Below are 221389 nucleotides of genomic sequence, written 5' to 3' on the forward strand. Positions count from 1 at the left end.
TCGGCCTGCTTCGCCGCGACCTTGGCGTCCGTGATACGCCGCTCGGCCTGCTCCAGCGCGGCACTCTGCGAGGCGGCCTCAGCTGCCGCCTGCGCTGCCGAAGTGGTCGCCTGCACTGCCGAGGTAGTGGCTCCCGCTGCGGACTGAGTGGACTTCTCCTGTTCCTTCAGCGCCTCCGAAATGCGCTTCATCGACGGCACCGCCACCGCCGCCACCCCGGCGAAACCGGCACCGGCCGCACCGAGAGGACCGATCAGCGCGCCGACACCCGCCGCCAGACCAGCCGCTACAGGGATGGCCGCCACCGCCGCCAGCGCGGCCGACAGCGCACCGAGTGCGCCGAGCGCGCCGGAGATGTCGACGTCGACCTTCGCCCGCGCCACCTTGCCGTCGACCGTCGCCAGCCCCGCGTCAACGGCGGCGAGCTCGGCGAGCGCGGACGCGATATCGACCCGCACGTCCGCGGACACGCTCTCGCCATCCAGGGCGGACAGCTCGCGCTGAATCGCGGCGACCTCGGCGAGTGCGGCGCCCGCGTCCAGGTCCACGCCGACCGTCTTGTTCGCCAGCTCCTGCATGCGGGTCCGCAGCTCAGCGATCTTGACTTGAGCCGCGGTCGAGTCGGCGTCGATCTCCGCTTTCGGCAGGCTCTGAAAGGCCGTCTGAAGGCGGGCCTTGAAAGCGCGGGCGAACGCGCCGCCGACCTGGTCGCCGTCCCGGGGTGCCTGCTGCTGCTGACGCCGCGTCTGCTCTCTCAGTGGCTCATAGATCCCGCCCAGGCCGTCCTTGATGCCCCGCTGAATGTCCTTGCTGATCGCCTGGCCGAGGTCGTAGGCGCCAGGGAGAAGCTGCTTCTTCAGGTCGGTAATGAAGCCCTTGGCCGACGGGACGACAGGGACGATGACATCGCCAGCAGTGAACTCGGCCACGACTCACCCGCCTTCTGTGAGTCATGGAGAAAGGTGCGGCTAGGCGCCCTGCGAAGCCCCTTGTGGGACGGGTTTTGTGCTGCGTACGGTCGCGGCCTCCGCGCCAGAGCCGACGACCGTGCCCTCGATCCGGCCGCCGTTGATGCGATGCCACATCGCGTCGAGCTGCGCCGGGGTGAGCTCGCGTTTCCTCCGGCCGGTCTTCTTCACCCCAGGCCGCGGGACCGGCGCCGGAGGTCCGCCCTTGCCGCCATTGACCCGGAGGGTGACGTGGATCAGCCACCGGACGGAGTCGATCAGCGACGCCAGCAGCATCTCCGTCTGCGACCACGCCCCCTGAGAGGGGTCTGCGCCCTTACTCGCCCGCTCCATCTCCGCGTCGCTCATCTCGTTTCGCAGCGCGGTTTTCGTCGCGGACTCGGGCGGTAGATGCCGGATCAGGTTGCCCACCAGCCGCCAGGTGAGCCTTGACTCGCCGCCGCCCGGCCGGAACAGGTCGCGCAAGTCGGTGCGGTGGCAGTGAATCCACAGGTCGGCCTCGATCTCGTCGCCGTACCGGTCGACGAGCGCGGCGAGGCCGGCTATTCCCCCCGGGTGAGGCCCTGATAGTGCGTCGCCGAGGCCTCGATCAGGGCGTTCAGGTCATCGCCGGAGACGCCCTTGATCGCGCGGAATCGCTCGTAGTCGTCGCCGAGGAGTTCGGCGACGAAGGCTCGCAGGCTGCCGTCGCTGGTGCCGAGGTCCGCGGTGGTCTGCCAGTCGGCGGACCCGGACGGCTGCATGGTGAAGAACTCGCCGTCCACGTCGAAAACGAACGGCTCGGCGACGGCTTCGCGTTTGCGGTCGCGCAGGCTGAAATGCGAGACCGGGGTACCGTCCTGCTTGATCATCTTGGGCTTGGGGGGCACTAGGAGTTGACCTCATCCAGATCGGGGGCCAGGTAGGCCCGGTAGAGGGTGTTGTTCGCGGCGTCCGGGTAGGCGGTGACCGTGATCTCGAAGCCGCGCATTTCGTCCTGCTTGGCGGTGTCATCGCCCCGGTCGGTGATCTCCCCCTCGGGCACGTAGATTCGCTCCCACAGGTCGCCGTCGTAGATGTCGAAGATCCAGGCGCGCCGGTCAGGCGTGACGGTCGCGGACTCGGCGTATCGCACGATGCCGTCAATGTCCGGTACCAGGGCAGACAGCGGCTGCCGGGACATCACCGACCGGACGATCGGGCGGCGCGTCTCCCACAGGGTGAGCTGGAAAGTCCGAACCGACTTGGTGACGACGGTGCGGAACGGAGCCGACTGCCCCCACGCGATGAACTGCTCGGAGTCCTCGTCGAAGGCGGTGGTCAGGCCGTCTTCGGAGATGGCGCCGAGCGCCAGAAACGGGGCAACGGGCGCGTTGCGCGGGTCGAGTGGCTGAGCGGTGCCAAGCGGGGCCGCCCAGCCACCGCCGTTCGCGCCGACCATGGCCAGATCATCGGAGCGAGCAATGGTAACCATGAGGACCTCCTTGAATGACGAAAGCCCCGGCCGTGAGGCTCGGGGCTGGAAGCGCGGCCAGGTCAGGCCGGGTGAACAGTGATTCGGTAGGTGGCGCCGAAGCGGCGTAGACCGGTGTTGTCGTAGGGCAGAGGCCGCGGCCCGGTGAGAGTTTCCACCCGGGTCACCACGGCGTCACCAGCCTTGTTGCGGGCCAGCAGATTGTGCAGCGCCCATTGCACGTGCAGCGCCGCGGCGGATGCCCCGTCGCGGGTGGCGTCGAACACGTCGACGTCGACAGTCGCCCGGTCCAAGCGGAACCCGTCGTATGGGCCACCGATGCGGCGAACCTTCGCCACGGGGACGAGGGCGTCGAGGTCGGCCGGCGTCTCGGACATGGAGCGGAGGTTGTCGACGTTGGCCTCGATCCACGAGGTCAGGAGTGCTTCGACGTCGATCATTCGCGGGTCACTCGGTCGACAGCGCGCCCCAGGACCCGCTGGCCTTCACCGACGCGGCGGTTACCAAATTCGATGGCGGCGGCACTGCGAGCATCGTTTTTGATCTTCGCCCAGGCGCGGTCACCCGTGCCGAGCTGGATCGGGCTCCCGCTCTGCCCGGACTCGATCGTGAAAGAGTCGGCGTACTCGCCGGACTCGCGTGGAGCGTCGGCTTCGGCGTAGGAGACGACAACCCGCGCCCGTGTGATCATCTCTCGTTCCATCTGCGCCGACCGCAGCATCGCGCCGATCTGCTTGGTGTTGGGCTTGAATCGAGCACGGGCCACGGGCCCTCCCCTCTTTTCAGCCGACAGTCCGCTCCAGGCGGATCTCAACGCCACCCGCAGTGCCGGTCAGAGGTGATTTCCAGGGTTGCGGCTGCCCTTGCACGGTGAACACCCGGCCACGCAGCCGGGCACGGTCAGTTGCCCGGATGTCCGTGCCGTACGGGGCGACGACCGTGAACAACTCCACCACCTGGTCCTGGGCGTCCAGACGCTCGCTGGTGCCGGTGTTCCACGCCGCACACCCGGCCACGGGAATCTCCCGATCGGCGCCAGGCACGTAGTTCCCGGCGCTGTCCCGGGTCGACGAGGCAGCTCGGAGGATCACCAGGGTTTCGCCTTGCGGGAACGGCGCGGGCATCAGTACCACACACCTTCACGCCAGCCCTCGCCCGGCCAGTCCGGATCGATCGTCGGCGGCCACGACGCCGCCGGCGTAGCCGTCTCCGGGGTCGGGTCGATGGTGAACGCTCCCCCACGCCCCGCGAGGCGTTTCAGGGCCGCCGTTTCCGCCTTGGTGAGATACAGGCCCGCCTGCGGACGCTGAACCGTGTACGGGCCGACCGACTCCGATGAGACACCCTGCGGGTTGGCGTACGCCCGGCCGGCCGCGGCGAGCACCACCGCGCTGGCACCCGACGGGAGCGGCTTGACGATCGATTCGGCCAGCAAGGTGGCCTGGGCGATCAGCAGGTCCGCACGCGCTTCGTTGATCTCCGCGAGGTCGAGGTACAGGGCGAGATCCACGGCGGTCAACGCCACAGCGACCTCCTACAGCGCCTCGATCGCTTCGACCCAGGCGGCCAGGTCGGCGGACGGGTCGAGTTCTTTTGACCGCTGCCGGGCGCGGTCGGATGCCTGCTGCCACTCGGCCGGGTCGTCCAGGGCGCGGATGGTGGCCGCCCAGGCGTCGGCGTCGGTGACCTCGCAGAAAACACCCGCGTCCGCGAGGGCTTCCGACAGGCCTGGGGTGGGGTTGGCGATTACCGGAATTCCGCTGGCCATTGCCTCCACCGCGACGCGTCCCCATGACTCCACGTGGGACGGCATCAGCAGTACCCGGGTGCGGGCGTACACCTCATCCCGCATTCGCTCGCCCGGCACCTGGTCGATCCACTCGGCGTTCGGCAGGTTCTCCTTGATCTGCATCCCGTAGGCGCCCTCGACGGCCAGGAACCGGTGGTCCGGCAGCCGCTTGGCGAGGTCCCAGAAGAGCTTGGCGCCCTTGGCCGCGTTCATGTTGACCAGGGTGATCCGATCCCCGGGCACCGTGGAGTAGTCCTCGGCGAACACCGGGGGCCGCACCACAATGGAGTTCGCCGGCCGCACCCACTTGGGGTGCTCGGCGAACTGCGCCTCAGCCTCAGCCCGCAGGTGCAGGCTGTTGTAGACGACCAGCGCGCACGACCCGGCGGCGATGTTCTTGAAGATGATCGGCGCCGGGTTGTGCGCCAGGGCCACGAACGGGATGCCGTAGCCGCGGGCCAGAGCGCCGGCCGCGGGCACGTTTTCGTACTGGCTGATGACGACGTCGGCATGCCGGATCGCCGTCCCGAAATCCAGCCGCGAGGCCAGCGGAACGACTTGGACGCCGTCGACCGAGTACGGGTCGCGGGCCTTGCCGTACCGCGACAGCCACACACTCACCTCGTGGCCGCGAGCCGCCAGCGGACGCAGCATGGAAAACAGCGCCCACTCGCCGCCCGCGTTGTGATGCGGAGGAGCCGAGTGGATGCGCACCACGATGCGTTTCGGCTTGGACGCCCGCCCGGCAAGGGCCTGAACAGCCGGGGAGGGCGGAACCGGTTCGGTCCCACCCTCCGGCGTGGCCACGCTCTTCGGTGCTCGCTTCGGCGGACTGTCCCCAGCCGCCCGTCGACGGGGCGGCATCAGGAGACGTAGCCCGCGCTGGTGTACTTGACGAACGCCTCCGGGTCGCCGAGCACGAACCCGTAGTACGCCTCGGCGAGCAGCAGGACCAGGTTCTCCTGGAACGCCGAGTGGACGCCGCCGTCCTCATCCACATACGTCGCCTCCGCCGACACCCGGACGGTGATGTCCATGCCGACGCCGTACGCGGCCTGCGACCAGTCGCCACCGATGGCTCGCAGGCCGGTGTCGGTGGAGGTCGACTGGCGCCGGTGCTTGCCGCTGACACTGCGCGAGTAGGCGAGCGGCTCACCGATCAGCGTGCCGGCCACCGCCTGGTCCATGCCCGGCGTGGTGGCGTCCACGAAAATCGGGCGGCCGTTGGCGTCGGTCTGCAGCAGCAGCCGCGGCTTGAGCCGGTGGTCGGCGGCGAACCCAGTGAAATCCCAGTCATCGTCGACGACCTCGGCCATGCCGTTGACCAGGTCGGCGTAGAGACCGCCCGCCGAATCGGGGGCAGTGCCGAGCGCCACATACTTCGTGGTCTCGATCAGGTGATCCCCGAAGGGGCCGGTAGCTCCCTTCATGGTCTTCCCGTGGATGGCAGCGCGGTCGAAGGCGCGGGCGAACGCGGTCGGCAGGTCCTTGTTCAGCTGAGTCCACAGGCCGCCGGCGTTGGTCTTGTAGACCTCCTCCGAGACCGGGATCAAAACCGCCAGCTTCTTCGCGGTCATCTGCTTGACGTCCACCCCGCCGCTGGACAGGGGCTTCCTTGAGCCCTGCCCCACCCAGTCAGCCGTCGGGACATCCAGCGGCACGGGGATGCTTGTGGTGGCGTCGATGGCCAGCGGAGCACGCCGCGCCAGCGACATGACCGCCGACTGCTCCACGCTCTTTTCGAAGATCGGCCCCGTCAGAGTGCGGGGCAGCAGGGCATCGTCGACGTTTGAGAGCTTCAGGGGCTCGGTGGCCACCATGGATTCCTACTTTCAGCAGCTCACTTGCGCTGCGACTTAAGAAAAGCCTCGAAGGTCTCTTCGGGGCTGGTAGATCGAGATGCATTCGCACTGGATGCCTGAGTCCGGTCCGGCGCGGGCGGCCGGCGTTTGTCCGGCTCGGCCGGGACGCTCTTTTTGGCCAGGTGCGGCTTGCGTTCCAGCAGGTCGGCCAGATCGGCCTGGATGCGCTCGGCATCGATTTCGCCGTCAGGGTCGGTATAGACAGCAAGATCCAGGAAGGCGATCGCGTCTTCCGGATCGGCGAACGCAACCGCCAATGCGCGGACCTCCGCCCGGACAGCCCGGGTAATCAGCCCCTGAACGCGGTTTTCTGCGCCCTCGGCGCGGGCGACGGCCTTCTCGGTGTCGCTCTTGTCCCGATCCTGGAAATCCCTGAGCTGCCGCTCCAGATCCCGCTGAATCCTGTTGGCTTCACGTAGTGCCCTGTCGGCGTCACGCCGGGCCTTACGCTCCTGCTCCAGTGCCGCCTTGCCTGTACTGCCGAGCGTGCTGTCGTCGCTGCGGGAGGTATCCGTCGCAGAGCCCTCCACGGTCGGCTCTACGCCCGTGGACGCAGAGTCGTCGTGCTCGGTGGTGGTGTCGTCAGCCATCGCGGCCTCTCAGATAACGGCCTGCGCCATCGCGGCTACGGCCATGGGAAATCACCCGCGCGAGGCGGGGAGTCATTGATGCAGTCAGTCCTCGCGGCCTTCGAACGCCCTGCGCCAGGCGCGGAGCTTGTCCTTCATGCCGCGCTCATGACCGGTAGAGACGGTGTAGAGCCGATCCCACTCGTCCACATAGGCGGGCGGCTCCCACCGCTGACCTCGGAAAATGGGATAAACCGTGCAGGAGCAGTGGGAGTGGAATTTGTACTTGCCTTCGCCTTCGAACTGGTCGCTCGCGGCCCCGCCGGCGGTTTCCTCGGACTCGTAAACTGGCCCCCGGCTCGCCATAAGCGCACAGAAGAAGCAGGCGTCAGGGCCGGTGGTTCTCCCCCAGCCCAGCACCTCGGGATCCTCGCCCATCGCCTGGGCGATCGTGTCGCGCCCCACGTCCGCCACGACCTTTTGAGCAACGCCCGCGGCTTTCTCCTTGGCTACAGCGAGGCGCTCTTCGATCGGCGGCGGGTTGTCCGCCTCGGGAATCCACAGGTCCTTGACGGCCCACCGCAGCGACGCCTCGGCTTTACCGGGCGGAATCTCGGCCGGGGCGGGCTGGAAGATTCCGCGAACCCCCGCGGTGTCACGCTCGTCGGCGTAGTGATCCGCAGCAAGCGCCCCAGACATGCCTGCGAAGCGCTGTAGCAGCTCAATGACCGCTTCAACCCAAGCTGGGATAGTGGTGGCGAACGCGCCAAGGCGAATCAGCTCCCACAGTGGAGCCATTTCCTCGACCAGCTGAGCAGATAGAGCACGCTGTGCGTCCTGGTACTCAGCCGCCCGCTCCTGTTGCGCCATCGGTGACCGTCACCTCCGGGCGAGTGCGTTCCCGACGGTTGGCGGCGATCGCGTTGCCGACCTCAGCAAGCGCCTGCCGCCCAGCCGACCGACGCCGGTCGGCGTGGACGCGTTGCCGCTGCCCTTCGGTCAGGCCGACCATCTCCAGCGTCACGTCGGAGTCCGCAGGCAGGATCTGCTGCTGAACCAACTTGACCGCGGCGTCCGTCTGGGCTGCCATCGTCGGTGTGGCCGGGTTGCGCCACACGGTCTCAATCCGGCGGGTCCGGTCTGGCAGCTCACCGGTCTTGATGAGGATCGCCAGGCGGAACACCTGCGACCAGGGTGTGTTGAACAGGCTCTGCTTGCGCTCGGCCCGTTTGACCAGCTGGGCTTCGGTGGAGCGGATCGCATCCGCGCTGGCCGGGTTGTCGGTCGTGTAGCCCAGATAGTGCGGCGGCAGCCCGAGCTGGGTGGCCATGATGCGCGCGTACAGGTCCACGATGCGGGTGCTGACCGACGGGTCGTAGGCGGCGAACTGGCCGACCTGCGGGACCTCGCCGTCCTCGTCGCGCTCCAGCGCGAGCACCCGGCCGAGGTAGGTCTCCCACGCTGACAGCGGGTTGCCTTCGGCGTCCTGGAATGCCGATTCGCTCGCGCCCAGGATGTACCGCTGGGGGGCGCCGTAGAACTCACGGGCGACCTCCATCCCCATGAGCGTCCGGCACGCCGCATCCGTGATCGACATGACCGCGGGGGTGATCTCGCTGCGCCCGACCCGATCCGCCGTGCGCTGCCGGTTGGAGATCCGCACCACCGGCACCACGCCGAGCTGGTGGTCGTCGCGGTCGATGACCTCCCACCCGGTGGTGGTCTGCACCACGTGGATCGAGGTGTCCGGCAGGTACAAAACCGCCGCGTCGTCCTCGCCCAGCCTGTACAACCGCAGCGCCGAGGTGACCGCGCGGGCTCGCGCGTCATAGAACACCGTCATGTCCAGCGGCGACTCCACCGAGATCAGCGGCGGACAGTCGTCCGTGTCGCAGTCGCCCGAGCCGACGGCCACGTACGCCCGGCCGTAGATCAGCGCGTCCAGGTGGGCGAGCTGGGACTCCGCGACGAGCTCGTTCGGCTCCCAGATGTCGGCCAGCTCACCGGAGTCGTCGGGGGCGTCCTTGTATCGCCACGTCTCGATGTCGAGGCGCTGCTCCAGGGCGTCCACGCCGATCTGCGGCCACCCAATGACCGTGTGCAGACCCCGAAGCTGAGGCGGGATCGAGATCCCCAGGTCGCGAACCCGCTGCTCGCCGTTGTAGTAGCAGTCCCGCAGATCCAGCCGGAACCTGTCCGCCATCAGCTCGCCGCGCAGAGCCGCCAGCAGCAGGCGCTCGTCGTCGGACAGGGCCAGCAGCGGCAGTTCGGGAATCGTCGCGGTCACCGCAGCACCACCGCCCGTCCCTGTCCTCTACGGCCCAGACCCCTTGAGACGGCGTCCACGCGGGCCTGCCAGGCGAGCATCGCGGCAATCGCGGCGTCGATCTTCCTGTGGCTGGTCGGGTGTTCCTTGGCGATCTGCAGGCCGGACCGGGAACTCCGGCGGCGGGCGTTCAGCATGTGCCTGGTCAGCGCGAACGACCCGTCGTGACTCAACTCCCCGTTGACGATCGCCGCGTGCAGCTGCTCCAGCGCCCGCACGACGAGGTTCGTGCGGTTCATCCACCACTCGATGGGGTGATGCTGCGAGGAGCGGACCCTCAGGCGCCGGCCATAGGTGTACTCCCAGTTCGCCACGTACGACCGCCAGTCAGCCGCCGGGTCGGCGTAGAACCCCACCACCCGGTACCGCTGGAACGCCGTCCGCACCGCGGCCTCAACCTCGCTGGTCGGCACCCACCAGTCCCGGCCGGCAGGGCCGTCAGGCTGCTCCCACACCGCGATCTCGAATAGGTGTCCATCACTGACGCGGCACCCGATCAGGGCCGTCGCGTCGGTGATGCCTCGCTCGCGGTGACGGCTGCCGTCAAAGCCGAGCGTGACTCGCTCGCCATCCGCCACGACCTTCGTCGCGTCCATGCACGCGGCCCATTCCGGCTGCGACAGCCAGGAGTCGGTAGCGTGAGTGATTTGGTTGAGCCAATCAGATCTTGACGTTTGCGGGTCACTGCCCATGTCCCAGATGTCGGCGCGCATCCGCTCGATCGGCGCCCATCCTGGGGGGCAAGGCGGATCATGCAGAACGCATCCGTCTGGATGGTCCGACGAGTCCCCGTACGCTATCCGCAGGCCGGCGATCAGGGATTCGTAGTCCTCCAGGTCCGTTTCGGGAGGTGCTTCCCGATGGTCGTACAGCAGGCCGTCTTCGCGCGCCTTGCCTTCGAGGATGCGCTTGTAGACCTCGGCTGACTGCTCTGCCACGGACCCTTCGCCTGGCGTGTAGGCGTTGGGCGACTCGATGGTGGAGCCGCCCAGCTTCGCCGCGTTGATCCGCATGACCTCGGCGAGTCGGACGCCGCCGTTGGACGGAACCCATTCCTCCGTCTGGTCCATGATCGAAAACACGGGCTTGTTGCCCTTGACGCTGCGAGCCGACGCCGTGATCGGCTCCATGCGCCCCGTGGGAAGGTTGACGAACGTCTCCAGCGGCTCAAGACCCGGATAGTTGTCCAACACCGGCCCTTGAAGCATCTCCAGCAGCGGCATCCACGAGTTCTTTGTCTGAAACTCGGATACGGCAGCTATCTGCACGTACGGAGTGCGGACCGTAGCCCACCCCTTGCCTATCGGCTGACCGGACGCGTCCCAGCCGTCAAACAGGACCGGGCCAAGCCCCTCCAGGCATGCAAGGGCTGCCAGAAATGGGCTTTTACCCCAGCCGCGTGGGCGACTGATCACCCCACGGCGGTACTTGCGCTTGCCCGTGATCGGATCAAGCTCATACCACCGCAGGATGAAGGCCGCCTGCTCCTTGGTCGGGATGTACGGCTCGTACTCCGACCTGTCAGGCGCCGCAAGATTGCAGGTGATCCACTCCAGGCACTCCCAACCCAGAGTCGGGAAGTCCTCGGGATGGGACGGGCTCCAGGGCACGTCTCACCCCCTGGCGCTTCATTTTCAAGTCTCAGATCAGGCGTTTTCGCCGGCCTCACGCTTGACGCCAGGCAGCACCCTGAGGTCGCCGTATCTCTCCCGGGCGGCCGACGCCGCAGGAGGCCGCTTGGCGTCCTTCTCATCGGCGTCGGCGAACACCAGCCGCAGGCGAGCCCTGTCCTCCGGGGTAGCGCCGAACTTCGCCACCCGCAGCCGCACCTCAGCCGCGAGCGTCCACTGCCCCTTGCTCCACATGGCGTCATGCATGAGCGCCGTATCGAGCAGGAAGTACCAGTCCGACTCAATCATCACGTCGGCCTGCGGCGAGCGCCGCCACATCTCCCACCACGCCCGGGTGCGCGGATGCCAGTCAATGTCCGCGGGCAGGTCGGGGGCTTCGGCCCTCTCGAAGCGAAGAACGGTCTGCGGAACATGATCAGCGTTCGTGCGAGCCCGCCGATGGGCGGCTTTGGGGGCAGGGCCACGACCAGCCACGGAGGATCACCTCCATGGCGTCGTCAGATCAGGTCAGCGATGACCCCGGAAAGATCGGCAAGGACGGAGGGTGCCGCCTCGAAGCGGACGCCCGTGATGGCGATGTAGCGGCGGTCGCCGTAGATCTCGATCGCGGCGCCGTCCTCGCGCCGGATGCGCCGACCGGCTGGCACATGGCCGCGGCCGAAGACGTGCAGGCCCTGCCCTGAGGCCGATATCTCGATGAACGTGGCCGGCAGGCGATCCAGGATCGCTCTCGCCCAGGGCGCGACCACACCGTTGGACAGGCAGTGGTCCAGGTCGATGCAAACGACGCCTGAGTCATCCAGCACGAAGCCGAGGCCGACGCCGTTTCTCGCCCGGGAAGCTTCCCGGTAGGTGGTCCACGTCGACCGGTCGGTCACCGAGGCGACCCGGCGCCACTGCGTCGTCACCGGAACCTTGCGGGCTGTGCGCCGCACCCAGTTCGGTCGTGCTGTCATCTCCGCCGGCACTGTGCGACGGCGGCGGCTCGCCCGCTGACGGCACCTCGCCGAGCAGTACTTCGCAACGCTACGGGCCAGCGGACGCAAAGGGAGGCCACACGTCTGCTCTGCGCACTTAAAGTTACCGGCCATGAGTTCATGATGTCACACATAAGCAGCTATTGAGCTGCGAATACTACAGATCAGCGAAGATCATCTCATGTCACAGAGAGTCATAACCGCATGCCCCAGACCCGTAGCCGAGGACAGCCCGTATACCTGCCGATTCGACTTTTGCCGGGGTGGGGGATATACCCCCAGGTATCACACAAATCGGACATTTGTTGGTTACGTTGCGTGAGTATGAGCGGAGGGTCTTGGTCGGCGTGTGCCTGGGCGATCTCGGGTCCGCACATGCAGTCGGGCTCTGACGTTGGAGTCTCGTGTCCAATCAGATCGTCGACGTGCATGGTGCGGGGTGTGTTGCTCATCGCGTCGTAGTGCACGTCGGCGCCTTACTCAGCTGGATGCCCGCGCGAGCGCCTGCTGTGTCCGCTCAATACGCGTAGGGGTCGTAGAACTCTAATGCTTCACCTGCATCTGAAATCTTGCTTACGGCGTCTGCGAAGCTCTGCTGCTGGGTGCCGTCGACGTAGATCCCCCATGCGTCACCCTGCACTGGTGTGATCTTGAGTCGGTCTCCTAGGCCCGTTCCCTGCCAGGTGCCGGTGAGTTCGACCCTCACCTTCCCGACGTTGGTCTTGACGTCTACCTGGGTGACGCCCTCGTCGGGGCCTGTGGGGTCGTTCTCGTCGAACCCATCGATCACGACGTCGATGGCGTGGTTGAGTCTCGCGAATGACTTGGCGTCGAACCTTGTCTCGACGGGGTGGCCGTCGTCTCCGAGGTGCCGAAACCCGAACTTCTTGTCGTCGGTGAGGAAGACGTCGAGGTCGCCGTTGCCTGTGTCTACACGGCTGGAGGCCTTCATGCGGGTCAGGGCGTTGTCGATGCTGTTGAGGTCTTTGCCGTTGAGCTGCAGGGCGGGGGCGTCCCGCAGTTCAGCTGCTGAGGAGGCGTCGCCTTGGGCCAGCCGTAGCGAGTACTTGCCCTCCCCGTCTTTGCGGACCAGGGCGGCCAGGCTGGAGCGTGGGCGGCCGTCAGCGTCGAGCTCGGTGCGCTTGATCCACGCCTCCTCGCCGGCGTCTCTGCCTTCGAGGCTGAGGTCACCCAGGTAGTACCTCAGGTCGGAGACGCTCTCCTCGGGCAGGCGCACCGAGCCCTTCGGGGTGGCGATGGTGATGCTCCCGTCCAGGTGGGAGTCCAGTGCGATCTCGTCGCCGCCGCGTATGGGGATGTCGGCGCCGGCGATGGCGTCGGGCATGCCTCGCCTGGAGGTTCCTCCTGCGCGGCTTGCGCCGCTGCCGGCGAATTTGCCGTCCGGGTCGCGCGGGTGGTCATGCTCGGTCCAGGCGCTGGCGCTGTGGCGTCCCACGCTCACCTCCGGTGGGGCTGGTGTGCTCGCCGGCCCTGCACGCAGGCGCCGGGCATGGCTGTGGAGCCGACTCCCGTGGAGGGGCGGCGGAGGGTGGTATGAGTTCGCGCGGTCTCGGCGTTGCCGCTGCGGCTTTTCCTGCGGTGATTACGGAGCGCTTATATAAAGCCCGGCATTCTCGGCGTAGGTCACGCTGTGTTCACCGCTGGGGAGGCTGGACGAGCAGCCCTGCTACTCCGGCGAGGACGGTGAAGTCGCAACCAGGGAAGGAGTTCTTGAGTGCGGCGGCGACCTGCGCGCATCCTTCGGGGCCGGGGTCGTCGGTCAGGGCGATGAGGACCTTGTCGCCTGGGCGGAGGACGATCATGGCGGGGACGGGTGGTTCGTTTCTCCGCCTGACGGGCCTTGGCGAACCTGGCGCGAGGTGTGCTGTGTATGCGCGCCACAAGTCGCCCGACCGGTCACGTGACTCGAATTGGCCGGTCATGTGGTGACGGCTCCCTGCCCTACGAGCAGGTCGTACAGATGGCGAGGCAGGCGGTGCGTAGCGTCCATGACGTGCGTATTGGAGTACGGGCGGCGGCCCCTGTGGCCCTCGGTGGCGGGGTCGGGCGGGACGAACTCTTCAACGAGGAGGGATTCGCCGTCGATCGTGACTGAGGCGATGTCGTCAACGTGGGTTTCGATGCCGTTGGATCGGGCCCAGGTGAAAAGTTCTTCCTGGACGTCACCCGGGAGGGCGTGGACGACAGAACCGGTGATCCGGATTGGGCTGCGATCGCATTCGTGCGGGATCCCGGCCTTCCAGTAGTTGGTCATGTAGTCGCGGCTGGAGGTGGACCAATCGCACCCTCGGCATTCAGCGACTCCCTGGAGAGGGCCCTTGCAGTGCAGGAAAACCATTCGGGGTCTCCTTTCTCCCTCTGAAGACGATCATGGCGGGGGCGGTCATCGCTTCCTCGGCCGGAAGAACTCGGGTCGCAGCGCGCGAAGGGCGGCGTAGCGGCGTCGGGCGCAGAACGCGGGGAGCCAGTCCAGCCGGCAGGAGATGCCGTCGGCGCAGACTCGGTGCCAGAGCCTGCCGGACCACTTCTCGGCCACCCACCAGAACTCATGGCGGGCGTGTCGGATGATCTTCATCCTGTGGCGTTCCGGATGCCGGCCTGGATCATCTGGCCGATCAGGAACAAGGCCTGCTGCTCGGTGAAGCCAGCGGTGACGTAGGCCAGGAACAACTCGTGCAGTTGGGCGGCGCCCTCAGCCAGCCGAGTGATCGGGTCCTCGGGGTCAGGCATCGGTGGGCGCTCCCCTGCTGCCGAAAGGTTCGTCGATGAACTCGACCCGGTCGGCCACGAGCGTGATGTTCAGGGACGCCATGCTGCCTTGCGCCATCGTCGCCGTGATCGGATCGTCGGCGAGGAGGGCGTGCGGGAAGGTCTCGCCGTTGATCTCCAGCTTGAAGAAACGGCCACCTACGCGCTCAACCCGGATCAGCTTGGGGATGTCAGGCATGGGTGTCCCCGAACTCGCCCATCGCCTTACGCCGCTGCTTCTCGGTGAGCACAGGCTCAGGGAGCCCGCTGTTGTTGGTGACCTCAGCGACCCCGCTTAGTTTCAAAGCGGAAGCGATTAGGTGGCGAGTCTCTTGGCTTTCTGTGACGGCTTCGTCCCACGCGTAGTCGCAGCGGAAGCATTCACGGTGGAGGCGCTCGTTGGAGGCGAATCCCATTACGAGGTTCCCCGAAGCGTCGTGTACACAGGCACCATGGGCAACGTAGCGCGTACTGGCGCCTTCGTTCCCGCACTTGGGGCAGGTCGGCTCGTCGCCGGAGAACGGCGGCAGGTCGGGGTGAACCATGTGTCTCCTCATGGATGTGCGAGAGCCCCGGCCCCATGAGGAAGCCGGGGCTCTCTACCCCCAGGAGCGACCTGGAGGGTTCTCGGTCAGGGCGGAAAGCGAAATAGCGGCTGCCACTAATCGCGGCAAAGTCGAATCAAGGTGTAGTTCTTGTAACGTCGACCACCCCGATACCGCGCGTTTCCTACCGTGAGCCGCATGGCGAGCAAAAACACCGCAGCAGGTTGTGGAACGCTCCTGGTGGTCGTGCTCGTGGTGGGCGGCTGCTCGAAGCTGGTCGATGCCGTGTTCGGTGACGACAAGGCTCCAACGGCCGTCACGGCGAGCGGCCCGGTGACGCTGCCTGACCTGACGAAGAAGACGCTGGTGCAGGCAGAGAACGAGGCGGAAGCGCTCGGCCTGGAGGTGTCTACCACCGGGCTGATGGGCTCCTACTGCGACGACGAGACCGACTGCTTCGTCTACAAGATGGCCCCGGCAGCCGGAAGCGTCGTGCGGGCAGGCGGCAAGGTGGCGCTGAAATTCATGACCGGCGAGGAACGGAAGTTCTACCGCAAGTACCAAAAGATGCCGAACGTGGTCGGCTGGTCACAGGATCGGGCAGAGGCTCTATTTGAGCCCGTCTACTGGGCCGCCGACTCAACCCTCAAGGAGTCCCGTTCGGTCCCGGAGAACACCTACCGAGTTCTCTCACAGTCCCCGAAGGCCGGTAAACCCTTGAGGGTCGGTCAGAAGGTCAAGCTGGTGGTCGGCTTCAACTACGGCTCGCTATCGGGTGGCGGCGGTACCGACTTCAGCGGCGGGAACAACTCCGGGGAAAGCCGATTTTGCAGCCGTCGATGGTGGTGCTGACCTCAAGGTCAGTCCCGAAGTCCGGGGTGTTTCTCGGCGGGGCGCTGGCGACGGCCCTGCTTGGCGGCTCTCGCCTGCCCGCCCTCGGAACTGCTTTTTGTGCGGTGGTCGTCCGCGCAGATCGCGGCGAGGTTCGCGTACCCGTCCGACCCGCCTGAAGCCGCGTTCTGGATGTGGTCCACGTGGGTGGCGTGGCCGCCGCACTTGTAACAGGTGTGGTTGTCGCGCTCCAGCACATGCCTGCGGATGGCGGGCCAGCCTTTAGGGAGCGACGCGAGCCTGTTGTGCCCCTTCCACTGCCCGTTCGGCATCGGTCGCCTCGCCTTCGCGGATCAGCGCCCACATGGCGCCGGGGTCGCCCTGTGCCTGGTGGTAGCGGTAGATGCGAGCGAAGTTCGCGCTGTACTGCTCCCCCTCCTTAACGGCGGAGGCGTGGTGCAGCGAGTAGACACACCCCTCATGCCGGACAGGTTCGGATCCCAGAAGAGTCAGGTGAGCTGCGGCCCATGCTGCATCTTCACCGCCCCAGCCCAGGAACAGCTCGTCTTGGCCGCCGTGCGCCCGCCACGTTGCCGGGGTGGTGACGTACACGCCGGAGCAGGCTCCCGGGACCTCGAAGTAGTTGCAGTCCTGCAACGGAACGCCTGCCCGATACTGGGCGGTGCCGTCGCGGCGGAGAGACCGGTAGGAGGTGTAGGGCAGGTGGACCAGGCCGTCGACGGAGGCGCTCCGGATCGCGTCCAGGAGTGGCTGCTGTTCGGGCAGGGTGTCGGCGTCACCCAGCACCACCACGTCGGCGCCGACGTCCTCGGCGAGGCGCACGCCCTTGTTTCGGCACCCGGCCAGGCAGAACGGCCCGTGGTCGGTGTCTGCCGCCAGGATCGCCGCGTTGGGCAGCAGTGCGCGGTAGCGGGCCACGGTCAGGTCGTAGGCGTACTGGCGGTCCCTGGTGGGCCGCCACGGAATGGCGACCATGACGGCGGGGTCAGTAACCATGGCCCGCCCTTTCGTGTCCGATGTGCGTGACCGCAGGCGGGTCGCCGCGCCTGCCCCAGTAGGCGCCGCGGGCCGCCCGGTTCTTGAAGAGTTGCCGCCCGAAACGGGACTCAGACCATGCGCCTTCCGGCCACGGCTGGGCGAGGGTGCGGGCTGGGATGAGGCTGGGGTTACCGGTGAAGCACGCCCGATGCTCGATCCACGACCGGCGCCCGTCGGTGCGCTGCTCAAACGCCTGGCCTTGGGCTTCGAGCGCCTCGATCAAGCCACCATGGGCGTGCTCGTTGTGGAACCACGGCTGTCGCAGCAGCGCGATCTGGGTGAGGTGGTCGTAGGCGTCCAGGACGGCGGCGAGCTCGGCGAGGTCGACGGGCCGGTTGAACGTGAAGTCGTCCTCGACGAAGAACATGTGCGAGGTGTCGGCGGCGAGGGACCATACGGTCTGCATCGCCCGCCAATACCCTGCCGCTTCTCCGGCCACGGGGATGACCTCGCAGTCGGGGAACTCCCCGGCCAGCCACGCCCGATATTCGGCGTCGCCGGAGTCGTCGACGATCGTCACCGAGCCGATGCCCACGACGTTTCCGGTCGCGGAGGGCAGGGATTGGACGATGCAGTCAGCGCGGCCGCTGGTCAGGACAATCACCGGGATGGGTCCAGCGCCCGCCATATGCCCTCCTCCAGGGTGACCTTCGGCTGGTAGAACGACAGCATCTTGGCCGGGTCGCCGACCCGGTAAGCGACACCCTTCGGTGCGTCCAGGATGTGTTTCAGGGCCGGGGTGTAGCCCTCGGCCGCGGTGAACAGGCGGGCGAGGTCGTTGAACGACGTCGGCCGGCCGGTGCACAGGTTGACGGGGCCAGGTGCGTCCTGGTCGACGGCGGCGAGGGTGGCGGCGACCACGTCGGAGATGTGGATCCAGTCGCGGACCTGAGTGCCGTCGCCCCAGATTTCGAAGGGGTCGTCTCGGCGCCGGGCGCGGTCGGCGAACGAGGGGAACGGGTAGTCGAGCGCCTGGTCCTCACCGTAACCGGAGAACGGCCGGAACACGTGGACGCGGATCCCCTCACCCTCGGCATAGCCAGCGAGTTGCTCACCGACGAGCTTCGCCAGGCCGTAGCTGAGGTCGGGGCCGCCGATCGGGTAGTCGAACCGGATGTCCGGCTCGGCGAGTTGGTTCGGCGGGTCGCCGTCCTGCAGGGTGACCGGGTAGGCCGCGGATGAGGAGTAGTAGACGATTCGCCCTGGGCGGGTGCGGAGCGCCCATTGGAACAGCGCGGCGTCGATCTCCAGGTCCACCGCGAGCGACAGCGGCTCCCCCTCGATCTTGGCGCGTCCTCCGACGACCGCGGCGAGGTGGACGACGAGGTCGTACTGCTCGGTGTTGGCGGCGAAGAACGCGCGAGCGTCCAGCAGTCGCACGTCAGGGGTGTCGCGGGGGTTGATGTCGAACGCGGTGACGTCGTAGCCGGCCTGGTGCAGGGCGCGGGTGAAGTGGCGGCCGACGAAGCCGGCGGCTCCGGTGACGAGCGCGGTGGGCATGCGGCCTCCTTACACTCGCAGGGCGTCGGCGGGGATGCGGAGGGTGTCGTCGCCGTAGAAGCCCTGGCCGACGAACCGGCCCGGCTGCCGCTCGGCGGGGAATTCGCGTTTGTCGTCGAAGCCATCCGGCTCGAACTGCGGTGATTCGGGGCTGGTGTGGACCATCAGAGACCGCTTCGCGACCGGGTAGACCTGGTGGGCCAGCCATAGCTGATCGGCCTGCCAGCGCTCCACGCCGTTGTGCCGGTCCGGTAGCAGCGCCGCGGCGGCGCGGGCGCCGTCCCGCTTGGCGCCCCACATGCCCGCGAGGATCGGCATGCCGTGCTCAGGGTGGTCGCGCATGACGTGGAACTCCTTGTCGGAGTCCAGCCATTCGTGGACCGCGGCTTGCTCGCGTCGGCAGGGGCGGGAGTCGGCGTCGCGGAACATCACCACGTCAACGTCGTCGCGCAGGGCGTGGAACCGCCAGAACGTGGAGAACCAGTTCTCCGGCACACCAGGCATCGAGATGAGCTCGACGTTCGCGTGGGCGGCGAGGTCGTCACGGGCGGCCTGAGGAATGCTGTCGCCGACGTAGAACCTGCATGTCCATTCCGGGTACAGGTCGGCGCAGAGGCGGGCGTTCGCGAGGGCGCCGGCGGTGTAGAACTCCTGGGGGCCGAACAGGCTGTAGGAGATCAGCCTCACAGCAACGCCTTCAGCTTCTCGACGTCGGCGGGCATGTCGTGTTCCAGCCACGCGGCATAGGCGAGCCGGTCGGTTTCGGCGGCGGCGGAGTCGTTGACCTCGCGGTATCGGTCGTCCTCGGTCGCTTTGCCGTTGAGGTAGTGCATGTGCTCGATGACGACGTCCGGCAGGTAGCGGAGTCGGCCGATGGCCTGGCCGAGGTCTTTCCAGACGTTGTCGACCCATAGGTGGACGAGGTCCGGGGGTGCCATCCAGCCGAGGGTCTGCACGATGTCGGAGGTCATGGCGACCTGGGTGGGGAGCCGGTCGTGCTGCAGGAGGTCGTCGCCGTAGACGATGCCGGTGCTCAGGTCGTGGAGCTCGTCGAGGTAGCGCTGGTCCCAGGCGCGGGAGCGCGGCCGGTGGTCGTCTCCCATGAAGCCGACGGCGAAGTGGTTCGGCGCCCGCTCGGTGGCGGCGGCGTTGAGGGTGGGGCACATCCGGAGCCGCGGCCCCACGGTGAGCTCGATGCCTCGGGAGCGGCACACGTACCGGTAGTCCTCCAGGGTGGGGTCGTCATCGTCGGCGGCGACCAGGAGTGTGGCGGCGCCCGCGGTCGTGGCCTGCCACGCGTCGTGAAGGTCGGCGATGTTGCCTGGCCGGCCGCGCGACGGGACGATGACCAGCAGGTCGGGCGTACGGGTCTCAGGTGACACGGATGGGTTCGCCTTCCAGTACGGGGGTTTCCTGGCTGGTGGTGACGCGCACCCATGGGACCTTGGGGCCGGGTGAGGCTGAGAAGTCGAAAGCCGTGCCAGGGCCGATTCTGATCTTGACGACGGTGCTGCCGTCGATATCGGTGTCCCACTCGGCGGCCTGCCAGTCTGCTTCTACGGGACGGATCCCGTAGGCAAGAACGGCCATTTTTACTGGCAGAGCGGTCAGGTCGGTGTCGCCGCTCACAACGACGTGAACGTATTCCTTGGTTTCCCTCGGATAGTCCTCGATCGCCACTGCGCCGCCTCCCCGTAGGTCATCGGCGTCCGGTGCGGGCCGACCAGCGGCGCCGGGTCGGGCCGAGGCGGATGGCGATGTCGTCGGCCGCGGCGGCGTCGCTGGTGCCGGTGAGGTGTGCGGTCAGTCTCGGTAGCTGGCAGGCGATCACACCGGTTGGGGAAACGGCTCCGGTGAGAGCCGCGGTGAGGGCCGGCAGGCTGGCTGTTGCCGCTCCGGAGACGGTGAGGGTCCCCGCAGCGGCGCCGGTCAGCGCGGGCAGGACTGCGGAGGCTGCGGCGACGACGGCGGTTGTGGCTGCTGCCGCGGCGGCGAGGGAGAGCAGGGCCGCGCTGATTTGCCCGGACGTGGTGGTCGTCGCGGCCAGAGCGGATGTGAGGGGCGGCAGGGCCGCGGCTGCCGTCGCGGACGCGGTGAGGGTGGCAGCTGCGGCTGAGGTGAGGGTGGGCAGGGTCAGGGCGGCCGTGCCGGTGATGGGTGGCGCGGTGGTCAGGGTGGATGCCGACAGGCCGGGGGTGCCGTCCCAGGAGCCGTTGGTGCTGTCGCCGTCGAAATAGGTGCCGAGGGTGCCGGTCTGCTCGATGAGGAGCGCCGTGAAATCCGTCGTGTTGATGTTGTAGTTGATGCCGTCGATGATCACTCTGGCGGCTACGGCGTTGGCGGGCGCGGTGCCGGTGATGGAGACGCGGGTGACGGCGCCGATCGAGGCGGTGAAGTTCGCGGACGGGTAGCCGAAGCCGCTGCCTCCGGCGTTGATCCACTCGATGTAGATGGCTCCCGCGCCGACGTTGAACGTGGCGACTCTCACGTAAATCGCCAGGGTGTAGTCCAGGCCCGGGGTGACCGCGCTGACGTTGGTCGGCGCGGTGGACATGAACGTGCCGGCCGTGTACCGAGCCGCCCAGGGCCGGGCGAATCCGGTGACCGCCGTGCGGGCAGGCGTGCTGCCGCCACCCCACCCGGTGACGTCCACGCCCAGCGCGGGGTTGGTGCAGAGATTATGGCGGTCGGCCACGACGACTCCGTTCGCTCACCGGGCCGGGTGCGGTCAGGTCGCGGGCATGGTCACCGTCATGCTGGTCAAAGACACCGCCACACCGATCGAGACGGTGGCGGTGTTCAGTATCAGCTCCGTGCCGGAGGTGCCGGCCGACCCGTCGAGGATCGCGACGTTGTCGGAGTCGAGCATCCGGAACCAGGTCGCGGTGCCGGCCGCGACGCCGGTCGTGGCGCGAGGGGTGGAGGCGAGCGTCGCCACTCCCGAGGCCGCGGATCCGAAGGCGGGGTCGGCGAGGGTGAACTCGGCGAGAAGCGTTTCCGTGGTGATCGCGGTGCCCGGCCCGGCGGGCTGAGTGCCGGTGTACACGCGGATTTTCGCCGCGCCGCTTCCGGCGTCGGCCAGGTCGACCACCGCATCGCATGCGGCGTTTCGAGCGGCAGTCGAGATGCGGGTAGCCATCGGTCGGCCTCCTACGTTGGGTCGCCGGGGATCGTGCCGGTGTTGCTGGGCAGCGACGTCAGGGCGACGTCCTCATCGTGTGTCTGGTAGCTGCCGTTGCCGTCTGGGATGCGGTCGCCGTTCCCGTCCAGGTCGTACACCGCGACGACTCCGCGCGCCGGGTCGTCCCAGAGGGTGATCGTTTTGTAGGTGGCGTACACCCGCTCGCCCGGCGGCAGGGACGCTGCGGTCTCCCACTCGTAGACGTGGCCTTGCAAGTGAAGCTCCTGGCCGCCCAGCCAGGTGAGGAAGTTCCGGTAGCCCGGGCTGGTCATGTGCTCGGGCATGGTGCGGATAGAGGTGGGTGGGCATGCGAAAGGGCCGCCCGGTTCGGGTCGGCCCCTCACCAATCGTGGGCGCAGTGCGGGCAGAACCGAATCCGCTCCGGGACGGTCTCGGCGACCATCGGGCCGCCGAACAGACTGCCCGGTGGGGCGGGCGGGGTCGCGTTCAGGCGCTCGACCAGGGCGGCGTGGTCGGCGAGGAGTGCTGCCGCGCTGGGGAAAGCGTGCCAGCATTCGGGGCAGATCCGGTAGGCGCCCGCCTCAGACTCGTCCACGCCGTGAGCCATGCAGTGGTCCAGGTCGCCTTTCTTGCAGTGCTCGTCCTGGGGGTGCGGGTCGACCAAGCGGTTCAACGGGTGGCCGCCTGCTCAACGGGGGCGGCATAGCCCTCGGGCACCCACCGCGACGCCACGAGGGCGGCATGAGCGGGGTGGTCCGAGAAGCGGGCGATCCGCAGGGGGAAGACGTGCTGCTCGTACTCCCGGCGCGCCCAGGCTAGGTCCTCGTTGCCGGGGCATTCCATCTGGACGCAGTAGTCGTAGCGCTTCAGCAGCTCGCGATCGGCCTCGATGTTGGCCTTGAGCCTGTCTCCGTAGACGCGGAGGTAGCCCTGCACGAGGGCGCCGTCTGTCATGCGGTCCAGCTCCGTTTCCTCCTCGTCGAGGCGGGCACGGAAGAACTCGACGATCGCAGTCTCACGGTCCATAGTGCTCTCCCGTGGGGGTCGGGGGTGGTGCCGGGCGGACGGCCTGCCAGCGCCAAACCGGCCGCCCGGGACATACTCGGCCTGGACCCCGTGGGCACAGCGACCAGGCCGAAGATCGGAAGCGTTACTCGATGTTGCCGGAAGCCCATGGGTCAGGCTCGTCGGACTGGCCGCCTCGGATCGCCCGCAGGCCGGACCAGACCTGCGTCTCGTCGTCCCGGTCTTCCTCGCAGACGGAGTAATACGGCAGCGTCAGGCGAGCGCCCGTGATCCGCAGCAGGTTGTGGACGATCGTCCGGGTCTCCGCGACCGTGAACCGTGAGGGCGCCCGCTCCAGCTGGAGCCCAAGAGCAATCCACGCCCGGTTGGCCGCGCTCTCGTTGAGGTACTTGACGCCGCACTCTTCGTGCCACCACTCACCGAACAGCTTGGTGATGCTGCTACCGCCGTACGGAATCCGACGGCATCCAGGGCAGACGGTGACCCGGCCATGGATGAGGTTGCCGTCGTCATCGAACCAGTCGGGGCGAGGACCATCGGAGATCGACAGGTTCAGGTTCAACGATTCGCTCATGCCGCACCGCTCAGCGGGTGGCGCTTCAGCCAGTCGAGCAGCTTGACCTTGCCCAGCGGGGTCACGTACAGGGTGGTGCGCATCTGGCCGTTGTGGTGGCGGGGCGCTTCCGGCTGGTCTTTCAGGTGGAACCACTTCTTGTAGTCGGCGCGAGGGTGGTACTCGTGTACCGGCTCCCACGCCTGCTTGGCCCGGTCGAAGCGGCGGCTGACAACTTTGCGGTAGATGATGCCCCGGTTGATCAGGTGGTCTCGGAACTTCCGCTCAGGGGCCTGGATCTGCGCGCAGTAGACACGGAAGCCCGTGACGTCCTGGCGGCCGTCGACGAAGGCGTCCACGTACTCCGCCTTGGCGCGGTGTTGCTCAACCTCGGCAACGAGTGGCACCATTTCGGCCACTTTGGATTCGGCGACGATCCGGAGTTGAGCCTCGCGGTCCGCTCGGTCTGCCTCTTCGATGACCATGGCCGCCAGCTCGCGGTTGGTCAGTTCCCGGCGCGGGGCGGGGAGAGTGGGCGCCTGCGCCGCGGCCTGCTCGGCGATCTCCTGTTTGCGGGTCTGGATGGCGAAGTAAGTTTGGGCGCGCGCGATGGCGGCCTTACGCGGGTCGCCATTCTGGGCGACGAGGTAGGCGGCGTAGCGGGTCAGCCGGAAGTCGGGGACCTCGCGGCGGTGTCCGCGAGCGTTCTTAGTGATCTTGCGGGCGTCCGCAAAGTGATCAAGAACGTCAAAGCCGCTGTTCCGACACGTGGCCCTGGCCCGGTCAATCGCGTCCTCGAACTGTCGCCACTGTCCGTAGTCCATCTCCGGCATGAGGTCGCGAGCCGACCAGAACTCGCCACCCTCGTCGACCTGACGGATCTTCTCGAAGGGGGACTTGGCGGGATCTCCCCGAAGCTGGAGCTCCCGGTGTGGGCCCCGGCCGTCGCCCTCAGCGCCGGGGGAGGTACCGTTGTGCACTGTCGATCTCCTCTAGTAGATCGGCCATGACCCCGGGACGGCCTCAACCACCGTCGCCGGGGTTCTTCGTGTTGAAGAACTCTCGCCCCAATTGTCCCATGCGCCCCTGTTTTTCGCTGAGCAGAAGAGCCCTCCCTGGCGGAAAGATCGCTCATTTGTTCTAGCGAAACCGGGAATATGCTGGGCAATCTGTGCAGTAGATCCGAAGCTCGCTATGCAGACCGTTCAACCGTGAGCGAGGCGCCGTATCGAGTCGGCCTCGTAGACCAAAACCCCGCCCGGCTGCCGCACGATGACCCTCGCCGTGGGCGCCGTCTCGACCTCGACCCGGCCGTCCGGTCCACGCCAACGCCGAATCCAGTCGGCCACCTCGCGGACGTGTCTCGCGGTCAGGGCGGCCGTCACCTGCTCACCGCCGTGAGTCCGTATCCGCCGTTGTCTCCGCGCTGGACGATCTCCAGTCCGTGCTGGTCGAGGTCGTTCAGGATCGCGTCCGCGAGCCTCTCCACACGGTCCGGATCTTGGGTGAGCAGGTCGTCGTCCCAGAGCGATGCGGTGAGAACCTGCCGGGCGGTGGGCCGCCCAGGTGGGCGCCCCCTACCGAGGAGGTAGCGCAGCTCGGTGGCAATCTTGTACGGGTCCACGTTCGCCGACTCCCCCAGTCGGATGAACGGGCCGGTATCCCAGATGAACGGGCCGGTATCAGCGGCCTCTGCGGAGGGGGTTTCCGAGGGGGCGACCTCGTCTTCGGTGGGCTCGGCCTCGGGCACCTCGGTCCACCGGTCTACGACGTCGACCGTCTCGGGGGTGATCAGGATTGAGCGGGCTCCGCATTCCTCCGCGAACCGCTTCCACTCACCGGCGTCTACCGCGCTCGTGTCGCACTGGTCAACGACGAGGCCGAACGGCTCGCGGACCACCTTGCCGACGACGACCGAGGGCAGGAGCAAGATTTGAATGCGCATCACGCCTCCACCTCCGGGGCAGTCCACTCCAGCTTCTCGGGGTCCCACACCATGCCGAGCGTCTTGTTGCTCAGCCAGACGGCGCGCTGTTCGCCGTACACCTTGCGGACGCGCTCGATGTCCCACCCTTCGACGTAGAGGCGGCCGGAGCCCTTGCAGGGATGCCACTGGTGCTCTACGTGGTTGGGGCGGCCGTCGTAGTCGCGGCACGACGCGTATTCCGGCCGCGGGTTCGTGAGGGTGAAGGTACGGCCATCGCGGAATTCACGCTCATGCTCACCGTCTGGCTCGTCGGGATACCAGCTGATCGAGTGCCAAGGCCGGGTTTCCACTGGCTTGTCCCCGACTTCGAACTCGTCGACATTGTCGGCGAGCTCGTAGGCTTCGGCATCCTCGCGGTTGGCGAAGACGCGAAGCACCTCAAAGTCGGAGTGCGAACCATGGGTGGCCAGATAGACCTTCACGAGCGCCCCTCGGCAGGCGTGGCCACCGGAACAGGCTCAGACCTTGGCGGTGGGGCGGGTTCGTCTCCGACCCGCTTGGTTCGCCACCACCACACGTGCGGCGACAGGAGGCCCACCTTGTACTTACGGCGCTCGAACGGATCATCGTCGCCCTCGTCCAAGTCATAGGCCGCAGGCGGGAACACCTCGGCGCCGACCGGCTTGAGCATGACGCACCCCTGGTCGAACACGCTCGTCGAGGAGATGACTGCCGGGAACCCGTCGTAGTAGACGCGCCTGCCGAGGAGCTGCTCGGCGGCGGGCTTCTCGTCGAACCAGTCAATGGCCGCGTGGTCGAGGAGCTTCTCGATCACGCCCGGGATCTTCCGTAGAGTCGCGAGAGGATCGGAGTGGATGGACCCTTCCCAGCACTGCTGCCGGTTCAGGGCGATCGTCCAGGCGCCTTCGGCGCGGATCTCGTCGCGGCCTTTCCAGTCGTTGGCTTCGCGGCGGTTTTCGGTGCGGAAGGCGACGTCGATCTGCACGCGGTGGCCTTGGAAGTGGGCCCAGTGGGTGCCGTCGCCGGCGACGTCGACCCACCACCAGGTGCGGTCCCGGTTGAGTTCGTCGGGGAGGCCGTGCGCGACCCGGGCCTTGAGGGTCTTCTCCTCCCCGGTCTCCAGGTCTTTGCGGGCGCCGATCTCGGCGTACTGGGGGCGGCCTCCGAGGTGGAGCCGCTCGGGCACGTAGTTGTTGTTGCGGTCCCGGTAGTCGGGCATGTGTTCTCCAGGGGGTTGGAGGTTGGTTTTGTGTGGCCCGGCCCCCGGCAACCCCCTGTCGGGAGGCCGGGCCACGTGCGCGGCGAGCTGGTGTCGTCGGGGGACTCCACAGCTCAGCGTCGCGCGGCGCGCCGCCGTGAGTCGGCGCGCGCTTGGTGGGTGGTGGCCCGGCCTCCTCGCGCAGGAGACCGAGCCACCACCGCTCGACGCGGCGCTCGGGGAAGAGCCGCGGAGCGGGCACGCCTCCGCCAGGAGCGTGCGATCAGGAAATCTAAGCCGCGTCGAAGTGGCGTGCCGGACGCGACTCCTCACGCCAGCGGGCCCGCTCCTCAGGGGTTTCCAGCACTCTCAGGCCGAGGTTCTTCATCGCGTCGATCGTCGACAGGTCCCAGTAGTCGTAGTAGACCTTCCGGCCAACCGTGCCGACCTTGCAAGCGTTGTAGCGGGAGGGCCAGTCGCGGACCGTTGACCACGGCCGGCGCATCCTCGCCGCGGCGTCGGCGAGGGCGATTGGATCCACCTGGTCCTGCATGCCGGGAGCACCTCCCGGACAGCAGAAAGCCCCCGGCACCTGAGGTGTCCGAGGGCGTGCAAGATCAAGCTTCGATACGAAGTGTCGCAAACGCTCGCGCGTTGCGCAAGTTACGGCTCGCCGAAACAGTTCAGGGCCGGTCGGCTGACCGCCAGCCACTCCGCGACGGTCAACCCTAAAGCCTCTTTCGGCACGTCAATCGGCAATACGAAGGGGACGACGAGGAAGCCGCCGTTGGCGCGTGGCATCACGTCGGCGACATCGCCGAGCAGAGGAGGGGAGGTGGACACAATGACACCATTCTCCCTCCCTCTGTCGGCGGTTGGAACCGGGTCAGCCCTTGTAGTTGAAGACCTGACGCAGCGTGTGCTGCACAGTGACCAGGTCTTTCTGGTCGCGCATGACCTGGTCCACGTCCTTGTACGCCTCGGGGTGCTCGTCCACCAGGGCGCCTGCACGGTCGGCGTTCCATGTGCGGTCGCCCATCGCCTCGGTGAGTGAGGCGGCGGTGAGTTCGCGGCGGGCCTGTGTGCGGGACATGCGCCGGCCCGCGCCGTGAGAACACGAGTTGTAGGAGGCGGGATTGCCCAGGCCGGTCACGATGTACGAGCGGGTGCCCATCGAGCCTGGGATCACGCCCTCGTCTCCGCTGGCGGCCTTGATGGCCCCCTTGCGGGTGATCCACACGTCGCGGCCGTGGTGGAGTTCCAGCTGGGTGAAGTTGTGGTGGGCGTTGATCGTGCGAACAGCCTCCCCGCGGCCGACAACCTCGAATAGCGATGCGGCCAGGACCTCGGACATCCGTGCCCGTGAGGCCATGGCGTAGCGCTGCGCCCACAGCATGTCCTCGATGTAGGCGGTGAACTCCGGGATGCCCTGCACGAGGTAGGCCAGGTCCGGGTCCTCCAGGCTGATGAAGTAGCGCTTCATCAGTTTCTTGGCCTCACCGATGTGGCGGGTGGCCAGCTGGTTGCCAATGCCGCGCGACCCTGAGTGCAGCACCGTCCAGACCCGGTCGTTCTCGTCGAGGCAGACCTCGACGAAGTGGTTGCCGGACCCGAGAGTGGCGAACTGGGCGAGTGCCGTGTTCTCCTGCTTGCCCGTCAGGCAGGTGTGAGGTGTGCCGACCTGGCCGAGGAAGGCGTCCGCGCGGGGGTCGTCGTGGCCTTTGCCGACGCCGGCGGGGATGCGCTGTTCGATGAGCGGCATCAGTGCGGCCAGCGTGTCGGGGAGATCGTCTGCGGTGAGGGTGGTCTCGGTGGCGACCATGCCGCAGCCGATGTCCACCCCGACCGCGGAGGGGATGATCGCTCCCCTGGTGGGGATGACGGAGCCGACCGTGGCGCCCATACCGACGTGGGCGTCGGGCATGAGGGCGACGTGGCCTTCGACGAATGGGAGGCGGGCTGCGCGGGCGGCTTGCTCGATCGTCTCGGGCTCGATGTCGCTGGCCCAGGAGATGAGGTTGGGTGCTACCTGCTTCGGCATGGGGGTCTCCGATCTGGTGGGTTGGATGCCGTGCGCCGCGGTGGCGGCGTAGGCCGACCCAGGGGCGGGTCGTATTGGTTTTGGCCGTTAGGCTCGGCGGGCCGTGATGTCGTCGCACGGCCCGGGAACGGCGAGGCTGCGTCGGCGCACCCCGGCTCTGCGGATCATGTCCCCGGTTTCGGTGACCAGGTCCCGGTACTCCTGCATGGTGTATTCGGTTCCGCACCGGCGGCACCTGGCGCCGTCGAACTCGCCTTGACCGTTCAGGACCTCGAAGAGCTGCTTGTAGCCGCACGGGCGCCGGCACGGAGTGGGCAGATGACGGGCGGGCAGGTTCGTCTCCCCCACCTGGCGGCGGCACCGGTAGCGGAGCTGGAGGATTTCCAGGCCGGCGCGCGCGCCGTCGAGGTGGAGGAGGACGTCTGCGTACTCCGCGGATCGGTGAACCAGGCCGGTGGTACCGGGCGGTAGATCAGCGGCTTCGTGCAGCGACACGGCGCGCATCATGGGCTGCTCTTCAAGGGCCAGGAGGACGTCGATGTGGACGGCCAGCACGGAGCAGGCGTTCTTGACCACGTCATAGGAGACGAGCCTCTGAGACGCGCTGGTGTCCGGGACGCGGAGGCGGGCGACCACCGCCACACGCTCCCACCAGGAGACGACCACGGCGACCATGTCGCGCAGCAGCTCGTCCGCGGCGAGAGACAAGGGAACGGGCGCGGATTTGGAGAGCGTCACCTTCGGACCGGCGGACTGGCCGCGCTGGCCGAGGGTGGTGTGGACGCGCCCCCAGTAGGCGGGCAGTTCCCGGATGGCCCGCTCGATGATGCCGCGGCAGGCGTCGCAGAAGGCTCGGGGGGTGGGGGCGCCCACCCGAATGGTTTTGCCGTCTGCGGTCTCAAGCCGCGGGTCTGCGCAGCGTTCAGCGCGGGCGCACTCCCTAAGGCCCTCGCTGTTCCAGTGGCCGTCGTCGGCGTTCGGGTCTGAGTGGGTCCAGTAGCGGGTCACGGCAGCCTCCCCGGGGTCGTACTCTTTGGGAAGCGGCGTGGTCAGCGCGGCGTGCGATGTTGGTGGGGCGGCTCTCCGTTGGGGCGGGGAGCCGCTTTCGTTGTCTAGCGCTGCGGGCCGCTGAGATCTTCCCGGCCCTGCTCGGTGAGCCAGGAGCCGACGTCTACGCAGTCGGCGGGCGACAGCCGCACCGCCAGGGCGATCAGGTACGCCTCGCCGGAGCGCGGGCCGCGGTGGAGTTCGACACCGGGCACGCGCGGGTGGGTGAGGATGAGCGAGGTGGAGGACATGATCCGCTTATCCTCCCAGGGCAAAGGCGCGCCCAGTGCTGGGGTTACCCCTGCTTGGGTTCGTCGACGGGCACCTCAAGATGCACGGTCCACGGGGCGTCGTCTTCGTGGACGCACTGCAGGGCGAGCCGTACCTTCGCTTCCTCGTACCGCTGACGCCACCCTGCGGCATCAGCCCACCGGGGACTCGGGGTGCGCTCCAACGCGAACGGGCGGCCGTCGCCGACGAGCAGGGTAAACGGGCTGATCGTCCGGCCGTCCTGCGAGCCGCCGTCCACTCCGTGCACGAATCGGTACGGCCCCCAGATTTGCACGTCGAGCTGTTCCTGGGTGGGGCCGCCGGCGAGGGTGGATTCACGGTCGGGCCAGTCATCTCGGATCGTGGCGGTGATGGTGAGTTTGTGGAGTGCGGGAGGTCCGGTGAAGCGGATTCGGAGCTCGGCACGGGTGTCGCTGGCGTGGTCGCCCATCCGGGCGCGGGCACATGTGACCTCGAATTGGGGGTTCATGTCGGCGTGCCAGCGGCGGGCTTCGATCGCAGTGAGGGCGGCGGTGGCTTTTTTGGTGAGGTGGGCCGTGCGCCATGCACCGAAGGCGGCGCTGGCGGAAAGCAGCGCAGCGAAGGCGGCCCAGGCGTCGGCAGACAGAGAGCATAGCCAGGTCCAGACGGTCTGGGGCCAGGTCAGGATGGAGCTCACGCTTTGGCCTCAATGGCCCAGGTGTGGCTGTACGCCTTGACCAGCCACTGGTCGGCCCGGTCGCGGCCAGGATGTTCGGGCAGGACGGAGGTGGCGATCAGCTTTTCCAGGCGGGTCTCAAGGTCGGAGGCGATGGCGAGCGCTTCCTCCTTGCTGTGCTTGCCTTGGCGGATGTCGACGATCAGGGACCGCCACGGTTCGGGCATCGGCAGGGAGATCGTGCCGGTCTCCAGCAGTTCGACGCCCTGCACGCCGAGACGGATCATGTGGCCGGCGAACTTGGTGTCGAACCCGTGCAGGGCGATCAGTTCGGGCCGGTTGGTGTGTTTGCCGTTGGGGTGGGCGATCATACGGTCGCGCTGGGATCGCAGGTAGCCGAGGAATCGGTGGCCCGCCTGACGGGACAGGATGAAGCCGGGCCCGGCGTCGAGGAGTTCACGGCCGAGGTCGGTGATGGTGACGATCTCGGAGGCGGGGACGAACAGCGACAACAAGACGGTGGGGTTGCCGTCGAGGGCGAGCCGCATCCATTTGCGGAGGCTGTAGACGGTCAGGTCGAGGTCACCGTGGCCGGACCGCACCCCTTCGGGCTGGGTGCGGTACACGTACTGGTCGAATCTGCGCAGCCCGATGACGTAGGGGGCGGGTTCTACGCAGATGCCCATCTCGTCGCGGTCGTCGGTGCCGGCGATCGCGGTGCCGTGCAGCCCGGAGCCGACTTGGCAGCGGAAGATGGTGTGTTTGTCGGCGATTTCCTGGAGTTCGGGTGTGCTGTGTTTCATCCAGCCGTGCGAGGTCATGGAGGTCAGTGTGCCTGCTGGCCGGGTGAGGGGGTCAGTAATTTCCTTCGGCGACCTGGAGCACAGTCAGGCCGAGGGAGCGCCACATGCGGACGACGTTCGCCCTGTCGTCGATGACTCCAGCAATGTCCCGGCCCGCGAAATGCTGTCGGTAGATGTCGCGTTTCACCTGCACGTCGGGCCGGTTGTCTTTGTCGGCGCGCATCCATAGGCCCTCGGCGTCGTCCCAGCGGCCGACGTTGGCGCATAGCCACATTTCGGTTTGGCGGCGGCACTGCTCTTTGCGGCCGGACACGTAGGCGACGGGGTGGCCGGCGAGGATGAGAGCTTGGACGACGGCGACGACCGGAGGGTTCGGCAGGTCTTCGCCGACCCGGTGCCAGTCGTACGGGCCGCGATCGCCTCGGAGGGCGAGGGTGCCGTCGAGGTCGACGAGCCACAGCGGGTTGCTCAACGCTCCTCCTCGGTGAGGGAGGTCACGGCCGGACCTCGTAGACCTCAGCCACGGCGCCATCCTCGCGGCTCTCGAACCGCCCGGCTGGTACGGCTACCGCGCCGCCGAGTCGCGCCACCATCTCGCCGTCATCATCAGGGCCGATGCTCATCTCGGCTCGGTCGAACCATCGGCCGTTCAACCGGTCCGGCAGAAAGCCGTCTGGTAGATCTGCCGATGGACGGATCACGATGTAGTCGGGCTTGCTCAAGCGTCCTCCTCGGTGATGCCGTACGCCTGCGCAAGGTAGCGGACGAACCCACAAGGGCTTGCCTCGTAGTCCAGTTCGTCGTGGCCGTATTCGTTGCCGTCGCTGTCGCTGCCTTCGTCGACCCAGTGGGCGCCGGTGACGCAGACGGGGCAGTTTCCAGAGTTCGGCCTGGGGGTGTGGCGGGCCAGTTCGGTGAGGTCTGCCTGGCAACGGCGGCGGACGACGCTCGGCTGGTTGTCCACGATGTGCGCCTGGTCCTCCTCTTGGTGGACCCAGTCGACGATCACGTTCGTGGGGTGCCCGACGTAGATGTTGCCTTCTGGGATCCACTCGCCTTGGGTGGCTGCTTCGGCTACGGCTCGGCGTTCCTCAATCGCGGCGCGGAGCCGGGTGACCAGATCTTCGCTCACGGCTTCCACTCCTCCCGGTAGTCCTTGTGGTCGGCGTGTACGGCGACCTCGGCCTTCACGAGCCCTTCGAGTACGGGCAGCATCGCCGTGAGGTAGTCCTCCTCGCGGCGCAGCGCCCGGAGACGGACATCCGGGAAGCCGGCCCCAGCCCATACGCCGGTCTGCTCCTGATGTGCGAGGTCGGCGGCGAGGTCGGCTTTGGCGGCGTCGTTGGCGGCCTTGGACCGCAGGACCCGCTCGTACTGCTCCAGCAGCCGCCGCTTTGCCGCGACCTCGGCCAGCACGCGGGCCGGGTCATGGCGGGCGATGTGGGCGACCGTGGCGCGGAGCTGGTTACCGCTGAGCGCGAACCCGTCCGCAACTGTGATCCCATCTACGGCTAGGACCTCGTCACTTTCGGCATTTTCAGACCATGGGCCTGGAGATGCAGCGAGCGCCCACCGTTCGTCCTCGTCGAGGCGGGCACGGAAGAACGCGATCAGGTCGCTCATGGCTTCCACTTCTCCCGGTAGCCAGGGCGGTCGACGCATGGCAGGGCGAGGAGGCGGAGTGTCTCGCAGCCTGAGGTCGGGTCGTCGGTTGCCCAGCCGCACACAGCGCAGTCCACCTCATAGACGTCAGGGAGTTGCTCCCCGGTCAACTGGTTGAATCGGGCCGGGTCCTTTGCGACTTCGAGCTTATGTATCTCAATGATTCGCCGCTTGACCTCGATGTCGGCCTTGAGCCTGTCGCCGTGGACGCGGAGATATCCCTGCACGAAGGCGCCGCTCGTTAGGCGTTCGAGCTCTGCGGTTTCCTCGTCGTAGCAGTCGCGGAGGAACGCGACCAGGTCTTCCATACTGCTCATCTCCCGCGTAGACCGGCCGATAGAAGCCGGTCGAGGTTGCTTTCCAGGTATTGGCGTACGTATGCGCGTTCTTCCTCGGTGCTGAGCTGAGAGGCGAAGCCGTCGATGAGGAGCCGGTTGAAGTCGCCGGTCCAGCCGGGAAGCCGGACAAGGGGGCAGCGGTGCCCGGCGATGCTGCAAGTGCGGCAGGTCTCCTCGCCGTTGAACGTGAGTGAGTCGTGGGCGGCGCACAGGAAGACGGGGGCGGTGTGGGTGTGGGCGCACTCGATGACTGCGAGCCGGGCCGCCTCTTCCTGGCAGCGCTGGCCGGTGGTGGCCTGGAGCGCGCTGCAATTCAGCTGGAGAGTGAGGTTAGGTGGTGCGACGGTCCACACCATGGCATCCGGGGAGCCGTGCCAGGCAATGACGTCGTCGATCGCGGCCAGGGTGTCGTCAGGGGCGGCCATGGCGGGTCTCCTGGGCGGTGACGGCTTGCGCTATGGCGGGCGCGAGGGCGCGGGCGAGCCGGCCGAGCGCCGGACCACGCATCTCGGCGGGCGCCTGTTCGGCCCGGGCGAGGAGGTCGGGCAGTTCGGGGCGGCCGAGCGCGACGGCGGTCGGGGCGAGCAGCGCCACGACCCGGGCGGCGTCCACCTTGTCAGGCGAGGTGTGGTCCAGCTCGTCGAGCTCGCGGGCGACGTCGGAGAGGGTGCGGCCGGTGTCGGCGGCGAGCCGGGCGGCCAGGGCGGGCCCGATTGCGACGGCCTGCTCGCGGCTCAACGCTCCTCCAGCCAGGCGGTGAGGGCGTCCCGCAGTCTCCGGGCCTCCCCCTCGGGCAGGCGGGCGAAGGCGTCCTGCTTGTGGATCTCAGAGCCGATGCGGAGTTGCACGGTGTCGTTGACCGCGTCAGGGTCGTCTTTCACCGTCACCGGGTAGCCGTACAAGTCGATGAGTTCGGCGAGGGACTCGGAGTGGCGGTGGCGGTCGACTTCGGCGCGGGAGGCGTTGTACTGGTATTCGTTGCACTTGGCGCAGTAGGCGCAGTTTTGGCCGTTTTTGTTCTCGATGCGACCGCTGGTGCTACCGCATTTGCAAGGCTTGCGAAGGTCGAAGGCACGGGTTGGTGTGGGGTCGGGCATGGTCACCTCGGGGCTCCGGCGGGTGGGGGACGGCGGCCGAAAACAACTATCGCTTAACGCTTCTCCTCACGCTGTTTTCGGCTGCACTTCGAGCAGATTGCCATCCCGCATCCTGGCCCTCGACTGGGGTCGGGGATGTTCTTTCCGGCCTCATGCCCGCCGTACTCCCACCCGCACAACGGGCACGGCCGCCAGTAAAAGCCGTGCCTAACGGCATAGGCGTGGTGGAAGCGGCGATGGCGGTACGGCACCAGGCGCGCCCACCTGGAGTGGCGGGGGCCACTGCTCGCGGTCGCGGTAGGGGGCGTCTGGTGGATGTACCGGTACCAGACGCGGTCGAGAAGACCGGGCGGCTTCAACTCCAGCGATATTGAAACCCTTCGCCGGGTCATTGATTGTCCTCGGGGGTGAGTGCGTTGCGGACGATGCGGCGGGCGTCCTCGACCTCGGCGAGCGTTGGTCCAGGGCCGCCTGGCCGGAGTTCGGGTTGGGTGAGGCCGGGGCGAACAAGGACGGTGTCGCCGTAGAGGCGGCGGATCTCCTCGACCGGCTGGCCGGTCTCCTCGGCGACCAGTTCGGCTGCGTACGGCACCCATACGCCAGGCATGACCTTTACGTGCAGCGGTGAGGCCCGGTAAGCGGAGACGGCTTCCAGGACGTCCGCCTCACCCTGGCCGTCGCCACGGTCGCACCGTTCGACGGCGTGCCACACCTCGGCGAGGCGGTGGGCGCGGGCGTTCGCGGATTGCAGGTCGGCAATGACGGCGGCGGTTTCGGTTGCCGCTGCGGCAGCGTAAGGCAGTTCGGCGAGGCGGGCCGCCATCTGCTTGAGGTGGTCAGGGATGGGGATGAGGTCTTCCCACATGGCTTCTTCGCCCAAAGTCGGCATCAGCGGTCCTCCTTGGGGGTGGCTGCTGGTCGGGGCCAGGCGGCGAGGATCTCGATGCCGATGACACGTCCGTCGGCGTCCAGGTCCAGGTTGACCGTCGCGTCCACCTCGACGGTGCGAGCCACTCCCCCAGGCGGGATCGGGCCGTGCAGGTAGACGTAGGTGGCTCCTGCCTGCGGGTCGTAGGTGTAGGAGGCGGGTTTTCGCTCCAAGGTCATGGCTGCTCCTCAGTGTTCTGCGTGCATTCCACCGCCCGGTCGTGGCCTGCGGGGAGACGGCAGCAGGTGTAGGGGTCCGGCGGGTTGAGTAGGACTCCGCACACGCTGGGAGGGGAGGCGACGGGCGAGTGGTCGCGGGTGTGCCCTTCGGGTTCGCGGCACCATTGGGACTTGTCGCGCGGGCTTACGGCGCCGCATTCGCCGGGGCGGGCGTCGTGGTGCTTCCGTGCCCGCTCGTAGCGTTTCCGGGCCTCGCTGGCGGCGTACAGGAACTCCTCCCGGTCTCGGGTGAAGTACTCCAGGACAAGGACTTTCTCCTCGGGGCTCATCTCGTCGATGAGTCCCGACAGGTGGTCAGGCACTTCTGTTCCTCTGTCCTGCTCATGGAAGGGGCACGCCGGGGAAAAGGCGGGGCAGTCGCCCTGGCCGACACGGCGGGCGATCTGGGCCGCCCAGTCGGCGTCGTCGAGGAACCCGCCCCGCTCGACCTTCGGGCGAACTTCCCCGTTGTCCGGATAACCGCCGATGACGCGCTCGATCTCGGCGGCAATCTCCTTGGCGACCTTGCGGCGCTCCTCCTCGCGGATCAGCTTCGCTTCGTCGGTATACCAGAGCGCCCACCCTTCCTCGGCGAAGGAGAGACCCTCGGCTCGGCGGTCCTTCCACAGTTCGGCGTGCCGCCGCTGTACGGCTCTTTTCGCGGCACGTCGAGCGGCTTCGGCCTCACCAGGGCGGACGTAGCCATGTGCAGGCATCGCATTCTCCATTCGGGGTTGGGGGTCTGAGTGCTCTCTCCGTGGGCTAAGCGCTGATCGGCCAAGAGGTGCCAGTAGAGAGAGCTGGGCGGGTCAGTCGTTGACTCACCGAATGGGCCACCCGTGGGTGACCGCTCCCGGAGCGTGCCAGTGCACGTCGAGGGTAAGCGAGTGCCGGGTGTCATGCGGGTCGTCGCCGAGGTCGAGGAGACTCAACGAGGCCTCCCCATGCCGAGTTCTCGTTCCAGTTCGGCGATGCGCTGGGTCAGCTCGTAACTGGTGGGCGGGGCGGCTCCAGCGATCCGGCCGAGTAAAAAGCGGCCGAGGAGGTAGAACGGCCAGCCGGCCGCGATGAGAAGCGCGGAGCCCGCCTCCTCGCGGCGCCACTCCTCGATCTGACCGGGACGTTCCGCGAGCGACGGATACCGCTGAATGGAGTCGGCGACCGCGCGCGTAACGAAGAGCGGCGCGACCCTGCCGAGGCCGACGGCGAGGTAAACGACGATGCCGCCGATGACGATCATCGCGGTCATGACGTTTTCTCCGGGGTGCCGAGGGCGGTGCCGGCCGGGCGCAGGGCACGGCGCCCGCTGTACCAGGGCAACGCCAGCCCGTCATTAGCCCGCCGGGGCACGATGTGCAGGTGCAGGTGAAAAACGCTCTGCGTGGCCTCACGGCCCGCTGACGTGATGATGTTGCATGGCGGTACGGCCAGCTCCGAAGCGGCGCGCATGGCGACCGCCGACACGGCGGGATCCTCGGCCATGTCCGTGACGTGCCGCTTGGGGATCACGAGGACGTGGCCGGGGGCGACGGGGTTGAGGGGGACAAACGCGAGCGCGTCATCCCATTCGCGGACGACTGTCGCGGGGGAAGCCCCCGCGACGATCTGACAGAACACGCAGGATTCAGACATCGGGGGTCTCCTTCGGAAACGCGTCAAGGGCGGCGCGGGCGTCTTCGGTCCGGCATAGGCATGCGCTGCACGCCCGGAAGGCGCACCGGCGTCCCTGGATGCGGTGGGCGATCTGCTTGGCGGCCTCACGGCGGGCCTGCGACACGGTCTCGGCCAGCCACGCGGCGAATCCCTGGTCGGTGAACTCGATCCGCTCGGTACCGCCGGACCAGTACACCTCCGCGTGGCCGGCGGCGAGGGCGCGGGTCACAGCGGCCTGGACGGCGGCGTCGGGGATCTCAGGCATGCCCGCCTCGTTTCAGGAGGCTCGACAGCCCCATGCGGATAGCGGCGATCTGCATGCGGGCGAAAGCGTGAACAAGGCCACAGGGCTGATCGACCAGTGGCCGGCCGCATTCCGAACAGCGCATCTCGGGAGCGGTTGCGGTTTTCGGCGGGGTGGTGGGCTCAGCCGCGGGCTGGTCTGCCTCGGTGGTGCGGGCGGGGAGGTGTTCTCCCCGCTCGATGCGCTCGCACAGGATGCGGACGTCCTCGTACAGCGGGTCGTCGACGGCGGCGAAATGGCTGCGCACCATGCGGGCGATCGCGGCGCGCTCCTCGGCGCGGCCCTGCTCGGCGTCGGCTGGTTGCTGCCCGGGGGCGGCGATCGGCCAGGACCGACGGCACTGCGGGCAGAACACTCCCGTCAGGTCCCGCCCGGCGTCCGGCCGGGCCGTCTCGATGTGTTCGTAGTCGTGGCCGTGGGCTCGGCACTCCTGGCGGGCCAGCTCGGCGCGCGCCTCGTCGAGGGTGTAGGTGGTTTCAGGCACGGGCCTTGGGCTCCTTGGGGTAGGCGTTGCGGGCGAGCCATGCCGCCCATTCGAGGTCGGTGAGCGGCTGGCCCTGGTCGTTTACGGGGCGGGGGATGCCGTTGCCGGGGTGCTCGCCGACGACGTGCTCGATCAGGTCGGCGATGTCTTCTCCCGCGTCCTGCCGCCCCTGTCTCCGGTAGCGGGCGATGATGCGGCACTCGTCCATGTCGGCGGGGAGGCCACCGTTCAGGGCGCGTTCAGCGACGTCGCGGCGGGCCTGCGCGGCGATGAGCGGTGCGGCGGCTTTCAGCGCCACGGCCACGATGGCCGGCACATCGCCCTGACAAACGGCGCACCCGGCGTCGTGGACGTGGTCCTGGTGGGCGCTGCGCGGGGTGGTGTCCCAAGGGTGGGAGGCCACCGCGATGGCAGCCGCTTCAACGGCGGCGTCGGGGAGGTCAGGCAAGGTCGTATCCCTTCGGGCATTCACCGCGGCGGTGCAGGGTGCACGACACGGGGTGGGCGTAGACGCAGGTGTTCTCCTCGTGCGCGTACTGCGGCAGCTCGCCGTGGAGCCAGCCGACGCCAGGCGCCCAGTGGATGGGGCGGCGGCAGTTCCGGCACGCATCTTTGTGGGGTGTTTCCAGGTCAGGCTTGGTCTCAGGCATGGGTTCTCCTCAGTCCTCGGAACGGGCGGACCGTGAGGTCTCCGTCGGCGGTGCGGATCAGGACGGTGACGATCTCGCCGCGCAGCCGGTAGCGCTTCGGGGCGTCAGCCACGAGGGTCTCCTCCCTCGCTGAGGGCTTCGGCCACGGTGTGGCCGTTGAAGGTGGTCATGTGCGGTGCGGCTTCCCGGGCGAGGCGCAGCGCGGTTTCCCCGTCGTGGAGATGTTCGAGGCCGCGCGGCTCGACCCACGCGCCGGCAGCGGTGAGCTGCATATAGCCGTCATGCGCGGACCAGCGCCCGTCTCGGTGACGCTCCACGGCGATCTTGTAGTTCTTGTACTCCCGGTGCTCTTCAGGCAGGCACGACACCTCGTAGCGGGTGACGCGCACCCCAGGCTCAGGGATCTCAGACATGGGCGGGCCAATCTCTGTTCGCAACGTTCAGCAGGATCCGCGCGTGACACCAGTCGGTCTCGCGGGGTTCAGGGAGCGGACACCAGCAGGCCAGGTTCTTGCCTGCGAGTTCGCGTCGAATGTCGTCAAGGGACGGGTACCCCGCGCCGTAGCGGTCGTTGAGCAGGTCCCACTCGAAGAACTTCACGGCGAAGTACCGGGCTGTCTCCATGAGGGCGTAGGCGGGGCCACCGTGGCGGTCCATGGGGCTGCCGTGCACGCGATACATGGCGCCGCCCCGATCACCACGCTCGGGCGTGATGCGGATCGGGTTGCCGTACTTGCCGGGGCGTCCGACGTAGATCGCACCGTCCGGCATTTTCCAGCCTTTTACGCGCTTGCGCTGGATCCTCTTCGGCGCTTCCGCCGGCGGGGAGGCGGGGGAGGTCTCGTCGAGCAGGTCGGCGGGAATCATCATTGATGATCCTGCTTTCGTTGGGGTGTCCCGTCCGGAGACAGACCGGACGGGACAGCGGGCGGGATGGGTCAGGCGGACAGGAGGTCGAACAGCGGGAGCTCGACGACCTCGTAGGCCCGCAAGGTCCGCGGTACGGTTCCGGGCTCCGGAGCGGGTGCCGGCCGGGCGCCGGTGTGGTTGCACGGGCACACCCACCGGCACACCCGGTCGGCCAGCCACACCTGGGCGATGACCGTGGGCACGGGCCGCCTGCCCGGGGTGCGGTGCCGGTACGGGGCCGGGAGGCAGACGGGCAGGTGGGCCTGGTCGAGGATCACGGCCTCGCAGTCGAGGACCGGGCCGCCGGGCTGGCAGTGCTCGTGGTCGCCGCGCGTGCACTCGTGGCACCGGCCGCGGTGGCAGGCGCACGTCGTGTAGTGGCCGGGCCAGATCACGTCCTCGACCGCGCGCATCTGGGGCGTCCAGGCGTGCTGGCGCACCCACGCGGCGGCGTCGGGAGCCATCGGGGTCAAAATCGCCACCACCCGTCGTAGCCGTCCGGGATGGCGGGGTAGGCGTCGAGCATGGGCCGCAGCAGGTCGAGATGCTTTTGGATCATGCTCGGCCGCTGCATGCCCCAGTAGCGTTCGCCGTCCCATCGGCCGTCGCAGTCGCCGCCGTACCGGCCGTCGTCGTGGTGGGTGAGGAAGGCGGCGGCGTCGACGGGCCTTTCGCGCTGGGAGCCCCACAGGGTGCCGGTGCAGGCGGCGGTGACGCCGTTGCGGCGGCGGAACCAGACGGCACCGATGCGGCAGTCGTAGTAGGGGCCTGCCTGCCCGTGGCGCTCGGTGATGCGGAGGGTGGCCAGGTCGACGGCGTAGGGGCGGCGGGAGATCAGGAAGCGGGTTTCTCGGATCACAGGTGCTCCTGGGGTCGGGGTGCCCGCCCGGCGAGGTGGCCGGGCGGGCGGGAGCGGGCTACTCGGCGGGGGCGTCGACGAGGAGGTCGTTGTCGGCCCACACCTGGTGGACGCGGACGGTGGGGGTTTCTGTCACTGGGGTCTCTTTCTGGGAACTGGAATTCGGGTATTTGATCTTGATTCGCTTGTGAGTTCTGAAGTACAGGCCCGAGAGAGCCCTGAAATCCCCTCAGAAGCCTTGAAGCGCTGCCCCCTCAGCCGTGGACGCGAGAGCCGTCAGAGCCCGTCTCCGGCGACGCTAGACGGGCGGAAGAGGCCACAGAAGCGGAAGGGGCAGCGGGAACAGGCGTGTATGCGGCGCGCTCCTTGAGCACACGGATCTCGTCGACCGCCTTGAGCGGCGGGCGCTCAACGCAAACGTCGTGGTCGCCGGCCCAGCAGTCTTCGCACAGGTACCGGCTGCCGATCTTCATCCAGGAGGCGTACTCGCCGTCCTTGAACGCCTGCTTGATCTGCTCGCGGCTGGCCCAGTGGCCGGGCTCTTCGCACTCGTCGTCCAGCCAGGGGCCGTTGCAGCGGGAGCAGTGCAGGACCAGGACGGTGATGGGTTCGACGATCATTGCGGATCTCCTTCGTTGGTGATTTTGGTGGGGTTGGAGTCAGCCGATCCGGGCTCCACGCCGAGGACCCCATCCACGTCCGCGGTGAGGACGTCCTCGATCTCCCGGAACACCACCTCCGCCAGAGCGGACGGGGAGGCCGGCGGTTTCGGCGGGGTTGGGCGCAGACGCTCGGCTTCGAGGGCCTCCAGCCGCGCTACCAGTTCGGCGTTCACGGGATGTCCCCGATCCGCTCGGCGGCCTTGAGGGTCGCCGAGCCGTCGGCGCACGCCCGCTTCGCCGCGGCGAGGGCGTCGGCGTGCCGCTCCGGGTTGCCCACCACCCGCGGGCCGGGCCTTTGCGGATCCAGTGGCGGGGGAACGAGTTCTGCCGGGCGGGCGTCCGGGTCGACGACGAGACGCACCAGGCCGACGAGGGCCTGAGGCCAGGTCTGGCCCACCGCGTGCGCGTTGGCCAGGGCGGCCTGTACGTCGGCGGGCGCCCAGTCGGGGCGGACCGCGATGGCCAGGGCGATGAGCTCCGGGGTGGCCGCGACGATCAGCGGTTTGTCTTCGGTCTTGGTCATGCGCTTCTCCACGCGAGGGGATGGCATTGCTGGCAGCGGGCGACCGTGTCGTCGGCCAGCTCGATGAGGCGGGTCATCGGGTTGCAGTAGCCGCACCACTCGGGGGCGGCGCGCAGCGGAGACCGCCCGCCGGCGTCGGAGTCGACGGGTGGCAGGAAGTCCTGGGGGCGCTCGCGGATCGCCTTCGTGAGGTAGGCGAGGCGGTTCTTGACCGTGCGGCCGTCGAGGATCCCGGCCCGCACCCTGGCCGCCCACAGGACGCTGACCTCTCGCCCTGTCAGCTCCGCTAGGAGCTCGACTGTGGCGAGATCAATGGAGTCGTCGTCGTCCCCGGACCCGCGCGGGTTACGGCGTAGGACTGACTGACTACCTGTATCCGTCCCAGTCCCTTCGGGACTGGACGGGACGGGACGGGGGTTCAACGATTCGCGAAGCAAGTCCGAAGCATTTGCTTTACCGTTTGCTTTGGGTTTGCTTCGGGTCTTTCCGCTGGCCAGACCACCTTTACGGCCCGCTTCAGCGCGTTTGACTCGCGTGCTCTCGACGGCTTCACGGGTCGGGTTGCGTGTCGTTCCGTCGCTGTCCTCGTGCCACTGGTGGAACTGGTAGCCGCCCTTGCTCCTTCGCCACAACCCGGCGACGCACAACTCCTTCGCCAGCTCGACCTGACCTCGCGACAGCGACGGGATCATGTGGTCGGGGATGAAGCCATCGGTGAGATGGCCACTAGACCAAGATCCGGCCGCGGTCCACAGTCCGAGCGCCGCCAGCGAAGCAGCCATTGCCTTCGGGTGGGAGTGAAGCGAGTCGTCTACCTTGAACCACGTCATCAGACCCGCGCCCCCTTGCTAGCGTTGCAGGAGGTGCAGAGCACCTGGAGGTTGTCCGGATGGTCGGGGCCGCTCTTGCTCTTCGGGTGGACGTGGTCAAGCTCTAGGCCGCGATACAGCAGGCGCCCGTTCTTGGCGGGCACGGGGTCTCCCGGTTTCCACCCGCAACGGCGGCACTGGTTGCCATCACGCAGCAGCATCTCGGCGCGGACGCCACGAGGGGTGGCCGGTGGGGTAGCGGAAGCAAGGGCCATCAGGTCTGCCATGACCAGCGCGCGAAGCCGCTCGGAGTGGCAAGCGCCCAGGGCGTCCACCGCGGCGATGGCCCGGCGCGGCTGGCGGCCGATGTGCTCGAACTCGAAGAACGCCGGAATGTAGACCTCTTCGGTCTCGTCATCCACGACCAAGCGATCAGCCGCGACCAGGCTCCCAAGAGACTCGCGGACCTGATCGACGTTGAGGTCAGACGCCTGGTTACTCCAGCGGCGGGGACGAAGGATGATCAACCCTGCCGCGTCCAGCTCGGGCTGGGAGAGCAGGGCGAAGAACAACCACTGGTCTCTCGGCGAGAGCGCGACGAAAAACGGATCGCTCCAGATCTCGACCGGGATCCGCACCTCACGCTTTGCCACTTACGTTGCTCCCGTTGCGCTAGTAGTTCGTTTCGGTTCAGGACGGGGTCTGTCTTCGCATCAGCGGCTCGCCTTCCTGTTGAGGTAGGGCTTGTGTTCCTTCAGGAGCCGGTCTTCCATCTGGTAAGCCGACTCCCGGTCGACGCACGGGTAGGCAACCCAGCGCGCAAAGGACTTCTCTCGGGTGTGGCAGTCGATCCGGGTCTTGAACTTCTCGGTGCTGCCGACGTAGCAGGGCACGTTGTGGTCGTCGAAGAGGATGTAGACCACGCACTGGCCGTCGCGCGGGCGCTGATCTTGGGGCATGAGCGGGTTCTCCCCCGACCAGGCTCCGTCTGTGTTGGGTTCGTACCGCTTGAGTAGCCAGGCGGTTTTGGCCATCAGCGCGATCCGCGAGCTGTGGAGAGGGATGGATTCGTTCCACAGCTCGGAGAAACCGGGGCGGTGGACGTAGGCGCGCTTGCCGTTCTCGTCTTCTGCGCAGACCAGGTCCCGATAGCGGCGGTACAGCTCCCACAGGCCGTCCACGTCTAGTCGGCCGGTGCTGTGGTCCCGGCCTGCCCGATGGAGCACCTGCCGCTCGGCTTCAACTTGGGCGGCAACAAGCTTCGTGATCTTTCTCCCGATCAACTCGATGTGGAACAGCGTGTCCTCGTATGCCGCCAGGGGGGAGTTCTCAGTCGTTTCCACGGGGGACCTCTCGGTGTGCGCTCCAGACATCACATGATGACACGACATCATGATGTCACATCATGACTCAATATGCTGATCTGATATCGTGATGCCGTCATGCGACCATGGGAGGTATGGACGTGCGCGCACAGATCACTGCTGAGGCCGAGGCGTACCGGCGCGCGGACGCCGAGCGTGAAGAGCGCCGGCTCAAACTGGCCGATCTGTTCCGTCGTGCGCGAGCTGAGAACATCGGCCCCGCCGAGATCGCCCGGTTGATCGACCACCTGTACACGAAGGAACACATCAGCCGCATTGCGCCGCCGGAGCCCGCTTCTGGTTCTTCTGCTGAGTCCTGACCTCATGGCGTTCCGCCGGCGAGCATCCTGAATGCGTCGTTGGAGGTGACCCTCTGCTCTGCGGCAGGGCGCGCCTTGAGCTTTCTTGGGGTGATCCCGGCGCGTGCTCGACGGTTGACGCCCTCGATGCGCTTGGCCTCGGTGCAGGGCGCGCAGCGGCATTTGTGGTTGTTGTAAGTGGTGACCTTGCCGTGGTCCAGTTCGGTCTTCTTCCTGCTGGCCTGCGGCGTCTTGCCGTGCTGGATACTTTTCACCGCGTTGCGGTAGGACACCTCGGTTTTGGCGTCTCCGGAACGGTGGACTCGGCGGTCGGCGCCCCAGATTCGTGACGGCTGCTCGCCCTCGTGCCACAGCGTCAGGAAGCGGCGCCGGGCGTCGCCGATGTGCTGCTTGAACGTCTTGTACGTGATGCCGAGGCTGCCGGCCGCGGCCTGATAAGTGCCGAAGGCGGCGAGTGCCAGCACCGCTTTGCGCTGGGCGTCGGTCAGCTCTGGCCAGATTTGCCACAGGGCAAGCCGATCAACGACGCCAGGCTCGGGGCTGCCGGCGTGCCGGACTGGGATTTCCCAGTAGGCGGCGAACCCGCGCATCGGGTCGTATTCGGCGTGCTTGCTGAGGCCGTGATGACGGGCTTCAGCTCGGACATGCCAGCCGATGGCGTCCTGCCCGACGCCGATCAGCTGGACGGGGGAAGGCGGCTGGTCATCGGACGCCGCGTAGATCGCCTCGGCGATAGCTGACCATGCCAGCTCATAGCGGGTGTGGCGGTCGACGGTGACGCCCCAGACACGCCAGAGGGCTCGGGTGGCGAGTTGGTGAAGGTCGGCGAGGTTGTAGCCGTGGCGCAGTGTGTGAACGTCTTCAGGAGCCGGGGTCCAGGCAGATTGTTCGACAGCGTCCCCTTGGGTGGGGAAGTAGGTGAGCTGGGTCATGGCAGGAGCGCCTTCATGTTCGTTTTTCCGGCGCCTGGATCATCCGCAAGCATGAGACCTCCGGCCGGATCGAACAGGGCGCCCTGGTCGAGGAGAGCGGTCAGGGCGTGGGTCGCGGGTCTGGTGAGTCGCTCTAAAGTCACCAGCTACCTCCAGCGTGGATGCCCCGTCCTTCAGGGCGGGGAGGAAACGCGGCACGGTCAGACACGGTGGTCTCCTGGTTTTGTCGGCAGGGCTCGGTAGATTGATCGGCGTGTCCCGCTTCCGGCTTCAGCCGTCGCTCGCCCAGGAGCAGGCGCTGGCCGAGCACTGCGGGCACGCCCGATACGTGTGGAATCTCGCCGTCGAGCAGCACGCCCACTGGCGGCCCGGCATCAAGTCCGCGCCCGGTTTCGCCGAGCAGTGCCGGCAGCTCACCGAGGCGCGGGCCGCCTTTGAGTGGCTGCGTGGCGGTTCGGTGACGGTGCAGCAGCAGGCGCTCAAGGACTTCGCCCAGGCCATGGCGAACTTCTTCGGCGGCACCCACCGCCGCCCGGCCTTCCGCAAGCGCGGCCGGGGTGAGGGGTTCCGCGTCGTCGCGGTCAAGCCGGGCGATGTGCGCCGCCTGTCGCGCCATGTCGGTGAGGTGAGGGTTCCCAAGGTCGGCTGGGTGCGGTTCCGCTGGTCGCGCGCCGCCGGCGACGGCGTGAAGTCCTACCGGATCACCCGGGACGCGGCGGGGCGCTGGCATGTGGCGTTCGCCGCGATCCCGCAGTCGATTCCCGCGCCCGGCACGGGCGAGGTGGTCGGTGTGGACCGGGGCGTGACCGTGTCGGCGGCGCTCTCCACGGGCGAGCTGCTGAACGCACCCGCCCTGCGCGACACCGAGAAGACGCGGCTGCTGCGCCTTCAGCGCAAACTCGCCCGCGCCAAGCGCGGGTCGAACCGCCGCGCCAAGGTCAAGGCCGCCCTCGCGAAGCTCAAGGCCCGCGAAGCCGACCGGCGCAAAGACTGGGTGGAGAAGACCAGCACCGGCCTGGCCCGCCGCTTCGACGTCATCGCCGTCGAAGACCTCAAGATCGGCAACATGACGCGGTCGGCGCGCGGCACCGTCGAAGCGCCAGGAAAGAACGTCCGCCAGAAGGCCGGGCTCAACCGGGGCATCCTCGCCAACGGGTGGGGGCGACTCGTGGCACGGCTGGAACACAAGGCCCCCGGCCGGGTCCAGAAGATCAACCCGCGTTACACGTCGCAGACCTGCAACGCCTGCAAGCACATCGCCCGGGAGAGCCGCGAGAGCCAAGCCCTCTTCCTCTGCGTGGCCTGCGGGCACCGGGACAACGCCGACGTCAACGCGGCCAAGAACGTACGCGACACGGCGGCAGGGCATGCCGTCGCCGCGCGGGGAGGCCCGCCGCTGGGCGGGCCGATGAACCGCGAACCTCAACCCGACCTCCTCTTAACGGCGTAGGAACGGTTGGAATCCCCCGCCTTCAGGCGCGGGGAGGAAGTCAAGACGCCACCTCCGCAGGCTGCCGCTGAGCCTCGGACCGCACCTTGCGCAGGTAGCCGGGCTTCACGCCGAGGCGTTCGGCGGCCCGCTCCACCGTGTAGCCTTGACCGTTGACGAGCTCCTCGGAGTCCTCGAACAAGGCCCGATGCCTGGTGTCGGTCGCGTCCGGCGTCTGGTCCGGGGCCTGCCGGTTGTCGCGGCGGCGCTCGCCCTTGCGCTCGCCCTCGGTCATCCCGCCCCAGAAGCCCTCCTCACCGCGGCGGGTGGCGTAGGCCAGGCAGTCGGCCAACACCGGGCACCGCTGGCAGACCTGCCGAGCCCGTTCCTCCCGGACTTCTCGGGCGGGCGGCTGTTCCCTCTCGGAGTCGAAGAACAACGCGAGGGACAGCCCATTACAGGCCGCTCGGTCCTGCCAGCCCACCGCGGACGGGAGGGCTCCGCGATTCACCACGGCCCTGGGGCTCTTCTCGGGCTCCCAGCCGACCGCGTCGGCATACCGCTGCAATTTCTCGCGGCTGGGCTGGTGGCGGCCCACTTCCCAGGCGCTGACGGTGGAGCCGCTTGCCCCCACCGCCTCCCCTACCTGCCAGACGGACAGACCTGCCTGCACGCGCAAAACTCGGAGCTCACCAATCGTCGGAGTAGTCACCTGCCGACCTCCGCTCCAGGGCACCCGGCGAGAGCCGCGGCCACACGGGCAACCCGAGCCATGAACAACAGCCGGGCAGCCACACGAGGATCAGAGGCCGCCCGCGGGTCTCGGGCCGCGGTCTCCAGGCAGTCGGCGTGCCGAGACAGGCGGGCGGCGGACGCGATGATCTCAGTGCTCACAGGTGCGTTCCCCCTTGCTGGGTCTGGTCGGGAAGGTCAAACAGGGCGCCCTCGGCGGCTCGCCGCTCGGGGCAGCGGCCGGAATGCTCGGCGCCCTCTCCCTCGAACTCGGCGAGGGCACAGCAGTACGGGCGGGGCTCGGAGAAAGTCACGCGGCTGCCCCCGTCGCGAGCAGCCATGCGCCGCCCATCAGGGCAGCGGTGGCGACCAACGCCGTCCCCCAGACGAAAGCGGCGAGCTTCCAGCCCATGACCCACACCGTGGCCGCGATGGCCACGATGAGCGGGGTTGAGATAAGGGCGATACCAACGGCGATCATGCGTCTCCTTCCTGGGCGAGATGCTCGGCTTCGTCGGCGAACACGTCGTGGATGTCAGGGGTGTCTGCAAGGCGTCGGATGTGACGGGCGGCCAGGAACCCGCCCACCAGCACCACCACGCCGAAGAGGAGGCCGCTCACTTTCCGCCCTCCTGGGTGAGGAGGTTCCGCAGCCCGGCGTCCATCGCCCGGGACCTCTGCTCGGCGCGTAGCCAGCGGAGGAGCCACACGAGCAGGACGACGCCGAGGGCGAGGCCAGCTCCGGCGATGAAGGAGGCTGCGGCGACAACGACCATGGCGGCGGTGTCGATCACGTCGTGACCTCCCCTGCGATGCGCGCTTCTGCGGCCTTCAACCGATCGAGGTGGCGCCCGGCGGTCTCGGCCGACAGGCGCTCGTTCTGCTTGGCGCGGTCCCGGGCGGCCCGCAGCTCGACGTTCGTCGCCTCCAGCACGGTGACCCTCGCCCGCTCCGTGGCGAGGTCCATGCGGGCCCGGGCCAGGTCGTAGCCCGTTCGGCTGTCGACCACCTCCATGCCGATCGCCAGCCCGATCAGCAGGCCCACCGCGCCCGCGAGAACAAGGGCGAACACCATGCCCGCGTAGACCACGGCCAAGCCGACACTGAGGGCGATGACCGCCCCCATGGCGAGGCCGACCAGGTTCCGGCGGGAGAGGTACCGGGCTGAGGTCATCTCCGGCCTCCCATCGAGCCCACCAGGAGGGTGGTGGCCCACGCGACCGCCGCCACCAGCCCGACCACGCCGAGGACGGTCAGCGGGTACAGGCCCACCGGCCCGCCCGCGAGAGCCGCTGCGGCCGAGGTGATACCGATGGCGGCCGGGCCCCACATCGGATGCCTGGGATCACTCATCGGAGGCACCCCCTCCGGTGTGCTCGGCCAGCCACGCGGCGGCCAGCTCCAGGTGCTCGTCAGTGAGTCCGTGCCGCCGCTCGGTGCGGATCAGGCCGTAGCGGCCCACGTTGGGGTGGGCGGCCAGCCAGAGATCGTCGACGTGGGTGAGCTCGTCGTCGAACCACACGAACGGCCGCCGGTCCACGAACGCCGCGACCGCCGGGGCTTTGAGGCACACGCCGGGCGGCTCGGCTTCCCCCTTCGTGACCTCGATGACCGGCAGCTCGGGCAGTCCGAGAATCGGGGCGATCGCGCGGTTGGCGTCGTGCTCCCAGGTGGTGGCCCACACCAGTTCAGCGCCGGTCTGCTCGGCGAGAGCGAGGAGCTGAGGGCCGTGCCCGGGGTTGAGGAGGACGTTGAAGGTGACGCCGCGGCAGGCGCACTTGTGGGCCTGCCAGGCTTTGCCGGGCCGCACCCACGGGTTCAGCACGCCGTCGACGTCCAGGAGGATCAGAGGGCGGTTACCCATTGGAGGTCGCCCCTCCGGTGCTGCTCTGGGCGGCGTCGTCCGCCAACTTGGCGCGGAGCGCGTCGATCCGGGCGACCTCGTCGCGGGCCTCCTGCTCGGACTCAGCGGCACACGGATCCTGCCGACCGGTCCACAGATCCACGCGGCTCCACTGGTACGTGCGAGCCCCGGCCAGGGCGGCGAGCACCGCCTCCCGGGTGGCCCACCTCTCATCCAGGATCGGCGTGGTCTTCTCATGCAGGCACAAGGAGACGTAGCCCGACACCGTGGTAATCGACAGGAACGCCTTGCGCTCGTACCAGGCAGCCTTGTAGAAGACCGCCATCCGGGGGCGGCCCAGTTCATCCGTGATGTCGGTGTGCATGGAGTGGCCGCCGCCCCGCCGCTTCCATCCGGCAGGAAGGGTTGCCTGCCGGAACAGCCGGTCGGAAGGGTCGACCTCCCCGAGGACGAAGCCGAGCGCGATCAGGTCCGCGTCGGTACCGCCGCGAATTGCGGTGGGGATGACCTCACAATCCTCCGCCGCCATTGCCGCCCCTCCGGCGGCTTCCTGCGCCTCGATCGCGCCCGGGATGCTGACGCCATGCAGCGCCGGGATCGGGATGATCTCGTCTCGGGTGTTGCGGGGGCGGCTCATCGAAACTCCTTGGGGTAGGGGTTGGCTGCGCGGATAGCGCGGATGGGAGCGGTGTCCTCACCGGCCGACGCCCTCACGGTGGGCCGGCGGTGGCGCCCCTTGGGGGGCAGCACCACAGCGGCCAGCGCGTGGAGGAACGCCTCCAGGCGGGTCACCGGGCGGCGGTTCACCGGAGGTTCTCCGGGTTCTCCGCCGCATACTCGTTGTGGGCGGCGTTGAACCGGTCCAGCGGATCGGCCTGCACGCCGGTCGGGTTCGGGTCCATGCCGTTCCACGCCGCCGCGTGCGCCTGAACCTCCAGCGCGGACATGCCCGCGGCGCCCGCCACCAGCCGATCCGGCAAAGGGGGCGGCTGCTCCCCCAGCATGGCGAGGGTCGTCGCGAACGCCTCGGCCGCCGCCTGCTCCTGAGCCGCGTAGTGGTCCTGCTGGCGCTTCTCCTGGACGCGCGCGTCGATCTCCCGGCGCAGCTCCTCCAGGTCCCGTGTCTTCGCGCCGATCTCGGCGTCCAGCCGTTCGGCGTGGCTGCGGTGGCCTCGCGCGGCGTCGGCGTGACGCTGCCACGCGAACTGGTTGGCCTGAACAACCGTGTGGCGGGCCTCATCGGTCGGCCACGCCACCACGGCGGGCTGAGGCTGGGTGTTGCGCTTCATGAGGGGATCTCCGATCAGGTGTTGGATGCAGGGGGAAGCGGCGGCAGCAGGTCTCCGCGAGGGCCCCGGCGAGCCTTCTTCAACGCCTCCTCCTCGGTGAGGTCGGAAGCGAGCAGCTCCACGCCCGTGGCGGGGCTGCCGTCGGCGTGGTAGGCGGTCAGGTCGTTGAGCTTGTCGCCCCAGACCTTCCGCATGACGTGACCGAAGTGGTCCATGGTGTTGTCCATGAACTCCCGGCCCCAGGGGCTGACCAGGATGAAAGCCGGAAGCCGGTCAGCGCTGATCAGCCAGTCCCCGTAGTCCGACCAGCGCTGACCGTTCGCGTCGGGTTTCGCCTCCGGGTCGTCCTGGATGAACCTGAAACCAAGATCAACGAAGTTGCGCAGGAAGTCGTAACCAAGCCTGCCGTCGCCGCGCTCCTCGTCCTTCCGACGCTGCTCCTGAACCGCCCACACATGCTCCTGGTCAGCCCACTTGCATGCCTTCCAGATGGGCACGCCGAGCTGATCGGCGACCTGGGACAGCAGGAGATAGCGGTCGCTATCGGCCTCGAAGTGGATCTGCGCGTCGCCGAAGCCGGCCAGGTCCACCCAGCGGCCTTCCACCTGGCGAAGCGGCGTGGTCTTGGCGAATGCCTCCAGCCGCTCGACCGCGCGGGCGATCTGCTCGTCCGGGCCGTAGTCGAGGAGATGGTCGTCGTTGGCGGTGACGATGGCCGTCGCGAGCCTCTCGAAGACGCCGTTCACGACGCGCCACCCTCGATGGCGAACAGATGGGAGGTGGTGTGCATGTTGCCGCGCAGGCCGTCACGCATCAGCTGGGCCTTGAACAGCAGCTCCGGGTCGCCCGGGCGGACAAGGGTCTTGAATCGGCGTTTGCCACCGTAGATACCTGCTTCGTGCAAGTAGAGGAACTGCTTGCCCTTCGCGGCGGGCTCGTAGTGCTGAGGCCCGTCCTTGTAGCACTGGTTTTTCTCATCCCACGGGCCGGTGCCGCGCTGGTCGATCAGGTAGTGGCGGTCGTACAGGTGCTCGAAGAAGACCTTCGCGGGGACGTCGGAGAAGTACTTCTTGTGGAACTTCGTCGGCGTGATGCCGGGTCCGCCCTCGAACTCCTCGAACTTCCGTTCAGCAATCTCAGCGCGGGTCACCAGCTTCTGGTTGTCGGCTTCAAGAGCTTTCTCCCGGCGGACCTTCACCAGCAGGGCGGCCAGCGCCGCCTCGTAGTCCTCCGGAAGACCAGCGGCCGGGGCTACCGCCGCGTCGCGCTCCTCGGCATCAAGCAGCGCAGTGCGAACAGCCTCGGCCACCTCGGACTCCCGCAGCAGCATCGCCACGTTGAGCACGGCACGACGAGAGAAAAGCGCGATCTGCGTGATAGCCGAGCTCAGCCCTGCTAGGTCAGCCAGTGACCTAGCCTCCCGACCCCGAAGAACGCGGTGGCCGTTCCTCGTCAGCTCGGCACGATTGTTCTTGATCGTGGATTTGATCGTCTCGACAGGCACTTCGTAGTAGTCGGCGACGATCTCCACCGTGACGTGGTCGGTCCCCTTCAGCTGCCGGAGCTTCTTAACCCGGTCGAGTACCTCGATCCGGTCGGCGTACTGCGCGCGCAGCGAGGCGGACTCGGTCAGGGCCAACTCGTTCACGCAGCCTCCTCTCTCGTTGCTTGGGGGTTGGGGTCCCGCTGTCCTCTCGGACAGCGGGACACAGAAGGGGATCAGGGGAAGTCGAGGTCGGACGGGGAGCCGTGGAGCAGGTCGGCGCGCTGGGCCTCGACGCAGGAGGTGCAGATCCCGCAGGGGTGGCCGGCCTCCGTCGGACACGTAGGGCCCGAGGCGGGGCAGGCGTGCGGGGTGGGGACCATGACGTTGCACCAGGAGCACAGCTCCCACGCGACCACCGGCGCCGGCCTCTGGATGAGCGGCTCGACCACCAGGTCCGCGGTGACGATCCGCGCCGTCCCGCAGCGGATACACGCCGCGGTTCCGTCCTCGAAGTGGTGCAGCCTCACCACGTGGCAGGCCTGGCAGAACACCAGGTCCTGGAACGCGGGAGCGTCCGCCGGTGGGTCGTTCGACAGGCCGCCGTCCGGGGTGAGCCACACCTTGGAGGTGCCGAACTCGCCCACCACCTGAACCGGGATGAACCGCGGGTCCAGCTCCGGCCATTCGGAGATGACGTAGCCGAGACTCTGGTCTTCCTCGCCCCGCTGCTCCATCCGGAAGTGACAATCCGTGGTGGCGGAGCCGAGGGTCGTGATGAGGTTCTGCGGCCGGTCAATCCACGGTAGGCGTGAGCCGCCCATCTTCCGTGCCCGCCGGTGTTGCAAGCTGTACGAACGGCCGATGATGGACGTGCCGCAGCACACGCAGGCGTAGCCGTCGCGCTCCAGCACGTCCTCGCGGACCCGGTCCGGGATGGTCACCCTGCCGCACCCGCCTCTAGGGCCGGGCGGATCAGGTCGGTGATGGACAACTCGCCGGACTGCCACGCGTTGGCGACCTGGTCGCGACCGCCCGGCTTGCCCTTCTTCGCGGTCTCGAATGTCAGGGCGAACGCGCCGGTCGGGCCGGACTTGACCGTCTCGGACACCTTCACGACTTCACCGGTCGTCTCGCTGACCAGCTCGCCGGCGTCGTTGACTCCGCTCAGCAGCTTGGCCCGGTAGGCGGGACGGATCTTCTGTCCGATCAGGTCGGGGTGGAGCTTGCGGACGTAGGCAATTACGTCCGGGCGCGACAGCGCCGACGGGGAGACGGTCGCCTCGATCTCCTCCGGTGCGTTGGCCAGTACCCACGCCAGCAGCGCGGCCTCGTCGGTGCGCACCGTTTCCTGACCGGCTTTGATCGAGATCTTCCCGACCGGGGTACCGGAAGGGAGCGTCACCTCGATCTGCGTCGCCCCGCTGGAGCGGAGGGCGGCGAACAGCGGCTCCGCCTCGGCCCGGGCCTCAGCGAGCACCTTGCTGACCCGTTTGGACAGGGCGTCCAGGGCTGCGACCCGGAGCGCGATCTCACGGGGCGTCGACATTGCTCTCCTCCGAGGTCTCGGCCATGGCCTGACGCAGCGCCGCGTCAAGAGCCGCAGGCGGGTCGTCGACCCCCATCAGCGGGTTCAGCGCCTCGATGAGCTGCGACGCCTGCGCGTTGGTCAGCTCCTTGGTGGTCGACACCCGCACGCCGGTCAGCGCGGCGATGGTCATCAGCCCCTCATCGCGGCCGACGACGCCGAGGGTGGCGAACTGGGCGGCGAGCCGGGACAGCAGCGCCTTGGTGACGAGCTGCTCGCCCGGGTCGGTGGGCCAGTTCTGCCGGTCGGGCGGACCAAACTGCTGCCGCTCGGCCTCCCTGGTACGGACATCCAGCGAGGTGGCGATGCCCTTCTTGGTGTCCGCGGCGAACGCGGCCACCAGCGCCCGACCCCACGCGGACGTTTCCGCGTTCTGCAACTCCGAGTTACGGGTGTAGGGCGTGGTGCCGGGGAACGGCTCCCATGCGACACCAACGCCGGGCCGGGGGTCGTCCGGCGTCCGGTAGAACGCGGCGGCGTAGACGATGAACGTCTTCTCGCCGATCGTCTCGACCTTGTACGGGTTGGCCAGGTCGAGCGGCTGCAACATCCCCTCGGGGTGCTTCTTCCTGGCCTCGACGATCCGGCTGGCAACCTCGTTGTAGCCGTTGTCGGAAGGGTTGAAATCGCGCGCCATCAGGCGGTTTCTCCTCGGTGCTCGTCGTCGTCACTGCTCCACGCGGGGCGGTCATCGCCCAGGACGTGGTCGTCCTGCTCGGTCCGGTAGGCGCGGTCGTCTGGGGAGTCGCTCGCCGACCACGGCGTCCATGCCGGGCCCAGGGCGAGGCGTTCGCTGATCTCGTCCTCGGCGTGGTCCATCACGCTTCCCCCGTCGCGTTGAGGAGCTGCTCCACCGTCTGCCGGTGGATCCGGTGGTGCCGAAGCAGGCCGCCGCCCTCCGTGGGGGTGGAGGGCAGCAGTCCGTTGTTGGCCCAGACGCGCACGGTGTCGGCGTGCACCCGGAGCAGGGCGGCGGCCTGCCCGGTGCGCAGCCACTCCGGGTATCCGTCCAGGCGCACCGGCGGCCGGTGCCGGCCGGTCACGTCCGCCCGATGAATCCGGTAAATGCCTCCGGGCAGGCGCACCGCGGGGAGTGCTCCCGTGCGGATCCGGGCGAGGATGGCGTCCACCCCGCGCTGCTCCAAGGCGGCGACCTCGGAGGAGGTGAGGAGGTCGGGAGGCTCACACATGAACGGCCCCGATCTGCTCGGCGACGGCCTCGCGGCGGACGCTGACGGCGGTCCACCGGGGCCTGCCGTGGTGGTCGATGAGCTCGCGCCGGACGTAGACCACGCTGATGGCGTGCAGGGCCTTCGCCGCGGCGTGCCAGGCGTCGCGGTCCAGCCGGTGCCTGCCGTTGCGGACCCCGGCCAGGGAGCCGTGCCAGCACGGCACCGCACCCCAGCCCGTCAGGTCCCTGTCGCCGGGGATGACCGCGTACCACGGCACCTCCGGCAGCATCGGCGTGTACTCCTGAACCTCGGACGGGTGGTGGACGCGAGCCACGGCACCGGCCGGGACGTGGATCACGGCGACCTCCGTGGCGGACGGGTACGCCTCCACTCGGGTGTTGACGTCCTCCCCGGCGTGAACACCGGGGATTCCTCCTGCGCGGTTCATGCCGCGCTCCGGGGGGTTCCTGTTTCGCGGGCGTCTGCCGGGCCGGGGCCTGGTCTTACGTCGCCTCCACAGGCGTTTAACCTCTCGGCTCGTCCAGCCGCGAGGATGTTGATCGCCGCGTTGACGTCCCGGTCATGCGCGGCGCCGCATGGGCACACCCACGACCGGACGTTGAGCGGCATGGAGGGGGCGATGGTCCCGCATGCTGAGCACAGCTTGGAGGAGGGGAACCATCGGTCGATCTTCCCGAGGTACCTGCCGTACCGTGCGGCCTTGTACTCCAGCATGCCGACGAACTGTGACCAGCCCGCATCGTGGACGCTCTTGGCCAGCTTCGTACGTGCCATGCCGGACACGGCCAAGTTCTCCACGTAGACCGCTTGGTTGTCGCGGATCAACGAGGTGGAGAGCTTGTGTGCCCAGTCTCGGCGTGTGTCGGCCACTCGGGCGTGCGCCCGGGCGACCTTGACGACGGCCTTCTTGCGGTTCGCCGAGCCCTTCGCCTTGCGGCTGAGGGCCTGCTGGGCTTTGCGGAGTTTTTTGGCCGCGCGGCGCAGGAAACGCGGGTTGTCGATCTTCCGGCCGTCCGACAGGACCGCGAAGTGCGTCAAGCCCAGATCAACGCCGACTTCCGGCGTGGTGTCCGGCAGCACCTCGGAGGGGTCTGTCTCCACGACGAAGCTCGCGAAGTACCGGCCCGAGGCGTCCTTGATCACCGTCACCGAGCTGGGGTCCGACGGCAGGGCGCGGGACCAGCGGACGTCGATCTCGCCGATCTTGGCCACGTACAGGCGCCCGTTCGACCGGATCGAGAACCCGTTACGGGTGAGGCGGATGGTCTGCCGGTTGTCTTTCTTCGACCGGTACCGGGGCGGCGCGACCTTGGGGCCTTTGCGCCTGCCGGTGGCCGAGGCGAAGAAGTTGCGGTAGGCGGTGTGCAGGTCGCCAAGCGCCTGCACCAAGACCACCGAGGACACCCCGGCCAGCCACGCCCGTTCGGGGGTCTGTTTCGCGGCGGTGATGACCTGCTTTTGAAGGTCGGTGTCCTTGATGTACGGCAGCCCGGCCGCGTGGGCGTCCTGTCGTGCGCGCAGCCCGTCGTTGAACACCGTCCGCGCGCACCCGAACGCCTTGGCCAGCGCTTGACGCTGACCCGGCGTGGGGTAGATGCGGAAGTTGTATCTGAGCTGCACAGTACTGATAGTACCACTAGTACCACTAGCACCAATCGGATGATTGGTATCGTCTGGACTATGGATACGGAACGCATCGGGACCAACGAGCTGCGCAATCAGCTCGGCCGCCGCATCGACAACGCCCACTTCCGAGGGCACCACCTCGTGGTTGAGAAAAGCGGCGAACCTCGCGCCGTGCTCGTGCCTTACGACTGGTGGGTTGAGCGGCAGGGCACCCGGGAGGATGCCGGGCTTACCCCGCCCTGAAGGACGGGGCCTGCACCCTTCAACGAGTTTGGTCACGTCCCCTCCGTGGTGGTGTCGTCGAGGTCGGCGAAGTGCTGGGAGGCGTCGGCCATGGCGTCGGCGTTGGTCTGCAGCCAGGTGGTGGCGTGGGCGTGCAGGTGTGTCTGCGTCCACGCAGGGCGGGCGGTCACCGGGCGACCCCTTGTCTCTGGGCGCAGTCCCGGCAGGAGCGGGACGCGGCGGGCAGGTGGTCGACGCAGCCTTCCCGGGTGGGGTCGACGCGGGATGTTCCGGCGGTTGCGTCCACCAGGGCGAGGGTCGCGTGGACCTGGGCTTCAGCGATCAGCCGGTCCGCCTCTGGGCTGCTGCCGTCGGCCTGCAGGATGACCCGCGCCGCCGACGCCAGCAGCTCCTCGGCCTCGCGGTAGTGGTCAGTCACCGGGCACCGTCCTGCTGCTCGGCGCGGGCTTTCGCAACCCGCGGGGTGACGTACTCGGTGACGACCGTCCGCACGGGCACGACCGGGATGAACGTCGCCCAGGTCTGGTCCTCCCACGGCTCAATGTCCTGGTACTCGGTCAGGTCTCGCCGGTACGTCCCGCGGTAGTGCTGGCCGTCGGAGTCGCGGATGATGAGGTCCCGCAGCTCCACGTGCCGGACGATCTTGACGTGCTCATCGGCGACGATGGTCCACCCCATGTGCGTCTCGCCGAGGTGACCGGGGGCGAACTCCAGGAACTCGCGGGCGAGGTCCGCGAGGAGGGTGATGTTCTCGGCCACGGGTCAGCTCTCCCTGCTGGGGGTGGGGGTGGTGTGGGGCTCGAAGCCGACGCCGGGCGTCACCTCGAAGGTGGTCGGCACCTTCACCTGGACGTCGGGGTGGTGGGCGCGGACGTCGCGGTAGCGGATCGCCACCAGGTCGACGCCTGTGCGGGCGGTCACGATGCGGACCGGGTCGCCGTCGAGCCAGTCGGGGCAGGTCACGACCATGCCGGGGCGCAGAGTGGACGCGGCCACCGGGCCGGGGGCGGACTTGGCGGCGAGGTCGTCGCGGTGCCAGCGCCACGGCTTGTCCGCCTTCTCGGGCGAGGACACGTGCTTGCGCCCGACCGACTGGCACAGGCCGATGTGCTCTTCCTGGCGGACGCACACGTCCCCGTGCTCGCTCACCGCCCCGCAGGCGGGGGCCCTTTCGAGGGCCCGCCTGGCTTCCGCCAGCTCCGACAGGTCAGGGAGGGGGAACCGGTTCGCGCCCCGGAAGAGGGCACCGCCGGTGGCGAGGAGGTCGTGGGCGAGGCAGTCCTCGCCCGCGTCTCCTGCCGGGCACTGGTACATCTCGTCCTCGGTGCGGCCGGGCTCAGCACACCAGCAGGCGCTCACCGGGCACCGTCCTTGGTGGTGGCGGCCGGCTTCTCGTCGCCCCCGAGGATGACGCGGGCGACGGCCAGGGCCTTGTCGAGGGCCTGGAGCCCGTAGCACTCCTCCTCCTGGCAGTCGTGGCACAGGCGGTAGTCGGGCAGGCCCACGTAGCCGGGCGTCTGCTGGTGGCAGGCTGCCTGCCGGGCGGCTTCCTCCAGCCACGCGGCGAGCGGGGCAGCCAGGGTCGGGGAGATGTGTCTCACCCAGGGCCAGGCGACGCCGGACTCGGCGATCCGGCGCAGCTCGGTGACGGCGGCGCGCAGTTCCTCGGCGGGGGTCAGGTCAGTCACGGTCGTTCTCCACGCTGGCGTTGTGGCGGTCGCACCCGTAGTCGTCGGGGGCGGGGTCGAGGGCGGTCTGCAAGTCGCAGGCCGGGCAGTCCTCGTCGTGCTCCGGGGGGCGCTGCTGGCAGGGCTTGAGCCGCTCCTGGTAGGCGGGGCGCTCCCGGCAGGCTGCGGAGTCGTAGTCGTGCGCGACGGCCTGGGCGGCGCGCTCCAGGGCGTGGCGGAGGCGGTCCCGCTCGGCCTCGGCGGCCCGCTTGCGGAGCGCACGCCGCTCGCTGACCGCGTTGGAGGCGATCCTGTTGACCGCCTCGGGGGTGATGCCGTACTCCTCCAGCCACGCCCACACATCTGGCCCGAGGGTCTGGGGGTGCTGCCACGCCTCCCACAGCGTCTTGGCCACGCGGTCGGCGACGCCGACCCCGGCGGCCTCGATCTCGCGGAGCAGGAACGCGACGGCGTAGTACGACACGAACGCGCGAGACGAGTCCATGGCCTTGTCGCGGTCCGGGTCGTCGAGGTTGAGCCGGAAGTGCAGCTGGGCGAACGTGGCGAAGTGCTTGGCCAGCGCCTCAGCGGTGACGTTCTCCGCCCGGTCCGGGTACGGGGCGAGGTTTTCAAGGGCGATCGTCATCGCCCACCTCCGGCGATCTCGTCCCAGAGAGTGGGCTCCGCGTCGCGGGTACGCTCCAGGTCGGCGCCGGTGATGGCCTCCACCAGGGCCGAGACGATGACCTCGGCGACGGGCGGGGTGACGGCGTTGCCGTACTGCCTCACGCGTTCGCGTTTGTTGCCCAGGACGGTGTAGTCGCCGGCGAAGCTCATGGCGCGGCCGATCTCGTGCGGCTCCAGCATGCGGAACAGGACGTCGTCGAGGTCGACCTCGCCGCGGACCAGGGCGTAGCGGTCGCGGGTGGTCAGCGCGCCGATCGGGTCGGCGGTGGTGCGGGCGGCGCCGTTGCCGTAGTACGGCACGAGCAGGTGCTCAGCCGCCGGGTGGACGAGTCCGTGGTGGTTGCCCGAGGCGGTCACGGTGGCCAGTGCCTCCGACACCGGGCGGGCGATGGATCCGCCGCCGCGGAGCTCGGCGATGAACGGCAGCCACGCCAGGCCGGTTTCGTTGCGGGCGGTCTGGGCGCGCAGCGGGACATCGGCGGGGCTGGCTGCCTTGTCGTCGCGGCCCTCGACCGGGACGAGGAGCGGCGGGACGGCGAGGGCCTTCGTCGCCGTGGTCGTCAGCGTCGTCACCGGCGCGTCGACCGGCCAGGTACGCACCCCGGGGCGGCGCTCGAAGGTGTGGCCGGCCGCCTCCAGCGTGATGGGGCGGGCGTACTTGGCCAGCCCGGCCTGGATACGGGCGAGCGTCTTGGGGGCGAGCGGCTTGGCCCGGTCGCCGATCCGCTGGCCGGGCAGCGACCAGTCGATCGCGACAACGGCGGGCAGCGCCTCCGGTTCCACGACGGCGTTGCGGCAGGAGGTGCGGGGGCACCGGTAGACGTACTGCTGCCGGTAGCGGCCCATGTCGGCGCCGGGGGTCTTGAATACCTGGACGGCGCGCACCTGCGCCTCGCAGGTGGGGCACCACGCCTTGGGGCGGAGCCACTTGTCCCAGTCCGGGGTACGGCCGAGCGAGGCGTGCCAGTAGGCGACGTACAGCCGGTCACGGGACTGCGGGGCGCGCAGCGCGGCGACGGGGTCGGCGTGCATCGAGTTCATGGCGATGACGCGCGTCGAGTAGCCGAGGGCGCGGATCTCGCCGAGCCACCGGTCCCACTGGTCCCAGGCCCGGACATCGACGACGTTCTCGACGACGCCGGCCAGGACCAGGCCGCCGCGGTCCTGGACGCCCCGCAGGTACATGGGGACCTCCTCCATGAGGGCGCGGGAGCGGTCTGCCTCCTCGTCCCGCCCGGGGCCGAACAGCTCGCCTTGGAGGGTGCTCGCGAAGTCGCGGCGCTTGCCGCGGGCGTTGCTCCACTGCGGGCACTCCGGGGAGGCCCAGAACAGGTCGCACACCGGCCACTTCTCCACCGGGGCGGTGCGGATGTCGCCCCGGTAGTGGTCGGCGGCGGGGAAGTTCAGCGCGTGCGACTCGATGGCCCGCTCCCAGTGGTTCGCGGCGCGGGTCACGGTCACCCCGGGGACGCCGTCGGCTCCCTGGGAGGAGCCGCCGGCTCCGCAGAACCAGTCCATGAGGGTCAGCACGACGCCACCGCCTGTCCGGCCGTGGCCTGGGCGGCGGCGCGCATCTGCTCGGCCATCGCGTCCCGGCCGAACATGTCGGTCCACCGGTCCAGCGCCGCCGGGTCCTCCCCGGTCGCGGACCGGTGAGCGACCAGCACGTCCAGGGAGCGGCAGGCCAGCCGGTAGGCGCCGGATCTGTCGGCGGGCAGCAGGTCGATAGCGGCCTGGTGGATGGTCCGGGTGACGTCCACGGTGCAGACCCGGGCGTGGCGCAGCGCGGCCAGGGCGTCAGCGGCGGCGTTGAGGACGCCGGTGGTGTCGGGGGTGTGGCCGGTCGCCTCACGGGCGACGCCGGTCGTAGGGTTGGTCATGATTGCCTGCTCTCTCTTGGCTCTTGAGCGGGTGATCGGCGGGTCTGGCCGGGGCACGGCCGGGCCCGCACTAGTTGGTGGTGTAGGTGGAGGCCAGGCCGGTGACGGCCGCCTCGAACTCCCGGCGCTCCACAGCGTCGGCGAGGCGGGACGCACCCCACGTCGCGTACGTCTCCGGGGTCAGCTCGTAAACCCGGCCGGGAACGAGGGCGCTCGACGGGCGGCTCACGAGTCCGCCCCGAACAGCTCGGACTGAGGCGTATACGTCGCGGCGAACCAGCGGTCCCACACCTCTTCGAACAGGGGCAGGTGACGCTGGGTCCAGGCGATGGTGTTGCGGATGCTGCCGTTCGTCGTCTCGCTGGGCCGCTTGCCGGGCTTGAATCCGTGCTCCGCCTCGTGCAGCGCGGCGGCCCGCCTGCCGAACACGGACTGCACGGACCCCATGTTCGCCTTCTTCAGCCCCTTGCCCTTGAGGAAGTCGGGGACGTACAGCGGCACATCGTCCGGGTCGATCTCCGGCTCCTCGCCAGCCATCCGCGCAAGCGCAACCTTCGCCTTTCCGGCCAGCCACGTCCGGTCGAGGAGACCCTCCGCAGCCTTGTAGGCGAGCACCTGGACCCGCGTAAGGGCAGCGAGTTCAATGGCCGCGGTGCGAGCCTCAGGCGGCGCGAGCTCCTCAACGTCCAGGAGATAGGTACGCACCGACCGTGCCACTGCCGACTCGGTGAGCATCTGGCCCACGTTGAGAATCGCGCGGCGGGTGAACAGGGCGACCGCCCGACGTTTTGAGCCCGTCAGGTTGACGGTCTCAAACTCGCGGAGCGCCTCGCCTCGCAGCACCGTGTAGCCGTTCGCCTCAAGCTCGGCCCGGTTGCGCCGAATCACGCTTTCGATGGCGTCGACATCGACTTCGTAGTAGCCGGCAACCAGGTCGGTGTTCATGTGGACGCCGTCGGGAAGAAGGCTGAGCGCCTTCACCTTGTCGAGCACCTCGACGCGGCCCGCGTGCTCGGCGCGCAGCGACGGGGACTCGGTGAGAGCCAGCTCGTTCACGCGGCGCCCCCCGGCTGCTTGAGCGCCTTCCTGATACGGCGGGCAGCGGCAGAAGCCTTCGCCAGGCGGAGCATGTGGGCACGGTGAGCGTTCTCAGCCGCCTTCTCCCTGTCGGCGACGCTCATCTGCCCGGTGGGGTCAACGGTTGCGCGCCAGTAGTCCAGGGAGGCCGGCGACTTGGAGTGCGCGGATTGGGTCCGAGCGGTTCGGTCGATGGTGCGCGACCAGGACTCCAGCGCGCCGATGCGTCCGTTCATGGCGTGGGTGTTCACGGGGCCTGCTCAGGGGGAGCCACGAGGAGCTCGGAGCGCTGGCAGCGGAGGATCCGGCTCAGTGCGCCGAACATCTTGGCGCTGGGCTGACGTGAGCCGCCTTCGATGCGGTAGATGGTGGAGACGTGGACTGTACGGCCAAGCTCCACGGAAAGAAGGGACGCGAGGAGGGGGCCAGACAGCTCCCGCTCGTCGCGGATCTTCCGGAGCTTGCCGCCGTCGATGACTGCGGATCGCATGAGCCCAAGTTATGCCAAGTTCAAGCAAATGTGAACCAAGTTATCCAAGATTGCCTGGGCAACTTCGTATCTCTTGTGTCAACTTGTGGCCTCTAGCTGCGCAAACGCGATCCTTACCGAATGTCATGCCTAGACATGCCAATTTGTGTCAGGCACACTCAGGAACATGCGCGCGGCAGCACAACGAAAGCAGGCGTGGAGAGCCCGCCTCGGTCAGCTCATGGAGACTCGCAGAGTGAACCTTGGCCTCCTCTGGGCCGATGTCGCCACGGCCTCCGGCATCACCACCGAAGCCCTGCGCACCATCCGCACCGGCAGCGGCGGCATGCGCCCCCTCACCAAACGGGGCATTGAGATCGCGCTGCTGTGGGAACAGGGAAGCGTGGACGCCATCCTGAACGGCGGCGACCCCACACCACTCCCCGCCGGCCACTCTCAGGACAGCCGTCCCGCTGAGCCCGCAGTCGTGTCGGCGGGCGTCTCGACCCCGGCACCCTGGATCGCGACCGCACTGGTCACCGAGGGCGTCAGCACTGAAGATTTCCGCCCAATAATCGAAGTACTCCGGGAACTGGGGCGCAGGTCGGGCTACACGCTGGGCGAGACGCTCGTAGAGGCTGGCCTGGCCGCCGCCTCGGAACTGGCCGTCCGCCGGTCGGCCCCCTCCCCCGGGCACACTTCGGTCGAACGACACGAGGCGCAAGTAAAGTGGATCATGGATAATCCGGATTTTTCCGGTGGCGAGAAGGCCGACATGGTCGCGAGCCTGAAAAAGCTACGCGAGGCGCTGAACCTCGCGTAGCCAGCTTTCGAGTAGCCCGCGCAACCGGGCGCAGCGCAGCTATCCCCCCATGGGGTGCACGCTGCGGAAACCGTTCACGGGGTCCTTGGAACGTTCCTCCTCGCTCTCGCGCAACGTCTCCAAGACGAGGCGGGTTGCCGCGATGACCCCCCGGTCATGCCGCATCAACTCCGCCCCGATCCCCCCCAAGGCCGCCACAACGGCAGCACAGAGAACGGCATGGAACATGCGATCTGTCCCATAGCCGGTGATGGCAAGATGAATGCCTGCTCCTCCGAGAATCAGGGCTATAGCCTGGATCAACCGGCGCGCATACAACCCCATCCGCACCTCCCAGGGCCACACCATTGTGACCCTTTACACCTTGCGACCCGTTTCCCCCGGGCGAAATTTCCATCACTGTATGCGCGATATGAGCAGCCGCAAAGGGACTAACGGACGTGGACTTTTGGATCTATCCGCCCCATCCGCACACGCGTACGCAGAGTGACCATTTGGGCACAGAAGGCGAAACCCTCCGCTACCGTTCGGCATGAAATGTCCAAACTGTCCGAGGATCAACCGGAAATTAGGTAAGCCTTTTGTAGCCAACTCGCCATCTGGACTACAGCTCATCCCCCAGGGCGCGCTGCTTCCCCACCTCCCGGGCCCGCTCATCCGCAGTCGACGCGGCGTATCGATCCACCATCTGCCGAGACCGCCAGCCGGCCAGCCGCATAAGCACTTCCTCCGACATGTTCTGCTTCGAGAAATGCGCCCATGAGTGACGCAGCACATGCGGATACAGCTCGGGGATCCCCGCGGCCCTGCCCCGCCGGGTGACCATCTGATAGATACCCGTGCCCGTCAGAGCGCCCTTACCTTTTTCCGAAAGCCAGAGAGCCGGCAGATGCGCCCGGCTCTGCTTGGATCGGATCCGCAGGTACCGGTCCAAGGCGACGGTGGCCTTACGCCCGATGGTGACGACCCGATTGCGACGTCCCTTGCCCAGGACCTGGATCTCCCTCATGTCCAAGTCGAGATCATCGACCTTCATCTTGACGGCCTCCTCGCGGCGGATCCCGGAGTCCATGAACACGTAAAAGAGGGCGAGGTCGCGGCGGCTCATGAAGTCTCGCCCCTGGCAGTCCTTGAGCAGTCGGCCGAGCTGCTCCGGCCGCAGGACCGGCACCATCTGCTCGGGCACCAGCGGCGGTTTCATCCCCGTCATGGGGCTCATCGCGTCCTCTTCCGCAGCCCACCATTTGAAGAACTGCTGGATGGATCGGTACTGGTTGTTGGCGTACCCGGCGCTGCGCTCCTCCAGGAGGGAGACCATCCAGGCTTGGACGTGACGCTTGTGGACCTCCTCCCAGGCGGTGGCGGGGTCGGTGTCCTCATCGCCCGGCCACGTGGTGAGCCAGTTGGCGAAGCGTTCGGCTGCGTCGGTGTAGATCCGCGTCGTGTTGTCCGACTTGTTCTCTGACCGTAACGCGCGGCGGAACGAGGTGATGTCGGGTCCGAAGACGGATGCGGCGGACTCACTCAGGGGGGCCATGGGCAGACACCGTAGGGAGTGCTCGTCGCGAAGGCGAGTGCTGTCTGAGCAATGTAGCCAGGAGGTAAGGTGAGGAAAAACAAATGGCCCCGACCTGTTGTTGCAGGTCAGAGCCATTTTGGTGGGCACTACTGGGTTCGAACCAGTGACATCTCGCTTGTAAGGCGAGCGCTCTACCGCTGAGCTAAGCGCCCCGGGGAGTCCCGTCGGACAGACGGGACAACACCTTACGCCACTCGGAGGGACTTCAGCACATCAAGCGACCAGGTGGCTCCCACCTCCGGAGATCCGGCCGCGTGCCAGCCCAGGAGGGCCGCGCCGAGCATGCTCGCGTTGACCCCCAGGGCGGCCGGATGGAGGGGCGGGGCCTTGCGGAAGGTCAGGCGCCGCTGGAGGCGGTCGGCCAGCGGGTCGGACAGAAGGCGGCCCGCTTCGGCCAGGCCGCCGCCCAAAACGATCGCGGAGGGGTCCAGGAGGAGCGTGTAGGTGGCCAGGGCGAGGGAGAGCGCCTCGGTCGCGTCGTGCCACACCGCGGCGGCCACGAGGTCGCCGGAGGCGGTCAGGGCGGCCACCCGTTCGGCCATGGTGGGCGAGCCGGCCCTGGCGGAGTAGCGGCGGGCCACGGCCGAGGCTGAGGCGTAGGTCTCCAGGCAGCCGATCTGGCCGCAGGCGCAGGGCTCGCCGTCGGGGAAGACCGGGATGTGGCCGATCTCGCCACCCCATCCGGCGCTCCCGCCGTACGGCTCACCGCGCAGGATCACGGCGCCCGCGATACCCGTGCCGATGGACAGGAAGAGAAAGTCGGAGATCTCCCGTCCCGCGCCGAGAACGCTCTCGGCGAGACCGCCGGCGCGCACGTCGTGGCCGAGCATGACGGGCACGTTCAGCGGGACGAGGTCTCCTGCCGGGACGTCGTGCCAGCCGATGTTGGCGGAGTAGAGCGCCGTGTCCGCGGTGACCAGGCCGGGAACGGCGAGGCCGACGCCCGCTGGGGCATCGCCGCCTGCGGCGGCGAGGTTCCCGACGAAGGACCTGATGGCCTCGATGACGGCGGCGGGGCCCTGCTCGCGAGGGGTCCTGCGACGGCCGGTGAGGACGATCTCCCCCGAGCGGGTGACGAGGCCGCCCTTCATGGAGGTGCCACCGACGTCGAGGGCCACAACGAAGGAGCTCATGCAGGCGTCCAGCGGGTCGAAGGGGCGAGGCCGAGTCCGGCCTTAACCCACGACGGTATCGCCGTTTCCCCACAAGTGATGATAAATGCGGTTAAAGCAGATTTATAGGCACTAATGAACTCGGCCCAGTACCCGGTTCAGCGCCGCCTCGACCTCGTCCGCCAGGCCGGGGGCGCAGGATGCGGCCGGTCGCCCGCCACCCCGGGCCGGCCGTACCGAGCCGCAGGACCGGCACTCCACCTCGCCGAGCCGGCAGATGAGGGCCACGGAGCCGCACGAGGTGCACGTGTCGAGGTCGAGGCCGTGGATACGCTCGCAGTCCGGGCAGATCAGCACCTGGGCCTCCCGGCACACGCCGCGTCTCCACGGGCTGACGCCCCGGATCGGGTCGGTCTGCCTGGCCCCGCAGGAGAAGCAGGGCATGATCGCCTCCGAGAGGTCGGGACCGGCGGACACCTCGTGAGCGCCCGCCGGATCGCCACTTAGGAAAGTTCGGCGAGGACCTTGCGGTACTCGGCGATGTCGCGCGCCTGCGAGATGGGGTTCACCACACTCCAGCGGATCACGCCCTCGCCGTCGATGACGAAGGTACCGCGGGTGGCGATGCCCTTCTCCTCGTCGAACACGCCGTACGCACGGGCGACCTGCCCGTGCGGCCAGAAGTCGGAGAGCAACGGGAAGGTGTAACCCTCCCGGTCCGCCCAGGCGCGATGGGTGAACATCGAGTCGACCGAGACGGTGACCACCTGGACGTCGTCGGACGCGGTGGCGATGAACTCGTCGCGGATAGCGCAGAGCTCACCGTGGCAGACGCCGCTGAAGGCGAGAGGGTAGAAGATCAGCACGATCTTTTTACCCCGGTAGTCCGAAAGCTTGACCGGAGTGCCGTGCTGGTCCTTCAGCTCGAACTCCGGAGCCGGGGAACCCACCTCGACCGCCATGTCCACAGGTCCTTTCATCGGATGATGTGCAAGACCGTCATCCTGCCGTACGGCTCATCCGAGCCGTACGGCAGGGCGGAGACCTACCGGCGTGCCCTGGGCGTGGCCAGCCTCGTTCCCGACCAGTCGGGGGCAGCACTGATGCTGCTGGTCTGCGAGAGACCCGCCGTTGTGGCGTCTTCCCCGATGTCGCTGGGCTCCACGTGGCCCTCGCGACCGGCCTTGGGAGTGAGCAGCCAGATCTGGCCGCCGTCACTCAGGTTGGTCACCACGCCGCTCAGGGCGTCGAACAGATCGCCGTCACCGTCGCGCCACCACAGCAGCACGACGTCGACGACGTCCTCGAAGTCTTCATCGACCAGTTCGTTACCGGTCAGCTCCTCGATGGAGTCGCGCAGATCCTCGTCGGCGTCCTCGTCCCAGCCGACCTCCTGCACCACCTGACCCGGTTTGAGGCCGAGTCGTTCGGCCAGGCCGCGTTCGCCCTGCGCCTGACCCGCGGTCGCGCTCACGTTTGTCCCTCCTGCTTGATTGGCCCCGCAGTCACACGGTGCTCAAAGTGCTTCGGCACAGTCCACACGCTGTGACCCTCGGTCGTCAACGGTCGCCACGGCAACGACTGGGCTACGTATGAATTAGTCCGACAAAAATGACAAACGGACCTGGCGTTCCCGATTGTCGATGTTGAGATCCACCACGGCGATGGACTGCCAGGTGCCCAGCGCGAGCCGTCCGGCGAGAACCGGGACGGTGGCGTACGGCGGAACGAGAGCAGGCATGACATGCGACCGTCCATGCCCTCTGGATCCGTGCGCATGCTTCCATCTCCCATCGGCCGGAAGAAGGTCCTCCAGGGCCGCGAGCAGGTCGTCGTCGCTGCCCGAGCCGAGCTCGATCAGCGCGATCCCCGCGGTCGCGTGCGGTACGAAGACGTGCAGCAGCCCGTCTCCCCCGCAGGACCGGACGAAGCTCTCGCACTCGGAGGTGATGTCGTGCACCCGCTCACGGGCCCCCGTTACCACCTCGATCGTCTGAGATCTCACATACCGATCCTACGATCCATGCTGAGCTGCGACGACGATCGAGACCCGTTCGGGACGCGCCGAGGGGGCGCGGGTATCCTTTTCGCCCCGCCGGAGATGGGACCGGGGAGTGCCGGAAAAGAGAACCTCGGGTTCCCGGCGATCCCCCCTCCGATCGACCGAGCCCCCATGTAGTCTTTAATGATAATTCGTCCTACCATCGGTGGTTTAGGCCACTTGTGTGCCCCTGCCAGCAGGGACTTCCTGGTTACCGGTCAGTAGAGATGCACTTTCCGGGGTAAGCGACCAGGATGGAAGGCGACCTACCCCAGACAAAAGTCCATCCTCGGAAGGCGAGACCCAGTGGCTTCCGGACGCCAGCGTTTCTCGGTCATCAGCGACGGCCTACCCAGTCAGCTCCCTGATGTCGATCCCAGCGAGACCCAGGAGTGGCTCGAGTCGCTCGACAACGTCATCAAGACGGAAGGTCGCACTCGGGCCCGTTATTTGATGCTTCGCCTACTGGAACGGGCCCGCGAACACCAGGTCGGGGTGCCCGGTCTGCGTAGTACGGACTACATCAACACCATCCCGCCGGAGCGAGAGCCCTGGTTCCCCGGCGACGAGTACGTCGAGCGCCGGATCCGCGCGTACATCCGGTGGAACGCGGCCGTCATGGTGACCCGCGCCAACGCCCGCACCAACGTCGGCGGGCACATCGCCACCTACGCGTCGGCGGCATCGCTCTACGAGGTGGGCTTCAACCACTTCTTCCGCGGCAAGGATCACGGCGAGTCCGGCGATCAGGTCTTCATCCAGGGCCACGCGGCGCCGGGCATCTACGCCCGCGCGTTCCTGGAGGGCCGCCTCAACGAGGCGCAGCTCGACGCCTTCCGGCAGGAGCTCTCGCACGGTTTCAAGGGCCTGCCCTCCTATCCGCACCCGCGCCTGATGCCGGACTTCTGGGAGTTTCCCACGGTCTCCATGGGACTGGGCCCGATCGGGGCGATCTACCAGGCCAGGTTCAACCGCTACCTGCTGAACAGGAAGATCAAGGACACCAGCCGCAGTCACGTCTGGTGCTACCTCGGCGACGGCGAGATGGACGAGCCGGAGTCGCTCGGCGCGATCGGCCTGGCCGCCCGCGAGGAGCTCGACAACCTCACCTTCGTCATCAACTGCAACCTGCAGCGCCTGGACGGCCCGGTCCGCGGCAACGGCAAGATCATCCAGGAGCTGGAGTCCTACTTCCGGGGCGCCGGCTGGAATGTCATCAAGGTCGTGTGGGGCCGTGACTGGGACCCGCTGCTGGCCGCGGACGTCGACGGCGTGCTGGTCAACAAGATGAACACCGTCCCCGACGGGCAGTTCCAGACCTACTCCGTCGAGAGCGGCGAGTACATCCGCGAGGACTTCTTCGGCGACGACCCCCGGCTGCGCCGGATGGTCGAGCACCTGTCCGACGAGGAGATCCGCAAGCTGTCACGCGGCGGTCACGACTACCGCAAGGTCTACGCGGCCTACAAGGCGGCACGCGAGCACGTCGGCCAGCCGACGGTCATCCTCGCCCAGACCATCAAGGGCTGGACGCTGGGCAAGGACTTCGAGGCGCGCAACGCGACGCACCAGATGAAGAAGATGTCCAAGGCCGACCTGAAGGAGTTCCGCGACCGGCTCTACCTGCCGATCCCGGACTCCGCGCTCGAAGGCGACCTGCCGCCCTACTTCCACCCGGGTGAGAACGACCCGGAGATCGAATACATGAAGGAGCGCCGCGCGGCCCTGGGCGGCTTCCTGCCCAAGCGCGTGACGCGCGCCAAGCCGATCACGTTGCCGGGCGACGCGGCCTACGCGCAGCTCAAGAAGGGCTCCGGCAAGCAGAACGTCGCCACCACCATGGCGTTCGTCCGGCTGCTCAAGGACCTCATCCGGGACAAGGAGATCGGCCACCGGTTCGTGCCGATCATCCCGGACGAGGCACGCACCTTCGGTCTCGACGCGATCTTCCCGACCGCCAAGATCTACTCGCCGCACGGCCAGACCTACGACGCCGTGGACCGCGAACTGCTGCTCTCCTACAAGGAGTCGACCGAGGGTCAGATCCTGCACGAGGGCATCAGCGAGTCCGGTTCGATGGCCTCGACGATCGCGGTGGGCTCGTCGTACGCCACGCACGGCGAGCACATGATCCCGATCTACATCTTCTACTCGATGTTCGGCTGGCAGCGCACCGCCGACCAGATGTGGCAACTCGCCGACCAGATGGGCCGGGGCTTCCTGCTCGGCGCCACCGCCGGCCGTACCACGCTGAACGGCGAGGGCCTGCAGCACGAGGACGGTCACACCCCGCTGACCGCCTCGACGAACCCGGCCGCGGTGTCCTACGACCCGTCGTGGGGCTTCGAGCTGGCCCACATCGTCCAGGACGGCCTGCGGAGGATGTACGGCGAGCAGCCGGAGAACGTCTTCTACTATCTGACCGTCTACAACGAGCCCTATCCGCAGCCGGCCGAGCCCGCCGGCCTGGATGTGGCGGGCCTGCTCAAGGGTCTGTACCGGTTCGCCCCGGCTCCGGCGGTACCCGGCCCCAAGGCCAACATCCTGGCCTCCGGCGTGGCCGGTCCGTGGGCCGTGGAGGCCCAGCGGATGCTGGCCGAGGAGTGGGGCGTGGCGGCCGAGGTCTGGTCGGCCACCTCCTGGACGGAACTGCGCCGCGAGGCGCTGGCCGTCGAGGAGCACAACCTGCTCAACCCCGACTCCGAGCAGCGCGTGCCGTATGTGACCCAGGCGCTGTCCACGGTCGAGGGACCGTTCGTGGGCGTCAGCGACTACATGCGCGCGGTGCAGGACCAGATCGCCCAGTGGGTTCCGGGTGACTGGACCTCGCTCGGCACCGACGGCTTCGGCCTGTCGGACACCCGGTCGGCGCTGCGCCGCCACTTCCACGTGGACGCGGCCTCGATCACCCTGGCCGTGCTCACCCAGCTGGTCAAGCGTGACGAGCTCGACGCGAAGGTGCTGCACGAGGCCATCGCGAAGTACCACCTGAAGAACGGCGTGACCGAGGCCGGTGGCGTCGAGAGCAACGACACCCAGTCCATGGGACTGTGATGTGATCACTGCCGGGCGGGTCCTTCTACGGAGGGCCTCGCCCGGTTAGTGTGGAATCGCTTCCCCCGCCGAACGATTCGAGGGGGGCGCTTCATGCGAAGAATCCTGACGGCCGTCGCCGTGACGACGATCCTTTCCACCGCGCTGGCCGCCTGCGGGAGCAGGAACGGGCCTGGCGGGTACGGTGCCGTGGCGGGCACCTCCGAACCGAGTTCCGCACCGGGCGTGTCCACGTCGCCGGGTGTCTCCACGTCGCAGGGGAGTCCGGGTCCGATCGCCTGGGGCCCGTGCACCGACCTCAGACGCCCGGACGGGGCGACCCCCAAGTCCAACCCCAGGTTGCAGTGCGGAAGGTTGAAGGTTCCGCTCGACTACGCCAGGCCTGACGGCGAGACGCTGGACATGGCGGTGGTCCGGATCCGGGCCGCCGAGCCCGGCAAGCGGATCGGTTCCCTGGTGTTCAACTTCGGCGGTCCCGGCGCGTCCGGTGTCAACACCCTGCCCCAGGCGGCCAAGATCTTCGGCACCCTGAACACCCGCTACGACCTGGTCAGCTTCGACCCCCGCGGGGTGGAGCGCAGCGACGGCGTCAAGTGCGGCACCACCAAGGACCTGGAGCGGTTCCTCGCCATGGACACCCAGGCCACCGACGACGCCGAGCGCGCCGAGCAGGAGAAGACCATCAAGGACTTCGCGAGCTCCTGCGGGCAGACCTCCGGCCGGATCCTTCCCCACGTCGGCACGGTCAACGCCGCCCGCGACATGGACCGGCTCCGCGAGGCGCTGGACGACAGGCGCCTCAACTACTTCGGCATCTCGTACGGCACGCACCTCGGCGCGGTGTACGCGACCCGGTTCCCCCAGAACGTGGGCCGCTTCGTACTGGACGCCCCGGTGGACCCGAGCCTCACCCTGGAGCGGCGCACGCTGGCCCAGGCGGCCGGGTTTCAGCAGGCGTACGAGTCCTTCCTGAAGGACTGCGTCAGCGGTCCGGGCCAGTGCGAGGTCGGCGCGGACGCGACCATCGCGAACAAGAACGTCGACAACTTCCTGACCGACCTGAAGAGCAGCCCGCTCCCGATCGACGACCGCACGCTCACCCAGGGGCTGGCCGGGACGGGCATCGCCGCCGCGCTGTACTCGGAGCTGACCTGGCCGCTGCTGGAACAGGGGCTGAGGCGGGGATTCAAGGGCGACGGCCGGATCCTGATGGCGCTGGCCGACAGCTACAACGGCCGGATGCCCAACGGGTCCTACTCGACCCTGATGAGCAGCTTCCCGGCCATCAGCTGCGTGGACACCGCCGAACGGCCGTCCCGCGAGCAGCTGGCCAGGACCGAGGCCACCGCGCTGAAGATCTCCCCGCTGTTCGGCAGCGCGGGGATGGGCGCCATCTGCACGGTGTGGCCGGTTCCGGGCAGCGACGAGGCCAAGAAGGTGAACGCCACCGGCTCGGCGCCGATCGTGGTCATCGGCGGCAAGGGCGACCCGGCCACGCCGTACCAGTGGGCGCCGAGCCTGACCTCCCAGCTCAGGACCGGTGTGCTGGTCACCTACAAGGGCGAGGGCCACGGCGCCTACCTGTCCGGCGACCCGTGTGTCAAGAAGCTCACGGACGGCTATCTGCTCGACGGGAAGGTGCCCGCGACCGGCACCGTCTGCCCCTCGCCGTGACCCCGCCCCGCCCGTGCCGCGTGTGAGAGCGCGCGGCGAAGCCGTCGTCGGGGCGCCGCGAGACCCCCCACCCGGTCTCCGCGGCGGGCGGGCCGTACCTCACCGGGTCACTCCGCCGGGCTCGCCGGGGAGAGCCGGCCCGGCGGGGGTTCCGGCGAGGTCTCCTCGCTCTCCTCGGCCCAGCCGATGCGGTCGAGCCGGAAGACGCGGGTGTCCCGCCGGAGGCGGCACATGGCCACGAGATACCAGTGGCCGCCGTAGCCGCCCGCGAAGACGGCCGGCTCCACCTCGCGGACGGTGGCCCGGCCCTTTTGGTCGGTGTATCCGATCCTGAGCACCCGCCGGTGCAGCAGCGCCCGCTCGATCGTCCTCGACACCCGCGGGTAGGGCTCCGGCTCGGCGACCGGGTGAACGCGCGCGGTCAGATCCCCGGTCACGGCCCCCCGGGCCGGGGGCATCGCGGTCATCAGCTTGCGCAGGGCGCTGCGGGCGTGGGGGTCGCTCCCCGCGTGACCGAGCGCCTCGGTGATCGCGACCGCCTCGGCCGGGGTGAAGGTGAGCGGGGGCGGGGACGTGCCCCTGTCGAGAACATAGCCGCCACGCCGACCCGGCTCGGCGTGGATCGGCACCCCGGACCGCTGGAGGGCGGAGACGTCACGCTCCACCGTGCGGACGCTCACCTCGAACCTGAGGGCCAGCTCGCGGGCCGGACGGGGGCGGGGCGAGACGGCGCGAAGCTCCTCGACCAGGGCGTAAAGCCGATCGGTACGGTTCACACCCGTGACGTTACGCGCCGGCGCCGACAGTTTCCCCGCCACCGCCCTCACCCGGCAGACGACCGTATTCATCACGAAAAAGCCGACAATATCCACCACAAGAAGGAGTTGAACCGACAAAACAGCATCGATACCCTGTGGCGACACATCTCATTGGAGCCCGATGGCCGCAAGCCCGAAACACCCCCTGGCAGCAGGCCAGAACCTCCCCGGCAAGCCCGCGCCCAAGTCCTCGGGCACGAAGGCGTCCAAGGTCATCACCCTCACCGGCATCGGGGTCGTCTCCCTGTTCCTCATCGGCTACTGCGCGGCCCAGGACGACTACGAGGAGGTCGGCGCCGACTGCGTGGACCTCGACAGCCGCCAGGCGGACGGTTCCTACGCGGTCGTCGACGACGACCACTGCGACTCCCCCGGCTATCGCGGCTCGCACGGAGCCTACGGCTGGTACTACGGAGGCGCGAGGTCCGGGGCCCGGATCATTCGGGGCACCACGGTGCGCCCCTCGGACGTCCAGATCACCACCCGCAAGGGCACCGTGATCCAGCGCGGCGGCTTCGGAGGGCGCGGCGGCTGGGGCAGCGGGAGCTGAGCCCGGACCGATGAGACGCGAGACCTCGCTCCCCCGCGAAGGCTGGGAGGGCATCATCGAGGGCCACGGCCTGGTCTATCACCGCTCCGCCCACCCGGACGGCCTCGACCGCCCCTACTGGGACGAGACCGCGCAGTACGTCTTCTCGATGGAGGAGGTCCTCGCCCTGGAGGAACAGGTCGAGGAGCTGCACCGGATGTGCCTGCACGCGGTGGAACACGTCGTGGAGCACAACCGCTACGCCGACTTCGCCGTGCCGGCGTGGGTGGCGCCGGAGATCGCCGCCTCCTGGCGGCGCGGCGACCCCCACCTGTTCGGCCGGTTCGACCTGCGCTACGACGGGACGGGCCCCGCCAAACTGCTGGAGTACAACGCCGACACCCCGACCAGCCTGCTGGAGAGCTCGGTCGTGCAGTGGTTCTGGCTGCGCGACCGTTACCCGGGAGACGACCAGTGGAACTCCATCCACGAGCGGCTGATCGACCGGTGGCGGCAGCTGGCGACCGGCCTGCCCAGCGGACCGGCGCACTTCGCCTGGACCATGATGGACGAGACCGGCGAGGAGGCGATGACGCTCGCCTACCTCCAGGAGACCGCGGGACAGGCCGGGCTGAACACCGTCGCCGTGGCCATGGAGGACATCGGCTGGGACGGCCTCAACCTGCGGTTCGTGGACACCGAACGCCGGGTGATCCGCTCTCTGTGCAAGCTGTACCCCTGGGAGTGGGCGATCGCCGACCCCTTCGGGGCCCAGGCCGTACGCCACCAGGTCTCCATGACCTGGATCGAGCCGCTGTGGAAGATGCTGCTGTCCAACAAGGCGCTGCTCGCGGTGCTGTGGGAGCTGTATCCCGGCCATCCGAACCTGCTGCCCGCCTATCTCGACGGCCCCCGTGACCTGTCCTCCCACATCGCCAAACCGCTGCTGGGCCGGGAGGGCGCGAACATGCGGATCGTCACCCCGGGCGACCGTGTCGAGACCCCCGGGGGCTACGGCGCCGAGGGTTACGTCTACCAGGAGTTCCAGGCGCTGCCGGTCTTCGACGGCTGGCGTCCCGTGCTCGGCGCCTGGATCGTCCACGACGAGGCGGCCGGGGTCGGCATCCGCGAGACCTCGGGGTTCATCACCGACGACACGTCGTCCTTCGTCCCGCACCGCATCGAGCTCTGACCCCGGAAAGAGAACACCATGACCCCCACCCCCCAGCCGCTTCCGCTCGCCGCCGACGCCGCGGTGACCTCGCTCGCCGAGATCCTCGGCCGCGGCGCGCTCGCCGTCGTCTCCTACGCCGCGCTCGGCGTGATCCTGATGATCATCGGGTTCTACGTGATCGACCTGGCCATCCCCGGCAAGCTGAGCCGGCTGATCAAGATTGACCGCAACCCCAACGCCACGATGCTCACCGGCTCCGGCCTGACCGCCGTCGGACTGATCGTCGCGGCCTCCATCTGGTCCTCGGGCGGGGCGCTGCACGAGGGCCTGCTCGCGACCCTGGTCTTCGGCCTGGTCGGCATCGCCGTGCAGACCGTGGCGATGGTCGTCTTCGACAGGGTCGTCGGAATCACGGTCCGGGACCTGGTCGAGGAGACCGACCTCCAGCCCGGCACCCGGCTCCTCGCGGTCACCCACGTGGTCATCGGCCTGATCACCGCCGTTGCCGTCATCTGACCCGGCCACAGGGCGATCCCGCAGGTCCTCGCCGTGGCCGGCCCCGCGGCCCCGCGGCATGACCCGCGGTGGCCGGCGCATCCCACGCGACCTGGCACCCTTAGTGACGTGAGGGAGCGGAACGAGCGAGCCGGCAGACAGAGCGACGTCGTGACCCGGGCCACCGGAGAGGACGCCGACGCGGATCGGACACGGCACGACACCACGCGCAGGCTCGAACGGGCCATGGGCGCGCTGGGGACGGCCGCCATGTCCCGGATGGACGAGCGGCTGATGTGGTTCCGTGCCCTGTCCGCCGAGGACAGGTCCTGGGTCGGGCTGGTGGCCCAAGCGGGGATCGCCGCGTTCGTGGAGTGGTTCCAGCACGCCGGGGAGGGCCGTCCGACACCGAGCATCGAGTTCTTCGGCACCGCGCCCCGGGAGCTGAAGCGGTCGATCTCGTTGCAGCAGACCGTGGACATCGTCCGGATCGTGGTCGAGGTGGTGGAGGCGCAGACCGGGGAGCTGGCGGCGCCAGGCGGGGAGGATCAGCTCCAGCAGGCGATGCTCCGCTACACCCGCGACGTGGCGTTCGCCGCCGCCCAGGTCTACGCCCGGGAGGCGGAGGCCCGCGGGTCCTGGGACGCGCGGCTGGAGGCGCTGATCGTGGACGCGCTGGTCCGGGGCGAGGTCGACGACGGCCTGCACTCGTGGGCCGCCGCGCTGGGCTGGACCTCCTCCCCCATCGTGGTGCTGGCCGGGCAGACACCCGACGACGACCCGCAGGCGGTGATCGACGGGCTGCGCGACCGGGGACGCAGGTCGGGGCTGGACATGCTGGCCGGGGTCCAGGGGGACCGGCTGATCGTGATCGTGGGCGGCGCCGACAGCGTCGGGGCCGCGGCCAAGCACGTGGTACCGCGCTTCGGGCCCGGCCCCATCGTGATCGGGCCGGAGGTGAACGACCTGCAGGCGGCCGCGAGTTCGGCGCGGGCGGCGATCGCCGGGCTGCGGGCCGCCGCCGGATGGCCGGACGCGCCCCGGCCGGTCCACGCCGAGGACCTGCTGGCCGAGCGGGCCATCGACGGCGACGCCGACGCCAGGAGCCAGCTGATCGAGAACGTCTACGTGCCGCTGACCGGCACGCCGCTCCTCGACACCCTGGCGACCTATCTTGAGCAGGGCACATCGCTGGAGGCCACGGCCCGGCTGCTGTTCGTGCACCCCAACACCGTGCGTTACCGGCTGCGTAAGATCACCGAGCTGACGGGGTACCAGCCGACCGAGGGCCGTTCCGCCTTCACCCTGCAGGTCGGGCTTATTTTGGGCCGCCTGTCGGAAACAGCCGGAACATAGTGGTTATTACTTAACCTCACTGAAATGCCCGTTGTAGGCTTCCTACAAGATACTGAGCACAAAGTTCGTCAGGATCCCTATCCGTGTATCGAACCTCTACAGGGCAGGCTGGATTTCGTGCTCGTACTCGTCGCGCCGGGCCAAGGCGCCCAGACTCCAGGTTTCCTGACCCCCTGGCTTGAGATACCCGGTCTGGCGGACCGCCTGTCCGCGTGGTCCGACGTGGTCGGCCTCGATCTGATCGCCTACGGCACCACCGCGGGCGCGGACGAGATCCGCGACACCGCGGTGGCGCAGCCACTCCTCGTGTCCGCCGGGCTGGCCGTCGCCGAGGTCCTCGGGGCCCGTCCCGACGTCGTCGCCGGGCACAGCGTCGGCGAACTGACCGCCGCGGCCCTGGCCGGAGTGCTGACCGTCGAGCAGGCCCTGACCCTCGTCCGCGAGCGCGGCCTGGCCATGGCCAAGGCCGCCGCGGCCACCGAGACCGGCATGCTCGCCGTCCTCGGCGGCGTCGAGGAGGACGTGCTCGCCGCCCTCGGCAGGCACGGCCTCACCCCGGCCAACATCAACGGCGCGGGGCAGATCGTGGCCGGCGGCACACCGGCGCAGCTTGAGGCGTTCAAGGCCGACCCTCCGGCACGGGCCAGGCTGATCCCGCTCTCGGTGGCCGGCGCCTTCCACACCGTGCACATGGCCTCGGCGGTCGACCGCATGCGCGAGGCCGCCACAGCCGTAACCCCCGCCGACCCGGCCGTCACCCTGCTGTCCAACCGCGACGGCGCGGTGGTCGCCGACGGCGCCGAGTTCGTGGGGCGCCTGGTCGACCAGGTCGCCAATCCGGTCCGCTGGGACGCCTGCATGGCCACCATGTCCGGCCTGGGGGTCACCACGATGATCGAGCTGCTTCCCGGCGGCACGCTGACCGGTCTGGCCAGGCGTGCGCTGCGCGGGGTGACGACCGTCGCCCTGAAGACCCCCGACGACCTGGACGCGGCGCGAGAGGCTCTCAAGTGAAGGTGCAGCAGGGCGCCCCCGGCGCGAGAATCCTGGCTTTCGGCCACTACCAGCCCTCCAACGTGGTCACCAACGACGACCTGTCGGCGACCATGGAGACCAACGACGAGTGGATCCAGAGCCGGGTCGGCATCAAGGAGCGCCGGATCGCCCTGGCAGGCGAGTCCGAGATCGACCTGGCCGTGCAGGCGGGCGGCAAGGCCCTCGCCGCCAGCGGGCTGGCGGCCTCCGACATCGACCTGGTGATCGTCGCCACCTGCACGCTGGAGACGCAGATCCCCAACGCGGCCGGCCGGGTGGCCGTCCGGCTGGGCATCGACGCCCCCGGCGCGTTCGACGTGAACACCGCCTGCTCCGGCTTCTGCTACGCCCTGGCCGTCGCCAACGACGCCGTCCGCGCGGGCTCGGCCACCAACGTGCTGGTCATCGGCACCGAAAAACTCTCCCAGTGGATCGACTGGACCGACCGGGCCACCGCCGTGATCTTCGCCGACGGCGCGGGCGCCGCGGTCGTCGGCCCGTCGGACACCCCCGGCATCGGCCCGGTGGTCTGGGGCAGCGCCGGCGACAAGTCCGACGCCATCATCATCAGGGACCGCGACTCCTTCCTGCACCAGGAGGGGCAGGCCGTGTTCCGCTGGGCCACCACGGCCCTGCACCCGGTGGCCAAGGAGATCTGCGAGCGTGCCGGGGTGGACCCCGCCGACCTCGCGGCCTTCGTCCCCCACCAGGCCAACCTGCGCATCATCGAGACCATCGCCCGCAAGATCGGCGCCGGCAACGCCGTCGTCGCCAAGGACATCGTGCTGGCCGGCAACACCTCGGCGGCCTCGATCCCGCTGGCCCTGTCCCGGATGATCGAACGCGGCGAGGTCCAGTCGGGCGGGCTCGCCCTGCTGCTGGGTTTCGGCGCCGGACTGACCTACGCCGGTCAGGTCGTCGAAATCCCCTGAAACTTGTACGGCTACGCCGTGCAAAACCCCAAAGAACACCGACTCCATCACCGAATCCAAGGAGAACACCCGACATGGCCCTGACCGAGCAGGAGATCCTCGCTGGTATCGGCAAGATCATCAACGAGATCACCGGCATTCCGGCCGCCGAGGTCAGCCCGGAGAAGAACTTCGTGGACGACCTCGACATCGACTCGCTGTCCATGGTCGAGATCGCCGTCGCCGCCCAGGACGAGTTCGGCGTCGAGATCCCCGACGAGCAGCTCAAGCACCTCAAGACCGTCAAGGACGTCATCAATTTCATCCAGAACTAGAACCGGCTGAGAACCGTCCGGATTTGACCCGCGAGTCACAAGGAGCGCAGAACGTGAACACAGGCCAGGTACGTGTCGTCGTCACCGGGCTCGGCGCGACAACGCCCCTCGGTGGGGACGTCGCCTCGACCTGGTCGGCGCTCCTCGCCGGTCAGTCCGGGGTCCGCAGCCTCACCGAGGACTGGGTCGACTCCGTCCCGGTGAAGTTCGCGGCCGTGGCCGCCGTGGACCCGACCGAGGTACTCCCCCGGCCGGAGGCACGGCGGCTGGATCGGGCCGAGCAGTTCGCACTGGTCGCCGCCCGCGAGGCGTGGGCGCACGCCGCGATCGAGAAGGTCGATCCCGAACGCCTCGGCGTGGTCGTGGGCAGCGGCATCGGCGGCATCACCACGATCCTCGCCGCCTACGACACCTTCAAGGAGAAGGGCTGGCAGCGGCTCTCGCCGTACACCGTGCCCATGCTGATGCCGAACGGCGCCGCGGGGTGGATCGGCATCGAGGTCGGCGCCCGCGCCGGTGTGCACGCCACCGTGAGCGCCTGCGCCACCGGCGCCGAGTCGATCGGCTACGCCATCGAGATGATCCGCTCCGGCCGCGCCGACGTGGTCGTGGCCGGCGGCACCGAGGCCGCCATCCACCCGCTGAACATCGGCTCCTTCGCGGCCATGCGCGCCATGTCCTCCCGCAACGACGACCCCGAGCGCGCCTCCCGGCCGTGGGACAAGGCCCGTGACGGGTTCGTGCTCGGCGAGGGCGCGGGCATCGTGGTGCTGGAGTCCGAGGAGCACGCCCTCGCCCGTGGCGCCAAGATCTACGCGGTGGCCGCCGGGGTCGGCTACTCGGCCGACGCCCACCACATCGCCCAGCCCGAGCCGAACGGCGCCGGGGTCATGCTGGCCATGCGCCGTGCCCTGGAGAACTCCGGCCTCACCGGCTCGGACATCAAGCACGTGAACGCGCACGCCACCTCCACCCCGGCCGGCGACGTGGTGGAGACCGTCGCGATCAGGGAGGTCATCGGCGCCCACCCGCTGGTCACCAGCACCAAGTCGATGACCGGCCACCTGCTCGGCGGCGCCGGCGGCATCGAGTCGGTCTTCACGGTTCTCGCACTGCACGAGCGGATCGCCCCCGGCACGATCAACCTCGACGATCTCGACGACGGCGTCGAGGTGGACATCGTGCGCGGCGCGCCGCGCGCGCTGCCCGGCGGTCAGATCTCCGCGATCAACAACTCCTTCGGGTTCGGCGGGCACGACGTCGCCGTGGCCTTCACCAGTATCTGACAGGGAGCCCGTGATGACTGTGCTCGACAACAGAGTGGTGAGCGACGCCTCCGACAAGGAGACCGCCGATCCTCGCGACCCTCGGGTTCGCCTCGCCGCTCTGCTCGACGAGGGGTCGGTCCGGCTGATCTCTCCCGTGGACCGCAGCGGCGTGCTCTCGGCCATGGGCCGGGTGGAGGGTGTGCCGGTCGTGGCGTTCGTCAGCGACGCCCGGGTCCAGGGCGGCGCCATGGGCTCCGAGGGTTGCGAGCACATCGTGCACGCCTACGACGTGGCGGTCCGCGAGCGGGTCCCGATCATCGGTGTGTGGCACTCCGGCGGCGCCCGGCTCGCCGAGGGTGTGGAGTCACTGCACGCGGTCGGCCGTGTCTTCGCCGCGATGACCCGGGCCTCCGGTGTGGTCCCGCAGCTGTCGGTGGTGGTCGGCCCCGCGGCCGGCGGCGCCGCGTACGGCCCCGCGCTGACCGACATCGTGATCCTGGCCGACGAGGGCCGCATCTTCGTCACCGGCCCCGACGTGGTCCGCAGCGTCACCGGCGAGCAGATCGACATGGCCGCCCTCGGCGGCCCCGAGCCGCACAGCAAGCGCAGCGGCGTCGTGCACGTGGTCACCAAGAACGAGACCGACGCCTACCTCCAGACCAGGCGGCTGGCGGTGCTGCTGGGCCACCAGGGCCGGGTCCGCCCCGACGTCGAGGAGGTCGACTTCTCGGGCCTGCTGCCGGAGAACGTTCGCCGCGCCTACGACGTGAAGCCGCTGGTCAAGGGCCTGCTCGATGAGCCGGGCGTCGAACTGCACGCCAAGTGGGCGCCGAACGTCGTCACCACGCTGGGCCGTTTCGGGGGCCGGACCGTCGGTGTGATCGCCAACAACCCGATGCGCCTGGGCGGCTGCCTCGACTCCGCCTCCGCCGAGAAGGCCGCCCGGTTCGTACGCATGTGCGATGCCTTCGGGGTGCCGCTGGTCGTGCTGGTGGACGTCCCCGGCTACCTGCCGGGCGTCGGCCAGGAGCACGACGGCGTGGTCCGTCGCGGCGCCAAGCTGCTGCACGCCTTCGCCGAGGCCTCGGTGCCGCGGATCACCCTGGTGACCCGCAAGGCGTACGGTGGCGCCTACATCGCGATGAACTCCCGGTCGCTGGGCGCCACCAGGGTCTTCGGCTGGCCGACCACCCAGATCGCGGTGATGGGCGCGGTCGCCGCGGTCCGCATCCTCAAACGCCGCGAGCTCGCCGCCGTGCCCGAGGACGAGCGCGCGGCCCTGGAGGCCAAGCTCGCCGAGGAGCACGAGATCCTCGCCGGCGGCCTCCACCGGGCCGTCGAACTCGGCGTGGTGGACGAGGTCATCAAGCCCGAGGAGACCCGCGGAGCCATCGCCAGGGTTCTCGCCCAGGCCACCCCCGCCCGCGGCGCGCACGGCAACATCCCGCTCTGAGCACCTCGCGAAAGCCCCCGACGGCCGCGCCGTCGGGGGCTTTCGCGCTTTTCCGGCACGGTGTCCCCGGTCACACGGCGGCGTGCAGCCAGCGGACCGGGGCGCCCTCTCCCGCGTAGCGGAACGACTCCAGCTCGGCGTCCCACTGCTTGCCGAGCAGGCGGTCCAGCTCCTCCTCCAGCACCACCCGGCCCTGCCGGGCCATCAGCATGGCGGAGCGTAACCGGTCTTCGGGGATCAGGATGTCACCCGTCGCCCCGATCACCGCGGTGAAGGCGCCGAGTGACGGAGTGTAGGCGTGCCGGGCCCCGTCGGCACCCGGCGAGGCGTCCTCGGTGACCTCGAAGCGGATCCGCTGCCAGCCCATCAATGACGAGGTGATGGCGGCCGCGGTCCCCTGACGTGCCTCCCACTCGGCCTGTGCGCGCACGTGGCCGGGCGCGGCGGGCTGTGGAGTCCAGGTCAGGTCTACGGGCACGCCAAGGACACCCGCGACCGCCCATTCAATATGAGGGCACAGCGCAGGCTGAGCTGAGTGGACGTAAAGCACGCCACGAGCAGACACCGGACCTCCCGTTTCGTACGAGGTGCGCCTTCCCCAACGGCCTCGCCAGGATGATCACAGGTGACTGAAGGAGAGACTACCGTCGGTTGTGACGCCGCACCAGAGGGGGGTCATACCGAGAAGTTGCGACGCGCGCACTTGACTACGGCATCCTCTGAAAGGAAAACACGTATCGACCTGGTGATCAACCCCTGGAGGGCTGGATGAACGCCGACATCAAACGGGTGGAGCCCACCGCCGGAGCACCCGCGCTGATCAGGCCCGGCCAGCTGCTGACGGACGCCGCCGGAGCGGCGGTCGCCGCCCGGTGGACCGCCGCCGTGGCCGAGGCCGACGGGATCTTCCGCATCCGGCTCTCGCCCGGCGTGGACGTCTGCGACCTGTCGGCCACGGTGCGTGACCAGGGTCATCCCGCCTCCCCCAACCACGTGCTGGTGGGCCAGCCGCTCTTCTTCGGCGGGCCGGCCTCCCGCCCCTTTCCCGCGCCCGCCTTTCCCCTCCCCGAGGCGGCGGAGTCCGGTGAGGACGCCGTGACGGTGGCGGTGGCGGACACCGGCCTGGCGGCGCACCCCTGGTGGTGCGAGCGCCCGTGGTTCCGGGAGCAGCGGCGTGAGGCCCCCGAACCGCCCGACTCCGACGGCGACGGCAGGCTCGACGTCCAGGCCGGGCACGGCACCTTCGTCACCGGGCTGATCCTGCGGTCGGCTCCCGCGGCGCGGGTGCGCCCGCTCCGGGTGCTGAACGGTCACGGGGTGGGGGACGAGGCGGGGCTGCTGCGCGTCCTGGCCAGGCTCAGGATCGACCCGCCCCAGGTGCTCAACCTCTCCCTGGGCGGGCACACCTACGACGACCGCCCCTCCCCTCTGCTGGAGGCGGCCCTGGCCACCCTGGCGGACACGGCCGTGGTGGCCTGCGCGGGCAACACCGCCTCGGACCGCCCGTTCTGGCCCGCCGCGCTGCCCGGGGTGATCGCCGTCGGCGCGCTGGACGCCGCCGAGAAGGCCAGGGCGCCGTTCTCCGCACACGGTCCGTGGGTGGACGCCTGCGCCGGAGGTGAGTGGACGGCGAGCGCCTTCCTGGAGCACGGAGCGTTCCACGGCTACGCGAGGTGGAGCGGGACCTCCTTCGCCACCGCCGTGGTCAGCGGGGCGATCGCGGAGGCGTGCCGGAGCCGGACGCCCAAGGAGGCCGCGGCCCACGTCCTCGATCCCGTGCGAACACGGCAAATCCCCGATCTGGGGGTCGTCGTGCCCACGCCGAGGTAAAGTCTCGCCCAAAGTACTCGCGCGAACACCCGGTGTGTTCGACGTGGTCCGGAGGCGCCGGTGAGTGACCAGCACACGATCGACGCCGCGCTGGCGGGCGACCAGGCGGCGTGGGACACGCTGGTCTGCCGGTTCTCGGGGCCGCTCTGGTCGATGGTCCGCGCCTACGGCCTGAGCGGCGCGGACGCCGCCGACGCGGTGCAGGGGACGTGGCTGCGGCTGGTCGAGAGCCTGCACACCATCCGCGACCCCGAGCGGATCGGCTCCTGGCTGTTCACCACGGCCAGGCGTGAGGCCGCGCTTCTGAGCAGGCGGAGGCGCGGGGAGCGGCTCGTCGCGGATCCGGCCGACGCCGAGAACACGGGAAACACCGGGCACGCCACAAACGCCGCCTTCGTCCCGGCACCGGCCGCGTACGCCCATCCCGACCCCGCGCTGGCCGTGCTCTCCGCGGACGAGAGCCGCCGGCTGTGGCGGACCGTCGAGACGATGAACGAGCCCTGCCGCTCGCTGTTCCTGCTGATGGCCACGGCTCCCGACGCGGGCGTGCACCAGCTCGCGGGGCGGCTGGGCATGCCCAGCGGCAGTTACGGCCCCACCAGACGACGCTGCCTGAACCGGCTACGCACCATGCTCACCGCCCAGGAGGCGACACCGTGACCCGACGCCCGGCCGCACTCGACGACGAATCCCTGATAGCCGCGCTCCGCCTGGCGGCCGGCCGGGATCCCGTGCCCGTCCACGTCCAGGGTGCCGCCCGGGCGGCCTTCGGCCTGCGGCTGCCCGACGCCGCCACGGCCCTGCCCGTGGCCACACCGGCCCCCCTGGGCGTCCGGTCCGCCGAGGAGGCGCGGCTGCTGCGCTTCAGCGCGGCCGAGGTCACGGTGGAGCTGGAGGTCGCCTCGGTGGACGGCCTGGTAGACCTGGCCGGTCAGGTGTCCCCTCCGCCGGAGGGAGGCACGACGGTGGAGGTGCGCACCCCGCACCTCACCCAGTCGCGTGAGGTCTCGGCGACGGGCCAGTTCGCCGTCACCGGCCTGCCCCCCGGCTGGTTCAGCGTGGTCTGCCGGCGGCCGGAGCATCCACCGGTCGTCACCAGCTGGACCCGGATCCGCCCGTAGGTGATCTCCGACGGCGCACTCGCCGCCGCCGAACGGGCGGTGGACCTCTCCGGCCGCGATCCGGCGCGCGCCCGTGCCCTGGCGAGCAGCCTGCTCCGCTCCGCCCCCGCGACCGGCCCCGGCGGCGAGGCCGCCGCGGTCGCCCATCGGGCGCTCGCACTGGCCGCCCGGGAGCTGGGAGACCTGCCCCTGGCCGAGGAGCACCTGCACCGGGCCGTGGACGTGGCGCTCGCCGCCGGCCTGCCGCACCGGGCCGCGCAGGCCCGGCTGTCGCTGGTCCCCGTCCGCGCCGAACTTGGCCACCCCGGACAGGCCCTGGCCCTCGCCGCGGCCGCCGAACCCCACCTCACCCCGGTCGAGGTGGCCAAGCTGGGTGTCCACAAGGCGGTGGCCCTGGCCAGGCTCGGCCGGTACGCCGAGGCCGTGCAGGAGTGCGACCGCGCGGTGGGCCTGCTCGGCGGCGACACACGCTTTCTGGCCGGGGCGCTGCTGAACCGGGGGCTGGCCCGGACGCTGCTCGGGGAGTTCGAGACAGCCGAGTCCGACCTGACCCGCTGCGCCGAACTGGCCCGGGAGTCGGGCCTGGATCACCTGCTCGCGCTCGCCGAGGGCAACCTGCCGTTCCTGGCCGCGCGGCGCGGGGACCTGGCCGGCGCGTTCAGCGCCTACCGCCGCGCGGAGAGCAGCCTGTTCGGCTGTCCGGAACGGCTGGCCGCGATGCGCTGTGACCTGGCCGAGGCGCTGATCTCGGCCCATCTGCCGGGCGAGGCGCGGGCGCTGCTCGACCGCGCGGTGCCCGAACTGGCCGCGGCGGGCGCGGAGGTGGCCCTGGCCGAGGCGCGGCTCCACCTCGCCAGGGCCGAGTTGCGCACCGGGGACCCTCACCGGGCCCGGCAGAGCGCGCAACGGGCCGCGGCCGATCTGGCGGCCCAGGGCAGGACCGTGCTGGTTCCGCTCGCCACCGAGGTCCTGCTGCGGGCCAGGCTCGCGCTCGGCCCGCCCTGCGGGGAACTGCTCGCCGAGATGCTCTCGTGCGCGGACGCCCTGGACGGCGCGGGCCATCGGGACGTGTCCGGCGGGCTCAGGCTGACCGCCGCCGAGGCGGCGCTCCAGGCGGGCGACCGCGGGACCGCGGAGAAGCAGCTGTCCCGCCTCGCCCGCTCCGGCTCCGGCGTGCTGTCCCGGCAGGCGACGGCGGTGCGGCGGGCGCTGGCCGGAGACCGGCGCGGGGCGTTCGCGACGGTCCTGGCCGGGCTGGCCGAGGTGGGGGCGCGGGCGGCGGCGGTCGAGGACCCCATGGTGCGCGCGCACGCCGTCAGGGCCGGTGAGCCGCTGGCCGGGTTCGGGCTCGCACTGGCGCTGCGGACCGGCCGGGGCCGGACGGTCCTGGCCTGGTCGGAACGGTGGCGGGCGGTGGTGGGAGGCGCCGGGCGGCCCGTCGCCCCCGACCTGGGCGAGCTACGGGCCGCGCTCGGGGACACGGCCCTGGTGGAGTTCGCCCGGCACGGCGACGAACTGGTCGCCGTCGCGATCACCCCGGAGCGCGTGACCCTGCGCCGCCTGGGCTCCTTCGCGACCGCGGCCGAGGCCACGGTCAGGCTCCGGTACGGCCTGCGCAGGACGCACCTGCGCGACGGGAGGTCGCCCGGGGTCGCCGGGGAGGCCACGCTGCTGGAGCGGCTGCTCTTCGGCCCTCTGCGCGGCCGGCTGGGCGACCGCCCTCTGGTGATCGTGCCGACCGGAACCCTCCACACCCTGCCGTGGCCGGTCCTGCCGATGAACGCCGACCGCCCGGTGTCGGTGGCCACCGGCGCCGCCGCCTGGCTGGCCGGATACCGGGCGCGGGCCGTTCGGAACGGCGGGGTGGTGGCGGTGGCCGGTCCCGGGCCGCGGTGCGCCGGGGCCGAGGCGGACATGGTCGGCGCCCTTCACCGGGGGGCGAAGCGGGTCGTGGCGCGCCGGCCCGCGGTGCTGGCGGCGCTGGAGCGGGCCGGGACCGCGCACCTGGCCGCGCACGGGATGTTCTGCCCGCGCAGTCCGCTGCTGTCCAGCATCGACCTCGACGACGGCCCGCTGATGGCCTACGACCTGCTGCGGCTGCGCACCCCGCCGGGGCTGGTGGTGCTGTCGGCCTGCGACGCGGGCATGGCGCACGCTCCGGTCGACGGGGCGCCGCTGGGGCTGGCCGGCACCTTCCTGTCGCTGGGAACGCGGTGCGTGGTGGCGAGCCTGGTGCCGGTGCGCGACGAGGAGACCCTGACGCTCATGACGGCCTTCCACGGCCTGCTGGCCGCCGGCCACCCACCCGCCTCCGCGCTCGTCACGGCGAGCGCGGAGACGGCGGTGGCCGGTTTCGTGTGTTTCGGCTACGGAGGTCAGCCGGTGGCGACCGGCCTGGACGGGTCGGCCACCCAGTTGGACCAGGATCCGACGTAGAGGGCGGCCGGGATGCCGGCCACCGCCAGGGCCAGCACCTCGTGGGCCGCCGTCACACCGGAGCCGCAGTAGGCGCCGACCCGCACCCCGGGGACCGCGCCGAGGGTGTTGAACCTCTCGCGCAGGAAGTCGGGCAGGTGGAAGCGTCCGGCCGGGTCGACGTTGTCACCGGTGGGAGCGCTGACCGCGCCGGGGATGTGCCCGGCCACCGGATCGACCGGCTCGACCTCGCCCCGGTACCGTTCGCCGGCGCGGGCGTCCAGAAGCACCCCGTCGACGGCCAGGTCCCGGGCCTGCCGGGCGTCGAGCACCGGCATCCCGCCCGGCCGCGCGACGAAGTCACCCGGCTGTCTCGCCTGTTCGCCCCCGGCGAGGGGCAGCCCGTCGGAGATCCAGCCGCGCAGGCCGCCGTCCAGGACCCGGACGTCGGGGTGACCGAAGTGGCGCAGCGTCCACCAGGCCCGCGCGGCGGCGGTGGAGTCGGCCTCGTCGTAGACGACGACGGCGCGGGAGCCGGAGACGCCCAGGCGGCGCATCGCGTCCTGGAACGGCCCGGCGGAGGGCAGCGGGTGGCGGCCCTGTGGCCCGGCCGGCGCGGCGAGGTCGGCGTCGAGGTCGCAGAAGACCGCGCCGGGGATGTGCCCCTCGCGGTAGGACTCGACTCCGGGCGGGCCGCCGAGCCGCCAGCGCACGTCCAGGATCGTCGTCTCGGGCAGCGCGGCCAGCTCCGACGGAGTGATCAGCGGGTTCAACGGGTGCTCACCTCCAGTAGAGGAACGTGCTGTTCGGCGGCTGTCAGGGAGCCGTGGGCGCCGGTGAACGACGTCTCGGTCGGCTCCTCGACCGAGGCGACGACCGCGCAGTCGGTGTACGGCACGGCGAGGACGTCGCCGATCCTGGGCAGCCATCCGGAGCGCACCCTCGGCCCGAACCAGCCGGACTCGACGGCCTCCTGCCTGGAGACGACCCACGCCTTTCCGGCGAGGAGGTCGCGCCAGGTGGCGAGCACCGCCTCGGCCGCGCCCGGAACGGCGTAGACGTGCCGGGCCCTGGTCTCGCCGCCGAGCAGGGCGACGCCGGAGCGGAGCGCGGCGACGGTGTCCACGTCGACACGTTCGGTGATGTTGACCATGCCGTGGTCCGCGGTGACGTACATCGCCGAGCCGGGCGGGAGCGTGCCCGCCAGCCGCTCGGCCAGCCGGTCCGCGACGGCGAGCCGTTCGAGCCACTGCGGGCTGCCCCAGCCGAAGCGGTGGCCCGCGGAGTCGAGGTCGCCGTAGTAGACCGTCACGTGGGAGCGGGGCTCGGCCAGCGCCCGGCGCACCCCCTCCACGCGGTCGTCGAGGGTGTCGGCGCCGACGAAGGTCACGCCCCGGTAGACGGCCCGGTTGAACGCGGTGGGCCCGAACTCGGACGGTCCGACGTAGCTGACGGGAACACCGGCCGCCGCGGCGCGCTCGAACACGGTCGGGGTGGGCTGCCACTCGTCGGGGGAGACCGGCGGTCCAGCGGCGGTCCAGCGCAGGCAGTTCAGGAGGTAGCCGGCGCCGGGCACGGCGAGCTGGTAGCCGAGCATGCCGTGCTCACCGGGTGGCAGGCCGGTGCCCAGCGTGCCCAGGCTGGTCGCGGTGGTGGCGGGGAAGCCCGCGGTGAGCACCCCGGCCGGTCTGGCGGACAGGAACGGGGCCGTCTCCGGATGGGCGCGCAGCAACTCGGCGCCCAGGCCGTCGACGATGAACATCAGGACCCGGCCGGCCGGTTCGAGGCCGAGCGGGTTCTCCCCGTCCATCCCGAGCACGGTGAGCAGCGAGGAGGACAGGTCGGCGAGGGAGGCGGTGCCGTACGCCGGGATCAGCGGGGCGGTCATGAGGCGGCGCGGGCGGTGGCCTCCGACAGTGCCTTGGCGAAGGCCAGCACGTGGGAGACGGCCTCGGAACCGTCGGCGGCCTCGCTCACCCGCAGGGAGAGGTCGTCCGCCGTGATGGCGCCGGTGTATCCGTGATCGGCCTCGCAGTTGTCGTCGCCGCAGGTGGCCGGCTCCAGGTCGACGTGGGAGATGGCCCCCCAGCCGATGGTGAGTGTGACCTCCGTGGGTGGCACGCCCGGCACGTAGGAGGCGGGGTCGGGGACGACCCGGGTGACGGCGACCGACTGGATCCTGCTCAGGCGTACAGCCTCGGTGGTGGTGGAGGCGTGTGCCACCGACACCCCCTCCACCGGCGAGTGCTCGTCGGTGTGGCAGACGAGCAGCCGGGTGGGGGAGAGCACCAGCACGGTGACGTGCCTGCGCACCTCCATGGCCGGGTCGAAGGTGGCCTCGTGGTGCACCACGTAGGCGCCCACCTGCTCCTTGCCCAGGGCGGAGTCGACCGCGTCGGCGACCAGGTCGGGGTAGTAGCCGCTGCGATCGATGGCATCGCGCAGGCCGGCGGCCGAGAGTCGGGTTTCCCTCATGGGTCCATCCTGCCCTGTCCGGGGCAGCGCTTTCGCCTGGAGCGCGCGAGGTTCGGCCCTCGGCGAAAAACACAATCCCGACCGAATGCTGTTTCCTTATGAAAGAGAACAGTTAATTGAGGTTTTGACAGGTAATTGTAGTTGAATCGCCGATCATGAGGTTTTTACCGTGACCGGCTCGGTCCCAGGCGGCGCGGTCCCGCGTCGACCCGGGGACCCTCCAGGCTGCTCAGCACGGCGCGCGCCCCCAGCACGGCCACCTCGGACTCCCCCACCAGCACCGGGTCGAGGTCCAGCCTGGCCACCTCCGGCAGATCGTCGGCCAGCCGCCCGATCCGGACCAGCAGATCCTCCAGCGCCCCGACCGCGACCGGCGGATAGCCGTACTCGCCGAAGAGCAGCGGGGCCGCGCGCGGCGACCTGACCAGCGTCGCCGCGTCCTCACGGGTCAGCGGGGCGAGCCGGTACGCCTCGTCGCGCAGCAACCGCGCACCGACCTCGCCCAGTCCGAAGGAGACGACCGCGCCGAACGCGGAGTCCTCGACGACGCCGGCCACGGTCGGCACCGCCGGCTGCGGGACCATCCGCTGCACCGCGAGCACGGCGTCCGGGCCGAGCTGCTCCGTCAGGCCGGCGAACGCCTCGGCCACCCCGTCGGGGCCGGACAGTCCGAGACGGACGGTCCCGGCGCGCTTGGCCGCCTCCGGATCGGCGGCCTTCAGCACCACCGGCCAGCCCAGCCGCCCGGCCGCCGCGACGGCCTCCTCCGGCGAGCCCACCGTCTCGGCGGGCCACACGGCCAGCCCGTAGCAGGCGAGCAGCCCGGCGGCGTCGATCTCGGTCCTGGCCTCCCTCAGCCCCGCCGCCACGAGCCGCCGGGCCGCGGCGGTGTCGACGTCCTCAAGTTCCACCGGGAGGCCCGCGGGCCGCTCCCGCCAGCGGGCGTGCCGTACGACGTGGGCCAGGGCGCGGACCGCCTCCTCCGGCGCGGCGTAGGAGGGGATCGAGCCCCGCTCGGGGGTGGGCCCCGCCCGCAGCTCCGGCGGCACGCCGACCTCTCCCTCGAACGTGGCCAGCACCGGTTTGCCGTGGTCTCGGGAGACCCTCAGCAGCTCGGCGGCGACCTCGGCCGCCCCGCCGGGGATCGGCGGCATGTAGATCACGACCACCGCGTCCACCTCCGGGAGCACCGAGGCCAGGGCCGCGCCGTACTCGGCCGCCCCCGCCCGCGCGCCGAGGTCGACCGGCGGCCGGGGGTCGAGCCCGGCCCGTGCGCAGGCGTCGACCGCGAGCAGCGCCAGCGCGTCGGAGTTGCCCACCAGGCCGACCCTGGGCCCGGCGGGCAGCGGCTGGTAGGCCAGGAGTTGCGCCACGTCGAACTGCTGGATCAGGTCGTCGACCCGGATCACCCCGGCCTGCTCGAACAGCGAGCTCAGCGCGGTGTCGGGCAGGCCGAGCGTGGGCGCGGCGTGACCGGTGGGCACGCCCTGGGTGGCGCCGCCGCTCTTGACCACCACGATCGGCTTGCGCCGGGAGATGCGCCGCGCGAGCCGGGCGAACTTACGGGGGTTTCCCAGCGACTCCAGGTAGAGCAGGATCACATCGGTCCTGGGGTCCTCCTCCCAGTACTGCAGGAGGTCGTTTCCCGAGACGTCGGCGCGGTTGCCCGCCGACACGAACGAGGAGATGCCCATGCCGCGCTGGGCCACCCGCTGCAGCAGCGCGGTGCCCAGGGCGCCCGACTGGCTGAAGAAGCCGACCCTGCCGTGCCCGGGAACGGTCGCGGCCAGGGTGGCGTTCAGCCGGACCGCCGGATCGGTGTTGGCGACGCCGAGGCAGTTGGGACCGACGACGCGCAGCCCGTACGCGCGGGCGATACGGACCATCTCATCCTGTCTCGCCCGCCCCTGCGGACCGGTCTCGCCGAAGCCGGAGGAGACCACGATCAGCCCGCGCACCCCCTTTTCCGCGCACTCCTTCACCACCTCGATCACCCCCTCGGCGGGTACGGCCAGCACCGCCAGGTCCACCTCGCCGTCGATGGCCGTCACACTGGGATAGGCCCGCACCCCGGCGACGGCCCGCGCTTCACGGTGCACCGGGTAGACCGGGCCGGCGAAGTCCGCGGCGAGCAGGTTTCGCAGCACGGTCTGACCGATGCCGCCCGGCTCCCTGCCCGCGCCGACGACCGCCACGGAACCCGGCGAGAGCAACCGCTCGATGGAGCGGGACTCGGCCCGGTGCTCGCGGGAGGCGGTCACCTCCTGGGAGGTCTCGGTCGGCGTGAGGTCGAGGGTCATCCGGACCACGCCGTCGGCGAACCGGCTCTGCGCGGTGTAGCCCGCCTGTCTGAGCACCGCCGTCATCTTCCGGTTGGCGGGCAGCACGTCGGCGACGAACCGGGCGATCCCCCGCTCCCTGGCCGTCTCGGCCAGGTGCTCCAGCAACACCGAGGCGACCCCGCGTCCCTGGTGGGCGTCCTCGACGAGAAAGGCCACCTCCGCCTCCCCCGGCTCGATCCGGTCATAGCCGATCACCGCCACCATCTCCGCGCCGATCGTCGCGATCAGCGCGACGCGGTCCGCGTAGTCGACGTCGGTGAACCGGGTGATGTCGCGGTCCGACAGCCGGGGCCGGGGGCCGAAGAAACGGAAGTAGATCGTCTCCTCGGAGAGCCTGGAGTAGAAGGAGCGCAGCCGGTCGGCGTCGGAGGAACGGATCGGGCGTACATGGGCGGTGCCGCCGTCCGACAGGACGACGTCCGCCTCCCAGTGGGCGGGATACCGAACAGCCTCCACAGTCCCGAGAGTAGCCGTGAATGGCATATGCCAGACCGGCCGGGCGGATTGTGGCAGGTTCACACAACGCTTGTGCATCGACTATGGCCCGCTGTCCGCTCCCGACCCCATACGCTGGCCGGAAGCTGTTAAGTTTTTGGCGGCTAGAGGCACGTCAGCATCGAAGGCAGCAAGGTGGTGACATCATGACGCGGGTGGTCGTGGTGGGCGATCTCATGACCGACGCGGTCGCCCGGGCTCGCTACCCGTTGGCGAGAGCCAGCGACACACCGGCGATCGTCACCATGCACGGCGGTGGTTCGGGAGCCAACATCGCCTCCTGGCTCGCCGTCGAGGGGGCCGAGGTGGCCTTCATCGGGCGTCGCGGCGCCGACATCACGGGGCGTAACCGCGACATGGAGTTGATGGGCTACGGCGTCGACGCGCGTCTCGTCATGGATCCGGAACGGCCGACCGGCACCTGCGTGGTACTGGTCACCCACAAGGGCGAGCGGACCATGCTGTCCGATCCGGGGGCGAACGCCGCCCTGTCGCCGGAGGACCTGCCCCGCGACCTGTTCGTCCAGGGCGGTCACCTGCACCTGTCGGGCTACACCCTGATCAACGAGGGCTCCCGGGAGGCCGGTCTCGCGGCCCTGGAGACGGCCCGCCGCGCCGGCATGTCCATCTCGGTGGACTGCTCGTCCTCCGCCCCTCTGGAGCGGACCGGTGCCGAGCCGTTCCTTGAGTGGACCCAGAACGCCAAGCTGCTGTTCGCCAACGCCGACCAGGCCAAGGTGCTGACCGGCCGCGAGGAGCCGGACGCCGCCGCCAAGGTGCTGACCGCCTGGTTCCCCCAGGTCGTGATCAAGCTCAACGACGAGGGCGCGCTGTGGTACACCAACAGCCGCGCCGAGCCGGTCAAGGTCCCCGCCGAGGCCGTGGAGCGGGTGGTGGACGGCACCGGTGCCGGTGACGCCTTCACCGCCGGTTTCCTCCCGGCCTGGCTGGAGAACAAGCCTCCCGCCGAGGCCCTCGCCGCGGGCTGCCACCTTGCCTCCCGGGCCATCTCCCACCTGGGTGCCCGCCCCCGCCTCTGACCCGGCCCCGCCGGCCCTCGGCCTGTCGCTCCCGGCCCCGCCTCTGCCCCGCTCCCACGTGCCCGGGGCCTCCGGCCCGCCCCCACCCTCGTCCGGCCCGGCCCCGTCTCCGCCTGCCTCCGCCCGGAGGGCGGCGTCCAGGTGTCCGGGACCGGTCGCGAGGAATCGGCCGCCGAGGAGCCGCCGGTTCAGGAGGTGACCGCGAGGACGAGCGGCAGCACTGCGGGCGCTCCGGCGTGGCGGAGCATGGCGGCGGCGAGCGTCAGAGTCCAGCCGGTGTCGGCCCGGTCGTCGACCAGCAGGACCGGCCCATCGGCCTTGGCGACGGCGTCGGCGAGCGCGGAGGGCATCGCGAGCGTGGCCCGGACGGCCTGAACCCGCTGGGCGCTGTTGAACTGCCGTCCAGGCGGCCCGGACCGATATCCCAGGTCACCCAGGTAGGCCAGGCGTCCGACCTGGGCCAGCCGCTCGGTCAGACTCCGGACGAGCCGGGGCCTGGTCGCGGAGGGCACCGCCACCACGGCCACCGGGCGGGACGCCCACTCCCAGGACGCCAGCACCTCGACCACGGCGGCGAACACGTCGTCGGGGACCGGGCCGTCGGGCGCGCCGTCGGCCAGGAGTCCGCGGAGCCGGTTGCCCCAGCCGATGTCGGTCAGACGGCCCAGAGCCCTTCCCGGCTCCGCGCCCAGCTCCGGCCTGATCCGGCCCTTCAGGTCGGCCAGCCCGGTCGGCCACTGCCTACGCGCCTCGATCTCCACCCCGGGGCGCCGCAGGCTCTCGGCCGCGCGCCTCACCGCCTCGGTCCCGACCTCGGGCGAGCGGTGCGCACCGGTGCAGTTGTCGCAGCGCCCGCACGGCGTGGCGGTGTCGTCGTCCAGACGGCGGCGGAGGAACTCCTCCCGGCAGCCCGTGGTGTCGAGGTAGTCGAGCATGGCCCGCTGCTCGGCCTCCCGCTCCGCCGCGACCCTGGCGTAGCGGTCGGCGTCGTAGGCCCACGCCTCGCCGGTGGCCTCCCAGCCGCCCTTGACCCGGCGGACCGCGCCGTCCACGTCGAGGACCTTGAGCATCGTCTCCAGCCGGCTGCGGCTGAGGTCCACCCGGTTCTCCAGCGCGGCCGTGGACAGCACACCGCCCCCCTCCAGGGCGGCGAGCACCGCCCGCACCACCGGCTCGGGCGGAAAGGCCAGCGAGGCGAAATAGGCCCAGATCTCCCGGTCCTCCGCCCCGGGCAGCAGGATCACCTCGGCGCGCTCGACGCCGCGCCCGGCCCGGCCGACCTGCTGGTAGTAGGCGACCGGCGACTGCGGCGCGCCGACGTGGACGACGAAGCCGAGGTCGGGCTTGTCGTATCCCATGCCCAGCGCGGAGGTGGCGACCAGCGCCTTGATCTTGTTGTCGAGCAGGGCCTGCTCGGCGGCGAGCCGTTCGGCCTGTTCGGTCTGGCCGGAGTAGGCCGCCACCTCGTGGCCCTGCTCACGCAGGTAGGCGGCGATCTCCTGGGTCGCGGCCACGGTGAGGGTGTAGACGATCCCGGAGCCGGGCAGCTCGTGGAGCGTCTGGGCGAGCCAGGCCAGGCGCTGCTCGGCGCCGCGGAGCCGTACCACGTTGAGGTGGAGGCTCTCGCGCTCCAGCGGCCCGCGCAGGACGAGGGTGTTCTCCCCCAGCTGCTCGGCGACGTCGTGGGTGACCCGGGCGTTGGCCGTGGCGGTGGTGGCCAGGACCGGCACCCCCTCGGGCAGTTCCTCGAACATGGTGCGCAGCCGCCGGTAGTCGGGCCGGAAGTCGTGACCCCAGTCGGAGATGCAGTGCGCCTCGTCCACCACGACCAGGCCGGCGCTCTCGGCCAGCTCGGGCAGGATCTGGTCGCGGAAGTCGGGGTTGTTGAGCCGCTCGGGGCTGACCAGCAGCACGTCGACCACACCCTCGGCGACCTGAGCGTAGATCTGCTCCCACTCCTCGGGGTTGGCCGAGTTGACGGTGACCGCGTTGATCCCGGCGCGCTCGGCGGCGGCGATCTGGTTGCGCATCAGGGCCAGCAGCGGTGACACGATGACGGTCGGCCCCTCGCCCAGCTCGCGCAGGAGCGCGGTGGCGACGAAGTAGACCGCCGACTTGCCCCAGCCGGTCCGCTGCACCACGAGCACCCGGTTGCGGTCCACGACCAGGGCCTTGATCGCCGCCCACTGGTCCTCGCGCAGCCGGGCGTGCTCGCCCGCCAGCGCCCGCAGCCGTCCCTCGGCCTCTTCCCGCAGCATCCGCTCTTCGCTCACCGGTCATTGGTACCAGGTCCCGGGGACTGTTTCACTCCGGTTCGCCATCGGAGGCGTCCGGCGACCCCACCCGGCCCCGGCCAGGCGCCCGGCCAAACCTTGACCGAACCGCCGAGGCCCCTTCGGCCCCGCGCGGGGGAACCGGTAGCAGAGTGGGGTGATCGGCAGGGAACCACCGAGGAGAGTCGCGCTTCACCCACATGCTGAACCTGAGCGCACCGCGCGCCGACACGGTGGCGGGGGTCACGACGGCCGCCGTCGTGCTGCCCCAGGCCGCCGCGTACGCCACCATCGCGGGGCTTCCCGTGCAGGCGGGGCTGTACTGCGCGCTCGTTCCCATGATCGCCTACGCGCTGACCGGCACCTCACGCCCGATGTCGGTCAGCACCACCTCCACCCTGTCGGCGCTGACGGCCGCCGCCCTCGCCTCGGCGCCGGCGGGGACCTCGCCGATGACCGCCGCCGCCACGCTGGCCGTACTGACCGGGGTGGTCCTCGCCGTCTCCGGCGCCCTGAGGCTGGGGTTCCTGGCCGACTTCATCTCCGAGCCGGTGATGACCGGGGTGAAGAGCGGCATCGGCCTGACCATCGTGGCCGGCCAGCTCGGCACCGTGATCGGTGTCCACCCGGAGGGGGACAAGGTCTTCGACCGGCTGCTGTCGGCCCTCGGCAGGCTGGGCGACGCCCACCTGCCCACGATGCTCGTCTCCGGCGGGACGATCCTGCTGCTCGTGGCGTTGCGGCGGGTGCCCCGCGTGCCGGGCCCGCTGGTCGCGATGGTGGCCGTCACCCTGGTCAGCTTCCTGACGGACCTGCGGTCGCACGGCGTGGCCACGGTCGGCGAGGTGCCCGGCGGCCTGCCGACGCCGCTCCTGCCCGGCCTCGACCTCGACCTGATCCGGGTGCTGGCGCCGATGTCCCTGGGCGTGGCGCTGCTGGCCTTCGTGGAGTCGATCACCGCGGCGAGGATCTTCCGGCACCGGGACGACCCCCCTCTGGACACCGACCGGGAACTGTTCGCGCTCGGGCTGGCCAACGCCGCCGGTGGGATCTTCCGGGCCTATCCCGCGGCGGGAGGGATGACGCAGACCGAGGTGAACGACGCCTCCGGCGCCCGGAGCCAGACGGCCGAGATCGTGACCGCGCTCTGCGCGGCGGCGCTGCTGCTCTTCCTGGCCCCCACGCTGGGCCCGCTGCCCATGGCCGCCCTGGGCGGGCTCGTGCTGACCATCGCGGTACGCCTGGTCGACGTCCACGCGCTGGTGGCGATCTGGAGGGTCAGGCGCCCGGAGTTCGCGCTCGCCTGCCTCACGATGCTGGTGGCGGTCGGCTTCGGCATCATGCAGGGCGTGCTGGCCGCGGTCGTGATCTCGCTACTCCTGCTGCTGCACCAGGTGGACAACCCGGCGATCTACCCGCTGGGCCGTGACCCGGCCTCGGGGGCCTACCGCGACCTCGGGCGGTACCCGTCGGACCAGACCGAGGCGGGACTGCTGATCGTGCGCGTCGAGAGCCGTCTCTACTTCGCCAACGCCCGGCGGGTGGCGGAGCGGGTGACGGCGCTCGTCGAGGCCGCCGCCCCCCGGCCGCGCGCCCTGCTCGTCGACCTGACCGGCGTGCCCGGCATGGACCTCACCGCGGTCTCCGCGGCCAAGGAGTTCCACGCCACGCTGGAACAGCGCGGCTTCGGCCTCTGGGTCGCCGTCGAGAGCCTGGAGCCCACCGAACTGCTCCGGCGCACCGGGGCCTGGGAGCGGCTCTCCCGGCGGGGCCGGATACATCCGAGCGTGGAGGCGGCGGTCGCCGCCTACCGCGCCTCCGAGTCCTGAACCCCGCGGGGTCTCGGGCTGCGGCGGGGGACGGCGGCGCGGGCCCTGCCGGGGCGGTGCAACACGAACGGCCGGCCAGAAGGCCGGTCCATTCGCGCACCGTGACGTTACGCATCTCATCGCCGCTCCCCCATTCCCCGCCGGGAATGGTTTCTCGCCTTTCCCCGCCGAGGTGGGCGACGGACAGGTCAGGCCCGTTCCGACCGGGAGAATGCTATCCATGAAGCGATTCCGCCCGCGGATAAAACCGGCGGCCACCGCTGAGGCGGGCGGTGACCGGCACCGGGCCGAGAGGCCACCGTGGACCCGCCGCGGGGGAAGTGCCGACTGGAGCCCGGCGCGGAGACGTGGACCGCTCCGCCCCGGGAAGGCGGTGAGTGTCGGACTCGGCGAGTATGGTGGCGAGCCTCCGCACCATGTACGGTCACGTCGATCGGGATCGAGCCCGCAGGCGACCGGTCCCGCCGTCACCGAGGAGGCGCCTGATGACCCCGCCTCCCCCGTGTGAGCGGATGGGGCGCGTCACCGCGCGCACCGCCGGACGTCGCCGCGCCGAGGTCGGCGCGGAGCGTACCCGCGGCTCACATCCCGGTCGGAGGCTCCCCCATCGAGCCGACGGCTACCTTTACACCACGAAGACAGAAGGAGGATGCGCCTCTTCCTCGGCCCGAAAGCCGAGGCACCCGCGCAGGAAATCAGATGGCTCGACGGACGACCACACCCCCGGCTGACGGTGACTTCGAGGAGCGGATCGTCGATATCGACGTTTCCGCCGAAATGCGTGCCAGCTATCTTGAATACGCATATTCGGTCATCTATCAGCGCGCGCTGCCCGACGCCAGGGACGGCCTCAAGCCGGTCCAGCGCCGCATCCTCTACTCGATGAGCGAGATGGGCCTGCGGCCCGACCGGGGACACGTGAAGTCGTCGCGAGTCGTCGGCGACGTGATGGGCAAACTGCACCCGCACGGCGACACCGCCATCTACGACGCGCTGGTCCGTATGGCGCAGCCGTTCTCGATGCGGCTGCCGCTGATCGACGGGCACGGCAACTTCGGCTCCCCCGACGACCTGCCCGCCGCGATGCGCTACACCGAGGCCCGGCTGACCGCCGCGGCCATGTCGATGGTCCAGTCGATCGACGAGGACACCGTCGACTTCAAGCCCAACTACGACGGCCAGGAGACCGAGCCCACGGTCATGCCGTCGGCCTTCCCGAACCTTCTGGTCAACGGGGCCACCGGGATCGCGGTCGGGATGGCGACCAACATGGCGCCGCACAACCTCGTCGAGGTCATCGCGGCCGCCCGCCACCTGATCAAGAAGCCGGACGCCACACTCGACGACCTGATGCGCTTCGTGCCGGGCCCCGACCTGCCCACCGGCGGCACGATCATCGGCCTGGACGGCATCCGCGACGCCTACGCCCGAGGCCGGGGCACCTTCCGGATGCGCGCCAGGTGCGCGGTGGAGCAGGTCAGCCCCCGGCGCAAGGGCATCATCGTCACCGAGCTGCCCTTCAACGTCGGCCCCGAGCGGGTGGTCACCAAGATCAGAGAGCTGGTCACCGCCAAGAGGCTCCAGGGCATCTCCGACCTCAAGGACCTCAGCGACCGGCACAGGGGCCTGCGCCTGGTCATCGAGATCAAGAACGGCTTCATCCCCGAGGCCGTGCTTGAGGAGCTCTACCGGCTGACGCCGATGGAGGAGACCTTCGGCATCAACAACGTGGCGCTGGTCGACGGCCAGCCCTGCACCCTGGGCCTGCGCGAACTGCTCAAGGTCTACGTCGACCACCGCATCGACGTGATCCGCCGCAGGTCGCTGCACCGCAGGCGCAGGCGCGAGGAGCGCCTGCACCTGGTCGAGGGCCTGCTGATCGCCCTGCTCGACATCGACCAGGTCATCCAGGTCATCCGCTCATCGGACGACTCAGGCCAGGCCCGCGAGCGGCTGGTGGAGACCTTCCGGCTGTCACAGATCCAGGCCAACTACATCCTAGACACCCCGCTGCGCCGCCTGACCCGCTTCGACAAGCTGGAGCTCGACGGGGAGAGGCAGACCCTCCAGGAGGAGATCGCCGAACTGACCGCGATCCTGTCCTCCGAGGACAGGCTCCGCAAGGTCGTCTCCGACGAGCTCGCCCAGATCTCCAAGACCTTCGGCACGCCTCGCCGTACGGTGCTCCTGGAGTCCTCAGGCGTCACCAGGAACGCCTCCGCGCCGCTGGAGGTCGCCGACGACCCGTGCCTGGTGCTGTTCTCCTCGACCGGCCTGCTGGCCCGCACCACCGACGCCTCACCCCTGGCGGGCGAGGGCGACCGCTCGGCCCACGACGTGCTGATCTCGGTGGTGAGGAGCACTGTCAGGGGCGAGGTGGGCATGGTCACCAACCAGGGCCGGATGATCCGGATCCAGGTGGTCGACCTGCCGACGCTGCCCCCCTCGGCCAATCCGCCGTCGCTGTCCGGCGGGCATCCGGTGTCCGAGTACGTCACCCTGAACCCCGGCGAGACGGTGGTGGGCGTCGGCTCGCTCGACCCCGAAGGCCCCGGCCTGGCCCTGGGCACCGCGCAGGGCGTGGTGAAGCGGGTCGTCCCCGACTACCCGGCCAACCGCGACGACTTCGAGGTCATCGGGCTCAAGGACGGCGACAGCGTGGTGGGGGCGGTGGAGCTGACCTCCGAGAACCACGACCTCACCTTCATCACCTCCAACGCCCAGCTGCTGCGCTACCCGGCCTCCGTCGTCCGGCCGCAGGGCCGCCCGGCCGGTGGCATGGCGGGCGTACGGCTGGACGACGGAGCGTCCGTGATCTGGTTCGGCGTGGTCGACCCGGAACACGAGTCCAGGGTTGTGACGATCGCGGGATCCTCCACCGCCCTGCCCGGCACCCAGGTCGGCGGCGCGAAGGTCTCCGACTACGCCGAGTATCCGGTCAAGGGCCGCGCCACCGGCGGTGTCCGGGTCCAGCGGTTCCTCAAGGGCGAGGACGTGCTGCTGCTCGCCTGGGCCGGCCCCGCCCCGGCCCGCGCGGTCTCCACCGTCGGCAAGCCGGTCCCGCTCCCCGAGGAACTGGGCCGTCGCGACGGGTCCGGCCTCCGGCTCACCCACACGGTGGCGGCCGTGGGCGGCGCCCTCGGCGCCTCCGAGGACGTCTCCGAGGGCACGGGCGGCCATGCGGGGGTCTCAGGCGGCACCTTCGGCGAAGACCCCGCCGCCCCCGGCGGCTCCCCTGCCTCCGGGAGGGAGTGACCCCGCTCCACCCGAGAGTCCCCAGGCCCCGCAGAACCCCGCGCCGCTCCGGGCCGGGCTGACGCCCGGTGAGCCCGGACCTCTGGGGCTCTGGGGGTTCTGGGACCGTTACGGGGGCTCATGTCCCTTGGAGTTCACGTCCCCGGCCTCCCGGCCCCGCCCCGGCACGGACGGAACCCGCCCGGAGCCGGCGAGGGCGGCGCCGTCCCCCGGGGCGGGCGGAGCCCTCAGGTCAGCGACCCCTGCAGGGCGAACCGGATGGCCATCAGCAGTTGCCAGGGCTCTCCGGACTCCCAGGAGCGGATGAGCCCGGCCACCTGCTCGCCGGGCCGGAACTCGCCGAACCCGTGCGGGCCGAAGCAGCCGGCGTCCACCAGGACCCCCACCAGCGGATCGTCGTCGCCCAGCGATGCGGTGTAGGCGGCCGCGTCGAGCAGGGCCAGCGCCGACCGGGCGTTGCGGCCGTCGTCACGAACCTCCACCCGGTCCAGCTTGCGCCTGCCCTCGGCGCGCAGATACTCGGCCAGGGATTCGATCCCGCTCATGATCCTCTCCAGGGTCCGCACTTTACGTCAGCACATCATCACTCATGGTGAGCATCAAGTGTGGGATCTTCCCCAAGTCGGGGAGATGGGGAGCCCGGAAGCACACACCAAACAGCCATGCAGCATCATTAATCCGTTGATTCCACTGACCGAAAAGGTGTGTACGTGAGCCGCTTCGACGACCTGCTGGCCGCGAACAAGGAGTTCTCCAGTACCTTCACCGGCTCCGAGCTGACCGGTAAGGCGGCTCGTGGCCTGGCCGTGGTCACCTGCATGGACTCCCGGATCGACCCGCTGGGCGTGTTCGGCCTCAGACCCGGCGACGCCAAGATCCTGCGCAACGCGGGTGCCCGGGTGACCGAGGACGTGCTGCGGACGCTCGTGCTCGCGGTCTACCTGCTCGGTGTGAACCGGGTGCTCGTCATGCCGCACACCGACTGCGGCATGGCGAAGATCACTGATGACGAGGTGCACAGACTCGCGGCCCGGCACGGCGTGGACACCCGGAGCCTGGAGTTCCACACCGTCCCCGACCAGGCCTCCGCGCTCCGCCGCGACCTGACGCGCATCAGGACCAGCCCGTTCCTCCCCTCGGACCTGGCCGTCGGCGGCGCCGTCTACGACGTGCGGACCGGCAGGCTGACGCCCGTCGAGATGTGAGGCCCCGGCCGCGCGCCGGCGGGCTCACCGGCGCCGGAACACCGGGTCAGGCGTCGATGTGGTCGCGGTCGACCTCGGCCGCGCTGTTCACGATGAACTCCCTGCGGGGGGCCACGTCGCTGCCCATGAGAAGGGCGAAGATGTTCTCGGCCGCCTCGACGTCCTCGATCCTGACCCGGCGCAGAGTCCTGTGCCGAGGCTCCATGGTGGTCTCCGCCAACTGGTCGGCGTCCATCTCGCCCAGCCCCTTGTAGCGCTGCACGGGGTCCTTCCAGCGCTTGCCCCGGCGCTCCAGATCCCGCAGGACGCGGTGCAGCTCGGAGTCGGAGTAGCAGTAGATGTACTTGCCCTGTCCGCGCCCGGGGTTGGTGACCTCGATCCGGTGCAGCGGCGGGACCGCGGCGAAGACCCTGCCGGCCTCCACCATCGGCTTCATGTAGCGGTGGAACAGGGTGAGCAGCAGGCAGCGGATGTGCGCGCCGTCGACGTCGGCGTCGGCCATCAGGATGACCTTGCCGTAGCGGGCGGCCTCGATGTCGAAGGAACGGCCGGAGCCCGCGCCGATGACCTGGATGATCGCGGCGCACTCGGCGTTCTTGAGCATGTCGGCGACGGAAGCCTTCTGCACGTTCAGGATCTTGCCCCGGATCGGCAGCAGCGCCTGGAACTCCGAGTCGCGGGCCGCACGGGCGGTGCCCAGCGCCGAGTCGCCCTCGACGATGAACAGCTCGCTGCGGTCGACGTCGTCACTGCGGCAGTCGACCAGCTTGGCGGGGAGCGCGGAGTTCTCCAGGGCGGTCTTGCGCCGCTGGTTGTCGCGGTGCTCGCGGGCGGCGATGCGAGCCTTGGACGCCGCGGCGATCTTCTCCAGCGCCGCGCGCAGCTGCTGCTTGGCACCGCGGGGCGGGTTGGTGAAGATCTCCTTGAGGTCGCGGGAGACGACGTGGGCGACGATCCGGGACGCCGCCGAGGTGCCGAGGACCTCCTTGGTCTGCCCCTCGAACTGCGGCTCGGGCACCCGGACGGTCACCACCGCGGTGAGCCCCTCCAGGATGTCCTCCCGGGTGACCGGGGCGTCGCCGTTCTTCAGCAGGCGGGTCTCGCGCAGCTGCTCGTTCAGCGTGCGGACCAGGGCCCGCTCGAAGCCGTTGACGTGGGTGCCGCCCTTGGGGGTGGCGATCACGTTGACGAAGGACCGGACGGTGCTGTCGTAGCCCTTGCCCCAGCGGAGCGCGACGTCCACGGTGAGCTCGCGCTGGACCTCGGTGGAGGTCATGTGGCCCAGGTCGTCGAGAACCGGCACGGTCTCGTGGAAGTGGCCGACGCCCTGCAGGCGCAGGACCTCGCAGACGGGCTCGTCGCGGGCGAGGAACTCGGCGAACTCCGAGATGCCGCCGTCGAAGCGGAACTCCTCCTCGACGGCCTCCTCGCCGCGGCTGTCGCGCACGGCCAGGGTCAGGCCGGGGACCAGGAAGGCGGTCTGGCGGAGACGGACGTGGATCTCGCTGAGGGAGACCTCGGCCTCGGGCAGGAAGATCTGGTGGTCCACCCAGAAGCGGACGCGGGTGCCGGTGACGCGGCGGCCGAGCGGGCCGCCGTCGCGCAGGCCGGACTTCTTCTTGAACCTGGCGGTGGGCCCGTCGCCGTCGAAGACACCGGGCACACCCCTGCGGAAGCTGATCTCGTGGATCCGGCCGCCCCGGTCGACCTCGACGTCCAGCCGGGAGGAGAGGGCGTTGACCACGGAGGCGCCGACCCCGTGCAGGCCGCCCGAGGCGGCGTAGGAGCCGCCACCGAACTTCCCGCCCGCGTGCAGCTTGGTGTAGACGAGCTCGACTCCGGCCAGGCCGCTCTTGGGCTCGACGTCCACCGGGATGCCTCGGCCGTTGTCGCGGACCTCGATCGAACTGTCGGCGTGAAGCTCGACCTCGATGCGGGTGCAGTGACCGGCCAGGGCCTCGTCGACCCCGTTGTCCACGATCTCCCAGAGACAGTGCATGAGACCACGGCTGTCGGTGGACCCGATGTACATGCCCGGGCGCTTGCGGACGGCCTCAAGGCCCTCCAGCACCGACAGGTGGCGCGCTGTATAACCCGTCTCCGCGCTAACTGCGGTCACACCCACTCCCACTCTGCTCGAACACGTGTGCGCAGCTTACCGTTCTTCCCGCCGCGGCGCGTACAAGCTTGCCATCAGGACGCCGGCCGCGTTACCCCAGACGTGATCACCGTCACTTTCGGCGACTTTCCGCTCTCGGCGTAGCGGGGGGTCGGTTGGGAACGTCCGTATCGGGTTAGATGTTGTCTCAAGTGACTGACGCCAGATCCTCCGCAAGGGGATGACCTGAAAGGCGATACGTGACTGGAACTCTCGCCCCCGCCAAGCAGCTGACGGCCACGGACCGCTGTGACCGGTGCGGTGCCCAGGCTTATATCCGCGCGACCCTGCCCGTAGGTGGGGAGCTGCTGTTCTGCGCCCACCACGGGCGTCAGCACGTGACCGTGCTGAGAGACAAGGGCGCCGACATCCAGGACGAGTCGGCACGCCTCAGCGACACCCCTTCAACCGCGAACAAAGACGAACGGTAGGGGCCGGCGGGCCCGATGGCGACATCGGCCCGGCGCCGCGGCACCCGCCCGTCCTCGAGGTGACCTCCTCCCGGTGCCGACCCCCGGCCATAATCAAATATCCCGGCCGCGCGCCCTGCTCCCATGTTCACCGAGAGCGGGGCACGCGGTGTTCACCGGCTCCGGGCAGCCTCATCCCGGCCGCCTGGCTAGGCTCGACGACTGTGCTGATTCTGCTGCCTCCGTCGGAGGGGAAGGCCGCGCTGGGCGACGGCCCCGCCCTCGACCTGTCCCGGCTGGCCTTTGGGTCCCTGAACGCCTCCCGGGAGACCGTCCTGGACGCGCTCGCCACCCTGTGCGAGGGGCCCGAGGCGCAGGCCGTCCTCGGCCTGTCACCGGGGCAGCTCGGTGAGATCGGCAGAAACCTGGACCTGCGGACCGCGCCCACGCTGACGGCCGCCGAGCTGTACACCGGGGTGCTCTACGACAACCTCGGCCTGGCCTCGCTGCCCCCCGAAGCCGCCGCGCGGGCCGCGCGGAGCCTCCTGATCTTCTCCGGGCTCTGGGGGGTGCTGAGGATCACCGACAGGGTGCCGCCGTACCGGCTCTCCATGGGAGTACGGCTGCCGCCGCTCGGCGGGCTGGGCGCCTACTGGCGCCGATCGATCACCCCGGCCCTGGACAGCTGTGCCGGCCTGGTGGTGGACCTGCGTTCGAGCACCTACGCGGCGGCCTGGCGGCCCGCCGGCCGGGCGGTGGCGGTACGGGTGCTCAAGGACGGCAAGGTCGTCAGCCACATGGCCAAGGCGACCCGTGGCGTGATCGCCCGCTCGCTGCTGGTGGGGAACGTCGATCCGCAGACCCCGGAGGAGCTGGCCAAGGTCCTGGACGATCTCGGTCACACCGTCGCCCTGGGCCCGGCCCCGGCCGGCAGGCGGTCGTGGACCGTCGACGTCATGGTCTGACGGGATCCCCGGCCTCTGGCGGGCGTCCACGCGGCGGACGCCCGGCGGCCCGGCGTGTCCCGGGACGCGCTCTGCCGGGTGAGCGACGAAGGGCTCACGCCACCCGGCGTGAGCCCTTCGTCACCTGATCTCAGTCGAGGTAGTCGCGCAGGACCTGGGACCGGGACGGGTGGCGCAGTTTGGACATGGTCTTGGACTCGATCTGCCGGATGCGCTCGCGCGTCACCCCGTACACCTTGCCGATCTCGTCCAGCGTCTTGGGCTGGCCGTCGGTGAGGCCGAACCTCATCGAGACCACACCCGCCTCGCGCTCGGACAGGGTGTCGAGGACCGAGTGGAGCTGCTCCTGCAGGAGCGTGAAGCTGACGGCGTCGGCCGGGACGATCGCCTCGGAGTCCTCGATGAGGTCGCCGAACTCGCTGTCCCCCTCCTCACCCAGCGGGGTGTGCAGGGAGATGGGCTCACGGCCGTACTTCTGGACCTCGACCACCTTTTCGGGGGTCATGTCGAGCTCGCGGGCCAGCTCCTCGGGAGTGGGCTCGCGGCCGAGGTCCTGCAGCATCTGCCGCTGGACACGGGCCAGCTTGTTGATCACCTCGACCATGTGGACCGGGATGCGGATGGTCCGCGCCTGGTCGGCCATGGCCCGGGTGATCGCCTGCCGGATCCACCAGGTGGCGTAGGTGGAGAACTTGTAGCCCTTGGTGTAGTCGAACTTCTCGACCGCGCGGATCAGGCCCAGGTTGCCCTCCTGGATCAGGTCCAGGAAGAGCATGCCCCGGCCGGTGTAGCGCTTGGCCAGCGAGACCACCAGGCGGAGGTTGGCCTCCAGCAGGTGGTTCTTGGCCCGGCGGCCGTCCTCGGCGATCCACTCCAGCTCGGCGCGGACGTCGACCGGCAGCCGGTCTCCGTCCGTGCCCAGCTGCTCCTCGGCGAACAGCCCCGCCTCGATGCGCTTGGCGAGCTCGACCTCCTGCTCGGCGTTGAGCAGGGGGACCTTGCCGATCTGCTTGAGGTAGTCCTTGACCGGGTCGGCGGTGGCACCGGCCGCGGCGACCTGCGGCACGGGGGCGTCGTCGTCGTCGTCGGAGAGGATGAGGACCTCGTCCTCGTTCTGCTCGACGACCTCGGCCTTGGGCTCCTCCTCGGTCTCGGTCTCGGCCTCGACTTCAGCCTCCACCTCGGCCTCGGCCTCGACTTCGACCTCCACCTCGACTTCGAGATCGAAGTCCTCGATCTCGACGTCCTCAAGATCGATGACCTCGTCGTCCTCCCCGGCCGCCGGTTTCGGCTTCGGATCGGACTTGGGCGCGGGTGCGGCCGGGGAGGACCCCGCCTTCTTCGGCGGGGCCGGAACCGGCTTCTTGGCAGCCGGCGCGACCTTCTTGGCCGGGGGCGTCGGCTTCTTGGCCGCGGGCGCGGGCTCGGAGCCGCTGACGACCGCGGTCACGGTCTCCGGCTGCTCCTTGGCCGCCGCGGCGGTCTTCGTCTTCTTGACCGGGGCGGGAGCGGCGGGGGTACGGCGTTTGGCGGAAGTCCGGGACTTCTTGGGAGCTGCGGAGTCCTCAGCGGTAAGTCGTACGGTGATGCCCTCTTTGCTGAGGCTGCGCAGGATTCCAGCGACCTGCGCCATCGGAATGTCCGCTTCCTCGACGGCCTTGCGGACATCCTCGGACTCGAGGAACCCCTGCGAGCGTCCCCGCTCCATCAGCTGCTGAATGACGGGCTCGTTCAGCTCGGATGGCTTCGAGCGAGTCGAACTTGCAGGCGACACGAACACCTCTCGAAGGAAAGCGTGACGAGAATGGACCCAGGTGCCCACTAGGGGCGATACCTCTAGTTGTGATGAACGAGGCTGCGTGGAACCGCGACGCACCTGTCCAGCATTGTGGCACGACACCGTGGTCCATACGGCCGCCTCCTGGCGGTTGCCCTCCACCCTAGGCCGACCAAGAGAGTAGTGCGTACGGAAGCGAGCCACCGATACCCGAAAGCAACCGTTATGACTGTTTCATTCAGTCACTCTTCGTGGCCATGGGAACATGAATTGCGAGCACGGTAACATCATCATCCTGCTCATACCCAGACAGCATCCGGTCAACGAGGAAATCCAGCAACATGTGAGGACTTCCTACGACTTCGGGCGGCGCTTCGGTCACAACCGAGCAAAGATCCGCGAGACCGGCATCCAGCCCACGCTTGCGATTCTCCACCAGACCATCCGAATACAGGACGGCGGTGTGCCCGGGCGGGACGCAGAACCGGAACTGCCTACGGCTCGTGGGCCAGCCGAGCGGGGTACCCGGCTCGCCGTCGCAGAGCAGCGGCACCCCCTGAGGGGAGACCAGCAGGGGCGGCGGATGACCGGCCAGCGCCAGTGTGCCCTCCCCGGTGCCGGGCTCCACGACCATGTAGGCCAGGGTGGTGACCTGTTCCTCCTCCTCTGTCGCCTCGAAGACCCGGTCCAGGCCGGTGAGAACCGCGGCGGGCGGCGGATTGGTCAGCGCCAGGGCCCGCATGGCGTTGCGGATGCGGCCCATGCCCGCCGCCGCCTTGACGCCCTTGCCCATGACGTCGCCGACCACCGCCGCGACCCGGCCGTCCTGCAGCACGAACGCGTCGTACCAGTCGCCGCCGACCTGCACGTGGCGGCTGCCGGAGCGGAAGCGCTGGGCCAGCACCAGGCCGCGCACCACCGGCAGGCGATCGGGCAGCAGGCTGCGCTGGAGCGTCTCCGCGGTGCGATGCTCACGCTCGAAGAGGGTGGCCCGCTCGACGGCGAGGGCGCACTGCCCGGCGAGCGCCTCCAGGAAGACGCCGTCCTCCTGGGAGATCTTCTGCGGGCGGGTGAAGGAGAAGCGCAGCGCGCCGAGCGCACGGCCCGCGGCCAGCAACGGCAGGCCCACCCAGGCCCGCTCATCGCTGTAGGCGATGAAGCCGGTGACGGTCTCGTCGTCGCCGCCGGCCTCCACGAGCTGGGAGCGCAGGCTCTCCGGCGACTCGGCGAAGACCGGGCGGCGGCTGTTGACCGCCATGGTCATCACGCTGGAGTGCGACAGCGGGATCTCCTCGCCCGGCGCCCCGGGGACATCCGGGATGCCACCGCTGTTGATCAGCTTCAGCGCGGCCCGCTCGACGTCGAGCAGGGCCACGGCCGAGCGGTCGGCCGCCAGCGCCGTACGGCCCACGTCGATGATGACCTGGACGACCTGCTCGACGGTCAACGCCTCGGCGAGCATGGCCGTGGCGCCCTGCAACCGCGCCGTGCGCAGGGCGGCGGCGCCGAGCTGGTCGGTGAGCCTGCCCCGCATCTCCTCGGCCTCGCGCTGCGGGGTGACGTCGGTGTTGGCGCCCACCCACTCGACCACCCTGCCGTGCCGGATGATCGGGACGGCGCGCACCTCGAAGTGGCGGTAGCCGCTGGCCCTGGTGCGGACCCGGTAGCTCCACTCGAACATGATCCGGCCGCGGAGCGCCTCGCGCCAGGCCTCCTCGGTGTGCCGGCGGTCGTCGGGGTGGACGGCGTCCAGCCAGCCGCGGGCGAGGTAGTCCTCCAGCCCCTGGCCGGTGATGGCACGCCACTGCGGCGCGTCCTCCTCGACCGTCCCGGTGGGGGCGGTGATCCACACCAGCTGGGACTGGGCCTCGACCAGCGAGCGGTAACGCTCCTCACTGCGCCGCAGGTCCTCCTCGACCTGTCTGCTCTGGGTGATGTCCACTCCGACCAGGCAGATCGCGTGCAGCGCGCCCTCGTCGTCGTGGATCGGGGAGAAGGTCAGCGACCAGTGGTGGGTCTCCCCCTCGGCCGTGCGCACCCGGATCCGCTGGTCCCCCTCGACCTCGGTCCCCTCGGCGATGCCGCGGACCGCGCCCGCCACGATCGCGGTGAGGTCGGCGGGGAGCACCTCGGCCGCGGCCCGGCCGACCAGGCGCTCGGCGGGGAGATCGACCACGGCGGCGAAGACCTCGTCGACCCGCTGGAAGCGGCCGTCGGGACCGAGGAACGCGAAGGCGAACGGCGACTGTGACAGCAGGCCCTGCAACAGGCCGGAGTCCGAGATGTCCGCACCCGACTTCCGGGGACGGGGCACGGAGGTTTCGGCGCTCATGGTCGGCACCTCCGTCGCGTGCCAGGGTCTCCCACGAGGCACATCTCCAAACTTGCGAATTGGCGTAGCGCAGCTCCGGGGGGCCGGATCCTGCAGTACATCATCGGCGATGGGCACGTGTGGACGGAAGCCCCGCCCGTGATGCGGTCGGTACATCCCGCAAACCTCCCCGGTCCGGGAACCGGGATCTCCACGCTAACGCGCCGGTCCCCCGGCACGGGGGTCGCCCGACCGGCATCGCGCCGGAGCCGGGTGGTGGTGCCGTCCCCCACTGCGTCCGCCCTCTTCCGGGGTGCGCGCCGGCAACCGCGCCGCGGTCCGGTTCCGGGCCGTCCCACGCGCCGCGCGCCGTCCTCGCCCCCGCCGGCCGGGGCCGGCCGGGGCCGGGCGTCGCCGGCGCCCTCCCGAAACACCGGCGCGACCACCACCGGCACCGTCAAACGTTTGCGGCCAGGACCCTAGCAGGATCAAGCCGGACCGTCCCGACAACTGCCCACCTCATCTCCGCGAGCGTCCCAAGAAAGATCAGGCTACTGACTCATTCCCGATTTGGCTTCCCCTTCAAGGACACTTGTTTACTGTCCAGTCGACATATCCAGTCAAGATGGGCGCTGACCTCATATCTCATCCACAGCGGTGGCCGCCCCGCCGTACCCGAGGGTTGACAGCCGCGCCACACGTTGTGGAATGGGGACGCACGTTCCCGCCGTCCGTCCGGGGCTCACCTCCCGGAAACCCGGAGGAATGCGACATCCATGCCCGCTCTCGCCACCCGCCCCGGCTCCGGCCCGCCGGCGTCCCACTCTCGGGTCGACACCCCGCCGCCCGCCGGGTTCCGCACCGCCCCCCACCCGCCGCGGACCGGTGCGTGACCGACGCGTGGAACCGCGCGGAGCGCCTGGGGCCGGGGCGGCGGCCGAGGTGATCGAACGTGCCGCGGGGAGCGTCCGCTCCCCCTCGTCAACTCCGCGCCGCCACGGCGGAGTCCCCGGTAACATCGAGATCACCAGGCCGTGTCCCACGCACCGTTCGGCCGGGGAATGCGAGAAGGTTGGAACGTGAGCGAGCAAGGCGGGCGAGCCAGTCAGCGCGACACCGGCCCGGTGGGGCCGACGAGGGAGGCCGCTTGAACCGGCGGCACCGTCGAGACCCACGAGAGAGCCACTCTCCGGACGAGGTGTTCGCCGAGATGCTGCTCGCCTCCCGCGAGCTGCTGGCCGTGCGCAGCCCGCTGGACGCCGAGCTCATGGTCTCCGACATGGTCGGGGCATGGTGGGGGCGGCGGTTGCGGGGCGGGGACGCCGAGCAGGTCCTCGGGGAGGGGCTGGTCGACTACGCGGCCAAGGCCGGATCCCCCGCCGCGCTGACGCTGCTGATCGCGCTCGCCTACCTCGGCACGGCCCGCCAGGCCGCCAAGGCCGAGGGCGCGGCGCTGGCGCTCATCGAGCGGGACGTGGCCAGACCCCGCTGGGCCGACCGGCTGGGCGTCGTCAAACCGACCGGCTGCTTCGTCTCCCGCGACGCCTACGGCGACCAGGACACCGTGGTGTGCACCTTCGGCTACCGGGGAGCGGACAACAACGAGGACCGCCACGCGCTGGTCATGATCGTGGACTACAACATGCGGGGCATCGCCCGCGACACCTGGGTCTCCTCCCAGGTGGACAAACTTCTTGACCAGGCCAGGGCTGAGGCGGGGGCCACCCCGATGCTCAGGTTCGAGGAGATCGAGCCGCAACAGGCCAGGGCGCTGCTCGAATCGGCCATGAAGGCCACCACCGAGTACGGCGACCGCAGGACGACCGCGCCGGTCAGCGACAGCTACAGCGCCTACCACGCCTTCGCCCGCTCCCGGATCAAGGCCCTGCCGCCCGGCCGCAAGCGCCCGGCCCCGCTGTACAGCGAGGCACCCTACAGCCGCGACCGCCGGGCGATGCTGGCCGCGGAGTTCCTCTCCTCGGACGCGGCCGAGCACCTGTCGGACCCCTCGTCGGCCTCGCGGTGCGCCGACCACATCATCGACTACGGCTGCGACCAGGACTTCGGCCGCCCGCTGCGGGTGAGCCCGACGAAGTGTCAGACCTTCCTGCTCGACTGGCTGCCGCGCAAGGTGATGCTCAGCCCTGCCGAGCAGGAGGCCGTGCCGTACGTGCTGGGGGCCTGGGCGCGCTTCGCCGCGCGCCGGAGCGGGCTTGCCGAGGAGGGATTGCGCGCCACGCTGGACGGGATCTGGGAGGCGACCGCCAAGTTCGCCGAGGCGTACCGCGACCCGACCACCTTCGGTCTCGACCGCGACCTGCTGAAGCGGCTGCTGCCGGACGGCGACCTGTCGGCGCTGGCCAGGCGGGTGTTCGCGTTCCCGTTCCTGCAGGGGGTGCACGGCGAGATCAAGCTCGACCTGCTCAACCCCGCCGACGAGGCCGACCGCCGCATCCTGCTGGGGATCGACCACGCCGAAGAGCTGACCAGACCCGACTACGACGAGCACATCGCCTGGCACGAGGAGATCGCCGGGCGGCTCTGGGAGGGCGACCCCCCACAGCTGTGGGAGGCCGTCCAGCGGCTGCTGGACCTCGGCCACGACCGGCACGACGTGCTGCACGTGCTGATCGAGATCGCCGAGCGGATCGGTGACGACCCCGAGGAACTGGCCATCGCCCTCGACGACATCGCCGACATTCCCGACGAGCCTCCGGCTCAGTGAGCCATGGTGATCGATCTCAACGCCGATCTGGGGGAGGGCTTCGGCATCTGGCGGCTGGGGGACGACACGGCCCTGCTCGACGTGGTGACCAGCGCGAACGTCGCCTGTGGGTTCCACGCCGGTGACCCGCTGACCATCCGCCGCACCTGCGCGGCCGCGGTGGACCGGGGCGTGATGATCGGCGCCCAGGTGTCCTATCGGGACCTGGCCGGGTTCGGCCGCCGCGAAATGGAGGTGGACCCGGAGGAGCTCTGCGCCGAGGTGCTCTACCAGTTGGCCGCGGTGGACGGGATCGCCCGCGCGATGGGTGGCCGGGTCTCCTACGTCAAACCGCACGGCGCGCTCTACAACCGGATCAACCGCGACCCGGAGCAGGCCGAGGCGGTCGTGGTGGCCGTGGTCGACTACGACCGGAGCCTGCCGCTGCTCGGCCTGCCCGGTTCGGCCGTCCATGCGATCGCCGCCCGCGAGGGGCTCGCCACCGTCGCCGAGTGCTTCGCCGACCGCGCCTACACCCCCGCGGGCACGCTGGTCCCCCGCCGTTCGCCGGGCGCGGTGCTGCACGACCCGGGCGAGGTCGCGGCCCGGGCCGTGCGCATGGCGACCGCCCGGACGGTGACCGCGGTGGACGGCTCCCAGGTCGCGGTGGACGCGCGCTCGATCTGCGTGCACGGCGACACCCCGGACGCCGTGCTGCTGGCGCGGGCCGTCCGTGACGGCCTGATCGCCGCCGGGGTGACCCTCCGGGCCTTCGCATGAGCCCCGGCCGTCGGGACACGGCCGAAGACCCTCCCGTGAAGCCCGGGCGTCCCCCGGCCGGGGCCGGGCGATGATCCGCCGGGCCGGGGAGCACGCGCTGCTGGTGGAGACGGGATCGCTGGAGGTCTCCCACCGGCTCGACGCCCTGCTGCGGGCCCGCCGCCCGGCCGGTGTGGTGGAGATCGTGCCCGGTCCCGAGACCGTCCTGGTCACCGCGCCGGGCACCGATCCGTCCCCGCTCGGGGCGCTCCTGTCCGCCCTGCTGGAAACGGCGCGCGCCCCCGGTGTCCCGGGCCCCCCTCCCCCCGGCGGGGCCGTGACGGTCCCGGTGGTCTACGACGGCGCCGACCTCGGCGACGTGGCCGCCCTGAGCGGCCTGTCCGTGGCGGAGGTGGTGGAGCGGCACACCGGGCGGGAGCTCGTGGCGGGCTGGCTGGGGTTCGCGCCGGGGTTCGCCTATCTCATCGGGCTGGACCCGGCGCTGCACGTGCCCAGGCTGGCCACGCCCCGGACCTCGGTCCCCGCGGGGGCCGTGGCGGTCGCGGGCCCCTACTCGGCGGTCTACCCCTCGGCCTCGCCCGGCGGCTGGCGGGTGCTCGGCCGCTCCCCCCTGACGGTGTGGGACGTGGACGCCGACCCGCCCGCACTCCTCACGCCGGGCACACGGGTGCGGTTCGAGGCGGTCGCCGCCCCATGATCGAGGTCATCGCGCCGGGGCCGTACGCCACCGTGCAGGATCTCGGCCGCCCCGGCTACGGCCATCTGGGCGTGCCCCGCTCGGGTGCCGCCGACGCGCCGAGCCTGCGACTGGCCAACCGGCTGGTCGGCAACCCCGAGGGCGCCGCCGCGATCGAGCTGACCTTCGGCGGTGCCCGGCTGCGCCTGCGCACCGGCGCCTGGACGGCCGTCACCGGGGCACCCTGCCCCCTGGAGCTGCTCCTGCCCGGCCGGACGGTTCAGCAGGGGATGGACGCGCCGTTCTGGGTCCCCTCGGGCGGCGAGCTATGGGTGGCCGCCCCCGGCTCGGGACTGCGGACCTATGTCGCGGTGCGCGGCGGCCTCGACGTGCCGCCCACCCTTGGCAGCCGCTCGACCGACTCGCTCTGCGGCCTCGGCCCTCCCCCGCTGCGCGCGGGGACCCTACTGCCGGTGGGGCCGACCGGTGCGCTGCCGCCCATCACGGTGGACGCGGCACCGCCGCCTGCGGCACCGCCGGATGTCCTGCGCGTCCTGCCGGGCCCGCGTGACGACTGGTTCGTCCCCGGCGCGCCGGCCACCCTGTGCTCGGGGCCGTACCGGGTGAGCCAGGACAGCAACCGGGTCGGCGTGCGGCTGCTGGGTGCCCCTCTGGAACGGGCCCGAACCGGGGAGCTGCCCAGCGAGGGCATGGTGGCCGGGGCCGTCCAGGTGCCGCCGGACGGGCAGCCGATCGTGTTCCTGGCCGATCACCCGCCGACGGGCGGCTATCCGGTCATCGCCGTCCTCACCTCGGCCTGCCTCGCCGTGGCCGCCCAGCTCCGCCCCGGCGACCCCGTCCGCTTCCGCATGTGACCACCTGAGACACTCCGCGCCGAATCAGCGGCGAACACAACCCCGGACGAACGCGAAGACCCGGTACAGACAGGCTCACGGCCACGTTTGTCGTTGTACATAATCGTCAAATTCTCACATTCTCCGGAATGGAAACGGGCATCTCAGGGAATTAGCAAACCTGTGTCGCGACGGGAAGCCTGCGCCACAAGGGATGTCCGGCATCTCCTCGAAGGAGACAGGCATCCACATTTCCTTTCTCACGGGACTCCTTTTCTTTTACCGAAGGGATCGACATGCAATCAGAAAAGCTTATTTCCAAGGAATACATGGACCTGGCCAAAATCCAGAGCCGTGAGGAGGAGCAGCTGCTGTCCAGGCGGAACGTCGTGGGTGTCGCGCTCGGAAACAAGCGGACCCGCGATCAGGACACCGGCGAGAAGGCGATCACCGTACTGGTGGACTCCAAGCTTCCCAAGGACATGCTGTCCCAGGACGATCTGATTCCGTCGAAAATCGGAACGACGCCCACCGACGTCCAGGAGGTGGGAGTCATCCAGGCCGGCGCCCCGCTCACCGTCGGCGGAGGACAGCCGGTCACCTCCTATCTGATGCCGGGAACCACCTCGACCCAGTCGCCGGGGTCCTTCATGACCGTCAGCGACCTGGGCGCGATCGTCGGCCAGAACGGCTCCACCCACACCGTGCGGATCGATGACAGGTCGCTGGCGGCACTGGAGAACGTCGGGCCCTTCAGCCTGACGAAACGGGTCAGGCCCGCCTACGGCGGCGTCAGCGTCGGGCACTTCCAGATCACGGCCGGAACCCTGAGCACCTGCGTCTACGACGCGTCGGCCTTCCCCGGCGTGCCCCAGCGCTACTACATCCTGAGCAACAACCATGTTCTCGCGAACTCCAACGCCGCGGCCATCGGCGACCCGATCCTGCAGCCCGGACCGGCGGACGGCGGAACCTACCCCACCGACGTCATCGCCCGGCTCAGCCGCTTCGTGCCGATCCAGTTCATGCAGCCCAACCAGTCGCCGCCGCTCAACTATGTGGACGCCGCGGTGGCCGAGGGCAAGTTCGAGGACCTCAACCGGGAGATCTACTGGGTCGGGCCCCTCAGAGGACTGCTCCCGGCGCCCACCCTCGGCCTCGTCGTTCAGAAGTGCGGCCGCACCACGAACTACACCACCGGCACGGTGCAGAACATCAACGCGACCATCGATGTGAACTACGGCAACGGCCGGGTTGCTCGATTCGCGCGCCAGATTCTCACCACCAACATGTCGGCCCCCGGTGACTCCGGCAGTCTCATATCCGATCTCGAAGAGCGCGCGGTCGGACTGCTTTTCGCCGGGTCCACCGCCGTAACGGTCATCAACCCGATCACGCTGGTACAGCAGCTGCTCGGAATCCGCGTAACCGAATAGCCTCCGAAACATGACCGAGAAAACCGGAGACGTGGACGCCGCGCTCAACGAGGCCACTCACTGGATCGACCGGGTTCCCGAAGTCGTCGCGGTCGGGCAGGGAGAGAGCGACGGTGAGCCGACCATAGATGTCTGGGTCACCGTGGCACCGGGCCCGGGGGTCCTTCCGCGGCGGCTCCGTGGCATCCCGGTGCGGGTGCGCGAGTCGGGCGGACCGATCACGGCATACGAAGAGGAAGACGACGGCCCCTGACCCCGGACGCTCGCCACGGGTTTCGGCAGGCTTAGTCGTACAGAACAGCACGGAGGCCCCTGGTGATGCTCGATCTTGGAAGATCGGCATCCACCGGGGGCCTTCCCTGTTCAAAAAGCGCGCCTCCGGCAAACGGCCTGCGGCCCGCTTAGCGATCCGACATTGTTGAACGCCGTTGTCTCCCCTCTCCATCACCCGGCTTCCGCGAAGCCGTGACGGATGACCGCGATCAGCAAAAGCCCATGCGTCTCAATCAAAAAGTTTGATGCTGGGACAACGGAGATTCAGCACCCCGGCCGTGCCTACCGGTCTCCGAGTCGGTGGCGGCTCGGTCGGCGTGGGTTTGGCGGCCCCTATTTGGTGAAGCCGATGTCCTGGTATCTCAGGTCGTAGAAACCCCGGGCCCCGTAGTTGGCAATGGTCTTCTTGACCGCGACGTTCTGCGGGCGCTGGTAGAGGGTCACCACGTTCACCGCCTCCCAGATCAGCCGGTCGGCGGCGTTGGTGTCGGCGATGGCCTGGGCACCGTCGAGGTCGGCGGTCGCCTTGTCCATGGCGGCGTTGATCTGCGGGGAGCCGATGCGGCCGAGGTTGGCGTTCCACTGCGGCCGGCCCTTGGTGTCCCTGGTGGCGTTGGCGTACTGGCCGTAGCCGCTGGAGACGGGGAAGGGCGTGCCCACGTAGGCGAACGCGGTGATGTCGTAGTTGCCGGGGATGATGTACTTGGTGAAGTAGTCGTCGCTGGGCACCGCCTGAAGAGTGATCTTGACACCGATCTGGGCCAGCATGCTCTGGGTGATCTCGGCCTCGGACTTGGTGAGCTGCAGGCCCGAAGGCATGACGAAGCGCAGGTTCAGCTCCCTGCCGTCCTTCATCCGGGTCTGCCCCGAGAGCCGCCAGCCCGCGGCGTCCAGCAGTTGCCCGGCCTTCCCCGGGTTGTAGGCGCCGACCTCACCGGCGTTGTCCTGGTAGCCGTCCTGGGTGTTCATGAAGAAGTGGTTGTTGAGCAGGACGATCGGCCAGTCGAGGCCCTGCAGGTCGGACTGGGCGATGGCCTGACGGTTGATGCCCATCGCGACGGCCCGGCGGACGTTGACGTCGGAGAGTTGCCCGCTCTCGCCGTTCAGGGTGATGTGCCGGAAGTCGGGTCCGGCCGCCTGCCGTATGATCGCGCCCTTGCTGCTCTTGGCGCGCGCGTAGTCGGGAGCGGACGGGCCCACGTCGAAGGTGTCCAGCTCTCCGTTGCTGAAGGCTCCGACCAGCGCGTCGCTCTCCAGCGCCCGGTAGATGATCTGGTCCAGCTTGGCCTTCTCCCCCCACCAGCGCTGGTCCCTGGCGAGGGTGACGGTCTTGGCCGTCTCGTCGAACGAGACGAACTTGAACGGGCCCGCGGTGACCGGGATCCGGTTCAGCCAGCCGTTGTTGAACGCCTCCGAGGTGGCGTTGGTGCTTTTAGGGTAGAGCGGGTCGAAGAGCGACTGCCAGTCGCCGAAGGGCTTGGCGAAGGTGATGACGGCCTCGTGGTCGTCCCTGCCCCTGACCACGCTCTCGATGTCCTGGTATCCGGTGGTGCCGGCGACGCGGTAGTCGCCGTTCCGGCCGTTCATCGCCTGCCACTGGGCCCGGTAGTCCTCCCAGGTGATCGGCGTCCCGTCGGACCATCCGGCCTTGGGGTTGAGCGTCAACGTGACGACCTGCTTGGGCTCGCTCTCGGTGATCTTCCCGGCCAGCAGGTAGTCGGTGTTCGCCGAGATCTCACCCTTCTCGTTGGAGCGGAAGGCCGAGGGCATGAGCGCGTCGACGACCTTCTTGACCATCGCCATGTTGCCGTCGACGTGGTTGAGGTTCCAGTTGGCCGGATACTCGTTGAGTCCCCAGCGCAGCAGGCCGCCGTCCTTGACCTTGTCCCTCGGCACCGGGTTGATGTCGTACGCCCTGACCGCCGAGGTCGAGGTGGACGGCGACTCGTCCCCCTCACCGCGCGACTCCCCCGCCCCGCCCCCGCCCTGGCCTCCGCAGCCGGCCAGGGCCAGCGAGCCGGTCACGGTCAGCGCCGCGGCGAACGCGCCCACGCGCCGGATTGATATCACAGTTCCTCCAGGGTTATACGACTTCGAGCTTCTCGGCGAAGTGACAGGAGGCACCGTGGTCCTCCCCGAACGGCCGGACCTGGGGCTCCTCGTTCACACATCGGCTCCGGCCGGTCTCGTCGAGGGTCTTGAACATGGGACAGCGGGTGCGGAAACGGCAGCCGGAGGGGGGGTCGGCCGGGCTGGGCAGGTCGCCTTCGAGCAGGATGCGCCTTCTGGACCTTTCCTTCTCCGGGTCGGGCAGCGGGACGGCCGACAGCAGCGCCTGGGTGTAGGGGTGCATCGGGGCGCCGTAGACCAGGTCGACCCGGCCTATCTCGGCGATCCTCCCGAGATACATGACCGCCACCCGGTCGGCGATGTGCCGGACCACGGCCAGGTCGTGCGCCACGAACAGGTAGGACAGGCCCAACCGGTCCTTCAGCTCCTCCAGCAGGTTGATCACCCCCGCCCGGATCGAGACGTCGAGCGCCGAGACCGGCTCGTCGAGCACGATCAGCCGGGGCTCCAGGGCGAGCGCGCGGGCGATGCCGATCCGCTGGCGCTGGCCGCCGGAGAAGTCCTGCGGATAGCGGGCCGCGTGGCCGGGATCCAGCCCGACCAGGCGGAGCAGCTCCCGGATCCTCGGTCCCGGATCCCTGGTCCCGTGTGTACGCAGCGGCTCGGCGAGGATGTCGTAGACGGTCATCCTCGGATCGAGGGAGGCCACCGGATCCTGGAAGACGACCTGCATCTCCCGCCGGATCGCCGTCCGCTCGCGGGCGCCCAGCGTCGAGGTGTCGTGCCCCAGCACCGCGATCGTGCCCCGCTGCGGCCTGACCAGCTCCAGGATCTCCATCAGCGCGGTCGTCTTGCCGCATCCCGACTCGCCGACCAGGCCGAGCGTCTCCCCCTCGCGGATGTCGAAGCTGATGCCGTCCACCGCGTGGACCGTGCCGACCCTCCGCCGAAGGATCGTCCCCTTCGTCAGCGGATGGTGCTTGACGAGGTCCTTGACCGCCAGGACCACCTCGCGACCGGCGCGCGGCGGCCGTACCGGCGTCCGGGGGGAGGCTACGGGCCCGGCCACGCGACCACGGGCCCCCATCAGGTGGACCTGGGCGGGTGACCAGCCCTCGGCCTCGATCTCTCCCGCGCGCACGCACGCGGCCAGGTGGTCCGGTGAGCCCACCGCGGCCGCTTCGGGCTCCTCCTCGGCGCAGACCGGGACGGCCAGCGGGCAACGCGGCTCGAACGGGCAGCCGGGCGGCAGCGCCGCGGGAGAGGGCGGGCTCCCGGCGATCGGGACCAGCGGCTGCGCGCCCCCCAGGTCCAGCCGGGGGATAGAACCGAGCAGGCCCATGGTGTACGGCATGCGCGTGCGGTAGTAGACCTCGTCCACCGGCCCGACCTCGACGGCCCGCCCGGCGTACATGACCAGGACCCGGTCGGCGAACCCGGCCACCACCCCCAGGTCATGGGTGATCATGACGATCGCCGCACGGGTCTCCCGCTGCGCCCTTTTCAGCACCTCCAGCACCTGAGCCTGGACGGTGACGTCGAGCGCGGTGGTCGGCTCGTCACAGATGATCACATCGGGGTCGTTGGCGATCGCCATGGCGATCATCACGCGCTGCCGCATGCCCCCGGAGAACTCGTGCGGGAACGCCCTGGCCCGCTGCGCGGCGTTGGGGATGCCGACCAGGTCGAGCAGCTCGACGGCCCGCCGCGCGGCCTGCTCCCCGGTGACCCTCTGATGGACGCGCACGGCCTCGGCGATCTGGTCGCCCACCCGGTAGACCGGGGTGAGCGCGGAGAGCGGGTCCTGGAAGACCATCGAGATGGTCTTGCCCCGGAAGGCGGTGAGCGCCTTCTCCCCCGCCCCCAGGATCTCCCCGCCCAGCAGCCGCACCGAGCCGGTGACGCGGGCGTGCGGCGGGAGCAGGCCGATCACGGCGAGCGCGGCGACCGACTTGCCGGATCCCGACTCTCCGACGATGCCGAGCACCTCTCCCGGACGGACCTGGTAGCTCAGCCCCCGTACGGCGCGCACCGCGCCGGCACCGGAGCCGAAGGTCACGCTGAGGTCGGCCACCTGGAGAACGGGCTCGGCCGGTTCCTCCCGCCCCGGCCGCCCCCGGTGTTCCGCCCCCTCCGGGCCTTCTCGACTTTCCAGACATTCCGGGTGTTCGGCCCGTTCGCGGTTCTCCACCTGACCCGGCCGCTGGAGGTGCTCCAGATCATCGAGGTGTTCCGATCGTTTGGGACGTTCCAGATATTCCGGGCGAAGAATCCGGCCGTTGCGGAACCGTCCGCCCGCCGGGCGCCCATCGCGCTCACTCACCGCCCTCCCCTCCTCGCCGTGGGGTCGAAGGCGTCGCGCAGGGAGTCGCCGACCAGGTTCACCGCGAGCACGATGACGATCAGCAGACCGGCGCAGAACCAGAACGTCCACGGGGCGTAGACGGCCGTCCTGGCACCGTCGGCGATGAGGCTGCCCAGCGAGACGTCGGGCGGCTGGATGCCGAATCCGAAATAGGACAGGGAGGTCTCGGTGAGGATCGCGGCGCTGACGTTCAGCGTGGCGTCCACGACCAGCAGCGAGGACATGTTCGGGATGACGTGCCGGAAGATGATCCTCGTCGGCGGCACCCCCATGAACCTGGCCGCCTGGACGAACTCCCGCTGCTTGATCGAGACGGTCATGCTCCGGACGATCTTGGAGGTGACCATCCAGAGGAACAGCGCCAGCACAAGCACGAACAGTGGCCACTGCCCCTCGGCGAAGAGCGGCGACATGATCGCCAGGATCAGGAAGGCCGGGAGCACGAGCAGCAGGTCGGTGATCCAGGTCAGCACCCGGTCGGCCCAGCCCATGAAGTATCCGGCGAAGGCGCCGACCACGGCCGCCAGCGCGGTGCCGACCACCGCGGCGAGCAGCCCGACGATGAGCGACTTCTGCATGCCGCGCAGCGTGACCGCGTAGACGTCGGCGCCGGTCTGCAGGGTGCCCCACCAGTGCTCACGCGAGGGCGGCTGGAGAAAGGCCATGAAGTCCTTGTCGGTGTAGGTCCACCTGCCGAGGTACGGCCCGGCGAAGGCCAGCAGGAACATCATCGCCAGGAGCGCGAACCCGGCGCGCCCCTGGAGGGAACCGAAGAAACGCCCCGCGACCACCCGGAGCCTGGAGGGCGCCGTGATCCTGTCGATGTCGGCCCGCTGCTCGGCGAGCTCCTCGTCGGCGATCGTCATCTTCGCCCTCACCCCACCCGGACGCGGGGGTCGAGGACGGCGTGAAGCACGTCGGAGACGAGCGACGCCACCAGCACCGCGAAGGCCGCGAAACAGCTGATCGCGGCGACGGTGTTGACGTCGTTGCTGGAGATGGAGTCGACCAGCCACTCGCCCATGCCGTGCCAGCCGAAGATCTTCTCGGTGAAGGTGGTGCCGACCAGCAGCGCGCCGAAGGTGAAGGCGAAGTAGGTGACCGCCGGGATCAGCGCGGTGCGCAGCGCGTGCCTGGCCAGCGCGGTACGGCGGCGCAGCCCCTTGGCCATGGCCGTGCGGACGAAGTCGGCGCCCAGCACGTCGAGCATCATGTTGCGCTGGTAGCGGCTGTAGACGGCGATCAGCGCGAGGGAGAGGGAGAGCGTGGGCAGGATCAGATGCTGGAGCCGGTCCACCAGATGGGTAAGGAATCCGCCCTCAAGCCCGGGGGTCGCCTCACCGCTGACCAGGAAGACCTGGGCGCCGACCAGGTCGTTGAACGAGACCGCGCCGATGATCAGGATGTTGGCCAGCACGACCGTGGGGACCGCGAGGACGGCGAAGGAGGCTCCGGTCGACAACCGGTCGAACGGGCCGTACTGCTTGACCGCCGCGCAGGCGCCGACGAGCACGCCGGTCAGGCTGCCGAGGAACAGCCCGGCGGTGATCAGGCGCAGGGTGACGCCGATCCGCCGTCCGAGGTCCTCACCGACCGAACCACCGGCCACCGTCTTACCGAAGTCACCGTGGACGACGTCGCCCGCCCAGGTGAGGTAACGCTCCGGCAGCGGGGTCCGGTCGTTGAGGTTCAGTTCTGTGAGACGCGCGTCGACGACCGCCGGCGGGATGGGCGGGTTACGGCCCTCGTAGTTCGACCGGGGGTTGAGCGCGAAGGCCGCCAGCATGTAGGCCAGGCTCGTGGCGACGACGATCAGCACCAGGTAGTTGAGCAGCCTGCGGAGCAGGAATCCCGCCATCATGCCCCCCTTCGCCATCCTCCCGCTGTCGGTGGCCATCCTGCTACATCATGCGGCCAGTCAACTACTGGGAGTGCTCAATCGGGGGTTCGATCTCAGTCAAGGGCGGTGTTTACCACGCTACCCCCGCGAGTGGGGAAGGGTGAAATCGCAGGTCATCGCTCGGCGAGCTCGTCCACGGCGGCGCGCAGGTCCGCGCTGGTGATCGTGGTCAGATCCGCGGCGCTGGCGGTGCCGCCCAGGGCCGCCAGGCGCACGTCCCGGCGCATCGCGGCGCGTTCGAACAGCGAGCGGGCGAACCGGCCGTTGCCGAGGCCGTCGATCAGGCCGTCGTCGCAGACCCAGGTGAAGACCTCGGCCAGGTCGCGGCAGGCGGCCTCGTCGAACCGGTCGCCCGAGCCCTCGGCGAGCAACCCGGCGATCTCGGTGAGCTCGCCCGGCGAGTAGGAGGGGAAGTGCACGCGCTGGCTGAACCTGCTGGCCAGACCGGGGTTGGTCGACAGGAACCCGTCCATCTCCCGCTCGTATCCGGCCAGAATGATCACCAGCCGGTCGCGGTCGTCCTCGGCCCGCTTCAGCAGCGTCTGCACCGCCTCGGTGCCGAAGGCGTCACCGCCGGTGTAACCGGAGTTGACCAGGCCGTACGCCTCGTCGATGAACAGCACCCCGCCCAGCGCCCGATCCACCAGCTCGTTCGTCTTGATCGCGGTGGCCCCGAGGTGCTGGCCGACCAGGTCGGCCCGCTGAGCCTCCACCACGTCGGGCTGGGCGAGCAGGCCCAGCGCGGCGAAGATGCGGCCGAGGATGCGGGCCACGGTGGTCTTCCCGGTGCCCGGCGGCCCGGTGAAGACGAAGTGCCGCATCTGCGGCGGGGTCGGCAGGCCGCGCTCCTGCCGCATCCTGGCCACCCTGAGCTGCGCGGTGACCGCGTGCACCTGCCGCTTGACCGGCTCCAGGCCGGCCATCCGGTCCAGGTCGGCCAGCGCCTCCTTCAGGGTGGGCATGGCCTGGTAGCGCCGGTAGCGGACGGTGAGCTCGTCGAACGCCTTGGCGACGTCGTGGACGGTGGTGGTCACCAGGTCCTCGGTCGTGGGCGAGCCGCCCGCGCCCACCACCCGCACGTCACGGGCCTGGGCCACCGCCTCCACCAGGCTGCGGACGAACCGCGCGTTGCCCAGCTCGTCCACGAGCGCGCGGCGGTGCACGTCCTCGAATCTGGCGAGCAGCGCGGGCCCGGCGCCCCCGGCCATCCGGTCGCCGCGCCGCCGCTGCAGCAGCTCGGTGATCTCCAGCAGTTCGTCAGGACCATAGCTGGGAAAACGGACCCGGCTGGAGAAACGGCTCGACAGACCGGGGTTGGAGGACAGGAACCCCTCCATCTCCTTCTCGTACCCGGCCAGGATGATGATCAGCCGGTCGCGGTCGTCCTCGGCCCGCTTCAGCAGCGTCTGCACCGCTTCGGCGCCAAACCGGTCGGGCTGGCCGTCACCGGAGTTGATCAGGCTGTACGCCTCGTCGATGAACAGCACCCCGCCCAGCGCCCGATCCACCAGCTCGTTCGTCTTGATCGCAGTGGCCCCGAGGAACTCCCCCACCAGGTCGGCCCGCTGAGCCTCCACCACGTCGGGCGTCTCCAGCAGGCCGAAGGCGTAAAAGATCTTCGCGACGGTCCTGGCCACACTGGTCTTGCCGGTGCCCGGCGGGCCGACGAACACGAAGTGACGCATCGGCGGCTCGGTGGAGTATCCCGCCTCCCTGCGTAGCCTGGCCGCCTCGATCGAGGCGGCGATGGAGCGCACCTGCTCCTTCACCGGGGCCAGGCCGATCATGGCGTCCAGCTCGCCGAACGCCTCGTCCACGGAGATCGGCGGCGGCGCGGACCGGTCGGCCGACGCGGGCCCCGGCTGAGCGCCCTCACGGGCCCGCAGCCGGACCCGGTGCTCTCCGCCCTCCAGCGCGGCCCTGACCTGACGGGCCCGCACGAAACGGTGGACCAGCACCGCGGCGGCCACGCCGTACGCGGCCCACAGGGCGACGGCCGGCCAGAGCACGGCGAACACGACGGCCGCCACGGCGGCGGAGGCGAGCGCCATGAGCGTGGTCAGCCACGGGGGGACCCAGCGGATGAGATGGGCGATCCCCGCCACCGGGAGGGCCAGAAGCGTCAGCGCCGTCGAGGCGGGCACCCCCGTGCCGTACAGGCTCTGGAAGAGCGGCAGGAGCAGCAGCCACGCGGCCACCACCACGAGTGTGGCCGCGGCGCGGGGAAAACGGAGGGTCAGCGCCGCGAAACCGAGCAGGACCATCGTGATGAGGAACGCGCCAAACGGCGACCAGCCCATGCCCAGCGCCAGCCCGACCGCCCCGATCAGCACACCGGCGTACATCGTCCTGCGCAGTGTGGGAGAGAGCCGGAAGTAGCGCAGCCGCACCTGCTCGAACGTCTCCCGTACCGCCGCGCGTCCCGCCGGCCGGGCCCTGTCGGGTTCCCGCATCACGCCTCCCCGGTCCGCCCCCGGTTATACCGCACCGGGAAGACCTTTGCGCGTGCGTGAGCGTCACGCCACGCCGCCACACTGACACGATCAGATAAACGGATGAGACCGGATGAACCCCACGATCCGGGTGCCGGGTTTCTGCCCCGCGTTCCGCCGCCGAAACGATCTGCCCGAGCGGCCGCCTCCACCGACGTCGCCGCCGCGCCTCGCCGGGTGACCCGGTACCGCGCCGCACCGGGCGGAACACGCCGCCGAACAGGCACGGAAGCGGATACGTGGACGGCCGGGACCGGGCGCGGAGGCGGGCCGGCGGACGGCCGGACGGGTCGCCGCGACTCCGGTGCGACCCGCCTGAGGGGGCTGAGGACCGCGGGCATGGGAGTGTCACCGGCCGGCAAGGCGCACCGGCCCGAGCCGATCGGTCACCTTCACTCAGCCGGGGTCGTCCGGCGGGGTCACTCGGCCGGGGTCACCCGGCCGAGGCGGCGGCGTCCCCGGTGGCGGCTCCGGTTGCGGCTCTGGGGCCGGCCCGGATACCCGGCGACCGCGACCTGTGTGGGGGTGACCCGGAGCACGCCCGCCTCGACGTCGCCGATCGCGATGCCGCGCACCTCGGCCCAGAAGCGGCGGTCCAGCGGATCCGCGACGAACACCGCCACCCTCGGGTCGCGTTCGGCCGCCTCCCAGGCGTCGTCGGCTGCGATCAGGCGGAGCTCACCGCTCGGGCCGACCGAGCTGACCGCGCCGACCGCCATGGCCCGAGGGCCGCCGGCGTCGGCGTAGGCGAGGACCACCCCCCGGGCGTAGGTGAAGACCCGCCGTACCTCGGCGTCGAGGGCCACCGGCGCTCCGGCGTCGCCCCGCAGGCTGTGGTCACGGCTCTCGCACATGATCAACGAGGACCGCCACGGGCCCGGGACACCGGACCACCACGTCTGCGCCGACCGCGCGGCGAACACCGCCACCAGCGCGGCCAGCACGACGACCCCGGCCCACCAGGCCCGCACCACCGGCTCCGGGGACAAGCCCGGCACCGGTACGGCCATCACGCCGACGAGCACCGGTGGCCCGGCGACCAGCAGGGCGACGGCCGTCGCGAGCCAGCGGTCCGCCGTCAACGACCGGCGCAGGGCACCCGCGGCCCCGATCCGGGAGGCAGCCCAGACGAGGGCGGGCGGGACCGCCGGCGCGACCAGTGCCCACCGGGGCTCGCCCAGCAGCCGGACGGCCACCGTGACCACGGCCAGCACCGACCACCCCCGGACCACCAGCAGCCAGAGGGTCACGCCGATGTTCCGCGCGGCCGTACGGTTCCCGTGGACCGCGGCGAACTGGGCCAGCGCCCTGACCGGCCGCCCCCGCCAGGCCTCGACGCTCCCGCGCAGGACGAGCAGGATCACGCCGTTGAGGAGGACCAGCCCCGCCGGAACCACCCATCCGCCGCCCAGCGGATCGGGCTGCGAGCCGGGGATCCACGGGGGGAGGATGGCGATCGCCGCCATATAGGCGGCGACGACGACCGGCGTGACCGTGACGGTCGCGCCGAGCCACAGGTCACGGGCAAGCATGCGGGGGACGTAGGACCAGAGCCTGACCCGGCGCGCCTGCCTGAACGTGATCACCAGGACGGCGGGCAGCACGGCCGCGCCGCCGATCCTCGCCTCGGCGGCCAGCCCGGGGCCGAAGGCCACCACGGCGACCAGGGCGAGCGCCACGGCCAGCAGGATGCGGGTCTGCCGGGACCATATCTCCAGGGCGCGCCTGGCCCGGCCGGTCTCGCGGGGGTCGACCGGCCAGGCGGGGTCGTGATGGCCCCGGGGGCGTTCCCAGCGCAGGAGGGTCAGGCCGAGGTTGACCCTGGCCGCGGGGTGATCGCCCAGGAGGCCCAGCGCGGTGCGGTAGGCGGTCTCGGCGCGGTGGTGCTCCCCGCGCAGCAGCGCGAGGTCGCCGACGAGGACGTGCGTGTCGGGCTCCTCGGGGGCGTAGCGGGCGGCTCTGGCCGCCTGGGCCGACGACTCGCGCCAGCGCCCCGGCACCCTGCGCAGTGCGGTGCCCAGGCGCAGGCGCGCGGCCCATGATCCGGGGGCCAGCCGTACGGCCTCCTCGGCGGCGGCCACGGCCTCCGCGTCACGGCCGAGCCGTTCGAACGCGAGGCTGGCGAGACGGTATCCCCAGCCGCCCCCGGATTCGGCCCCCAGGTCGCGGTCCACCGCCTGGCGGGCCGCCTGCAGCGCGGCCTCCGGCCGGTCGCGCTCCAGCCAGGCGACGGCCACGGCGCACCACTCACGCACCTCGCCGGGGTCGCGCGACGGCGGGACCGGGGCGGGGTCCGGCTCGCCGGACCCGTTCACCACTGCGTCCCGTTCACCACTGCGGCTCACGGACCTCACGCTGACTTCTCACGATCGCCATCGTGCGGGCGAGATCACCGTTTGCCTAGATAGTAGATATATCCCTGTATCTCTCTAGAGAGGTCGCAAGCGGCGGCACAAGGTATGGCATTTAGGTACGAACCGATCTACCGATCATGGCTCGCCCACCACCCGGCTTGGCCTAAGCTGCGTCGCATGTTCGTCCAGGCCGGCAACTCCTTCAGCGGCCTATGACCGCCATGGGGGTCGCGGACGGTGCCGTCCGCACCGGGATCGACCCGCGAACGCGCGGGACCGGCCGCTGGTCGGTCCTGGTTCTGCTCTGCCTCAGCCTGCTGCTGATCGCGGTGGACGCCACGGTCCTGCACATCGCCGTACCCGCGCTGACCGCCGCACTCGAACCGAGCTCGGTGCAGCTGCTGTGGATCATCGATGTCTACTCCCTGGTGGTGGCACCGCTACTGCTGACCTTCGGCACACTCGGCGACCGCTACGGGCGAAAACGCCTGGTACTGGCCGGTTATCTGGTGTTCGGCGCCGCCTCGGCGGCGGCCGCGTTCGCCCCGAGTCCAACCACCCTCATCGCCGCGCGGGCCCTCCTGGGCGTCGGCGGCGCCATGATCATGCCGGCCACACTCTCCATCATCCGGCAGGTCTTCACCGACCGGCGGGAGCGCGCGATCGCACTGGGGGTGTGGAGCGCGGTGGCCGCCGCGGGGGCCGCGGTCGGCCCGCTCGTCGGCGGTCTGCTCGTCGAGCACCTCTGGTGGGGCGCGGTCTTCCTGATCAACGTGCCGATCCTGCTGGTGCTGCTGCCCGCGGCCGCCAGGCTCCTGCCGGAGTCCCGCGAGCGCGCCTCGCACCCGTGGGACGCGCCCAGCGCGCTGCTGTCGGTGCTCGGCATCCTCGCGCTGGCGTTCGGCCTGAAGGAGACGGGGTCCGGGCACCTGGGCGGCCTGGCGGTGTTCCTGTGCGGCATCGGGCTGCTGGCCTGGTTCGTGCGCAGGCAGCGGAGGCTGACCTTTCCCCTGCTCGACCTGGAGCTGTTCCGGCAGCGGGCGTTCTCCGTCGGGGTGTGCGCCGTGCTGCTGACCGTCTTCGCCCTGGTCGGCCTGGAGCTGATGCTCGCCCAGTATCTGCAGCTTGTGCTGGGCGACAGCCCGTTCCAGGCCGCGCTCCGCCTGCTGCCGCTGATGATCGCCTCGGTCGCGGGCGGCCTCGCCGGAGCGCGGCTGCTGCGCCGGTTCGGGCTGCGCACCACGATGGGCGGCGGCCTGGCGCTGACCACGCTCTCCCTTCTTCCCACCCTGACCTGGGGCACCGAGCGGCACGCGCTGATGCTCGCGCTCTGCTTCGTCGGCATCGGCTTCGGCATCCAGGTGACCCTGCTGGCCGCCTCCGACACGATCATGTCGTCCGCCCCCGAGTCACGGGCGGGCGGTGCCGCGGCGGTCGAGGAGACCGCCTACGAGCTCGGCGCCGGGCTCGGGGTCGCGGTCCTCGGCACGATCACCAGCGTCGTGTACGCGCCCTCGCTGCTCCCGGTCCCCGGCGTCTCACCGGACCTGATGGGCATGGCCCGCCAGTCGCTCGCCGCCGCCGCGCACGTGGCGCGCAAGATCGGCGGCGACGCCGGGACCGCGCTGCTGAGTGCCGCCCGCACCGCGTTCGTCACCGGGCTGCACTCCACGATCGTGGTGAGCGTGCTGCTGCTGGGCGCGATCGGCACGACGGTGGCGGCGCTGCTCCCCCGCCGGTCGGCCGACCAGGACGACAGGCGTTGACGGACGGCCTTCACCCTCGGGTTCACGAACGGGCTCGACCAGCGCTCTTTCCATCAGTTATCGGCAAAAACGGTAAATCCCCACCAGAACGGTGAATCTCCACCAGAATGAGGAGTCGTGCAACGAACCCTCCACGACCTCGCCGTCCTGGCCGCCAGGCTGGGAGTGGGCGGAATCTTCTTAGCCAACGGCTGGCAGAAGCTCGAATCAGGGCTGACCGCCACCGGTGCCCAGTTCGCGACCTTCGGCGCTCCCAACCCGGGAGCCTGGGCCGCCACCACGATGCTGATGGAACTCATCGGCGGAACCCTGCTCGTGGTCGGCCTCGCCGTACCCGTCTGTGGGCTGCTGCTGCTCTGCGAGGCCATCGCGGTCTTCGTCGTAGCCAGAGGTGAGCACGGCCTGCCGCTCACCGACGGTGACGTCAGCCTGATCGTGGCGCTCGGCGCGGCCTCCATCCTCCTCGCCGTCGGCGGCGCGGGCCGCCTGTCGATCGACCACATGGTGGTGATCAAACGACGGGAGGCGGTGGCCGCCGAGGACCTCGCCGTCGAGGCCGAGGCCGACGACATCATCTCCGCGCTACGCGAGCCGGAGGCCGCCAAGGCCGTCCCGGCCGAGCCGATCCCGGCGTCCGCGGCGGGCAAGCCCGTACGGGCCGCGGGATCCGGCCGGACGGCCCGGACCGACCAGGCGGACAGACCCGCGCAGTCCACGCCCGAGGACGCCCCCGAACCCGGCGGAGACACCGCGGAGCCTCCCGCGGCCCGCCCCCGTGGCGGCCGCCGGAGTGCGGCCTCGAAGACCGCGGCCGGTTCCGCCAAGGGCGGCGACACCCTGGTGGCGGGAGAGAAGGACAGACCCGCCGGACGATGACCGGCCCGGCCTGATCCGCTCCCCCATCGGGGAGCGGCCGAAAACCATGGTCTCGCAGGCGAACGGGTGACCCCTGCGGGACTGTCGGAGAGCGGGTGAAGGCCGCGGCCCGGCGGCGAACGGGTGAAGACCGCGTGGTCGGAGGTGTGGCGGCGCTCCCCCAGATCACGCCGCCGCGCCGCCGCGCCGCCGCGGCGGGTTCAGCCGGGCAGCAGGACCGTCCAGATCACCCCGGCTCCGTCGAACGACCACCCGGAGGCCGGGTGCGCCCGGCGCCCGTCGCCAGGCCGCCCGGTCCGCCCCGCGCAGGCCCGGCCTCCGCCCGTGCGAGGTGCGGGGGTCGTCGTCCGGCGGGTGCGGGACCGGTGCTCCGGGCGTGCTCGCTCGCGCGTCCGGTACGGTTCCCGACGGTCCGGGGCGCAGGAGCGGCCCGAGCCCGAGACGGCGGCGGGACCTCGCCGGGGCCGCCGTGCGCATCGCTGGTGATCCCATGGCGCCGGAGCCGCGTCGGCCGTCCGGTCCGCGGCGGATACGGCGTGCGGTAGAGCCGGTAGACCGAAAGCGATCATCGCTCTCTGTCTCCTTTCAGTACGGGAGACGTGTGTGATGGACCTCCCCTCCAAGAGTGCCGCCAGGCGGCCGTCTTCGGCAGTCCTGCGTCTACGACGGTATGTCCGCACATTGAGTTGTGTTTCTTGTAGAACCTTCGGCAGTTTATGTAGGACCGTGAAGAACCTGCATGGCGACACCAGCGTCCAACATGTCGGCGGCGGCGGCCAGGCGGGCGGCACCCATCCGTCACACCGCCCGGACACCGATGACATCGGTGACGCCGCCACCCTGACGGCTCCGCCGTTCCAGCACATCCCGGCGCGATGACCAACGGAAACGGGCCCTCACACAGCCGGGGCATCGTTGATCACCCAGGGGTTTGCGGATAGGTTCCCGCTTGAACGAAAAGCGCGCGAGGAAAAATAAGAAAAAGGATAAAGCGAGATATTTATCCCTTTGTCCACATTACGGCGACTGCCGGCATTTTTCCGTGTCACGCTCGCACCTCATCCCGAATTCAACCCAACGGGAGGACTCGTCTTGCTGGATCGCCGCCCTTTCCCCACCGCCGTCCGGCGTTCGGCCGTCACGCTGGTCACGATCCTCACCTCCTGCGCCGGCCTGGGCGTCACGGCTCCCACGGCGAACGCGACGAACACGGTTCACCGGGTGAACCCGGTGAACCCGGCCGACTCCACCAACCCCGCGGGCAGGGCCGACGCGAGCGACGTCCCCTCCATCGACGACTGCGGAAGCCTCACCCTCTCCGGTTCCGCGTTCGGCTATCTCGACAACGGAACGCTCAGCGCCGGGTTCTGCGTCGGCCTGAAATCCATCCGCCGGATCAACATCGCCTACGACAAGACGGGAGGAGGCGCCACGACCGTACGGCTCGGCTACCAGCAGACGAACAGCGCCGGGGTGGGGATCGGCAAGCCGGTGTACGGCTCCGCCCTGACCGCGACGTCGGGGAACACCACCCTCAGGAGCTTCTACCCCGTCCTTCCCCCTGGCTGCTACCACGGCGTGATGTTGAACACCGCCACCCGGTACCAGTACGTCACCAAGGTCTGGGGCGAGTGCTGACGGCGGCGGCCGGTCGCCGGGGTACGAGACCCCCACGGCGAGCGCCGCGCCCGCCGGACCCCTCGAAACCGCCGTCGTACATGGAGCACGCCCATGCCGGTGCCCGTTGAGGTCTTCCTGTCGAACCGCGGCCTCTGGACGCCGACCGCCTGTCTGCTGATGGTCTGCGCCGCACTCTCGGCGCTGCTCACCGCGAGGGTGGCCGGTCTGCTCGGCTCGGGCAGAACTCCGGCGTTCGCCTCGCTGCTCTCCGTGTCGGTGATCCTGGCGTTCACGCTGCCGACGCGGATCCCGCCCGGTGGACTGCGCCCGCTGCTGGACGGACCGCTCCTCTGCTCGATCGGAGCCCCGAGGGGGATCGCCGAGATCGTGGACCCGCAGAACCTCCTCAACGTGCTGCTCTACGTTCCGGCGGCCCTCCTGGGGACCCTGCTGACCGGCCGTCCCCTGAGGGTCGCCTCCGGGCTGGCGGCGACCTCGGTGTCGATCGAGATCGTCCAACTGCTCTCGTCCACCCGGAGCTGCGACACCACGGACATGCTCTTCAATGCCCTCGGCGCCCTCGTCGGGACGGGGGTGGGGGCCGTCGTTCTCCACATGACATCCTCGAAGGACGCCGTACCGAGGCGGTCTCCCCCGGCGGAGGCCCACGGGCGCGGCGAGCGCTGTGACCGGTGACCGCGAGGAGAACCCGGCAGGTGCGGACGCCCGCGAACATCCCTCGCGCCCCGCGGCCCCGTGTCGCGACGGTTCCGGCGGAAACACGGGGCGATCATCTACGCTCTGCCCATGATCCACCGAGGAGGGGAGGGGGCCACATGGCGGAGGAAACGTCGAAGCTGACGGGCCTGCTGTACGAGATCGGCCTGCTCAAGCGCTACCGTCGCACGGGCTGGCTGGTCGCCGGGGTGCGAGACCCGGAGAGCATCGCGGACCACTCCTTCCGAACGGCGATCATCGCGAGCGTGATCGCTGCGCTGGAGGGCGGCAACCCCGAGCGCGCGGCGTTCATGAGCCTGTTCCACGACACGCAGGAGACACGGATCACCGACATTCCCTATCTCGGCAAGCGCTATCTCGCGGCGGCCCCCAACGAGGAGGTCACCGCCGACCAGACACGCGGTGTCCCCGGGCCGGTGGCGGAGATGGTGCGCGGTGCGGTCGGCGAGTACGAGGAGAAGGTCAGCCTGGAGGCGGTCTGCGCCCGCGACGCCGACAAACTGGAATGCCTGCTCCAGGCCGTCGAATATCGCGAGCAGGGACATCAGAACGTCCAGCCGTGGATCGACAGCTCGCTGGCCGTCCTGAAGACGCCGTCCGCGCAGCGTCTCGCGGACGAGGCGCTCCGCACGGGCTCGCTGGACTGGTTGACACACGCCCTCAACGGAGACCGGGACACCTGACGAGCGCCGGCGTCCACGTCCGCCCGAGTGCCCGGAGCCGCCGGCGGCCCGGCGCGGCCCTCCACAGATCAGGTGGTCCCGGCCGGAGTTGTGAGCGCTATGCGGAGGTCGTCTTCCGTGTCCCCTTCTGCATCGGGATCCCGACCCGGTCCACGATCGCCTCCGCGCCCTCCTGGCGGGCGCAGTGCGCGCTGCAGAACCAGCTCCGCTCGGCCTGGGCCCCGTGACCGACGATTTTCACACCGCAGTGTTCGCATACCGGCGCCATCCGCTGGATCGCGCATTCGAAACTGTCGAAAACGTGCACGACCCCCTGGGCGTGCACCTCGAAGGTCATGTCATAGTCGTTGCCGCAGACTTCACACTTCGCCATGGCTTCCCCCGAAAACTCCAGGCGTTTACCGTTTAGGTCTACCCGGACAGGCGGGGCTCAGACAGGTGCCACCAGCCATATCGCCGCGATGACCAGAGCGAACACCATGGCAAAGATCACGGCGGACGGGATCCACCGGGCACGGGCCACGAGGCGGCGCCGGTCGGTCTCGATCCACTCACGCAGCCGGGGCCAGGCGTACGGCAGCGCCGGATGGGCAAGACGGACCGTGTCGCCCCGCCGGACGATCAGGGGGCCGAACGCCTCGGCGACCCGCTCCTCGGACGCCGAGGCCCGCACGGGAGCCGCCGGGCCACCGGTGGAGGCGGCGGCGAGCCGGAGGAACATCCTGGAGGCGAGCACGCGCCCGGCCGGATCCAGCGCGGTGTAGACGTTCTCGGCCACGGCCCCCAGCCCCGGGTCGTCACAGGGGGTACGGAGCCCGGCGGCCACCCGGTCACCCGCGACGAGCAGGAAGTCCGTGGTGAGGGGGGCGTCCGCGGCGAGCAGGGCGTCGATCAGCCGCGGCTGCCCGCCGAACACCGCCTCGGTGGTGAGCGGTGCCCGCGCGGCGAGCAACGCCTCCATGAACGGCGCCCCGGCCGTCAGCGTCTCCACCGGCGACGGCTCCGCGTACGGCGGTTCCAAGGACGACGGTTCCGAGGACGGGGGCTCGAAGAGCGGGGACTCCGCCGACGCCGGCCCCCCGGGCGGGGAGGCGCCGGGGTCGTCCCCGGCACTCCCGGCGTCCCCGGCGCCCTCAGTACCACCGGCATTCCCGGCGAGCCCGAATGAGACCCGCGCGTCCTGCCTGACCAGGGCGAGCAGCACATCCCGGGCGGACGGCCTGGCGAGGGGGGCCTTGGCCAGAGCCTCGGCGACCAGGACGCGCAGCGGGCCGGGAAGGGCGCTCAGGTCGGGGTCCACCGAGAGCACCCGGTGCATGACGGCCCCCAGACTCCCGCCGATGAACGGGTCCACCCCGGTGGCCGCGTAGAGCACGGTCGCCCCCCAGGCGAACACGTCGGCCGCGGCGCCGCCCTCCTCGCCGGTGAACACCTCGGGCGCCGTATAGGCCGGCGCACCGGCCACCGGCCCGGGCCGCGGCGCCGTACCGGCCGCGTCCGCCACCCCCCGGGGCGAGGGCCACGCCGTACCCGTGGCGCGCGCCGTCCCGAAGCCGATCACCCGGGGGCCGTCAGGACCGAGCAGCACGGTGTCGGGCGTGAGGTCACGGTGAACCACTCCGGCCTGGTGGAACGCGGTCAGCGCGGTGGCCACGGCGGTGGCCAGGCGGCGCAGGTCGCGGTCGGCGAGGACCCGGCCGGCCTCGCGCAGGCTGGGCCCCGCCACGTACTCGCTGACGATGTACGGCCCCGGCCCGTCAAGACCGGCGTCGATCATGCCCGCCGTACAGAACGGCGCCACACCCCGCGCCGCCGCCACCTGTCCGGTGAGCCGTCTCCACAGCTCAGGATCGCCGGACGGCACCTGTACGACCACCCGCCGCCCGGCCGGGCCGTACGCCTCGTAGACCACGCCCCGGCGGCCCGAACCGAGACGCCCGGCCAGCCGGTACTCCCCCAGGCACTGCGGATCCCCTTCGGTCAAACTCGCCGCGACTCTCATGTGGTGTTGGATGCGATCTTCCAGCGGAAAGTTTGGCCGGTGCGGTGACCACGTACTTTTACCGGGTCGGCGGCCTGTCCACCACACCGGTACGGCGAGTGGTGTCACCGCCCTGACCGGCGCCGGTGAACGACGTGCGACCCGGTGAGAAATCGCCCCCCGCGCCGGCATCGTTTTCCGCAGGTGCCACGTCGTCGCGGGTCGGACGGCCGTGTAAGACCCAGCGCCCCGGGTAATCGTCCCAGGCCGATCAGGGTCGTCTGTGGAGTGCGGGACTAGCCTGGACATATCTTGCGATAGGGGATCTCTCCCATGAAGGTGGTCCACTCCGCCGGTGAGAGCGTACGGCCCGCCCGCTCACAGACCGCCCTCGCGACCAGCTCCGGATCGACCGGATGTTCCGCCAGCGTGCCGGCCGAGTCGACGGTGACCAGCCGGGAGCCGTCGGCGGTGAACGCCAGCGACCGCAACGTCCCGGTGCCCACCGGGATCGGCCTGCCGAGACGGCGCCCGGTCGCGATGTCCCACAGAGCCACCGCCCCGCCGCCGTCCCCACGCCCGCCCCCACCGTCATCCCCGCCCCCGCGCCCGTCGGCGGCGGCGACCACGTCGCCGCGCGGCGAGTAGGCCAGCCGGGCCCCGGCACCCGCACCGCCTCTGATCGGGGTGCCCACCCGTTTCCCCGTGGCGGTCTCCCACACCGAGATCCGCCCCGCCCGGTCGGCGACGGCGAAACCGGCGCCGTTCCCGCCGAACTCCAGCGCGGTCACCGGGCCGTCGACGGCCGGTGGGCCGTACGGGAGGCCGAAGGGTCTGCCGGTCGCCGCGTCCAGCAGCCGCTGTTCGCCTCCGATAAGCGCGAGGGCCCGGCCGTCCGGGGTGAAGCGGAGCGCGCCGGGACGGCCGCCCGCGTGGGACCAGCGCCGCCGGCCGTCGGGCACCTCCCAGGCGTACACCTCCCCCGCCCTCCCTCCGAGCCCCTCGGCGGGGTCCGCGTACACCACCCGGGAGGCCACCGCGGTGCCGTCGGCGTTCAGCGCCACGGCGGACATCCGGCCGTCCCCGGCGGGCCTGATCACCGCGATCCGCTCGGAGGTGGAGGTGTCCCAGATCTCCAGACCGGCGGCCGGGTCGCCACCGACGGCCGCCAGACGTCTCCCGTCCCCGCTGAAGGCCATCCCGAAGGAAGAGCCGCCGACACCGGCGCCGAGGGTCAGGGTCGCGACCGGCTCACGGCGCCGGACGTCCCAGATCCGGATCCGGTCCGACCGCTCATCCCTGACGGCGAGCAGCCGCCCGCCCGGGCTGAGCTCCGCCCAGGCCGCACCGGCCCCTCTGAGCACGTCGGGCCTGGTCAGGTCGGCGATGTCGAGGGCGGTCACCGACCCCTCGGTGAGATAACGCAGGGTGTGCCCGTCCGGGTCGAAGGCGACGGTGGGTTCGAACGCGTCGATCCGCTGGGTGAGCAGGAGTTCGCCGTCCTCAACTCGCCAGAGCCTGACGCTCGTCCGGGCCGCGGCGGCCAGGAAACGGCCGTCCTGGCTGAAGCGCAGCACGCCTCCGTTGCCCCGGGAGAGCACGCGCCCCAGGTCGGCGCCGGTGACCGCGTCGTACAGCCGGACGGTGTCCTCGCCGCCCACCGCGGCGATGGCGCCATCCGGGCTGTAGGCCACGCGTGCCGCGCAGCCGGCGCACCGGTCTCCGAGACGGGTGCCGCGCAGGCCTTCCAGGGTCCAGGCCGCCGCGCCCCCGCCCGGATCACCGACCACGAGGCGACGCCCGTCGGCCGTGACGTCGAAGGTGGCGGCGGAGGTCCCGTCGAAGGCGACGGAGGAGACGGAGGAGCCTGCGGAGGCGGGCGCGGGGGCGAAGGACGTGGAGGAGGTGGCAGGGGAGAGCGCGGCGGAGGCGTTCATGCCCGCGACCGGCGGGAACCGCCTGTCGCCGGTCGTAAGGTTCCAGACCGTGAGCCTCCTCCCCTCCGTCACCAGAAGCCGGTCCTCGGCCTGGCCGAAGAGGGCACGGGGCTCGCCACCGCCGTCCCGCACCGCGAGGGCCGCGCCGGTCGGCCTGCCCTTCGCCACGTCCCAGACCTTCAGCTCCCGTCCGGCGATCACGGCGAGCAGCCTGCCGCCGGGACTCAGCGCGACCCACCGCGGGTCGTCGCCGATACCCCGGAAACCGCCGATGCGCCTGCCGGTCCGCACATCCCAGATCCGCGCCTCGTCCCGCCCGGCGCTGACGAGCGTACGCCCGTCCCGGCTGAGTGCCCGGAACGTCCGTGACGCGGTGACCGGATCGTGGAAGGTGGACGTCTCCCGCTGGGCCAGCGAACCGGTCAGGCTCGCCCTGGCCTCGGTCACCGGGGCCAGCCGCCAGGCGGCGACGCTGAGCAGCATGGCCCTGACCGGGTCGGCGACCCGTAACTCGTCGGCCGTCACGGCGAGCCGCCTGGCCTCCGCCCGGTCACGCTGGAGTGCGACGGCCGCGCCGCCCGCGCCGGCCCGCCTGCCCTGCTGTACGGCGGGCGCCCCGGCGGCGAACACGACCACCAGCAGCCCGGCCAGGGTCACCGAGAGTGCCCGGCCCCGGCGGGCGCGGCGCCGGGCAAGGGCGGCGGACGCCTCCAGGAAGTCGCGCTCGGCCCGGTCGAGAGTGAGGTCACGGCGTCCAACCGCCGCCCAGCGGACGGCGCTCTCCAGCGTGCCGCCCCGGAACAGGTCGCCGTCCCTGCGCCCCCGGGCCCGCCAGTGCCGGGCGGCGGCGCGAATGCCGCGGTGGGCGGTCAGGCCGTCCAGGTTCGCCCGGACCCACACGCGCAACCGGGGCCACGCCTGGGGCAGCGCGGGCCGAGACAGCCAGACCTCGTGGTCGTCGTGGTCGACCAGGTGGGCGAAGACCTGGAGCACCCGCCTGACGGCGGCCGCCTCGGCCTCCGGTCGCCCGTCGAGGAGTTCGGCCCACCGCGCCCGCCGTACGGTCAACTCGCCGTCGTCGGTCACGGTGACCAGACGGAGGAGGATCTCGGGGAGGAACTCCCGCTCGGCCAGGCCGAGCGTGGCGTGGGCCCGTTCGGCGAGGGTGCCGAGCGCGGGATCCTGGGAGACGGAGCGGATCCGGGCCCCCGCGGCACCGCCGGCGGCGAGCAGCCGCGGGGTGTCGAGCCCGTCGCCCTCGCCGGCGAGGGCGAGCAGCAGGTCCCCGGCCGCCGGCCTGGCCCGGGGATCCATGGCGAGCGAGGCGGCGACGAGCGGGCGGAGCCGTTCCGGCAGCATGTCCAGCTGGGGCTGGACGGACGGTACCCCACCGGGGCCTTCGGCGCGGAACGGGTCCGTCCCCGTGGTGGCGAAGAGCACGACGCCACCCCAGGCGAACACGTCGGCGGCCGTGCCCGCGTACTCGCCCGTGAAGATCTCGGGAGCCGTGTAGGCGATCTCAGGGGCCGAGTCGCCGGGGGCGGCCCGCCCCGGGCCGGTCGCGGCCGACGGCGTGCCCGGCGCGCGGGCGACTCCGAAGCCGATCACTCGGAGGCCGTCCGGGCCGAGCAGTACGGTGCCTGGCCGCAGGTCGTGGTGGACGGCTCCGGCGTGGTGGATCGCGGTCAGCGCCGTGGCGACGGCGGTCGCCAGGTGGCGCAGGTCGCCTCCGGTGAAGCGGCGCCCGTCGACGACGGCCCCGCGCAGGCTGGGACCGGCGACGTATTCGGAGACGATGTACGGCCTCGGCCCGTCGAGACCGGCGTCCAGGACGGCCGCCGTACAGAACGGGGCGACTCGCCGGACCGCGGCGGCCTCGCGCCGGAACCGGTCGCGCAGTTCGGGGTCGGCGTCCGCGTCGCCGTGGAGCACCTTGACCGCGACCCGCCCGCCCTCGGCGTCGTAGGCCTCGTAGACCACGCCCCGGCGGCTCGCGCCCAGCCGCCCCGCCAGCCAGTAGCCGCCCAGGCGCCGCGGGTCCCCGTCGATCAGCCCGGCGCTCATCTCCCGCCTCCGTTCCGGCTTGTTGGACACACCGCTTGACACCATAGTTCGGCCGATGTCACACACTCAGGAGATGTCTGGTCCTCCTTACGTGAACGGTGATGAAGATCTCGCGGCCGAGTTCGACGCCATCCGGCCACGGCCGGGCGACCTGCCTCCTGGCCGGCGTGGCCAAGCGCCGCGGCTCCGCCGACCGTCTCGCGCCGACCACGGTCACCGGCCGGGGTCGCTGCGGTTCAACCGCGGAGAGCTCACCGGAGTCATCGGGCTGTCCGTGGCCGACGGCCGGATCACCGAGATCGACATCGTGATAAACCCGGAGAAACCAAGGAGCGTTCGATGGAACCGCGAATGAACATAATGGGGCTCGCCCCCGGGGCGTACGAGGCGCTGGCCGGCCTGGAGAAGTTCCTGCACCGCAGCGCGCTGCCACGGACCACGCTGGAGCTGGTGAAGCTGCGGGTCAGCCAGATCAACGGCTGTGGCTTCTGCGTGGACATGCACAGCCACGACGCCAAGAAGGCCGGGGAGAGCGACGAGCGGCTGTTCTCGGTGGCCGCCTGGCGCGAGGCGCCGTACTACACCGACGCCGAGCGTGCGGCGCTGGCGCTGGCCGAGGAGGCCACCCGGCTCAGCGACCGGGCGGAGGCGGTGCCGGACCACGTGTGGGAGGAGGCCGCCAGGCACTACGAGCCGGAACTGCTGGCCACACTGGTGGTGGCGATCGCGGCGATCAACGCCTGGAACCGGATCGGCGTCACTACACGTCTGGTGGCCGGTTCAATGCGTAATCAAACTGGTTGATTCCGGCCGCACGGCCGAGTTAGGTTGGCTTGCACGGGCATCCGTGCAAGCTGGCCTTCCACACCCTCCACCGGCCGGGCGCCGGTTGAACCCCGAGCGAGTGAGTACCGAGCGAGTGAGTTCAGTGAGTTCAAGGAGAGGAGGCAGACCATGCGACGTACCAGAGTCGCCCGTTCGCAGAGCCGGCACCGTCGCGGCCGCGCTTCCGGCCTGGACCTGCGCACTCCGTCCGGCCGACGACTTCCCTACTGATTCCCCGCCGATGACCGGATCTTTACGACAGTCTTACGCGGCGATCTGTACATATCTCATGTAACGGAATTATCACGCCGGGGGGCTCATCATGAGGAGACTTGCAGTCGTGCCGTCGCACGTCGCACGGCTCAAGATCAGGGATATCCGTTCCATCCGTTCCGTGACCCGTCGCAGAACCTTCGGCGACGCCAAGGTGATCGACCTGCGCGCCTACACGGGCGGGAACGTTCTACGGTTCCCGCACCCGGCTGGCCCCACCCCCGCCGCCTGACACCCCGACGGGAGACCCGCTGAGGTGGGTCTCTCACCGTGTCCGGGGGCTGGTTGAATGGCCCCCATGACCGAGACGCCGGTAACAGGACCGGACGAACTGTCCGCGACGGATCGCACGCGGCATCGCCGTCTCCGCGAGAAGGGCCGGACCGACAGAGCCGCGCTGCACGAGGTGCTGAGCGCCGGGTTCGTCTGCCACCTCGGCGTTCTGACCGGCGGGGTGCCGATGGTGGTGCCCACGGTCTACGGCTTCGACACCGACCACATCTACGTCCACGGCTCAGCCGCCAGCCGGAGCCTCACCCCGCCGGACACGGTCTGCGTGACGGTCACCCACGTGGACGGCCTCGTCCTGGCCAGATCGGTGTTCGAACACGGGGTCAACTACCGCTCGGCCATGGTGTACGGCGTGCCCCGGAGCCTGCAGGGCGACGAGAAACTCACCGCGCTCCGCATCCTGACCGAGCACGCCGCCCCCGGCCAGTGGGACTACGCCAGAAAACCCAGCCGCAAGGAACTCGCCGCCACGACCATCCTGGCGATCTCCCTCGCGGAGGCGTCCGTCAAGGTCAGCTCCGGCCCACCCGACGACGGAGACAGCCCGGACGCGGCACTGGGCCTCTGGGCGGGCGTGCTCCCCCTCGCCACCACCTGGCTGCCCCCCATCCCCGACCCACTGCTTCCCGAGGGAATCACCCCTCCCACCCACATCACCGTCCGCGCGGGAAAACAGCTGTCCTGATCACCGGAAATTCGGCACCTCGGTTCACCGACCCTGATCTACTGACTCTTTGGCTTTCCTTGCGGCCCGGTCCGGTGATTGACATCAGGCCGGCAGCGCAGATGGTGAGAGGACGTGCCGGCGAATGGTTCGGGATGCCGCCGCCAACCTCGCTTACAGCGTCTCCTTACGCAGGCGTGCCCACAACGCACTGAGAACGTCCGGGTCACCGGATCGTGTCACCAACGGGGAATCCTCGGGATGGCGACCCCACAGATAAAGCCACAGATCCTCGACCGGCCCCTCGATACGGGCATCAGTGGTGCCGCCTGCGGGCATGGGCTCCAAGTGGCCCGGCCGAAGTGTGAATGACCAGTCCAATCCATTGCAGGCGAATGTCGCAGTCCGCCCTACAGGGCCTGTATGGCGTGGCTCATCGATATAGTCGAAGGTCAGAAAGCCGAGGATTTCGTCCACCCCGTCAACGGCCAGGCGGCTGTCCACTGCGGAGGTCTTCCCGACGGCCAACTCGGCGTCGTAGCGGTGCAGCGCCGTCTCGTGGGCCATACGCCGATACCAGAACCCCACGCTCTGGTCGGGCGGGAACCAGGTGTACGACGGCTGAGCCGGCCCTCGGGCGGCCAGCTCGCCAAGCAGCGCGTCGCGGAGCGGCACGAACCAGGCCGCCAGATCATCATCGGAGGCCGGGGATGGCGTCTGCTCGTCGCCCCCGGGTTCGCGGCCAAGCGTCATGCACAGCATCTTGTGCTCATACACCTCGCCAACATGTCGCACGATATCCGCCGCCACCCACCCCGGGCACGACGGAACGGGCAGCCTCCAGCCACGACTCGCGACCGTGAGAAGCCGATCGCTGTCGGTCCGAATCAGTTCCAAGAAACGAGAGGACTCCATCGCGACATCATCGCACCAGAGCCGCGGAACGATCCGAGGACGCCTGAAAGGTGTCGGTCCAGTAGGGCATGGTTACCTTGAGTGGTGAGGGTGTTCCCATTCAGTGGAAAGGGACTGCGGGGCGAGGTGCGGAACCACGAGACTCAGCTGAACGGGCAGTGGGGAACCTTCATAGAAGTTCAGGAAAACAGCAAGGCCCGAGGCCCTGTCGGTCAGGGGGCCGCCTTCGCGTCGTGGCCGGGATGACCGACGGTCTCAGTGAGGAACTCCTCGAAGGTCCTGTGCCCTTCGCGACGCTCGGGGGTGAGGTGCACTCCCCGCCGGAAGGCGGCGAACACCCTGCCCGGGAGGGAAACCGGCAGCACCGCCCGGCGCCTGCCCGTGGCCTTCAGATAGGTCCGTGCCAGTTCCGCCGCATTCAGAATCTCCGGGCCGCCCATGTCGGGCACCCGACCGGCCGGGCTCCCCAGCGCCAGCTCGACCAGCCGCCCGGCGACCTCCCCCGCGTCGATCGGCTGGAAGGCGGTTCCGGCCGGCACCGGCAGAATCGGCAGCCCGGCCAAGGCACGCAGCGCGAGCAGCGCCAGGTCGTGAAACTGGGTGGCACGCAGGATGGTGTACGGCAGGCCCGACCGCTCGACCACGCTCTCGGCCTGGAACTTGGCCCGGTAGTAGGAGTAGGGATGACGGTCGACGCCCACGATGGAGATGAAGACCAGGTGCGCTCCCCGGGGCGCGGCGGCGACCAGTCGCCGGGCGCCCTCGACGTCCGAGGCGGCCCTGCGAGGGTCACTGGCCAGGTGAAGGACCGTCTGGACCCCGTCGAGCGCCGCCTGGAGTCCCGCGCCGGTGCTCAGGTCACCGAGGTACGGCCCGCGCGTGCGGCTCAGCACCCGGACGGGGTGACCTGCTCCGGCGAGCCGGTCCACAACACGACGGCCAAGGGTGCCTGTACCGCCGGTGACCAGGATGTTCTCTGTCATGCACCTATGAACCGGCGAGTCCTCGAAAATGTGACAACTTCTCTGGATTCAGGATCGTACGCAGCCCGGCGACCCGTCCGTCCGCGACCTCCACCACGAAGACGGTGACCAGGTCGCCCCCGCGCCAGGCGAGAATCCCGTCCTGCCCGTTGACCTCGGCATAGGCCAGCTCCGCCCCGGCCCTGTACCTGCCCGCGATCCCGGCCACGTAGCGGACGACCTTGGCCCGGCCCACAACCGGCCGCAGCGCCGCGGTGACCCTGCCCCCTCCGTCCGCCCAGGCCGTCACGTCGGCGGCGAGCACCTGTTCCAGCCCGGCCAGGTCACCACTCCGCGCGGCCGTCAGGAACAGCTCCACGATCCTCCGCCGCCGCTCGCCCGGAGGGTCGAACCTGCGGGGTTCACCGACCCGCCTTCGAGCCCGGAGCAGGAGCTGACGGCAGTTGGCCTCGGACAGGTCGAGCACCTCGGCGATCTCGCGGTAGCCGTACGAGAACGCCTCTCGCAACACGAACACCGCTCGCTCGGCCGGCGTGAGCCGTTCCATCAGGACCAGGAAGGCCATGGACACCGAATCACGCTGCTCGGCGGTCTCCATCGGACCGAGCGCACCGGACGCCACGGGCTCGGGAAGCCAGAAGCCGACATAGCGCTCACGGGTGGCACGAGCCGAGGTCAACCGGTTGAGACAGAGGTTGGTGACCACCTTGGCCAGCCATGCCCCAAGCGATCCGATGTGCTGCCTTTCGGCCCCGTGCCAGCGCAGGTAGGCGTCCTGGACGACATCCTCGGCCTCGGCCGCCGAGCCGAGCATCCGGTAGGCCAGGCTGAACATTCTCCGCCGCTGAGACTCGAAATCCTCGATCACCCACCCAGTCTGACGTTCTGTCAGCTGTTCGGGGAGAACAGGTCGACGGCGTTGCCGTCCGGGTCGTGGACAACGGCGTAACGCTGCCCCCAGAAGGCGTCCCAGGGTTTCTTGGCCCCTTGGTATCCCAGCGAGACCAGCTCGTCATAGGCGGCGTCGACCTCGGCAGGGGCGCCGAACCGGAAGGCCAGGGAGACCCGGTGCCCGCCGCCGGGCGGCCGCCAGTCCGGATCGAACGAGTGGATGGTCTCCACCGTGTCCCAGGCCAGGCGCAGCCCGCCGGGCAGCACCACCTCGACGTGCGGCTCTCCGTCCGCCTCCGGCGGCGGTTTCAGGCCCAGCCTGCGGTAGAACGCCAGTGATCGGGCCATGTCCTCGACGATGAGACCGATGACATCAAGTTGAGCTTCCATATCGGCTTTCCTTCCGACCGGCGAAAACGGGGTGCCGTGGCGGATCCGGGCCGGACCGGCGCCCACCCCCGACACCGCGAGGTGGGCACGGCCGGCGAAGACGTCGGTCCCCGGATCGTGTCCACACGGATCAACCTAATCGGACGGGCCGACCGTGGTCTTGCAGGAATCGGACACGCCGGGAACCGTGCCGCCGGACGTGCTCACCCCTCAGCCGATCCGTTCTCCCGGCTCGGCTGAGAGCCGACCGCCGTTCAGGAATCGCCGCCCGCGCGGAGAGCGGCGATCAGCCACTCGAAGACGGGGACGGCCGAAGGGAACGGAGGACGGCCGTTGATGACGCCCAGCAGTTGCCAGTAGCGCTCCACCCGGACGTCGGTGAACGTCTCGATCTGCTCGACCAGCCGCTCACGTTCCGCCGCCGAGGTGCCGGGGGCCACGACGCGGTCCAGGACGGCCCGGCCCTCGGCCGAGTCGGGGGCGATCCCCTCCTCCAGTGCCCGTCCGACATGCTCCAGGACGGAGGTGTGGTCCAGGTCGGACTCGGGCCGGTCGGTCTCCCCTCCGGCGACCACCATCTGCCGTACCCGTCGCTGGAAGTCCTCGTCGGCGACGAGTTCGGCCAGTTCCATCCAGGCGTCCACCTGTTCCGGAGCCGGGTCGTCGGGCAGGTCGGCGTTCACCCGCCGCATGTTGTCCGCTATGCCGAGCGCGGGTGCGCCGGGGGCGACCCCGGCGAAGGCCCGGTCGACGAAGTCATCGATGATCTGCTGCCGCTCCTGGGCGGACAGCCTGGCCAGTCTGTGCATCAGCAGTGCCTCCTCGATCGTGCTGCCGCGCTTGGCCACCGTGCTGAGCACGGCGCGGCGCAGCCGCAGGGTACGGATCTCCGCGTCCAGCGCCGAGACATGCGTCTCGGCCACCTGGGCGACGGTGGTGTTCCGGCACAGCACCTCCCGGACGATGTCGAGACCCAATCCGAGCTCACGGAGAGTCCGGACAAGGTCAAGACGAGCCACCGCCTCCGCGTCGTAGAGGCGGTAACCGCCACTCGACCGACCGGCGGGCGGGACCACGCCGATGTCGGACCAGAAGCGGATCGTCCGCACCGGCAGGCCGGTACGGCGAGCAAGCTGCCCGATGGTGAAGAACTCCGTGCCTTCGCTCACGACGACCACTGTGCATGCTCCACCCACTGGAGACTCAAGCCACGCGGACGGCAGCCCTCCGAGACGACCACCCGGTCCGTCCGCCACCATGTCGCCCCCTCGCTCCGGCCCCGCCAGGGCACCCGAAAGGCCGTCCGCACCGGGGGCGCCTATCGCACCAGGCCGTGGAGGAGGGCGGTCCACATGGCGTCCGCCTCGCCGGGCGGCCACCGGTCGGTCTCCTTGATCGACAGCGTTCCCCGTACGCGCTGGGTCCTGCGGATGAACCTCATGCCGCCCACCTCGCACAACTCGAAGAAGGCCGGGCCGCAGTCACAGGTCCAGGTGACCAGCCGGACCCGTTCCTTGCCCCGCGGATCTTTTGGAGCGTTCCACAGCAGCGCCTCGCAGTGCGACCGCGCGGACAGCACGTGCGGATCCCGGCAGCGTGGCGGGTACTCCCACTGGATCATCACCTCACCCCCGGCACCTGGAACCAGACCGCGCGTCCGGCCGGAATCTCCTGCCAACCCCAGGCCGACGAGAGCTCCTGGACCAGCCAGAGCCCGCGCCCGCCGCCTCCGGCGCCGTCCGGCTCCGCGCGGAGCCGGGGCCGTCGGTCGGCCGATCCGGCGTCGATCACCGTGATGTGGAGCATCCCGTCGCAGTCGGCCACCGCGACCGTCACCCGGCCGCCGGGCCGGCCCGAACACGAATGGCGCACCGCGTTGGTGACGAGCTCGGTGACCAGCAGCAGCGCGTCGTCGTGGTGCGCGTGACCGGCGGCGGCCAGCAGGTCACGGACGTAGTGCCGGGCTCTGGGGACGGAGGCGACCTCCCCGGGAAGGACGACCTGCCCCAGCAGCCCCAGCGCCTTCACGCAGCCACCGTCTTCGCGATCCACTCGAAGGCGCCCCGAACCCGATCCTGAAACCGCCGGTCGCGCTGCCGGACCCGGGAAGAGGCCGGAGTACGGTCCCGCTGGGCCGTTCTGCCCCTGCGCGGCTCCGGCGGGAGGAAGATCTCCAGACTCGGCCGCCGACCGGGAGGAAACCTGACCACGGAGTCGAACCCCAGATCGTTCAACTCCCACGCCAACTCAACCAGGTGGGCATCCCACCATCGAAGATCACGCACCTTCATCTGATCGCCTGCCCTTCGTGGATCTCGCAGCCGTGTGGCGCTTCCCTTGGCCGTCAACTTCTACGGATAGTGATCGGCCATACGCATAGAGCATGCATCGACTGCCACAAGTGCGCCACCTGAAAGGCAAAATTGCTTCCCAGAAAGCTTCGGCACTCTACGTCAGGAAACCGCTACTGTTGGCCACGGTTCAAGGGAGGGTGAACATGAGGCAAACGGGAAGTCCCACGGTACGTAGGCGTCGACTGGCCTCTGAGCTTCGTCACCTGCGCGAACGCGCTCAGCTAACCCTGGAGGAGGTCGGAGAGCAGCTCGGCTGGTCCGCCACCAAGCTCTCGCGGATCGAGACGTCGCGGGTAGGTGTCGTTCCCAAGGATGTCGGACGCCTCCTTGATCTCTACAAGGTAGATGGTTCCAGGCAGGAGGAGCTGCTCAGACTCACACGGGACGCCCGCAAGAAGGGCTGGTGGCAGGCGTACAGCGATCTCTCCAGCGAATATGCCGCCTACATCGGTCTCGAAGCCGAGGCCATCTCGATGCGTAGCTTCGCGCCCTTGATCCTTCCCGGTCTCCTCCAGACCGAGGACTACGCTCGTGCCATCATCCGTGCGGGCTTGGTTCTCTCACCCCCCGGTGAGGTTGCAAGCCGTCTCGAAGTCCGCATGGCCAGGCAGGAACTACTCACTCGGAAAGACCCTCTTCGTCTCTGGACGATCATTGACGAAGCCGGCGTCCGCCGTGCCGTTGGCGGGCCTGCTGTGATGCGATCCCAGTTCAAGCGACTTCTTGAAGTAACGGATTCGCCCAACGTAACCCTCCAAATCCTGCCGTTCGCCGCTGGGGCTCACTCGGGCACGAGCGGCGCGTTTGAAATCCTTCAGTTCCCCGAACGGTCAGACCCGGATGTGGTGTTTCTGGAGAACCTGACGGACAGTCTTTATGTGGAGAGCGATGCGGATGTCTACCGTTATACGGTGGCATTTGACCACCTCCGCGCCAAGGCGCTGGACCCAGATGACTCCCGGCGTCTCATCACAGAGGCAGCAGCTCAGCTTGGCTGACGGTTACGAAAGGGGTACGGAATGTCTGAACTAGATCTGTCCCGTGTCGTGTGGCGCAAGAGTTCCTCTAGTGGTGCGGGACAGAACTGTGTCGAGGTCGGCGTCTGGCACAAGAGCTCCCTCAGCGGAAACGGCTCAAACCGCATCGAAGTCACCCTGGCCGATGATGTCCAGGCTGAAGCCGAGGCCGGGGTGGACTCCGAGCGCCTCTTCGTGGTCCGTGACTCCAAGGACCCCAACGGCACGGTACTGGCCTTCTCTCCGTCCGAGTGGGCTGCCTTTCTCAGCGGCGTCAAGGGAAGTAACTTCGACGACCTGACCAAGCACCGCGGAACGTGACAGGTAAGAAGGCGGCCTTCCCTCTTGATGAGTTTTCCCAGCGGGCTGGACTCACCACAGGCCGAGAAATCGGCCCAGGGGGCCGAACCCCATCATCCAAGGCTCTCCACCCGCGAAAAGCACTGATGAGCCTGACCTTCCTCGATCGTGAGTGACGTCACCGAGCAGCGGTCAGGGGTCGTTAGGAGTTCCGTGAAATCTACGCGGTCGTCGCATCACCTACACCATGGTCCCACCCAGGTATCACCCCACAGGGACGCGTAAAAGGGGAGCCGACTCACATCGACCCCCCTTTACCCGCTACCTCACGAACCTCAAAAGATCCATGGGGCCGTCTTTCAGCTGCAGCCGCTGGTGGAGCCGCAGCCCTCGCAGACGTAGCAGCTGCCGGCCGGGCGCATCTTGGTGCCGCAGGTCATGCAGAGCGGGGCGTCGGCGGTACGGCCCCGATGGGACTCCAGGGAACCGGCCTCCTGCGGCGCGGCGGTCACCACGAGTGCAGCCTCCGGACGGGACTGCGGCGCCTCGATGGGGGCCGAGGTGGCCAGCTCGGCGATGACCTCGTCGGCGGGGATCGGGGCCGGGTCCTCGCCGCGCTGCTGGGCGGCGCGCTCGGACGCGGAGAAGATCCCGAGAGCGGCCCGGTCGTCGTAGGGCAGGTGGTCCAGGGCCAGGCGGCGGAAGATGTAGTCCATCACCGAGGCGGCCATCCGGATGTCCGGGTCGTCGGTCATGCCGGCCGGGTCGAAGCGCATGTTGACGAACTTGCCGACGTAGGTGTCCAGCGGCACGCCGTACTGCAGGCCGATGGAGATGGCCACCGAGAAGGCGTCCATGACGCCCGCGAGGGTGGAGCCCTGCTTGGACATCTTCAGGAAGACCTCGCCGAGACCGTCGTCGGGGTAGGACGAGGCGGTCATGTAACCCTTGGCGCCGCCCACGGTGAAGCGGGTGGTGGTGCCGGGCCGCTGGTTCGGCATCCGGCGACGGGTCGGGCGGCTGACCTCCACGACCTGGATCTCCGGCTCAGTGGGCTCGGCCTTCTCCTGGGACTTTCCGCCCGCGGCGGAGAGCGGCTGGCCGACCTTGCAGTTGTCCCGGTAGACGGCCAGGGCCTTGAGCCCGAGCTTCCAGCCCTCCTGGTAAACCTGCTCGATGTCCTCGATCGTCGCGGACTCGGGCAGGTTGACCGTCTTGGAGATGGCGCCGGACAGGAACGGCTGGGCCGCGGCCATCATCCGCACGTGGCCCATCGGGGCGATGGCCCGCTCGCCCATGGCGCAGTCGAACACCTCGTAGTGCTCGGGCTTGAGGCCGGGGGCGTCGACGACGTGGCCGTGGGCCGCGATGTACTCGACGATCGCCTCGACCTGCTCCTCCGGGTAGCCGAGCTGCCGCAGCGCGCGGGGGATCGTCTGGTTGACGATCTGCATTGAGCCGCCGCCGACGAGCTTCTTGAACTTGACCAGGGCGAGGTCGGGCTCGATGCCGGTGGTGTCGCAGTCCATCATCAGGCCGATGGTGCCGGTGGGCGCGAGCAGCGAGGCCTGGGCGTTGCGGTAGCCGTTCTTGTCGCCGAGCCTCAGGCACTCCGCCCACTGGCGGGAGGCCTCGGCGTGCACCGCCCGGTCGACGCTCCCCACCGTGCGCAGATCGTGGCTGGCGGCGGCGTGCTTGTGCATGACCCGCTTGTGCGCGTCGGCGTTGCGGGCGTAGCCGTCGTAGGGGCCCACGACCGCGGCCAGCTCGGCGCTGCGGCGGTAGGAGGTTCCGGTCATCAGCGAGGTGATGGCACCGGCGATGGCCCGCCCGCCCTCGGAGTCGTAGGCGTGGCCGGTGGCCATCAGCAGCGCGCCGAGGTTGGCGTAGCCGATGCCCAGCTGACGGTAGGCCCGGGTGGTCTGGTCGATCTTCTCGGTCGGGAAGTCCGCGAAGGTGATGGAGGCGTCCATCGCGGTGATGATCAACTCAGTGATCTTCACGAAGCTCGCGATGTCGAAGGAGTTGTCGTCCTTCAGGAACTTCAGCAGGTTGATACTGGCCAGGTTGCAGGAGGAGTTGTCCAGGTGGAGGTACTCCGAGCACGGGTTGCTGGCGGTGATGCGGCCCGTCTCCGGGCTGGTGTGCCAGTCGTTGATGGTGTCGTCGTACTGGACTCCGGGGTCGGCGCACTCCCAGGCCGCCTTGGCCATCTTCCGGAACAGGCCCCTGGCGTCGACCGTCTCGATGACCTCGCCGGTGAGGCGGGCGCGCAGGCCGAACTCGGCGCCGTCCTGCACCGCGCGCATGAACTCGTCGGAGACGCGCACGGAGTTGTTGGCGTTCTGGTACTGGACGGAGACGATGTCCTTGCCGCCCAGGTCCATGTCGAACCCGGCGTCGCGCAGCGCGCGGATCTTGTCCTCCTCGCGCGCCTTGGTCTCGATGAACTCCTCGATGTCGGGGTGGTCCACGTCCAGGACGACCATCTTGGCCGCGCGGCGGGTGGCGCCGCCGGACTTGATGGTGCCCGCCGAGGCGTCCGCGCCGCGCATGAAGGAGACCGGGCCGCTGGCCGTACCGCCGCTGGAGAGCAGCTCCTTCGACGAGCGGATCCGGGAGAGGTTCACGCCGGAGCCCGAACCCCCCTTGAAGATCACACCCTCTTCCTTGTACCAGTCGAGGATGGACTCCATCTGGTCGTCGACCGCGAGGATGAAGCAGGCGCTGACCTGCTGCGGTGAGGCGGTGCCGACGTTGAACCAGACCGGCGAGTTGAAGCTGAAGACCTGGTTGACCAGAGCGTGCTTGAGCTCGTGGTCGAAGATCTCGGCGTCCTCCTCGGTGGCGAAGTATCCCTCCTCGACCGCGGTCCTGGTGTAGACGCCCACCACGCGGTCGACGAGCTGCTTGAGGCTCCACTCGCGCTGCGGGGTGCCGACCGCGCCGCGGAAGTACTTGGTGGTCACGATGTTGGCGGCGTTGACCGACCAGAACCCGGGGAACTCCACGCCCCGCTGCTCGAAGTTGATCGAACCGTCCCGCCAGTTGGTCATGACGACGTCGCGGCGCTCCCAGGACAACTCGTCGTAGGGATGCACTCCGGGCGTGGTGAAGATGCGCTTCATCTTCAACCCCTTACGCGGCCGCTTGCCCCCACGCGCGGCTGCGCCACTGACCGTCTCCGTCATGACTTCCCCCTTCCGGGGCTCCGTGTGGAGCCCTTGAGTCGGACCACATCAACGCGCCGCTCTCCCCCGGCGCCCGGGGCCTGGCTCAGTCGTGTCCGGCGGACCGCTCCGCGCGCAACTGCTCGATCTCGACCTCGAAGTCGGCCAGGGTCTCGAACCCGCGGTAGACGGAGGCGAATCGCAGATAGGCCACCTCGTCCAGCTCGCGGAGCGGGCCCAGGATCGCCAGCCCGACCTCGTGCGCCGCGATCTCCGCGGCCCCGGTCGCCCGGATGCTCTCCTCGACCCGCTGACCCAGCTGGGCCAGCGAGTCCTCGTCGACCGGCCGCCCCTGGCACGCCCGCCGGACTCCGGCGATCACCTTGTCCCTGAAGAACGGCTCGGTCACCCCGCTGCGTTTGCTCACCATGAGCAACACCGTCTCCTGCGTGGTGAACCTGCGTCCGCACTCCGGGCAGGTGCGTCTGCGGCGGATTGCCCCGCCGTCCTCGGTGGACCGGCTGTCGATGACCCGCGTGTCAGGGTGACGACAGAACGGACAGTGCACGCGCGTCGCCTCCTCGACCTGCCTAGCGGCTCACCTTTCTCGTGTTACTCCAGGTGCTCCACAGCCTCCACGCGAAGACGCTCGCGCGCGCCCCTCGAATGGTCGAGATGCGGTAATAGAAACACAATCTATGGTGGAGTAGAGCGATGAAGCCACTAGATGTTGTGGTCCAACCGTAGAAGTGTCGGCCCATGAACGCAAGTTAGGCAGGCCCCGCGAGCCGAAGTCCCTGATCAGCGCATCGCACCGGGGACGGCCGGGCGTGTCGCCCCTCCGGCCACTCCCGCACCCCCCTCCCCGCCGGCGGACCCGCCGGCCTCTCAGCGGGCCGAACCGCCGGGCAGATGGAGCCGCGCCCCCGGCTGGATCACCGAGTCGGACAGGTCGTTGACATCCATTATCAGGCGGACCATCGAGGCGGGATCACCCTCCGTGGTGACCGCCTCGGCGATCTTCCACAGCGAGTCGCCCTTGCGCACCACGACCCACGGCAGCCCCTCGCGGCTCCTGCGCTCACCCGCCGAGGCCGCGTCGATGCGGGCGCCGACCCAGAGGGCCCCCAGGGTCAGGACGGTGAGCGCGGACACCACCACGACCCTCCCCCTCCGGGTGAGCCGGAGGGGCGGGGCCTGGCCGCGCCCGCCCCTCGCCGGCCCGGGCCTTCGGACAGGCGGCCGCCGGGACCCCCACCTTGTTTCGATCGCCTGCACGGTGCGCCCCCCATCCCCTCGACATGGCCGAACACACGTCGAAGAAAGGTCGATGAATCGAACACGATGTCGATTGAACTCCCGTACGATGTTGTACACCACGACGCCGCTGATTTCGAGGACGACTCGAACAATTGTTTGAATATGATCTTCGGCGAGGATACGGTTGCTCTGTGCGACGCAGTCAGTACAGACCGGGAGCGAGGAGATCGCATGAGCGAGCACAATGAGAACGCTTCGGCCGTCAGCGACCTGGCGGTGCGCAGGCGCGACTCCCTTGGCCTCACCCCCAGGCAGCGCAAGATCCTTGAGGTGATCCGCGACTCCGTGCAGCGACGCGGCTACCCGCCGTCCATGCGGGAGATCGGCGAGGCGGTGCAGCTCACCAGCACCTCCAGCGTGTCGCACCAGTTGACGGCGTTGCAGCGCAAGGGTTACCTGCGCCGTGACCCGCACCGCCCCCGCGCCCTCGAAGTGCGCCTGCCCGGCGAGCCGGTGCTCTGGGTGGACCCCACCGGTGACGACGAGACGCCGGTCAACCGCCCGACCGCGGCCTACGTGCCGCTCGTCGGCCGGATCGCCGCCGGCGGCCCGATCCTCGCCGAGGAGAGCGTCGAAGACGTCTTCGCCCTGCCCAAGCAGCTCGTCGGCGAGGGCACGCTCTTCCTGCTCCAGGTGACCGGTGACTCGATGATCGAGGCCGCGATCGCCGACGGTGACTGGGTGGTCGTCCGTCAGCAGCCGGTGGCCGACAACGGCGACGTGGTCGCCGCGATGATCGACGGTGAGGCCACGGTCAAGACCTTCAAGCGCAAGGACGGCCACGTCTGGCTGGTTCCGCACAACCCGAACTACGACCCGATCCCCGGCGACGAGGCCACCGTGCTGGGCAAGGTCGTGGCGGTGCTGCGCAAGCTCTGACCCGGTCCGGATGGGAGCGGTCCCCGATCGGGGACCGCTCCCATCCGGATATCAACGGCAGGGCACCTCCGCCCCGGGGACGGAGGGAACGTCAAGGGACGATGTTGACCAGCTTGGGCGCGCGGACGATGACCTTGCGGGGAGGGCCGGACAGGAAGGCCCCGACCTTCTCCGAGGCCAGCGCCAGGGCCTCCAGATCGGCCTCGGAGATCTCCGGGGAGACCTCCAGCCGGTCACGGACCTTGCCGGCGACCTGCACGACACACGTGACGGAGTCCTGGACCAGCAGGGCGGCCTCGGCCGTCGGCCACCCGGCGGTGGCGACCGAGGCCGAACGCCCCAGACGCTCCCAGCCCTCCTCCGCGGTGTACGGCGCGACCAGCGACAGCATGATCGCCAATGTCTCCGCGGCCTCCCGGACCGCCGGGTCGGCGGCGCCGGGCCCGGAGTCGATGGCTCGGCGGGCCGCGCTCGTCAGCTCCATCATGCGGGCCACCGCGACGTTGAAGCGGTGGGAGTCGACCAGTTTCGTGACCTCGTCGATGGTCCGGTGGACGAACTTGCGCAGTTCCAGGTCACCGGCGGCGAAGTCCACGCCGGGGGCACAGGCGGCACCGGCCTCGGCCATGACGCGGAACGCGCGGGCCAGGAACTTCTGCGACGCGGCCGGGGAGACGTCGGCCCAGTCGATGTCGTCCTCCGGCGGACCCGCGAACACCACGGTCAGCCGGACCGCGTCCACGCCGTAGGCGTCGATCTGCTGACCCAGGTCGACGCCGTTGCCCAGGGACTTGGACATCGCCTTGCCCTGGTTGATGACCTGCCCCTGGTTCAGCAGGCGGCTGAAGGGCTCGGTGAAGTCCACCATGCCCATGTCGTGCAGGACCTTGGTGAAGAACCGCGAGTACAGCAGGTGCAGCACCGCGTGCTCCACCCCGCCGACGTACTGGTCGATCGGGCCCCACCCGCGGACCTTCTCCACGTCGAACGGGCCGCCGGAGTAGGACGGGTCCACGTAGCGCAGGAAGTACCACGAGGAGTCGACGAAGGTGTCCATCGTGTCGGTGTCGCGCCTGGCGGGCCCCCCGCACTTGGGACAGGAGACGTTGACCCAGTCGGCGGCCGAGGCCAGCGGGGAGACCCCCTTGGGGGCCAGGGCCTCGCCGCGCAGGTCGGGCAGGGTGACGGGCAGCTGGTCGTCCGGGACCGGGACCTCTCCGCAACCGGCACAGTGAATGATCGGGATCGGGCAGCCCCAGAAGCGCTGGCGGGAGAGCAGCCAGTCGCGCAGGCGGAAGTTGACCGCCGCCCTGCCGGTGCCGCGCTCGGCCAGCAGTTCGACGATCCGGCGGATCGCCTCGGCCTTGGGCAGGCCGTCCAGCGGGCCGGAGTTGACCAGAGAGCCCTCGCCCACGGTGGCGACACCGGTCTCCCCCGGGTCGGCCAGGCCGGTGTGGACCACGACCCGCACCGGCAGGCCGAACCTCCGGGCGAAGTCCAGGTCGCGCTGGTCGTGCGCGGGAACCGCCATGATGGCGCCGTGGCCGTAGTCGGACAGGACGTAGTCGGCGGCCCAGACCGGCATGCGCTCGCCGTTGACCGGGTTGACGGCGTAGCGGCCCAGGAAGACACCGCTCTTCTCCTTCTCGGTGGAGAGCCGGTCGATGTCGGACAGCTTGGCGACCTCGGCCCGGTACGCCTCGAACGCCTCACGTCGGTCGTCGGAGACGATCTCCTCGGCCAGCGGGGCGTCGGGGGCGACCACGAAGAAGGTCGCGCCGTACAGGGTGTCGGGACGCGTGGTGTAGACGGTGACCGGCTCGTCGCGGCCCTCGATCATGAAGCGGACGTCGGCGCCCTCGGATCTGCCGATCCAGTTGCGCTGCATGGTCAGCACACGCTCCGGCCAGCCGCCCTCCAGCTGCGCCATGTCGTCCAGCAGCCGGTCGGCGTACTCAGTGATCTTGAAGTACCACTGGGTCAGCTCCCGGCGGACGACCTCGGCGCCGCAGCGCTCGCACCGGCCGTCCTTGACCTGCTCGTTGGCCAGCACGGTCTGGTCGTTGGGGCACCAGTTGACCAGGCCGCCCCTGCGGTAGGCCAGGCCGCGCTCGAAGAAGCGCAGGAACAGCCACTGTGTCCACCGGTAGTAGTCGGTGTCGCTGGTGTGCAGGCGGCGGGACCAGTCAAAGGAGATCGCGTAGCGTTTGAAGGAGTTGGCCTGGGTCTCGATGTTGGCGTAGGTCCACTCGGCCGGGTGCGCGTTGCGCTTGATCGCGGCGTTCTCGGCCGGCAGGCCGAAGGAGTCCCAGCCGATGGGATGCAGCACGTTGTAGCCGCGCTGGAACCAGTAGCGCGAGACGACGTCGCCGATGGCGAAGACCTCGGCGTGGCCCATGTGCAGGTCGCCGGAGGGGTAGGGGAACATGTCGAGCATGTAGCGCCGCTCACGTGGGTCGGCGGGGTCGTCGGAGGCCCGGAAGGGGTCCAGCTCCTCCCACCGTCGCTGCCACTTGACCTGCAGTGCCTGCGGGTCGTAGTGCTGCTCGTCGCTCTGCATGTCGGCTCGCTCGCTCACGTCAATCTTCCCTCGGTATACGTCCGCGCAGATGATCTGACCCATCCGACCCAATAGAAAAACCCTCCGCTCACGCGAAGGGCAGCCGCATCGGCGGGGCGTCTAGCGCCGGGAAGGCCGATGCGGCCCGATAAGCAGCAGGGTCACCGCACGCATATGCCAAGACTATCGCAGTCCGCAAGTCGTATTCGTGGCCTGGGAAAACGAGTTCGATCACGGCAAACGGAGGACACCGGCGTCGGCGGGTCAGCACAATGGGGAGATCCGTGTACCCGGGAGGGGCCGCGGGCGGATGGGGTGCATCCGTTGTGACCTCACATGTCCTAATCAGTTTACTCTTTTCACCGTGGCACACTCAGTCGAGCCGGGGCAGGGCCCGGATCCCTCGGAGGTCGGCCTGCCGATGCAGGATCCACCCACCGACCCCACAGGACTCCAGTTCAGGGGGGCGTTCTCCAGTTTCCCTGCGAACTCCCCTGTCTCACGTGAGACCATGCCCAATAGTCATAATTCGGGCACCCGTGCGGGAGGTAAGGAAGCCATGGCTTCGGAGCAGTCCAGCCAGTCCCACCTGCCTCCGGCATGGCCGGAGGCGGTGGACCCCCCGCCGGCATGGGCGAACGACCCCCTCGGCACCGGCCCCAGGCTCCCGCTGCCCCAGAACGAGTCCCAGCCGGGCCGCGGCTCCCGGCAGACCTCCCCGGGCAACGGCTGGGAGCAGGCCGGCGCCGCCCCGGCTGGCAACGGCTGGGACCAGGCGACCACCCCTCCGACAGGTAGCGGCTGGGACCAGGCGGGCGCCGTCTCCCAGGGCGGCGGCTGGGAGCAGGCCGACGCGCCACGGACGGGCAGTGGCTGGGACCAGGCGGGCGCGTCGCCGTCCGGTAACGGCTGGGACCAGGCGTCCACCCCCTCGGCGGGCGACAGCTGGGATCAGACGGCCACGCAGCACCTCCCCGGCCTGCCGGCGGCAGGCGACTCCTGGCAGACCCCGCCACCGGCGCGGGAGGGCTCGGGCCGCCACACCCCGGCTCCGGAAACGGACGGCGCCGGATGGCCGACGGCCACACCGGCGGGCAATGCCGGATGGCCGTCCGTCACCCCGGCGGACAGCGCGGTCTGGCCGCCCACCTCCCCCGCGGAGAACACCACTCGGCCCCCCGCCGCCTCGTCGGACAACGCCGTGTGGCCGCCCACCTCCCCCGCGGAGCCGCAGAACCCGCTTTTCACCCCCTCCTGGGTGAACGCCCCGCCGCAGCCCCCGGCCCACACCGCGGCCCAGGCTCCCTCCCAGTCGTCGGCCGACCCCTTCGCGGGAGCGTCGGCCGGGAGCGGCGCCGCACCGGGGACCGGGCCGGGCGGCGGAACGGGGTCGGGCAGCTTCGGCGTGCCGAACAACCCGGCGGTGTGGGCGCTGGCGGCGACAACCGCGCCGGAGGCTTCTCCGTCGGCCCCCTCCTACGAGTCTCCGTACCCCGGGCAGGACTCGCCCACGGCCACGTACTCCATTGACAGCGTGCGCCCGCCCCAGGCCCAGTCCCTCCCGTCCGGACCCTCACACCAGCCCGGCCCGCTCCCACAGGGCCGGCCGCACCAGCCTCCGCAGGGCCGGCCGGAGCAGGCGGGCACGCCCGAGCAGGGCCAGCCCGGCCACCACCTGGGCCGGGACCCGTCCGACCCCTACCGGCCGTTCGTCACCGCCGGCCAGATCAGCGGCCCGAAGACCCCGCCGCCGGAGCGCCAGCAGGAGCTGTGGGACACGGTCTTCGGTGACAACTACCAGGCCATGGGGGACGAGGACGATCTCGACGGGGAGGGCAGGCCGGTCTGGGTCTTCGCGCTCGTGGGCTCCGTGGTGATCGCGGTGGTCGGCGCGCTGCTCTGGGCGTTCATGGCCGGGCCGCTGGCCGCCGCCAAGGAGGAGCCCTCCCCGCAGGTCAGGCCCTCGGCCACCACCAAGAAACCCCCCAAGGCCCAGGTGCCCGGCCGCCTGCCGCGTTTCCCCGGCAAGGGCTCCCCCGTCGACGGCACCCTCTCCGACCAGACCGCGGCGATCACCGTGGCACGGCTCGGCGGCCCCTGGCGGCAGGACCAGCGCAGGACCGTGCCGGCCGTCTACGGCTTCAGCACCCGCCAGTATGTTCCGGCGGGCACCGACTCCGCGGGCAGGGCGCAGTTCGCCCAGCTGATGTCCGGCACGCTCTCACCGCGGTTGAAGAGCAAGTACACCTCGCCCGAGACCCTCGCTCCGGTGATCAACGCGGTGGCCTCCGGCGCGCGCAAGAAGTTCTTCCCCGAGGGCAACAGCGCCCGCAAGACCGCCCAGCAGTCCCTGTCCGTCAACGGCATGCCGGGACAGCTCGCCGCCTACGAGATCACCTCGGGCGATTCGACGACCCTCATGGTCGTGGGGGTCGTGAGCACCGGCGCCGACCTGCCCGCGGTCGTCTACATGTCGGTGCCGGACACCCTGAAGGAACTGCGGCCGGACATCACCACCGTCTTCAAGACACTCCACACCACCACCTCGTAGTCCGGCGGGCTCAGAACTCACAGGTCATGCGCTTGATGCCGTTGATGAAGCTGGAGCGCAGGCGGTCGGGCTCGCCGACGGAGCGGATCTGCGGGAGCCGGGTGAACAGCTCGCGGAACATCACACCGATCTCGCGGCGGGCCAGGTGCGCGCCGAGGCAGAAGTGCGGGCCCGGCGCGCCGAAGCCCACCTGGACACCCCTGGGACGCCGGATGTCGAAGCGGCCGGGGTCGACGAAGACGGTCTCGTCCCGGTTGGCCGCCCAGTAGTACAGCAGCACCTTCTCCCCCTTGCGATACAGATGACCGTTCATCTCGTGGTCGCGGGTGAGGGTACGGCGCATCCAGGCGACCGGGGAGGCCAGGCGGACGACCTCCTCGACCGCGCCCGGCAGACGGCCGTCGACGTCGCCCAGGAGCAGCGCGCGCTGGCCGGGGTTCTCGGTGAACAGGTGCAGGCCGTGCGAGATGGCGTTGCGGGTGGTCTCGTTGCCCGCCACGACCAGGAGGATGAAGAACGAGCCGAGTTCCTGCATCGTCAGCTTCTCACCGTCGATGTTCGCACTGGTCAGAGCGGTGATGAGGGTGTCACCACCCCTGCCGGCCAGGGAGGTGACGAGATCCTGGAGGCACTGCCCGGCGCCGAGGAGCAGTTCGGCCGCGCGGCTGACGTCCTGGACGAACTCCGGGTCGTCACCGGACAGGATGACGTTGGAGGCGTCGAACACCATCTGGTGATGCTCGGCGCCGATCCCCATCATGTCGCAGATGACCTTGAGGGGGAGTCTGGCGGCCACCTCGGTGACGAAGTCGCAGCCGGGCCCCTTGGCGATCAGGTCGTCCACGATGCGGACCGCCTCGAACCGCAGGTCGTCCTCGAACCGGCCGAGCATCCTGGGGGTGAACGCCCGGGAGACGATCCGGCGGAGCCTGGCGTGCCGGGGATCGTCCATGTTGATCATGGATCCGAAGTACTCGCCGAACTCGGGGCCCAGGTCGTGGATGGCGGTCGCACCACGGCCCGAGGAGAAGATCTCGGGGTGGCGGCTGGCCTCGACGATGTCGGCGTGCTTCACCAGGGCGTAGTAGCCCGGCCCCGGAAGGGCGAAGCCGACCTCGGGCTCGGCGAATCTGAGCGGGGCCGGTTGAGCGCGCAGCAGCGCGAAGGCGGCCTCCCGCTCGGCCATCGGCCGCTCCCAGAAGGCGGTATCCGACAGGTCGATGTCCGACAGCGAAACAGTCACACCAGCCCCCAATGGAATCGCGTTCGGTTCACCGGTCCTGCTCATACGACCTTCAACCCGGCCGGTCCCGGCCGGAGCCGCCGGGCCGGCGTGGACGAACGCGCTTCCCGCAGCAGTCCGGCGGCGGGAAGGCCCGCCGCGCCCGCGCCCCCGTACGGGCACGCGTCACCCGTCGCCAGACGGCCGAAGCCGCCGAAGGTCCCGATCCCCATGGGCGGAACCTAACATCCGGCCGACCTTGAGGGGCCGGGATTGCCGTCAGGCGGTCCCGGAGATCCGGAACCCTCACGCGCGGGAGAGCGAACGGCGGCCCCGGAACCGCGGGCGGCGGTTCACCGGGCGTGGACGATGAGGTCGGTGGCCTTTTCAGCGATCATGACGGTGGGGGCGTGGGTGTGCCCCCGGTTGATGACCGGCATGATCGAGGCGTCCACCACGCGGAGGGCCTCGACGCCGCGCACCCTGAGCGCCGGATCCACCACCGCCCCCTCGTCCTCCCCCATCCGGCAGGTGCCGACCGGGTGATAGAGGGTCTCGCTCCGCTCGCGGATCCAGCGGGCGAGCTCCTCGTCGGTCCCCGCGCCCCAGTACGGGTTCATCGGCGGCCCGGCGAACGGCAGGAGCGCGGCGGTGGCGAACAGCTCCCTGGCCTTCCTCAGCCCGGCGATCTGCCGCCTGATGTCCGCCTCCGCCGTCAGGTAGGCGGGGTCGATCACCGCGTCGCGGCCGTTCAGGAGGACACGCCCACGGCTCTCCGGCCGCAGCAGGATCGAGGCGATGGTCAGGCCGTGGCCGGGCGGCGGGGTGAGACCGTGGTCGATGAACGGGCCGGGCGCGAAGACCAGCTCGATGTCGGGGGCCGGCTCGTCCGGGGATGTGCGGATGAACGCCACCGCCTCCCCGACGTTCGAGGTGAGCATGCCGCGCCCGCCTACCAGGAAGCGCAGCAGGTTCCCGATCGACTCGGCGCCCGCGAGCGTGATCGGCCTGGGGCAGTGCAGGATGATGCCCGAGGCCAGATGGTCCTGGAGGTTCCGGCCGACACCGGGAAGGTCGTGAACCGGCTCGACCCCCTCGGCGAGCAGTTCGTCGGCCGCGCCGACGCCCGACAGCATCAGCAGGTGGGGGGAGCCGACCGCCCCCGCCGCCAGGAGCACCTCCCGGCGTGCCCGCACGACCGTCCCGCCGCCCCCGCCGCCTTCCGCGGCGCCGTCCGTGCCCTCGCCGTACTCCACGCCGGTCGCGCGCCCCTCCTCGATCAGCACCCTGCGCACGTGCGAGGAGGTCAGCACGGTGAGGTTGGGCCTTCTGGCCGCGGGCCTGAGATAGGCGTCGGCGGAGCTGCACCGGCGGCCCCGGCGCTGGGTGACGGGGGTGGGGGAGCAGCCCTCGTTGGAGGGGCCGTTCAGCTCGTCCAGCCGGGTGATCCCGATCTCCTCGCAGGCCCGCAGGAACACCTCGGTCACGGGGTTGGGGCTGCGCAGTTCGGAGATGTGGATCGGGCCGGCCGTGCCGTACACGCCGCCGTGGTTGGAGCCGATGCGGCGCTCGGCCCGCCGGAAGTACGGCAGAACCTCGTCGTAGGACCAGCCTGGCAGGTCCCAGCCGTCGTAGTCGGCCCGGTGTCCGCGCACCCACATCTGGGCGTTCATCGAGGAGGAGCCGCCGAGCATCCGGCCACGCGGCCAGTAGAGCCGCCGCCCCGACATCCCGGTCTGCTCGACGGTGGTGAAGTCCCAGTCGTAGCCGGTCTTGAAGAGCTTGGCGAACCCCGCGGGCATCCGGATCTCAAGCCGGTCGTCGGCTCCCCCCGCCTCGATCAGGGCCACCGTCGTCGCCGGATCCGCGGACAGCCGGTTGGCCAGCACGCAACCCGCCGACCCGGCACCCACGATCACATAGTCGTACTCCACGTGTCTCGGTGCCCTTTCGTCGCCTGTACGACCGGCCCTCTCCCCCGTAGGCGGGCTCTCATCTGCTTACTCCGCGATGCTTTGCACGTCAATTTGTGACCATGGTTACCTACCAGTAGGCAAAACGGGCTGAAAGTATGAATGGCTCAGAGCTTGCTCGGAGGAGGACGCATCATGCTCAACCTGTCGATAGTGCTGGAGGATAGCGCCCGGCAGCAGCCCGATCGCACCGCACTCGTCTTCGGTGATCTGCGGCTGCCGTACTCCCTGGTCAACACCATCGCGAACCAGGTCGCCAACCTGCTGGTCTCCAGGGGCGTCGGCAAGGGGGACAAGGTCGCGCTGGCCTGCCCGAACCTGCCCTACTTCCCCTTCGTGTACTACGGGATCCTCAAGACGGGCGCCACGGTCGTACCGCTCAACGTGCTGCTGCAGTCCAGAGAGATCGCCTACCACCTGCGGGACGCCGAGGCCAAGGCCCTGTTCTGCTTCGAGGGCACCCCGGAGCTACCCCTGGGCGAACGCGGGCGGGCGGGCTTCGACGCGGCCGGGACGGCGGAGCACTTCCTCGTACTCCCGGCCACCGCGTTCGCCACCGAGTCCGAGTACGGCGAGACGCTGTGGGCGGCGCTGGACGGCGTGCCCGGCGAGTTCGAGACCGCGCAGACCGCACCCGACGACACCGCGGTGATCCTCTACACCAGCGGCACCACGGGGCAGCCCAAGGGCGCCGAGCTGAGCCATCAGAACATGCTGCTCAACGCCATGGTCTCGGATGAGATGTTCCCGCGCGGCGAGGAGGGCGACGCCTTCCTGGCGGCGCTGCCGCTCTTCCACTCCTTCGGCCAGACCACCGTGATGAACCTCGGATTCCGTCGCGGGGCCACCGTGGTGCTCATGCCGCGCTTCGAACCCGGCCCGGCCCTGGAGTTGATGCGCACCGAGGGCATCACGCTCTTCGCGGGCGTGCCGACCATGTACTGGGCCATGCTGACGAAGATCCACACCGACGGCGACGAGGTGCCCACCTCGCTCAGGGCCGCGGTCGCCGGCGGCGCCTCCTCCCCGACCGAGGTGCTCGGGGACTTCGAGACCACCTTCGGGATCGGCATCCTGGAGGGCTACGGCCTGTCGGAGACCTCGCCGGTGGCGAGCTTCAACCAGCTCGGCAGGCCCACCAAGCCCGGCACGATCGGCACGCCGATCTGGGGGGTGGAGATGAGACTGGTCGACAACGACTGGAAGACGATCGAGGGCGAGGGGCCCGGGGAGATCGCGATCCGCGGCCACAACGTGATGAAGGGCTACTACAACCGGCCGGAGGCGACCGCGGAGGTCATGCGTGACGGCTGGTTCCGGACCGGCGACATCGCCACCCGGGACGCCGACGGCTACTACGCGATCATCGACCGGGCCAAGGACATGATCATCCGAGGTGGTTTCAACATCTACCCGCGCGAACTGGAGGAGGTCTTGATGACCCACCCCGGTGTCTCCCTCGCGGCGGTGGTCGGGGTGGTCCACGAGTCGCACGGCGAGGAGGTCAAGGCCTACGTGATCCGCGCCTCCGGGGCGGCCGTCACCGAGGAGGAGATGGTCGCCTGGTGCAGGGAGAACATGGCGGCCTACAAGTATCCGCGCATCGTGGAGTTCCGTGACGCCCTGCCGATGACCGCGACCGGCAAGATTCTCAAGCGTGAGCTGAGGTAGGCGCCCTCCCCGGCTGCCCGGCGGCCCCCGGTTTCGAGGACCGCCGCCGAAAACCGGGCGGCGCCTCCGGTCGGCGCCGAGGGCCGGACGGAACCGGCGGTACGGCAGGCGCCCGCGGACGGGCCGTACCGCCGGATCGGGGTCAGGGCCAGTCGACGGAGGGGCGGAGCGGCACGCGGGCGTCGCCCTCGGAGTCGAGCTTGACGCCGAGGATCTGGTGCAGCTGGATCTTGTTGCGCTCGAAGCCGACCACGCAGCCGGCCATGTAGAGACGCCAGACCCTGGCCGTGCCCTGCCCGACCTCCTCGATCGCCTCGTCCCAGTGATCGTCGAGGTTGGCGCACCAGTAGCGGAGGGTCTGCGCGTAGTGCTCTCGCAGGTTCTCCTCGTGACGGATCTCGAAGCCGAGGTCCTCCATCTGGCGGATGAGGTGGCCGACCGACTCCAGTTCCCCGTCGGGGAAGACGTAGCGGTTGATGAAGCCGCCGGCGTTGATGGTCTTCTCGGTGCCGGTCGGCCTGGTGATGCAGTGGTTGAGGATGCGCCCGCCGGGGACGAGCTTGTCGTACAGGAACCGGAAGTAGAACGAGAGCTGATCCTTGCCGATGTGCTCCGTCAGGCCGATCGAGCTGACCGCGTCGAACCCCGTCTCCTTGACGTCGCGGTAGTCCATGTGACGGACCTCGGCCAGGTCACCGAGACCGGCCTCGGCGATGGCCTTCTGCGCCCACTCGGCCTGCTGGCGCGAGAGGGTGACCCCCAGCGCCTTCACTCCGTACTCGCGGGCGGCGTGGATGACCATCCCGCCCCAGCCGCAGCCCACGTCCAGCAGCCGCATCCCCGGTTTCAGGCCCAGTTTCCTGGCCACCAGGTCGAATTTGACCTGCTGCGCCTCCTCCAGCGTGGACTGCTCGGCGGGGAAGACCGCACAGGTGTAGGCCATGGAGGGGCCCAGCACCCACGAGTAGAACTTGTTGGACACGTCGTAGTGATGGTGGATCGCCTCGGCGTCACGCTGCTTGGCGTGCCGGCCGCCCATCTTGGCCAGCATGCCGCGCCGTACCTCCTGGGGGGGCGGCGGCATCCGCATCAGCAGGGGCTTGACACCGAGCGCGCGAACGGCGGCGACCTTCTGGCTCATGGGGATGTCGTTGATGGTGAGCGACCACATCCGCGACAGCAGGGAGTACATGTCCCCGTCGACGTCGAGGTGCCCCGACACGTAGGCCCTGGCGAGCCCGAGCTCGCCCGGGGCCTGGGCCAGATAGGCGACCGCCGCCGGAGACCTGACCTCAATGCCGATGCCCGCGCCGTCCGGGCCTGCCTTGCTTCCGTCGTAGGCACTGAAGCGGATACCCGCCTCAGAACCGACGACCATCTCGAAGATCTCTGCGAGCCTCACAGGTTCAACCTCCTAACGCCCCCGCACACACTTGTCGTAGAGGTCGAGCAACCGGCCGCCCGCATCGTATGCCCGCTTTACCGGCCAGTAGGCGATTCCGTTATACAACCGCCAGAATTCGTCCTCTGCGTAGAAAGATGTGGAGTACAGCGACTTGTGCCCATCCAACCGGTGGACCTCACGCTCGATGAGGCGGTTGTAGTAGCCGTCGAACTGGCCCCTGGGCAAGGGGACCGTCCCCCAGAAACCGAAGTTGACATAGAGACGCCCGGGTTGCAAGGGATATATCGGCCACTCACCGGAGGCCTTCAGCGGGCACATCCACACCGGCGTCATGCCGACCCTGTCGTGGAAGAACTCCAGGAACTCGGCACCGCGCTCGACGGGCACCTCGATGTCCTGGATGACCGACTCCTGCGGAGGCAGGCCCCGCCAGCGGTCCACCCGGGCGAGCACGCCGTACCTGCGGTCCAGGCCGACCAGCCTGCGGTAGACGTCGGAACGCATCCACTTGCGCGGCATCAGCGAGCGCACCAGCGCCCCCTGCACACCGAAGGCCCGCGAGCACCAGAACCAGTCCGTGTCCCAGCGCCAGAGATAGTCGCGAACGGTCAGCCAGTCGCGGGTCCTGGTCTGGATGGACCGGTAGTAGATGCGCATACCGGTGTAGTCCGACAGGTAGGGCGCCTTCTCGGCGAAGCGACCGACGGTGAGGTAGAGCTCGCCGGGGCCGAAGAACGTGCCGTCCACGAAGTCGACGGGCTCGCCCTCGTGCTCGCCGCGCTCGCAGATCTCCCTCATGGCGATCATGCACTTGTCGGCGTCGCCGAAGGGAATGTGGGTCAGCCGGACGTACGGCTGGACGGGCTTGAGCTTGATCCGGATCCGGAGCGCGTAGCCGAGCGTGCCGTAGGAGTTGGGGAACGAGCGGAACAGGTCGCGGTGCTCGTTGTCGTCACGCGCCACCACGATCCGGCCGTCGCCGGTGAGGATCTCCAGCTCCTCCACCGACTCGTGCGGCAGCCCGTCGCGGAAGCTGGTGGACTCGATGCCCAGCCCGGTCACCGCGCCGCCCAGCGTGATCGTCTTCAGCTGCGGCACGACGTACGGCATGAGCCCGTGCGCGAGGGTGGCGTCCACCAGGTTCTCGTAGGTGGTCATGCCCTGCACCTCGGCGGTCATGGCCACCGGATCGACCTCGATGACCCGGTCGAGGTCGCGGGCCGACAGCTTCGCCCCCCGGGCACCGTCCCGGAAACGGAAGAGGTTCGTGGTGGCCTTGGCCAGCCGGGGCACCGAGTTGGCCGGGATCGTCGCGTAGGAGTCCCTGATCTGTTCCACGGCACGCCGATGTGCCGACATCTGTGTCATCTGCGTCACAGGACATCACCCCCAGGGATCCCATAGTAAAGATCGGCCCTAGCACGTTATATCTAGGATGTCTCCAGAGCCAGGTGGGACACGTTAAACACGGGGAAACTATAGGGGCGATCCATCCGGAACCCCCTCGCGGCCCACCACCACCGCCCCCGCGGTCCACCGGCGACGCCACCGCATTCGTTCACCGGCTCCGGCGGGGGCGGCCAATCCCACCGGCCCCCGCCCGGGGGAACGCCGATGCCGTCACCAGTCACCGCTTCCGGAAGGTCACTCGCCTCCGCGGGCGTGAAAGCTGCCGAACACCTGGTTCATCAGCCCGGTCTGCCCCTTCCACTCATCGGCGGGGGTGGTCCAGCTCAGTACCACGACCGTGTCGCCGACCGCGACGAAACGGCGTATCTCGTGGTAGGTCACGCCCGGCCTGGCCCATGGCACACCCCCGAGGTCGGTCGCCGCCCAGGTGAACTCCCACTGCAGGCCGGTGCCGTAGGCCAGCGGAATCCGCGCCGTGTCGTCGGAGAGGATCTCGCTCCACTGCGCCGCGCTCTCCCTGACGCTCCGCTGGACCGACTCCAGATCGTCCAGCGGGCCGGGGAGCACCTCCACCGACATGTGCGCGCGGCCGTCGCGCCGGAGCCACTGGGTGTAGCCGGTCTCGGCGGCCCAGTCCCCCCGCCAGGGCGCCGGATACCGGATGGACCAGCTCTCCGGCGCCTTGGCCTGCCAGAGTCTCAGTTCCGTGCCGGGCTCGGCGACCCGGGTCCTGGAGGGCCTGGGCTCCGGCGACCCGCTTGGCGGCCCTGCCCCGGGGTTCTCGGGGAGGGCGACGGGAGACCGCGCGGGCGGATCGGCTCCCTGAGCGGCCGGCGCGGCCGGCTGCGTCATCGCCACGGCCACCGCACCCCCTCCGGCCAGGACCACCGTCGCCGCCACGACCAGTGCGATCCGGCGCCTGTTCCCGCCTCCCTCCCCGCGTCGCCGCCGCCGGGCGGGCATCGCCGAGGTGGGGGCCTGCCGCCCGGCGGGCCTGGACGCGCGGTGGGGCACCGTACCCGACGGGTCGTCGACCGCCTGTGCCAGCAGCAGGTCGGTCTGCTCGGCGCTCAGCCGGTGGGCGGGTTCGCGCTGGAGCAGGCCGGTGAGCACCTCCCTCATCGCCGGGGGCACCCGGCTGAGGTCGGGCTCCTCGGTGAGGAGTGCGCCGAGGGTGGCGATGGCGTCGCGGCGCTCGAAGGGGCCGTGACCGAGCAGCGCCGCGTACAGGGTGGCGCCGAGTGCCCACAGGTCGGACCAGGGGCCGGTGTCGCCGCCCGTGGCACGTTCCGGCGGCAGGAAGCTCGGCGAGCCCGTCACCATGCCGGTCTGGGTCAGCGAGGTGTCGCCCTCCACGGTGGCGATGCCGAAGTCGGTGAGCACGGCCCGCCCCTCGGGGGCCAGGAGGATGTTGCTGGGTTTGACGTCGCGGTGCAGGATCCCGGCGTCGTGGGCCGCCCGGAGGGCCGACAGCACCTGGCGGCCGATGCCGGCCACCTGCCGCACCGCCAGCGGTCCGGCCTCGTCCAGCCCCCGGGCCCTGACGAGTTCCATGATGATCCAGGGGCGGCCGTCCTGCTCGGCGACGTCGTAGACCGCCACGATGTTGTGGTGGTTGAGCCGGGCCGCGGTCCTGGCCTCGCGGGAGGTGCGGGTCAGCTGGCGCCCGTGCTCGGCCGGGGAGAGGTTCGGCGGAAGCAGCACCTCCTTGACCGCGACCGGGCGGTCAAGGAGCGTGTCGTAGCCCTCCCACACCACCCCCATGCCCCCGCGGCCGAGCTCTCTCAACAGTCGATAGCGCCCAGCGACCACCCGTTCACTGTGCGGATACGTCATCGCGCAACCCCTAGATCCCATTCAGCTGAGGCGCAAGCTTCCCATACCACCCAGATGTTGCGTGGCCCCTCTTACGACGTCTTGCCAGATAAAGCCGAATGTTGTTCTATTTAGCCGGAGAAAGGTCGCGGGGCATTACCTGGCAGCCGCTCGACGGAACCGTCTCGCGGGCAGGCCTCCGCTGTGGCGAGGAGAGATCGATGGAGCACGTGAACAGGAGCGGTCCGCTGGCCGGAGTCCGCGTGCTGGAGCTGGCCGGTCTGGCCCCCGGGCCGTTCGCGGGGATGATGCTGGCCGATCACGGCGCCGAGGTGCTCCGGGTGGAGCGGGTCGCCGCCGTCGCCGCCGCCGGGGACAGCCCCCGCCAGGAGGTGATGGACCGGGGAAAGCGGACGATCGGCCTGGACCTGAAGTCCCCCGAGGGCGTGTCCGCCTTCAAGGAACTGGCCGCCCACGCCGATGTGGTCATCGAGGTCTACCGGCCGGGAGTGGCCGAACGGCTCGGCATCGGTCCGGCCGACCTGCACGCGGTCAACCCGCGCCTGATCTACGGGCGGATCACCGGCTGGGGCCAGGAGGGGCCGCTGGCGCCGACCGCCGGGCACGACATCGACTACATCGCGGTCTCCGGCGTCCTGTCCATGCTGGGCCGGGCCGACGAGCGCCCCACCCCGCCGATCAACATCCTCGGCGACTTCGCCGGCGGCGGGCTCATGCTGGCCTACGGCGTACTGCTCGCCCTGGTGGAGCGCGCCCGGACCGGCGAGGGCCGGGTGATCGACGCGGCCATGGTGGACGGCGCGGCGACGCTGTTCGCGATGTTCTGTCACGGCGCCCAGAACGACGTCCAGGGCCCGCGTGGCACGAACCTGCTCGACACCGGCGCCCCCATGTACGACACCTACGAGACCTCCGACGGCGGGTTCCTCGCGGTCGGCGCGCTGGAGCCCAAGTTCTGGGCGGAGATGGTGTCACTGATGGGCCTGTCCGACCTGCCCGACCGTGACGACAGGTCCAACTGGCCCGCGCTGCGCGAGCGGCTGGCCGAGGCGTTCGGCTCCAGAACCCGCGCCGAGTGGGAGGCGGTGTTCGACGGCTCGGACGCGTGCGTCTCCCCCGTGCTGGAGATGTCAGAGGCCGCCGACCACCCGCACAACAAGGCACGTGGTGTGTTCGTGGAGGTCGGTGGCGTCCGGCAGCCCGCACCGGCACCACGCCTGCTCGGCGTGCCCGAGCAGGACCTCTCCCCCGCGACCCGGCCGGCGGACCTGTCCTCCTGGGGCCTGTCCGGCGAGACAGAGGCCAGGCTGCGCGAGGCGGGAGTGCTCGCCTGACGCCGGGGACGGCGGCGGAGCCGCTCCCGGCCGTTCAGCGCAGCGAGGGCAGGATCGCGGCGTAGACGTCCACGCCCCCCGGATGGTGGATCTCCACGTCGGTGGTGAAGGCGCGGGGCGGGGCGCCGCCGGACTCGGTGTGCTTCCGCAACCACTGCCACACCTCCTGGAGCGCGCCCGGCATCGGCCCGCGCGCCTCCAGCTTCAGCGCCTGAACCCCGGGCACCCGCACCGCGACCATGCCCTCGGGCAGCGCGGCGGCGCTGCGCACGGCCACCCCGACGATCTGCGTGTAGGGGCCGTGGTGATCACTCTCATAGTCCGTCAGCACCGCGTAGAGGTTCTCGTCCACCCGCCCGGGCACGTGCGCGAAGGCCCCGGGTGCCCCGGCCCGCGCCCACAGCGTACGGAGCCGCCCCCGCCCCTGCTCCATCTCCTCCGCGTTCGAGGTCCGTACGGCATGGCCCACGACGAGCATCTCGGGCCGGTCAACAACGATCACAGCGCCTCCTCATGGCCACCCTGCTGAACTCACGCAAACCGGATCCTAGTGCCCCGTCCACGCCGCGTTCCCTCTTTGAGATCTTCAAAAGCGGGAACGCTTCCCCGTAACCATTCACCCGATAAGGTGGACGAACGTGAAATTTCTCAATGGGATGACACCGGCCTACGACCTGACCTACAGCGATGTGTTCATGGTTCCGACACGGTCCTCGGTGGGTTCCCGGCTCGCCGTCGACCTGTCGACGCGGGATGGCACCGGAACCACGATCCCCCTCGTGGTCTCCAACATGACAGCCGTGGCCGGACGCCGCATGGCCGAGACCATCGCCCGGCGCGGCGGCATCACCGTGATCCCGCAGGACATCCCGATCGACGTCGTCGCCAACGTGGTCGACTGGGTCAAGAAACGCGACCTGGTGCACGACACACCTCTCACACTCACCCCGCACGACACCGTCGGCCAGGCGCTCAGCCTCCTGCCCAAGCGGTCCCACGGCGCGATCATCATCGTCAACTGGGACAACCGCCCGGTCGGCGTGGTCACCGAGGGCGACTGCGCCGGCGTGGACATGTACACCCAGCTCTCCCAGGTCATGTCCGACCACCTGCTGGCCCTGCCCGCCGGGCTCGACCCGCGCGAGGCGTTCGACCGGCTCCACGGAGGACGCCACCGGCTCGCCCCTGTCGTCGACGCCGACGGGCGGCTGGTCGGCATCATGACCCGGACCGGCGCGCTGCGGGCCACGCTGTACCGGCCCGCGCTCGACGCCTCCGGCAGGCTGCGCGTCGCCGCGGCCGTCGGCGTCAACGGCGACGTGGCCGCCAAGGCCAAGGAACTGCTTGAGGCCGGGGTGGACTGCCTGGTGGTGGACACCGCCCACGGCCACCAGGAGAAGATGCTCGGCGCCCTGAGGGCGGTGCGCTCGCTCGACCCCGGCGTGGCGGTCGCGGCGGGCAACGTCGTCACCGCCGAAGGCGTGCGCGACCTGGCCGAGGCCGGGGCGGACATCCTCAAGGTGGGCGTCGGGCCGGGCGCCATGTGTACCACCCGGATGATGACCGGTGTGGGCCGCCCGCAGTTCTCCGCGGTGCTGGAGTGCTCCGCCGAGGCCCGCCGCCTCGGACGCCACGTCTGGGCGGACGGCGGGGTACGGCACCCCCGGGACGTGGCGCTGGCCCTGGCCGCCGGAGCCGCCAACGTGATGATCGGCTCCTGGTTCGCCGGTACTTACGAGTCCCCCGGCGACGCCCGCACCGATGCGGACGGCCGTAGATACAAGGAGAACTTCGGCATGGCCTCGGCCCGCGCGGTGAAACTGCGCACCGCGGAGGACTCCCCCTTCGAGCGGACCCGCAAGGCCCTGTTCGAGGAGGGCATCTCCACCTCCAGGATGTATCTCGACCCGGTCAGGCCCAGTGTGGAGGACCAGATCGACGCCATCGTGGCCGGACTGCGCTCCTCGTGCACCTACGCGGGCGCGTCCGACCTGGAGGAGTTCCACGAGCGCGCGGTGATCGGCGTGCAGAGCGCGTCCGGCTACACCGAGGGCATGCCACTCCACCAGAGCTGGTAGTCCTGCGGGGGGCAAGGATCATGCCCCCTCTCACCCCCTCTTGCCCCCCGTTCGGGGTGGGGCAGGTGCGGGGCGGAGCAGGTGCGGGGCGGGAGCGCGGAGGCCGTGGCGCTCGGCGCCCCAGCGTCTCGCCTCCCGCACGGAGGGACGGGCCGTCGGCGGCGTGACCGTCGACTGGCTTCTCGGCCCTCGCCTCCCGCGCGGAGGAGGGGTCACCTGTGATAGCGCGACACCACCATCCGCCGGCGACGGTCGTCCAGATACAGCGGCCTGCCCCGATAACGAGTGAGCCGGCACAGTGCCATCAGCCCCATGAGTGCCAGCAGCACCTCGATCATCATGATGAATGCGATCATTTCAGGTTCCTTCGCAGACCAGCACGGCGATCCCTGTCCACCCATCGTCAGTGCTATAGCACATGAACTTAACAGCACATCGCACCGTTTGTCGCCCAATGTCCGCTTTCATTAGGAAAGCTTTCACCCGGAAGCTTTCCCGGGTCACCCGATAGGACAAGGTGCCGGGCGGACACGCATTCTCCCTCCCTCGCGGGGTAGTCACCAGGCCGGATCCCCCTTCTAAGCACGGGAAGGCGAACGGACATGCCAGAACTATCCACCGTCCCGGACACCCAGGTCGTCGTCGACCGGAGAGTGCTGGTCGGCTACGACAACTACCTCGCCGCCCAGCGGGCCGTGGACGGCCTCTCGGACGCGGGCTTCCCCGTCGAGCACGTGGCGATCGTCGGCAGCGATCTGAGGCTGGAGGAGACCGTCACCGGCAGGATGACCAACAGCCGGGCCGCGCTCGCCGGGGCGGGGAGCGGCGTGGTCTTCGGCGCCGTCGCGGGAATGTTCCTCGGGCTCTTCACCTCGACCACGATGTCGTTCATCGTGCTCGTGCTCTGGGCCGCGCTCTGGGGCACGGTGATGGGAGCGGCGTTCGGGTTCATCAACCACTTCTTCACCGGCGGCAAGCGGGACTTCGCCTCACGCAGCGCGATCGTCGCCGGCCGCTACGACGTGCTGGTGGCGGCCTCCCATCTCGACCACGCCCGAGCCGTCCTGGAGAGCGGCTTGCGTCCCGCCGACACCGTGGTCGTTGAGCCTCCCCCGTCGGCCGGGCCGTACGCCCCCGCCGCGGAGAGGCCGACCGCGCCACAGGCCCCCGCCCGGGAGGACGGCTGAGAAGGGCCCCCGTACCACCTCTGAAAGAGGGAGAAGAGCGTGTCCAGGGCTCTCGCCCCACCGAACCGGTGGGGCGAGAGCTCGCGAGGACGACCGGGCGACGGGCACGACGGGCACGGGAGGCATTCGGCGGGCACGGGAGGCACGGCGGGCATGGGGTCGCCCATGGGGGCTATGGGGGGGCATTCGGCGGGGGCGACCTCGGAGAGTCCGAACAGCAGCCGGACCATGGCCTGCGGCCCTGTTACGGGCGGGGCCGCGGACAGTCGTCAGCGGCGGGCCGGTGCGGCGGGCGATCCCATCCGGGACACGGCGTCAGGGCCGTCACGTCCCCCGGCGCTCATAGGCGCGCCGGACCCCGTAGAGTCGTCCGGCCGACCGGAAGGCGGTCGGCACGCACCCAACCAAGGAGAACCACGTGGCACTGGAGAAGCCTGAGATCGACTTCCCGGAGGGCGAGGCGCCCTCGGAACTGCAGATCGTCGACATCGTCGAAGGAGACGGTCCCGAGGCCAAGCCGGGTCACCAGGTCAGCGTGCACTACGTCGGCGTCGCCTTCTCCACCGGCGAAGAGTTCGACGCCTCCTGGAACCGCGGCGAGACCTTCCAGTTCCCGCTGGGGGGCGGCCGGGTCATCGCGGGCTGGGACCAGGGCGTCGCGGGCATGAAGGTCGGCGGCCGTCGTCGCCTCACCATCCCGCCCCACCTCGGATACGGCAACCGCGGCGCGGGCGCCCGCATCAAACCGGGCGAAACGCTGATCTTCGTCGTGGACCTGCTCGGCGTCAGCTGACGCCCCCGGCGGCCTCGGCAGACGGCCACCGGTTCACGGGGCCGCGGTGGCCGCCACCGTGTGCCCCGTGAACCACCCCGCACCCCGCACCCCGCACCCGAAGGGTGATCGCCTCCCCGGTGGGAGGCGGATTTTCCCCACGGCGGTTGGATCACTCCGAAAAGCGGAGGGGCATCCTCCCGAAATGTCACTCTCAGCTCTTAGGCTGAACCTGTGCTGTTGATCGATCTTGCCCGCACGTCGGTGGCCGTGGCCGCCGACTCGGCCCGGTTGGCGAAGATCCGCCATCTCGCGGAGCTGCTCGGCCGGGTCGAGCCGGACGAGGCGGAGATCGCCATCGCCTACCTCTCCGGCGAGCTGCCGCAGCGCACCATCGGCGTGGGCTGGACCGGCCTGCAGGATCCCCCCGATCCACGCCTGACGGCGACCGCCACCCTGCGCCAGGTGAACGACCTGCTCGACCGGGTCAAGGCCCAGTCGGGCCCCGGCTCCCAGAGCGCGCGCAAGGCTCTGATCATCGAGCTGTTCGGGGCGGTCACCCGCCAGGAACAGGCGTTCCTGTCCAGACTGCTCCGCGGCGAGCTCCGGCAGGGTGCGCTGAACGGCGTGATGATCGAGGCCATCGCGAAGGCCGCCGAGGTGCCGGTCGCCGAGGTCAGGCGGGCACTGACCCTTCGCGGCCGGCTGCCGGCCGTCGGCGCCGCCGCGCTGAAGGGCGGGGTCGAGGCGCTGCGTGCCTTCCACCTGGAGGTCGGCCGTCCGGTGTCGCCGATGCTCGCCCAGAGCGCCACCTCCGTCGCCGCCGCACTGGGCAGGATCGGCGGGCCGTCCGCCGTCGAGTGGAAGCTCGACGGCGTCCGGATCCAGGCTCACCGCGCCGGTGACACGGTGAGCGTCTTCACCCGGACGTTCGACGACATCACCGCCCAGGTGCCGGAACTGGTCGAGACGGTCGGCGCTCTGTCCTCTCGGGACCTGGTCCTGGACGGCGAGATCATCGCACTACGTCCGGACGGTCGTCCCGAGCCCTTTCAAATCACCTCCGGTCGGGTGTCGAACCGCACCGACGTGGCGAGGGTGCGCGAGAAGACCCCGCTGAGCGTGTTCTTCTTCGACGCGCTACGGATGGACGGCAACGACCTGCTCGACCTGCCGGGTGAGGCGCGCCACGCGGCCCTGACCGAAGTCGTGCCGACGGAGTCGATAACTCCACGCCTGGTCACCGGCGACGTCACGAGCGGCGAGGAGTTCTTCAAGAACGCGCTCAGGGCCGGACACGAGGGCGTGGTGGTCAAATCTCTGCAGACGCCCTACGCGGCCGGGCGACGCGGAGCCGGCTGGATCAAGGTCAAGCCCCGGCACACGCTCGACCTGGTCGTCCTCGCCGCCGAGTGGGGCCACGGCCGCCGCGAGGGCCGGCTCTCCAATCTGCACCTGGGCGCCCGGGATCCACAGACCGGTGGGTTCGTCATGCTCGGCAAGACCTTCAAGGGACTGACCGACGAGTTGCTCGCCTGGCAGACCGAGCGTCTCCTTGATATCGCCGAGGGTCCCGCCGACCACTGGACGGTCACCGTCCGGCCCGAACTCGTCGCCGAGATCGCGTTTGACGGGGTCCAGCGCTCCAGTCACTATCCCGGCGGGATGGCGCTGCGCTTCGCCCGGGTCCTGCGCTACCGCACCGACAAAAGCGCCGACCAGGCCGACACCGTGGAAACGGTGCGCGCCCTGCTGCTCTGATCGACCACTGCTCTGACCGCGAGTCTCGGCCACAGCCCCTTTCCTCTGGATCCGTGGAGCGTGTGGGCCCCGCGGGCACCGCGGTGCTCCAGGGAGCCATGTTGATCACAGTCTCCGCGGCGTGCTGCGGGTTCACCCCGCACTCCGTGGAATCGCCGTTTTTCTGTGACGCCGCATTGATCGTGGCCCGCACGACGCCCTCCGGGGACCGCCACCCCGGAGGACCGTTCCGATGTGATCTATTTCGACACACAACATCACCCATAGGTGATCAACAGTTAATTGATCATTATATTTCAATCTAAGTGATATAAGTCACTTTATATCCCGTTAACATGGTTTTACTATCTCTTTGTCGCATATGGTCGGCCCACCTTAGGCGGGAAGCACCCCTGTGACCCGCCAATGGGACCGGTCGGCGCGCACCCCCCGTCTCCCCCGCCCCGCACGGCCCTCCCGTGTCCTGCCCCCGATCTTGGACCGTGGTTTCCCTTGGGCCTGCACTCTCGCACTCCGTCTCCCCGCACCCCCCGAACATCCCCTCTGAAAAAGCCGAGGCCGGGAAGACCCGGCAAGCGGCGTCTGACCGTGCTGGCCGCAGGCGTCGCCACGGTGGTCTCGGCAGGCGTCTGGGCGCTCTCCGCCTTCGACAACGCCCCGTGGACGGCGGCCGGCCTCAGCGGAGCCCGGAACCCCGTCGGCACCGCCGTGCCTTCCGGCGGCCCGGCGAGCACCGTCGGGAACTCCGCGGCCACCGGCGGGAGAACCTCGGTCTCCCCCGTCCGGCCCGAGGGCACAACGGCTCAGGCCACCACCCCCGAGGCTGCGACCGACTCGGTCACCACCGCCCCGACCACAACGGCGGGACCGGGAGCAGCCAAGGGGACGACGGGGCCGTCCAGCGCGCCCCGGGCCACAATCAGACCCCCCGCCACGGCCACGCCGACCGACGCCGCCACCCCCATGGTGAAAAGCACGCCGAAGATCGGCAAGACCAAGGCCGCCCCAGAGCCAAAGACCCACGTGATCTCAACCGGGACCTGTGGCGCCTCCTTCTACGGGGAGCCGCAGATGACGGCCAGCGGCGAGCAGTTCAACCCGAACGCGATGACCGCCGCGCACAAGAGCCTGCCCCTTGGCAGCAAGGTCCGGGTGACCAATCCCGCGAACGGCGAGTCGGTCACGGTCAGGATCAACGACCGCGGCCCGTACGTGGGCGGACGCTGTCTCGACCTGTCCAGAGCCGCCTTCTCCGCCATCGGCGACACCGGCGCCGGAGTGATGCGGGTCAAGTACGAGGTTCTCGGCAACTGACCGGCGATCGCTCCGGTCTACTTCACCAGGCGGAGCGTGAGCGGGTAGCGGAAGTTACCCTCGCCGAGCGCGGCCAGGCCGCCGATCACCGACAGCACCGCGCCTCCGATCCAGAGCAGGGGCGTCAGCACCAGGCCCACGAAGGTGATCGTCAGCACCAGGGTGGCGCCGAGCAGTGTGAGCTGGAAGTTGAGCGCCTCCACCGCGTGCCTGCGAATGTAGGGCGAGGTCTTTCCAGCGGCCAGCAACATGATCAGCGGACCGAGCGCGAGCAGGCCGACCAGCGGGAGCAGGTGGGCCGCCGCCGCGCCCAGGCGCTCTCCCCCGGTGTCCGCCCGCGCGTCGTAACCCGCGGGCACCGCCCCGCCCGGCACGGGAGGGTATGGCGCGGGCGCGATCGGACGCGAGCCGTACAGCTCGTGCATGATCGGCATGAGATCACCGTGGAAGCGAGCCGTCATCGCCCGCTCCAGCCTGTCGTCAAAGTCGATTCTGTCGAACCGCCCCTCCGCGTAGGCGGCCTTGACGTGTTCGACCACCTGCTCCCGATCATGATCGCTCACCCGGAGCCCGGCGTAGTCGAGCCCCGGGCCGGGGGACGGCGCACTCTCGCCCCATGAGTGCGCCGTCGGTGTCGCTGTGCCTGCCATGGGATCGACATCCCTTTCGTCGCCGCTTTTACGTCAATCCTGAGCAACAACTTTTGAGCGGTCTATCCGGATGAACCCTTGGATGTCCCTTAGAGTCACCCCTGGACTTGCACCAAGACACGACCAGGAGATGTATACAGGGAGACATGAGATGGCGTGATCGCTATGGGTTGAGGCGTCTACGCGGGCCGAAGATCGCCAAGTTCGACCGTGAGGCGACCGACTCCGACGTCGAGGCACTCATCGACTTCGCGAAGTCGCGTCGTGGCGTGGAGTTCTATGTGGAACCGGAGACCTTCGCGACCGACACCACCGCGATGGCCATCGCGGACGACGGCGAGTGGACCCGTCGCCGGGTCGGCTCGCCTGCGGTGATCCGCAAGGTGGCCCGTGACCTGGCCCTTCCGGTCTACGATGTGCAGCTGACCGGCTATCCCGCCCGGATGCGGGCCTACAACGAGCGCCGTAAGCGCGCCGAGAGCTGACCGGTCATCCCGCTGGGACCCCCGGTTCCTCCAGCAGGGCGACCATGGGCAGTAACCAGGCCATCCGGGGGCTGCCCATCTCCCGGCCGAGCTCCTCGGAGCTCGGCATCCTGCTGTTGAGCACCTCAGGCGGGAGCAGATGGCGCAGCGCGTGCGTGAGCAGGTTCGCCATGGAGTAGTCGGGATCGATGTCACGTGCACGGGCCAGCGCGATGCCGGCCAGGGCGGAGTCGCCCCCGCACCAGGCCACCACCCCGAGCAGGGAGGCGGCCGGGGCCACGAACCTCGGCTCCAGCCGCCGGGTGAGGTCCCGCCACAGCCCGAGGTGAACGCTACGGGTGCCCCCGACGGCCAGTGCCCACGCCTCGTCACGGATCCGGATCACCGCGAGGTCCAGACCCAGTCTGGCCGCCGCCTCGTCGTCGAGCCGTCCACCGGAGGCGTAGAGATCGATCGCCGAGTGGACCCGCGCCATTCCCGCCGCGACGAACTCCGCCACGAACTCCCCCTCTCCGCGTCCGGCGAGACTGTCCCTCATCTCCCGCGTGACACGGGCGGTGGCCCGGCGCATAGCCAGCCTGGCGGACCCGCCGACAGAGTCGAGTGACCGCTCAAGGGTTTCGCGGTCGGGCAGGGCGACCAGCCCCTGCACGGCCGCCTGAGCGGCGACGGCGCCGGCCTTCCTTTCGTACGGCGTGCCGTCGATGGGGCAGCAGTCGGCCCGGGAGCACAGGTAGGACCAGTAGCGGCCCCCCTCCACCCGGAGTGCCTCGACGAGCGTGATGTCACCTTGCCGGAACAGGGCGACGGCGAGATCCACGGCCGGGGTCACCAGCGGACCCGGACCGTATCCGACGACGACGACCTGGGTGATCCCCTCCTGGGCGAGCAGCGGGGCGACCCGGCCGAGGCCCGGATCAGCCAGCGGCAGGTCCCAGCGGACGGTCAGGTGCAACCGGCTCCTGGGCGGATTTCCTCTCAGCCCGATGACGACCAGGCTGTCGGCAGGGTGAAATCCCACGAGGTACGGCACGGCGCCGAGGACGTCCTCCGTGGAGCTGAGCAGAAGGCTGGGCTGCGGCCGAAGCGAGGCGGGCGAGGGCGGGGTGTCGGTTGTCATGGGCGGAAGCCTCACCTGAGTCCCGGCCCCGTTTCAGCACCGAACCGCACTCTGTGGACAGTTTCCGGCTTTCCACAGCCTTCGCTTCGAAGCCCTGTGGACGGCCTCCGGTTATCCACAGTTTCCGGCCCGGAGCGGCCGGCGCGGGACGCGGTGGCGCATGATCGGGGTCTGTCCGATCCCACGGATCATCGACCTTCCGGGGACGGGAACGGGGAAGGGAGGAAAGCGACACCGTGTCATCCGCCCGTGAGCGGTCACGCTCTTCGGTGAATGCCCGGATCCACACCCGAAATGCCGGGGAGCGGGCCGGCCACCACCAGTCGCGTCCGGACCATGATCGCCGCACCCGCCACGGCGGCGGGCATCGCGACCACCGCGGCCAGCGGAATAAGAAAGATCAGGAAGATCAGCACCCCGAATCCGAGGGCGGAGGCCTTGTTCTCGCGGAGCACCGCGAAACGGCTCCCGCGAGCCAGACCCCTGCGTTCCATGGCCAGCGCGGTGAGCTCGACAGTGAGGAAGAAGCCCGAGACCAGGGCTCCCAGCACCGGCACCACCGTCTGCCCGATCACCGGCACGAAGCCGAGGAGGAACAGCGGAACAGTGAACAGCAACACGTATCCGAGGGTGACCAGACTGTCCTTGATGGAGCGGGGAATCGACTTCCAGAGCGGGACCTCATGTCCGCTCGGCAACTCCCCATAGGTCAGCTCGACCTTCTCCGAGAGCTTCTCGTAGAACGGCTCGCCGAGGATCAGCGTCACGGCGGTGAAGGTCACCACGAACAGGATCACACCGGCGCCGAAGACAGCCAGCCCGACCAGCGCGCGCAGGGCCGTTCTGGCCCCCTCGGACCACCCGTCGGCGAACGGCGTCGCCCATCCCGCGAAGGCGGTGGCGTTGGTGCCGAGAAAGTAGAGGCCGACCGCGTAGAACATGAAAACGATCAGAGCGGGGATCAGCCCGAACAGCCACCAGCGAGGGTTGCGGGCGACCCAGCCCAGTCCCTGGAAAAAGAACCCGATGCCGTTCGCAAAGGAGCGGAAATGACCCATGCCCGGAAGGTTAGCCGGATCGGCGGATCATCGCTTGACGGCGCCGGGGACCTCCCGTCCCACGCTCCGCCGCCCATCCGCCCCCACAGGGGTGGGCACCCGGTTCTCTGTCCCCGCAGACGCAGGAAGAGAAGGCATCCGCCCCACAGGGGTGGGCACCGCCGAGAGGGCTCAGGAGCATCCGGGCACCGGGATCTCCGAGTGCGGCAGCGGGACCGTGGACCCTGGACGGAGAGGTGCGAGGTGGAGGGTCCCACGCTGGAGGAGCGATCCGGAAGCGTCACCGGCAGGAAGGTCCCATCCGGACGATCTGAAGAGACGACGGGACAGAACTTCGGAGCGGAGAGCGGGACGGGAGGTCTCATCGGGCAAGACGTGTAAGACGTCTCGTGGTGGAGGAGGCGGGAGGCACGGTGAGGGAACGGGGGTACGGGAGCCCTTAGGCGCGCTGCCAGAGCGTGGGCACCGAGACACCGAGGGCGGTAAGGAGCCTGCGCAGAAGAGGCAGGGAGATGCCCAGGACGTTGCCGTGGTCGCCGTCGATGCCGTCGACGAACCAGCCTCCGGGGCCGTCCAGGGTGAAGGCCCCGGCGACCCGAAGGGGTTCCCCAGTGGCGACGTACGCGGCGATCTCAGCGTCGCTGGGGGTGCCGAAGCGCACGACCGTGGCGCCCACCTCCGACACCTCTCTGCCGTCGGCGGCGTCGATCACGCAGTGACCGGTGAGCAGGCGGCCCTCGCGACCGCGCATGAGCCGCCAGCGGGCGACGGCGTCCTCGGGCGACAGCGGCTTGCCGTAGGCCTGCCCGTCGAGTTCCAGGACAGAGTCGCAGCCGACGACCAGACCGGATGCGAGGTCCCGTGCCACCGTCGCCGCCTTCGCCCGAGCCAGGGCGAGGCAGAGTTCGCCGGGGCTGTCGGCGGTGACGGCCTCCTCGTCCACTCCACTGACGATCACCTTGGGGTCGAGTCCGGCGCTGCGGAGCAGGGCGAGCCGGGCGGGCGAGGCTGAGGCGAGAACGATCTGGGTCACGCCGATCGAGCCTAGCGCGATTCCGCCGGCCGCTCCTCCTCACAGGTTCCTGATCATCGGTACCACGGGAAGTCCATGGCGGCGTGGCCCTCGACCTCCCCCGGAGGGCGAAGCACAACAGGACAGGCCGGGATCGTCAGGTGGGGCTGTGGAGTTCGGAGGACGAATCCGATGGGGGTGGCGGAGGCGCGGCGCCGCGGGAGAGTCCCGCGGCGGCGTAGACCTCGACCTCCCCCAGGGTTTCGTGTTCCAGCAGGGCGGTGACGACGGCGTCCAGGCGGTCGCGGTTCTCCTTCAGAACGTCCTGAGCGATCTCGTAGCACTCGTCCACAATGCGCCGGGTCTCCTCGTCCACCGCCGCGAGCGTGGCCGGAGCGGCGACGGGGTGACCGTCACCGGAGTTCGGGAGAATGGTCAATGGGCCGATCTTGGGGGACATGCCCCAGCGGCCGACCATTCCCCGGGCGATCGCGGTGACCTGTTCCAGGTCGTTCTCCGCGCCGGTGGTGACCATCCCGTAGACGACCTGCTCGGCGGCCATGCCGCCGAGGGCTCCGATGATCCGGCCCCGCAGATACCTCTCGTCATAGGCGTAGCGGTCGGTGTCGGGTGTGGAGAGTGTGACGCCGAGCGCCCGGCCGCGCGGGATGATCGAGATCTTCCTGACCGGGTCGGCGCCGGGCTGGAGCATGCCCAGCAGCGCGTGACCGGCTTCGTGGTAGGCGGTGCGCCTGCGTTCCTCCTCCGGGATCACGATCGCGCGGGCCGTACCGAGCTGGATCTTCTCCAGGGCGTCCGCGAGGTCACGGGTGTGCACCTTCTGATTGGATCGCTTGGCCGCGAGGAGCGCGGCCTCGTTGACAAGGTTGGCCAGGTCGGCGCCGGTCATCCCGGGGCTGTTCTTGGCGAGCCGCTCCAGGCTCACGTCGTCGGCGAGCGGTACCCCCCGGGTGTGTACCTTGAGGATCGCCACCCGGCCTTCGGCGTCCGGTGCGGATACCGCGACGGTCCGGTCGAACCGGCCTGGTCGCAGCAGTGCCGGGTCGAGGATCTCCGAGCGGTTGGTGGCGGCGATCACGATCACGCCTTCGGAGCCGCTGAAGCCGTCCATCTCGGTCAGGATCTGGTTGAGGGTCTGCTCACGCTCATCGTGACCACCGACGCTGCTGCCGCCGCGGGTGCGGCCGATCGCGTCGATCTCGTCGATGAAGATGATCGACGGGGCGACCTTGCGCGCCTCGTCGAACAGCTCTCGCACCCGCGAGGCGCCCACTCCCACGATCATCTCGATGAACTCCGAGGCGCTCGCAGAGAAGAACGGCACGTCCGCCTCGCCCGCGACGGCCCGCGCGAGCAGGGTCTTGCCGGTGCCCGGCGGGCCCGTGAGCAGCACGCCCTTGGGCAACCTGGCTCCCAGTCGGCGGTATTTGCCTGGCTCCTTGAGGTAGTCGACGATCTCGGCGAGCTCGTTCTCCACCTCGTCGATGCCCGCGACGTCGTCGAAGTCGACCCTTACCTTGTCCGCGTCCACCGGGATGACCGACTTCGACCTGCCCATGCCGCCCAGCCCGCCGAAGCCGCCCGGGCCCCGGCCGCCCGGCATGCCGGCCGCCGAGCGCCGGATGAACCAGATCCACAGACCGGCCAGCAGCAGGACGGGCAGCAGCGACAGCAGCAGGTTCACGAGGAAGCCGCGATCGCCGGCGACCGGGTCGGCCTTGATCGCCACACCCGCTGCGGTGAGCTGCTGGTACAGCTGGCGCTGGTCGGCGAAGACCGGCATCTCGGTGGAGAACCGGGTGTAGGTGCGGTTTTCGCTGTCGGGGTCGCGGGCGGCGTTCTTCAGCTCGCCCTGAATGGAGAACCCCTTGGCGTAGATGTCCTTGACGTTCTTCGCCTGCACCTGCTGGGTGAACTGTGTGTATGAGATCGTCTCGACCGTGCCGCCGTCGAGAAACGACGAGATGAGGAAGAAACCCGCGTAGACCAGCAGCATGGTGAGCGCGAAGCGCCACCAGTTGATCCTGGGGCGCTGCGGAGCCGACGGCTTGGCGGGCAGTCCTTCGGACCGCCATGGCCTGGGCTCGTCGTCCCTGCCCGGTTCCTCGCCGCTGGGCCCCTTACGATCCTGAGACGCCGGTCGCTCCACGACTTCCCCCTCCACGACCACGGGGGTCCCCGACCGTGGGGACCCCCGGAGACGGGCACCCTCAGGCGTGCGTCCAGCCGGCCGCCTTCATCGCGTTCTTCAACTGCTCCTCCTGCTCGACGCTGAGCGAGGTCTTGACGAGCTGCCCGCCGTACGGTGCGAGCTCGGCGATCACCTTGTCCCTGGTGCCCTCGACCACGAGCGCGAAGACGGCCGCGGCACCGGGCTGCAGGCCCTCGCCGAGCTCCTTCATGAAGCCGTCGTCCACGCCCACGTCGGTCATCGCGCCCGCCGCGGCACCGGCGGCGGCGCCCACGGCCATGCCGAGCAGCGGCATGAGGAAGATCAGTCCGATCAGTCCGCCCCAGAGCGCCCCGCCGGCGGCGCCCGTACCGGTGGTGTTGTGCGCCTGGTGGAGCTTGATCTTGCCGTCCTCCCTGCGTTCGGCGACGACCACGTCCGCGAGCTGGATCAGCCGCTCCCGCTGGAGGCCGAGCAGCTTCTCCCTGACCTTCTCGGCGGTTCCGAGGTCGTTGTAGGCGACGACGAAGAGATTGGCCATGAAATTCCCCCGAGTTTCACTAAGCCATGCGAATAACGCGATTCCTGCCCAGAGGGTGACTACTTCAACCTGATCGAGGAGATCGCGGTGTTGATGTCACGCCACCGCTTGTGCTGGGCGTCGGGGATGGTCACGAAGATCATGGCGGGCCGGGTGCCGGGGACCTCGGTCACCGCGACGGCGGCCATGGAGAGCCGGGACCTGCCCTTGACCCGATACTTCACCCGGTAGGCCAGGAGCCAGCCATCCTTGATCGACTGGGAGGCGGTCCAGGCGATCTTGGAGCCCTTGGGGTGGTGGTTAAGCGTCCAGCGGGCGGCCAGCAACGCGGTGTCCTTCAGGCTCTTCTGCGCCTGGATCGGCACCGGGCAGGTCACGAGCATCGCCCGGACACCCGCGCCCTTCGCCTTCGGCAAGACCTGCTTGGTGGAGAACGGCGAGGCCCCGAAGATCTTCCACGGCCTGCCGAACCGGATCAGCGACACACCCGACTTCGCGTCCCGCAGGCGGCGCTTGGTCTTGTACTTCTTGCCGGGCAACGGGCCGAGCCGCCGGTCGCGGGGCAGCTTGGGAACACGAGGGTCGGCCAGGGCCGCCAGTACGGCCTTCCGGTCGTGAACGGCGGTCGGCGAGGGCGACACGGTGGCCGGGGAAGACACCGAGGCCGTGGGGGACGCCGCCGGCGGGGAGCCGAGACCGGGTGAGGGCGCCACGGCGGACGGCGCGGCGCCCTGCCGCGCGGGCGTCTCGCCGGACTGACCGGAGGAACCGGTGTAGACGAGACCGACCACGATCCCGACGACGGCCAGAACCGCAGCGGTGAACCCGGCCAGCAGCCGGTAGATGACGCGCATGGGCAGGTCACCGATACGGGAACGTTTCACCGACGATTTCGGTGGCCGCGAAACGACAATTTTGGGCAAGTCGGACGTATCCGCCTCAGCAGTCACATATGTCGGTACAGAACCCGTCCCCCGGGTCCCCTGAGTCCCACCCAACCCATCGAGCACGATCGGGAGCGTACGACAAATCCGGTTTTCTCGTGCGCGATCCCCATCACACTTAGGGAACGAGTGCCCTCCCGACACCCGTCCTGTCGCCCGATCCGTGCGGCCCGGCGGTTACCTGCCATGATTCGACGGTGCTTGCAGAACGCCAGGTAGAGCTCCGCTTCCACGTCGCCTCCCGTGACGCGAGAACCCACACGAACCTGTCCGCCGTCCGTTCCGACGGCGCCGGACTCTGGCTGGCCGGTGACGAGACCGCCACCGTCGAGCACCTGACGCTCCGCGAGGGCCGCTACGACGACCAGCGCAGTTTCGCCCTGGCCGACTTCGTGGACCTGCCCGCCGGACCGGAGGACGAGGCCGACATCGAGGGCCTGGCCCGGGCCGACGGGTGGCTGTGGGCGATCGGCTCGCACAGCCTCAAGCGCAGACGCGCCAGGAGGGACCACCCGGCCGACAAGGCCCGCCGCCGCCTCGGCACCGTGATACGCGAGGAGAACCGCTACATCCTGGTACGGCTACCGCTCACCGGCTCGACCCCGGTCAAGGTGGACGGCCGCCGGACGGCCGCGATCCTGTCCGGTCCCGGCCGGAACCTGGCCGACCTGATGGCCGACGACCCGCGCCTGGCCCCCTTCGTGAAGATCCCCGGCAAGGACAACGGCCTGGATGTCGAGGGCATCGCGGTCCTCGGCGACCGCGTGTTCGTCGGCCTGCGCGGCCCCGTGCTCCGCGGTTGGGCGGTGCTCCTGGAGCTCCGGCCGGAGACCGACCCCCGCCGTCCCGACCGGCTCCGGCTCGCCCCGATCGACGGCGGGCCGTACCGGACACATCTTCTCAACCTCGGCGGTCTCGGCATCCGCGACCTGTGCCCGCACCGGGACGGGCTGCTGATCCTGGCCGGGCCGACCATGGATCTCGACGGCCCGGTCCAGGTGCTGCGCTGGCGGCCCGGGGACGGACCGTCCGTTGAGCACGACCCCGAGCCGGTGATGAACATGCCCTACGGAGCCGGGTGCGACCATGCGGAGGGGTTGACCGTCCTCGACGACGAGCACCTGCTGGTGGTCTACGACAGCCCGTCCAGCGCACGGCTCACCCCTGAGGGCGGCGTCCTCGCCGACATCGTCAGGCTGACCTGAGCGGCCCGGAACCCGCCGGACGGAAACCTCCCCCACGCAGCCACGGGGCGTCCGCGACGACCGTGCACGACCCCGGCGCGATCTCGGTGAATCCGGCGTCCCTGACCGTCGGCAGGCCCATGTCCACCAACCCGGCCCATCCGGCGGGGTCGGCGGTCCGTACGGCGGACACCAGCCCCCGCTCCCGCCATGCCCGCCGGGCGTGCTCGTCACCGCCCCACCAGCCGAGCTGGGCCGCGTGCCCGGCCTGGGCCATCGCCTTGCCCGCGGACATCTCCAGCGCCGGGTTGATCCAGAGCACCACACCCCCCGACGGCGGTGCCGGTTCGGCCTGGTCGGTCAGGTCGAGGCCGGAGACCTGGAGCCTGGCCAGATCTCTGGGCCAGGCGTCCAGCGGGACCGGCGGGTGGACACGGACCTCGGCGGTGCCGGAGGCGACGGTGACGCCGGGCAGGTCAAGCGCCCGGCGCCACTCGGCCCCGCGTGCCCGCCGTACGACCTTCCTGATCCCGATGCGCTCCCAGGCGCGAACCTGCTCGGCCCACTCTCCGTCACCGGTGGCGCGGGGGTCGTCAAGCAGCGTCAGTACGGCGAGCGCGGCGGCCTCCAGGGCGTCGGTGCGCTCCGGGGGAGCCGCCCGCTCCACCCGCACCACCAGCGGAAGCACCTTCTGACCGGTCACGCGACCTCCTCCGTCCGACCCGCGGCCGATCCGGCTGTGGGTCCGGCCGCGGGCCCGCCGGGCGGCCCGTTCCGCCCGTTCGTCCCTCCAAGGATGCCTGCCGCGTCACGACCCCGGCCACCACCGCCGGATGAGCACCGGCACCCCCGCAATTAACCCGACAATCACCACACAAAGCCCAGACACTCAACAAAACACACAGAACCATCTGATCGTCGACCATTAACCACTATCTCGATAATTAACAATGAAAGCGCGACTCGACATATAAAGCGAGATTTCCCAGTGGGCGGCGCAGACATTTTTCCGTTACCAAGAAACCCCTTTAACCGGTGTTCATCAAATTGAAGGGTCATCGCATTCTCTGTCGGGTAACCCCTGCTTGCCGCCCATCGCGGTGATGTGAGCCGATTCCCCGGAATCACAAAACGACATGGAGCAAGATGACTTCCAGTGGTTACAGACGGCTTTCGAGCATTACCCCCGGCAGGCGCGCACGAGCCTGGGCCGTCGCGACGGCGGCGCTCGGCGTTCTCATGACGCCGATGCTTCAGACGCCGGCCGGCGCCGCTACCGGAAAAGTGGAAACCGTCCTTTCTCATCCGGCCGCCAACGGCGGCCTCACGGCTCCGGCCTTCGATCTCGCCTCCCGTGCCACAGGATCGGCCCTCCGTCTCGGAGGTTGCTTCAGGGGGCACTGCCGGCGTTGCGGGTGCGTGGTACGACACCACTGCATATGCCGGCGCGGCCATCGGGGGTTCCGCGGTTCGCAGGGCCCGCAGGGAGTGCGCGGCCCACAGGGACCACGCGGTCCGCAGGGGTCACGCGGCTCCCAGGGATCGCGCGGCCCGACCGGCTCGACATCGAGTGTCGACACGGAGTTCCAGGGCGCCAACAAGTTCGTCGCATCGACCTCGGACGACGGGACGACGTCCGTCCGGGACCCGCGGACGCTTCCCCGCTGGCACGACCTCTCTCCGCTGAGGGGCTATCCGCTCAACGTGACCGGCGTGTCCCTGGCGGTGATGGGCAACGACCTTCACGTCACGGTCCGGAGCCTGAGCGGTGAGATCGCCCAGACGACGTGTGTCGTGGCCCCCGAGCCTGGAACCGGCGGGAACCCGGCCTGGCCGAACAACTGCGGCGCCTTCGTCAACCTGACGCCGCCGAACTGAGATCCGCCGGAGCCCGGCCGGACGGCCGCGGAAACCGTGGCGGTTGTGCGGGCCGTGGACCGGTGAGTACGCGATACATCGGCGGGCGCCGTGCCGGGGTGACACCCCGGCACGGCGCCCGCCGTATCAATATCCACAAAAATCAGACCAGAGGCGGCGCCATACCGGAGCAGGGGTACTCAGGCGGCACCCATCTCAGATGCACAACACCCGGCTTGTCCTACTTGTCAAGGAAAGAATAATGATGCTCAGCTTTGCTGTACTGAGGCCGATAGGTGATCATATGTCGGATGACTAAGGAGTTCTAGCGTGTTCCGTGCGCGGACGTCTGGCAGGTTCCCGGCCGCACTGGTGGCGGGCGCGTTCGTACTGAGCGCCTGCGGCGGCGCCGGCGCGGCGGGCGGCCCCACGACCTCGAACACGATCTCCGCCGGGGCCAGGAGCATCACCTACGCCTACGAGCAGGAATTCCACTCCTACAACAACAACACCGCCGCCGAGAACGCCATGCGCAACACCGGTCCCCTGCAGCGGGTGCTGACGGGTTTCTGGTTCTACGGCGAGAGAGGCGCGATCACGCCCGACACGGACTTCGGCACCTACCGGAAGACCTCCGACGACCCCCTGACCGTCGAGTACACGATCAGTGACAGGGCGGTCTGGTCGGACGGTACGCCGATCGACTGCGACGACGTGCTGCTCTGGTGGGGTTTCAAGTCCGGAAAGATCAAGGGCTTCTCCACCTCCGGCACCGTCGGGGTCGAGGACACCAGGTTGCCCGCCTGCGACAAGGGGGACAAGAAGTTCTCCCTCGTCTACGACAGGCCCTTCGCGGACTGGGCGGCCGGCGGTCCCGGCGCGACCGAACTGCTCCCCGCCCACGTGGTGGAGAGGCAGGGCGCCCTGTCGGAGGAGGAGTTCATCGCGGCGATCAAGGCGACCGACGCCCGGAAGCTCGAAAAGGCCATCGAGTTCTTCAACAACGGCTGGGTCTCCGAGATCGCGCTCCCCCCCGCCGAGCTGATCCCCTCCTCCGGCCCGTACAAGCTCTCCAAGATGGACGCCGGCCAGTCGTTGACCCTCGTCGCCAACGACCGGTGGTGGGGCGCCCCCGCGGCCACCCCGACGATCATCGAGCGCTTCATCACCCTGGACGAGCAGGCCCAGGCGCTGCACAATCGCGAGGTCCAGATCATCGAGCCACAGCCGGGCCCGGACGTGCTCAATCAACTCAAGGCACTGGAGGGCGTGCGGGTCAACATAACCGACCAGTACACCTACGAGCACCTGGACTTCAACGTCAACTCCAGTCCCTTCAAGGACAGGAGGCTGCGTGCCGCCTTCGCCAAATGCGTGCCCCGGCAGCTCATCGTCGACAACCTGATCAAACCCGTCGTACCGGACGCCAGACCTCTGGAGATCCGCAACGTCGCCCCGTTCCAGGACAACGCCGCGGCGGTCATCGCCGCCGCCGGCGGCGCCGGTGTCCACGGGCGGCAGGACATCAAGGGCGCCAGGGCGCTCGTGGCGAAGGCCGGCAAGACCGGAGTCCAGGTCAAGATCGGCTACCAGACCCCCAACCCGCGCCGCACCGTCGAGGTGCAGCTCATCATCGACGCCTGCAACAAGGCGGGCTTCCAGGTCGTCGACAAGGGCTCAGAGGACTTCTTCGGCACCGTGATGCCCGCCAACGGCTACGACGTGGCCCTGTTCGCCTGGTCCGCCTCCTCACTGATCAGCGGCTGGGCCTCCACCTACACCACACCGACGAAGTGCGACGGCGAGAACAAGGGCAACAACAACGGTTGCTACTCCAGCAGAAAGGTCGACAGGCTCATCGGGAAACTGAACGCGACCGTGGACCCGGACGCGCAGAACCCGATCATCGGGGAGATCGAGAAGGAGCTCTGGGCCGATGTGGCGACCATCCCGCTCTTCCAGCACCCCGGACTGAGCGCGTGGGACGAGGCGATCCGCAACGTCGTCCCGAACCCCGCCCAGTCGACCATCACCTGGAACATGGACCGGTGGAGCCTGTCGTGACCCGCCGGGTGGAGGCCGTACCTGGCGGCGGAGACAGATGCGACCCGCCCCTCCCTTGGACGCCTTCTCGCCGAACGCGGCCGCCGGCGGCCACGTCGTCCTGGGAAAGACGAGATCCCGCCCGGTCGAGGTGACCGGGCGGGATCTCGTCAACGCCCTTCGGGCCGTCTTGAGAACGGCCCGGAGTGGAGCTATGGGGATTCGAACCCCAGACCTCCTCCATGCCATGGAGGCGCGCTACCAGCTGCGCCATAGCCCCTCAAGGTGATGCGATGCCGCCCGGCTTTCGCCTCGGCGGCACCACGCCAGTGTATAGGACATCACGCCCTACCCCGTAACCGCCGAAGAGGCGATCCTGCTGTCCCGGACCCGGCGAACCCGGACATCGCACTGATGAGAGCAGGTGACGGCATCCACCTCATTCCGCCCATGATTTCCCGATGAATACCGCTTCGTCGCGAAAAAACACAACATAAGATCCCTGACCATGCGTGTGTATCTCGGACTGGCGGCCAAACGCCCGGAAGCCGGAATCCCGGACGCGATGGTGCACACCGTCAGGAGCGCGATCGACAGCGCGTTCCCGGCTCCCCCCGAGGTCGTCAGATCCCGCGAGTGGCACCGGCCCGGTATCTCCCTGTTCGCCTGGACCAACGAGCCGGACGACTCCCGGCTGCCGCCCCTGCTGGCCACCGGGCACGACCGGGTGACCGGGGTGAACGGCCATCTGACCGCGCCGGGCGACGTGGACCGGCTGGCGAGCACGCCGGAGCTGAGCACCGAGAGCGTCGGCGGCTGCTTCTCTGCGTTCCGCGCGACCCGTACGGAACTGTCGGCCGCCACCGCGATCCACCGGGCCTGCCCGGTCTACCACGCCGAGAACCCCGACCTGCACGTGATCGGCAGCCGGGCGCTGCTGGTCAGCCTCGCCGCGTTCGGCGAGCGGATCGAGTGGGACGTGCTCGCGCTGCAGGCGATGATCCGCCAGGGCTACTTCCTGTCCGACGAGACGCCCTACCGCGGGGTCACCGCGCTCCCGCCGTCCTCGGCCGTCACCGTCCGGGGCGGCAGCCGTACGATCACCGAGACCCCTCTCCCGGCCGCCGCGTCCGTCCCCACCTCCCGGGGAGGGAGGAAGAAGCTCGTCGAGGGGCTGGCCGACACACTGCTGGCCACCGTGGAGCCGCTGCGCGCGGCGGGCGAACCGGTCAACCTGGCCCTGACCGGCGGCCGGGACAGCCGTCTGGCCGCGGCGGTGCTGCACGCGGCGGGGATCCCGCTCCGCGCGACCACCAACGGTCTGGACGGCCACCCCGATGTGATCATCGCCGGGCGGATCGCGCGGGCACTCGGCATCGAGCACACCGTCATTCCCCCGGCCCGAGCCGAGCGGAAGGACGCGGTGCTGGTCGAGCACCCGCTCGCGCGGACCTACGAGACGCTGCGGACCTGCGAGGGCATGACGTCGGCCTACGAGTCGATCGTCGGTTATCTCCCCTACAACGCCAGGCCCACCATGTCCGGGCAGAGCGGGGAGGTCCTGCGGGCCGGAAGCTTCCTGCTGCTGCAGAGCGACCTGAGCGCCAAGGCGCTGCGCCGCCGGGTGGACGCCACGTTCCTGCGGGATCCGGCGCTGTTCACCGAGGCGGCCAACGAGCACGCGCGTGAGCTGGCCCGGCCCTGGCAGGAACGCGGGGGGCTGGAGGCGCTCGACCACATGTACGTCTCCTACCGGATCGGCCGCTGGCAGGCCGGATCCCGGGCCGGATCACTGCGCCGGGGCGACCCGATCTGGCCGTTCCTCGACAACCGGGTGGTGCGGGCGGCGCTGGGCCTGGACCAGACCTGGCGGCTGTCCGAGGAGGTCATCCACCGGCTCACCACAGGTCTCGCCCCCTCGCTCAGGAACGTTCCGATCGAGGGAAAGCCGTGGCGGTTCACCGTGGGCAGGCGCTACTACCCCTGGCAGCGCAGGCCCGGCTTCCTGACGGCGCCGAAGACCGGCGGAGGCTGGAGCTGGCGGACCGGCCCCGACGAGACGCTGACGGCGGTGCTCCGCGACCACGTCCTCGGTCATCTCGACCTGCTGGCCCCCATCGTCGCCCCCGACGAGGTCCGCAGACTGTTCGCCGACCCGGTGCTCAAGAGGCCCGCCCAGGGCTGGCATCTCTACACCGTGGCCACGATGCTGTCCGGCGTCTATCCGGGCAGGGCCCCCGAAGGACTCACCCCGATCCGGGTCCCCATCCCCTCGTGAGACGGCGCCACGGAGCCGGGCTCTCCGGCCCGTCGTGAACGTGAACAGCACCGTGAACCGGCCTCTGTGACATCCGCCGGGGTCCGTCGGAGAAAAAATCGGAGCGGGCCGGGCTATGCTGCCGGTGCGGCTGGTTCGCCGCTCCCCCACCGGAGCGGCGAGGCAACAGGGAACCCGGTGCGACTCCGGGACTGCCCCGCAGCGGTGAGTGGGAACGACCGCCGTCACACAAGCACTGGGTGGGACAACCACCTGGGAAGCGACGGCCAGTAGGAGCGAGTGCGACGCCCACGAGTCCGAATACCTGCCACCGCCCGCGTGCCGGCCGGCACGCGGTCGTCCATGGCCCCGCGGGAGGGCCGAGGGGATCGCCTTTCCCTCGGCATGCCCGCGCACGGCCGGGTTCCACGAGGGAAAAGGACCCATGAGAGACCAGCGCACCACCGTTCTCGGCTACCCCAGGATCGGCCCCGACCGGGAGTTGAAGAAGGCCGTCGAGGCCTACTGGGCCGGCACGATCGACGCCTCCCGGCTCCGCGCCGTCGGCCGCGACCTGCGCGAGCGCACCTGGACGGATCTCCGCGACGCGGGGCTGACCGACATCCCGTCCAACACCTTCTCCTTCTACGATCACGTCCTCGACACCACCGTCATGCTCGGCGCAGTCCCCGCCCGCTTCGCCGGGCTCGACGGCCTCGACCGCTACTTCGCGATGGCGCGCGGCACCCAGGGCATCGCGCCTCTGGAGATGACCAAGTGGTTCGACACGAACTACCACTACCTGGCGCCCGAGCTCGGCCCCGACACCCGGTTCCGGCTCGACTGGAAGAAGCCGCTGACCGAGTACGGCGAGGCCAGGGAGCTGGGCATCGAGACCAGGCCGGTGCTGGTCGGCCCGCTCAGCTACCTGCTGCTGGCCAAGTCAACCGCCGAGACCACGGCCGGGCCCGCCACCGGATCCCCCGCGGAGACCGGCGAGGCCGGCGGGGAGGCCGGCTTCTCACCGCTGCTGCTCCTGGACGACCTGCTGGACGTCTACGCCGAACTGCTGGAGCGGCTGGCCTCCGCCGGAGTCACCGAGGTGCAGCTCGACGAGCCCGCGCTGGCCGGAGACAGGTCCGTTGAGGAGTTGAAGGCCCTCGCCCGCGCCTACGATCACCTCGGCGGGCTCAGCCACCGCCCCCGGCTGCTGGTGGCCACCTACTTCGGCGAGATCGGCGAGGCGCTGCCGGTGCTCGCGGCGTCCCGGGTCGAGGCCATCGGGCTGGACTTCGTGGCCGGTCCCGGCAACCTCGCCGGGGCCGCGGGACTGGCGGGCAAGACCGTGGTGGCCGGGGTGGTGGACGGCCGCAACGTGTGGCGGACCAGGCTGCCCACCGCGCTGTCCACCTGCGCCGCGCTGCTCGGACTGGCCGGGGAGGTGGTGGTCTCCACCTCGTGCTCGTTGATGCACGTCCCGCTCGACCTGGATCGGGAGGAGGGGCTGCCCGAGGGGCTGGCGTTCGCCCGGCAGAAGGTGGCGGAGGTCGTGGCGATCGGCCGCGCGCTGCGGGAGGGGCCGGAGGCGGTCGTACCCGCCGCGGCGGCGCGCCCCCCGGTGAACGCGCGGGTGCGGGCACGGCTGGAGACCCTGGGAGAGGGGACGGCGCGGGCCGGACACACCGAACGGGCCTCGCTTCAGCGGGCGGCGCTGGAACTGCCGCTGCTGCCCACGACCACCATAGGCTCGTTCCCGCAGACGGACGCGGTACGGCGGGCCCGCGCCGACCTGCGGGCGGGCCGGATCGACCAGGCCGGATACGAGGCGGCGATGCGCGCCGAGATCGACTCGGTGATCGCTCTGCAGGAGGACATCGGGCTGGACGTGCTGGTCCACGGCGAACCCGAGCGCAACGACATGGTGCAGTACTTCGCCGAGCAGCTCGACGGCTACGCCGCCACACAGCACGGCTGGGTCCAGTCGTACGGCACGCGGTGCGTGCGGCCGCCGATCCTGTTCGGGGACGTGGCCAGGCCCGAGCCGATGACGGTGCGCTGGGCGGTCTACGCCCAGTCGCGGACCGACAGGCCGGTCAAGGGCATGCTGACCGGGCCGGTGACCATGCTGGCCTGGTCGTTCGTCCGGGAGGACCAGCCGCTGGCCGACACCGCGCGGCAGGTGGCGCTGGCGCTCCGGGACGAGATCCGCGACCTGGAGGCGGCAGGAATCCGGATCATCCAGGTCGATGAGCCCGCGCTGCGGGAGCTGCTGCCGCTCCGCGCCGCCGACCAGGCCGGATACCTGGCCTGGGCGGTCGGCGCGTTCCGGCTCGCCACCTCCGGGGTGTCCGACTCCACGCAGATCCACACCCACATGTGCTACTCGGAGTTCGGGGAGATCATCGGTGCCATCGGTGACCTGGACGCGGACGTGACCAGCGTCGAGGCGGCCAGGTCCCGGATGGAGCTCCTGGACGACCTGGGCGCCGCCGGATACGCGCGCGGGATCGGCCCGGGGGTCTACGACATCCACTCCCCGCGCGTACCGGAGACCGGCGAGATCGAGCAGGCGCTCCGGCTGGCGATCCGGGCGGTGGAACCGGAGCGGCTCTGGGTCAATCCCGACTGCGGACTGAAGACCCGCGGCTACGCCGAGACCGAGGCGAGCCTGCGCAACATGGTGGCCGCGGCCAGGAAGGTCCGCGCGTCATAACCGGCCGCGCACCATAGCCGGTCACGCGCCGTACCCGGTCACACGCCGGGCGCGCCCGGGACACCGAGTCCCCCGCGCCCGGCCCCGGCCCCGGCCTCGGCGCTGACCCCGGTGCCGATGACGGCGTGACACGCCGTACGGGACCGGTACACGTCCCCGGCGCCGGCGCGGTCACCGGAGTGGCCGTCCTCCGCGGCGGGGACGACGGCTTCGAGTCCGGCCCGCATCGTATGCTGGACGGTATCGAGACCCGCGTCTCGTCCGCCCGGGATCGCCCGGCGCCTCCGGCAGAGGACTCCGGCCGTTCCCCCGCTGATTCGGTTACCTAAAATCACGCCTGGACAGCGGAGAGTTTTCCTCCAGAATAAGTGGGGTATTGATCTCGGCCTAGGAGTCCACCATGGCACTCATCCAGCCCGATCCCACCTTCTATCCCTCCGCGCGGGAGGCCATGCTCGCCCCGCGCGAGGAGCTTGCCTATGTCGCCCTGCTCGACGCCGCCGGGCAGGGGCGTCCCGACGGACTCGCCACGATCGACCTGTCCAATGGGTCGATCGTCGACATTCACGACATGCCCGTCGCGGGCGACGAACTTCACCACTTCGGGTGGAACGTCTGCAGCGCCGCCCTGTGCCCCTACGCTCCGCATCCGCATGTGGAACGGCGCTATCTGATCCTGCCCGGCCTGCGCTCCAGCAGGATCTACGTGTTCGACGTCAAGGACGACCCCCGGCATCCCCGGCTCGTCAAGACGATCGAGCCGGAGACGCTTTTCCGGAAAACCGGCTACAGCCGCCCGCACACCGTGCACTGCGGCACCGACGCGATCTACATCAGCGCGCTCGGCAACGTGGACGGCGACGCGCCGGGCGGGGTGTTCACCCTCGACCACGACACCTTGGAGCCGAAGGGCCGCTGGGAGGTGGATCGGGGCTCGCAGCGAATGCACTACGACTTCTGGTGGCATCTCGGCCACGACACGATGATCAGCAGCGAGTGGGGCACCCCCAACCAGATCGAGGCGGGCCCCTCACTGGACCTGCTGGCCGGACGGGAGTACGGCCACCGGCTGCACGTCTGGGACCTGCCCAAGCGCAGGCACCTGCAGGAGATCGACCTGGGCGACCAGCACCAGATGGCCCTGGAGTTGCGCCCCGCCCACGACCCGACCAAGACCTACGGGTTCGTCAACACGGTCATCAACGTCGAGGACCTGTCGGCGAACATCTTCACCTGGTATCAGGAGAAGGGGGTCTGGAAGGCTCGCAAGATCATCACCATTCCCGCAGAACCGGCCCCGGTCGATCTGCTGCCGGAGCCGCTCAAACAGTTCGGAGCGGTGCCGCCGCTGGTCACCGACATCTCGCTGACCCTCGACGACCGCGTCCTGCTGATCTCCTGCTGGGGCACGGGTGAGCTCAAGAGCTATGACGTCTCCGACCCGTTCGCCCCTCGCGAGGCGGGCTCGGTGCGGATCGGCGGCATCGCCCGGCGCGATCCGCATCCGGCCGCTCCCGACCGGGCGCTGAACGGCGGTCCGCAGATGGTGGAGACCAGCAGGGACGGGCGCCGGGTCTACTTCACCAACTCGCTCTACCGATCCTGGGACGACGTCTTCTACCCCGACGGCATCTCCAGCTGGATGGCCAAGGTCGACATCGGCGGAGACGGCTCGCTCTCCCTCGATCCGGCCTTCTCCATCGACTTCGCCACCGACGGGCGCCGCGCCCACCAGATCCGCCTCCAGGGAGGAGACTCCTCCTCCGACTCCTTCTGCTTCCCGTGATCCCACCTCCCGTGACGGTTCCGGCGGGAAGTGCCCGGTGGATCTGACGTCCGTACTGATCCTGGCCGGACTCGGCGCCTTCCACGGCCTGAATCCGGCCATGGGCTGGCTTTTCGCGGTCGCCCTCGGCCTGCAGGAACGCTCCCGTGCCGCGGTGCTGCGCGCGCTGCCTCCCATCGTGCTCGGGCACGCCGGTTCGGTGCTGATCACGCTCGGCCTGGTCTCCGCGGCCCGCGTGGCCACCCCGCCCAAGCTCGTCTCCTACGGCGTGGCGATCCTGGTGTGCGGGTTCGGGGTATGGCGGATCATCCGGCGACGCCATCCCCGCTGGGTGGGCATGAAGGTGACCTGGTGGCAGCTGGCCGGTTGGTCGTTCCTGATGGCCACCGCGCACGGCGCCGGTCTGATGGTGCTGCCGATCACCCTGCGCGGCGGGCACGGCGCGGCCGTACTGGCCTCGCAGAGCCTGCTGGCGACCGCGATCCACACCCTGGCCATGCTCTCGACGATCACGATCCTGGCCATGGTCGTCTACGAGCGGCTGGGCGTCGCGGTGCTCCGCAAGGCGTGGTTCAACCTCGACCTCGCCTGGGCGGTCGCCCTCATCGGCGCCGGAGCCTTCGCCGCCCTCAGCTGAACCGCCCGGCGGACAGCCGACCCGGCCCGGCGGGCGTCCGCCCGCCGGAACAGCGGGGACGGGCCGAGCCCCAGGGCATCGGCCCGTCCGAGACGTTGAGACCCGGAACACCGGGTTGACTCTGACACCATGTGAGCCCCTAAACCTGGAAGCGTCATGTTCAGCATCGGAGACTTCGCCCAGCTCGGCCGCGTGTCGGTGCGCATGCTGCGCCACTACGACGCACTCGGGCTGTTGCAGCCCGCCCGCGTCGACCCGGCCAGCGGCTACCGCTTCTACCAGGCGAGCCAGCTCCAGCGGCTCAACCGCGTCATCGCGCTGAAGGATCTCGGCTTCACCCTGCAACAGGTGCGGTCGATCCTCGACGAGAAGGTGACCACGGTCGAGTTGCAGGGGATGGTACGGCTACGCCGCGCGGAGCTGGAGGAGCGGATCGCGGCGGACAGAGCGCGGCTGCTCCGGGTCGAGGCGAGGCTCCGGACGATCGAGAAGGAGGGGCACATGAGCGTCGAAGAGGTCGTCCTCAAACGGATCCCACCGGTTCACCTGGCCGAGATCACCGCCATCGCGGCGAGTTACGAGGGCGAGGACATCGGACCGGTCATCCAACCTCTGTACGGCGAGCTGTTCCGGCGGCTCGACCTCGCCGGGGTGGCACCGTCGGGGTACGGCATCGCCTACTACGAACCGGACGCGGACGGCAGGGTGATCGTGCACGCCGGGGTGGAGGTGACCGCGGAACCACGCGAGGACCACGACTTCGCGATCGTGGACCTGCCGGCGGTCGAGACAGCCGCCACGATCATCCACCGGGGTTCGATGGACGGGGTCGGCACCACGTTCCAGACGCTGGCCCACTGGATCGACGAGCACGGTTACCGCAGCCTCGGGCTGGGCCGCGAGGTCAGCATCGAGTGCCCGTGCGACGATCAGGACAAATGGATCACGGAGCTCCAGATCACCGTCACGACCGCCTGATCGACCGTACGGGCCGGGAGGGCGCGTGGGCCCTTGAGTGCCGTGCGGGCCGTAGGGTGCGCGCGGGCCGTGGAGGGCGTTAGGCCCAGAGAGTGCCTTTTCGCGGCCCGCGCGCCGTTCCGTCCGTTTCGGCCGATCAGCCCCGCCCCGCCCCGCGACCATTCCGACAGATCCAGCCGATCAGCCCCGCCCCGCGGCCGATCCGACCGATCCGGTCAGCTCGGCCGATCCGGCCCGCCTCCCCTGCTCACTCGGCCGGTTCTTCGCCTGGCTCGGCCGACGCGGGGACGCGGACGGTGATGCCGCCGGGCACGACCTTCGCCTTGAGCCTGGTGACGCTCTCCTTGGCACCGCCGTCCAACTCGTAGGTCATCGGGGCGCCCAGCCTGACGTGGACCTTGCGCGCCCGGGTCATCCTGACGAACGGGGACTCCTCCGACCGCCCCGAGCTCATCCGGCCGAGCATCCGTGCCCACTGGATGGGCCCCTTCGCCGTGGTCACACCGATCTCCAGCCACCCGTCGTCGGGGCGCGCGTCGTCGAACGCCTCGATGCCGCCGGTGATGGTGCCGACGTTGCCCAGCAGCAGGCAGCTCGCCTCCCCCTCGAACCAGGTCACCCCGTCGAGCTTGACCTCCATCCGCACCAGCTCCCCGCGGACGTGCCGCAGGCCGGTCCAGACGTAGGCGATCCGGCCGAGCCTGTCCTTCAGCCCCCGGTCGGCATCCTTGATCATCTCGGCGTCGAAACCGACTCCGGCCATGACGGCGAAGTGTTCACCGTTGACCTTGCCCAGGTCCAGCTTCCTGCTCTCCCCGTGAAAGGCGATCCGCACGGCCTCGGGAAGATCCTCCGGGATGCCGAGGTTGCCCGCGAAAAGGTTGGCCGTACCGGCCGGGATGATGCCCACGGTCACGCCGGAGCCGGCGAGCGCGTCCACGCAGCGCTGCACCATGCCGTCCCCGCCCCACACCAGGACCAGTTCGGCCCCCTCCTTGAGCGCCTTGCGCGCCTGCTTCGGGGCCTTCTTGCTCTTGGGGACCTCGTACCAGAGCAGCCTGTCCACCTCTTGGTCGGCGAGGAGCCTGCGCAGCTCGTCCAGCCCGCCGCCGAGTGACTTCCTCCGGTGGGCGATCACCGCCACCGTGCCGACCGCCTGCCTGTGACGCAGCATGGGGAACCCTTCCGTTGGCGCCGTCTTGGGTGCTCGCCCACGGCTGCCCCGCGGCACCGGCCGCAAACGCCGGACCGCCCCGTACCCCGGAGCCGTCAGGCGCCGCTCCGCCCCGAGAAGGACCGGCTCTCCTGCGTCCGGCCCTGGCGGGCTGAGTGGCTACCGCCGGTCTCGGATCGAGTCCCGACCAGGGGCGTCCTCAGTGGCGATACCTGTCTCAATACCGTCGAGAAGCCAGGTGAGGCCGAGGGCGAAGCCGGTGTCCCAGTCGTCGTCCGCGACAGCGGGACCGTGGGCCGCGAGGGTGGGGTAGCGCTCCCGGGTGGCGTGCAGATGCTCCCGGGCGGCCTGCCGTACCGCCTGCTCCGCGCTGGTCAGCCAGGTGGTCTGCATCAGCGCGGAACCGATGACGTAGTTGGACAGCCCGTACGCCGCGGCGGTGAGGCGGGACTCGGTGACCCCGGCGTCCAGGAGGGTGGCGTACAGGAACTCGCTGCGGGCCAGCACGTTGGGGCCCAGCATCGGACGGCCCAGCAGCGCCGCCGACCAGGAATGTCTCAGGAGGACGGCGCGCCATCCGTTGATCAACGTGGTGATGTCGGTACGCCACCCCTGACCGCTCTCTCGCGGGATCTCGACCTCTGCGAAGATCGTGTCGAGGGCGAGGTCAAGGACGTCGTCCTTGGTCTTCACGTGCCAGTACAACGTGGTGGAGCCGGTACCGAGCCTTTCGGCGAGCCGCCGCATGGTCAGCCGGTCGGCGCCCTCCTCGTCCAAGAGTGCCACCGCCTCCTCGACGATTCGGTCCCGGCTGAGCGGCGGCGCGTCACGCCCAGCCCGCGCGGATGGCCGCAGCCACACGCCTCCCGCCGCTCCTGGGCGTCCTGCTCCCGATCCTGCCTTGCTCGTGTCCACGGGGATGAGTCTAGTATGGTGATCGAGCACCGGATCATTGGTCCAGTGCATAGAACATCGATCCGGAGACTGGATCCGAGCAGAGTCGAGGAGCGGCGGTGGCGGGGCATGTCGAGGTGGACCGGCTGACCTACGTGCTGCCGGACGGGCGGCTACTTCTTCACGAGGTGTCGTTCCGCGTCGGCGACGGGGTCAAAGCCGCCCTGGTGGGACCAAACGGCGCGGGCAAGACCACCCTGCTGCGGCTGATCGCTGGAGATTCACAGCCGGACGACGGTCGCGTGGCCTCCTCCGGAGGGCTGGGAGTGATGCGGCAGTTCATCGGCAGCGTTCGTGACGGCCGGACTCTGCACGATCTGCTGCTGTCGGTGGCGCCGGACCGGATCCGCGCCGCCGCCGCGACCCTGGCGCGGGCGGAGACGGCGATGAACGCTCACGACGACGAGACGACGCAGCTGGCCTACGCGCAGGCGATCGCCGACTACGCCGACGCCGGCGGTTACGACATGGAGGTCGTCTGGGACACCTGCACCACCGCCGCCCTGGGCCTGCCCTGCGACACGGTCCGCGACCGTCCGGTGACCACCCTGTCGGGAGGCGAGCAGAAACGACTTGTCCTGGAGGCCCTGCTACGCGGCCCGGACGAGGTCCTGCTGCTGGACGAGCCCGACAACTACCTGGACGTGCCCGGCAAGCAGTGGCTGGAGACCCGGCTACAGGCCACGACCAAGACCGTGCTGCTGGTCTCTCACGACCGGCGGCTGCTGGCAGGCGCCGCCGACCGCATCGTGACGGTGGAGTCGCGTGGCGTCTGGGTCCACGGCGGAGGCTTCGCCACTTACGCCCAGGGCCGCCAGGACCGCGTCGCCCGGCTGGAGGAACGCCGCCGTCGATGGAACGAGGAACACGCCAGGCTCAAGCGGCTGGTGCGCACCCTGCGGCAGACCGCCGCCGGCAACGACGCGGTGGCGTCGGCCTACCGGGCCGCACGCACCAGGCTGAGCCGCTTCGAGGAGGCCGGCCCACCCGAACGCCCGCCCAAGGAGCAGAACGTGCGGATCCGGCTGCGCGGCGGCCGCACCGGCAAGCGCGCCGTCGTCTGCGAGAACCTGGAGCTCACCGGTCTGATGCGGCCGTTCGACACCGAGATCTGGTACGGCGAGCGCATCGGGGTGCTCGGTTCGAACGGCTCGGGCAAGTCCCACTTCCTTCAACTGCTGGAGCAGGCCGCGGACGGCGCGGTACCCGCGGTGCCGCACAGCGGCTCGGTGCGGCTGGGTGCGCGGGTCGTGCCCGGTCGCTTCGTGCAGACCCACGCCCGGCCGGACCTGCACGGCCGCACTCCGGCAGACCTGATCACGACCGGTCACGCGCTCACTCTGAACGAGGCGATGGCCGCTCTGGCCCGCTACGAGCTCGCCCCCGCCGCGAACCAGCGGTTCGAGACCCTGTCCGGCGGCCAGCAGGCCCGGCTGCAGATCCTGCTGCTGGAGCTGTCCGGCGCGACCCTGCTGCTGCTCGACGAGCCCACCGACAACCTGGACCTGGCCGGCGCCGAGGCCTTGCAACAGGGCCTGGCCGCCTTCTCGGGCACCGTGCTGGCCGTCACCCACGACCGCTGGTTCACCACCGACCTCGACCGCTTTCTGATCTTCGGTGCCGACGGGACCGTCTACGAGAGCGCCGAGGCGGTCTGGCACGAGGGCCGGGTCGAGCGCGCGCGCTGAAGCCGCAGGCCGCTTCTTCAGGGCCGCCTCCCACACGGGGAGAGGGCCGCCGACGGAAAACGACGAGATCCCGCCGATCGAGGCGATCGGCGGGATCTCGTCAACTTCCCCCAGGCCGTCTTGAGAACGGCCCCGAGTGGAGCTATGGGGATTCGAACCCCAGACCTCCTCCATGCCATGGAGGCGCGCTACCAGCTGCGCCATAGCCCCTTGCGACGCAGATGAAATCTTAGCCGACTCCGGACACCCCGCGCGCCATCCCCGTGGAGACGGGGGGCGGCGGCGGGCGGGGCCGGCGGTGGCCGGAGCCCGCTATCCGACGACGGTGTGCATGATCAGCTCGGTGCCGTCGGCGGACAGCTCCAGGGTCGCGGCGACCGAGCCGAGTTGGCCGGTGCGCGACAGGTGCGTGCCGCCGCACGGGATGGCGACCTCACCGCCCGGCAGGCCGCAGTGCCAGGTACGGCGGGCGGTCAGCTCGGGGCCGGGACTGTCGATCCGGACCGGGGCGTCGGCCGCGATCCACTCCTTGAGCCGGTCGTCGACCCCCCGAGTGATCTCCGGCAGGTCCTCGGCCAGCCCCTCGACGGTGAACCCCCTGCGGCGCAGGGACTTGCCCAGGCGGTAGGCGTCCCGGCTGCCGTCGGGCAGGATCCGCGAGGAGGTGATGGCCGTCTGGTCGAAGTCGGGGTGGCCCAGCCCGTCGACGGGGACCTCCTTGCGCCACCGGCCGGCCAGTGCCGCGTTGAGCGCGAGCGCGGTGAGGTGGCAGGCGGTGTGCCCGGCCGACAGCGCGCGGCGCCGCCGTTCGTCCACCACCAGCTCGACCTCCCCTGCCGGTACCGGCTCGTCGGTGACGTGGACGACCAGCCAGCTCCAGCCGGGGGTGCCCCTGCGCACCGGGATGTCCTCGCCGAGGTGCACGGTCGGCCCGCCGTCCGCCACGGCCCCGGTCACGCAGTCGACCACGGCGATCCCGCCGATCGTGCCCAGGTCCGCGGGCTGGTCCGGCCAGGTGTGGTCGAGCGGATGGAACGGGGTCTCGGCCACGATCGTCCCGTACCGGCCCCCCACCGGCACGGTCCCCACGACCGCCGAACGTCCCCGCACCTCACCCGCCGGATAGCCGACCAATGTCGATCCACCGATTCGCATCCCCTCATCATGCCAGTACCGGCCTGCGCCGCCCCCGAGGAGACGCAGGCCGTACCGGTGCGGAGGCCTCAGATGAGTGCCGGGCGGAATGTCAGGCGGTGAGGACCCGCTCGTCCTCCAGATAGCGGGAGCGCCCGGCGTACCAGCCGGTCGCCAGCTGCACCGCGACCACGGCGAACAGCAGCAGGAACGGCAGCGTCCAGCCGCCGGTCGACTCGTGCATCACACCGACGACCAGGGGTCCGGCACCCGCGATGAGATATCCGGTGCTCTGCCCGAAGGCGGACAGCGCCGCGGTGGCCTCCGGGGTGCGGGTGCGCAGGGCGAGCATGGTCAGCGCGAGCGGGAAGGAGCCCATCGCGACGCCGACCAGGGCGGCGAACAGCCATGCCGGGCCCGCGGGGGCGAGCCAGAGGCCGAGGAAGCCGACCGTGTAGAAGAGCACGAACGTCACCACCACGGGCCGCTGGTCGGAGAACTTCGACGCGAGCCATGGCACGATCATCGAGACCGGGATGCCGATCGCGGTGAAGACGCCCAGCACCAGTCCGGCCTGCCCCGCGGTGTAACCGCCGTCGATGAGGATCTTGGGCAGGAAGCCGAACATGATGTAGGCGACCATGCTCTGCGTGCCGAAGTAGGCGGCGACCGCCCAGGCGAGCCTGCTCCGGACCAGGACCCGGGGCCCGAGGCCGTTGACGCCCGTGTCCCGCTCCGGCTCGCTGCGCGACAGCGCGAGCCACGGAATGGCGGCGACGGCGGCCAGCGCCGCCCACACCCCGAGGGCGACGTGCCAGTTTCCCTCGGTGGCCCGCTGGATCGGCACGGTCGCGGCGGCGGCGAGCATCGTGCCGACCGCGAGGGCCGTGGTGTAGACGGTTGTCATGGTCCCGGCCCGGCCCGGGAAGTGACGCTTGATCAGGGTGGGGATGAGCACGTTGCCCACCGCGCCACCGGACAGCGCCAGGGCGCTGCTGAACAGGAACACCTCGGCCGAGCCGACCATCGCGCGGATGAGCAGGCCGGTGCCGAGGGTGAGCAGGGCGAGCAGCAGCAGCCGGTGCTCACCCACCTTCCTGGCCAGCGCGGGCGTCACCGCGCCGACCGACGCGAAGATGAGCACGGGCAGTGTGGTGAGCAGCCCGACCCCGACCCCGGACATGCCCAGGCCGGACGAGATCTGGTCGAGGACCGGCCCCACGCTGGTGACCGCGGTGCGCAGGTTCATTGCGGCGAGGATGATTCCCAGCACGAGCAACCAGGCCAGAGATCCGGTCGTTCCACCGGTGCGGCCCCGTGTCGTCCCCTGGGTTAGCACGCTCATGCGGGGGTCAGTCCTCCTCAGTTGATTCGCCCAATCATAGGATGATTGGCAGACCCAACTGTAACAGAACCAAAACGCCGCTTTGTTCCTTACCAAGGGGCCTGACAACGCGGAAACCGGGCCACGCCCCTCCCGCAGGGCGTGACCCGGATCTTTCCGCCTTTACCCGGCCGCGAGCGTCAGATGCGCGGCCCAGGGGGCGTCGGCGGCTCCTCACCGGGCCGTCGGCCGGCCGACGGCAGCGGACCGCTGCCGGGAGGGGCCAGCGGGGACTCCGGCGGATAGTCCTGGCCCACGGTACGCGGGGGCGCCGGCTCACCGTAGCCGTAGCCGTAGCCCGCGCCGCCGAGGGGCCGGTCACCCGGAATCACGTCCTCCGCGCCACCCGTGCCCGGCCCGGCAACGCCCGTCCCCCTGTCCTGGGGGGCCGGCACCTCCCCGCGCCAGCCGCCGGTCTCGCCGCCCCGCGCCTCGATGAAGGTCTTGAAACGCTCCAGGTCCCCGCGGATCCGCAGGCGGACGATCTGCAACCAGTCACCGACGGTCTCCACGAAACCCTCCGGGTCGTACTCCATCTGGAGGGTGACCCGTGCGGTGTCCGAGGTGAGGCGGTGGAAGGTCACCACACCGGCCTGGTGCGGCCGGTTCACGGACTTCCAGGCCACCCGCTCGTCGGGGTGCTGCTCGGTGATCTCGGCTTCGAACTCACGGTGAACCCCCGCGATCTCGACCACCCACGCCGTACGGGTGTCGCTCAGCTGCTTGACCGACTCGACGCCTTCCATGAACTCGGGAAAGCTCTCGAACTGGGTCCACTGGTTGTACGCGGTCCGAATCGGAACGTTCACCTCGACGGACTGTTCGATCGTGCTCACAACTCTGCCTCCCTCTTGTGGGTTCGAGAGGCAGACCTGCCCGAGAGCGGCGGGCCCTAACTGCCGCCGCGCTGTTTTCGCGACAGAAGCCAGTACAGGCCGAGAACCGGCAGGACGAGCGGGATGAACACGTAGCCGCTGCCGTAACCCGACCAGACGGTGGCCCTGGGGAACGCCTCGGGATCCAGCATGCTCAGCGTGCCGACGACGAGGACCCCGGCCAGCTCGATGCCGCAGGCGGCCAGCGCCGGCCGCCGGCTCCCTCTGGCCAGCGCCACGGTCAGCACGATGTAGACCGCCGAGGCGAAGGCCGACAGCAGGTAGGCCAGCGGAGCCTGGTCGAAGCGCGTCGCGATCTGCACGGCCGCGCGCGCCCCCGCGGCCAGCGCGAACACCCCGTAGACCGCGACCAGCGCGCGGCCGGGCCCGGTACCGATCGCCGGTTCGCTCACGCCGTCCCCTGCCAGAGCTGCAGCAGCCGCCCGATCATCACGCAGACCGCGAACCCCGCCACCACGATCACCGCGGGTCCCCAGCGCGAGCGCTCACCGAGCCCCCAGAACGCCGCGACCGGTGGAATCACCGCGGTGCCCGCGAGATAGCCGACGACGGTGGCCGTCTCGCCGGGCCCCTCGCCCCGGATCACCCCGGCGATCGCGAACCCCGCCTGGACCAGCAGTCCGACCTCCAGCACCCCGAGCAGGACGAGCAGGACGGTCCCCATGGGCCGGTCGCGCACGGTGGTCACGATGCCGGACACCACGACCACCAGCGACAGCACGATCAGGCCGGTCGCGAGCGGGCCGATCATCGCGACATCACAGCGGCGGGAACCATGACCAGTAGGGTACTGCCCGGCCCCCTCCCCCTCGTCCCCGCGGCGCATACCCTGGGCGGATGGAGAGAATCCTGGTCAGCGCCTGCCTGATGGGGCGGAAGGTCCGTTACGACGGAGCCGCCAAGACCAGCGGCGACGCGTTGCTGGCCGCCTGGCGGCGGGAGGGACGACTGGTACCGCACTGCCCCGAGGTCGAGGGCGGACTGCCCGTGCCGCGCCCGGCCGCCGAGATCGAGGGGGGCGCCGGGGGCGCGGCAGTGCTCGCGGGGGGCGCCCGGGTGCTCACGACCGAGGGCGCCGACGTCACCGGGGCATTCCTCGCCGGGGCCCGATCGGCGCTCGCCGCCGTCCGGTCCGCGGGCATCAGGGTGGCGATCCTGAAGGAGGGCAGCCCCTCCTGCGGCGTCCTGACCGTCTACGACGGCACCTTCCAAGGTCACCGCGTACCCGGCGGCGGCGTCACCACCGCCCTGCTCGAACTGCACGGCGTCTCGGTGTTCACCGAGCACCAGATCCCCGCGGCCGCCGTACGGCTGCGCGAGCTCACCCGGGCTCACGGGGACCCCTGAGCCGACCGGGGAACGGCGGTGCCGAACGGCTGGGGGTCCGGAGTGGTGAAGACCTTCGGCCGTACCGGTTCCCCGGCGTTCCACGACGGGGAACCGATGACCCGCGGCCGGCGCCCGTCGCGGGCGGGCGCGGGTGAGACGGTGGAGGCCCTGGGGGTGCGCCCGCGGGGCGGGGGTGAGACACTGGGCCGCGCGGGGACGACCCTGGGACCGCTCGGCAGTTCCGAGGGGTGCGGCGTGGCCGTCACCCGGGTGAGCGCGACGCCAAGGGGCTCGATCCTCGCGTCGTCGAAGACCTGACTCCGGAGCACGTCACGGACACCGAACCAGGTGATCGAGCTCGCCAGAACCGTGGCTCCACACCACACTGCCATTAACCCAAGCGTTTGCCGCATGGGGTGAATTATTACCTCATGTGCCTCTTTGTTCACTACGGTTATGTCACATGGCGACGGTTCTCGTGGTGGAAGACGACGAGTACGTGCGCTCCGCGATCATCCAGGAACTGAGCAGGCGCCGACACGCCGTGCGCAGCGCGGGGCGGGCCCTCGACGCGTTACGGGAGATCACCCAGAATCCCCCCGACGCGGTGATCCTCGATCTCGGCCTGCCCGACCTGGACGGGTCCGAGGCGCTGAAGATGGTCCGCAGCGTCTCCAGCGTCCCCGTCATCGTGGCCACGGCCAGGGACGACGAGACGGAGATCGTCCGCCTGCTGGAGGCGGGCGCGGACGACTACCTGGTCAAGCCCTTCTCCGGCGACCACCTGAACGCCAGGCTGGACGCCGTACTGCGCCGCGCCCGGACCACGGCCCGGCCCTCGACCCTGCGCGTCGGCGCGCTCGCGGTGGACCTCAACCGGCGCGAGGCCGTCCTGAACGGCACACCGCTCACCCTGACCAGGCGGGAGTTCGACCTGCTGGCCTATCTCGCCGCCCGCGCCGACCGGGTCGTCTCCCGCAGGGAACTGCTCACCGAGGTGTGGCAGCAGTCCTACGGCGACGACCAGACCATCGACGTCCACCTGTCGTGGCTGCGGCGCAAGCTCGGCGAGAGCGCGTCCGCCCCCCGCTACCTGCACACCGTGCGCGGCGTCGGCGTCATGCTGATCACACCGTCGTGAGACGGACCCTGGCGCTGCTCGCCCTCGCCGGCGCCTCGATGATCGCCCTGGCCTTTCTGATCCCGCTCGGGCTCATCGTCCGGGAGATCGCGCACGGCCGGGCGCTGTCCGAGGCCGAACGGCAGGCGTCGGCGCTGGTCCCCGTGCTGGCCATCACCGTGAATCCGGCCAGGCTGACCCACGCGGTGGCCAGCACCGGCGCGCGGGACCGGATCGCGATCCACCTGCCGGGCGGCGGCTCGGTGGGCGCACTCCGGGCACCGGCGGAGACCGTGTCCGCCGCCTCCCGGCTGACCCGGGCGGTGACCACCGAGACGGACGGCGGCTACCTGCTGTTGCGCCCGGTCGCCCTGGAGGGCGGCCGGACCGCGACCATCGAGATCCTGGTGCCCTCCGGGGACCTCACCCGGGACGTCGCCACGTCGTGGGCGGTGCTGGCCGGAGTCGCGGTGGTGCTGGTCGCCGGCTCGGTGCTGGTCGCCGACCGGCTGGGGGTGCGGGTGGTGCGCTCGGCCCGCCACCTGGGCCGGGCGGCCGTCTCCCTGGGCGCCGGTGACTTCAGCGTCCGGGTCGAACCCGAGGGGCCGCCGGAGCTGGCCGCGGCCGGGGACGCGTTCAACGCCATGGCCGACCGGATGGTGAAACTGCTCGCCGCCGAGCGGGAGATGGCCGCCGACCTGTCACACCGGCTGCGCACACCGCTCACCGCGCTCCGGCTCAGCCTGGACCACCTGGGCCCGGGGGCCGAGCAGAGCCGCCGGGCCCTGAGCCGACTGGAGTCGGAGGTGGACCAGATCATCGCGGCGGCCCGGCAGCCGTCCCGCGCGCCGGAGGCGGTCCACTGCGACGCCGCCCACCTGCTGCGCGAGCGGCTGACCTTCTGGTCGGCCCTGGCCGACGACCAGCGGCGCCGGTGGGAACTGATCGGCGCGTCGGAACCGGCCGGAGTCCCGGTCACGGCCGCCGAACTGGGAGCCGTGGTGGACGCGCTGCTCGGCAACGTCTTCCGGCACACCCCCGAGGGAACGGCGTTCACGGTGACCCTGCACCGGGGCTCCGGCACGGTCGGCATACTGATCGCCGACGCGGGGCCCGGCATCGCCGACCCCGAGGCGGCGCTGCGGCGCGGGGCCAGCGGGTCGGGGTCCACCGGGCTCGGCCTGGACATCGCCCGCCGGCTCGCCGAGACCGCCGGGGGCACGCTGCGGATCGGTGTCTCCGCCCTCGGCGGCGCCGGGGTGCAACTGTGGTTGCGGACCGACCGGCGCGACCGCACCCCGCGCGCGGCCCGGCGCCTGACCGGCGCCCGCTGGTTCCGCCGGAGACGGCCGGACCACGACGAACAGCGGTGATCCGAAAGCCCCGGAGAGCGGCGGAGGGCGGCCGGATCCGGGGATGTCCCCGGATCCGGCCGCCCTCCGGCGACCTGTTCCACACGGTGGGCGCGGAACGACGGTGGAGCTATGGGGATTCGAACCCCAGACCTCCTCCATGCCATGGAGGCGCGCTACCAGCTGCGCCATAGCCCCTGGTCACCGCTCCGAGTCCTCTCGTCGCGGCGCTTCGGAAGCATACAAGGACAGCCGCGCGATCACCTAATCGACGGCCGTACGGCTCGCACCCCATCATTCCGGGCGCAAGCCGTGTCCTCCGGTCACGGCTGGGTGGCCTCGGGACTGTCGTCGCTCTGGATCGGCTCGGGCAGTGTCCCGGCGTTGTGCTCAAGCAGGCGCCACCCCCTGCGCCCCTCCTCCAGCACCGACCACGAGCAGTTTCCCAGGCCGCCGAGAGCGGACCAGAGCTCCTCGGGCAGGCCCAGGAGCCTGGCGATGCCGAGCCGGATCGCCGCCCCGTGTGAGGCGACCACCAGCAGGCCGTCGGGGTCGAGTTCGGCGGCCCACCGCCGGATCGACGACGACACCCTTTCGGCGACGTCAAAGACGTGCTCGCCGCCGGGGGCGTCCCAGGCCGCGTACTCCAGGGGCCAGCCCGCGGAGATCTCCTGACGGGTGAGGCCCTCCCACTCGCCGCCGCCGCGCTCACGCAGGTCCTTGTCCACCGCCACGTCGAGACCGGCGAGGCGGCCCAGGGCCGAGGCGGTGTCGAAGGCCCTCCGGAGGTCGGAGGAGACGATCATGCTGGGGCGGAGGGAGGCGAGCAGCGAGGCGGCGCGGGCCGCCTGCGCGATGCCGGTCTCGTCCAGCGAGATGTCGCTGTGGCCCTGGAAGCGGTGCTCGGCGTTCCACAGTGTCTGGCCATGTCTCAGGCAGACGACACGACGACTCACTCAGTTACCGCCTGGCGGGCGCGCTGGGAGGTGACCTGTGTGACGCTGTCGGGCAGGGCGATGGAGGGGCAGTCCTTCCACAGGCGCTCCAGGGCGTAGAAGGTGCGGTCCTCCTCGTGCTGCACGTGCACGACGATGTCGATGTAGTCCAGCAGGACCCAACGGCCCTCACGCTCGCCCTCCCGGCGGACGGGCTTGGCGTGGGCCTCGATCCGCAGCCTCTCCTCGATCTCGTCGACGATGGCGCGGACCTGACGGTCGTTGGTGGCGGAGCAGAGCACGAAGGCGTCGGTGATGACGAGCTGGTCGCTCACGTCATAGGCGAGGATGTCATCGGCCAGCTTGTCCGCCGCGGCCTCGGCTGCGAGTCTGACGAGCTGAACGGATCTGTCGGTTGCGGTCACGGTGTGAGTCAGTCCTCCGGTAATCGGCGCTGTCACCTACCAGGGTGCCCGATCGGATGCCCGTTGAAGAGCATCGGGGGTACGCCATAGGTACAACACCTATCGTGTGCCACCCGATTCCGAGCCGCAAACGGATCGGCGGTCCGGTGAGGGGCGCACGTGGCGGTAGAGGCCGCGCTTGTTGATGTACTGAACAATACCGTCGGGAACGAGATACCAGATGGGCTGCCCCGAGGCCACCCGCTCCCGGCATTCGGAGGACGAGATGGCCAGCGCGGGGATCTCCAGCAGGCTCACCCTGCCCTCGGGCAGTCCCGGGTCGTGCAGGGTGTGGCCGGGGCGGGTGGCTCCGACGAAGTGCGCGATGGTAAACAACTCGTCGACATCGCGCCAGCTCAGGATCTGGGCGAGGGCGTCGGCGCCGGTGATGAAGTACAGCTCGACGTCCGGCCCCCAGGCCGCGGAGATCTCACGCAGGGTGTCGATGGTGAAGGTCGGCCCCGGCCGGTCTATGTCCACCCGGCTCACCGAGAAACGCGGGTTGGACGCGGTCGCGATGACCGTCATCAGATAGCGGTCCTCCGGCGCGGAAACCGTCTTGTCGGCCTTCTGCCAGGGGCGTCCGGTCGGCACGAAGACCACCTCGTCGAGGTTGAAGTGGTGCGCGACCTCACTGGCTGCGACCAGGTGACCGTGGTGGATCGGGTCGAAGGTGCCGCCCATGACGCCCAGACGTCGCTTGCCGTCACCGGTAGCCGCGTTCATCATGGAACGGACCATACGCGTAAGCGGTACGCGGCTTTTAATCACCCCCCGCGCATGTCAGGCGGCCCCGACGTAGCATGCCGGACATGACCACCACCCCGGATCGCAACCGCGTGCAGCTTCCCGGCATCAGCTCACGTGCATACGAACATCCCGCCGACCGGTCCGCGCTGGTCGCCCTGCGCTCGCTCAGCGGGTTCGACACGGTGCTCAAGCAGATGTCCGGCCTGATCAGCGAGCGCCGCCTGCGCCTGATCTACCTCGCCTCGGCCGTGCGCGCCGGGGAGACCCAGTTCCGCGCACTGCACGACATGGGCCGTGACGCCGCCTACGCCCTTGATCTCCACCGCATCCCGGAGATCTACGTCCAGCAGAACCCGCAGGCACAGGCGATGGCGATCGGCTTCGACGACCCGTTCATCGTCGTCTCCACCGGCCTGCTCGACCTGATGGACGAAGAGGAGCAGCGTTTCGTCATCGGCCACGAGACGGCGCACATCCTGTCCGGCCACGCGGTCTACCGCACCATGCTGGACATCCTCACCCGCCTGGCCACCCGGGTGGCCTGGATCCCGCTCGGCTACATCGGCCTGCGCGCGATCGTCGCCGGACTGGAGGAGTGGCACCGCAAGTCCGAGCTCTCCGCCGACCGAGGCGGCCTGCTCTGCGGCCAGGATCCCGACGCCGCCCTGCGCGCGCTGATGAAACTGGCCGGCGGCTCACGCCTGCACGAGATGAACATCGAGGCCTTCCTCGACCAGGCGCGCGAGTACGACACGGCCGGGGACGTCCGCGACGGTCTGCTCAAGGTCCTCAACCTGCTCGGCACCACCCACCCGTTCGCGGTCTCCCGGGTCGCCGAGCTGGACAAGTGGCGGCGCAGCGGCGAGTACGACACGATCCTCGGCGGCGACTACCCCCGCCGCGCCGACGACTCCAACGCCAAGATCTCCGAGGAGGTCAAGGCCGCGGCTCGCTCCTACCGGGAGTCCTGGTCGCAGTCCCAGGACCCTTTCATCGGCGTCCTGCGTGATGTGGCCGAGGGCGCGGTCAACGCGGGAGAGCGCATCTTCAACCGCTTCGCCCGTCGCGATGGCAACTGATCGGCGCACGGAAAGGTCTGGAAGCCTCCCTTCCGGGCCTTTTCCCGGCGAGAACCCCCCGCGGCTCCCGGCCGGTGAGGAGCACCGCCCGGCCCCCTAGACCATCAGGGCGATCGCGCGCATGGCCGCCGCGCACAGGGCGACGAACCCCCCCAGCACGGCGAGCGCGCGCAGCCCCTCCTTGCGAAGGTCCGGGATCCGGGAGCCGACCCGTTCGACCTCGCGGCTGATGATCCCGCCGCAGACGGCGCCGAAGACGATGCCCGCGATGACGACCTGCACGGGGCTCAGCCACCACTCCGGTGGCAGCGATCCGCCGAAGGTCAGCCAGAGCGTGATGCCGGCGAGCGCCGCGGCGGGCAGTCCCGGCCAGGCCAGCGCGGTCAGCAGCGAGACCGCGAAGGTCAGCGGGAAGGTCACGACACGCAGCACGCCCCGGGCTCTGGCCGACCTGTTCCCTCTGACCAGCCAGTGCCCGGCCCAGACCGCGCGGGCCAGGACGGCGAACACCCCGGTGACGGCGAAGGTGGCCGCCGGCCAGATCACCGTGGCCACCACGCACGGCACGGAGAGCACCGCCAGCATGATGAGCGCGGCGTTCCCCGCCGGCAGCGGCCCCGCCCTCCTTCCGGCCTCGGCCTCCCCGGTCGGCGCGCCCTCCGCCCGCCGTCTCCTGGCGACCATTCCGCGTGCCCGCCCGGCCCCCTCTCTCCCCGGTGCCTGCCGGGGCCCCCTGACCGAACCGTCCGCGCCGGCCTTGCCACGGCTCTCCGGCCTCCTTCCCGGCGAGCCGGCGGTGACCGCGACCGGCCGCGCCGCCCTCGAAGGCTCTCTCAGAGGCTCGGAATCGCATGAGACGGCGCGGGCGAGCCGGCTGAGACGGGCGGTGAGACCGGCCGCGGTGGGACGCTTGGCCGCCTCGCGGTGGAGGGCCGCGCGGACGAGGGGGAGCAGCGCCGCGGGGATGCCCGCGAGGTCGGCCTGGCCGTTGAGGATGGCGTACATCTGCGCCTCGACCGGGCCCCTGCCGAAGGTGGGGCGTCCGGTCGCCGCGAAGGCCACCGTGGCCGCCCAGGCGTGCACGTCGGCCGGCTCGCCCACGGGCTCGTCCGCGAACAGTTCGGGGGCCGCGTAACTCGGCGTGCCGAGGAAGGTGCCCGTCAGGGTGAGCCGGGTGGCGTCCAGGACGTGGGCGATGCCGAAGTCGATCAGGACGGGCTCGTCCTCGGCGTTGACCAGGACGTTGGAGGGCTTGAGGTCCCGGTGAACGATCCCCGCCGCGTGGACCACCGACAGCGCCGCGGCCAGCCCGTGGGCCAGGGTGACCAGACCGGCGCCCGTGAGCGGGCCGCCGTGCCGTACCCGGTCGAAGAGGTTCTCCCCCTCGATGTGCTCCATGACCAGGTAGGGCCGTTCGCAGGCGAGGTCGGCGTCGAGGACCCGGGCGACGTAGGGGCTCTCTATCCTGCGGAGGGCACGGACTTCGCGCTCCAGCCGTATTCGGGCCTCCGAGTCGGCGTCGACCGCGTCGTGGAGCATCTTGAGCGCGACGCTCTCGCCACGTTTGCTGGTGGCGTGGTAGACCTCGCCCATGCCGCCCCGGCCCAGGCGCTCCACCAACGTGTAAGGTCCGACGCGCCCGAGACGACCCACGTGACCTCCTGCGTCGGCCACATAGGTCCAAGACCGCTGTGCCTATCGGGTCGCCCGCTCTCGCGCGCTTCCCTGCCCTTCAGCCATAGGAAACAACACCATAGCGGGCGGCCCTCACGAATTCCCGGCGGCACGCCGTACCCGTCGGAAGATCGGCGAAACGCCGTCCGGCTGTCCGGTGCCGGACAGTCCCGCGGGGGCTGCGAGGCGCCGCCTCCGGGGACGGACGGCCCGCGCCCCCGTTGGTGCGGCGGGTGCCGCCTCAGAGGCGGCCCAAGCGGCTCCCCGCCGCACGGAAGGCGTCTCACGGCCGGCGCGGCTCCCGGGGCGAGCCGGCCAGCAGGCTGTCCAGCTCGGCCGTGGGCTCGGCCGACAGGTCCCGTCGCTTGGTACGGCGCCAGCGCACGTGCCCCCGGCGTTCCAGCCAGAGCATCAGCCGGTCAAGACCGAAAAGCACAACAACGACAAACAGGAATGCGACCACGATTTCCATGAAGTCCAGTCAAACCATAGGAAGCAGTGATTACCTGGAGCGACACGCAACTACCGTCAGCGACGAGCGGGATGCTCGACCAGGTCGGTGACGAACCCGTGCAGCACCAGCCTCACAATAGGCCCCTGCCCCGGGAGCCGTCCGTGAAAGCGGGAACGCCACCGGATTCCCGGCTCGCCGCCGGGCGGCCCGCCCCAGCGGGAGGTCGGCGCGGCAGCCGCCCACCGGAACGCCTTCCCGCAGCTCACAGGCGCAGTGCCGCGGAGCCTCCGAGAAGGCCGCCCGCTCCCCCGTGACCCTCCGGCCCCGCCGGAGAGAACCGGAGAAGGCGGGCTACCGGCCTCCCGCCGAGGACGAGGCGACGACCGTACCGGCATCGGTGCGCAGATGGCCCTCTCCGGTGTAGACCCACTTGGTGGAGGTCAGCTCGGGCAGGCCCATGGGGCCACGCGCGTGCAGCTTCTGGGTGGAGATCCCGATCTCCGCGCCGAAACCGAACTCCCCGCCGTCGGTGAACCTGGTCGAGGCGTTGACCGCCACCGCCGCCGAGTCGACCAGCGCGACGAACCGGCGGGAGGCGCCGACCGAGCGGGTGACGATGGCGTCGGTGTGGCCCGAACCGTACCTCCTGATGTGGGCGACCGCGTCCTCCAGCGAGTCGACCACGGCGGCGGCGATGTCCAGCGAGAGATACTCGGCGCCGAAGTCCTCCTCAACGGCCGGCACCACGTCGCCGTAGGCCGCGATCCGGGCGTCCCCGTGCACCGTCACCCCCGCCGCCGTCAGGGCCGCCAGCGCGCGGGGCACGAAGGCGCCGGCCACGGCGGCGTGCACCAGGAGCGTCTCGGCGGAGTTGCACACCGACGGCCGCTGAACCTTGGCGTTGAGCAGGATCTCGATCGCGAGCTCGATGTCGGCGTCGGCGTCGACGTAGACGTGGCAGTTGCCCACACCGGTCTCGATGACCGGGACCGTGGACTCCTCGACCACCGAGTTGATCAGCGAGGCCCCGCCGCGCGGGATCAGCACGTCCACCAGGCCACGGGCCCGCATCAGCTCCTTGGCCGACTCGCGGGTCCGGCCGGGCACCAGTTGCACGGCCTCCGGGGGAACCCCGGTGCCGGCCAGCGCCTCCTGCATGATCCGGACCAGCGCCGTGTTGGACTCGTAGGCGCTGGACGAGCCTCGCAGCAGGGTGGCGTTGCCGCTCTTGAGGCAGAGCGCCGCGGCGTCCACCGTCACGTTGGGACGGCCCTCGTAGATGATGCCGATCACGCCGAGCGGCACCCGGAGCTGGCGCAGCTCCAGCCCGTTGGGCAGCGTGCCGCCCCGGATCACCTCGCCCACCGGGTCGGGCAGGTCTGCGACCCGGCGCACCGCCTCGGCGACGGCCTCCACCCGGGCCCCGTCGAGCCGGAGCCGGTCGATCATGTATTCGGAGACACCGCCCTCCCTGGCACGCTCCACGTCGAGCGCGTTGGCCGCGACGATCTCGGCGGCCCCGGCCACCAGAGCGTCGGCGATCACGCGGAGCGCGGCGTCCTTCGGCGCCCGCGGCAGCGGGGCCAGCTCGGCGGCGGCCTCTTTAGCCGCCAGGGCTACCTTCAGGAAGTCCTCGGACATCTCGCGCTCCAAAAGAACTAGGGGTGGGACTCCAGTATGACGATGTCGTCACGGTGGATCAGTTCGCGTTCGTACTCCGGGCCAAGGCTGGTGGCCAGCTCGCGGGTGGAACGGCCGAGCAGGTCCGGGATCTCCCCCGCGTCGAAGTTGACCAGGCCGCGGGCGACCACCCGGCCGCGGGCCCCGCACAGGTCCACCGGATCTCCCGCGGCGAACTCGCCCTCGACCGCGGTGACCCCGGCGGGCAGCAGCGACTTGCGGCGGCCCACCACGGCCTCGACCGCGCCGGCGTCCAGGTGGAGCCGGCCGCGCCCGGTGGTGGCGTGGGCCAGCCAGAGCAGGCGGGTACCCGGGTGGCGGCCGCCCGGGTGAAAGTAGGTGCCGACGTCGGCGCCGGCGAGGGCCTGGGCGGCGTGCGCGGCCGCGGTCAGCACCACCGGGACACCGGCCCCGGTGGCGATCCTGGCCGCCTGCACCTTGGTGACCATCCCCCCGGTGCCGACCGTGCCGCCCTTGCCGAGCTCGACCCCCAGGAGGTCCTCCGGTCCTCGCACCTGGCCCAGCCTGCGAGCACCGGGACGGCGGGGGTCGCCGTCGTAGAGCGCGTCCACGTCGGACAGGAGCACCAGCGCCTCGGCGTGGGTCAGGTGGGCCACCAGCGCGGCGAGCCGGTCGTTGTCGCCGAAGCGGATCTCATCGGTGGCCACGGTGTCGTTCTCGTTGACCACGGGGACGATGCCCAGCTCCAGCAGCCGGCTCAGCGTGCGCTGGGCGTTGACGTGGTGGGAGCGGCGCATCATGTCGTCGGCGGTGAGCAGCACCTGGCCGACGCGCAGGCCGTAACGGGCGAAGGAGGAGGTGTAGCGGGCGACCAGCACCCCCTGTCCGACCGAGGCCGCGGCCTGCTGGGTGGCGAGGTCACGAGGTCTGGCCGACAGGCCCAGCGGGCCGAGCCCCGCCGCGATCGCGCCGGAGGAGACCAGCACGACCTGCGTGCCGGTCCCGCGCCGGGCTGCGAGCACGTCGACCAGGGCGTCCACCCGATCGACGTCGATCGTGCCCTGCGGGGTGGTGAGTGACGACGAGCCCACCTTCACGACAAGGCGCGAAGCCGTACGGATCCGATCGCGCGCAGAGTCCACGACATGCACCTTTCTCACGTCACAGGCCACAGGGGGCGTGGAGGTCACCGGCGGGGGCGGGTCATCCGAGGCGGTTGTCCGAGCCGCGCGGCCCCTGGTGCACGGCCTCGGCGTTGAGCGTCGGCTGCCAGTCGAAGATGTAACCGTTCTCCATGGACCCGATGACGACCTCGGCCCCGGCCTTGGCGCCGGCCTTGGTGAGCTCCTCCTCGACGCCGAGCCGCTCCAGCCGGTCGGCCAGGTAGCCCACGGCCTCGTCGTTGGTGAAGTCGGTCTGGCGGATCCACCGCTCCGGCTTGACCCCGGTGACCTGGAAGGTGTTGTCGTCCACCCGCCGCACCGAGAAGCCCGCGTCGCCGAGCTGCCGGGGCTTGATCACCAGGCGGGTCGGCTCGGCCACGGGCGCGGCCTCCCGGGCCGCGGCGACCATCTCGCCCATGGCGTAGGTCAGTTCCTTGAGCCCCTCGTGGGTGGCCGCGGAGATCGAGAAGACCCGCAGGCCCCGCTCCTGGAGCATCGGCCGGACGATGTCTGACAGGTCGCGCGCGTCGGGGACGTCCGCCTTGTTGAGCACGGCCAGCCTCGGCCGGTCCTCCAGCTTGCCGTACGCCTTGAGCTCGGCCTCGATCGCCTCGAAGTCGCTGATCGGATCGCGGCCCGGCTCCATGGTGGCGCAGTCGATCACGTGCACCAGGGTGTTGCACCGCTCGACGTGGCGGAGGAACTCGTGCCCCAGCCCTCTGCCCTCCGAGGCGCCCGGGATGAGACCGGGCACGTCGGCGACGGTGAAGACGGTGTCGCCGGCGGTGACCACCCCGAGGTTGGGCACCAGCGTGGTGAACGGGTAGTCGGCGATCTTCGGCCGGGCCGCGGAGAGCGCGGCGATGAGAGAGGACTTGCCCGCGCTGGGGAAGCCCACCAGCGCCACGTCCGCGACGCTCTTCATCTCCAGCATCACGTCGAGCTCGCCGCCGGGCTCGCCGAGCAGCGCGAAGCCCGGGGCCTTGCGCTTGGCCGAGGCCAGCGCGGCGTTGCCGAGCCCGCCGTGCCCGCCCTCGGCGATCACGTAACGGGTCCCGGAGCCGACCAGGTCGACCAGGACCTCACCGGTGTCGGCGTTCTTGACCACGGTGCCGTCGGGCACCGGGAGGATGACGTCGAGGCCGTTGGCGCCGTCGCGGTTGGAGCCCTGCCCCTGCTTGCCGTTCTCGGCTCTGCGGTGCGGGCGGCGGTGGTAGTCGAGCAGCGTCGCGGTGTTCGGGTCGACTTCCAGAATCAGGTCGCCGCCGCGGCCGCCGTTGCCCCCGTCGGGGCCGCCCAGCGGCTTGAACTTCTCCCGGTGGACAGAGGCGCAGCCATGTCCCCCGTCACCGGCCTTGATGTGCAGGACCACCTGGTCCACAAAGTCCGGCATGTCTGCCTTCCTACCCCCATCTGCGGAAAAATCCGCTTACAACACGAACAGGGGCGGACCGCTCTAGAGCGATCCACCCCTGTCGTCAACGTCTGGCGGTGCGAATCTACTCCGCAGCCGGAACGATGCTCACCGCGCGGCGACCGCGCTTGACACCGAACTGCACGTAGCCCGCGGCCAGCGCGAACAGCGTGTCGTCGCCACCGCGGCCGACGTTGTCGCCCGGGTGGAAGTGAGTGCCCCGCTGGCGGACGATGATCTCACCGGCGTTGACCAGCTGACCACCGAAGCGCTTCACACCGAGCCGCTGGGCGTTCGAGTCACGGCCGTTCCGAGTGGACGACGCGCCCTTCTTGTGTGCCATCTCGCAAAACTCCCGAAACTCAGGCCTGGTCGATGCCGGTGATCTTCACCTGCGTGTAACGCTGGCGGTGACCCTGGCGCTTCTTGTAGCCGGTCTTGTTCTTGTACTTGAGGATCCGGATCTTCGGACCCTTGGTCTCACCGAGAATCTCGGCGGCGACGGTGAACTTGCCCGCCTCGGTGGTCACGTCGCCATCGTTGACGACGAGCACCGTCGGCAGCGAAACCGTGGAACCGACCTCGCCGGCGACCTTGTCCACCTCAAGGACGTCACCGACGGAGACCTTCTGCTGCCTGCCGCCGCAACGAACGATCGCGTACACCGCGGAACCCTTCTTCTGACTGCTTGCTCGCTGGATGCTGCGCCCCGCATCCGGCTATGGTCATTGAGTTTGACCGACGAACCGGGTAGGCGCGCGAACAGGGCGCGCCATGAGCGCACCGGTTCACCAGGGTACCGGATTACCGGTGTCCTGGTCGAACCGGGCGGAACGTCGGGGTTGCCGATTTAATCGGCAGACTTGGCCTTGCGGGAACGTCGCCGCCCCCGGCCGGAAGCCTGTGCGGCCTGCGCGTCCTCGGCCGGGACGTCATCAAGCGCATCGGTCACCGTATCACGGCCGAACTGCTCACTGGCCGCCACAGCGTGACCGCCCTCCTTGCCGAGCTTCTCCGCGACGGCCTTCTCCACGGCCATCTTGCCCTGGGTGCCACGCGGCTCGGGTCTGCCCTCGACCGGCTCGGTCGAGACGTGCAGGCCGCGGCCGTTGCAGCACTCACAGACGGTGGAGAACGCCTCCAGCAGGCCCTGTCCGACCCGCTTACGGGTCATCTGCACCAGACCGAGGGAGGTGACCTCCGCGACCTGGTGCTTGGTCCGATCACGGGCCAGGCACTCCAGCAGCCGCCGGAGCACCAGGTCTCGGTTGTTCTCCAGCACCATGTCGATGAAGTCGATGACGATGATGCCGCCGATGTCGCGCAACCTGAGCTGGCGGACGATCTCCTCTGCCGCCTCCAGGTTGTTGCGGGTGACGGTCTCCTCAAGGTTGCCGCCCTGCCCGGTGAACTTGCCGGTGTTGACGTCGACCACGGTCATGGCCTCGGTCCGGTCGATCACCAGCGAGCCGCCGCTGGGCAGCCAGACCTTGCGCTCCATCGCCTTGGCGATCTGCTCGTCGATCCGGTAGGCGGCGAACACGTCACCACGGTCGTCCCACTTGGTGAGACGGTCCGCCAGGTGCGGGGCGACGTAGCGGACGTACTCGTCGACCGTCTCCCACACGTCGCCCGCCACCACCAGCGAGGCGAAGTCCTCGTTGAACACGTCACGGACCACCCGGACGGTCAGGTCGGGCTCGGAGGAGAGCAGCTCCGGCGCACTGGCCGACTTGGCCTTGCGCTGGATGTTCTCCCACTGGGCCGACAACCTGGCCACGTCCCGGCCGAGCTCCTCCTCCGACGCGCCCTCGGCGGCCGTGCGGACGATGACACCGGCGCTCTCCGGCATCACCTTCTTCAGGATGCTCTTGAGACGGGTGCGCTCCTTGTCGGGGAGCTTGCGGCTGATCCCGGTCATCGAACCGTCGGGCACGTAGACCAGATAGCGGCCGGGAAGGCTGATCTGCGAGGTGAGCCGCGCGCCCTTGTGCCCGATCGGGTCCTTGGTGACCTGCACCAGCACCGACTGGCCGGACTTCAGCGCCACCTCGATCCGCTTGGGCTGACCCTCCAGCCCGGCGGTGTCGAAGTTGACCTCACCGGCGTACAGCACCGCGTTGCGGCCCTTGCCGATGTCGACGAACGCCGCCTCCATGCTGGGCAGCACGTTCTGCACCTTGCCGAGGTAGACGTTGCCCACGTAGGACTGGCTCGCCTCACGGTTGACGTAGTGCTCGACCAGGACGCCGTCCTCCAGCACCGCGATCTGGGTCCGGCCACCGGTGCGGCGGACCACCATCATCCGCTCGACGGACTCCCTGCGGGCCAGGAACTCCGACTCGGTGATGATCGGCGGACGCCTGCGGCCGAGCTCGCGGCCCTCCCTGCGGCGCTGCTTCTTGGCCTCCAGGCGGGTCGAGCCGCGCACGCTCTGCACCTCGTCCATCGAGGTGCTGCGCCCGGCGCGAGGCGCGCGGATCCGCACCACCGTGTTCGGCGGGTCGTCCGGGACCTCCCCCGCCTCGTCGACGCCCCTGCGGCGCCGGCGACGCCGGCGACGTGAACTGCCGCCCGCGTCCTCGGACTGCTCGGCCTCGGCAGAGGTCTCCTCCTCGGACTGCTCGGAGTCCTCCTCCTCGGCCTCGTCCAGCTCACGGGTCTTGCCCCGGCCGCGACCGCCCCTGCGGCGCCGGCGCCGGCGGCTGCCGGCGTCGTCGTCGCCCTCACCGTCGTCGTCCTCGGGCTCCTCGGCGGTCTCCGCCTCAACCTCCGCCTCGACCGGCTCGGGCTCGGACTGCGGCACCGGAACGGGCTGCGGCGCTGCGGCGCGGACCGGCTGCTCGGCCCGGTGCGGGTCCGGGGCCTGGAACAGCGGCTGGAACACCGCGGCCGGCGCCTGGAACGTGACCGAGGGCGCCTCGGAGCGCTCCTGGGCGGTCAGCCCGAACG

At 70.0% G+C, this 221389-nt stretch carries 247 protein-coding genes, 4 tRNA genes and 1 riboswitch (1 of these 252 cut by a window edge); of the genes, 66 read left to right on the forward strand and 185 right to left on the reverse strand.

The annotated features are described in order from the left end of the window. From ACWEF2_RS10330 to ACWEF2_RS10440, 23 genes are all read right to left on the reverse strand, one after another. On the reverse strand, positions 1–929 hold a 929-nt coding region (locus tag ACWEF2_RS10330; protein WP_453813823.1), incomplete at its 3' end, for a hypothetical protein. Positions 930–968: 39 nt separating this feature from the next. Beyond that, positions 969–1433: a hypothetical protein gene (locus ACWEF2_RS10335; protein ID WP_453813825.1), complete on the reverse strand. Its 465-nt coding sequence runs from the start codon at positions 1431–1433 to the stop codon at positions 969–971. Positions 1434–1510: 77 nt separating this feature from the next. Beyond that, the gene (locus tag ACWEF2_RS10340) at positions 1511–1837 is read right to left on the reverse strand and encodes a hypothetical protein (protein WP_453813827.1); all 327 of its coding nucleotides are present in this window, start codon (positions 1835–1837) and stop codon (positions 1511–1513) included. After that, the gene (locus tag ACWEF2_RS10345) at positions 1837–2421 is read right to left on the reverse strand and encodes a phage tail tube protein (RefSeq protein WP_453813828.1); all 585 of its coding nucleotides are present in this window, start codon (positions 2419–2421) and stop codon (positions 1837–1839) included. The genes ACWEF2_RS10340 and ACWEF2_RS10345 overlap by 1 nt, the downstream gene beginning before the upstream one ends. Positions 2422–2483: 62 nt before the next feature. Then, the gene (locus tag ACWEF2_RS10350) at positions 2484–2861 is read right to left on the reverse strand and encodes a hypothetical protein (protein WP_453813830.1); all 378 of its coding nucleotides are present in this window, start codon (positions 2859–2861) and stop codon (positions 2484–2486) included. Further along, positions 2858–3187 (reverse strand): hypothetical protein, encoded by a 330-nt coding sequence (locus ACWEF2_RS10355; protein WP_453813832.1) that lies wholly within the window; start codon positions 3185–3187, stop codon positions 2858–2860. Before ACWEF2_RS10355 ends, ACWEF2_RS10350 begins: the two co-directional genes overlap by 4 nt. A gap of 16 nt (positions 3188–3203) precedes the next feature. Next, complete coding sequence (locus ACWEF2_RS10360; RefSeq protein ID WP_453813834.1) at positions 3204–3545, reverse strand: hypothetical protein; 342 nt, start codon at positions 3543–3545, stop codon at positions 3204–3206. Beyond that, positions 3545–3946 carry a hypothetical protein gene (locus ACWEF2_RS10365; RefSeq protein ID WP_453813835.1) on the reverse strand — a complete coding sequence of 134 codons (402 nt, stop codon included), beginning with the start codon at positions 3944–3946 and terminating at the stop codon, positions 3545–3547. The genes ACWEF2_RS10360 and ACWEF2_RS10365 overlap by 1 nt, the downstream gene beginning before the upstream one ends. Before the next feature lie 9 nt (positions 3947–3955). Further along, entirely contained in the window at positions 3956–4864 is a 909-nt protein-coding gene (locus ACWEF2_RS10370) for a glycosyltransferase family 4 protein (protein ID WP_453813837.1), read from the reverse strand. Positions 4865–5073: 209 nt separating this feature from the next. After that, positions 5074–6030 carry a phage major capsid protein gene (locus tag ACWEF2_RS10375; RefSeq protein ID WP_453813839.1) on the reverse strand — a complete coding sequence of 319 codons (957 nt, stop codon included), beginning with the start codon at positions 6028–6030 and terminating at the stop codon, positions 5074–5076. A 20-nt stretch (positions 6031–6050) separates the two neighbouring features. Then, complete coding sequence (locus ACWEF2_RS10380) at positions 6051–6662, reverse strand: hypothetical protein (RefSeq protein WP_453813841.1); 612 nt, start codon at positions 6660–6662, stop codon at positions 6051–6053. Positions 6663–6746: 84 nt separating this feature from the next. Then, positions 6747–7511: a VG15 protein gene (locus tag ACWEF2_RS10385; protein ID WP_453813843.1), complete on the reverse strand. Its 765-nt coding sequence runs from the start codon at positions 7509–7511 to the stop codon at positions 6747–6749. Next, complete coding sequence (locus tag ACWEF2_RS10390) at positions 7486–8928, reverse strand: phage portal protein (protein ID WP_453813845.1); 1443 nt, start codon at positions 8926–8928, stop codon at positions 7486–7488. Before ACWEF2_RS10390 ends, ACWEF2_RS10385 begins: the two co-directional genes overlap by 26 nt. Beyond that, positions 8925–10577 (reverse strand): terminase, encoded by a 1653-nt coding sequence (locus ACWEF2_RS10395; RefSeq protein WP_453813847.1) that lies wholly within the window; start codon positions 10575–10577, stop codon positions 8925–8927. Before ACWEF2_RS10395 ends, ACWEF2_RS10390 begins: the two co-directional genes overlap by 4 nt. Positions 10578–10613: 36 nt before the next feature. Beyond that, positions 10614–11072: a phage terminase small subunit gene (locus ACWEF2_RS10400; RefSeq protein ID WP_453813848.1), complete on the reverse strand. Its 459-nt coding sequence runs from the start codon at positions 11070–11072 to the stop codon at positions 10614–10616. A gap of 23 nt (positions 11073–11095) precedes the next feature. Then, positions 11096–11689 (reverse strand): bifunctional DNA primase/polymerase, encoded by a 594-nt coding sequence (locus ACWEF2_RS10405; protein WP_453813850.1) that lies wholly within the window; start codon positions 11687–11689, stop codon positions 11096–11098. Positions 11690–12092: 403 nt separating this feature from the next. Then, complete coding sequence (locus ACWEF2_RS10410; protein ID WP_453813852.1) at positions 12093–12920, reverse strand: hypothetical protein; 828 nt, start codon at positions 12918–12920, stop codon at positions 12093–12095. 310 nt (positions 12921–13230) lie between these two features. Next, positions 13231–13398, reverse strand: coding sequence for a hypothetical protein (locus ACWEF2_RS10415; protein WP_453813854.1), 168 nt, complete (start codon positions 13396–13398; stop codon positions 13231–13233). Positions 13399–13514: 116 nt separating this feature from the next. Beyond that, positions 13515–13850 (reverse strand): hypothetical protein, encoded by a 336-nt coding sequence (locus ACWEF2_RS10420; protein WP_453813855.1) that lies wholly within the window; start codon positions 13848–13850, stop codon positions 13515–13517. A gap of 129 nt (positions 13851–13979) precedes the next feature. After that, entirely contained in the window at positions 13980–14171 is a 192-nt protein-coding gene (locus tag ACWEF2_RS10425) for a hypothetical protein (RefSeq protein ID WP_453813857.1), read from the reverse strand. Beyond that, positions 14168–14326: a hypothetical protein gene (locus tag ACWEF2_RS10430; protein ID WP_453813859.1), complete on the reverse strand. Its 159-nt coding sequence runs from the start codon at positions 14324–14326 to the stop codon at positions 14168–14170. Before ACWEF2_RS10430 ends, ACWEF2_RS10425 begins: the two co-directional genes overlap by 4 nt. Next, positions 14319–14543 (reverse strand): hypothetical protein, encoded by a 225-nt coding sequence (locus tag ACWEF2_RS10435; RefSeq protein ID WP_453813861.1) that lies wholly within the window; start codon positions 14541–14543, stop codon positions 14319–14321. The genes ACWEF2_RS10430 and ACWEF2_RS10435 overlap by 8 nt, the downstream gene beginning before the upstream one ends. Beyond that, positions 14536–14889 (reverse strand): hypothetical protein, encoded by a 354-nt coding sequence (locus ACWEF2_RS10440; RefSeq protein WP_453813863.1) that lies wholly within the window; start codon positions 14887–14889, stop codon positions 14536–14538. The genes ACWEF2_RS10435 and ACWEF2_RS10440 overlap by 8 nt, the downstream gene beginning before the upstream one ends. 198 nt (positions 14890–15087) lie before the next feature. Between ACWEF2_RS10440 and ACWEF2_RS10445 the strand changes: the two genes are divergently transcribed. Continuing rightward, positions 15088–15741, forward strand: a complete 654-nt coding sequence (locus ACWEF2_RS10445; protein ID WP_453813864.1) for a PASTA domain-containing protein — start codon at positions 15088–15090, stop codon at positions 15739–15741. 8 nt (positions 15742–15749) lie between these two features. On the opposite strand, the gene ACWEF2_RS10450 is transcribed toward ACWEF2_RS10445, so the two are convergent. From ACWEF2_RS10450 to ACWEF2_RS10705, 52 genes are all read right to left on the reverse strand, one after another. Beyond that, entirely contained in the window at positions 15750–16052 is a 303-nt protein-coding gene (locus ACWEF2_RS10450) for an HNH endonuclease (RefSeq protein ID WP_453813866.1), read from the reverse strand. Further along, positions 16003–16737, reverse strand: a complete 735-nt coding sequence (locus tag ACWEF2_RS10455; protein ID WP_453813868.1) for a hypothetical protein — start codon at positions 16735–16737, stop codon at positions 16003–16005. The genes ACWEF2_RS10450 and ACWEF2_RS10455 overlap by 50 nt, the downstream gene beginning before the upstream one ends. Further along, entirely contained in the window at positions 16727–17407 is a 681-nt protein-coding gene (locus tag ACWEF2_RS10460) for a hypothetical protein (protein ID WP_453813870.1), read from the reverse strand. Before ACWEF2_RS10460 ends, ACWEF2_RS10455 begins: the two co-directional genes overlap by 11 nt. Continuing rightward, positions 17380–18279: an NAD-dependent epimerase/dehydratase family protein gene (locus tag ACWEF2_RS10465; RefSeq protein ID WP_453813872.1), complete on the reverse strand. Its 900-nt coding sequence runs from the start codon at positions 18277–18279 to the stop codon at positions 17380–17382. Before ACWEF2_RS10465 ends, ACWEF2_RS10460 begins: the two co-directional genes overlap by 28 nt. 9 nt (positions 18280–18288) lie before the next feature. Next, a complete protein-coding gene (locus ACWEF2_RS10470; RefSeq protein ID WP_453813874.1) occupies positions 18289–18966 on the reverse strand; it encodes a hypothetical protein in 678 nt (225 codons plus the stop codon). Beyond that, a complete protein-coding gene (locus ACWEF2_RS10475; RefSeq protein ID WP_453813876.1) occupies positions 18963–19661 on the reverse strand; it encodes a hypothetical protein in 699 nt (232 codons plus the stop codon). Before ACWEF2_RS10475 ends, ACWEF2_RS10470 begins: the two co-directional genes overlap by 4 nt. Beyond that, complete coding sequence (locus ACWEF2_RS10480; RefSeq protein WP_453813877.1) at positions 19651–19959, reverse strand: hypothetical protein; 309 nt, start codon at positions 19957–19959, stop codon at positions 19651–19653. The genes ACWEF2_RS10475 and ACWEF2_RS10480 overlap by 11 nt, the downstream gene beginning before the upstream one ends. A gap of 19 nt (positions 19960–19978) precedes the next feature. Then, positions 19979–20974, reverse strand: a complete 996-nt coding sequence (locus ACWEF2_RS10485; protein ID WP_453813879.1) for a hypothetical protein — start codon at positions 20972–20974, stop codon at positions 19979–19981. Positions 20975–21007: 33 nt separating this feature from the next. Continuing rightward, positions 21008–21418, reverse strand: a complete 411-nt coding sequence (locus ACWEF2_RS10490) for a hypothetical protein (RefSeq protein ID WP_453813881.1) — start codon at positions 21416–21418, stop codon at positions 21008–21010. Positions 21419–21429: 11 nt separating this feature from the next. Beyond that, a complete protein-coding gene (locus ACWEF2_RS10495; RefSeq protein ID WP_453813883.1) occupies positions 21430–21744 on the reverse strand; it encodes a hypothetical protein in 315 nt (104 codons plus the stop codon). 56 nt (positions 21745–21800) lie between these two features. Further along, entirely contained in the window at positions 21801–22094 is a 294-nt protein-coding gene (locus ACWEF2_RS10500; protein ID WP_453813884.1) for a hypothetical protein, read from the reverse strand. Next, positions 22091–22447 carry a hypothetical protein gene (locus ACWEF2_RS10505; RefSeq protein ID WP_453813886.1) on the reverse strand — a complete coding sequence of 119 codons (357 nt, stop codon included), beginning with the start codon at positions 22445–22447 and terminating at the stop codon, positions 22091–22093. Before ACWEF2_RS10505 ends, ACWEF2_RS10500 begins: the two co-directional genes overlap by 4 nt. A 124-nt stretch (positions 22448–22571) precedes the next feature. Next, positions 22572–23021 (reverse strand): hypothetical protein, encoded by a 450-nt coding sequence (locus ACWEF2_RS10510; RefSeq protein WP_453813887.1) that lies wholly within the window; start codon positions 23019–23021, stop codon positions 22572–22574. Further along, positions 23018–23980: a phage antirepressor KilAC domain-containing protein gene (locus ACWEF2_RS10515; protein WP_453813889.1), complete on the reverse strand. Its 963-nt coding sequence runs from the start codon at positions 23978–23980 to the stop codon at positions 23018–23020. Before ACWEF2_RS10515 ends, ACWEF2_RS10510 begins: the two co-directional genes overlap by 4 nt. Before the next feature lie 225 nt (positions 23981–24205). Further along, complete coding sequence (locus tag ACWEF2_RS10520) at positions 24206–24385, reverse strand: hypothetical protein (protein WP_453813891.1); 180 nt, start codon at positions 24383–24385, stop codon at positions 24206–24208. Continuing rightward, on the reverse strand, positions 24382–24945 hold the full coding sequence (locus tag ACWEF2_RS10525; RefSeq protein WP_453813893.1) for a hypothetical protein: 564 nt from the start codon (positions 24943–24945) through the stop codon (positions 24382–24384). Before ACWEF2_RS10525 ends, ACWEF2_RS10520 begins: the two co-directional genes overlap by 4 nt. Continuing rightward, positions 24945–25409, reverse strand: a complete 465-nt coding sequence (locus ACWEF2_RS10530) for a DUF7336 domain-containing protein (RefSeq protein ID WP_453813895.1) — start codon at positions 25407–25409, stop codon at positions 24945–24947. Before ACWEF2_RS10530 ends, ACWEF2_RS10525 begins: the two co-directional genes overlap by 1 nt. Next, positions 25406–26167, reverse strand: coding sequence for a hypothetical protein (locus tag ACWEF2_RS10535; RefSeq protein ID WP_453813896.1), 762 nt, complete (start codon positions 26165–26167; stop codon positions 25406–25408). Before ACWEF2_RS10535 ends, ACWEF2_RS10530 begins: the two co-directional genes overlap by 4 nt. Before the next feature lie 271 nt (positions 26168–26438). Then, on the reverse strand, positions 26439–26699 hold the full coding sequence (locus tag ACWEF2_RS10540) for a hypothetical protein (RefSeq protein WP_453813898.1): 261 nt from the start codon (positions 26697–26699) through the stop codon (positions 26439–26441). A 110-nt stretch (positions 26700–26809) separates the two neighbouring features. After that, the gene (locus ACWEF2_RS10545) at positions 26810–26989 is read right to left on the reverse strand and encodes a hypothetical protein (protein WP_453813900.1); all 180 of its coding nucleotides are present in this window, start codon (positions 26987–26989) and stop codon (positions 26810–26812) included. A gap of 43 nt (positions 26990–27032) precedes the next feature. Then, entirely contained in the window at positions 27033–28187 is a 1155-nt protein-coding gene (locus ACWEF2_RS10550; protein ID WP_453813902.1) for an RtcB family protein, read from the reverse strand. Positions 28188–28274: 87 nt separating this feature from the next. After that, positions 28275–29195, reverse strand: coding sequence for a hypothetical protein (locus ACWEF2_RS10555; protein ID WP_453813904.1), 921 nt, complete (start codon positions 29193–29195; stop codon positions 28275–28277). 104 nt (positions 29196–29299) lie between these two features. Further along, positions 29300–29485, reverse strand: a complete 186-nt coding sequence (locus ACWEF2_RS10560; protein WP_453813906.1) for a hypothetical protein — start codon at positions 29483–29485, stop codon at positions 29300–29302. Between the two features lie 44 nt (positions 29486–29529). After that, positions 29530–30183: a hypothetical protein gene (locus ACWEF2_RS10565; RefSeq protein ID WP_453813908.1), complete on the reverse strand. Its 654-nt coding sequence runs from the start codon at positions 30181–30183 to the stop codon at positions 29530–29532. Beyond that, entirely contained in the window at positions 30180–30965 is a 786-nt protein-coding gene (locus ACWEF2_RS10570) for a DNA polymerase beta superfamily protein (RefSeq protein ID WP_453813910.1), read from the reverse strand. The genes ACWEF2_RS10565 and ACWEF2_RS10570 overlap by 4 nt, the downstream gene beginning before the upstream one ends. 52 nt (positions 30966–31017) lie before the next feature. Then, positions 31018–31437, reverse strand: a complete 420-nt coding sequence (locus ACWEF2_RS10575) for a phosphatase domain-containing protein (RefSeq protein WP_453813912.1) — start codon at positions 31435–31437, stop codon at positions 31018–31020. Between the two features lie 22 nt (positions 31438–31459). Continuing rightward, positions 31460–31687: a hypothetical protein gene (locus ACWEF2_RS10580; RefSeq protein ID WP_453813914.1), complete on the reverse strand. Its 228-nt coding sequence runs from the start codon at positions 31685–31687 to the stop codon at positions 31460–31462. Next, positions 31684–32097, reverse strand: coding sequence for a DUF6221 family protein (locus ACWEF2_RS10585; RefSeq protein ID WP_453813916.1), 414 nt, complete (start codon positions 32095–32097; stop codon positions 31684–31686). The genes ACWEF2_RS10580 and ACWEF2_RS10585 overlap by 4 nt, the downstream gene beginning before the upstream one ends. Beyond that, positions 32094–32588 carry a DUF6221 family protein gene (locus ACWEF2_RS10590; protein WP_453813918.1) on the reverse strand — a complete coding sequence of 165 codons (495 nt, stop codon included), beginning with the start codon at positions 32586–32588 and terminating at the stop codon, positions 32094–32096. The genes ACWEF2_RS10585 and ACWEF2_RS10590 overlap by 4 nt, the downstream gene beginning before the upstream one ends. After that, positions 32585–32935: a DUF6221 family protein gene (locus ACWEF2_RS10595; RefSeq protein WP_453813920.1), complete on the reverse strand. Its 351-nt coding sequence runs from the start codon at positions 32933–32935 to the stop codon at positions 32585–32587. Before ACWEF2_RS10595 ends, ACWEF2_RS10590 begins: the two co-directional genes overlap by 4 nt. 5 nt (positions 32936–32940) lie before the next feature. Further along, a complete protein-coding gene (locus tag ACWEF2_RS10600; protein ID WP_453813922.1) occupies positions 32941–33390 on the reverse strand; it encodes a hypothetical protein in 450 nt (149 codons plus the stop codon). After that, positions 33377–33703: a hypothetical protein gene (locus tag ACWEF2_RS10605; RefSeq protein ID WP_453813924.1), complete on the reverse strand. Its 327-nt coding sequence runs from the start codon at positions 33701–33703 to the stop codon at positions 33377–33379. The genes ACWEF2_RS10600 and ACWEF2_RS10605 overlap by 14 nt, the downstream gene beginning before the upstream one ends. Continuing rightward, entirely contained in the window at positions 33700–34068 is a 369-nt protein-coding gene (locus tag ACWEF2_RS10610; protein ID WP_453813925.1) for a hypothetical protein, read from the reverse strand. The genes ACWEF2_RS10605 and ACWEF2_RS10610 overlap by 4 nt, the downstream gene beginning before the upstream one ends. A 382-nt stretch (positions 34069–34450) precedes the next feature. Beyond that, positions 34451–34951 (reverse strand): hypothetical protein, encoded by a 501-nt coding sequence (locus ACWEF2_RS10615; protein WP_453813927.1) that lies wholly within the window; start codon positions 34949–34951, stop codon positions 34451–34453. After that, the gene (locus tag ACWEF2_RS10620; RefSeq protein ID WP_453813929.1) at positions 34951–35169 is read right to left on the reverse strand and encodes a DUF2283 domain-containing protein; all 219 of its coding nucleotides are present in this window, start codon (positions 35167–35169) and stop codon (positions 34951–34953) included. Before ACWEF2_RS10620 ends, ACWEF2_RS10615 begins: the two co-directional genes overlap by 1 nt. After that, positions 35166–35924, reverse strand: coding sequence for a hypothetical protein (locus tag ACWEF2_RS10625; protein WP_453813930.1), 759 nt, complete (start codon positions 35922–35924; stop codon positions 35166–35168). The genes ACWEF2_RS10620 and ACWEF2_RS10625 overlap by 4 nt, the downstream gene beginning before the upstream one ends. A 212-nt stretch (positions 35925–36136) precedes the next feature. Next, positions 36137–36457 (reverse strand): hypothetical protein, encoded by a 321-nt coding sequence (locus ACWEF2_RS10630; RefSeq protein ID WP_453813932.1) that lies wholly within the window; start codon positions 36455–36457, stop codon positions 36137–36139. Beyond that, on the reverse strand, positions 36454–36840 hold the full coding sequence (locus ACWEF2_RS10635; RefSeq protein WP_453813933.1) for an HIT family protein: 387 nt from the start codon (positions 36838–36840) through the stop codon (positions 36454–36456). Before ACWEF2_RS10635 ends, ACWEF2_RS10630 begins: the two co-directional genes overlap by 4 nt. Further along, entirely contained in the window at positions 36833–37126 is a 294-nt protein-coding gene (locus ACWEF2_RS10640; protein WP_453813935.1) for a hypothetical protein, read from the reverse strand. The genes ACWEF2_RS10635 and ACWEF2_RS10640 overlap by 8 nt, the downstream gene beginning before the upstream one ends. Next, positions 37119–37649: a hypothetical protein gene (locus tag ACWEF2_RS10645; RefSeq protein WP_453813937.1), complete on the reverse strand. Its 531-nt coding sequence runs from the start codon at positions 37647–37649 to the stop codon at positions 37119–37121. Before ACWEF2_RS10645 ends, ACWEF2_RS10640 begins: the two co-directional genes overlap by 8 nt. Further along, positions 37642–38097, reverse strand: a complete 456-nt coding sequence (locus ACWEF2_RS10650) for a hypothetical protein (RefSeq protein ID WP_453813938.1) — start codon at positions 38095–38097, stop codon at positions 37642–37644. Before ACWEF2_RS10650 ends, ACWEF2_RS10645 begins: the two co-directional genes overlap by 8 nt. Beyond that, a complete protein-coding gene (locus ACWEF2_RS10655; protein WP_453813940.1) occupies positions 38090–38299 on the reverse strand; it encodes a hypothetical protein in 210 nt (69 codons plus the stop codon). The genes ACWEF2_RS10650 and ACWEF2_RS10655 overlap by 8 nt, the downstream gene beginning before the upstream one ends. 104 nt (positions 38300–38403) lie before the next feature. Continuing rightward, complete coding sequence (locus tag ACWEF2_RS10660) at positions 38404–38712, reverse strand: hypothetical protein (protein WP_453813942.1); 309 nt, start codon at positions 38710–38712, stop codon at positions 38404–38406. Continuing rightward, positions 38705–39169 (reverse strand): DUF4326 domain-containing protein, encoded by a 465-nt coding sequence (locus ACWEF2_RS10665; RefSeq protein WP_453813943.1) that lies wholly within the window; start codon positions 39167–39169, stop codon positions 38705–38707. The genes ACWEF2_RS10660 and ACWEF2_RS10665 overlap by 8 nt, the downstream gene beginning before the upstream one ends. A gap of 68 nt (positions 39170–39237) precedes the next feature. Further along, positions 39238–39672, reverse strand: a complete 435-nt coding sequence (locus tag ACWEF2_RS10670) for a DUF6248 family natural product biosynthesis protein (protein ID WP_453814265.1) — start codon at positions 39670–39672, stop codon at positions 39238–39240. A 5-nt stretch (positions 39673–39677) separates the two neighbouring features. Then, positions 39678–40067 carry a hypothetical protein gene (locus tag ACWEF2_RS10675; RefSeq protein ID WP_453813945.1) on the reverse strand — a complete coding sequence of 130 codons (390 nt, stop codon included), beginning with the start codon at positions 40065–40067 and terminating at the stop codon, positions 39678–39680. 254 nt (positions 40068–40321) lie between these two features. Continuing rightward, on the reverse strand, positions 40322–40687 hold the full coding sequence (locus ACWEF2_RS10680; protein ID WP_453813947.1) for a hypothetical protein: 366 nt from the start codon (positions 40685–40687) through the stop codon (positions 40322–40324). Then, entirely contained in the window at positions 40684–40902 is a 219-nt protein-coding gene (locus tag ACWEF2_RS10685; protein ID WP_453813948.1) for a hypothetical protein, read from the reverse strand. The genes ACWEF2_RS10680 and ACWEF2_RS10685 overlap by 4 nt, the downstream gene beginning before the upstream one ends. Further along, on the reverse strand, positions 40899–41252 hold the full coding sequence (locus ACWEF2_RS10690) for a hypothetical protein (protein ID WP_453813950.1): 354 nt from the start codon (positions 41250–41252) through the stop codon (positions 40899–40901). The genes ACWEF2_RS10685 and ACWEF2_RS10690 overlap by 4 nt, the downstream gene beginning before the upstream one ends. Next, a complete protein-coding gene (locus ACWEF2_RS10695) occupies positions 41249–42082 on the reverse strand; it encodes a hypothetical protein (RefSeq protein WP_453813952.1) in 834 nt (277 codons plus the stop codon). Before ACWEF2_RS10695 ends, ACWEF2_RS10690 begins: the two co-directional genes overlap by 4 nt. After that, complete coding sequence (locus tag ACWEF2_RS10700) at positions 42082–42714, reverse strand: HNH endonuclease (protein WP_453813954.1); 633 nt, start codon at positions 42712–42714, stop codon at positions 42082–42084. Before ACWEF2_RS10700 ends, ACWEF2_RS10695 begins: the two co-directional genes overlap by 1 nt. A gap of 60 nt (positions 42715–42774) precedes the next feature. After that, complete coding sequence (locus tag ACWEF2_RS10705; RefSeq protein ID WP_453813956.1) at positions 42775–43404, reverse strand: GIY-YIG nuclease family protein; 630 nt, start codon at positions 43402–43404, stop codon at positions 42775–42777. Positions 43405–43526: 122 nt separating this feature from the next. On the opposite strand from ACWEF2_RS10705, the gene ACWEF2_RS10710 reads away from it, so the two are divergent. Next, entirely contained in the window at positions 43527–43745 is a 219-nt protein-coding gene (locus ACWEF2_RS10710) for a hypothetical protein (protein ID WP_453813958.1), read from the forward strand. A gap of 2 nt (positions 43746–43747) precedes the next feature. Here ACWEF2_RS10710 and ACWEF2_RS10715 read toward each other — a convergent pair whose 3' ends face one another. Then, positions 43748–44677 carry a helix-turn-helix transcriptional regulator gene (locus ACWEF2_RS10715; RefSeq protein ID WP_453813960.1) on the reverse strand — a complete coding sequence of 310 codons (930 nt, stop codon included), beginning with the start codon at positions 44675–44677 and terminating at the stop codon, positions 43748–43750. Between the two features lie 253 nt (positions 44678–44930). Here ACWEF2_RS10715 and ACWEF2_RS10720 point away from each other — a divergent pair, with 253 nt between their 5' ends. After that, positions 44931–46127 (forward strand): RNA-guided endonuclease InsQ/TnpB family protein, encoded by a 1197-nt coding sequence (locus ACWEF2_RS10720; RefSeq protein WP_453813961.1) that lies wholly within the window; start codon positions 44931–44933, stop codon positions 46125–46127. Positions 46128–46167: 40 nt separating this feature from the next. Here ACWEF2_RS10720 and ACWEF2_RS10725 read toward each other — a convergent pair whose 3' ends face one another. From ACWEF2_RS10725 to ACWEF2_RS10820, 20 genes are all read right to left on the reverse strand, one after another. Beyond that, complete coding sequence (locus ACWEF2_RS10725; protein WP_453813963.1) at positions 46168–46818, reverse strand: WhiB family transcriptional regulator; 651 nt, start codon at positions 46816–46818, stop codon at positions 46168–46170. A gap of 178 nt (positions 46819–46996) precedes the next feature. Continuing rightward, on the reverse strand, positions 46997–47152 hold the full coding sequence (locus tag ACWEF2_RS10730) for a hypothetical protein (protein WP_453813965.1): 156 nt from the start codon (positions 47150–47152) through the stop codon (positions 46997–46999). After that, positions 47149–47319 carry a hypothetical protein gene (locus ACWEF2_RS10735; protein ID WP_453813967.1) on the reverse strand — a complete coding sequence of 57 codons (171 nt, stop codon included), beginning with the start codon at positions 47317–47319 and terminating at the stop codon, positions 47149–47151. Before ACWEF2_RS10735 ends, ACWEF2_RS10730 begins: the two co-directional genes overlap by 4 nt. Beyond that, a complete protein-coding gene (locus tag ACWEF2_RS10740; protein ID WP_453813969.1) occupies positions 47316–47459 on the reverse strand; it encodes a hypothetical protein in 144 nt (47 codons plus the stop codon). The genes ACWEF2_RS10735 and ACWEF2_RS10740 overlap by 4 nt, the downstream gene beginning before the upstream one ends. Continuing rightward, complete coding sequence (locus tag ACWEF2_RS10745; RefSeq protein WP_453813971.1) at positions 47456–47632, reverse strand: hypothetical protein; 177 nt, start codon at positions 47630–47632, stop codon at positions 47456–47458. The genes ACWEF2_RS10740 and ACWEF2_RS10745 overlap by 4 nt, the downstream gene beginning before the upstream one ends. Next, the gene (locus ACWEF2_RS10750) at positions 47629–48012 is read right to left on the reverse strand and encodes a hypothetical protein (protein WP_453813973.1); all 384 of its coding nucleotides are present in this window, start codon (positions 48010–48012) and stop codon (positions 47629–47631) included. The genes ACWEF2_RS10745 and ACWEF2_RS10750 overlap by 4 nt, the downstream gene beginning before the upstream one ends. Next, positions 48009–48191 (reverse strand): hypothetical protein, encoded by a 183-nt coding sequence (locus tag ACWEF2_RS10755; protein WP_453813975.1) that lies wholly within the window; start codon positions 48189–48191, stop codon positions 48009–48011. Before ACWEF2_RS10755 ends, ACWEF2_RS10750 begins: the two co-directional genes overlap by 4 nt. Continuing rightward, the gene (locus ACWEF2_RS10760; protein WP_453813977.1) at positions 48184–48702 is read right to left on the reverse strand and encodes an HAD domain-containing protein; all 519 of its coding nucleotides are present in this window, start codon (positions 48700–48702) and stop codon (positions 48184–48186) included. Before ACWEF2_RS10760 ends, ACWEF2_RS10755 begins: the two co-directional genes overlap by 8 nt. Further along, positions 48695–49339, reverse strand: coding sequence for a hypothetical protein (locus ACWEF2_RS10765; RefSeq protein WP_453813979.1), 645 nt, complete (start codon positions 49337–49339; stop codon positions 48695–48697). The genes ACWEF2_RS10760 and ACWEF2_RS10765 overlap by 8 nt, the downstream gene beginning before the upstream one ends. After that, a complete protein-coding gene (locus ACWEF2_RS10770) occupies positions 49336–49509 on the reverse strand; it encodes a hypothetical protein (protein ID WP_453813981.1) in 174 nt (57 codons plus the stop codon). Before ACWEF2_RS10770 ends, ACWEF2_RS10765 begins: the two co-directional genes overlap by 4 nt. Further along, positions 49506–49991: a hypothetical protein gene (locus ACWEF2_RS10775; protein WP_453813982.1), complete on the reverse strand. Its 486-nt coding sequence runs from the start codon at positions 49989–49991 to the stop codon at positions 49506–49508. Before ACWEF2_RS10775 ends, ACWEF2_RS10770 begins: the two co-directional genes overlap by 4 nt. Positions 49992–50005: 14 nt before the next feature. Beyond that, entirely contained in the window at positions 50006–50737 is a 732-nt protein-coding gene (locus ACWEF2_RS10780) for a hypothetical protein (RefSeq protein WP_453813984.1), read from the reverse strand. Beyond that, positions 50734–51639, reverse strand: coding sequence for a hypothetical protein (locus ACWEF2_RS10785; protein WP_453813985.1), 906 nt, complete (start codon positions 51637–51639; stop codon positions 50734–50736). Before ACWEF2_RS10785 ends, ACWEF2_RS10780 begins: the two co-directional genes overlap by 4 nt. A 71-nt stretch (positions 51640–51710) precedes the next feature. After that, on the reverse strand, positions 51711–52418 hold the full coding sequence (locus ACWEF2_RS10790; RefSeq protein WP_453813987.1) for an HNH endonuclease: 708 nt from the start codon (positions 52416–52418) through the stop codon (positions 51711–51713). Next, positions 52415–53023, reverse strand: coding sequence for a hypothetical protein (locus tag ACWEF2_RS10795; protein WP_453813990.1), 609 nt, complete (start codon positions 53021–53023; stop codon positions 52415–52417). Before ACWEF2_RS10795 ends, ACWEF2_RS10790 begins: the two co-directional genes overlap by 4 nt. Next, positions 53007–53699: a hypothetical protein gene (locus ACWEF2_RS10800; protein ID WP_453813992.1), complete on the reverse strand. Its 693-nt coding sequence runs from the start codon at positions 53697–53699 to the stop codon at positions 53007–53009. Before ACWEF2_RS10800 ends, ACWEF2_RS10795 begins: the two co-directional genes overlap by 17 nt. Continuing rightward, positions 53699–53881, reverse strand: coding sequence for a hypothetical protein (locus ACWEF2_RS10805; RefSeq protein ID WP_453813994.1), 183 nt, complete (start codon positions 53879–53881; stop codon positions 53699–53701). Before ACWEF2_RS10805 ends, ACWEF2_RS10800 begins: the two co-directional genes overlap by 1 nt. Then, on the reverse strand, positions 53881–54252 hold the full coding sequence (locus ACWEF2_RS10810; RefSeq protein WP_453813995.1) for a helix-turn-helix domain-containing protein: 372 nt from the start codon (positions 54250–54252) through the stop codon (positions 53881–53883). The genes ACWEF2_RS10805 and ACWEF2_RS10810 overlap by 1 nt, the downstream gene beginning before the upstream one ends. Continuing rightward, positions 54245–54682 (reverse strand): hypothetical protein, encoded by a 438-nt coding sequence (locus tag ACWEF2_RS10815; RefSeq protein WP_453813997.1) that lies wholly within the window; start codon positions 54680–54682, stop codon positions 54245–54247. Before ACWEF2_RS10815 ends, ACWEF2_RS10810 begins: the two co-directional genes overlap by 8 nt. Next, the gene (locus tag ACWEF2_RS10820) at positions 54679–55875 is read right to left on the reverse strand and encodes an RNA-guided endonuclease InsQ/TnpB family protein (RefSeq protein ID WP_453813999.1); all 1197 of its coding nucleotides are present in this window, start codon (positions 55873–55875) and stop codon (positions 54679–54681) included. Before ACWEF2_RS10820 ends, ACWEF2_RS10815 begins: the two co-directional genes overlap by 4 nt. Positions 55876–55914: 39 nt before the next feature. Between ACWEF2_RS10820 and ACWEF2_RS10825 the strand changes: the two genes are divergently transcribed. After that, a complete protein-coding gene (locus tag ACWEF2_RS10825) occupies positions 55915–56124 on the forward strand; it encodes a hypothetical protein (protein WP_453814001.1) in 210 nt (69 codons plus the stop codon). 32 nt (positions 56125–56156) lie between these two features. On the opposite strand, the gene ACWEF2_RS10830 is transcribed toward ACWEF2_RS10825, so the two are convergent. The 12 genes from ACWEF2_RS10830 to ACWEF2_RS10885 form a co-directional block, all read right to left on the reverse strand. Next, the gene (locus ACWEF2_RS10830) at positions 56157–56294 is read right to left on the reverse strand and encodes a hypothetical protein (protein WP_453814003.1); all 138 of its coding nucleotides are present in this window, start codon (positions 56292–56294) and stop codon (positions 56157–56159) included. After that, positions 56291–56542: a hypothetical protein gene (locus ACWEF2_RS10835; protein WP_453814005.1), complete on the reverse strand. Its 252-nt coding sequence runs from the start codon at positions 56540–56542 to the stop codon at positions 56291–56293. The genes ACWEF2_RS10830 and ACWEF2_RS10835 overlap by 4 nt, the downstream gene beginning before the upstream one ends. Further along, the gene (locus ACWEF2_RS10840) at positions 56539–56883 is read right to left on the reverse strand and encodes a hypothetical protein (RefSeq protein ID WP_453814007.1); all 345 of its coding nucleotides are present in this window, start codon (positions 56881–56883) and stop codon (positions 56539–56541) included. Before ACWEF2_RS10840 ends, ACWEF2_RS10835 begins: the two co-directional genes overlap by 4 nt. A 3-nt stretch (positions 56884–56886) precedes the next feature. Then, positions 56887–57483, reverse strand: coding sequence for a hypothetical protein (locus ACWEF2_RS10845; protein WP_453814009.1), 597 nt, complete (start codon positions 57481–57483; stop codon positions 56887–56889). Further along, positions 57480–57812 carry a hypothetical protein gene (locus tag ACWEF2_RS10850; protein ID WP_453814011.1) on the reverse strand — a complete coding sequence of 111 codons (333 nt, stop codon included), beginning with the start codon at positions 57810–57812 and terminating at the stop codon, positions 57480–57482. Before ACWEF2_RS10850 ends, ACWEF2_RS10845 begins: the two co-directional genes overlap by 4 nt. After that, positions 57805–58437 carry a hypothetical protein gene (locus tag ACWEF2_RS10855; protein ID WP_453814013.1) on the reverse strand — a complete coding sequence of 211 codons (633 nt, stop codon included), beginning with the start codon at positions 58435–58437 and terminating at the stop codon, positions 57805–57807. The genes ACWEF2_RS10850 and ACWEF2_RS10855 overlap by 8 nt, the downstream gene beginning before the upstream one ends. Beyond that, positions 58434–60008 (reverse strand): DNA cytosine methyltransferase, encoded by a 1575-nt coding sequence (locus ACWEF2_RS10860; RefSeq protein ID WP_453814015.1) that lies wholly within the window; start codon positions 60006–60008, stop codon positions 58434–58436. Before ACWEF2_RS10860 ends, ACWEF2_RS10855 begins: the two co-directional genes overlap by 4 nt. Next, on the reverse strand, positions 60002–60358 hold the full coding sequence (locus tag ACWEF2_RS10865) for a hypothetical protein (protein ID WP_453814017.1): 357 nt from the start codon (positions 60356–60358) through the stop codon (positions 60002–60004). The genes ACWEF2_RS10860 and ACWEF2_RS10865 overlap by 7 nt, the downstream gene beginning before the upstream one ends. A 70-nt stretch (positions 60359–60428) precedes the next feature. Next, positions 60429–60587, reverse strand: a complete 159-nt coding sequence (locus ACWEF2_RS10870; protein WP_453814019.1) for a hypothetical protein — start codon at positions 60585–60587, stop codon at positions 60429–60431. Continuing rightward, positions 60584–61414 carry a hypothetical protein gene (locus tag ACWEF2_RS10875; protein ID WP_453814020.1) on the reverse strand — a complete coding sequence of 277 codons (831 nt, stop codon included), beginning with the start codon at positions 61412–61414 and terminating at the stop codon, positions 60584–60586. The genes ACWEF2_RS10870 and ACWEF2_RS10875 overlap by 4 nt, the downstream gene beginning before the upstream one ends. Continuing rightward, on the reverse strand, positions 61411–61686 hold the full coding sequence (locus tag ACWEF2_RS10880; protein WP_453814022.1) for a hypothetical protein: 276 nt from the start codon (positions 61684–61686) through the stop codon (positions 61411–61413). The genes ACWEF2_RS10875 and ACWEF2_RS10880 overlap by 4 nt, the downstream gene beginning before the upstream one ends. Continuing rightward, positions 61683–61925, reverse strand: a complete 243-nt coding sequence (locus ACWEF2_RS10885) for a helix-turn-helix domain-containing protein (protein ID WP_453814024.1) — start codon at positions 61923–61925, stop codon at positions 61683–61685. Before ACWEF2_RS10885 ends, ACWEF2_RS10880 begins: the two co-directional genes overlap by 4 nt. A 235-nt stretch (positions 61926–62160) precedes the next feature. Here ACWEF2_RS10885 and ACWEF2_RS10890 point away from each other — a divergent pair, with 235 nt between their 5' ends. Next, positions 62161–62727 carry a hypothetical protein gene (locus ACWEF2_RS10890; RefSeq protein ID WP_453814026.1) on the forward strand — a complete coding sequence of 189 codons (567 nt, stop codon included), beginning with the start codon at positions 62161–62163 and terminating at the stop codon, positions 62725–62727. A 604-nt stretch (positions 62728–63331) separates the two neighbouring features. On the opposite strand, the gene ACWEF2_RS10895 is transcribed toward ACWEF2_RS10890, so the two are convergent. From ACWEF2_RS10895 to ACWEF2_RS10925, 7 genes are all read right to left on the reverse strand, one after another. Then, on the reverse strand, positions 63332–64264 hold the full coding sequence (locus ACWEF2_RS10895) for a tyrosine-type recombinase/integrase (protein ID WP_453814028.1): 933 nt from the start codon (positions 64262–64264) through the stop codon (positions 63332–63334). 119 nt (positions 64265–64383) lie between these two features. Further along, positions 64384–64458: transfer RNA gene (locus ACWEF2_RS10900), tRNA-Val, on the reverse strand. Positions 64459–64491: 33 nt separating this feature from the next. Further along, positions 64492–65439: an ROK family protein gene (locus tag ACWEF2_RS10905; RefSeq protein ID WP_453814030.1), complete on the reverse strand. Its 948-nt coding sequence runs from the start codon at positions 65437–65439 to the stop codon at positions 64492–64494. Positions 65440–65550: 111 nt separating this feature from the next. Further along, positions 65551–65862, reverse strand: a complete 312-nt coding sequence (locus tag ACWEF2_RS10910; protein WP_453814032.1) for a hypothetical protein — start codon at positions 65860–65862, stop codon at positions 65551–65553. 59 nt (positions 65863–65921) lie between these two features. Beyond that, on the reverse strand, positions 65922–66380 hold the full coding sequence (locus ACWEF2_RS10915) for a peroxiredoxin (RefSeq protein ID WP_453814034.1): 459 nt from the start codon (positions 66378–66380) through the stop codon (positions 65922–65924). Between the two features lie 83 nt (positions 66381–66463). Continuing rightward, positions 66464–66892, reverse strand: a complete 429-nt coding sequence (locus ACWEF2_RS10920) for a DUF3052 domain-containing protein (RefSeq protein WP_355596272.1) — start codon at positions 66890–66892, stop codon at positions 66464–66466. Between the two features lie 123 nt (positions 66893–67015). Beyond that, a complete protein-coding gene (locus tag ACWEF2_RS10925; RefSeq protein WP_355596270.1) occupies positions 67016–67423 on the reverse strand; it encodes a secondary thiamine-phosphate synthase enzyme YjbQ in 408 nt (135 codons plus the stop codon). Between the two features lie 342 nt (positions 67424–67765). On the opposite strand from ACWEF2_RS10925, the gene aceE reads away from it, so the two are divergent. Together aceE and ACWEF2_RS10935 are read left to right on the forward strand one after the other, a co-directional pair. Further along, on the forward strand, positions 67766–70513 hold the full coding sequence (gene aceE, locus ACWEF2_RS10930) for a pyruvate dehydrogenase (acetyl-transferring), homodimeric type (RefSeq protein WP_453814037.1): 2748 nt from the start codon (positions 67766–67768) through the stop codon (positions 70511–70513). Positions 70514–70606: 93 nt separating this feature from the next. Further along, on the forward strand, positions 70607–72187 hold the full coding sequence (locus tag ACWEF2_RS10935) for an alpha/beta hydrolase (RefSeq protein ID WP_453814039.1): 1581 nt from the start codon (positions 70607–70609) through the stop codon (positions 72185–72187). 107 nt (positions 72188–72294) lie between these two features. On the opposite strand, the gene ACWEF2_RS10940 is transcribed toward ACWEF2_RS10935, so the two are convergent. Then, complete coding sequence (locus tag ACWEF2_RS10940) at positions 72295–72963, reverse strand: helix-turn-helix transcriptional regulator (RefSeq protein ID WP_453814040.1); 669 nt, start codon at positions 72961–72963, stop codon at positions 72295–72297. Positions 72964–73126: 163 nt separating this feature from the next. On the opposite strand from ACWEF2_RS10940, the gene ACWEF2_RS10945 reads away from it, so the two are divergent. The 9 genes from ACWEF2_RS10945 to ACWEF2_RS10985 all read left to right on the forward strand — a co-directional run bounded on the left by ACWEF2_RS10945 (position 73127) and on the right by ACWEF2_RS10985 (position 81561). Further along, positions 73127–73555: a hypothetical protein gene (locus ACWEF2_RS10945; RefSeq protein ID WP_453814042.1), complete on the forward strand. Its 429-nt coding sequence runs from the start codon at positions 73127–73129 to the stop codon at positions 73553–73555. A gap of 10 nt (positions 73556–73565) precedes the next feature. After that, positions 73566–74726 carry a glutathionylspermidine synthase family protein gene (locus ACWEF2_RS10950; RefSeq protein ID WP_453814044.1) on the forward strand — a complete coding sequence of 387 codons (1161 nt, stop codon included), beginning with the start codon at positions 73566–73568 and terminating at the stop codon, positions 74724–74726. Between the two features lie 18 nt (positions 74727–74744). After that, positions 74745–75224 carry a DUF350 domain-containing protein gene (locus tag ACWEF2_RS10955; protein WP_453814046.1) on the forward strand — a complete coding sequence of 160 codons (480 nt, stop codon included), beginning with the start codon at positions 74745–74747 and terminating at the stop codon, positions 75222–75224. A 225-nt stretch (positions 75225–75449) separates the two neighbouring features. Beyond that, positions 75450–76559, forward strand: a complete 1110-nt coding sequence (locus ACWEF2_RS10960; protein ID WP_453814267.1) for a PucR family transcriptional regulator — start codon at positions 75450–75452, stop codon at positions 76557–76559. Between the two features lie 117 nt (positions 76560–76676). Further along, a complete protein-coding gene (locus ACWEF2_RS10965; RefSeq protein WP_453814048.1) occupies positions 76677–77573 on the forward strand; it encodes an ACP S-malonyltransferase in 897 nt (298 codons plus the stop codon). Further along, a complete protein-coding gene (locus ACWEF2_RS10970) occupies positions 77570–78526 on the forward strand; it encodes a beta-ketoacyl-ACP synthase III (protein WP_453814050.1) in 957 nt (318 codons plus the stop codon). The genes ACWEF2_RS10965 and ACWEF2_RS10970 overlap by 4 nt, the downstream gene beginning before the upstream one ends. 74 nt (positions 78527–78600) lie before the next feature. Then, positions 78601–78840, forward strand: coding sequence for an acyl carrier protein (locus ACWEF2_RS10975; protein ID WP_355596254.1), 240 nt, complete (start codon positions 78601–78603; stop codon positions 78838–78840). A 53-nt stretch (positions 78841–78893) separates the two neighbouring features. Further along, positions 78894–80126: a beta-ketoacyl-ACP synthase II gene (fabF, locus tag ACWEF2_RS10980; RefSeq protein WP_355596252.1), complete on the forward strand. Its 1233-nt coding sequence runs from the start codon at positions 78894–78896 to the stop codon at positions 80124–80126. A 13-nt stretch (positions 80127–80139) separates the two neighbouring features. Next, positions 80140–81561 (forward strand): acyl-CoA carboxylase subunit beta, encoded by a 1422-nt coding sequence (locus ACWEF2_RS10985; protein ID WP_453814052.1) that lies wholly within the window; start codon positions 80140–80142, stop codon positions 81559–81561. 70 nt (positions 81562–81631) lie between these two features. Here the strand turns inward: ACWEF2_RS10985 and ACWEF2_RS10990 are convergent, their stop codons facing one another. Next, the gene (locus ACWEF2_RS10990; RefSeq protein WP_355596248.1) at positions 81632–82126 is read right to left on the reverse strand and encodes a DUF3145 domain-containing protein; all 495 of its coding nucleotides are present in this window, start codon (positions 82124–82126) and stop codon (positions 81632–81634) included. Between the two features lie 203 nt (positions 82127–82329). Between ACWEF2_RS10990 and ACWEF2_RS10995 the strand changes: the two genes are divergently transcribed. The 4 genes from ACWEF2_RS10995 to ACWEF2_RS11010 are packed head-to-tail and all read left to right on the forward strand — an operon-like array spanning position 82330 to position 86948. Beyond that, positions 82330–83391: a S8 family peptidase gene (locus tag ACWEF2_RS10995; RefSeq protein ID WP_453814054.1), complete on the forward strand. Its 1062-nt coding sequence runs from the start codon at positions 82330–82332 to the stop codon at positions 83389–83391. Between the two features lie 60 nt (positions 83392–83451). Then, positions 83452–84051 (forward strand): RNA polymerase sigma factor, encoded by a 600-nt coding sequence (locus tag ACWEF2_RS11000; RefSeq protein WP_453814056.1) that lies wholly within the window; start codon positions 83452–83454, stop codon positions 84049–84051. Beyond that, positions 84048–84512 carry a hypothetical protein gene (locus ACWEF2_RS11005; protein WP_453814058.1) on the forward strand — a complete coding sequence of 155 codons (465 nt, stop codon included), beginning with the start codon at positions 84048–84050 and terminating at the stop codon, positions 84510–84512. Before ACWEF2_RS11000 ends, ACWEF2_RS11005 begins: the two co-directional genes overlap by 4 nt. Then, positions 84513–86948 carry a CHAT domain-containing protein gene (locus ACWEF2_RS11010; RefSeq protein ID WP_453814060.1) on the forward strand — a complete coding sequence of 812 codons (2436 nt, stop codon included), beginning with the start codon at positions 84513–84515 and terminating at the stop codon, positions 86946–86948. It begins immediately after the preceding gene. On the opposite strand, the gene ACWEF2_RS11015 is transcribed toward ACWEF2_RS11010, so the two are convergent. The 4 genes from ACWEF2_RS11015 to ACWEF2_RS11030 form a co-directional block, all read right to left on the reverse strand. Then, positions 86888–87700: a sulfurtransferase gene (locus ACWEF2_RS11015; RefSeq protein WP_453814062.1), complete on the reverse strand. Its 813-nt coding sequence runs from the start codon at positions 87698–87700 to the stop codon at positions 86888–86890. The genes ACWEF2_RS11010 and ACWEF2_RS11015 overlap by 61 nt on opposite strands. Continuing rightward, on the reverse strand, positions 87697–88815 hold the full coding sequence (locus ACWEF2_RS11020) for an alkaline phosphatase family protein (RefSeq protein WP_453814063.1): 1119 nt from the start codon (positions 88813–88815) through the stop codon (positions 87697–87699). The genes ACWEF2_RS11015 and ACWEF2_RS11020 overlap by 4 nt, the downstream gene beginning before the upstream one ends. After that, complete coding sequence (locus ACWEF2_RS11025; protein WP_355596234.1) at positions 88812–89402, reverse strand: DUF5998 family protein; 591 nt, start codon at positions 89400–89402, stop codon at positions 88812–88814. Before ACWEF2_RS11025 ends, ACWEF2_RS11020 begins: the two co-directional genes overlap by 4 nt. A 164-nt stretch (positions 89403–89566) precedes the next feature. Continuing rightward, the gene (locus ACWEF2_RS11030) at positions 89567–92227 is read right to left on the reverse strand and encodes a bifunctional acetate--CoA ligase family protein/GNAT family N-acetyltransferase (protein ID WP_453814066.1); all 2661 of its coding nucleotides are present in this window, start codon (positions 92225–92227) and stop codon (positions 89567–89569) included. Positions 92228–92385: 158 nt separating this feature from the next. On the opposite strand from ACWEF2_RS11030, the gene ACWEF2_RS11035 reads away from it, so the two are divergent. After that, complete coding sequence (locus ACWEF2_RS11035) at positions 92386–93279, forward strand: carbohydrate kinase family protein (RefSeq protein WP_355596232.1); 894 nt, start codon at positions 92386–92388, stop codon at positions 93277–93279. Positions 93280–93467: 188 nt separating this feature from the next. Here ACWEF2_RS11035 and ACWEF2_RS11040 read toward each other — a convergent pair whose 3' ends face one another. Continuing rightward, positions 93468–95537, reverse strand: a complete 2070-nt coding sequence (locus ACWEF2_RS11040; protein WP_453814269.1) for a RecQ family ATP-dependent DNA helicase — start codon at positions 95535–95537, stop codon at positions 93468–93470. A 215-nt stretch (positions 95538–95752) separates the two neighbouring features. Here ACWEF2_RS11040 and ACWEF2_RS11045 point away from each other — a divergent pair, with 215 nt between their 5' ends. Both ACWEF2_RS11045 and ACWEF2_RS11050 read left to right on the forward strand, forming a co-directional pair. Further along, positions 95753–97381, forward strand: a complete 1629-nt coding sequence (locus tag ACWEF2_RS11045; protein ID WP_453814068.1) for a SulP family inorganic anion transporter — start codon at positions 95753–95755, stop codon at positions 97379–97381. 699 nt (positions 97382–98080) lie between these two features. Continuing rightward, positions 98081–100636, forward strand: a complete 2556-nt coding sequence (locus ACWEF2_RS11050; RefSeq protein WP_453814070.1) for a DNA gyrase/topoisomerase IV subunit A — start codon at positions 98081–98083, stop codon at positions 100634–100636. Positions 100637–100863: 227 nt separating this feature from the next. Here the strand turns inward: ACWEF2_RS11050 and ACWEF2_RS11055 are convergent, their stop codons facing one another. Further along, a complete protein-coding gene (locus ACWEF2_RS11055; RefSeq protein WP_453814071.1) occupies positions 100864–101181 on the reverse strand; it encodes a hypothetical protein in 318 nt (105 codons plus the stop codon). 165 nt (positions 101182–101346) lie between these two features. Between ACWEF2_RS11055 and ACWEF2_RS11060 the strand changes: the two genes are divergently transcribed. Next, positions 101347–101841, forward strand: a complete 495-nt coding sequence (locus ACWEF2_RS11060) for a beta-class carbonic anhydrase (protein ID WP_453814073.1) — start codon at positions 101347–101349, stop codon at positions 101839–101841. Positions 101842–101887: 46 nt separating this feature from the next. On the opposite strand, the gene ACWEF2_RS11065 is transcribed toward ACWEF2_RS11060, so the two are convergent. Beyond that, positions 101888–103960: a DNA gyrase/topoisomerase IV subunit B gene (locus ACWEF2_RS11065; RefSeq protein WP_453814075.1), complete on the reverse strand. Its 2073-nt coding sequence runs from the start codon at positions 103958–103960 to the stop codon at positions 101888–101890. A 239-nt stretch (positions 103961–104199) separates the two neighbouring features. Here ACWEF2_RS11065 and ACWEF2_RS11070 point away from each other — a divergent pair, with 239 nt between their 5' ends. Both ACWEF2_RS11070 and yaaA read left to right on the forward strand, forming a co-directional pair. After that, positions 104200–104430, forward strand: coding sequence for a DUF7455 domain-containing protein (locus tag ACWEF2_RS11070; RefSeq protein WP_355596220.1), 231 nt, complete (start codon positions 104200–104202; stop codon positions 104428–104430). Between the two features lie 203 nt (positions 104431–104633). Next, positions 104634–105374, forward strand: coding sequence for a peroxide stress protein YaaA (gene yaaA, locus ACWEF2_RS11075; protein ID WP_453814077.1), 741 nt, complete (start codon positions 104634–104636; stop codon positions 105372–105374). A 130-nt stretch (positions 105375–105504) separates the two neighbouring features. On the opposite strand, the gene ACWEF2_RS11080 is transcribed toward yaaA, so the two are convergent. Together ACWEF2_RS11080 and ACWEF2_RS11085 are read right to left on the reverse strand one after the other, a co-directional pair. Continuing rightward, positions 105505–107148: an RNA polymerase sigma factor gene (locus ACWEF2_RS11080; protein ID WP_453814078.1), complete on the reverse strand. Its 1644-nt coding sequence runs from the start codon at positions 107146–107148 to the stop codon at positions 105505–105507. A 241-nt stretch (positions 107149–107389) separates the two neighbouring features. Next, entirely contained in the window at positions 107390–109483 is a 2094-nt protein-coding gene (locus ACWEF2_RS11085; protein WP_453814080.1) for a SpoIIE family protein phosphatase, read from the reverse strand. 1126 nt (positions 109484–110609) lie between these two features. Between ACWEF2_RS11085 and ACWEF2_RS11090 the strand changes: the two genes are divergently transcribed. The 6 genes from ACWEF2_RS11090 (at position 110610) to ACWEF2_RS11115 (ending at position 116165) form a co-directional block, all read left to right on the forward strand. Next, positions 110610–112187, forward strand: coding sequence for a hypothetical protein (locus ACWEF2_RS11090; protein ID WP_355596212.1), 1578 nt, complete (start codon positions 110610–110612; stop codon positions 112185–112187). 3 nt (positions 112188–112190) lie between these two features. Then, entirely contained in the window at positions 112191–112946 is a 756-nt protein-coding gene (locus ACWEF2_RS11095) for a LamB/YcsF family protein (protein WP_453814083.1), read from the forward strand. A gap of 70 nt (positions 112947–113016) precedes the next feature. Further along, positions 113017–113643 (forward strand): 5-oxoprolinase subunit B family protein, encoded by a 627-nt coding sequence (locus ACWEF2_RS11100; protein ID WP_453814085.1) that lies wholly within the window; start codon positions 113017–113019, stop codon positions 113641–113643. Beyond that, complete coding sequence (locus tag ACWEF2_RS11105; RefSeq protein ID WP_453814087.1) at positions 113640–114497, forward strand: 5-oxoprolinase subunit C family protein; 858 nt, start codon at positions 113640–113642, stop codon at positions 114495–114497. Before ACWEF2_RS11100 ends, ACWEF2_RS11105 begins: the two co-directional genes overlap by 4 nt. Before the next feature lie 275 nt (positions 114498–114772). Then, on the forward strand, positions 114773–115912 hold the full coding sequence (locus ACWEF2_RS11110) for a hypothetical protein (protein WP_453814089.1): 1140 nt from the start codon (positions 114773–114775) through the stop codon (positions 115910–115912). Between the two features lie 10 nt (positions 115913–115922). Further along, complete coding sequence (locus ACWEF2_RS11115) at positions 115923–116165, forward strand: hypothetical protein (RefSeq protein WP_453814091.1); 243 nt, start codon at positions 115923–115925, stop codon at positions 116163–116165. 353 nt (positions 116166–116518) lie between these two features. On the opposite strand, the gene ACWEF2_RS11120 is transcribed toward ACWEF2_RS11115, so the two are convergent. The 6 genes from ACWEF2_RS11120 to ACWEF2_RS11145 form a co-directional block, all read right to left on the reverse strand. Further along, the gene (locus ACWEF2_RS11120) at positions 116519–118255 is read right to left on the reverse strand and encodes an ABC transporter family substrate-binding protein (protein WP_453814093.1); all 1737 of its coding nucleotides are present in this window, start codon (positions 118253–118255) and stop codon (positions 116519–116521) included. A gap of 13 nt (positions 118256–118268) precedes the next feature. After that, a complete protein-coding gene (locus tag ACWEF2_RS11125) occupies positions 118269–120329 on the reverse strand; it encodes a dipeptide ABC transporter ATP-binding protein (RefSeq protein WP_453814271.1) in 2061 nt (686 codons plus the stop codon). Positions 120330–120574: 245 nt separating this feature from the next. Beyond that, on the reverse strand, positions 120575–121486 hold the full coding sequence (locus ACWEF2_RS11130) for an ABC transporter permease (protein WP_453814095.1): 912 nt from the start codon (positions 121484–121486) through the stop codon (positions 120575–120577). A gap of 8 nt (positions 121487–121494) precedes the next feature. Continuing rightward, positions 121495–122478 carry an ABC transporter permease gene (locus ACWEF2_RS11135; protein ID WP_453814273.1) on the reverse strand — a complete coding sequence of 328 codons (984 nt, stop codon included), beginning with the start codon at positions 122476–122478 and terminating at the stop codon, positions 121495–121497. Between the two features lie 155 nt (positions 122479–122633). Then, on the reverse strand, positions 122634–124973 hold the full coding sequence (locus tag ACWEF2_RS11140) for an AAA family ATPase (RefSeq protein ID WP_453814097.1): 2340 nt from the start codon (positions 124971–124973) through the stop codon (positions 122634–122636). Positions 124974–125431: 458 nt separating this feature from the next. Next, entirely contained in the window at positions 125432–127357 is a 1926-nt protein-coding gene (locus ACWEF2_RS11145) for a tetratricopeptide repeat protein (RefSeq protein WP_453814099.1), read from the reverse strand. 221 nt (positions 127358–127578) lie between these two features. On the opposite strand from ACWEF2_RS11145, the gene ACWEF2_RS11150 reads away from it, so the two are divergent. The 6 genes from ACWEF2_RS11150 to ACWEF2_RS11175 all read left to right on the forward strand — a co-directional run bounded on the left by ACWEF2_RS11150 (position 127579) and on the right by ACWEF2_RS11175 (position 133049). Then, positions 127579–129132 carry an MFS transporter gene (locus ACWEF2_RS11150; protein ID WP_453814101.1) on the forward strand — a complete coding sequence of 518 codons (1554 nt, stop codon included), beginning with the start codon at positions 127579–127581 and terminating at the stop codon, positions 129130–129132. A 117-nt stretch (positions 129133–129249) separates the two neighbouring features. Further along, the gene (locus tag ACWEF2_RS11155; protein ID WP_453814103.1) at positions 129250–130008 is read left to right on the forward strand and encodes a DoxX family membrane protein; all 759 of its coding nucleotides are present in this window, start codon (positions 129250–129252) and stop codon (positions 130006–130008) included. Positions 130009–130734: 726 nt separating this feature from the next. After that, positions 130735–130887, forward strand: a complete 153-nt coding sequence (locus ACWEF2_RS11160; RefSeq protein WP_453814105.1) for a hypothetical protein — start codon at positions 130735–130737, stop codon at positions 130885–130887. Positions 130888–131100: 213 nt separating this feature from the next. After that, positions 131101–131646 carry a hypothetical protein gene (locus tag ACWEF2_RS11165; protein WP_453814107.1) on the forward strand — a complete coding sequence of 182 codons (546 nt, stop codon included), beginning with the start codon at positions 131101–131103 and terminating at the stop codon, positions 131644–131646. A 93-nt stretch (positions 131647–131739) separates the two neighbouring features. Next, on the forward strand, positions 131740–132324 hold the full coding sequence (locus ACWEF2_RS11170) for a VanZ family protein (RefSeq protein WP_453814109.1): 585 nt from the start codon (positions 131740–131742) through the stop codon (positions 132322–132324). Positions 132325–132464: 140 nt separating this feature from the next. Continuing rightward, on the forward strand, positions 132465–133049 hold the full coding sequence (locus tag ACWEF2_RS11175; protein ID WP_453814111.1) for an HD domain-containing protein: 585 nt from the start codon (positions 132465–132467) through the stop codon (positions 133047–133049). A gap of 97 nt (positions 133050–133146) precedes the next feature. Here the strand turns inward: ACWEF2_RS11175 and ACWEF2_RS11180 are convergent, their stop codons facing one another. The 3 genes from ACWEF2_RS11180 to ACWEF2_RS11190 form a co-directional block, all read right to left on the reverse strand. Further along, entirely contained in the window at positions 133147–133422 is a 276-nt protein-coding gene (locus tag ACWEF2_RS11180; RefSeq protein ID WP_355596181.1) for a hypothetical protein, read from the reverse strand. A 57-nt stretch (positions 133423–133479) separates the two neighbouring features. Next, positions 133480–135033 carry a serine/threonine protein kinase gene (locus ACWEF2_RS11185; RefSeq protein WP_453814114.1) on the reverse strand — a complete coding sequence of 518 codons (1554 nt, stop codon included), beginning with the start codon at positions 135031–135033 and terminating at the stop codon, positions 133480–133482. 293 nt (positions 135034–135326) lie between these two features. Continuing rightward, positions 135327–139061: a protein kinase domain-containing protein gene (locus tag ACWEF2_RS11190; protein WP_453814116.1), complete on the reverse strand. Its 3735-nt coding sequence runs from the start codon at positions 139059–139061 to the stop codon at positions 135327–135329. Between the two features lie 309 nt (positions 139062–139370). Here ACWEF2_RS11190 and ACWEF2_RS11195 point away from each other — a divergent pair, with 309 nt between their 5' ends. The 3 genes from ACWEF2_RS11195 to ACWEF2_RS11205 all read left to right on the forward strand — a co-directional run bounded on the left by ACWEF2_RS11195 (position 139371) and on the right by ACWEF2_RS11205 (position 141105). Next, positions 139371–139835, forward strand: a complete 465-nt coding sequence (locus tag ACWEF2_RS11195; RefSeq protein ID WP_453814118.1) for a carboxymuconolactone decarboxylase family protein — start codon at positions 139371–139373, stop codon at positions 139833–139835. 343 nt (positions 139836–140178) lie between these two features. Then, positions 140179–140361 (forward strand): hypothetical protein, encoded by a 183-nt coding sequence (locus ACWEF2_RS11200; RefSeq protein WP_453814120.1) that lies wholly within the window; start codon positions 140179–140181, stop codon positions 140359–140361. Positions 140362–140427: 66 nt separating this feature from the next. Continuing rightward, positions 140428–141105, forward strand: a complete 678-nt coding sequence (locus ACWEF2_RS11205) for a pyridoxamine 5'-phosphate oxidase family protein (protein ID WP_453814122.1) — start codon at positions 140428–140430, stop codon at positions 141103–141105. Positions 141106–141258: 153 nt separating this feature from the next. Here the strand turns inward: ACWEF2_RS11205 and ACWEF2_RS11210 are convergent, their stop codons facing one another. The 7 genes from ACWEF2_RS11210 to ACWEF2_RS11240 all read right to left on the reverse strand — a co-directional run bounded on the left by ACWEF2_RS11210 (position 141259) and on the right by ACWEF2_RS11240 (position 146291). Beyond that, entirely contained in the window at positions 141259–141999 is a 741-nt protein-coding gene (locus ACWEF2_RS11210) for a maleylpyruvate isomerase family mycothiol-dependent enzyme (RefSeq protein WP_453814124.1), read from the reverse strand. 212 nt (positions 142000–142211) lie between these two features. Further along, the gene (locus tag ACWEF2_RS11215; RefSeq protein ID WP_453814126.1) at positions 142212–142982 is read right to left on the reverse strand and encodes an SDR family oxidoreductase; all 771 of its coding nucleotides are present in this window, start codon (positions 142980–142982) and stop codon (positions 142212–142214) included. Between the two features lie 4 nt (positions 142983–142986). Further along, positions 142987–143850, reverse strand: a complete 864-nt coding sequence (locus ACWEF2_RS11220) for an RNA polymerase sigma-70 factor (protein ID WP_453814128.1) — start codon at positions 143848–143850, stop codon at positions 142987–142989. Between the two features lie 20 nt (positions 143851–143870). Beyond that, on the reverse strand, positions 143871–144263 hold the full coding sequence (locus ACWEF2_RS11225) for a VOC family protein (RefSeq protein ID WP_453814130.1): 393 nt from the start codon (positions 144261–144263) through the stop codon (positions 143871–143873). A 254-nt stretch (positions 144264–144517) separates the two neighbouring features. Beyond that, positions 144518–145432, reverse strand: coding sequence for a helix-turn-helix domain-containing protein (locus ACWEF2_RS11230; RefSeq protein WP_453814132.1), 915 nt, complete (start codon positions 145430–145432; stop codon positions 144518–144520). A gap of 149 nt (positions 145433–145581) precedes the next feature. After that, entirely contained in the window at positions 145582–145884 is a 303-nt protein-coding gene (locus ACWEF2_RS11235; RefSeq protein ID WP_453814134.1) for a hypothetical protein, read from the reverse strand. After that, complete coding sequence (locus ACWEF2_RS11240; RefSeq protein ID WP_453814136.1) at positions 145884–146291, reverse strand: ATP-binding protein; 408 nt, start codon at positions 146289–146291, stop codon at positions 145884–145886. Before ACWEF2_RS11240 ends, ACWEF2_RS11235 begins: the two co-directional genes overlap by 1 nt. A gap of 469 nt (positions 146292–146760) precedes the next feature. Between ACWEF2_RS11240 and ACWEF2_RS11245 the strand changes: the two genes are divergently transcribed. Beyond that, positions 146761–147615, forward strand: coding sequence for a helix-turn-helix domain-containing protein (locus tag ACWEF2_RS11245; protein ID WP_453814138.1), 855 nt, complete (start codon positions 146761–146763; stop codon positions 147613–147615). A gap of 21 nt (positions 147616–147636) precedes the next feature. Beyond that, entirely contained in the window at positions 147637–147954 is a 318-nt protein-coding gene (locus tag ACWEF2_RS11250) for a DUF397 domain-containing protein (RefSeq protein WP_453814140.1), read from the forward strand. Positions 147955–148292: 338 nt separating this feature from the next. Here the strand turns inward: ACWEF2_RS11250 and ACWEF2_RS11255 are convergent, their stop codons facing one another. The 3 genes from ACWEF2_RS11255 to ACWEF2_RS11265 form a co-directional block, all read right to left on the reverse strand. Then, a complete protein-coding gene (locus ACWEF2_RS11255; RefSeq protein ID WP_453814142.1) occupies positions 148293–151124 on the reverse strand; it encodes a vitamin B12-dependent ribonucleotide reductase in 2832 nt (943 codons plus the stop codon). Between the two features lie 85 nt (positions 151125–151209). Beyond that, positions 151210–151671 carry a transcriptional regulator NrdR gene (gene nrdR, locus ACWEF2_RS11260; RefSeq protein WP_355596149.1) on the reverse strand — a complete coding sequence of 154 codons (462 nt, stop codon included), beginning with the start codon at positions 151669–151671 and terminating at the stop codon, positions 151210–151212. Between the two features lie 320 nt (positions 151672–151991). Next, positions 151992–152264 (reverse strand): LysM peptidoglycan-binding domain-containing protein, encoded by a 273-nt coding sequence (locus tag ACWEF2_RS11265; protein ID WP_453814144.1) that lies wholly within the window; start codon positions 152262–152264, stop codon positions 151992–151994. Positions 152265–152594: 330 nt separating this feature from the next. On the opposite strand from ACWEF2_RS11265, the gene lexA reads away from it, so the two are divergent. Then, on the forward strand, positions 152595–153302 hold the full coding sequence (gene lexA, locus ACWEF2_RS11270; RefSeq protein WP_355596145.1) for a transcriptional repressor LexA: 708 nt from the start codon (positions 152595–152597) through the stop codon (positions 153300–153302). 91 nt (positions 153303–153393) lie between these two features. Here the strand turns inward: lexA and leuS are convergent, their stop codons facing one another. After that, on the reverse strand, positions 153394–155862 hold the full coding sequence (gene leuS, locus ACWEF2_RS11275; protein WP_453814275.1) for a leucine--tRNA ligase: 2469 nt from the start codon (positions 155860–155862) through the stop codon (positions 153394–153396). 559 nt (positions 155863–156421) lie between these two features. Between leuS and ACWEF2_RS11280 the strand changes: the two genes are divergently transcribed. Next, positions 156422–158413, forward strand: a complete 1992-nt coding sequence (locus ACWEF2_RS11280) for a hypothetical protein (RefSeq protein ID WP_453814146.1) — start codon at positions 156422–156424, stop codon at positions 158411–158413. Between the two features lie 10 nt (positions 158414–158423). On the opposite strand, the gene ACWEF2_RS11285 is transcribed toward ACWEF2_RS11280, so the two are convergent. The 3 genes from ACWEF2_RS11285 to ACWEF2_RS11295 all read right to left on the reverse strand — a co-directional run bounded on the left by ACWEF2_RS11285 (position 158424) and on the right by ACWEF2_RS11295 (position 161569). After that, positions 158424–159701: a cytochrome P450 gene (locus tag ACWEF2_RS11285; RefSeq protein ID WP_453814148.1), complete on the reverse strand. Its 1278-nt coding sequence runs from the start codon at positions 159699–159701 to the stop codon at positions 158424–158426. Further along, positions 159698–159868, reverse strand: a complete 171-nt coding sequence (locus ACWEF2_RS11290; RefSeq protein WP_453814150.1) for a hypothetical protein — start codon at positions 159866–159868, stop codon at positions 159698–159700. The genes ACWEF2_RS11285 and ACWEF2_RS11290 overlap by 4 nt, the downstream gene beginning before the upstream one ends. Before the next feature lie 120 nt (positions 159869–159988). Further along, positions 159989–161569, reverse strand: a complete 1581-nt coding sequence (locus tag ACWEF2_RS11295) for a GMC family oxidoreductase (RefSeq protein ID WP_453814152.1) — start codon at positions 161567–161569, stop codon at positions 159989–159991. 174 nt (positions 161570–161743) lie between these two features. On the opposite strand from ACWEF2_RS11295, the gene ACWEF2_RS11300 reads away from it, so the two are divergent. Then, positions 161744–163279 carry a long-chain-fatty-acid--CoA ligase gene (locus ACWEF2_RS11300; RefSeq protein WP_453814154.1) on the forward strand — a complete coding sequence of 512 codons (1536 nt, stop codon included), beginning with the start codon at positions 161744–161746 and terminating at the stop codon, positions 163277–163279. A gap of 142 nt (positions 163280–163421) precedes the next feature. Here the strand turns inward: ACWEF2_RS11300 and ACWEF2_RS11305 are convergent, their stop codons facing one another. The 3 genes from ACWEF2_RS11305 to ACWEF2_RS11315 all read right to left on the reverse strand — a co-directional run bounded on the left by ACWEF2_RS11305 (position 163422) and on the right by ACWEF2_RS11315 (position 167930). After that, complete coding sequence (locus ACWEF2_RS11305) at positions 163422–164681, reverse strand: class I SAM-dependent methyltransferase (protein ID WP_453814155.1); 1260 nt, start codon at positions 164679–164681, stop codon at positions 163422–163424. A gap of 12 nt (positions 164682–164693) precedes the next feature. Next, positions 164694–166052 carry an FAD-binding oxidoreductase gene (locus ACWEF2_RS11310; protein WP_453814277.1) on the reverse strand — a complete coding sequence of 453 codons (1359 nt, stop codon included), beginning with the start codon at positions 166050–166052 and terminating at the stop codon, positions 164694–164696. Positions 166053–166328: 276 nt separating this feature from the next. Continuing rightward, on the reverse strand, positions 166329–167930 hold the full coding sequence (locus ACWEF2_RS11315) for a protein kinase domain-containing protein (protein WP_453814157.1): 1602 nt from the start codon (positions 167928–167930) through the stop codon (positions 166329–166331). A gap of 200 nt (positions 167931–168130) precedes the next feature. Here ACWEF2_RS11315 and ACWEF2_RS11320 point away from each other — a divergent pair, with 200 nt between their 5' ends. Continuing rightward, on the forward strand, positions 168131–169264 hold the full coding sequence (locus ACWEF2_RS11320; protein WP_453814159.1) for a CaiB/BaiF CoA transferase family protein: 1134 nt from the start codon (positions 168131–168133) through the stop codon (positions 169262–169264). Between the two features lie 34 nt (positions 169265–169298). On the opposite strand, the gene ACWEF2_RS11325 is transcribed toward ACWEF2_RS11320, so the two are convergent. Continuing rightward, positions 169299–169766, reverse strand: coding sequence for a GyrI-like domain-containing protein (locus tag ACWEF2_RS11325; RefSeq protein WP_453814161.1), 468 nt, complete (start codon positions 169764–169766; stop codon positions 169299–169301). A 136-nt stretch (positions 169767–169902) separates the two neighbouring features. Here ACWEF2_RS11325 and ACWEF2_RS11330 point away from each other — a divergent pair, with 136 nt between their 5' ends. Next, positions 169903–171342 carry a GuaB1 family IMP dehydrogenase-related protein gene (locus tag ACWEF2_RS11330; RefSeq protein WP_453814163.1) on the forward strand — a complete coding sequence of 480 codons (1440 nt, stop codon included), beginning with the start codon at positions 169903–169905 and terminating at the stop codon, positions 171340–171342. A gap of 212 nt (positions 171343–171554) precedes the next feature. On the opposite strand, the gene ACWEF2_RS11335 is transcribed toward ACWEF2_RS11330, so the two are convergent. Further along, complete coding sequence (locus ACWEF2_RS11335; RefSeq protein ID WP_355596125.1) at positions 171555–171698, reverse strand: hypothetical protein; 144 nt, start codon at positions 171696–171698, stop codon at positions 171555–171557. Between the two features lie 246 nt (positions 171699–171944). On the opposite strand from ACWEF2_RS11335, the gene ACWEF2_RS11340 reads away from it, so the two are divergent. From ACWEF2_RS11340 to ACWEF2_RS11355, 4 genes are all read left to right on the forward strand, one after another. Further along, positions 171945–172529, forward strand: coding sequence for a general stress protein (locus tag ACWEF2_RS11340; protein WP_453814164.1), 585 nt, complete (start codon positions 171945–171947; stop codon positions 172527–172529). Between the two features lie 418 nt (positions 172530–172947). Then, the gene (locus ACWEF2_RS11345; protein ID WP_355596121.1) at positions 172948–173322 is read left to right on the forward strand and encodes an FKBP-type peptidyl-prolyl cis-trans isomerase; all 375 of its coding nucleotides are present in this window, start codon (positions 172948–172950) and stop codon (positions 173320–173322) included. 213 nt (positions 173323–173535) lie between these two features. Then, complete coding sequence (locus ACWEF2_RS11350; RefSeq protein WP_453814167.1) at positions 173536–175062, forward strand: ATP-dependent DNA ligase; 1527 nt, start codon at positions 173536–173538, stop codon at positions 175060–175062. A 588-nt stretch (positions 175063–175650) separates the two neighbouring features. Then, positions 175651–176376, forward strand: coding sequence for a septal ring lytic transglycosylase RlpA family protein (locus ACWEF2_RS11355; protein WP_453814169.1), 726 nt, complete (start codon positions 175651–175653; stop codon positions 176374–176376). A gap of 17 nt (positions 176377–176393) precedes the next feature. On the opposite strand, the gene ACWEF2_RS11360 is transcribed toward ACWEF2_RS11355, so the two are convergent. Further along, positions 176394–177026 carry a DUF4870 domain-containing protein gene (locus ACWEF2_RS11360; protein WP_453814171.1) on the reverse strand — a complete coding sequence of 211 codons (633 nt, stop codon included), beginning with the start codon at positions 177024–177026 and terminating at the stop codon, positions 176394–176396. Between the two features lie 146 nt (positions 177027–177172). Between ACWEF2_RS11360 and ACWEF2_RS11365 the strand changes: the two genes are divergently transcribed. Then, positions 177173–177511, forward strand: coding sequence for a hypothetical protein (locus tag ACWEF2_RS11365; protein ID WP_355596113.1), 339 nt, complete (start codon positions 177173–177175; stop codon positions 177509–177511). Between the two features lie 4 nt (positions 177512–177515). Here the strand turns inward: ACWEF2_RS11365 and ACWEF2_RS11370 are convergent, their stop codons facing one another. The 6 genes from ACWEF2_RS11370 to ACWEF2_RS11395 all read right to left on the reverse strand — a co-directional run bounded on the left by ACWEF2_RS11370 (position 177516) and on the right by ACWEF2_RS11395 (position 184317). Beyond that, the gene (locus ACWEF2_RS11370) at positions 177516–178631 is read right to left on the reverse strand and encodes a DUF4192 domain-containing protein (protein WP_453814174.1); all 1116 of its coding nucleotides are present in this window, start codon (positions 178629–178631) and stop codon (positions 177516–177518) included. Positions 178632–178888: 257 nt separating this feature from the next. Continuing rightward, positions 178889–179689, reverse strand: a complete 801-nt coding sequence (locus ACWEF2_RS11375; RefSeq protein WP_453814176.1) for an EI24 domain-containing protein — start codon at positions 179687–179689, stop codon at positions 178889–178891. Between the two features lie 439 nt (positions 179690–180128). After that, positions 180129–180722, reverse strand: coding sequence for a Maf family protein (locus tag ACWEF2_RS11380; RefSeq protein ID WP_453814178.1), 594 nt, complete (start codon positions 180720–180722; stop codon positions 180129–180131). A 136-nt stretch (positions 180723–180858) separates the two neighbouring features. After that, a complete protein-coding gene (gene ftsH, locus ACWEF2_RS11385; protein ID WP_453814180.1) occupies positions 180859–182871 on the reverse strand; it encodes an ATP-dependent zinc metalloprotease FtsH in 2013 nt (670 codons plus the stop codon). Positions 182872–182932: 61 nt separating this feature from the next. Then, positions 182933–183433: a DUF1269 domain-containing protein gene (locus ACWEF2_RS11390; protein ID WP_453814182.1), complete on the reverse strand. Its 501-nt coding sequence runs from the start codon at positions 183431–183433 to the stop codon at positions 182933–182935. Positions 183434–183492: 59 nt separating this feature from the next. After that, positions 183493–184317: a hypothetical protein gene (locus tag ACWEF2_RS11395; RefSeq protein WP_453814184.1), complete on the reverse strand. Its 825-nt coding sequence runs from the start codon at positions 184315–184317 to the stop codon at positions 183493–183495. 257 nt (positions 184318–184574) lie between these two features. Between ACWEF2_RS11395 and ACWEF2_RS11400 the strand changes: the two genes are divergently transcribed. After that, on the forward strand, positions 184575–185582 hold the full coding sequence (locus ACWEF2_RS11400) for a DUF3616 domain-containing protein (RefSeq protein ID WP_453814186.1): 1008 nt from the start codon (positions 184575–184577) through the stop codon (positions 185580–185582). Here the strand turns inward: ACWEF2_RS11400 and ACWEF2_RS11405 are convergent. Further along, positions 185569–186264, reverse strand: a complete 696-nt coding sequence (locus ACWEF2_RS11405) for a peptidyl-tRNA hydrolase (protein ID WP_453814188.1) — start codon at positions 186262–186264, stop codon at positions 185569–185571. The two genes, ACWEF2_RS11400 and ACWEF2_RS11405, sit on opposite strands and share 14 nt — an antisense overlap. Before the next feature lie 785 nt (positions 186265–187049). Here ACWEF2_RS11405 and ACWEF2_RS11410 point away from each other — a divergent pair. Together ACWEF2_RS11410 and ACWEF2_RS11415 are read left to right on the forward strand one after the other, a co-directional pair. Then, entirely contained in the window at positions 187050–187439 is a 390-nt protein-coding gene (locus ACWEF2_RS11410) for a hypothetical protein (protein ID WP_453814190.1), read from the forward strand. A gap of 309 nt (positions 187440–187748) precedes the next feature. Then, on the forward strand, positions 187749–189482 hold the full coding sequence (locus ACWEF2_RS11415) for an ABC transporter family substrate-binding protein (RefSeq protein ID WP_453814192.1): 1734 nt from the start codon (positions 187749–187751) through the stop codon (positions 189480–189482). Positions 189483–189668: 186 nt separating this feature from the next. On the opposite strand, the gene ACWEF2_RS11420 is transcribed toward ACWEF2_RS11415, so the two are convergent. Beyond that, a tRNA-Ala gene (locus ACWEF2_RS11420) sits at positions 189669–189741 on the reverse strand. A 228-nt stretch (positions 189742–189969) separates the two neighbouring features. On the opposite strand from ACWEF2_RS11420, the gene ACWEF2_RS11425 reads away from it, so the two are divergent. Both ACWEF2_RS11425 and metE read left to right on the forward strand, forming a co-directional pair. Beyond that, entirely contained in the window at positions 189970–191739 is a 1770-nt protein-coding gene (locus ACWEF2_RS11425; protein WP_453814194.1) for an asparagine synthase-related protein, read from the forward strand. Positions 191740–191852: 113 nt separating this feature from the next. Beyond that, a riboswitch (cobalamin riboswitch) is annotated at positions 191853–192065 on the forward strand. Between the two features lie 98 nt (positions 192066–192163). Then, a complete protein-coding gene (metE, locus tag ACWEF2_RS11430; RefSeq protein WP_453814196.1) occupies positions 192164–194431 on the forward strand; it encodes a 5-methyltetrahydropteroyltriglutamate--homocysteine S-methyltransferase in 2268 nt (755 codons plus the stop codon). Positions 194432–194469: 38 nt separating this feature from the next. Here metE and ACWEF2_RS11435 read toward each other — a convergent pair whose 3' ends face one another. Further along, positions 194470–194658 (reverse strand): hypothetical protein, encoded by a 189-nt coding sequence (locus tag ACWEF2_RS11435; RefSeq protein WP_453814198.1) that lies wholly within the window; start codon positions 194656–194658, stop codon positions 194470–194472. A 173-nt stretch (positions 194659–194831) separates the two neighbouring features. On the opposite strand from ACWEF2_RS11435, the gene ACWEF2_RS11440 reads away from it, so the two are divergent. From ACWEF2_RS11440 to ACWEF2_RS11450, 3 genes are all read left to right on the forward strand, one after another. Further along, positions 194832–196217: a selenium-binding protein SBP56-related protein gene (locus tag ACWEF2_RS11440; RefSeq protein ID WP_453814201.1), complete on the forward strand. Its 1386-nt coding sequence runs from the start codon at positions 194832–194834 to the stop codon at positions 196215–196217. Positions 196218–196254: 37 nt separating this feature from the next. Further along, entirely contained in the window at positions 196255–196854 is a 600-nt protein-coding gene (locus ACWEF2_RS11445; protein WP_453814203.1) for a hypothetical protein, read from the forward strand. Positions 196855–197010: 156 nt separating this feature from the next. Further along, positions 197011–197832 (forward strand): MerR family transcriptional regulator, encoded by an 822-nt coding sequence (locus ACWEF2_RS11450; protein WP_453814205.1) that lies wholly within the window; start codon positions 197011–197013, stop codon positions 197830–197832. A gap of 247 nt (positions 197833–198079) precedes the next feature. Here the strand turns inward: ACWEF2_RS11450 and ACWEF2_RS11455 are convergent, their stop codons facing one another. Both ACWEF2_RS11455 and ACWEF2_RS11460 read right to left on the reverse strand, forming a co-directional pair. Continuing rightward, positions 198080–199006, reverse strand: a complete 927-nt coding sequence (locus ACWEF2_RS11455) for a diacylglycerol/lipid kinase family protein (RefSeq protein ID WP_453814207.1) — start codon at positions 199004–199006, stop codon at positions 198080–198082. A 159-nt stretch (positions 199007–199165) separates the two neighbouring features. Further along, entirely contained in the window at positions 199166–199972 is an 807-nt protein-coding gene (locus ACWEF2_RS11460) for a TetR/AcrR family transcriptional regulator (protein WP_453814209.1), read from the reverse strand. A gap of 47 nt (positions 199973–200019) precedes the next feature. Here ACWEF2_RS11460 and ACWEF2_RS11465 point away from each other — a divergent pair, with 47 nt between their 5' ends. Next, the gene (locus ACWEF2_RS11465) at positions 200020–201648 is read left to right on the forward strand and encodes an ATP-binding cassette domain-containing protein (RefSeq protein ID WP_453814211.1); all 1629 of its coding nucleotides are present in this window, start codon (positions 200020–200022) and stop codon (positions 201646–201648) included. A gap of 137 nt (positions 201649–201785) precedes the next feature. On the opposite strand, the gene ACWEF2_RS11470 is transcribed toward ACWEF2_RS11465, so the two are convergent. From ACWEF2_RS11470 to ACWEF2_RS11495, 6 genes are all read right to left on the reverse strand, one after another. Continuing rightward, positions 201786–201858: transfer RNA gene (locus tag ACWEF2_RS11470), tRNA-Ala, on the reverse strand. 102 nt (positions 201859–201960) lie between these two features. Beyond that, a complete protein-coding gene (locus ACWEF2_RS11475) occupies positions 201961–202803 on the reverse strand; it encodes a metal-dependent hydrolase (protein ID WP_453814213.1) in 843 nt (280 codons plus the stop codon). 91 nt (positions 202804–202894) lie between these two features. Then, positions 202895–204127: a CynX/NimT family MFS transporter gene (locus ACWEF2_RS11480; protein ID WP_453814215.1), complete on the reverse strand. Its 1233-nt coding sequence runs from the start codon at positions 204125–204127 to the stop codon at positions 202895–202897. Between the two features lie 179 nt (positions 204128–204306). Continuing rightward, the gene (locus ACWEF2_RS11485) at positions 204307–205002 is read right to left on the reverse strand and encodes an SRPBCC family protein (protein ID WP_453814217.1); all 696 of its coding nucleotides are present in this window, start codon (positions 205000–205002) and stop codon (positions 204307–204309) included. 56 nt (positions 205003–205058) lie between these two features. Further along, entirely contained in the window at positions 205059–205454 is a 396-nt protein-coding gene (locus ACWEF2_RS11490) for a hypothetical protein (RefSeq protein WP_453814219.1), read from the reverse strand. Further along, positions 205451–205813: a hypothetical protein gene (locus ACWEF2_RS11495; RefSeq protein ID WP_453814221.1), complete on the reverse strand. Its 363-nt coding sequence runs from the start codon at positions 205811–205813 to the stop codon at positions 205451–205453. Before ACWEF2_RS11495 ends, ACWEF2_RS11490 begins: the two co-directional genes overlap by 4 nt. Before the next feature lie 86 nt (positions 205814–205899). Here ACWEF2_RS11495 and ACWEF2_RS11500 point away from each other — a divergent pair, with 86 nt between their 5' ends. Then, positions 205900–206409 carry a DUF523 domain-containing protein gene (locus ACWEF2_RS11500; protein ID WP_453814223.1) on the forward strand — a complete coding sequence of 170 codons (510 nt, stop codon included), beginning with the start codon at positions 205900–205902 and terminating at the stop codon, positions 206407–206409. On the opposite strand, the gene ACWEF2_RS11505 is transcribed toward ACWEF2_RS11500, so the two are convergent. Further along, a complete protein-coding gene (locus ACWEF2_RS11505) occupies positions 206394–206783 on the reverse strand; it encodes a hypothetical protein (protein ID WP_453814225.1) in 390 nt (129 codons plus the stop codon). The genes ACWEF2_RS11500 and ACWEF2_RS11505 overlap by 16 nt on opposite strands. Before the next feature lie 71 nt (positions 206784–206854). Between ACWEF2_RS11505 and ACWEF2_RS11510 the strand changes: the two genes are divergently transcribed. Together ACWEF2_RS11510 and ACWEF2_RS11515 are read left to right on the forward strand one after the other, a co-directional pair. Further along, positions 206855–207532 (forward strand): response regulator transcription factor, encoded by a 678-nt coding sequence (locus ACWEF2_RS11510; RefSeq protein WP_453814227.1) that lies wholly within the window; start codon positions 206855–206857, stop codon positions 207530–207532. Continuing rightward, complete coding sequence (locus ACWEF2_RS11515; protein WP_453814229.1) at positions 207529–208884, forward strand: sensor histidine kinase; 1356 nt, start codon at positions 207529–207531, stop codon at positions 208882–208884. Before ACWEF2_RS11510 ends, ACWEF2_RS11515 begins: the two co-directional genes overlap by 4 nt. A 104-nt stretch (positions 208885–208988) precedes the next feature. On the opposite strand, the gene ACWEF2_RS11520 is transcribed toward ACWEF2_RS11515, so the two are convergent. The 4 genes from ACWEF2_RS11520 to nadD all read right to left on the reverse strand — a co-directional run bounded on the left by ACWEF2_RS11520 (position 208989) and on the right by nadD (position 210991). Next, positions 208989–209061, reverse strand: a tRNA-Ala gene (locus ACWEF2_RS11520). A gap of 125 nt (positions 209062–209186) precedes the next feature. Beyond that, positions 209187–209819 (reverse strand): histidine phosphatase family protein, encoded by a 633-nt coding sequence (locus ACWEF2_RS11525; RefSeq protein ID WP_453814231.1) that lies wholly within the window; start codon positions 209817–209819, stop codon positions 209187–209189. Then, positions 209816–210223, reverse strand: a complete 408-nt coding sequence (gene rsfS, locus ACWEF2_RS11530) for a ribosome silencing factor (RefSeq protein WP_355596056.1) — start codon at positions 210221–210223, stop codon at positions 209816–209818. Before rsfS ends, ACWEF2_RS11525 begins: the two co-directional genes overlap by 4 nt. Positions 210224–210322: 99 nt before the next feature. After that, entirely contained in the window at positions 210323–210991 is a 669-nt protein-coding gene (gene nadD / locus ACWEF2_RS11535; RefSeq protein ID WP_453814234.1) for a nicotinate-nucleotide adenylyltransferase, read from the reverse strand. A 74-nt stretch (positions 210992–211065) separates the two neighbouring features. Between nadD and ACWEF2_RS11540 the strand changes: the two genes are divergently transcribed. Further along, positions 211066–212091, forward strand: coding sequence for a M48 family metallopeptidase (locus ACWEF2_RS11540; RefSeq protein WP_453814236.1), 1026 nt, complete (start codon positions 211066–211068; stop codon positions 212089–212091). A gap of 96 nt (positions 212092–212187) precedes the next feature. Here the strand turns inward: ACWEF2_RS11540 and ACWEF2_RS11545 are convergent, their stop codons facing one another. The 8 genes from ACWEF2_RS11545 to ACWEF2_RS11580 form a co-directional block, all read right to left on the reverse strand. After that, positions 212188–213744 carry a protein kinase domain-containing protein gene (locus tag ACWEF2_RS11545; RefSeq protein ID WP_453814238.1) on the reverse strand — a complete coding sequence of 519 codons (1557 nt, stop codon included), beginning with the start codon at positions 213742–213744 and terminating at the stop codon, positions 212188–212190. Between the two features lie 304 nt (positions 213745–214048). Beyond that, on the reverse strand, positions 214049–214237 hold the full coding sequence (locus tag ACWEF2_RS11550; protein ID WP_355600048.1) for a hypothetical protein: 189 nt from the start codon (positions 214235–214237) through the stop codon (positions 214049–214051). Positions 214238–214570: 333 nt separating this feature from the next. Continuing rightward, positions 214571–215860, reverse strand: a complete 1290-nt coding sequence (locus ACWEF2_RS11555; RefSeq protein WP_453814240.1) for a glutamate-5-semialdehyde dehydrogenase — start codon at positions 215858–215860, stop codon at positions 214571–214573. Between the two features lie 17 nt (positions 215861–215877). Continuing rightward, positions 215878–217002 (reverse strand): glutamate 5-kinase, encoded by a 1125-nt coding sequence (proB, locus tag ACWEF2_RS11560; RefSeq protein ID WP_453814242.1) that lies wholly within the window; start codon positions 217000–217002, stop codon positions 215878–215880. Between the two features lie 61 nt (positions 217003–217063). Continuing rightward, entirely contained in the window at positions 217064–218416 is a 1353-nt protein-coding gene (gene obgE / locus ACWEF2_RS11565; protein ID WP_453814244.1) for a GTPase ObgE, read from the reverse strand. A gap of 106 nt (positions 218417–218522) precedes the next feature. Continuing rightward, positions 218523–218780, reverse strand: a complete 258-nt coding sequence (rpmA, locus tag ACWEF2_RS11570) for a 50S ribosomal protein L27 (protein WP_189794231.1) — start codon at positions 218778–218780, stop codon at positions 218523–218525. Between the two features lie 19 nt (positions 218781–218799). After that, entirely contained in the window at positions 218800–219102 is a 303-nt protein-coding gene (rplU, locus tag ACWEF2_RS11575) for a 50S ribosomal protein L21 (RefSeq protein ID WP_271223379.1), read from the reverse strand. A 185-nt stretch (positions 219103–219287) separates the two neighbouring features. Further along, a protein-coding gene (locus ACWEF2_RS11580; RefSeq protein ID WP_453814247.1) for an Rne/Rng family ribonuclease crosses the window boundary here: on the reverse strand, positions 219288–221389 show its 3' portion. Its footprint extends 619 nt past the window's final position; only the last 2102 of its 2721 coding nucleotides appear in the window; its start codon lies beyond the right edge, outside the window; its stop codon occupies positions 219288–219290.

It is taken from the genome of Streptosporangium sp. NPDC004631 (genome assembly GCF_053601935.1).

What these genes read in the sequence shown, in the direction of transcription:
- ACWEF2_RS10375 (WP_453813839.1), bottom strand. Translation starts at nt 6,030, where the DNA reads ATGGTGGCCACCGAGCCCCTGAAGCTCTCAAACGTCGACGATGCCCTG.
- ACWEF2_RS11095 (WP_453814083.1), top strand. Translation starts at nt 112,191, where the DNA reads ATGGTGATCGATCTCAACGCCGATCTGGGGGAGGGCTTCGGCATCTGG.
- ACWEF2_RS10615 (WP_453813927.1), bottom strand. Translation starts at nt 34,951, where the DNA reads ATGCCGACTTTGGGCGAAGAAGCCATGTGGGAAGACCTCATCCCCATC.
- ACWEF2_RS10810 (WP_453813995.1), bottom strand. Translation starts at nt 54,252, where the DNA reads ATGTGTGAGCCTCCCGACCTCCTCACCTCCTCCGAGGTCGCCGCCTTG.
- metE (WP_453814196.1), top strand. Translation starts at nt 192,164, where the DNA reads ATGAGAGACCAGCGCACCACCGTTCTCGGCTACCCCAGGATCGGCCCC.
- ACWEF2_RS10670 (WP_453814265.1), bottom strand. Translation starts at nt 39,672, where the DNA reads ATGGCTCCCGACGCCGCCGCGTGGGTGCGCCAGCACGCCTGGACGCCC.
- ACWEF2_RS10955 (WP_453814046.1), top strand. Translation starts at nt 74,745, where the DNA reads ATGACCCCCACCCCCCAGCCGCTTCCGCTCGCCGCCGACGCCGCGGTG.
- ACWEF2_RS11480 (WP_453814215.1), bottom strand. Translation starts at nt 204,127, where the DNA reads ATGAGCGTGCTAACCCAGGGGACGACACGGGGCCGCACCGGTGGAACG.
- ACWEF2_RS10715 (WP_453813960.1), bottom strand. Translation starts at nt 44,677, where the DNA reads ATGACCCAGCTCACCTACTTCCCCACCCAAGGGGACGCTGTCGAACAA.
- ACWEF2_RS11055 (WP_453814071.1), bottom strand. Translation starts at nt 101,181, where the DNA reads ATGAGCGGGATCGAATCCCTGGCCGAGTATCTGCGCGCCGAGGGCAGG.
- ACWEF2_RS11215 (WP_453814126.1), bottom strand. Translation starts at nt 142,982, where the DNA reads ATGACAGAGAACATCCTGGTCACCGGCGGTACAGGCACCCTTGGCCGT.
- ACWEF2_RS11020 (WP_453814063.1), bottom strand. Translation starts at nt 88,815, where the DNA reads ATGACCGCCCCGCTGATCCCGGCGTACGGCACCGCCTCCCTCGCCGAC.
- ACWEF2_RS10885 (WP_453814024.1), bottom strand. Translation starts at nt 61,925, where the DNA reads ATGCGATCCGCAGTCATCGACGGCGGCAAGCTCCGGAAGATCCGCGAC.
- ACWEF2_RS11025 (WP_355596234.1), bottom strand. Translation starts at nt 89,402, where the DNA reads ATGAGGGAAACCCGACTCTCGGCCGCCGGCCTGCGCGATGCCATCGAT.
- ACWEF2_RS10425 (WP_453813857.1), bottom strand. Translation starts at nt 14,171, where the DNA reads ATGAAGATCATCCGACACGCCCGCCATGAGTTCTGGTGGGTGGCCGAG.
- ACWEF2_RS10350 (WP_453813830.1), bottom strand. Translation starts at nt 2,861, where the DNA reads ATGATCGACGTCGAAGCACTCCTGACCTCGTGGATCGAGGCCAACGTC.
- ACWEF2_RS11290 (WP_453814150.1), bottom strand. Translation starts at nt 159,868, where the DNA reads ATGGGGATCGGGACCTTCGGCGGCTTCGGCCGTCTGGCGACGGGTGAC.
- ACWEF2_RS11235 (WP_453814134.1), bottom strand. Translation starts at nt 145,884, where the DNA reads ATGATCCAGTGGGAGTACCCGCCACGCTGCCGGGATCCGCACGTGCTG.
- ACWEF2_RS11085 (WP_453814080.1), bottom strand. Translation starts at nt 109,483, where the DNA reads ATGAGCGCCGAAACCTCCGTGCCCCGTCCCCGGAAGTCGGGTGCGGAC.
- ACWEF2_RS10975 (WP_355596254.1), top strand. Translation starts at nt 78,601, where the DNA reads ATGGCCCTGACCGAGCAGGAGATCCTCGCTGGTATCGGCAAGATCATC.
- ACWEF2_RS11370 (WP_453814174.1), bottom strand. Translation starts at nt 178,631, where the DNA reads ATGACAACCGACACCCCGCCCTCGCCCGCCTCGCTTCGGCCGCAGCCC.
- ACWEF2_RS10865 (WP_453814017.1), bottom strand. Translation starts at nt 60,358, where the DNA reads ATGACCAACCCTACGACCGGCGTCGCCCGTGAGGCGACCGGCCACACC.
- ACWEF2_RS10995 (WP_453814054.1), top strand. Translation starts at nt 82,330, where the DNA reads ATGAACGCCGACATCAAACGGGTGGAGCCCACCGCCGGAGCACCCGCG.
- ACWEF2_RS10430 (WP_453813859.1), bottom strand. Translation starts at nt 14,326, where the DNA reads ATGCCTGACCCCGAGGACCCGATCACTCGGCTGGCTGAGGGCGCCGCC.
- ACWEF2_RS11495 (WP_453814221.1), bottom strand. Translation starts at nt 205,813, where the DNA reads ATGATCGGCCCGCTCGCGACCGGCCTGATCGTGCTGTCGCTGGTGGTC.
- lexA (WP_355596145.1), top strand. Translation starts at nt 152,595, where the DNA reads ATGAGCGAGCACAATGAGAACGCTTCGGCCGTCAGCGACCTGGCGGTG.
- leuS (WP_453814275.1), bottom strand. Translation starts at nt 155,862, where the DNA reads ATGCAGAGCGACGAGCAGCACTACGACCCGCAGGCACTGCAGGTCAAG.
- ACWEF2_RS10455 (WP_453813868.1), bottom strand. Translation starts at nt 16,737, where the DNA reads ATGGTTACTGACCCCGCCGTCATGGTCGCCATTCCGTGGCGGCCCACC.
- ACWEF2_RS11175 (WP_453814111.1), top strand. Translation starts at nt 132,465, where the DNA reads ATGGCGGAGGAAACGTCGAAGCTGACGGGCCTGCTGTACGAGATCGGC.
- ACWEF2_RS11035 (WP_355596232.1), top strand. Translation starts at nt 92,386, where the DNA reads ATGACGCGGGTGGTCGTGGTGGGCGATCTCATGACCGACGCGGTCGCC.
- ACWEF2_RS11250 (WP_453814140.1), top strand. Translation starts at nt 147,637, where the DNA reads ATGTCTGAACTAGATCTGTCCCGTGTCGTGTGGCGCAAGAGTTCCTCT.
- ACWEF2_RS10445 (WP_453813864.1), top strand. Translation starts at nt 15,088, where the DNA reads ATGGCGAGCAAAAACACCGCAGCAGGTTGTGGAACGCTCCTGGTGGTC.
- ACWEF2_RS10750 (WP_453813973.1), bottom strand. Translation starts at nt 48,012, where the DNA reads ATGACCTCAGCCCGGTACCTCTCCCGCCGGAACCTGGTCGGCCTCGCC.
- ACWEF2_RS10590 (WP_453813918.1), bottom strand. Translation starts at nt 32,588, where the DNA reads ATGAGCGACCTGATCGCGTTCTTCCGTGCCCGCCTCGACGAGGACGAA.
- ACWEF2_RS10665 (WP_453813943.1), bottom strand. Translation starts at nt 39,169, where the DNA reads ATGATGATTCCCGCCGACCTGCTCGACGAGACCTCCCCCGCCTCCCCG.
- ACWEF2_RS11105 (WP_453814087.1), top strand. Translation starts at nt 113,640, where the DNA reads ATGATCGAGGTCATCGCGCCGGGGCCGTACGCCACCGTGCAGGATCTC.
- ACWEF2_RS10760 (WP_453813977.1), bottom strand. Translation starts at nt 48,702, where the DNA reads ATGGGTAACCGCCCTCTGATCCTCCTGGACGTCGACGGCGTGCTGAAC.
- ACWEF2_RS11460 (WP_453814209.1), bottom strand. Translation starts at nt 199,972, where the DNA reads ATGCACTGGACCAATGATCCGGTGCTCGATCACCATACTAGACTCATC.
- ACWEF2_RS10460 (WP_453813870.1), bottom strand. Translation starts at nt 17,407, where the DNA reads ATGGCGGGCGCTGGACCCATCCCGGTGATTGTCCTGACCAGCGGCCGC.
- ACWEF2_RS10755 (WP_453813975.1), bottom strand. Translation starts at nt 48,191, where the DNA reads ATGAGTGATCCCAGGCATCCGATGTGGGGCCCGGCCGCCATCGGTATC.
- ACWEF2_RS10560 (WP_453813906.1), bottom strand. Translation starts at nt 29,485, where the DNA reads ATGTCCTCCACCTCGCTCATCCTCACCCACCCGCGCGTGCCCGGTGTC.
- ACWEF2_RS11130 (WP_453814095.1), bottom strand. Translation starts at nt 121,486, where the DNA reads ATGACGATCGCCGACGAGGAGCTCGCCGAGCAGCGGGCCGACATCGAC.
- ACWEF2_RS10570 (WP_453813910.1), bottom strand. Translation starts at nt 30,965, where the DNA reads ATGAAACACAGCACACCCGAACTCCAGGAAATCGCCGACAAACACACC.
- ACWEF2_RS10495 (WP_453813883.1), bottom strand. Translation starts at nt 21,744, where the DNA reads ATGCCCGAGCACATGACCAGCCCGGGCTACCGGAACTTCCTCACCTGG.
- ACWEF2_RS11550 (WP_355600048.1), bottom strand. Translation starts at nt 214,237, where the DNA reads ATGGAAATCGTGGTCGCATTCCTGTTTGTCGTTGTTGTGCTTTTCGGT.
- ACWEF2_RS10620 (WP_453813929.1), bottom strand. Translation starts at nt 35,169, where the DNA reads ATGACCTTGGAGCGAAAACCCGCCTCCTACACCTACGACCCGCAGGCA.
- ACWEF2_RS11135 (WP_453814273.1), bottom strand. Translation starts at nt 122,478, where the DNA reads ATGGCGGGATTCCTGCTCCGCAGGCTGCTCAACTACCTGGTGCTGATC.
- ACWEF2_RS11200 (WP_453814120.1), top strand. Translation starts at nt 140,179, where the DNA reads ATGAGGAGACTTGCAGTCGTGCCGTCGCACGTCGCACGGCTCAAGATC.
- ACWEF2_RS10895 (WP_453814028.1), bottom strand. Translation starts at nt 64,264, where the DNA reads ATGGCCCCCCTGAGTGAGTCCGCCGCATCCGTCTTCGGACCCGACATC.
- ACWEF2_RS11140 (WP_453814097.1), bottom strand. Translation starts at nt 124,973, where the DNA reads ATGCGGGAACCCGACAGGGCCCGGCCGGCGGGACGCGCGGCGGTACGG.
- ACWEF2_RS10505 (WP_453813886.1), bottom strand. Translation starts at nt 22,447, where the DNA reads ATGGACCGTGAGACTGCGATCGTCGAGTTCTTCCGTGCCCGCCTCGAC.
- ACWEF2_RS10950 (WP_453814044.1), top strand. Translation starts at nt 73,566, where the DNA reads ATGAGACGCGAGACCTCGCTCCCCCGCGAAGGCTGGGAGGGCATCATC.
- ACWEF2_RS10655 (WP_453813940.1), bottom strand. Translation starts at nt 38,299, where the DNA reads ATGCCTGAGACCAAGCCTGACCTGGAAACACCCCACAAAGATGCGTGC.
- ACWEF2_RS10625 (WP_453813930.1), bottom strand. Translation starts at nt 35,924, where the DNA reads ATGCCTGCACATGGCTACGTCCGCCCTGGTGAGGCCGAAGCCGCTCGA.
- ACWEF2_RS11440 (WP_453814201.1), top strand. Translation starts at nt 194,832, where the DNA reads ATGGCACTCATCCAGCCCGATCCCACCTTCTATCCCTCCGCGCGGGAG.
- ACWEF2_RS10525 (WP_453813893.1), bottom strand. Translation starts at nt 24,945, where the DNA reads ATGCGCATTCAAATCTTGCTCCTGCCCTCGGTCGTCGTCGGCAAGGTG.
- ACWEF2_RS10595 (WP_453813920.1), bottom strand. Translation starts at nt 32,935, where the DNA reads ATGGAAGACCTGGTCGCGTTCCTCCGCGACTGCTACGACGAGGAAACC.
- ACWEF2_RS10985 (WP_453814052.1), top strand. Translation starts at nt 80,140, where the DNA reads ATGACTGTGCTCGACAACAGAGTGGTGAGCGACGCCTCCGACAAGGAG.
- ACWEF2_RS10345 (WP_453813828.1), bottom strand. Translation starts at nt 2,421, where the DNA reads ATGGTTACCATTGCTCGCTCCGATGATCTGGCCATGGTCGGCGCGAAC.
- ACWEF2_RS10905 (WP_453814030.1), bottom strand. Translation starts at nt 65,439, where the DNA reads ATGAGCTCCTTCGTTGTGGCCCTCGACGTCGGTGGCACCTCCATGAAG.
- ACWEF2_RS10415 (WP_453813854.1), bottom strand. Translation starts at nt 13,398, where the DNA reads ATGATCGTCCTCCGCCCAGGCGACAAGGTCCTCATCGCCCTGACCGAC.
- ACWEF2_RS10630 (WP_453813932.1), bottom strand. Translation starts at nt 36,457, where the DNA reads ATGACCGCGATGATCGTCATCGGCGGCATCGTCGTTTACCTCGCCGTC.
- ACWEF2_RS10640 (WP_453813935.1), bottom strand. Translation starts at nt 37,126, where the DNA reads ATGCCTGAGATCCCCGACGCCGCCGTCCAGGCCGCTGTGACCCGCGCC.
- ACWEF2_RS11100 (WP_453814085.1), top strand. Translation starts at nt 113,017, where the DNA reads ATGATCCGCCGGGCCGGGGAGCACGCGCTGCTGGTGGAGACGGGATCG.
- ACWEF2_RS10680 (WP_453813947.1), bottom strand. Translation starts at nt 40,687, where the DNA reads ATGATCGTCGAACCCATCACCGTCCTGGTCCTGCACTGCTCCCGCTGC.
- ACWEF2_RS11030 (WP_453814066.1), bottom strand. Translation starts at nt 92,227, where the DNA reads ATGCCATTCACGGCTACTCTCGGGACTGTGGAGGCTGTTCGGTATCCC.
- ACWEF2_RS11510 (WP_453814227.1), top strand. Translation starts at nt 206,855, where the DNA reads ATGGCGACGGTTCTCGTGGTGGAAGACGACGAGTACGTGCGCTCCGCG.
- ACWEF2_RS11225 (WP_453814130.1), bottom strand. Translation starts at nt 144,263, where the DNA reads ATGGAAGCTCAACTTGATGTCATCGGTCTCATCGTCGAGGACATGGCC.
- ACWEF2_RS11435 (WP_453814198.1), bottom strand. Translation starts at nt 194,658, where the DNA reads ATGCGGGCCGGACTCGAAGCCGTCGTCCCCGCCGCGGAGGACGGCCAC.
- ACWEF2_RS10510 (WP_453813887.1), bottom strand. Translation starts at nt 23,021, where the DNA reads ATGAGCGAATCGTTGAACCTGAACCTGTCGATCTCCGATGGTCCTCGC.
- ACWEF2_RS10660 (WP_453813942.1), bottom strand. Translation starts at nt 38,712, where the DNA reads ATGTCTGAGATCCCTGAGCCTGGGGTGCGCGTCACCCGCTACGAGGTG.
- ACWEF2_RS11450 (WP_453814205.1), top strand. Translation starts at nt 197,011, where the DNA reads ATGTTCAGCATCGGAGACTTCGCCCAGCTCGGCCGCGTGTCGGTGCGC.
- ACWEF2_RS10420 (WP_453813855.1), bottom strand. Translation starts at nt 13,850, where the DNA reads ATGACCAACTACTGGAAGGCCGGGATCCCGCACGAATGCGATCGCAGC.
- ACWEF2_RS10410 (WP_453813852.1), bottom strand. Translation starts at nt 12,920, where the DNA reads ATGCCCGACGCCATCGCCGGCGCCGACATCCCCATACGCGGCGGCGAC.
- nadD (WP_453814234.1), bottom strand. Translation starts at nt 210,991, where the DNA reads ATGATGAACGCGGCTACCGGTGACGGCAAGCGACGTCTGGGCGTCATG.
- ACWEF2_RS10960 (WP_453814267.1), top strand. Translation starts at nt 75,450, where the DNA reads ATGGGCGCGCTGGGGACGGCCGCCATGTCCCGGATGGACGAGCGGCTG.
- ACWEF2_RS10385 (WP_453813843.1), bottom strand. Translation starts at nt 7,511, where the DNA reads ATGGCGCAACAGGAGCGGGCGGCTGAGTACCAGGACGCACAGCGTGCT.
- ACWEF2_RS10800 (WP_453813992.1), bottom strand. Translation starts at nt 53,699, where the DNA reads ATGGCGCGCGATTTCAACCCTTCCGACAACGGCTACAACGAGGTTGCC.
- ACWEF2_RS11195 (WP_453814118.1), top strand. Translation starts at nt 139,371, where the DNA reads ATGGAACCGCGAATGAACATAATGGGGCTCGCCCCCGGGGCGTACGAG.
- ACWEF2_RS11315 (WP_453814157.1), bottom strand. Translation starts at nt 167,930, where the DNA reads ATGACGTATCCGCACAGTGAACGGGTGGTCGCTGGGCGCTATCGACTG.
- ACWEF2_RS10855 (WP_453814013.1), bottom strand. Translation starts at nt 58,437, where the DNA reads ATGACGATCGCCCTTGAAAACCTCGCCCCGTACCCGGACCGGGCGGAG.
- ACWEF2_RS10600 (WP_453813922.1), bottom strand. Translation starts at nt 33,390, where the DNA reads ATGGCCGCCCCTGACGACACCCTGGCCGCGATCGACGACGTCATTGCC.
- ACWEF2_RS11340 (WP_453814164.1), top strand. Translation starts at nt 171,945, where the DNA reads ATGCCAGAACTATCCACCGTCCCGGACACCCAGGTCGTCGTCGACCGG.
- ACWEF2_RS10825 (WP_453814001.1), top strand. Translation starts at nt 55,915, where the DNA reads ATGATTGGTATCGTCTGGACTATGGATACGGAACGCATCGGGACCAAC.
- ACWEF2_RS10935 (WP_453814039.1), top strand. Translation starts at nt 70,607, where the DNA reads ATGCGAAGAATCCTGACGGCCGTCGCCGTGACGACGATCCTTTCCACC.
- ACWEF2_RS11310 (WP_453814277.1), bottom strand. Translation starts at nt 166,052, where the DNA reads ATGACACAGATGTCGGCACATCGGCGTGCCGTGGAACAGATCAGGGAC.
- ACWEF2_RS10765 (WP_453813979.1), bottom strand. Translation starts at nt 49,339, where the DNA reads ATGAGCCGCCCCCGCAACACCCGAGACGAGATCATCCCGATCCCGGCG.
- ACWEF2_RS10490 (WP_453813881.1), bottom strand. Translation starts at nt 21,418, where the DNA reads ATGGCTACCCGCATCTCGACTGCCGCTCGAAACGCCGCATGCGATGCG.
- ACWEF2_RS11180 (WP_355596181.1), bottom strand. Translation starts at nt 133,422, where the DNA reads ATGGCGAAGTGTGAAGTCTGCGGCAACGACTATGACATGACCTTCGAG.
- ACWEF2_RS11280 (WP_453814146.1), top strand. Translation starts at nt 156,422, where the DNA reads ATGGCTTCGGAGCAGTCCAGCCAGTCCCACCTGCCTCCGGCATGGCCG.
- ACWEF2_RS10690 (WP_453813950.1), bottom strand. Translation starts at nt 41,252, where the DNA reads ATGACCAAGACCGAAGACAAACCGCTGATCGTCGCGGCCACCCCGGAG.
- ACWEF2_RS11540 (WP_453814236.1), top strand. Translation starts at nt 211,066, where the DNA reads ATGCCGGACATGACCACCACCCCGGATCGCAACCGCGTGCAGCTTCCC.
- ACWEF2_RS10910 (WP_453814032.1), bottom strand. Translation starts at nt 65,862, where the DNA reads ATGCCCTGCTTCTCCTGCGGGGCCAGGCAGACCGACCCGATCCGGGGC.
- ACWEF2_RS11500 (WP_453814223.1), top strand. Translation starts at nt 205,900, where the DNA reads ATGGAGAGAATCCTGGTCAGCGCCTGCCTGATGGGGCGGAAGGTCCGT.
- ACWEF2_RS10775 (WP_453813982.1), bottom strand. Translation starts at nt 49,991, where the DNA reads ATGAAGCGCAACACCCAGCCTCAGCCCGCCGTGGTGGCGTGGCCGACC.
- ACWEF2_RS10695 (WP_453813952.1), bottom strand. Translation starts at nt 42,082, where the DNA reads ATGACGTGGTTCAAGGTAGACGACTCGCTTCACTCCCACCCGAAGGCA.
- ACWEF2_RS11115 (WP_453814091.1), top strand. Translation starts at nt 115,923, where the DNA reads ATGACCGAGAAAACCGGAGACGTGGACGCCGCGCTCAACGAGGCCACT.
- ACWEF2_RS10380 (WP_453813841.1), bottom strand. Translation starts at nt 6,662, where the DNA reads ATGGCTGACGACACCACCACCGAGCACGACGACTCTGCGTCCACGGGC.
- ACWEF2_RS11110 (WP_453814089.1), top strand. Translation starts at nt 114,773, where the DNA reads ATGCAATCAGAAAAGCTTATTTCCAAGGAATACATGGACCTGGCCAAA.
- ACWEF2_RS11390 (WP_453814182.1), bottom strand. Translation starts at nt 183,433, where the DNA reads ATGGCCAATCTCTTCGTCGTCGCCTACAACGACCTCGGAACCGCCGAG.
- ACWEF2_RS11150 (WP_453814101.1), top strand. Translation starts at nt 127,579, where the DNA reads ATGACCGCCATGGGGGTCGCGGACGGTGCCGTCCGCACCGGGATCGAC.
- ACWEF2_RS11300 (WP_453814154.1), top strand. Translation starts at nt 161,744, where the DNA reads ATGCTCAACCTGTCGATAGTGCTGGAGGATAGCGCCCGGCAGCAGCCC.
- ACWEF2_RS11365 (WP_355596113.1), top strand. Translation starts at nt 177,173, where the DNA reads ATGAGATGGCGTGATCGCTATGGGTTGAGGCGTCTACGCGGGCCGAAG.
- ACWEF2_RS11320 (WP_453814159.1), top strand. Translation starts at nt 168,131, where the DNA reads ATGGAGCACGTGAACAGGAGCGGTCCGCTGGCCGGAGTCCGCGTGCTG.
- ACWEF2_RS11375 (WP_453814176.1), bottom strand. Translation starts at nt 179,689, where the DNA reads ATGGGTCATTTCCGCTCCTTTGCGAACGGCATCGGGTTCTTTTTCCAG.
- ACWEF2_RS11050 (WP_453814070.1), top strand. Translation starts at nt 98,081, where the DNA reads ATGGCTCGACGGACGACCACACCCCCGGCTGACGGTGACTTCGAGGAG.
- ACWEF2_RS11360 (WP_453814171.1), bottom strand. Translation starts at nt 177,026, where the DNA reads ATGGCAGGCACAGCGACACCGACGGCGCACTCATGGGGCGAGAGTGCG.
- ACWEF2_RS11425 (WP_453814194.1), top strand. Translation starts at nt 189,970, where the DNA reads ATGCGTGTGTATCTCGGACTGGCGGCCAAACGCCCGGAAGCCGGAATC.
- ACWEF2_RS10435 (WP_453813861.1), bottom strand. Translation starts at nt 14,543, where the DNA reads ATGCCTGACATCCCCAAGCTGATCCGGGTTGAGCGCGTAGGTGGCCGT.
- ACWEF2_RS10370 (WP_453813837.1), bottom strand. Translation starts at nt 4,864, where the DNA reads ATGCTGCGTCCGCTGGCGGCTCGCGGCCACGAGGTGAGTGTGTGGCTG.
- ACWEF2_RS10795 (WP_453813990.1), bottom strand. Translation starts at nt 53,023, where the DNA reads ATGTCGACGCCCCGTGAGATCGCGCTCCGGGTCGCAGCCCTGGACGCC.
- ACWEF2_RS10405 (WP_453813850.1), bottom strand. Translation starts at nt 11,689, where the DNA reads ATGGCCGGTAACTTTAAGTGCGCAGAGCAGACGTGTGGCCTCCCTTTG.
- ACWEF2_RS10805 (WP_453813994.1), bottom strand. Translation starts at nt 53,881, where the DNA reads ATGGACCACGCCGAGGACGAGATCAGCGAACGCCTCGCCCTGGGCCCG.
- ACWEF2_RS11285 (WP_453814148.1), bottom strand. Translation starts at nt 159,701, where the DNA reads ATGAGCAGGACCGGTGAACCGAACGCGATTCCATTGGGGGCTGGTGTG.
- ACWEF2_RS10915 (WP_453814034.1), bottom strand. Translation starts at nt 66,380, where the DNA reads ATGGCGGTCGAGGTGGGTTCCCCGGCTCCGGAGTTCGAGCTGAAGGAC.
- ACWEF2_RS10465 (WP_453813872.1), bottom strand. Translation starts at nt 18,279, where the DNA reads ATGCCCACCGCGCTCGTCACCGGAGCCGCCGGCTTCGTCGGCCGCCAC.
- ACWEF2_RS11245 (WP_453814138.1), top strand. Translation starts at nt 146,761, where the DNA reads ATGAGGCAAACGGGAAGTCCCACGGTACGTAGGCGTCGACTGGCCTCT.
- rpmA (WP_189794231.1), bottom strand. Translation starts at nt 218,780, where the DNA reads ATGGCACACAAGAAGGGCGCGTCGTCCACTCGGAACGGCCGTGACTCG.
- ACWEF2_RS11505 (WP_453814225.1), bottom strand. Translation starts at nt 206,783, where the DNA reads ATGGCAGTGTGGTGTGGAGCCACGGTTCTGGCGAGCTCGATCACCTGG.
- ACWEF2_RS11205 (WP_453814122.1), top strand. Translation starts at nt 140,428, where the DNA reads ATGACCGAGACGCCGGTAACAGGACCGGACGAACTGTCCGCGACGGAT.
- ACWEF2_RS11475 (WP_453814213.1), bottom strand. Translation starts at nt 202,803, where the DNA reads ATGCGAATCGGTGGATCGACATTGGTCGGCTATCCGGCGGGTGAGGTG.
- ACWEF2_RS11255 (WP_453814142.1), bottom strand. Translation starts at nt 151,124, where the DNA reads ATGACGGAGACGGTCAGTGGCGCAGCCGCGCGTGGGGGCAAGCGGCCG.
- ACWEF2_RS10550 (WP_453813902.1), bottom strand. Translation starts at nt 28,187, where the DNA reads ATGCCGAAGCAGGTAGCACCCAACCTCATCTCCTGGGCCAGCGACATC.
- ACWEF2_RS11210 (WP_453814124.1), bottom strand. Translation starts at nt 141,999, where the DNA reads ATGGAGTCCTCTCGTTTCTTGGAACTGATTCGGACCGACAGCGATCGG.
- ACWEF2_RS11555 (WP_453814240.1), bottom strand. Translation starts at nt 215,860, where the DNA reads ATGTCCGAGGACTTCCTGAAGGTAGCCCTGGCGGCTAAAGAGGCCGCC.
- ACWEF2_RS10635 (WP_453813933.1), bottom strand. Translation starts at nt 36,840, where the DNA reads ATGTCTGAATCCTGCGTGTTCTGTCAGATCGTCGCGGGGGCTTCCCCC.
- ACWEF2_RS11045 (WP_453814068.1), top strand. Translation starts at nt 95,753, where the DNA reads ATGCTGAACCTGAGCGCACCGCGCGCCGACACGGTGGCGGGGGTCACG.
- ACWEF2_RS10815 (WP_453813997.1), bottom strand. Translation starts at nt 54,682, where the DNA reads ATGAACCGCGCAGGAGGAATCCCCGGTGTTCACGCCGGGGAGGACGTC.
- ACWEF2_RS11040 (WP_453814269.1), bottom strand. Translation starts at nt 95,537, where the DNA reads ATGCTGCGGGAAGAGGCCGAGGGACGGCTGCGGGCGCTGGCGGGCGAG.
- ACWEF2_RS10945 (WP_453814042.1), top strand. Translation starts at nt 73,127, where the DNA reads ATGGCCGCAAGCCCGAAACACCCCCTGGCAGCAGGCCAGAACCTCCCC.
- ACWEF2_RS10540 (WP_453813898.1), bottom strand. Translation starts at nt 26,699, where the DNA reads ATGCAGGACCAGGTGGATCCAATCGCCCTCGCCGACGCCGCGGCGAGG.
- ACWEF2_RS10535 (WP_453813896.1), bottom strand. Translation starts at nt 26,167, where the DNA reads ATGCCCGACTACCGGGACCGCAACAACAACTACGTGCCCGAGCGGCTC.
- ACWEF2_RS11335 (WP_355596125.1), bottom strand. Translation starts at nt 171,698, where the DNA reads ATGATCGCATTCATCATGATGATCGAGGTGCTGCTGGCACTCATGGGG.
- ACWEF2_RS11170 (WP_453814109.1), top strand. Translation starts at nt 131,740, where the DNA reads ATGCCGGTGCCCGTTGAGGTCTTCCTGTCGAACCGCGGCCTCTGGACG.
- ACWEF2_RS10440 (WP_453813863.1), bottom strand. Translation starts at nt 14,889, where the DNA reads ATGGTTCACCCCGACCTGCCGCCGTTCTCCGGCGACGAGCCGACCTGC.
- obgE (WP_453814244.1), bottom strand. Translation starts at nt 218,416, where the DNA reads ATGCCGGACTTTGTGGACCAGGTGGTCCTGCACATCAAGGCCGGTGAC.
- ACWEF2_RS10735 (WP_453813967.1), bottom strand. Translation starts at nt 47,319, where the DNA reads ATGATCGCCGTTGGTATCGCCCTTATCTCAACCCCGCTCATCGTGGCC.
- ACWEF2_RS10450 (WP_453813866.1), bottom strand. Translation starts at nt 16,052, where the DNA reads ATGCCGAACGGGCAGTGGAAGGGGCACAACAGGCTCGCGTCGCTCCCT.
- ACWEF2_RS10360 (WP_453813834.1), bottom strand. Translation starts at nt 3,545, where the DNA reads ATGCCCGCGCCGTTCCCGCAAGGCGAAACCCTGGTGATCCTCCGAGCT.
- ACWEF2_RS11455 (WP_453814207.1), bottom strand. Translation starts at nt 199,006, where the DNA reads ATGCTGCGTCACAGGCAGGCGGTCGGCACGGTGGCGGTGATCGCCCAC.